The sequence below is a fragment of the Sphingobacterium sp. LZ11T8 genome, assembly GCF_024261425.1.
GTDB lineage: Bacteria > Bacteroidota > Bacteroidia > Sphingobacteriales > Sphingobacteriaceae > Sphingobacterium.
Genome location: NZ_JANBZY010000010.1, coordinates 1 through 192,474 on the forward strand (window position 1 = coordinate 1; position 192,474 = coordinate 192,474).

Annotated in this window: 164 protein-coding genes, 1 other RNA gene, 2 pseudogenes and 1 riboswitch; of the genes and pseudogenes, 100 read left to right on the top strand and 67 right to left on the bottom strand. The window is 39.1% G+C overall.

All coding sequences use genetic code 11. The features are described 5' to 3' along the window. Window positions 1–255: 255 nt before the first annotated feature. A pseudogene (locus NLF99_RS17995) lies at window positions 256–1,049 on the top strand (tyrosine-type recombinase/integrase). 364 nt (window positions 1,050–1,413) lie between these two features. On the opposite strand, the gene ssrA reads toward NLF99_RS17995, so the two are convergent. Continuing rightward, window positions 1,414–1,782, bottom strand: a transfer-messenger RNA (tmRNA) gene (gene ssrA / locus NLF99_RS18000). A 326-nt stretch (window positions 1,783–2,108) separates the two neighbouring features. On the opposite strand from ssrA, the gene NLF99_RS18005 reads away from it, so the two are divergent. Next, window positions 2,109–2,975, top strand: a complete 867-nt coding sequence (locus NLF99_RS18005) for a hypothetical protein (RefSeq protein ID WP_254529919.1) — start codon at window positions 2,109–2,111, stop codon at window positions 2,973–2,975. 60 nt (window positions 2,976–3,035) lie between these two features. Here the strand turns inward: NLF99_RS18005 and hisD are convergent, their stop codons facing one another. The 6 genes from hisD to NLF99_RS18035 all read right to left on the bottom strand — a co-directional run bounded on the left by hisD (window position 3,036) and on the right by NLF99_RS18035 (window position 10,675). Then, window positions 3,036–4,322: a histidinol dehydrogenase gene (gene hisD, locus NLF99_RS18010; RefSeq protein ID WP_254529921.1), complete on the bottom strand. Its 1,287-nt coding sequence runs from the start codon at window positions 4,320–4,322 to the stop codon at window positions 3,036–3,038. Window position 4,323: 1 nt separating this feature from the next. Continuing rightward, a complete protein-coding gene (gene hisG, locus NLF99_RS18015) occupies window positions 4,324–5,175 on the bottom strand; it encodes an ATP phosphoribosyltransferase (protein ID WP_185211844.1) in 852 nt (283 codons plus the stop codon). Window positions 5,176–5,430: 255 nt separating this feature from the next. Continuing rightward, on the bottom strand, window positions 5,431–5,727 hold the full coding sequence (locus NLF99_RS18020; RefSeq protein ID WP_185211845.1) for a hypothetical protein: 297 nt from the start codon (window positions 5,725–5,727) through the stop codon (window positions 5,431–5,433). Between the two features lie 235 nt (window positions 5,728–5,962). Further along, window positions 5,963–8,542 carry a DUF5686 and carboxypeptidase-like regulatory domain-containing protein gene (locus NLF99_RS18025; RefSeq protein ID WP_254529923.1) on the bottom strand — a complete coding sequence of 860 codons (2,580 nt, stop codon included), beginning with the start codon at window positions 8,540–8,542 and terminating at the stop codon, window positions 5,963–5,965. A 454-nt stretch (window positions 8,543–8,996) separates the two neighbouring features. Then, window positions 8,997–10,187, bottom strand: coding sequence for an EamA family transporter (locus NLF99_RS18030; protein ID WP_185217831.1), 1,191 nt, complete (start codon window positions 10,185–10,187; stop codon window positions 8,997–8,999). 8 nt (window positions 10,188–10,195) lie between these two features. After that, window positions 10,196–10,675, bottom strand: a complete 480-nt coding sequence (locus NLF99_RS18035) for an Lrp/AsnC family transcriptional regulator (protein ID WP_185211848.1) — start codon at window positions 10,673–10,675, stop codon at window positions 10,196–10,198. A gap of 249 nt (window positions 10,676–10,924) precedes the next feature. Between NLF99_RS18035 and NLF99_RS18040 the strand changes: the two genes are divergently transcribed. The 6 genes from NLF99_RS18040 to NLF99_RS18065 all read left to right on the top strand — a co-directional run bounded on the left by NLF99_RS18040 (window position 10,925) and on the right by NLF99_RS18065 (window position 19,587). Beyond that, the gene (locus NLF99_RS18040; RefSeq protein WP_308214549.1) at window positions 10,925–13,849 is read left to right on the top strand and encodes an FAD-linked oxidase C-terminal domain-containing protein; all 2,925 of its coding nucleotides are present in this window, start codon (window positions 10,925–10,927) and stop codon (window positions 13,847–13,849) included. A 47-nt stretch (window positions 13,850–13,896) separates the two neighbouring features. Further along, window positions 13,897–14,541, top strand: coding sequence for a hypothetical protein (locus tag NLF99_RS18045; RefSeq protein ID WP_185217832.1), 645 nt, complete (start codon window positions 13,897–13,899; stop codon window positions 14,539–14,541). Next, window positions 14,528–15,478 carry a hypothetical protein gene (locus tag NLF99_RS18050; protein ID WP_254529925.1) on the top strand — a complete coding sequence of 317 codons (951 nt, stop codon included), beginning with the start codon at window positions 14,528–14,530 and terminating at the stop codon, window positions 15,476–15,478. Before NLF99_RS18045 ends, NLF99_RS18050 begins: the two co-directional genes overlap by 14 nt. 5 nt (window positions 15,479–15,483) lie before the next feature. Next, window positions 15,484–16,293, top strand: coding sequence for an alpha/beta hydrolase family protein (locus tag NLF99_RS18055; protein ID WP_185211851.1), 810 nt, complete (start codon window positions 15,484–15,486; stop codon window positions 16,291–16,293). A 146-nt stretch (window positions 16,294–16,439) separates the two neighbouring features. Further along, the gene (locus tag NLF99_RS18060; RefSeq protein ID WP_254529927.1) at window positions 16,440–18,779 is read left to right on the top strand and encodes a TonB-dependent receptor; all 2,340 of its coding nucleotides are present in this window, start codon (window positions 16,440–16,442) and stop codon (window positions 18,777–18,779) included. 1 nt (window position 18,780) lies between these two features. Continuing rightward, window positions 18,781–19,587: a DUF4249 domain-containing protein gene (locus NLF99_RS18065; RefSeq protein ID WP_254529929.1), complete on the top strand. Its 807-nt coding sequence runs from the start codon at window positions 18,781–18,783 to the stop codon at window positions 19,585–19,587. Here NLF99_RS18065 and NLF99_RS18070 read toward each other — a convergent pair. Continuing rightward, window positions 19,576–20,226, bottom strand: a complete 651-nt coding sequence (locus tag NLF99_RS18070; RefSeq protein ID WP_368041479.1) for a polysaccharide deacetylase family protein — start codon at window positions 20,224–20,226, stop codon at window positions 19,576–19,578. The genes NLF99_RS18065 and NLF99_RS18070 overlap by 12 nt on opposite strands. 35 nt (window positions 20,227–20,261) lie before the next feature. Here NLF99_RS18070 and NLF99_RS18075 point away from each other — a divergent pair, with 35 nt between their 5' ends. Next, entirely contained in the window at window positions 20,262–21,164 is a 903-nt protein-coding gene (locus tag NLF99_RS18075) for a helix-hairpin-helix domain-containing protein (RefSeq protein WP_254529931.1), read from the top strand. Window positions 21,165–21,169: 5 nt separating this feature from the next. Continuing rightward, window positions 21,170–21,703, top strand: coding sequence for an adenine phosphoribosyltransferase (locus NLF99_RS18080; protein ID WP_254529933.1), 534 nt, complete (start codon window positions 21,170–21,172; stop codon window positions 21,701–21,703). A 102-nt stretch (window positions 21,704–21,805) separates the two neighbouring features. Here the strand turns inward: NLF99_RS18080 and NLF99_RS18085 are convergent, their stop codons facing one another. Together NLF99_RS18085 and gpmI are read right to left on the bottom strand one after the other, a co-directional pair. Continuing rightward, a complete protein-coding gene (locus NLF99_RS18085; protein ID WP_254529935.1) occupies window positions 21,806–22,366 on the bottom strand; it encodes a hypothetical protein in 561 nt (186 codons plus the stop codon). Beyond that, on the bottom strand, window positions 22,350–23,885 hold the full coding sequence (gpmI, locus tag NLF99_RS18090; RefSeq protein WP_254529937.1) for a 2,3-bisphosphoglycerate-independent phosphoglycerate mutase: 1,536 nt from the start codon (window positions 23,883–23,885) through the stop codon (window positions 22,350–22,352). The genes NLF99_RS18085 and gpmI overlap by 17 nt, the downstream gene beginning before the upstream one ends. Window positions 23,886–24,076: 191 nt before the next feature. Between gpmI and NLF99_RS18095 the strand changes: the two genes are divergently transcribed. The 7 genes from NLF99_RS18095 to NLF99_RS18125 all read left to right on the top strand — a co-directional run bounded on the left by NLF99_RS18095 (window position 24,077) and on the right by NLF99_RS18125 (window position 32,563). Continuing rightward, on the top strand, window positions 24,077–24,490 hold the full coding sequence (locus NLF99_RS18095; protein ID WP_185211858.1) for a DUF4783 domain-containing protein: 414 nt from the start codon (window positions 24,077–24,079) through the stop codon (window positions 24,488–24,490). Between the two features lie 72 nt (window positions 24,491–24,562). After that, a complete protein-coding gene (nadC, locus tag NLF99_RS18100; protein WP_254529939.1) occupies window positions 24,563–25,420 on the top strand; it encodes a carboxylating nicotinate-nucleotide diphosphorylase in 858 nt (285 codons plus the stop codon). A gap of 13 nt (window positions 25,421–25,433) precedes the next feature. After that, complete coding sequence (gene plsY / locus NLF99_RS18105) at window positions 25,434–26,084, top strand: glycerol-3-phosphate 1-O-acyltransferase PlsY (protein WP_185211860.1); 651 nt, start codon at window positions 25,434–25,436, stop codon at window positions 26,082–26,084. 74 nt (window positions 26,085–26,158) lie between these two features. Beyond that, window positions 26,159–26,959, top strand: a complete 801-nt coding sequence (locus tag NLF99_RS18110; RefSeq protein ID WP_185211861.1) for a M48 family metallopeptidase — start codon at window positions 26,159–26,161, stop codon at window positions 26,957–26,959. 269 nt (window positions 26,960–27,228) lie between these two features. Continuing rightward, entirely contained in the window at window positions 27,229–28,113 is an 885-nt protein-coding gene (locus NLF99_RS18115; RefSeq protein WP_254529941.1) for an ABC transporter ATP-binding protein, read from the top strand. Continuing rightward, window positions 28,106–31,753: a M1 family aminopeptidase gene (locus NLF99_RS18120; protein WP_254529943.1), complete on the top strand. Its 3,648-nt coding sequence runs from the start codon at window positions 28,106–28,108 to the stop codon at window positions 31,751–31,753. The genes NLF99_RS18115 and NLF99_RS18120 overlap by 8 nt, the downstream gene beginning before the upstream one ends. A gap of 93 nt (window positions 31,754–31,846) precedes the next feature. Further along, the gene (locus NLF99_RS18125) at window positions 31,847–32,563 is read left to right on the top strand and encodes an AAA family ATPase (RefSeq protein ID WP_254529945.1); all 717 of its coding nucleotides are present in this window, start codon (window positions 31,847–31,849) and stop codon (window positions 32,561–32,563) included. A gap of 16 nt (window positions 32,564–32,579) precedes the next feature. Here NLF99_RS18125 and NLF99_RS18130 read toward each other — a convergent pair whose 3' ends face one another. Both NLF99_RS18130 and NLF99_RS18135 read right to left on the bottom strand, forming a co-directional pair. Beyond that, window positions 32,580–33,905: a Na+/H+ antiporter NhaC family protein gene (locus NLF99_RS18130; RefSeq protein WP_254529948.1), complete on the bottom strand. Its 1,326-nt coding sequence runs from the start codon at window positions 33,903–33,905 to the stop codon at window positions 32,580–32,582. 357 nt (window positions 33,906–34,262) lie between these two features. Continuing rightward, the gene (locus tag NLF99_RS18135) at window positions 34,263–35,714 is read right to left on the bottom strand and encodes a sodium:alanine symporter family protein (protein ID WP_254529949.1); all 1,452 of its coding nucleotides are present in this window, start codon (window positions 35,712–35,714) and stop codon (window positions 34,263–34,265) included. Between the two features lie 223 nt (window positions 35,715–35,937). On the opposite strand from NLF99_RS18135, the gene NLF99_RS18140 reads away from it, so the two are divergent. Continuing rightward, complete coding sequence (locus NLF99_RS18140; protein WP_254529951.1) at window positions 35,938–36,894, top strand: hypothetical protein; 957 nt, start codon at window positions 35,938–35,940, stop codon at window positions 36,892–36,894. 50 nt (window positions 36,895–36,944) lie between these two features. On the opposite strand, the gene NLF99_RS18145 is transcribed toward NLF99_RS18140, so the two are convergent. Continuing rightward, on the bottom strand, window positions 36,945–37,319 hold the full coding sequence (locus NLF99_RS18145) for a PEGA domain-containing protein (protein ID WP_254529953.1): 375 nt from the start codon (window positions 37,317–37,319) through the stop codon (window positions 36,945–36,947). Window positions 37,320–37,545: 226 nt separating this feature from the next. On the opposite strand from NLF99_RS18145, the gene NLF99_RS18150 reads away from it, so the two are divergent. The 3 genes from NLF99_RS18150 to NLF99_RS18160 all read left to right on the top strand — a co-directional run bounded on the left by NLF99_RS18150 (window position 37,546) and on the right by NLF99_RS18160 (window position 42,149). Beyond that, window positions 37,546–39,171: an ABC-F family ATP-binding cassette domain-containing protein gene (locus NLF99_RS18150; RefSeq protein ID WP_185211869.1), complete on the top strand. Its 1,626-nt coding sequence runs from the start codon at window positions 37,546–37,548 to the stop codon at window positions 39,169–39,171. 589 nt (window positions 39,172–39,760) lie between these two features. Beyond that, window positions 39,761–41,494: a GMC family oxidoreductase gene (locus NLF99_RS18155; protein ID WP_185211870.1), complete on the top strand. Its 1,734-nt coding sequence runs from the start codon at window positions 39,761–39,763 to the stop codon at window positions 41,492–41,494. 10 nt (window positions 41,495–41,504) lie between these two features. After that, entirely contained in the window at window positions 41,505–42,149 is a 645-nt protein-coding gene (locus NLF99_RS18160; RefSeq protein WP_185211871.1) for a gluconate 2-dehydrogenase subunit 3 family protein, read from the top strand. Window positions 42,150–42,198: 49 nt separating this feature from the next. On the opposite strand, the gene NLF99_RS18165 is transcribed toward NLF99_RS18160, so the two are convergent. Next, window positions 42,199–42,786: an NUDIX hydrolase gene (locus NLF99_RS18165; RefSeq protein WP_237235561.1), complete on the bottom strand. Its 588-nt coding sequence runs from the start codon at window positions 42,784–42,786 to the stop codon at window positions 42,199–42,201. A gap of 22 nt (window positions 42,787–42,808) precedes the next feature. Between NLF99_RS18165 and pyrE the strand changes: the two genes are divergently transcribed. From pyrE to trxB, 10 genes are all read left to right on the top strand, one after another. Then, window positions 42,809–43,456, top strand: coding sequence for an orotate phosphoribosyltransferase (gene pyrE, locus NLF99_RS18170; protein ID WP_185211873.1), 648 nt, complete (start codon window positions 42,809–42,811; stop codon window positions 43,454–43,456). Between the two features lie 3 nt (window positions 43,457–43,459). Beyond that, complete coding sequence (locus tag NLF99_RS18175) at window positions 43,460–43,858, top strand: SRPBCC family protein (RefSeq protein ID WP_185217849.1); 399 nt, start codon at window positions 43,460–43,462, stop codon at window positions 43,856–43,858. A 269-nt stretch (window positions 43,859–44,127) separates the two neighbouring features. Continuing rightward, on the top strand, window positions 44,128–44,430 hold the full coding sequence (locus NLF99_RS18180) for a hypothetical protein (RefSeq protein WP_185217850.1): 303 nt from the start codon (window positions 44,128–44,130) through the stop codon (window positions 44,428–44,430). A gap of 146 nt (window positions 44,431–44,576) precedes the next feature. Next, window positions 44,577–45,500, top strand: a complete 924-nt coding sequence (locus tag NLF99_RS18185) for a hypothetical protein (protein WP_254529955.1) — start codon at window positions 44,577–44,579, stop codon at window positions 45,498–45,500. A gap of 5 nt (window positions 45,501–45,505) precedes the next feature. Next, a complete protein-coding gene (locus NLF99_RS18190; protein WP_254529957.1) occupies window positions 45,506–47,497 on the top strand; it encodes a TonB-dependent receptor in 1,992 nt (663 codons plus the stop codon). A gap of 1 nt (window position 47,498) precedes the next feature. Beyond that, window positions 47,499–47,876, top strand: coding sequence for a hypothetical protein (locus NLF99_RS18195; RefSeq protein WP_254529959.1), 378 nt, complete (start codon window positions 47,499–47,501; stop codon window positions 47,874–47,876). 66 nt (window positions 47,877–47,942) lie between these two features. Then, window positions 47,943–48,809 carry an MbnP family protein gene (locus NLF99_RS18200; protein WP_185211880.1) on the top strand — a complete coding sequence of 289 codons (867 nt, stop codon included), beginning with the start codon at window positions 47,943–47,945 and terminating at the stop codon, window positions 48,807–48,809. Between the two features lie 58 nt (window positions 48,810–48,867). Further along, on the top strand, window positions 48,868–49,902 hold the full coding sequence (locus NLF99_RS18205; protein ID WP_254529961.1) for a cytochrome-c peroxidase: 1,035 nt from the start codon (window positions 48,868–48,870) through the stop codon (window positions 49,900–49,902). A 104-nt stretch (window positions 49,903–50,006) separates the two neighbouring features. After that, a complete protein-coding gene (locus NLF99_RS18210; protein WP_254529963.1) occupies window positions 50,007–50,951 on the top strand; it encodes a 3'-5' exonuclease in 945 nt (314 codons plus the stop codon). Window positions 50,952–50,970: 19 nt separating this feature from the next. Further along, window positions 50,971–51,939, top strand: coding sequence for a thioredoxin-disulfide reductase (gene trxB, locus NLF99_RS18215; RefSeq protein ID WP_185212099.1), 969 nt, complete (start codon window positions 50,971–50,973; stop codon window positions 51,937–51,939). Between the two features lie 529 nt (window positions 51,940–52,468). Here trxB and NLF99_RS18220 read toward each other — a convergent pair. Beyond that, entirely contained in the window at window positions 52,469–53,203 is a 735-nt protein-coding gene (locus NLF99_RS18220) for a DUF3575 domain-containing protein (RefSeq protein WP_254529965.1), read from the bottom strand. Window positions 53,204–53,280: 77 nt separating this feature from the next. Then, on the bottom strand, window positions 53,281–54,069 hold the full coding sequence (locus NLF99_RS18225) for a Cof-type HAD-IIB family hydrolase (RefSeq protein ID WP_185211884.1): 789 nt from the start codon (window positions 54,067–54,069) through the stop codon (window positions 53,281–53,283). Between the two features lie 144 nt (window positions 54,070–54,213). Between NLF99_RS18225 and NLF99_RS18230 the strand changes: the two genes are divergently transcribed. From NLF99_RS18230 to NLF99_RS18280, 11 genes are all read left to right on the top strand, one after another. After that, a complete protein-coding gene (locus tag NLF99_RS18230) occupies window positions 54,214–55,401 on the top strand; it encodes an SAM-dependent methyltransferase (RefSeq protein WP_254529967.1) in 1,188 nt (395 codons plus the stop codon). A 178-nt stretch (window positions 55,402–55,579) separates the two neighbouring features. Then, entirely contained in the window at window positions 55,580–57,973 is a 2,394-nt protein-coding gene (gene pheT / locus NLF99_RS18235; protein WP_254529969.1) for a phenylalanine--tRNA ligase subunit beta, read from the top strand. A 27-nt stretch (window positions 57,974–58,000) separates the two neighbouring features. After that, window positions 58,001–58,309: a hypothetical protein gene (locus NLF99_RS18240; protein ID WP_093095920.1), complete on the top strand. Its 309-nt coding sequence runs from the start codon at window positions 58,001–58,003 to the stop codon at window positions 58,307–58,309. A gap of 49 nt (window positions 58,310–58,358) precedes the next feature. Then, the gene (locus tag NLF99_RS18245; RefSeq protein WP_185211888.1) at window positions 58,359–58,649 is read left to right on the top strand and encodes a cell division protein ZapA; all 291 of its coding nucleotides are present in this window, start codon (window positions 58,359–58,361) and stop codon (window positions 58,647–58,649) included. A gap of 270 nt (window positions 58,650–58,919) precedes the next feature. Beyond that, window positions 58,920–60,479, top strand: coding sequence for a ribonuclease Y (rny, locus tag NLF99_RS18250; RefSeq protein ID WP_254529971.1), 1,560 nt, complete (start codon window positions 58,920–58,922; stop codon window positions 60,477–60,479). Window positions 60,480–60,616: 137 nt separating this feature from the next. Then, window positions 60,617–61,306 carry a response regulator transcription factor gene (locus tag NLF99_RS18255; RefSeq protein WP_254529973.1) on the top strand — a complete coding sequence of 230 codons (690 nt, stop codon included), beginning with the start codon at window positions 60,617–60,619 and terminating at the stop codon, window positions 61,304–61,306. Continuing rightward, the gene (locus NLF99_RS18260) at window positions 61,303–62,637 is read left to right on the top strand and encodes a HAMP domain-containing sensor histidine kinase (RefSeq protein WP_214648476.1); all 1,335 of its coding nucleotides are present in this window, start codon (window positions 61,303–61,305) and stop codon (window positions 62,635–62,637) included. The genes NLF99_RS18255 and NLF99_RS18260 overlap by 4 nt, the downstream gene beginning before the upstream one ends. Window positions 62,638–62,686: 49 nt before the next feature. Then, a complete protein-coding gene (locus NLF99_RS18265) occupies window positions 62,687–63,958 on the top strand; it encodes a TolC family protein (protein ID WP_254529975.1) in 1,272 nt (423 codons plus the stop codon). Between the two features lie 2 nt (window positions 63,959–63,960). Continuing rightward, window positions 63,961–65,067 (top strand): efflux RND transporter periplasmic adaptor subunit, encoded by a 1,107-nt coding sequence (locus NLF99_RS18270; protein ID WP_254529977.1) that lies wholly within the window; start codon window positions 63,961–63,963, stop codon window positions 65,065–65,067. A 2-nt stretch (window positions 65,068–65,069) separates the two neighbouring features. Continuing rightward, window positions 65,070–68,174, top strand: a complete 3,105-nt coding sequence (locus NLF99_RS18275; protein ID WP_254529979.1) for an efflux RND transporter permease subunit — start codon at window positions 65,070–65,072, stop codon at window positions 68,172–68,174. A gap of 10 nt (window positions 68,175–68,184) precedes the next feature. Beyond that, a complete protein-coding gene (locus tag NLF99_RS18280; RefSeq protein WP_254529981.1) occupies window positions 68,185–68,709 on the top strand; it encodes a hypothetical protein in 525 nt (174 codons plus the stop codon). Between the two features lie 95 nt (window positions 68,710–68,804). Here NLF99_RS18280 and NLF99_RS18285 read toward each other — a convergent pair whose 3' ends face one another. Beyond that, complete coding sequence (locus NLF99_RS18285) at window positions 68,805–70,688, bottom strand: alkaline phosphatase (protein WP_254529983.1); 1,884 nt, start codon at window positions 70,686–70,688, stop codon at window positions 68,805–68,807. Window positions 70,689–70,857: 169 nt separating this feature from the next. Here NLF99_RS18285 and NLF99_RS18290 point away from each other — a divergent pair, with 169 nt between their 5' ends. Then, window positions 70,858–71,451 (top strand): hypothetical protein, encoded by a 594-nt coding sequence (locus NLF99_RS18290; RefSeq protein ID WP_185211895.1) that lies wholly within the window; start codon window positions 70,858–70,860, stop codon window positions 71,449–71,451. Between the two features lie 21 nt (window positions 71,452–71,472). Here the strand turns inward: NLF99_RS18290 and NLF99_RS18295 are convergent, their stop codons facing one another. From NLF99_RS18295 to NLF99_RS18315, 5 genes are all read right to left on the bottom strand, one after another. Beyond that, on the bottom strand, window positions 71,473–71,946 hold the full coding sequence (locus NLF99_RS18295) for a DUF6428 family protein (protein ID WP_254529985.1): 474 nt from the start codon (window positions 71,944–71,946) through the stop codon (window positions 71,473–71,475). 57 nt (window positions 71,947–72,003) lie between these two features. Further along, a complete protein-coding gene (locus tag NLF99_RS18300) occupies window positions 72,004–72,333 on the bottom strand; it encodes a helix-turn-helix transcriptional regulator (RefSeq protein WP_254529987.1) in 330 nt (109 codons plus the stop codon). 111 nt (window positions 72,334–72,444) lie between these two features. Next, window positions 72,445–72,948: a GNAT family N-acetyltransferase gene (locus tag NLF99_RS18305; RefSeq protein WP_185211898.1), complete on the bottom strand. Its 504-nt coding sequence runs from the start codon at window positions 72,946–72,948 to the stop codon at window positions 72,445–72,447. 6 nt (window positions 72,949–72,954) lie between these two features. Then, window positions 72,955–73,794, bottom strand: a complete 840-nt coding sequence (locus NLF99_RS18310; RefSeq protein WP_185211899.1) for a prephenate dehydrogenase — start codon at window positions 73,792–73,794, stop codon at window positions 72,955–72,957. 39 nt (window positions 73,795–73,833) lie between these two features. Then, window positions 73,834–74,997 (bottom strand): pyridoxal phosphate-dependent aminotransferase, encoded by a 1,164-nt coding sequence (locus tag NLF99_RS18315; protein ID WP_254529989.1) that lies wholly within the window; start codon window positions 74,995–74,997, stop codon window positions 73,834–73,836. A gap of 585 nt (window positions 74,998–75,582) precedes the next feature. Here NLF99_RS18315 and NLF99_RS18320 point away from each other — a divergent pair. The 5 genes from NLF99_RS18320 (at window position 75,583) to NLF99_RS18340 (ending at window position 81,246) form a co-directional block, all read left to right on the top strand. Further along, window positions 75,583–76,638, top strand: a complete 1,056-nt coding sequence (locus NLF99_RS18320) for a substrate-binding domain-containing protein (protein ID WP_185211901.1) — start codon at window positions 75,583–75,585, stop codon at window positions 76,636–76,638. Window positions 76,639–76,810: 172 nt separating this feature from the next. Beyond that, window positions 76,811–78,634, top strand: coding sequence for an ABC transporter ATP-binding protein (locus tag NLF99_RS18325; protein ID WP_185211902.1), 1,824 nt, complete (start codon window positions 76,811–76,813; stop codon window positions 78,632–78,634). 61 nt (window positions 78,635–78,695) lie between these two features. Beyond that, window positions 78,696–79,895 carry an aminofutalosine synthase MqnE gene (gene mqnE, locus NLF99_RS18330; RefSeq protein WP_254529991.1) on the top strand — a complete coding sequence of 400 codons (1,200 nt, stop codon included), beginning with the start codon at window positions 78,696–78,698 and terminating at the stop codon, window positions 79,893–79,895. 12 nt (window positions 79,896–79,907) lie between these two features. Further along, window positions 79,908–80,534 carry a histidine phosphatase family protein gene (locus NLF99_RS18335; protein ID WP_185211904.1) on the top strand — a complete coding sequence of 209 codons (627 nt, stop codon included), beginning with the start codon at window positions 79,908–79,910 and terminating at the stop codon, window positions 80,532–80,534. Continuing rightward, on the top strand, window positions 80,527–81,246 hold the full coding sequence (locus NLF99_RS18340) for a menaquinone biosynthetic enzyme MqnA/MqnD family protein (RefSeq protein WP_254529993.1): 720 nt from the start codon (window positions 80,527–80,529) through the stop codon (window positions 81,244–81,246). Before NLF99_RS18335 ends, NLF99_RS18340 begins: the two co-directional genes overlap by 8 nt. Window positions 81,247–81,293: 47 nt before the next feature. On the opposite strand, the gene NLF99_RS18345 is transcribed toward NLF99_RS18340, so the two are convergent. The 3 genes from NLF99_RS18345 to NLF99_RS18355 are packed head-to-tail and all read right to left on the bottom strand — an operon-like array spanning window position 81,294 to window position 82,996. Beyond that, window positions 81,294–81,671: a DUF423 domain-containing protein gene (locus NLF99_RS18345; RefSeq protein ID WP_185211906.1), complete on the bottom strand. Its 378-nt coding sequence runs from the start codon at window positions 81,669–81,671 to the stop codon at window positions 81,294–81,296. Between the two features lie 21 nt (window positions 81,672–81,692). Beyond that, window positions 81,693–82,391 carry a thioredoxin domain-containing protein gene (locus NLF99_RS18350; protein WP_185211907.1) on the bottom strand — a complete coding sequence of 233 codons (699 nt, stop codon included), beginning with the start codon at window positions 82,389–82,391 and terminating at the stop codon, window positions 81,693–81,695. A gap of 29 nt (window positions 82,392–82,420) precedes the next feature. Then, window positions 82,421–82,996, bottom strand: a complete 576-nt coding sequence (locus NLF99_RS18355) for an alkylphosphonate utilization protein (RefSeq protein ID WP_254529995.1) — start codon at window positions 82,994–82,996, stop codon at window positions 82,421–82,423. A gap of 150 nt (window positions 82,997–83,146) precedes the next feature. Here NLF99_RS18355 and NLF99_RS18360 point away from each other — a divergent pair, with 150 nt between their 5' ends. Continuing rightward, window positions 83,147–84,016, top strand: coding sequence for a neutral zinc metallopeptidase (locus tag NLF99_RS18360; RefSeq protein WP_185211908.1), 870 nt, complete (start codon window positions 83,147–83,149; stop codon window positions 84,014–84,016). 1 nt (window position 84,017) lies between these two features. Here the strand turns inward: NLF99_RS18360 and NLF99_RS18365 are convergent, their stop codons facing one another. Continuing rightward, complete coding sequence (locus tag NLF99_RS18365) at window positions 84,018–84,998, bottom strand: acyl transferase (RefSeq protein WP_254529997.1); 981 nt, start codon at window positions 84,996–84,998, stop codon at window positions 84,018–84,020. A gap of 190 nt (window positions 84,999–85,188) precedes the next feature. Continuing rightward, window positions 85,189–85,932 carry a 3-oxoacyl-[acyl-carrier-protein] reductase gene (gene fabG, locus NLF99_RS18370; protein ID WP_185211910.1) on the bottom strand — a complete coding sequence of 248 codons (744 nt, stop codon included), beginning with the start codon at window positions 85,930–85,932 and terminating at the stop codon, window positions 85,189–85,191. Window positions 85,933–87,323: 1,391 nt separating this feature from the next. Between fabG and NLF99_RS18375 the strand changes: the two genes are divergently transcribed. From NLF99_RS18375 to NLF99_RS18385, 3 genes are all read left to right on the top strand, one after another. Beyond that, window positions 87,324–88,820 (top strand): malate:quinone oxidoreductase, encoded by a 1,497-nt coding sequence (locus tag NLF99_RS18375; protein WP_185211911.1) that lies wholly within the window; start codon window positions 87,324–87,326, stop codon window positions 88,818–88,820. A gap of 5 nt (window positions 88,821–88,825) precedes the next feature. Then, a riboswitch (TPP riboswitch) is annotated at window positions 88,826–88,963 on the top strand. Window positions 88,964–89,050: 87 nt separating this feature from the next. After that, a complete protein-coding gene (gene pnuC, locus NLF99_RS18380; RefSeq protein ID WP_254529999.1) occupies window positions 89,051–89,623 on the top strand; it encodes a nicotinamide riboside transporter PnuC in 573 nt (190 codons plus the stop codon). After that, window positions 89,624–90,700, top strand: a complete 1,077-nt coding sequence (locus NLF99_RS18385) for an acyl-CoA dehydrogenase (protein WP_254530001.1) — start codon at window positions 89,624–89,626, stop codon at window positions 90,698–90,700. A gap of 52 nt (window positions 90,701–90,752) precedes the next feature. On the opposite strand, the gene NLF99_RS18390 is transcribed toward NLF99_RS18385, so the two are convergent. The 9 genes from NLF99_RS18390 to NLF99_RS18430 form a co-directional block, all read right to left on the bottom strand. Further along, entirely contained in the window at window positions 90,753–92,024 is a 1,272-nt protein-coding gene (locus NLF99_RS18390; protein WP_254530003.1) for a DUF4302 domain-containing protein, read from the bottom strand. 8 nt (window positions 92,025–92,032) lie between these two features. Next, window positions 92,033–93,298 carry a DUF4302 domain-containing protein gene (locus NLF99_RS18395; RefSeq protein WP_254530005.1) on the bottom strand — a complete coding sequence of 422 codons (1,266 nt, stop codon included), beginning with the start codon at window positions 93,296–93,298 and terminating at the stop codon, window positions 92,033–92,035. Further along, complete coding sequence (locus NLF99_RS18400; protein ID WP_254530007.1) at window positions 93,295–94,155, bottom strand: substrate import-associated zinc metallohydrolase lipoprotein; 861 nt, start codon at window positions 94,153–94,155, stop codon at window positions 93,295–93,297. The genes NLF99_RS18395 and NLF99_RS18400 overlap by 4 nt, the downstream gene beginning before the upstream one ends. A 12-nt stretch (window positions 94,156–94,167) precedes the next feature. After that, window positions 94,168–95,640: a RagB/SusD family nutrient uptake outer membrane protein gene (locus NLF99_RS18405; RefSeq protein ID WP_254530009.1), complete on the bottom strand. Its 1,473-nt coding sequence runs from the start codon at window positions 95,638–95,640 to the stop codon at window positions 94,168–94,170. A 12-nt stretch (window positions 95,641–95,652) separates the two neighbouring features. Next, entirely contained in the window at window positions 95,653–99,321 is a 3,669-nt protein-coding gene (locus NLF99_RS18410) for a SusC/RagA family TonB-linked outer membrane protein (RefSeq protein ID WP_254530011.1), read from the bottom strand. A 101-nt stretch (window positions 99,322–99,422) separates the two neighbouring features. Further along, entirely contained in the window at window positions 99,423–100,583 is a 1,161-nt protein-coding gene (locus NLF99_RS18415; RefSeq protein WP_254530013.1) for a FecR family protein, read from the bottom strand. A 56-nt stretch (window positions 100,584–100,639) separates the two neighbouring features. Further along, entirely contained in the window at window positions 100,640–101,164 is a 525-nt protein-coding gene (locus tag NLF99_RS18420) for an RNA polymerase sigma factor (RefSeq protein WP_185217878.1), read from the bottom strand. 392 nt (window positions 101,165–101,556) lie between these two features. Beyond that, window positions 101,557–103,458, bottom strand: coding sequence for an FAD/NAD(P)-binding protein (locus NLF99_RS18425; RefSeq protein WP_185211921.1), 1,902 nt, complete (start codon window positions 103,456–103,458; stop codon window positions 101,557–101,559). 484 nt (window positions 103,459–103,942) lie between these two features. Then, window positions 103,943–104,947 carry an LLM class flavin-dependent oxidoreductase gene (locus NLF99_RS18430; RefSeq protein ID WP_254530015.1) on the bottom strand — a complete coding sequence of 335 codons (1,005 nt, stop codon included), beginning with the start codon at window positions 104,945–104,947 and terminating at the stop codon, window positions 103,943–103,945. Between the two features lie 530 nt (window positions 104,948–105,477). Between NLF99_RS18430 and pckA the strand changes: the two genes are divergently transcribed. Genes pckA through NLF99_RS18445 form a run of 3 tightly spaced genes read left to right on the top strand, consistent with a single transcriptional unit; the run spans window position 105,478 to window position 108,997 of the window. Next, complete coding sequence (gene pckA, locus NLF99_RS18435; RefSeq protein WP_254530017.1) at window positions 105,478–107,052, top strand: phosphoenolpyruvate carboxykinase (ATP); 1,575 nt, start codon at window positions 105,478–105,480, stop codon at window positions 107,050–107,052. An 11-nt stretch (window positions 107,053–107,063) separates the two neighbouring features. Continuing rightward, window positions 107,064–108,089 (top strand): class 1 fructose-bisphosphatase, encoded by a 1,026-nt coding sequence (gene fbp, locus NLF99_RS18440; protein ID WP_214648477.1) that lies wholly within the window; start codon window positions 107,064–107,066, stop codon window positions 108,087–108,089. A gap of 50 nt (window positions 108,090–108,139) precedes the next feature. Next, window positions 108,140–108,997, top strand: coding sequence for a DUF6265 family protein (locus NLF99_RS18445; RefSeq protein WP_254530019.1), 858 nt, complete (start codon window positions 108,140–108,142; stop codon window positions 108,995–108,997). A gap of 71 nt (window positions 108,998–109,068) precedes the next feature. On the opposite strand, the gene NLF99_RS18450 is transcribed toward NLF99_RS18445, so the two are convergent. After that, a complete protein-coding gene (locus NLF99_RS18450; RefSeq protein ID WP_254530021.1) occupies window positions 109,069–111,234 on the bottom strand; it encodes a S46 family peptidase in 2,166 nt (721 codons plus the stop codon). Between the two features lie 267 nt (window positions 111,235–111,501). Here NLF99_RS18450 and NLF99_RS18455 point away from each other — a divergent pair, with 267 nt between their 5' ends. From NLF99_RS18455 to NLF99_RS18475, 5 genes and pseudogenes are all read left to right on the top strand, one after another. Then, window positions 111,502–113,244, top strand: coding sequence for a chloride channel protein (locus NLF99_RS18455; protein WP_254530023.1), 1,743 nt, complete (start codon window positions 111,502–111,504; stop codon window positions 113,242–113,244). Between the two features lie 348 nt (window positions 113,245–113,592). Then, entirely contained in the window at window positions 113,593–114,759 is a 1,167-nt protein-coding gene (locus NLF99_RS18460) for an efflux RND transporter periplasmic adaptor subunit (RefSeq protein ID WP_254530025.1), read from the top strand. A gap of 83 nt (window positions 114,760–114,842) precedes the next feature. Then, window positions 114,843–118,001, top strand: a pseudogene (locus NLF99_RS18465) (efflux RND transporter permease subunit). A 7-nt stretch (window positions 118,002–118,008) separates the two neighbouring features. Further along, window positions 118,009–119,475, top strand: a complete 1,467-nt coding sequence (locus NLF99_RS18470; RefSeq protein WP_254530027.1) for an efflux transporter outer membrane subunit — start codon at window positions 118,009–118,011, stop codon at window positions 119,473–119,475. Window positions 119,476–119,751: 276 nt separating this feature from the next. Further along, a complete protein-coding gene (locus tag NLF99_RS18475) occupies window positions 119,752–120,492 on the top strand; it encodes a sulfite exporter TauE/SafE family protein (RefSeq protein ID WP_185211929.1) in 741 nt (246 codons plus the stop codon). Here NLF99_RS18475 and NLF99_RS18480 read toward each other — a convergent pair. Next, on the bottom strand, window positions 120,489–120,947 hold the full coding sequence (locus NLF99_RS18480) for a hypothetical protein (RefSeq protein WP_185217885.1): 459 nt from the start codon (window positions 120,945–120,947) through the stop codon (window positions 120,489–120,491). The two genes, NLF99_RS18475 and NLF99_RS18480, sit on opposite strands and share 4 nt — an antisense overlap. A gap of 83 nt (window positions 120,948–121,030) precedes the next feature. On the opposite strand from NLF99_RS18480, the gene NLF99_RS18485 reads away from it, so the two are divergent. Next, entirely contained in the window at window positions 121,031–121,546 is a 516-nt protein-coding gene (locus NLF99_RS18485) for a thioredoxin family protein (RefSeq protein WP_254530029.1), read from the top strand. Between the two features lie 139 nt (window positions 121,547–121,685). Here the strand turns inward: NLF99_RS18485 and NLF99_RS18490 are convergent, their stop codons facing one another. From NLF99_RS18490 to NLF99_RS18500, 3 genes are all read right to left on the bottom strand, one after another. Continuing rightward, window positions 121,686–122,084 carry a group III truncated hemoglobin gene (locus NLF99_RS18490; RefSeq protein ID WP_185211932.1) on the bottom strand — a complete coding sequence of 133 codons (399 nt, stop codon included), beginning with the start codon at window positions 122,082–122,084 and terminating at the stop codon, window positions 121,686–121,688. A gap of 47 nt (window positions 122,085–122,131) precedes the next feature. Beyond that, window positions 122,132–122,566 carry an Rrf2 family transcriptional regulator gene (locus tag NLF99_RS18495; RefSeq protein ID WP_185211933.1) on the bottom strand — a complete coding sequence of 145 codons (435 nt, stop codon included), beginning with the start codon at window positions 122,564–122,566 and terminating at the stop codon, window positions 122,132–122,134. Window positions 122,567–122,676: 110 nt separating this feature from the next. After that, the gene (locus NLF99_RS18500; protein ID WP_254530031.1) at window positions 122,677–123,570 is read right to left on the bottom strand and encodes a serine hydrolase; all 894 of its coding nucleotides are present in this window, start codon (window positions 123,568–123,570) and stop codon (window positions 122,677–122,679) included. 51 nt (window positions 123,571–123,621) lie between these two features. On the opposite strand from NLF99_RS18500, the gene NLF99_RS18505 reads away from it, so the two are divergent. Further along, entirely contained in the window at window positions 123,622–124,167 is a 546-nt protein-coding gene (locus tag NLF99_RS18505) for a DUF1543 domain-containing protein (protein ID WP_254530033.1), read from the top strand. Window positions 124,168–124,177: 10 nt separating this feature from the next. Here the strand turns inward: NLF99_RS18505 and NLF99_RS18510 are convergent, their stop codons facing one another. From NLF99_RS18510 to NLF99_RS18525, 4 genes are all read right to left on the bottom strand, one after another. Then, entirely contained in the window at window positions 124,178–124,828 is a 651-nt protein-coding gene (locus tag NLF99_RS18510; RefSeq protein WP_254530035.1) for an NAD(P)-dependent oxidoreductase, read from the bottom strand. 107 nt (window positions 124,829–124,935) lie between these two features. Then, window positions 124,936–125,640 (bottom strand): carboxypeptidase-like regulatory domain-containing protein, encoded by a 705-nt coding sequence (locus tag NLF99_RS18515; protein ID WP_254530037.1) that lies wholly within the window; start codon window positions 125,638–125,640, stop codon window positions 124,936–124,938. A 3-nt stretch (window positions 125,641–125,643) separates the two neighbouring features. Continuing rightward, entirely contained in the window at window positions 125,644–127,605 is a 1,962-nt protein-coding gene (locus NLF99_RS18520) for a M1 family metallopeptidase (protein ID WP_185217891.1), read from the bottom strand. 6 nt (window positions 127,606–127,611) lie between these two features. Further along, window positions 127,612–127,956, bottom strand: a complete 345-nt coding sequence (locus NLF99_RS18525) for an ArsC family reductase (protein WP_254530039.1) — start codon at window positions 127,954–127,956, stop codon at window positions 127,612–127,614. 180 nt (window positions 127,957–128,136) lie between these two features. On the opposite strand from NLF99_RS18525, the gene fbaA reads away from it, so the two are divergent. The 4 genes from fbaA to NLF99_RS18545 all read left to right on the top strand — a co-directional run bounded on the left by fbaA (window position 128,137) and on the right by NLF99_RS18545 (window position 131,254). Further along, window positions 128,137–129,216: a class II fructose-bisphosphate aldolase gene (gene fbaA, locus NLF99_RS18530; RefSeq protein WP_185211940.1), complete on the top strand. Its 1,080-nt coding sequence runs from the start codon at window positions 128,137–128,139 to the stop codon at window positions 129,214–129,216. 422 nt (window positions 129,217–129,638) lie between these two features. Beyond that, window positions 129,639–130,520: a tyrosine-type recombinase/integrase gene (locus NLF99_RS18535; protein WP_185211942.1), complete on the top strand. Its 882-nt coding sequence runs from the start codon at window positions 129,639–129,641 to the stop codon at window positions 130,518–130,520. Between the two features lie 13 nt (window positions 130,521–130,533). Beyond that, the gene (gene raiA, locus NLF99_RS18540; protein ID WP_185211943.1) at window positions 130,534–130,875 is read left to right on the top strand and encodes a ribosome-associated translation inhibitor RaiA; all 342 of its coding nucleotides are present in this window, start codon (window positions 130,534–130,536) and stop codon (window positions 130,873–130,875) included. Between the two features lie 235 nt (window positions 130,876–131,110). Next, the gene (locus tag NLF99_RS18545) at window positions 131,111–131,254 is read left to right on the top strand and encodes a hypothetical protein (protein ID WP_254530041.1); all 144 of its coding nucleotides are present in this window, start codon (window positions 131,111–131,113) and stop codon (window positions 131,252–131,254) included. A 425-nt stretch (window positions 131,255–131,679) separates the two neighbouring features. Here the strand turns inward: NLF99_RS18545 and NLF99_RS18550 are convergent, their stop codons facing one another. Then, window positions 131,680–131,889 carry a hypothetical protein gene (locus NLF99_RS18550; protein WP_254530043.1) on the bottom strand — a complete coding sequence of 70 codons (210 nt, stop codon included), beginning with the start codon at window positions 131,887–131,889 and terminating at the stop codon, window positions 131,680–131,682. Between the two features lie 652 nt (window positions 131,890–132,541). Between NLF99_RS18550 and NLF99_RS18555 the strand changes: the two genes are divergently transcribed. The 5 genes from NLF99_RS18555 to NLF99_RS18575 all read left to right on the top strand — a co-directional run bounded on the left by NLF99_RS18555 (window position 132,542) and on the right by NLF99_RS18575 (window position 139,820). After that, a complete protein-coding gene (locus NLF99_RS18555; RefSeq protein ID WP_185211945.1) occupies window positions 132,542–132,904 on the top strand; it encodes a DUF6686 family protein in 363 nt (120 codons plus the stop codon). Window positions 132,905–133,072: 168 nt separating this feature from the next. Then, window positions 133,073–133,600, top strand: coding sequence for a ferritin (locus NLF99_RS18560; RefSeq protein WP_185211946.1), 528 nt, complete (start codon window positions 133,073–133,075; stop codon window positions 133,598–133,600). 179 nt (window positions 133,601–133,779) lie between these two features. Continuing rightward, entirely contained in the window at window positions 133,780–136,479 is a 2,700-nt protein-coding gene (locus tag NLF99_RS18565) for a TonB-dependent receptor (RefSeq protein ID WP_254530045.1), read from the top strand. Next, window positions 136,480–137,454, top strand: a complete 975-nt coding sequence (locus tag NLF99_RS18570) for an NAD(P)H-quinone oxidoreductase (RefSeq protein ID WP_254530047.1) — start codon at window positions 136,480–136,482, stop codon at window positions 137,452–137,454. It begins immediately after the preceding gene. A 71-nt stretch (window positions 137,455–137,525) separates the two neighbouring features. Beyond that, complete coding sequence (locus tag NLF99_RS18575) at window positions 137,526–139,820, top strand: GH92 family glycosyl hydrolase (protein WP_254530049.1); 2,295 nt, start codon at window positions 137,526–137,528, stop codon at window positions 139,818–139,820. Window positions 139,821–140,023: 203 nt separating this feature from the next. Here NLF99_RS18575 and NLF99_RS18580 read toward each other — a convergent pair whose 3' ends face one another. From NLF99_RS18580 to NLF99_RS18590, 3 genes are all read right to left on the bottom strand, one after another. Beyond that, the gene (locus NLF99_RS18580) at window positions 140,024–140,188 is read right to left on the bottom strand and encodes a hypothetical protein (protein ID WP_185211950.1); all 165 of its coding nucleotides are present in this window, start codon (window positions 140,186–140,188) and stop codon (window positions 140,024–140,026) included. Between the two features lie 120 nt (window positions 140,189–140,308). Beyond that, window positions 140,309–140,869, bottom strand: coding sequence for an SMC-Scp complex subunit ScpB (gene scpB, locus NLF99_RS18585; RefSeq protein ID WP_185211951.1), 561 nt, complete (start codon window positions 140,867–140,869; stop codon window positions 140,309–140,311). A gap of 8 nt (window positions 140,870–140,877) precedes the next feature. Then, window positions 140,878–142,002: a CofH family radical SAM protein gene (locus NLF99_RS18590; RefSeq protein ID WP_254530051.1), complete on the bottom strand. Its 1,125-nt coding sequence runs from the start codon at window positions 142,000–142,002 to the stop codon at window positions 140,878–140,880. Between the two features lie 286 nt (window positions 142,003–142,288). Between NLF99_RS18590 and NLF99_RS18595 the strand changes: the two genes are divergently transcribed. The 6 genes from NLF99_RS18595 (at window position 142,289) to NLF99_RS18620 (ending at window position 149,799) form a co-directional block, all read left to right on the top strand. Then, entirely contained in the window at window positions 142,289–142,720 is a 432-nt protein-coding gene (locus NLF99_RS18595) for an SRPBCC domain-containing protein (protein ID WP_185211953.1), read from the top strand. Window positions 142,721–142,861: 141 nt separating this feature from the next. Continuing rightward, complete coding sequence (gene dctA / locus NLF99_RS18600; RefSeq protein ID WP_368041480.1) at window positions 142,862–144,142, top strand: C4-dicarboxylate transporter DctA; 1,281 nt, start codon at window positions 142,862–142,864, stop codon at window positions 144,140–144,142. Window positions 144,143–144,290: 148 nt separating this feature from the next. Further along, complete coding sequence (locus NLF99_RS18605; protein WP_254530055.1) at window positions 144,291–145,496, top strand: FAD-binding oxidoreductase; 1,206 nt, start codon at window positions 144,291–144,293, stop codon at window positions 145,494–145,496. Window positions 145,497–145,520: 24 nt separating this feature from the next. Then, a complete protein-coding gene (locus NLF99_RS18610) occupies window positions 145,521–147,599 on the top strand; it encodes a catalase (RefSeq protein ID WP_254530057.1) in 2,079 nt (692 codons plus the stop codon). A gap of 563 nt (window positions 147,600–148,162) precedes the next feature. Then, a complete protein-coding gene (locus NLF99_RS18615) occupies window positions 148,163–148,537 on the top strand; it encodes a YkvA family protein (protein WP_185211957.1) in 375 nt (124 codons plus the stop codon). Between the two features lie 131 nt (window positions 148,538–148,668). Beyond that, window positions 148,669–149,799 (top strand): serine hydrolase, encoded by a 1,131-nt coding sequence (locus NLF99_RS18620; protein ID WP_254530059.1) that lies wholly within the window; start codon window positions 148,669–148,671, stop codon window positions 149,797–149,799. On the opposite strand, the gene NLF99_RS18625 is transcribed toward NLF99_RS18620, so the two are convergent. From NLF99_RS18625 to NLF99_RS18695, 15 genes are all read right to left on the bottom strand, one after another. Continuing rightward, window positions 149,796–150,335: a hypothetical protein gene (locus NLF99_RS18625; RefSeq protein WP_254530061.1), complete on the bottom strand. Its 540-nt coding sequence runs from the start codon at window positions 150,333–150,335 to the stop codon at window positions 149,796–149,798. The genes NLF99_RS18620 and NLF99_RS18625 overlap by 4 nt on opposite strands. A gap of 123 nt (window positions 150,336–150,458) precedes the next feature. After that, on the bottom strand, window positions 150,459–150,767 hold the full coding sequence (locus NLF99_RS18630) for a nuclear transport factor 2 family protein (RefSeq protein WP_254530063.1): 309 nt from the start codon (window positions 150,765–150,767) through the stop codon (window positions 150,459–150,461). Window positions 150,768–150,772: 5 nt separating this feature from the next. Then, the gene (locus tag NLF99_RS18635; RefSeq protein WP_185211961.1) at window positions 150,773–151,294 is read right to left on the bottom strand and encodes an SRPBCC family protein; all 522 of its coding nucleotides are present in this window, start codon (window positions 151,292–151,294) and stop codon (window positions 150,773–150,775) included. A gap of 25 nt (window positions 151,295–151,319) precedes the next feature. Beyond that, window positions 151,320–151,850, bottom strand: a complete 531-nt coding sequence (locus NLF99_RS18640) for a DUF1697 domain-containing protein (RefSeq protein WP_254530065.1) — start codon at window positions 151,848–151,850, stop codon at window positions 151,320–151,322. A 14-nt stretch (window positions 151,851–151,864) separates the two neighbouring features. Beyond that, on the bottom strand, window positions 151,865–152,689 hold the full coding sequence (locus tag NLF99_RS18645) for a VOC family protein (protein WP_254530067.1): 825 nt from the start codon (window positions 152,687–152,689) through the stop codon (window positions 151,865–151,867). A gap of 91 nt (window positions 152,690–152,780) precedes the next feature. After that, window positions 152,781–153,356, bottom strand: coding sequence for a dihydrofolate reductase family protein (locus NLF99_RS18650; RefSeq protein ID WP_254530069.1), 576 nt, complete (start codon window positions 153,354–153,356; stop codon window positions 152,781–152,783). Between the two features lie 30 nt (window positions 153,357–153,386). Next, window positions 153,387–153,764: a VOC family protein gene (locus NLF99_RS18655; RefSeq protein ID WP_254530071.1), complete on the bottom strand. Its 378-nt coding sequence runs from the start codon at window positions 153,762–153,764 to the stop codon at window positions 153,387–153,389. Between the two features lie 95 nt (window positions 153,765–153,859). Further along, window positions 153,860–154,306, bottom strand: a complete 447-nt coding sequence (locus NLF99_RS18660) for a VOC family protein (RefSeq protein ID WP_185211966.1) — start codon at window positions 154,304–154,306, stop codon at window positions 153,860–153,862. Window positions 154,307–154,363: 57 nt separating this feature from the next. Continuing rightward, window positions 154,364–154,846, bottom strand: coding sequence for an SRPBCC domain-containing protein (locus tag NLF99_RS18665; RefSeq protein ID WP_185211967.1), 483 nt, complete (start codon window positions 154,844–154,846; stop codon window positions 154,364–154,366). A 115-nt stretch (window positions 154,847–154,961) separates the two neighbouring features. Continuing rightward, a complete protein-coding gene (locus NLF99_RS18670) occupies window positions 154,962–155,378 on the bottom strand; it encodes a DUF6157 family protein (RefSeq protein ID WP_254530073.1) in 417 nt (138 codons plus the stop codon). A gap of 74 nt (window positions 155,379–155,452) precedes the next feature. Then, a complete protein-coding gene (locus NLF99_RS18675) occupies window positions 155,453–155,887 on the bottom strand; it encodes a DUF1801 domain-containing protein (RefSeq protein ID WP_254530075.1) in 435 nt (144 codons plus the stop codon). Between the two features lie 2 nt (window positions 155,888–155,889). Then, on the bottom strand, window positions 155,890–156,342 hold the full coding sequence (locus tag NLF99_RS18680; RefSeq protein WP_254530077.1) for a hypothetical protein: 453 nt from the start codon (window positions 156,340–156,342) through the stop codon (window positions 155,890–155,892). Window position 156,343: 1 nt separating this feature from the next. Then, window positions 156,344–156,739: a VOC family protein gene (locus NLF99_RS18685; protein ID WP_254530079.1), complete on the bottom strand. Its 396-nt coding sequence runs from the start codon at window positions 156,737–156,739 to the stop codon at window positions 156,344–156,346. A gap of 12 nt (window positions 156,740–156,751) precedes the next feature. Next, window positions 156,752–157,168: an SRPBCC family protein gene (locus tag NLF99_RS18690; protein WP_254530081.1), complete on the bottom strand. Its 417-nt coding sequence runs from the start codon at window positions 157,166–157,168 to the stop codon at window positions 156,752–156,754. 74 nt (window positions 157,169–157,242) lie between these two features. Next, window positions 157,243–158,094 carry an alpha/beta fold hydrolase gene (locus NLF99_RS18695; RefSeq protein WP_254530083.1) on the bottom strand — a complete coding sequence of 284 codons (852 nt, stop codon included), beginning with the start codon at window positions 158,092–158,094 and terminating at the stop codon, window positions 157,243–157,245. Window positions 158,095–158,335: 241 nt separating this feature from the next. Here NLF99_RS18695 and NLF99_RS18700 point away from each other — a divergent pair, with 241 nt between their 5' ends. From NLF99_RS18700 to NLF99_RS18735, 8 genes are all read left to right on the top strand, one after another. After that, window positions 158,336–158,788, top strand: a complete 453-nt coding sequence (locus NLF99_RS18700; RefSeq protein WP_185217913.1) for an SRPBCC domain-containing protein — start codon at window positions 158,336–158,338, stop codon at window positions 158,786–158,788. Window positions 158,789–158,799: 11 nt separating this feature from the next. Beyond that, on the top strand, window positions 158,800–159,735 hold the full coding sequence (locus NLF99_RS18705; RefSeq protein WP_254530085.1) for a DUF1801 domain-containing protein: 936 nt from the start codon (window positions 158,800–158,802) through the stop codon (window positions 159,733–159,735). 101 nt (window positions 159,736–159,836) lie between these two features. Next, entirely contained in the window at window positions 159,837–160,952 is a 1,116-nt protein-coding gene (locus NLF99_RS18710) for an aldo/keto reductase (RefSeq protein ID WP_254530087.1), read from the top strand. Between the two features lie 8 nt (window positions 160,953–160,960). Continuing rightward, a complete protein-coding gene (locus NLF99_RS18715; RefSeq protein ID WP_254530089.1) occupies window positions 160,961–161,827 on the top strand; it encodes an NAD(P)-dependent oxidoreductase in 867 nt (288 codons plus the stop codon). A 16-nt stretch (window positions 161,828–161,843) separates the two neighbouring features. After that, window positions 161,844–162,584: a dienelactone hydrolase family protein gene (locus NLF99_RS18720; RefSeq protein ID WP_254530091.1), complete on the top strand. Its 741-nt coding sequence runs from the start codon at window positions 161,844–161,846 to the stop codon at window positions 162,582–162,584. A gap of 1,362 nt (window positions 162,585–163,946) precedes the next feature. Beyond that, window positions 163,947–167,180: a TonB-dependent receptor gene (locus tag NLF99_RS18725; RefSeq protein WP_237219527.1), complete on the top strand. Its 3,234-nt coding sequence runs from the start codon at window positions 163,947–163,949 to the stop codon at window positions 167,178–167,180. 12 nt (window positions 167,181–167,192) lie between these two features. After that, a complete protein-coding gene (locus NLF99_RS18730; protein WP_185217916.1) occupies window positions 167,193–169,067 on the top strand; it encodes a RagB/SusD family nutrient uptake outer membrane protein in 1,875 nt (624 codons plus the stop codon). Between the two features lie 160 nt (window positions 169,068–169,227). Next, window positions 169,228–171,690 (top strand): phosphocholine-specific phospholipase C, encoded by a 2,463-nt coding sequence (locus NLF99_RS18735; RefSeq protein ID WP_254530093.1) that lies wholly within the window; start codon window positions 169,228–169,230, stop codon window positions 171,688–171,690. Here the strand turns inward: NLF99_RS18735 and NLF99_RS18740 are convergent. Further along, on the bottom strand, window positions 171,650–172,522 hold the full coding sequence (locus tag NLF99_RS18740) for a universal stress protein (protein ID WP_185217918.1): 873 nt from the start codon (window positions 172,520–172,522) through the stop codon (window positions 171,650–171,652). The genes NLF99_RS18735 and NLF99_RS18740 overlap by 41 nt on opposite strands. Window positions 172,523–172,703: 181 nt before the next feature. Here NLF99_RS18740 and NLF99_RS18745 point away from each other — a divergent pair, with 181 nt between their 5' ends. Next, window positions 172,704–175,379 (top strand): cation-translocating P-type ATPase, encoded by a 2,676-nt coding sequence (locus NLF99_RS18745; RefSeq protein ID WP_254530095.1) that lies wholly within the window; start codon window positions 172,704–172,706, stop codon window positions 175,377–175,379. Between the two features lie 4 nt (window positions 175,380–175,383). Here NLF99_RS18745 and NLF99_RS18750 read toward each other — a convergent pair whose 3' ends face one another. Next, window positions 175,384–175,887 (bottom strand): thermonuclease family protein, encoded by a 504-nt coding sequence (locus NLF99_RS18750; protein ID WP_254530097.1) that lies wholly within the window; start codon window positions 175,885–175,887, stop codon window positions 175,384–175,386. 348 nt (window positions 175,888–176,235) lie between these two features. Here NLF99_RS18750 and NLF99_RS18755 point away from each other — a divergent pair, with 348 nt between their 5' ends. From NLF99_RS18755 to NLF99_RS18795, 10 genes are all read left to right on the top strand, one after another. Then, a complete protein-coding gene (locus NLF99_RS18755) occupies window positions 176,236–177,579 on the top strand; it encodes a sigma-54 dependent transcriptional regulator (protein WP_254530099.1) in 1,344 nt (447 codons plus the stop codon). Between the two features lie 325 nt (window positions 177,580–177,904). Next, a complete protein-coding gene (locus NLF99_RS18760) occupies window positions 177,905–178,264 on the top strand; it encodes a hypothetical protein (RefSeq protein ID WP_185211984.1) in 360 nt (119 codons plus the stop codon). 92 nt (window positions 178,265–178,356) lie between these two features. After that, the gene (locus NLF99_RS18765) at window positions 178,357–178,692 is read left to right on the top strand and encodes a hypothetical protein (protein WP_185211985.1); all 336 of its coding nucleotides are present in this window, start codon (window positions 178,357–178,359) and stop codon (window positions 178,690–178,692) included. Between the two features lie 4 nt (window positions 178,693–178,696). Further along, window positions 178,697–178,774 (top strand): potassium-transporting ATPase subunit F, encoded by a 78-nt coding sequence (locus NLF99_RS19845; RefSeq protein ID WP_185212105.1) that lies wholly within the window; start codon window positions 178,697–178,699, stop codon window positions 178,772–178,774. A gap of 21 nt (window positions 178,775–178,795) precedes the next feature. Beyond that, the gene (kdpA, locus tag NLF99_RS18770) at window positions 178,796–180,484 is read left to right on the top strand and encodes a potassium-transporting ATPase subunit KdpA (protein ID WP_254530120.1); all 1,689 of its coding nucleotides are present in this window, start codon (window positions 178,796–178,798) and stop codon (window positions 180,482–180,484) included. A 16-nt stretch (window positions 180,485–180,500) separates the two neighbouring features. Continuing rightward, window positions 180,501–182,510, top strand: coding sequence for a potassium-transporting ATPase subunit KdpB (kdpB, locus tag NLF99_RS18775; RefSeq protein ID WP_254530102.1), 2,010 nt, complete (start codon window positions 180,501–180,503; stop codon window positions 182,508–182,510). 6 nt (window positions 182,511–182,516) lie between these two features. Then, complete coding sequence (locus NLF99_RS18780; RefSeq protein ID WP_254530104.1) at window positions 182,517–183,104, top strand: K(+)-transporting ATPase subunit C; 588 nt, start codon at window positions 182,517–182,519, stop codon at window positions 183,102–183,104. Next, complete coding sequence (locus NLF99_RS18785) at window positions 183,094–184,173, top strand: porin (RefSeq protein WP_254530106.1); 1,080 nt, start codon at window positions 183,094–183,096, stop codon at window positions 184,171–184,173. Before NLF99_RS18780 ends, NLF99_RS18785 begins: the two co-directional genes overlap by 11 nt. A 13-nt stretch (window positions 184,174–184,186) precedes the next feature. After that, complete coding sequence (locus tag NLF99_RS18790) at window positions 184,187–185,311, top strand: sensor protein KdpD (protein ID WP_254530108.1); 1,125 nt, start codon at window positions 184,187–184,189, stop codon at window positions 185,309–185,311. After that, the gene (locus tag NLF99_RS18795; RefSeq protein WP_185211990.1) at window positions 185,308–187,020 is read left to right on the top strand and encodes an ATP-binding protein; all 1,713 of its coding nucleotides are present in this window, start codon (window positions 185,308–185,310) and stop codon (window positions 187,018–187,020) included. The genes NLF99_RS18790 and NLF99_RS18795 overlap by 4 nt, the downstream gene beginning before the upstream one ends. Here NLF99_RS18795 and NLF99_RS18800 read toward each other — a convergent pair. Then, window positions 187,017–187,328 (bottom strand): hypothetical protein, encoded by a 312-nt coding sequence (locus NLF99_RS18800; protein ID WP_214648481.1) that lies wholly within the window; start codon window positions 187,326–187,328, stop codon window positions 187,017–187,019. The two genes, NLF99_RS18795 and NLF99_RS18800, sit on opposite strands and share 4 nt — an antisense overlap. Before the next feature lie 661 nt (window positions 187,329–187,989). Between NLF99_RS18800 and NLF99_RS18805 the strand changes: the two genes are divergently transcribed. The 4 genes from NLF99_RS18805 (at window position 187,990) to NLF99_RS18820 (ending at window position 192,170) form a co-directional block, all read left to right on the top strand. Then, complete coding sequence (locus tag NLF99_RS18805; RefSeq protein ID WP_139185432.1) at window positions 187,990–188,172, top strand: hypothetical protein; 183 nt, start codon at window positions 187,990–187,992, stop codon at window positions 188,170–188,172. A gap of 39 nt (window positions 188,173–188,211) precedes the next feature. After that, window positions 188,212–189,828: a hypothetical protein gene (locus NLF99_RS18810; protein ID WP_254530110.1), complete on the top strand. Its 1,617-nt coding sequence runs from the start codon at window positions 188,212–188,214 to the stop codon at window positions 189,826–189,828. A 546-nt stretch (window positions 189,829–190,374) separates the two neighbouring features. Continuing rightward, on the top strand, window positions 190,375–191,064 hold the full coding sequence (locus NLF99_RS18815; protein WP_254530112.1) for a hypothetical protein: 690 nt from the start codon (window positions 190,375–190,377) through the stop codon (window positions 191,062–191,064). Window positions 191,065–191,222: 158 nt separating this feature from the next. Next, window positions 191,223–192,170, top strand: coding sequence for a DUF5106 domain-containing protein (locus NLF99_RS18820; protein ID WP_254530114.1), 948 nt, complete (start codon window positions 191,223–191,225; stop codon window positions 192,168–192,170). Window positions 192,171–192,474: the final 304 nt, after the last annotated feature.

Genomic DNA, 192,474 nt, shown 5'->3' on the forward strand with positions numbered 1-192,474 from the left:
CAGTTTTCTTTTTTAGAGATAGTCCTTTACAATGCCCGCTAACATCTGTTTTAACGAAACGAATATACGGAAAATTTCGCTTAACCAACCCTATATACGTGTTTCGTTATTTGACTTTTCTTTCTACATAAGAAATTGATATATTTGTATTTAAAAAATAAAACCGCACAAATAGCGAAACAAAATATTATAAAATACTATTTCCCTGATATGAATAGCGAAATCATACTTGAAACCTTCGAAAAGAGATTGCTGATGCAGAGATATGCTGGCAATACCATTAGATCGTACAAGGATTACGCTAGTATATTTCTTAAACATGTTAGCAAATATCCCTCCCTTGAAGAAATTCCACTGTCAGATATTGAGGCGTTTATAAACGAAAAAGTTCAAAATGGGAAAATTAGTGTTTCCTATCAAAAAGGATTAGTGGGCGCAATCAAGAAGATGTACGAACTGATATTGGACAAAAAAATCCAACTGGATTACTTATACCCGAAACGCTCATTTTCTAAATTACCTAAATTCTTTTCAAAAGAAGAAGTAAGAAATATTCTCGATAACACTCAAAATCTAAAACACAAGGCTATTCTGATGACAATCTATAGTTGTGGACTACGTCTTAGCGAACTGTTGAATCTCAAAATCAAAGACATAAAATCTTCCGATGGAATTATCAGAATCCATCAAAGCAAGGTAATAAAGATCGGATTATATCATTACCAGACAAATTGCTGGCGACTATGAGACATTATTATCAAGCATTCAAGCCAAAGGAGTACCTCTTCGAAGGTGAGAAGGGTGGCAAGTATAGCGAACGAAGTGTACAGTTGATTCTGAAAAAAGCATTGATCAAAGCAAATGTTCAGTCGGAAGGCTCTGTACGTACATTGCGACATTCTTATGCCACACATTTAATCCAATCAGGTATCGATATCCGAATTGTAAAAGAGTTATTGGGTCATGAAAATATAAAAACGACTATGATCTACACTCATATCACTGACATAGACAAGCAAAAGACTCCTAGCCCTCTTGATTTTTTATAAGAATAAGATGAACTTTTCACGCTCTATAGAAACAAGCATTATGCTCCAATCATTCTTTAAGAAGGGTTATTCTTCTAGCTTAACTTAACTTTGCTTAGGTTATTGAATAATCAATATTCAGATATAATTTGTCCGAAATGTGTCCGAAAAAAGAAAAAGCCACTGATTATCAGTGGCTTTTTTCGGGGTGGCAGGATTTAAACTATTTACTATATTTTCGGATATTTCAAAATTAGACGATTATAGAATATTATTAAATGAACTGATCAATCAAATATCTTAAACGTATTTAAGCAAAAACACCCAAAATTATCGGGTGTAATTTTGGGTGTATAATTTGTAAATTGCTGATTTACAGATTATTTTGTGGAGCCGGAGGGATTCGAACCCTCGTCCAAACATAGTATGATTTACGCTTTCTACATGCTTAGCTTCTCTTTGATTGTCGGGAGAGGGAAGGTGAGTCGCTTACCTATACCGTACTCCGTAGTTGCTGTTTCTCGTCCTTACTTAGCAACGTCGCAAGGACCAGTCCTACGATTCGGTGCCTCGGATGTCAAGCGGTAGAACAAAGCTTGACGAGACAAAAGCTAAATCTTAATTCTAAATTAAGCAGCTAAGGCGTAGTTTTCTTCGCCATTTGAAAAGTTGAAAGTTCAAATTAAAGTGCTAGACTAACAATGCACTGCATGCTTACATAACCATCGCTATCCTGTCAATTCCGGTCGACCCCGTTATGTATGGGCAACAAATGTAATCAATTTATATGACTTCAAAAACCCAATTAAGTTTAAATGGATAGGATTTTATAAACATATTTGCTATATTACTGTTTTAAAAGATGATAAGTTAAAATATTGTCCTGATTGAATTAATATTCGTCCACTTTATGGATATTGTTCCTAACAATAATGCTTTTTTAGCAGCAATATAAAAACTCAATTCAACTCAAATTGCACAAAACTGTAAGCAAAATAAGCTTCAATGAATAAATGACAGGGTTTTGATCATCAAGACCTGTAAGAAACAAAATACTGAACTATACAAAAACTATAAACAATGGCTGAGGAAAACAACGCGAAAACAACAGCTACGGAAACTGCAGAAAACAACAGTCCCGTTAAACCTGTAAGAGCCACTACTAGAAAAGCTCCTGCAAAGACAACTCCAGCAAATAAACCAGCTGCGAAAACTCCAACCCCGAAACCTAACCCGACTACTGGAAATTCAGGTGGCGAAGGTGCAGGAACCCGTGCTCGTAAAACTTCTATTCCAAATGTTAAAGTTAGTCCTGTGATTGCTGATACTTCAGCAAAAACTGCCAGAAAGAAAACAGCAACAGCTAAAGCTACCCCTGCAAAACCTGCTGCAGCAAAACCAGCAGCTAAATCATCGACTCCTGCAGCAAAAACAGCAAGCCCTGCTAAACCAGTGGCTGCAAGTACTGCAAAAGCTCCGGTAGCAAAATCTACTGCTGCCAAGCCAGAAGCTAAACCTGCTGCAAAGGTAGAACCTAAGGCAGCCGTTCCTACAAAAGCGGAAGAGGTGAAAATTGAAAAAGAAGCTTCTTACAAAGAGGAAGTTCCTAACAATAAAACCGTTAAGGAAAACCCGGAGAAAAAAGCAAAGGATAAAAAAGCTGACAAGAAACCTGTAAAAGCTGTGAAAGCAAAAGATGAAAAGAAAGCTAAAGACAGTAAAAAGAAGAAAGAGGAAGCTAAATTAAAAGAGGAGAAGCCAAAGGCGAAAAAAGCTCCTAAGAAAAAAGCGAAAAAAGATTCTGCTAAGGCAAAGGATGAAAAATCTTCTAAAAAAGCGAAAAAGAATGAGGGTAAAACCTTAAAGAAACTTAAAACTGCATTCGCTGAAATTTACCATAAGATTGTTGGTGAAGACAAAGGTAAAAAGAAGAAGAAAAAGAAATAATTGAGGAATCAATCGAAATTGAAAAGGGATGTCCACTTGGATATCCCTTTTTCTGTTTCTTTATTTTTTGCGTATGCTCACAGCATTCTTATGGGCATGTAAGCCTTCCAGTTCCGCCAAAATTTCAACGGTAGAACCGATATGTTGTAATCCTTCCTCAGAAATATGTTGGAAGGTAATCTTCTTGACAAAAGAATCTACAGACACACCTGAGTACGACCTAGCAAAGCCTGAGGTCGGTAGGGTGTGATTCGTTCCGGAAGCATAATCGCCAGCACTCTCAGGGGTTAAATGACCCAAGAATACCGATCCTGCATTCAGCACTTTATTGATCAAGCTTTTCCACTCATTGGTCTCCAAGATCAAGTGCTCCGGAGCGTACAGGTTTGAGAATTCCATGGCTTCTTGAAGAGTATCTGCAATTACCATGTAAGAATTTTGCATCGCTTTCTCCGCCAATTCTTTTCTTGGAAGAACTTCCAATTGTTTCTTCAGTTCTTCCTGCACGGCATCGGTTATTGTTTTCGAGGTTGCCACCAATATCGCTTGGCTGTCGATTCCATGTTCTGCCTGTGCCAATAAATCAGCCGCTACAAAAGCCGGATTGCAACTTTCGTCTGCAATGACCAATACTTCCGAAGGTCCGGCAGGCATGTCTATGCTGACATCCGTCAAGCCTTGGATCAGACTTTTTGCCTTGGTCACAAATTGGTTCCCTGGTCCAAAGATCTTGTTGACCTTAGGGATGGTTTCCGTACCATAAGCCATCGCAGCCACGGCCTGTGCTCCACCAACCAAGTAAATCTTATTGATCTGCAACAGTTTCAAACAATAGGCTACGAATCCATTGATCTTGCCATTGTTTTGCGGAGGTGAACATACCACAATTTCCTTGCATCCCGCAATCCTTGCAGGAACTCCCAACATCAATAGGGTACTAGGCAAAACGGCCGATCCACCAGGAATGTACAGACCTACCTTTTCGATGGGTCTTACCTCGCGCCAGCATTTTACACCGGGCATGGTTTCAACCGTGCGCTCGCGTTTCAATTGGGTCTGATGAAATTTATGGATATTCTGGAAGGCGATTTCCAGAGCGCGCATCTGGTCACGGGATATGGTCGATGCTAAGGCATCGATATCATCCTGTCCTAAATATAGCTGCTCAAGATCTACCTTATCAAATTTCTTTGCATATGATTTCAGGGCCTGATCGCCATGCCCCTTAACTTCCTCCATGATATTGAGGACCGTATCTTGGATCGCATGGTTCGGATCGGTGTTCCTATTCACCAATTCCTGGATCTGCTCCTTGCTTAAGTCTTTATATAGATAAGTTTCTAGCATGTTACATAATGATTTTTTCGATCGGCATCACCACAATACCTTGTGCGCCTGCCGCTTTTAGTTTATTGATCTTCTCCCAAAAATCATCCTCAGATATTACGGTATGGACAGCTACCCAGCCTTCTTCAGCCAATGGAACCACCGTTGGGCTCTTTACCCCGTGCAAGAGTTCTGTAATTTGCGACAGGTTCTTTTTCTCCACGTTCAATACCACATACTTCGTTTCCTTTGCACGCAATACAGATTGGATTCTTTGTAAAAGTTCACAGATGATTGGATTTTCTTCCAAACCATCTCTACCGATCAATATCGCTTCAGAATTTCTAACATCCACGAAAGGTTTCAACCCATTGCTTTTTAAAGTTCCACCGGTCGACACAATATCACAGATAGCGTCACTAAGCCCAAGTCCCGGAGCAATCTCAACCGATCCAGAGATCATTTGGATGTCTGCATTGATCTTATATTCGTCCAAAAATTGCTGTAAGATATTAGGGTAGGAGGTTGCGATGGATTTGCCGTTCAGGTCTTCTAGGCGGTCGATGGTTGAGTCTTTTGGAATGGCTAATTTTAAGGTGCATTTCCCAAAACCTAATCGCTGTAGATACTGAACATTGGACAGGGTTTCCTCAATTACATTTTCTCCAACGAGACCGAGGTCAGCAATTCCCTGTTCTACATAGCCTGGGATATCATCATCTCTTAAGAATAATATTTCAAGGGGAAAGTTGGAAACTGTTGTAATTAATGAGCTTTTATAGTTTTCGAAGTCCAATCCACAGTTTTTAAGCAATTGAACCGATTTTTCGTTTAATCTACCTGATTTTTGGATAGCAATTTTGAGATTTTTCAAAATGTAGAGTTTATGTTGAGTGAAAAAATTATTAACAATAAAGAATCTGGGGGTTACTTGCGCTCCACGTAGAAGCCAATACTAATATCTATCGCCACAATGGCGATGATGCATTACGTATTGATGTGTACAAGCGTTCTTCATTTTAATAATGGAACAAAAGTAATGGATATCACCTTTCTATGCAAGGAAATTATTAAAAAAGAATGCAATAGGGTTTTCGGTCTTCGGCTAGCGTTGTGGGGCCTAAAAATTTTAAAGCATGGACCAACTAAACCAACCTGCGAAAATAATCTGGACGAATAAAAATAACTTCGCTAAGAAACCAGGTGTTCTGGCAAAATAGATGATGGAGAAGATGCTAAGGACAATCGCTGAAACGATAAGTAGGGTATGGTCGATTTTCCATAGGTTCCCAAATCGCCGTTGCGCCTCTTCAAAACCATTGGAGTTTTCAATTAAATAAATCCATGTGCTAATATAGAGCACATTCAGCAATAAAGAAAAATAAGCTGCAACGGTCTTGATGATATTCCATGTTCTAGCACTCATGATCAAATTTTAGATACTTAAATTTAACCATAAATTAGTGAATAACCTATCAATCCTCTCCAATAAGCACTTGACTGATTGCCTAATTAACAAAAAAGCGGACACTAGGCCCGCTTTTCTTGGTCAGCTGATAGAACTCCCGCACATTACACCCTCAATTTTCTATCACTGACCCTATTCACATTATTTAAACTATTTCAAAAATAACTAACCATCACTATATCCATAATGTCTCCTAAAAATCAAACTTCACTCTTGCACGTATTCCCCATTCTGGAGCATCTGGATGATCTAAATAGTTTAATCTCTTTACCACGTCTACACGTAATACCTTAAATATATTCGCTACACCGGCACTTGCCTCCATGTAGGGTTTATTTCCAAACGTAAAGGACATCTGCTCACCTGATCCATTGGTCTGCCAATCATAAACCTGATTGTTCAGGCTCGGATTGTTGCTGTCACGTAATCCACCATAAACGCCTTTGAAACTAAATACCTCTCTCAACTTCAGTTTTTTCAACAATGGAACCTTATTGAAAATAAAGCCATTCATATAATACTGTACATTCCAGGAAGCATGATGATCGGAAATGAATTCCATAAAGTTCATCAAGTTATAGGATTGCAATTGATATGCATAAGTCTGGTTTGCACGATGGATGTTCAATACTGGGAAAGGAAGGTTATTCCCAGCGATATAAGTTCCATCTATGTTTATATCAGCGTAGCCCAATTGCGATAGGTAGAATCTTTTGAAAATACCCGCAGAGAAGTTATGGTAATTGTATTCTCCTCCGAATACTCCTTTCACGCCCGCGGTATAGTTGAAGGTCATGATCGGGTATTTATTGAAAATTGGAGTCCTGTATAATTTCCCTTGATAGAACTCTTCTTTTGGAGCATATCGGAATCCAACATTAAATTCGGTGCTCTGTAAGTTGTTCACGATCTTATGTGAGCCATCTGCCATCGGTAGGGTATAGGAAAGGACACCTGCTGGCGTTTGTTTCCAAGTTCCCAAACCAGCATTCATCGAGAAGTTATTGCTGAACTCTACCTTATAATCTAAACGGTAAACCTCATTGTACAGATAACTCTTGTTCTCACCACGTTTAAAGGATAGCAAAACGTTGTCCTCTTGAACGAATTCCAGATTCTGTCCAGGGATCTTTGTATCGTAAGAAGCCGAAACCCTTAAATAATGCTGTGGAAATTTATAGATCGACTTATTGTTCAAAGAATAGGTACCTGCAAGGAAGTATTTCCATTTTTGGTCCTCAAATCCATATGCACCATAACCTTCAGCATAGAAACGCTTGCTCAATTGCTCTGTGGTACGGCCACCAACACGTAAACGGAAACCTTCCACTGGGTTGTAGGAATAAAAGGTATTCACAGGGCCAATTTCAACTGGACCCGCTTGTTTATATCCTGACAGCACCAATGCAGAGATATCCATGAACGTACGGAAAGAAGGCATGCTCTGCAAGGAATCAATGTTCGTATAGATCGAACGCTCCGATTTCGATAGCGGTTCTGGCCTTAAGGTTGCCCAATAGCTTTCAGATTTTGTTTCCTCCACTTCTTTCTTCTCCTCTGGAATTACCACATATTTATCCGGTACCGCATAAATGCTGTCTGGACGCACATTGCCATTCACATAATCATTGATCAGGACAACGCGTTTTCCTTTGATCCCTTTGCCTTTATTGGTAATGGAGAAATCTATCCCTAAACTTGATTTTGTCAAGTAATACTTGTTGTCATTGGTCTTGTTGAAGCCAAGTTCAATATTCAAGTCCCTAACAAAGTTTAAGTTGATCTCGTCACTTACGGTCATTTCAGCGCCTTTAACCGCATAATTCCCATCCAAGGTTACATATAGCTTACCTTTAAACAAAAGGTCGTTTTTATTTCTAGGGAAGAAGCTTAACTCTACCAAAGATTCATTTTCGTTCTTTATCGTATCCGTAATATAAAAACGGTAGAAGGTAGGAGCCGAATTGGCGATTGGGCTCAAGAATTGATTGGTCAAGATGGTAATATTGTTATCATAGATCTCCACCTCATCATAAAGACGGTTGAAATATTTACTTAGGCCATCATTGTCAATAAATTTAGGGTCAAATTCAGCCTTACGGTCCGCAATGATATATTGCTTTTTGGCATTGGGATCTTTTCTGAAGTAAACTTTAGAAAATTTCTCCTCCATGTAAGCCGGCAATACATAGTTTGCTGCTGTTTGTGAAGTGTCATCCTTCTCAAACAGGAACTGATATTTTTTAAACACCTTTTTGTTCTTGAACTTTTCATCCAGATTGCTCAATCCCAAACTTATCTTTTCGTATTGGTCGTATTCAGCATAAGCCTGACCGGTCAGACGGTTTTGGTCGCGATGTTGAACCACCTTTCTGATCAATTCTACTGCAGGATTGTTTTTGTTGGAGTATTTACCTCTTTTAGGTGCCCTTACTACGATTTCCTCAATAGAGTTGGCAGGAAACAGCATCACACGGATAGTTTGTTCTTTCTCATCAGCAACAGGATATTCCTCTGGGTCAAAACCCACAGAACTGATCTTGATTTTTTTATACTCAGCTGGAATGGTCAGCGTATATTCACCATTTTCATTGGAACTTGTCCCAATATCCTTTTTGGCACCCATTACTTTAATGGAAGCATAAGGTATGGCCTCATAGTTGTCTGCGTTCATTACCTTCCCTTTGATGGTAATAAAACTCTGTGCGGACAGGCCTTGGAACGAAAAAATCATTCCGATTAGTATGGTCAAGTAAAATAATCTCGTTTTCATGCTATGACTTTTTGACTTTTTACGATTTGTGTTCAAAAAGTATTGCAAATAAAGATAATATTGATGATTTATTAAATAGGCTTATTGACGATTTGACTTTTTCATAATAATTAGTCAGTAATATTTGGTTGTTTTGACAAATTGTTTACAGGAAGATTTTAAAGCGATTTAAATCTGTGGGAAGTCAATTTGGAATTGTAACAGTTGAGTGATTTTTTCGTACCTGGCTTTGACCTTATTCGAGACACATTCGGAAAATTCGGAATGTGTCTCGAATGAAACTAAGTTCGAAATCGGAAAAAGTGTATCTATTTTAATGATGCAATTTGATGGAGTAGGGCAAAGGCAGGATTTGAATCTTCAAATGAACTCGTAGGCTTAAGTGATTGAACGAATTTAATAAAAAAAGCGGATGCCAAGGCATCCGCTCTTCGTAAAATTTTATCGTTGATATCTAATCGTAGAATTCTTGATCAAAGCTCTTTCCTTTGTTTTTGTCAGCGTTTGTACTATCCGGAGTAGAATTTCCTTTTTCAGGGTTTTCCTTTGGCTTTTTGGTCTTCTTTTGACCAAACTCAGCGACTTCCACAATCCTTGGGATACTACTTTTGGGTGCCATATGGCGTAGTTTGCGGATTTTACGTCTGCGTTTGTAGTTTTTAATGATTGAGCTGTCGCGGTATAGGTTCCAGTTCATGAGTAACACACTGAACAGGACTACTGCAAGACCTATGATCTGCATCCTGCTAACCACATGGTCCGTAAAGAAATGGACCAATATGAGTGCTACGATCGGGTTCACGTAAGCGTAGGTGCTGACTTCGGTAGCTGGACGATATTGCAATAGGAAAATATAACAGCTGAAGGCCAAAATAGATCCCAACAAAGCTAGGTAAACCATGGCTCCCCAGTATTCTAATGGAACGGAATTAAATTCAAAACTTTTATATTCCCCATTCAAAAGTGCAACAGTCGTAAAAGCTATACCAGCAACTACCATCTGCCATGCTGTTTTGACCATGACATTGAGGTCTTCCTCAGGTTCTTTTACAGCATTCGGTTCAGCACTCTTTTTGTTCTCTGATTTCTTGTTGTATTTGGAAATTAGTGAACCTACCGTCCATCCAATGGTTCCTACAGTCATGACGATCATGGCAGTAAGTTTTTTGTCATTGTCTCCGTCATTTGCAGAAGCTCCAAAGATTTGCTCTGCAAACAACATGACTACACCGAGGAAACCAAGGATCAATCCCAATAATGTCGGAATGCTGGAAAAGTTTTCTTTCCATTTTGGTTTATCCAAAATAATAAACCATATGGCTGTAGCAGCAGAAAGAATGGATACAATGGCGCTGGAAATGTATTGTTCCGACCAGATGATGGCCGCCATATCGACAAATAGTAAAAGGAAACCGACTAATGCAGCGTCTTTTACAGCACTCTTAATGTAAATCTTATATCCCTTTACCCAACAGTAAAACATCAGCAGTGAACCCGCGATGATAAACCTGATCGAGCCCAAAACAAAAGGAGGGAAAGCGTGCAAGGCTTTCTCAATAAAGAAAAAGGTAGATCCCCAAACGATGTACACCACCAAGTAGGCAAAGATGATGATGCTGCCTGATGGATTTGATGATTTTACCATGGTATTTTTTAGTCCTTAGCAGGAATTACTAATTTATTGTCTTCTTTTACGGTCTCCAGAACGATTGTAGTTCTTGTAGAAATAATGCCTTCTATCTTGCTGAGAGTGTTGCGCATAAGGTCAACAAGTCCCGCAGAATCATTGGTCCTTACTTTGATTAAGTAACCATCCTCACCAGCTATATCATGTACCTCCAATACTTCTGGTATTTCGGCCAAAAGTAAGCCTACTTTTTGTACGCCGATGATATCCTGAGTCTTGATAAAAATAAAGGAAAGCATTTTTTGGTCCAAGGCAACAGGGTTGATCCTAGCGTTATATTGTAGGATAACTTCTTTCTGCTCCAGTTTTTTTACCCTTTCTAAGATCGCTGAAGGGGCCATGCCGAGTTCACGGGCAATATCAGCATTGTTCGTGCGGGCATTGTCCTGCATGATCCGGATTATCTGAAGATCAATTTGATCCAAGGAAATTTCTAGTTTCGCCATAATGCCGCAAATATCGGTAAAGCCGAATTAAATTCAAAGAAATAAGCTAAAAAAAGAATATTATTCAGTTGATTATGACTTTAATAAGATAGGAAGGATTTTTTGGAGTTGAAATTTGGCGGTTTTGCACAAAATATTGTTGCTGAGGCTTATACGAATATAGTCAAATTAGACTATATATGGAAATATATGTTTATGACTTATAATTAATGAAACAATGCGTAGTTTTGTTATTCAATCTATCTTATCGTGTCAGTAGAGTTAAAATTAGCAGCCTTAGCTGAATCCCTAAAGGGGGATTTCTTTTATGATGAAAATATAGCATCCCATCAGACGATGCGTTTAGCCTATTCCACAGATGCCTCGGTGTATCAGGAATTACCATTGGCGGTCTGTATTCCCCAACAAATAGAAGATTTGAAGACCTTGATCCGGTTTGCAAATGAAAATCACATTACCTTGATTCCAAGAACGGCCGGTACCTCCTTGGCAGGTCAGGTTGTAGGGGCAGGTATTGTTATCGATATTTCTAGATTTTTCAATCAGATATTGGAAGTAAATCAAGGGGAGAAATGGGCGAGGGTTCAACCTGGGGTAATCCGTGATGACCTAAATGCCTATTTGAAACCATTTGGACTGATGTTCGGACCTGAAACCTCCACAGCCAGCAGGGCTATGATCGGAGGAATGATCGGAAATAATTCATCCGGATTGCATTCAATCGTTTGGGGAGATACGCGTCATAACCTATTGGAAGCTAATGTGCTATTGGACGATGAGTCAGAAGTGCTTTTTAAGGAACTGAATGAAGCTGCCTATTTTGAAAAGCTTTCGTTAAAATCCCGTGAAGGTGATATTTACAGGAATCTGAACGAACTATTGACCAACAAGGAAAACCAAGAAGCTATACATGCTGGATATCCTAAATCGGAAATAACCCGTAGGAATACGGGCTATGCGCTGGATATGCTGTCAGATAACAGTCAGCCCTTCAATCTATGTAGACTATTGGCCGGATCGGAAGGGACCATCGGCATTATCACCGAGGCTAAAATTAAGCTGATGCCTTTACCAGCAAAAGAAATTGGCCTTTTATGTGTTCATTTCGACGATATGGTGGAATGTATGAAAGGAAATGTAATTGCCTTGAACAATAAGCCAGAAGCATCTGAATTGGTAGATAAATATATTTTAGATTTTACAGTTGGGCATCCAACATATCAATACAACCGTTTTTTTATTGAAGGAGATCCTGAGGCCTTATTGATCGTTGAATTCAGGGGCAATAGCCAGGAAGAGATAGCCTTAAAAGCGGAGCGTTTGGTTGTTGAGTTAAAAGCAGCCGGTTTGGGCTATGCTTATCCATGGATCACTGGGGTTGAAAAGACCAATTTGGTTTGGGACGTACGTAAGGCTGGTTTGGGATTGATCCGGAACCTCCCTGGCGATTCTCAACCTGTGAACCTGATTGAGGACTGTGCAGTTTCCCCAGAAGATTTGCCTAACTATGTGTCCGATATACAAGTGCTGTTGAAGGAAGAGCAGGTGCATGCTTCATATTATGCGCATGCTGGTGCAGGTGAACTGCATATTGAACCTTTTATCAATCTAAAAACGCCCGAAGGAAAAAAGCAATTCCGTCGCATTTTGGAGAAAACTACGGATTTGGTATTGAAGTATAATGGTTCATTGAGTGGTGAACATGGTGATGGTAGATTAAGGGGGGAATTTATTGGAAAAGTTCTAGGAGATAAGGTATATCAACTTCTGTTACAGGTTAAAAACATTTTTGACCCAAACAATGTGTTTAACGCTAAAAAGATTGTAGATACCCCTCCAATGGATACGCATCTGCGTTATGACCAGGTGACTGACGCCAAGCAGATCAAGACATATTTTGATTTTACGAAGAATGAAAGCATCCTACGTTTGGCCGAAAAATGCTCGGGTTCCGGAGACTGTAGAAAAACAGAGATAACTGGTGGAACCATGTGTCCATCTTTTATGGCTACTAGGGATGAGAAAGATACCACACGGGCTAGAGCAAATATGCTTCGTCAATTCCTGACCAATTCAACACAAAGCAATCGATTCAATCATGAGGAGATAAAAGAGGTCATGGACCTTTGTTTGAGCTGTAAAGGTTGTAAAACGGAATGTCCATCCAGCGTGGATATCGCGAAGATGAAGGCAGAGTTCCTACAGCATTATTATGATGCGAATGGAAGTCCTTTTAGGGCGAAGTTGATTGCCAATTTTACTGAATCCCAAAAACTGGGGTCTATGGTTGCTCCAATCTATAATTTCTTTGCAACAAATAGTTTTACCTCAAGTATCATTAAATCTGTGGTTGGTTTTGCGCCTGGAAGATCCTTGCCAAAGGTGCATGGAACTACCTTCAGCCAGTGGGCATCAAAACAACCTAATACCACAAGTACACGTAAGGTTTTCCTGTTCAGTGATGAGTTTACCAATTACAACGACACGGAAGTTGGGATAACCGCCTATAAGTTATTAACTGCTCTGGGATATGAAGTTATCGTTCCTAAGTTAAAGGAAAGTGGTAGGACCTATCTGTCGAAGGGATTTGTCAAGAAAGCAAAAGAACTTGCTAATCAGAACGTGGACTTAGCTTCGCAGGAAGTGAGTGCAGAAAGCCCTCTGCTAGGGATTGAGCCTTCTGCTATCATAACCTTTAGAGATGAATATCCGGATTTAGTCGATGATTCTAAACGAGAAAAAGCGAATACATTGGCAAAGAATGCCTTAATGATCGATGAGTTCTTGGTTCGAGAAATGAAAGCTGGTAGGATTCATCCAGAGCAATTCACGGCAGAACCACAAAAAATAAAGTTGCATGGTCACTGTTATCAGAAAGCCTTCAAATTGGTGGATACTACCAAGGAGTTTTTATCCTTTCCTTCCAATTATGAGGTGGAAGTGATACCTTCAGGATGTTGTGGAATGGCAGGTTCGTTTGGCTACGAGAAGGAACATTTTGATGTTTCGCAGAAGGTTGCTGAACTGGTCTTATTCCCAACTTTGCGTAAAACAGGTGGGGAATACCTTATTGCAGCAGCAGGAACAAGCTGTAGGCATCAGATCAAGGATGGTTTGCAGCGAAAATCCTTCCATCCTGTGGAGATCATTTATGATGCTTTGATCAAGAAATAATAAACAAAAACGATATTTTATTGTATTAAAAGTAAACATATTAGATTATGAAAAAGATAACAACTATAGCTTTGCTGGTTTCTACAGCGGTTTGGATGGGTTCATGTGGTAACTCTAACAAAACCGAAGGTGGTTCGGGTGATTCCACAGGTACGACGGCTTCTACCGCTTTGAAACCGATGACCAATACCACTGATGGAAGTCTGTTGCACCTTTATTTTGATTTAACAAATCCGAACCCAACGGACTCTTCAATCGTTTATGAAGCTAAAGCAGAATACAATAATGAGCCTGTAGGTTTTACTGTTGAAGTATTAAAAACCATTGATGCCGGTATTGATGCACAAGGTAAACCAGATGAAGAATTGGGATTTAAGAAAGGATCTGTAAGGATTACCTCAAATGGTGCAGCTTCAGATAATTTCGTAAAATCATTGGGAACATTGTTCAATTTGCCTACCGATGGCAAAATGACCACTACGACCTTGGAGCCTTTGGTTTTTTCATCTAACAAGGATAAAGTAGACCTTTCTAAGCCTGGAACCTATAGTTTCAAGTATTTCTTTGATAATGGTTCAGGTAAAGAAGCTGAGATTTTTGGTTATGTTGATACTTACAAACAATCCTTCGAACTTGGAGAAAAAGATTCGACCAATCGTGCAGCATTAATTTCTGCATTTGAAGGTAAATAAAATTTATTTAGTGTATTTTAGAGGATCAGTTAAAAGCTGGTCCTTTTTTATGCAATTACACTACGTACGATTAATATTTTGCCTGTTTATCTTAGTCCTTAGCGGTAATCAATGTCTTGCTCAAGAAGTCCTTCATGGCGAACGTGTTGATAAGGGAAAAGTAAGCGATCCTGCATTGGATGAAATTTCAGGCATAATTTCTTCCATCAATAACCCCGGTATGTTTTGGGTGCATAATGATAGTGGCGATGATGCTAGGGTATATTTAATTGATTCCGCTGCAAACCTTATGTGCAGTTATCAACTAGATGGGGTGGAGGCAATTGATATTGAGGATATTGCTTGGGTGGAACTGGACGGACAGTCCTATGTGGTTTTGGGGGATATTGGTGATAATTTGGCCAAAAGAACCCAATTATCTCTATATATCTTTCCTGAACCCGTTTTGAAACCGGGAGTGACGGTTGATTCTATTTCAAGGTCTGCAATTTCGATCAAGCATTTAAAATATCCTGGTAAAGCCAGGGACGCTGAGGCAATTTTTATAGATCCCTTGGATAAACAATTCTATTTAGTTTCAAAAAGGGAGCTTAGGTCCAGTCTTTATTCTGCTGAAATCTTTAAGGGGAATAAAGATACCTATATCCTCAAGCCGATCTTAAGTTTTCCATTCACATTTATTACAGCTGCAGATATTTCTCCAAAAAGGGATGCTGTAGTTATGAAAAATTTAACAAGTATATTTTATTGGCCTTTAGCTAGTAAAGCACCATTGATTGAAGCGCTGAAGAAGCAGCCGCTACCTATTCCTTATGAGCCAGAACCTCAAGGGGAGGCTATTTCTTTTGATCGAAAATCAGACGGAATTTTTACAATCAGTGAGCGTCCATTCGGCCTAGACTCGTATCTTTATTATTATCATATATCTAAACACTAAATCTCATGAGAATCATTTTATCCCTACTGACTATCTTCCTAAGTTCCGGGTTAGTTCAGGCGGCAAAGGTGGATACCATTGCAGTACACAGTGCTGCCATGAACAAAGCAATCAAAACAGTCGTTATTCAACCAGAGGGATCAAAGAAGAAAGACCTGCCTACCTTATATCTTTTGCATGGCTATTCAGGAAATTATGGAGATTGGATAAATAAGGTTCCGGCGATTAAGGAATTGGCAGATCACTATGGAATATTGATTGTTTGTCCTGATGGTGGTTTTGGCAGTTGGTATTGGGATTCAGAAATAGATCAAGATTTTAAATATGAGACTTTTGTGGCGAAGGAGTTGGTCAATTATATCGATGGAAAATATCCTGTTATAAAAGATCGCAGCAAACGTGGAATCACTGGATTGAGCATGGGCGGACATGGTGCTTTATATTTAGCCATTCGCCATCAAGATACCTTTGGTGCGGTAGGAAGTACCGCTGGAGGGGTGGATATCCGTCCTTTTCCTAATAATTGGGATATGGCAAAAAGGATAGGGTCGTATGATCAAAATCCTCAAGTGTGGGAGGGTCATACTGTGATGGAATTGACGCACTTGATTAAGCCGAAGTCTTTAGAGATTTTCATTGATTGCGGGACAGAAGATTTTTTTTATGATGTAAATGCAAAATTCCATGAAAAATTAACCTACTTAAATATCCCACATCGATATTTAAGCATGCCAGGGGCCCATAATTGGGATTATTGGAGCAAATCAATTCAATACCAATTGATATTTTTTCAGGACTTCTTTTCTAAAGTATAGGATTATGACTTTTTTGGATAAATTATTTGCTAGATTGAATAATATTAATAAATTTGGACTTTATACGAGATTATAAACCTGTAAAAGCCATTTTGTTGTTCAGAATGGCTTTTTTAATTTTGACCATGATTTTTAACCTAAAGCGAATGAAATCGCTATCCCAAAGCATGAGCCTCAGTCTCATCGTGCTGTTAGTTTTTGTAAGTGATTTGACGTTGGCACAGGAAAAATTAACCTTAAGCGGTTATGTTCGTGATGCTAATTCAGGTGAAAGTTTAATTGCAGCAGTAATTCGAGTGAGGGCGCTTAATTTAAGCACTTATTCAAACAACTATGGATTCTACTCGATCAGTTTGCCGGAAGGTAAGCATGAGATTGAAATATCTTATGTAGGATATGCCAGTAAGGATGAACAGGTGGAAGTCAATGTATCTAAACGCCTTAATTTTGAGTTAGTGTCTAACTCAAGTGTAATTGAGGAAATCGTTGTAACCGCTAAAAAGGAGGATGACCATGTTACTTCTGCGCAAATGGGGAATCTGAAATTCAGCATGGAGGAACTGAAGAATATACCAGTCCTGTTTGGTGAAAAGGATGTGTTGAAAAGCATTCAATTGCTTCCGGGAGTATCTCCTGGGGGTGAAGGCAGTTCTAATTTCTATGTGCGCGGTGGCGGAGGGGACCAAAATTTAATCCTATTGGATGAGGCAACTGTTTATAACGCATCTCATTTAATGGGTTTCTTCTCTACTTTTAATTCTGATGCCATCAAGGATGCAAACCTGTTTAAAGGGGGGATTCCCGCTCAATATGGCGGTCGTATTTCTTCGGTAATGGATATCAGTATGCTGGACGGAAACAACAAGAAGTTCAGTGGGGAAGGTGGAATTGGGTTAATAGCATCTAGATTGAAGTTGGAAGGACCGATTGTAAAAGATAAAAGCTCGTTTATGATCAGTGGGCGACGGACCTATGCGGATCTGTTCTTGAAGCTTTCTTCGGATGAAAAGGCTAGTCAAAGTAAATTATATTTCTATGACCTGAATGCCAAATTCAACTATAAATTGAATGATCGCAATACTATCTATCTATCGGGTTATTTTGGAAAGGATGATTTAGGATATTCAGATCTATTTGCCTTCGATTGGGGTAATTCCACAGCCACAGTGCGCTGGAACTCCATCATCAATCCGCAATTGTTTAGCAATACTTCCTTAATCTATAGCGATTTCGCCTATCACGTTAATGTAAACAGTGATGATTCTAAGTTCAGGATTGCTTCCAAGATCAGGAACCTAAACCTGAAACAGGACTTCTCATATTACTCCAATGATAACAGTACCATTCGATTTGGAGTCAATCTTTTGCGTCAGCAAATCCGTCCTGCCAGCATCAGTGCAGTAGATGAATCATCAGATATCAACAGTATTGAAATCGAAAGAAGGCAGGGCATTGAGGCTTCTGCATATATATCCCATGATTGGAAACCTTTTGAAAAGCTCTCCTTGATCTATGGCGTAAGATTCAGTGACTTCATGGTCATGGGTCCAGGTACATTCTATGAATTTAATGAGGAAGGCGACGCAATTTCCGAATCTTACTATGAGTCAGGGATTGCCAAGCATTATTTCAATATTGAACCGAGATTATCTCTTTCCTATGCATTCAATTCCAGCAATAGCATCAAAGCCAGTTTCAATAGGATGTCGCAGAATTTGCACCAATTGACCAATACAACGGCGAGTTTACCGACTGATCAATACATGGTCAGCAGTATGAACGTAAAGCCACAGATCGCTGATCAAGCGGCATTGGGTTACTTCCGTAATTTTAAGGATAATACCTATGAGTTTTCAGTAGAGGCCTATTATAAATATATGCACAACCAAATTGACTTTAGAAATGGTGCTGACCTGCAGGCTAATAAGCAATTGGAAGGGGAACTGTTGTATGGTGTCGGTCGTTCTTATGGAACAGAATTTCTCTTAAGGAAGAGAAAAGGGAAATTCAGTGGCTGGTTGGGCTATACACTTTCAAAGAGTGAAAGACAATTCGATGAAATCAATGATGGTGCTTGGTTTGATGCTAGGCAAGACCGTACCCACGATATTTCTTTGGTTGGTATTTATCAGTTGACCAAAAAATGGACCTTGGGAGCAACTTTCGTTTATTATACGGGAAATGCTATTACTTTCCCAAGTGGCAAGTATCAAATTGACGGAAGGACCATGTTCTATTATGCAGAGCGTAACGGTTACAGGATGCCTGATTATCATCGTTTGGATCTATCAGCTACCTATGAGCCTAAAAAGGAGAACAAGAAATTTCATTCAAGCTGGTCATTCGGTGTGTATAATGCCTATAACCGCAAGAATGCCTATGTAATTGATTTTAGGGAAAATAAAGAAAATGCTAATATCACTGAAGCCTATAAAATAGCCTTGTTTGGCGCTATTCCTTCAGTAACTTGGAACTTTAAATTTTAAGATGATGCAAAAGAGATCGCTATATAGTTTGTTCATTTTATCTTTTATACTCTTATTCAGTAGTTGTGAAGAGTTGATCGATGTAGACCTCAACGAGGTCAATCCGCAGATTGTGATTGTTGGGGATATGAACAACGAGGAGAGTACGCATGAAGTTCTTGTCACAAGAACAGTTGATTTTGATGAGCCTAGACCTTTTGAGCCTGTTCTGGATGCTTCTGTTTTTATCCAATTGGGAAACGGCAGGACCTTTAGGTTCAACTCTGTTGGGGAAGGACGATATGCAAACTCCAATATGCCAATTTCTGTTGGCGAAACTTACACCTTGACCGTAAGTGTTGATGGCAAAGAATATAAATCAACGACAAAGATGTTGCCTTATATTGAAGTAGAATCGATTGGGGTCAATCAGGAGACCCTTTTTAAGGAGACCTATTTCTTTTTGAACTTTAAGTTTTATGATCCGGAAGGAGAGGAAAACTATTACCGTTACAGCATTAAGATCAATGATGGTCCGTTTAAGTCAAATTCAGTATTCTCTGACAAATACAATAATGGTAATGAAGTCACCCACCAATTGGGCCGGGAATATGGCAATGAGATCAAGCCTGGAGATAAATTATTGGTAAGAAGGTATGTAATCAGTAAGGAATCCTTTAATTATTGGTCTGAATATATGTCCACTAACCCTGGTAGTGCTTCTCCAGGTAACCCAAGCTCAAATATCAGCAATGGTGCATTGGGTTATTTCAGCGTTAGCAGTGCGAGGGATTATACAGTTGAAATCGATAAGGCCTCAGAAGGATAGGGTATTAAATTGAAAACCTTTTGCTAAGAGGGTATCAATGCTTTTTGGTAAAGCATATTTCACATTATCAATGGCTTTTAAATTGTCATGAAAGACAATGATGCTGCCATTTCTTGTAAAGTCAACACAATTCTCATAACATTGTTCGGGGCTGATCCGATAATCGTAATCACCCGTTAGAACATCCCACATGATGATTTTATAATCTTTTGATAAGATCTTCATTTGGGATTTTTTGGCTCTACCGTAGGGTGGTCGGAATAAAGGTGTTTTTGTCAAGGCATTACACTTGGCAATATTGTCCAGATATAGTTGGTTGTCTGTGTCCCATCCTTTTAAGTGGTTGTAGGTATGGTTTCCTACCGCATGGCCTTCCTCAAGGATCCTTTGAAAGATATCCGGATGCTTTTGGACATTTTCTCCTACGCAAAAAAAGGTCGCCTTGATGTTTTTTTCTTTCAAACAATCCAGTATCCAAGGGGTGATTTCAGGAATTGGACCGTCGTCAAATGTTAAGTAAATATTATTTCTTTCTTTTTCTTTTCTCCAAATCGCTTGTGGATACACGTAATTGAGGATAAAAAAAGGGCGGACAAAATGCATATTGTTTCGATCGGATATTTTTACAAATTTAATCAAAGTTTTAACAATGGATTAGCATAAGTTTTTTGAATATGCGAAAGCTTGCCGAGTACTTTCAACTATCCCAAAAGGAGCAAAGAGGGATGTTGTTTTTGATCTGTATCTTATTTCTGCTCTTTCTCGCCCATATCTTCCTTCCTATATTCTATCCTAAAAAAGAGATTACCCTACGAATTGAACATTTCCATGTAACGGAAAGGGCAGAGCCTCAATACGAGGAAGGATCTTATGTAGAAAAGGGACCTGAATTAAGGAAAAAGCCTAAGACGGAATTGTTTCTGTTTGATCCGAATACCTTGGATAAAGCAGGTTGGCAGAGGCTAGGTCTGAGCAGCAAACAGGCTCAGGTAATTATCAATTACAGAAATAAGGGTGGGACCTTTTATGACAGGGAAGACCTGAGGAAAATTTACTCGCTGAGCGATGAGAAAGTAGAGGAGATATTGCCCTTTGTGAGGATGCCTGAGTTGAAAAGAAGGGAATACAAGGAGAAATTTCCTAGGTATGATAGAAAGGAGTTTGCGAAAAAGGAGAATCGGATTCTAGAGGTCAATAGTTCGGATAGTTTGGCGTTTATGGAATTAAGTGGTATTGGGCCAGCCTTTTCTAGACGAATAGTTCGATTCAGGGAAGCTTTGGGCGGTTATGTTAAACTGGAACAGCTTGCAGAGGTCTATGGTCTACCGGAAGAGACCTATCAGAATATTTTACCCTACCTTAGGATTGATACCAGCTTGGTCAAAAGACTTTCGATAAACCATATTAGCCAAAATGATTTAGGTAAACATCCCTACGTTAAATTCAAAAGAGCACAGACAATCATCAATTATAGAAAACAGCACGGTGCATTTAAATCCATGGAAGATTTAAGGGATGTTCATTCGTTGGATGAAGAATTTTTCCGTAAAATTGAACTTTATTTGGATTTTAGATAGCATCGATGATTGAAGAACAACTGAAGACCTATATACGTGATATTCCTGATTTTCCGCAGCCAGGGATCGTGTTTAAAGATATTACTCCATTATTGCAACAGCCTGAGATAGTAAAACTAGCGGTCCAGGAGTTTGCGAAAAAACTGGAAGGAATTGAGATTGATGTCATTGCAGGAATTGAAAGCAGAGGCTTTTTATTCGGGTTCCTTTTGGCACAAGAGCTCAATAAACCTTTTTTACCCATTCGTAAGCAAGGGAAATTGCCCTTCCATACCATTTCTGAATCGTATAAATTAGAGTACGGACAGGCAACGATAGAAATGCATGAGGATGCCATTCAACAAGGTACCAAAGTATTGATGCATGATGATCTGCTGGCTACCGGCGGGACAGTAGTTGCGGCAAGTAAGTTGGTGGAAAAGTTAGGCGGAGTGATCACAGGTTATTCTTTTGTGATCAGTTTGGATTTCCTTCAAAGTGCTGGCAGATTGACCCGATTCAGCGAGAATATCATCTCGCTGGTTCATTATGAGGATTAATTAAAACAATCTAGCCCTTTATGGGGTTATTGGATTAGACGACGCTTATACACAAAAAAAGGCTCGAAACAGTATTGTTTCGAGCCTTTATGTTTGGACGCATTAAAACTCGCCTTGGACTTTGTAATAATTTTCTCCCATAACCTTTACATGCTGATTCTTTTCAACCAGATAAAATTTATCCTTTTCATAAACTAGAAATTCAGAAGTCTTATACAAGGTGTTTCTTACTTCCTTTTCTATAGAAATCATTTCTGCATTTCCTTCCTTGTTTAATTTAATCCGAACACAGGATAGATCTAACTCAGGATTAGTGAAACTATATTGGATTAAGGAGTCAGTGGAATCTACTTTTACAAAACCAGCATAAGCTGGTTTGTTCAAGTCTATGGCTTGAAAGCTTGAGAGCTCAATTTGCCAATCCTTGATCTTTAGATTTTTTGTTTCCTCTTGGTCGTCCTTTTTAACAGTTTTATTGATTTCTGGGTTTATGGATGCTAAAGAGTCTATTTCCTTTTGGAAAAAGGCTGGGATGTCAAAATACTTTTCTGGACTGCTAGGGTCCTTCTTCACTTGGTTGCCATTGCTGCAACTAGAAAAAGCAGCAGTAATGATTACTGCCGCCAAGATTTGAATATTTTTTATGTTAATATACAAGGACATCTCCTGTCATTTCGGTAGGAATTGGCAAGTTCAACAGTGCTAATACGGTTGGAGCAACATCACCAAGCTTACCATCCTTAATGTTTTTAAATTGACTGTCAATCAAGATACAAGGAACTAAGTTGGTTGTATGTGCCGTGTTTACAGAGCCATCTTCATTGATCATGAACTCAGAGTTACCGTGGTCTGCCAGAATAATAAAGGAATAACCGTTATTGATTCCAGTTTTAACCACTCGCTTGGTACAAGCATCAACCGTTTCAACTGCTTTTACCACCGCTTCAAAAACTCCAGTATGGCCTACCATATCAGGGTTTGCAAAGTTGAGGCAGATGAAGTCTGGACCGTTTTCTTCCATATCCTTACAGATAGAGTCGGCAATGATATTGGCACTCATTTCAGGTTGTAAGTCATAGGTAGCAACCTTAGGAGAAGGAATCAATAATCTTCTTTCACCTTCAAACTCGTTTTCACGACCGCCCGAGAAAAAGAACGTAACGTGTGGATATTTCTCAGTTTCAGCAATCCTAACCTGTGTTTTATGTTGTAAGGACAAGGTTTCTCCTAAAGTCTGTGTTAGATTGTCTTTTTGGAAGATCACTTTCACATCCTTAAAGGTGTCATCATAAGAAGTCATGGTCACATAATACAAGTTCAGTGGATGCATATCGTATTCCGGAAATGCTTGTTGCGTGAGGGCAACAGTGATTTCACGACCACGATCTGTACGGAAATTATAACAGATAACTACATCACCTTCTTGGATGGTAGCTTTTGGAAGTCCATTCGCATCCACCATTACGATTGGTTTCAGGAATTCATCTGTTACACCTTGGCTATACGATTGCTCAATCGACTCAACAAGGTTGTTAGAAGGGATACCGATACCTTTGGTCAATAAGTCATAAGCTTGTTTTACTCTTTCCCAACGATTATCACGGTCCATTGAATAGTATCTACCAATTGCGGAAGCAATTGTTCCTACTGAATGTTTCAAGTGATTGTCAAGATCAGTAACATAGCCTACACCACCGTTCGGGTCTGTATCACGACCATCTAAGAAAGCATGGATAAACACTTGCTCATTAGTAAGGTTTGCATCCTGAGCAGCATCCGTTAAAGCCTTTAAGTGTTCAATATGTGCGTGTACCCCTCCATCAGACAATAAGCCGATGAAATGTACTTTTTTGTTGTTTGTTTTTGCATAATTGAAAGCAGCTTGTATTGTAGGGTCAATTTTGAAGACACCTTCTTGAGCGGCTTTGTTGATCCGTCCTAATTCTTGGTATACGATTCTACCAGCACCCAAGTTCATGTGTCCAACTTCAGAGTTGCCCATTTGACCTGCAGGTAAACCTACGGCTTCGCCAGATGCTTCAAGTTTGGAGTTAGGATAGGTTGACAGCAAATAGTCTAAAAAAGGAGTGTTAGCGGCTATTACAGCGTTTGAATTATCATTTTTTCCGTAGCCTAGTCCATCCAGGATCAGTAGTGCTACTTTTTTATTTTCAGAACTCATTACACAAATATACTTATAATTCATAAAAATATTAAGGAATGGGGCTGTATAGTTTGTATTGCAACAAAATAGTGAATATGTACTTTTAACAAGGATTGGCATAATTTTCGCTGAATGTTCCTCGGAAAATGAATTTAATGTTTAGTAGCTGTTATCATGCATAATATGCTGCTTTTGACTCCAAGTCAATTATGATAGAAATGAGGAATGGTTATTGGAAAAAAATAAGGCAGATTGCTTTTGCAATGCTGCTTTTGCCGTTTCTATTGTTCAGTAGTTTTCAATCTGACGTAGGATTAGAAATATTAGGGGCGTTGAAAGCGAATAACGCAAAGAATGTTGCTAACTTTTTTGGACAGAATGTTTCCTTATCCATCAAGAATGATTCGGGGTATTATTCCAAGTTCCAAGCTGAGGTAATCCTGAGTGATTTCTTTCGCTTGACCAAAACTTCCGAAGTGAAACAGGTTCAGCGGACTAACAGCAGTAACAACAGTTTTTATATAGTCTATCAAATCAAGACAAACCAAGGATCTTACCGTGTTTTTGTCAAGTTAGTTCAATCGGGGGGAGATGCCCAAATCAATGAACTTCGGATAGAATAATCTTCAGTTTTTCATATTTAAGTTTCCATATAAATATATTTTTATTCATCTTCGCTTAATTTTAAATTGTAAATGGAGAGAGAATTCAAAGATAAACTAGTACATTTTGTTCAAGAGGCCCTTGTGGAAGATGTAGGAGCAGGGGATTATACCTCATTATCTACGATAAAAGAAGAACAATTAGGAGAAGCCCAATTATTAGTCAAAGAGGAGGGTGTCCTTGCTGGGGTAGAAGTGGCTAAAGAAATATTTTCTCAAATTGACCCAACCATAGAATTTACGCAGCTTATCGCTGATGGCGACTCTGTAAAATACGGAGATATAGCCTTTAAAATTAAAGGTAAAATCCATACTATTCTTAAAGGAGAACGTTTGGTTCTCAATATCATGCAGCGAATGTCTGGTATTGCTACCCAAACTGCTCAATATGTGAAGGCCATTGCAGGAACTCATGCAAAGGTATTGGATACCCGTAAAACAACTCCCTTGTTGAGGTTTTTGGAGAAAAAAGCTGTTGAAATTGGGGGAGGTTCCAACCACCGTTTCGGTCTATATGATATGATCTTGATCAAGGATAATCATGTGGATTATGCAGGTGGTATCTCCGCTGCGGTGAATGCAGCTTTTGATTACAAAAAACAAAACCAATTAGATATTGCTATTGAAGTAGAAGTCCGAAATTTTGAGGAATTAAATGAAGTGCTAAACCTTCCGGCTGTTGATCGTGTTATGTTAGATAACTTCAGTCCAGCACAAGTGAAGGAAGCTGTTGATTTAGTTGATGATAGATTGGTTACAGAAGCTTCTGGCGGGATCACTTTAGAGACGATTCCTGAATATGCGAAAACCGGTGTAGATTTTATCTCTGTTGGAGCATTAACGCATTCGGTCAAAAGTCTGGATTTAAGCTTAAAAGCAAAACTTATTTAGTAAATTGCTGTAAATGATATCAATATACCTTGTTGGAATTGTCATATTAGCATATCTTTTCGGTTCGATCCCTACTGCGGTATGGTTTGGACAGGCATTTTATGGAGTAGATGTACGTGAATACGGAAGTGGAAATGCCGGTGCCACCAATACCTTTCGTGTATTAGGCAAAAAGGCGGGGTCCATTGTGATGTTTGTCGATATCTTAAAGGGCTGGACAGCCACTAATTTACCATATTTATTAGATGCCACGATTGTAGGAAACCATGATGCACCTCAATTTGTCAATGTACAGTTGGCCTTGGGGGTAATCGCTGTATTAGGGCATTTATTTCCGATTTTCGCAGGGTTTAGAGGAGGGAAAGGTGTTGCAACCTTATTTGGTATGGTCCTAGCGATCCATTGGCCTGCAGCGCTGGTATGTGTGTCAGTCTTCATCGTCGTACTCCTAGTTACCCATTATGTATCCTTGAGCTCCATTATGGCCGGCTTTGCCTTTCCATTTAGTGTAGCATTTATTTTTAAGACGACCGTTCCTTCCATTCTCCTATATGGAATCGCTATTTGTGCCCTCATTCTGGTCACTCACCAAAAAAACATTGAAAGACTTCTCAAAGGCAAAGAATCCAAAATATATTTATTCAAGAAAAAAACACAGGATTAAACTTTTGGGTACAAGTTTTGTTTAATACTTCAAGATAATTTAAATGTATTAGATAAACTAAATCAAGAACACTTATGAAACGAATAACAAAATACGCCTCCATGCTGCTTTTAGGAGCTACTTTGGTAGGTTGTGCCACTTCCGCTATTACCGGGCGAAAGTATCTTAAATTGGTAGACTCTCAGACTATCAATAATCAAGCTGCATTGGCATATAAAGATTTTTTAAGTAAAAATAGCTCTAAAGTTGAAACCGGTTCAGCTGCTGCTACTCAAGTAAAACGCGTGGGTAACAGAATTGCAGCTGCTACAAACGAATATTTGAGGCAGATTGGGGCTGCTGATAAATTCAATTTCAACTGGGAATTCAACCTGATTGAAAGTGATCAAGTGAATGCTTGGTGTATGCCAGGAGGTAAAGTTGCAGTTTATACAGGTATCTTACCAATCGCAAAGAACGATGCCGGATTAGCTACCGTAATGGGGCATGAAATTGCTCACGCAATTGAGGAGCACTCAGTGTCTCAAGTATCCAATGCAATGGCTGCTCAGTTTGGAGCACAATTATTAAATGCTGCCGGAACGATCAGTAACAGTAGATATACTGGTTTATTCAACCAGATTTATGGTATTGGTTATCAAGTAGGGTCATTGAAATTCTCAAGAAACGATGAATTAGCAGCTGATAAAGCTGGTCTTATCTTGATGGCAATGGCAGGTTACAACCCACAAGAAGCTGTAGCATTCTGGGAAAGAATGTCGCAAGGCAAAAAAGGTGGGAATCCAGAATGGTTGAGTACTCACCCTAGTGATGCTAGACGTATCAGCCAATTGCAGGCAATGGTTCCTGAAGCAATGAAGTATTATAAAAAATAGAAATTAAATAAAACTGAGAAAGCCGACAAGAAATTGTCGGCTTTCTCAGTTTTAGACTAAGAGACATCAGACATCAGACCTTTGCATCTCGGTACTAGGCATTATATTCTTACAGAACCATTGATTTTTGGTCCATTTCCTTAGGTCTTATGTCTAACTGTCTAACAGTCTCATGTCTTAAAAAAAGTAACGAAAAAAAATATTTTATTTTTTCTGTTACTTTTTTTAACAAATACGTACTAATTAATAGAAACATCAAACAATTATAAATGGAACTTAAGATTACGAATTTAACGAAGACATATAACAACGGTGTTAAAGCACTAGATAATGTTAATTTAGAGATTGGAGCCGGTATGTTTGGGCTATTAGGACCCAATGGAGCAGGTAAATCTTCGCTCATGCGTACCATCGCGACCCTTCAGAGCCCTGATAGCGGGAACATTCAATTCGGAGATATAGATGTACTAAAAGACAACAATGCCTTGAGGCGCATCCTTGGTTACCTTCCACAGGAGTTTGGAGTCTATCCCAACCTGTCAGCTGAAGATTTACTGAACTATTTCGCTGAATTGAAAGGTATCAGCAATAAACAGGACCGTAAGAAGATCGTGTCCAACGCCTTAGAAATCACAAATCTTTATGATTTCAGGACCAAAAGCGTAAGCGGTTATTCAGGAGGTATGAAGCAACGATTCGGAATTGCCCAAATGTTGCTCAACGACCCTAAATTAATCATTGTCGATGAACCTACAGCCGGATTGGACCCAGCAGAAAGACATCGCTTCCTGAATGTCCTGAGAGAGATAGGTGCCCAACATACGGTCATCTTTTCAACGCATATCGTCGATGATGTCCGTGAGCTTTGCCATGAACTTGCAATTATGAACGGAGGTAAGGTCCTATTTCGTGGCAGTACGCAAGCAGGAACCGATAGCTTAGTTGGAAAGATCTGGAAAAAGAAAATAGATCGCGCTGATTTTGAGAAAGAAAACTCCATCTACAATGTGATCTCTTCCAATTACAACCAAGATAACAGCTTAAATATCCGTGTACATGCTGAGCAGCTGCCACATGAATCTTTTAGCCCAGCGACGCCAATCCTTGAAGATGTATATTTCGTAACCCTAAAGAGTGACAAGGTAAATGTTTAAGACCATCTTTCTCTTCGAGATCAAGCGTTGGTTGAAGCAACCAGTGTTCTATGTTTATTGTTTTATCTATTTTGGTCTAGCTTTCTTTACCACGATTACCAGTTTAGGAGCATTTGACGCGGTGACGAGTACGACCTCTACCCCCTTATACATAAATTCTCCAATCAATATAGCAGGCTTTTTCAATAGTTTTTCCACCCTGATCTACTTCTTGTTGCCGACGATCATCGGTGCTTCCGTTTACCGGGATTATTTGTACAATGTACATACCTTATTGTTTTCCTATCCACTTGAAAAGCTGAATTACCTTTCGGCAAAATTCCTGAGTTCTTTACTGATCGTAACTATTATAGCCTTCATTTGTGGATTAGGCTATTATTCAGGTCAGTTTCTTCCGGGGATTAATACCGAGTTACTAGGTCCCAATGAACCGACTGCCTATATCTATGGGTTTTTGATTACGATTCTTCCCAATTTTATACTCTTTGGAAGCATTATTTTTGCCTTAGTTACCTTTAGCCGAAATATATATGTGGGTTTTGTCTTCGTCCTGATTTTGTTCCTGTTGCAAGCCCTATTTGATGCCGCAGTTAAAAATGTGGACAACCGGTATCTGGTAGCTTTGTTAGACCCATTCGGTTTTGAACCTATTCTATACTACAGCCGCTATTGGAGTGTAGATGAACAGAACCATAATCTATTACCGATTTCGGGCGTTTTGATCTATAACAGGTTGATCTGGATGGGTATTTCACTTTTGTTTTTTGGATTGGTGTACTTTAAGTTCAGCTTCTCTCAGCTCGGTATTTCCTTTAAGAAATCCAAAGATTCTGCAAGGATGACTAAAGATAACTTTGGAAGCATCTTAAAAATTGCACTACCAACAGTAAAAAAAGACTATAGCTTCTTTGCTAACCTCAAGTTGAGCTGGAACCTATCCAATGCCGATTTTAAATTCCTGATCAAGAACTGGACATTTATCATCCTACTCTGCATAGCCTTTTTGTTTGTTTTGATCGTGATTTCAGTTTCCGGCGAATTGTTTGGAACCCATACCTATCCGGTAACCTGGCAAGTCCTCGTCGCCATGGGGAGCATCTATACCTTCTTTTTGAATATCATGATCTTCCTATTTGCTGGTATGCTGATACAAAGGTCTAGACAGACCAATATGTTTCTTTTGATTGAAGCCACTGCAGTTCCTAACTGGGTGCTATTACTTTCAAAAGCATTGGCCATGTTAAAATTAGTGTACTTGGTCCTACTAGTTTGTTTGATCAATGGTGTTGTATATCAGGCCTATAAAGGTTTCTATAACTTCGAGCTAGGTCATTATGCCTATGAATTGTTCATTCTGTATCCTTTAAAGTTCCTTTTCCTGATCTTATTGTCCTTATTCATCCATAATTTCTTCAAGAATTATTTTATCGGATTTATTGTTTGCTTGATTTTGTTCTTTGCCATTCCGCTATTGACCAAGATTGGAATCGAACAAGCTATATTCAAACCAGGGGAGGGACCCTCGTTCCGATATTCGGACATGAATGGATATGCCGATATCCGCCATTTTATCTATTATCGAATTTATTGGATCCTTTTTGGACTGGGACTATTCGGCTTGACCTTGCTGTTCTGGAGACGTGGAATTGTTTCCAATCTTAAAGAGAAAATCAGTCTTTTCTTTAAGCGATCCAAACCCGCATTGATCATTCCTATGCTGCTCGCTTTTGCTGGCTTTATTGGCTTAGGCTATGCCATCTACGTAGAAAATAATATAAAACAGCCTCGTTACAGTGTTCTTGAAAGAGAGCTGCAGGTAGTCGATTATGAAAAGAAATACAAAAAGTATGAGGATAGGGCGATTCCTAGATTGACTGATGTATATGTTCTTTTAGATTTAGATCCTAAAAACAGAAGTTTTAAAGCAGAGGCCTCTTTCACCTATTTAAATAAAACTACGGAGCCTATAGATACCATCTTCATGAATAAAAGCGATGCTAACCACATCGAAATAATATTCGAACAGGATGCCAAGTTGTTCTTAAGAGACAGTGCTTTGGCAGTTGATATCTATACCTTAGCTAAACCCTTAAACCCAGGTGATACCTTGCGGATTGATTATAACGTTAAAAATAAGGAGAACGGTTTCTTGTTTGATCGTTCCCCTGTAATGAAAAATGGGACATTCCTGAACAATATGATGTTTCCAACCCTAAGTTATTCTAATGCTGCGGAGCTTTCCGATAATCGGGTCCGTAAGAAATATGGCCTTCCTGATAAAAACAGAATGGCAGACCCTAGAGATTCGAGCAAACTAGGAAACAACTATATTTCCAATGATGCAGATTGGATCAATTATGAATCCATTGTGAGCACCAACTTGGATCAGATTGCCATTGCTCCTGGTTATTTGCAAAAAGAATGGAAAAGCGGAGATAAACGGTATTTCCATTATAAAATGAATACGCCAATCTTGAATTTCTATTCTTTTATGTCAGCTCGCTATGAAACCAAAAAAGAAAAGCATAATGGAGTGGATTTAGAGATCTATTACCATAAGGGGCATGAGTATAACCTTGATAGGATGATGGCATCCATGAAGAAGTCTTTGGATTATTATGAATCCAATTATGAACCTTATCAATTCGATCAAATGCGTGTCATTGAGTTTCCAGTTGCAATGGGGACCTTTGCGCAGGCTTTTGCTAATACGGTACCATTTTCCGAAGGTATTGGCTTCATTGCCAAAGTGGATGAAGATGATCCAGATGCAGTAGATTATCCTTATTCGGTGATAGCCCATGAGTTTGCCCATCAATGGTGGGCCCATCAAGTGATCGGTGCCAATACCCAAGGGACAACCATGATGTCTGAGTCGTTAGCAGAATACAGCTCGCTGAAAGTCTTAGAACATACCTATGGGAAAGAACAGATGTTCAGGTTCCTGAAAGATGCATTAGACCAATACCTATTGGGCAGATCTCAAGAAATGATTCGGGAAAATCCGCTCATGTTCAATGAAAACCAAGGCTATATCCATTATAACAAAGGTTCTTTGGTGATGTATGCGATGAGCGATTATCTGGGGGAAAAGAAGTTCAACGAATTCCTTAAAAGCTATAACAATAAAGTGAAATTCCAGAACCCTCCATATACCACCTCTATTGAGTTTGTAAATATGCTTAGACCTGTGGTTCCCGATTCCTTGCAATATTTGATCAAAGATATGTTTGAAACCGTAACAATCTACGACAATGAGGTCAAGGACGCCAAGGTCAAAAAACTGGCAAACGGAAAATATGAAGTAGATATTAATTTTCAGGTTTCCAAATATAGAACTGATCCTTTAGGTAAAAAGAGCTATGAGGATACGAAAGGAACCGCATTAGCCCACAAGAATGGCAAGAAAACAATTCAATCCTTGCCTTTGAAAGATTATGTGGAAGTAGCTGTGTTAGGAGAACCTGTAGAAAAGAATGGGTATAAAGTAGATAATATACTATACCTGAAAAAAGTAAAGATCGATAAGATCAATAATAATATTAAGATTACTGTAGATAAAAAGCCTGTAGAGGTTGGAGTCGATCCGAATTACAAGTTATTGGATACCGATTCCGGGAATAACCGAAAAGAGGTTTAATGAATAAGCCGCTCAACTGAATTGAGCGGCTTTTTATTGCCGCAAATATCCATTTAAGCCTTATCTTTACCGTCTAAACAGTAGTAGGAAATTATGAATATTCAGGACCTTATTATTAAGGATAAAGACCTTGTATTACTTGATGATGTATTCTTGAGTGAAGAAAACCGTTCAAAGATCGATCAGCTTATTAAAGAGCATCGCTATTTTGAAGAGTTAAATGAGTACGGTCTACCAGTCAGTAATAAAGTCCTCTTGTTTGGTCATTCAGGTTGCGGTAAAACTACCACCGCCAAGGCCATAGCAAACAGCCTTGGAAAACCTCTGATTATCCTGAACCTGAGTAATGTGATCAACTCCAGGATAGGAGAAACCTCCCAAAATGTAAAGCAGGTATTTGATCGTGCAGCACGAGATAAAGCCGTATTGTTTTTGGATGAATTTGACCAATTGGGTAAGGCGAGGGGTGACGATGATAATGATGTTGGGGAAATGCGTCGCTTGGTCAATTCCATTATCCAGCAGATTGACTATTTACCAGCAGATGTATTGCTGATCTGTGCAACCAACCATGTAAACATTATCGATACGGCCTTGATCAGAAGGTTCCAGATCAGGATTCAATATGAAATGCCGGATCAAACAGCACTTGATGAATATTATGATGCCTTATTGGCGAGATTTCCTGATGAGCTACATCCTAAATCCAGGCGCTATGGAATATCTTTTGCCGAAGCAAAAGATAGCTTATATGCCATCGTAAAATCCAATCTGATCAAGAAATTGGACATGAAAGGCAGGATGTTGTAATAGGATGGTCTAAGGATTATGCCGTCTGAACCTGTGGTTTTTCCTTCCTGAAGATAATGAACATGAAAGCCACAATACCCATCAAGAATGGATAATACAAATATTGCATCACATCAATCGGGGAAAGTAATGCTCTTCCTTCTTCAGAAAGAACCACATTTGCCGCAGCCATTGCCGCAAGGATCTGCGCTCCATAAGGAACTAAACCTTGGATAAAACAGGAAATCGTATCCAATATACTGGCAACTCGACTTCCTTCCAGACCATTTTCATCTGAGATATCCTTTGCAATTGGTCCTACGATTACAATGGTGATCGTGTTATTAGCAATAGCTAGGTTGACCAAACTAACCAAAAAAGCGATGCTTAGCTCCGCCCTTTTCTTGGAATTAATGCGTTTGGTTACCGTATTCAATAAATAATCTATTCCTCCATTTAACCTGATGATACCAACTACACCACCGATGATCAAACAAAGGATACTTAATTCAAACATGCCCGCAAAACCATCATTAATGGATTTTAAAACCGTCAGGAAATCAATGGAACCAGTGCTCAAGCCAATGATTGCAGCACTTAAAATACCGATTCCTAAGGTCCATATCACGTTTAGCCCCGATAAAGCGAGGATAAAGACCAAGACATATGGAAGGATTTTGATCAGTTCAAAATCCCCTACATTCATATTTGAGCTATCATGTAGCATTTGGTTGCCTTGGAATGCATAGATGATCATTACGATAATAGCAACCGGCAGCACCATTTTATAATTCACTTTAAATTTTTCTTTCATCCCGACGCCCTGCGTTCTGGTGGCTGCAATGGTGGTATCGGAGATAAAGGAAAGGTTATCTCCAAACATGGAGCCTCCGATTACCGCTGCCAAGGCAATAGGCATGATCCCACTGATATTTTCATCCAAACCAACTGCAATAGGCGCAAGGGCTACAATAGTCCCAACAGATGTACCTAATGAGGTGGATATAAAACAGGAAACTAAAAAGAGACCTGATATGACATATTGTGCAGGGATATAGGTTAAGGCAAAGTTGATGGTGGAGGAGATGGCACCTATATTTTTGGATACTTCGCCGAATGCCCCAGCAAGTAGGAAAATCAAGATCATGATCAAGATGTTCTCATTTCCGGCTCCTTGCGCAAAATGTGCTAATTTTTCATTAAAAGCTCTTTTAGGAAATTGAAAAAAGGCGACGAAAAGACAAAGTACAAAGACTACTAAAACAGGTAAGGCATAGAAATCACCTAATATAAATGATCCTGCGAAGTAAATCACGACAAACAAGATGAGTGGTAACAAGGCCCAAATATTGCCTTTAGTCATAAACTTAGATTAAATGAAAAAAATTTCCCAAAATTAGCATATTATTCAGACAATCAAACCTTTCATGGATAGAGATTCCCTTATGAAGCTATATTTGGACATATTTTTAGCCATATAAACTGATTTTCAAAGCCTTGATGCTTTGCTAATAGGAAATAATGTGTAACTTTAGTTACAATCACCAGAATAAACATAAAACAATTGAAATGAAAAGAACCCCATTGACAACTTTAATTCTGTTGTTATTAGTGGCATTCGTTTTAGTGTTTGCTACTACCTGCTTCGGGATTCATTAACAAAAAAGCGAGATTTGATAACGCCATCAAATCTCGCTTTTTTGTTCATATCACTGGTATTTTAATCCTCTTTGTTTTCCCAGAAATCCGCATTTTTTATTCCGATAGCCTTAGGGTCAAAGGAAGGATCTTCAATTCCTTGTTTTCTTTTGCTTTTATAGTCTTTCCAAACCTTCATGGCGGGTTTGCTCAATAATAAGATGGCAATAATGTTGGTCCAGGCCATTAAACCTACGCCGATATCACCGATTGCCCATGCTGTATCAGCTGTTCTAACTGTTCCAAAATAAACGGTACTTAAAAAAACAATCTTAAATATCCAACCGAGGATTTTTCTTGTTTTCTCACTTTTTACGAGATAAGCTACGTTGGTATCTGCATAATAGAAATAGGCCATAATCGTTGTAAACGCAAAGAAGAAGAGCGCAATAGCGACGAATCCATTTCCAAATCCAGGGAAATGATGGGATACGGCGGCTTGGGTAAATCCATTATAATCTACATTGGGTAAGTTTTCCACGAGCAGTGTGGTCGGTTGCCCTGCAGCATCCACATTTGTTACATTGTACATTCCTGTAAATAAGATCATCAAAGCAGTTGCAGTACAGACAAATAAGGTGTCCACATATACAGAAAATGCCTGAACCAATCCTTGTTGAGCAGGATGGGATACATCGGCAGCTGCTGCTGCGTGAGGAGCAGTACCTTGTCCAGCTTCGTTGGAGTAGATTCCGCGCTTAACCCCCCAAGCGATAGCCATACCGATAATACCTCCAAAAGTCGCATCTAAACTAAAAGCACTTTTAAAGATAAGTCCAAATACTTCAGGTATTTGTTGGAAGTTAATTCCAATGATAATTAAGGTCATTAAGATATATCCACCTGCCATAAATGGAACAACAAACTCCGCTACAGAACCCAGACGTTTTACTCCTCCGAAAATAATGAGGACCAATAATCCTACAATAGCAATTCCTGTGTAGGCAGGAGGAATTTGATAAGCGTTGAAAGCTGAGGAAGCGATTGCATTACTTTGCACACCGGGAAGCAGTAAACCAGCACTTACAATGGTTAGAATAGCAAATATTGCTGCGTACCATTTAACCCCTAGTCCTTTTTCGATATAGAAAGCAGGACCGCCTCTAAATTCATTGCCTTCTTTCTGTTTGTACAATTGACCTAAAGTCGCTTCTACGAAAGCTGAGGCTGAACCTAAAAAGGCAATGACCCACATCCAGAATACTGCACCAGGGCCACCATAGAATATTGCAGTTGCTACGCCAATGATATTTCCAGTTCCGACACGACCAGAAATTGCCAAGGCAAAGGCCTGAAAGGATGAGATGCCTTCATCTGATTTCTTCTTGGCGAAGAGCAACCTTAGCATGTCTTTTAAATAAGTAACTTGAAGGAATCCTGTACGAATGGAGAAGTAAAGCCCTGTGCATAAGCACAAATAAATTAAAACTTCACTCCATACTAGATTGGAGATCGAGGAGATAATATTATCCATTAATTTGGTTTAAATAGTTATTAGCCATTAATTATTGTGTAAAGTAAAGGTTTTTTTAGAAAATCTCACAAATTAATTATTTGAAGATTTTCGGAAGAATTCTTCCGCAGTACCTGAGGTTAATAGCTTGTCATTTGACGAAAATTTTCAAATTCCCTTGGAATTATGGATTTCAAGCTAGAATATTGTCTAATTATTACACGACTATTATTTGCTCCAAAATATGATGTTAAGGTTAAATTCCATATTCATTCTGTTTTCCGGAATTATTTTCCTGAATTCCTGCGCTTCAGTCAAAAACATTGAAATTAGAGATCTACTGCACCATAGCAATTGCATTCAGCAAAATGTGTATGAATATGCGGTAGATAGCCTTCCTATTCCTCTCCATGAACAAAACGTCTCCCCATTGTTGGCGAATAAATTGACTTTCAGTAGCCTAAATATGGCTAATGCCATAGGTATTCTAAAGACCGTTTCTAAATATGCTGAGCTAAAACAAAATCCTAAACCTGAGGATCTCAGCTATAGACTGGAACTATTGGAACTGAAACAGGCTATCGATCAAAAGATCAACAGCTCTTCACTTGAAATTTCAGCCATTTCTTCTGAAATGGACTGTGAGGAGGAGCGGACCAGCCAAGTGGCCAATTACCTCGAAGGAAAGATCCAGGGAAAAGAGTCCAAACTGACTGTTGCCGCCATCGTAGTCGGTGCCTTGGGTGCGATCTTGACCGAAGGGGTGGTCAAGGATGAGGGGGCTAGCCATGTCGTTGGTATCTCAACGGGTGTTGCTGAGGCCACCTTTGGGGTGATGATGTTGTTGAATGATGAAAAGACAGATTTTTTCCATAAAAGAAATGCCTTGAGGGATGTCTGGTTTGGGGCAGCAACCTCGAAAAACTTTCCCGCTGCAGTTTGGTATTATTTAAATTACGCCAGTCCTAAAAATGGGATCAAGACTTCACTAAGAGAACAGATTGTTCAGAAATGGAGTAGTTTCGGGCAAATTACCAAATCATCTGAAAAAGAAATGTTGGAACTCTATTTTGGAGAAGGGGGAGAGTATACAAGCGAACAGTTGGAAAACAGGGCAGATATGTATGATCAGTTGGAGTCGAATATCAATTTGATGAAACAGGATTTAAAAGCCCTCTCTGCTGAATTGGAAAGACTATAAAAAAATGCCATGCTAAATAAAACATGGCATTTTTTCGATAAATCTAAAAATTATTGATTTGCTGGTTTCAATTCTAGTTCATAGAATTTAGGGTCATATTTCATCATTGCCCCAGTTGCAGCATCAATGGCCCAACCTACCATGCCCAGTAGGTTTAAAATGGAAACTGTATTAAAAGTAGTTTCAGGATTGAACTGGTAGTTCTCATAGCCGTCCTTGGTCAACGTAATGACTGGACCATTAAATCCTTTCTTCAAGGAAACAGTGGCAGGAGTGACACCTCGATCTACACCGTCCACTTGGATTTTAGCACCACTGGGATAAGATTTGATCAAGACATCTTGCTTGGTCCCCGTAAAAATAGTTCCGCATGAGCTTGTGAATAAAACAATAGATGCTAGGGCAATTAAAAATACTGCTTTCATGTTAAAATAATTAATAATTGTTAAAGTATATCGTATTGACTACATCTGGTTTGAAAGGTTTAAAGGGTGTTTATTAAATATTTTTAAGAAAATTAACCTACTGTTTTGTATTGTTCATGAAACAAAATGAAACTAAGATTATTGCTAGAAAATTGTGCAGAATCAAGGGATAAAAAGGACAGCTTACTACCTTCCCAAACTCAATAAATAACTGTATCTTTGCGACATGATTAACGTTTCGAATTTATCTCTTCGTTATGGCAAACGTGTCCTATTCGAAGATGTCAACTTAAAGTTCACTCCTGGAAACTGTTACGGTATTATTGGAGCGAATGGTGCCGGAAAATCGACTTTTTTAAAAATTATCTCTGGAGAAGTAGATCCTACTTCTGGATCAGTAGCCTTCACTCCGGGGGAGAGGATGTCTGTATTAAATCAGAACCACTATGCATTTGATGAGTTCTCTGTTATCGAAACGGTAATGATGGGTAACCAAGAGCTATATAAGGTGATGAAAGAAAAGGATGAAATCTACATGAAAGAAGATTTCTCCGATGCTGATGGTGAAAGAGCTGGTGAATTGGAAAGCCTTTTTGCTGAGATGGATGGTTGGAATGCTGAAAGTAATGCAGCGACCCTTCTGAGCAACCTTGGAATTAAAGAAGAACTTCACTATAAATTAGTTAAGGAGTTGGATGGTAATGAAAAAGTTCGTGTCCTTTTGGCACAGGCTTTATTTGGTAATCCAGATATCTTAATCCTGGATGAGCCTACCAACGACTTGGATATTAATACCATCGCTTGGTTAGAGGACTTCCTTGCTAGCTATGAAGCGATCGTATTGGTTGTTTCCCACGACCGTCACTTCTTAGATGCTGTCTGTACCCATATCGTCGATATCGACTTTGGTAAGATGACTATCTACTCCGGTAACTATACGTTCTGGTATGAGTCGTCGCAATTGGCATTGAAACAACGTGCTGACCAAAACAAGAAAATGGAAGATAAGGTGAAGGAATTACAGGAATTTATCCGTCGCTTCTCAGCCAATGCTTCTAAATCCAAACAGGCGACTTCCCGTAAGAAAGCTTTGGACAAGATCAATATTGAGGATATCAAACCATCAAACAGAAAGTATCCTGCGATTATGTTCAATATGATGGACAGAGATCCAGGGGATCAAATCCTGACGGTTGAAAATTTAGGCAAGACCGTAAATGGCGAAGTATATTTCAAGAATATCAGCTTTATGGTCAATAAAGGTGATAAGATCGCTGTATTAGCAGAGAATAACTTGATCACTTCTGCATTCTATGATGTTCTTTCTGGACGTGATAAGGATTATGTTGGTGAATTTAAATGGGGTGTAACCATTACTCCTGCAGATATGCCAATCGATAATGCTGAATTCTTCGAAGGGAAAACAGATAACTTGGTAGACTGGTTGAGAGATTATACCACTAAACCTGATGCAGATGAGCAGTTTATCCGTGGTTTCTTGGGTAAGATGCTTTTCTCAGGAGAAGAAGTACTTAAGAAGTGTTCTGTGCTTTCTGGAGGTGAAAAAATGCGCTGTATGTTCTCTAGAATGATGCTTCAAGGGGCAAACTTCTTGATTTTCGATGAACCAACCAACCACTTGGACCTGGAATCGATTACCGCATTGAACAACGGTATCAATGATTTCAAAGGATCGGTTCTGTTTACATCACGAGATCACGAGTTGACACAAACTGTTGCTAACCGTATCATTGAACTTACGCCAAATGGCATTATTGATAAGTTGATGACTTACGATGAATACATTAATTCTGAAGCTGTAAAAGCTCAAAGAGAAGAAATGTACCGATAAATATTTTTTTTATTTTTTTTTAGGGACTGAAGAAATTCAGTCCCTTTTTATTTGTTGAGCAGGCCTGTCTTAAAAACGATTACCTAAAACTTTGTATCTTGCTTCAATAAAGGGGAGCATTCATTAGCCTTGGTGAAAAATTCAATGTTTTCCTAGGCGTTTTTGTTCCCATTTCATCAACATCTTTTTTGTAGCCAAAATTCTTGCCCCCCATGTTATACTGAAGGTTTATTTAGACCTTATTCGAGACACATTCCGAAAATTCGCTAAATGTTTAAAGGGAATTTGCATTCATATCGGAAAAATATTTGAACGGTTCCCGAATATGTCTCGAATGAATCCTGAATAAGGTCGGGATAAATTGCCCTATAGAATTCTTGTATTTGTGACAGGAAAATAGCCAATCCCGCTTGGATTTTTATGGGTAAAAATATTCATCTAGGAAAAATAATTGATCAATACGTATCAAAAATTTTATCCATTGATACTTGGAATAGGCGATAGAATTGCTATATTTAGTGTTGCTAAATAGTATAAGCAAGAATATGCTATCATTTAAACCGAATTTAAATCAAGATCACAAAAGTTTATGAGTGTTTTTCAAATTAAAGAAAACCCTGAGGTTTTTGATGCCATTGTAGTGGGGTCAGGAGCTGGCGGCGGTATGGCTGGATATATTTTGGCAAATGCAGGGCTAAAAGTCCTGATGCTTGAAGCGGGGCCATTTTTTGATCCTGCAAAGGATGCATTGCAAATGCGCTGGCCATGGGAGTCTCCACGACGTGGGGCAGGTGTCACAAGGCCTTTTGGTGATTTTGATGCGGCTTATGGCGGTTGGCAATTAGAAGGAGAGCCTTATAGCAAAGTGGCAGGAACAGAATTTGAATGGTTCCGTGCAAGGATGTTAGGTGGAAGAACCAATCACTGGGGAAGGATTTCCTTACGTATGGGGCCGGATGACTTCCAACCTACAGATGGCCTTACCGATGCCTGGCCTATTACTTATGATGAGGTTAAACCTTATTACGACCGTGTAGACCGTATGATCGGTATTTATGGTACGGTAGAAGGTATACATAATGAACCGGATGGAATCTTTATGAAACCACCTAAGCCAAGATTGAATGAATTGTTCATTCATAAAGGTGCTAAAAAAGCCGGTGTTCCTGTTATTCCTGGTCGTGGTGCGGTTTTAACAGAGGCGTCACCAGAAATTAAGGGTAGGGGAACCTGTTTCTATTGTGGGCAATGTGGTCGATCATGTAAGGTATACGGGGATTTCTCCTCTTCTTCATGTTTGGTTATTCCCGCAATGAAGACCGGTAATTTGAAAGTGATTGACAATGCCATGGTTCGTGAGGTGTTGACCAATGACGAAGGATTGGCAATAGGAGTGTCATACGTGAACACTACAGACCTTCAGGAGTATTCCGTAAAAGGCAAGAAAGTGATCCTTGGTGCAAGTGCCTGTGAAAGTGCCAGACTCTTGTTGAATTCAAAATCTAAGGCGCATCCAGGTGGAATTGGAAACAGCAGTGGACTTGTTGGGAAATATTTACATGACTCTACAGGAGCAAGCTTAGGCGGATTTATCCCTGAACTTTTGGATAGAAAACGCTATAACGAAGATGGTACCGGAAGTGTGCATATCTATTCTCCTTGGTGGGAAGACAATAAGAAATTGAATTTCCCTAGAGGTTATCATATTGAGTATGGTGGCGGTTTACATATGCCATCCTACGGGTTTATGAACTGGGTACCTAATGTAAACGGAATGGTTCCAGGAGCAGATGGTGCTAAAAAAGATATGGGAGGTTATGGCGCAGGGCTGAAAAACGATTACCGTCGTTTCTACGGGGCAAACGTGGGAATGGCAGGTCGGGGTACAGCTTTGGCGAGGAAAGACAACTATTGTGAAATTGATCCAAGCAAGGTCGATAAGTTTGGTATTCCAGTTTTGCGGTTCCATTATAAATGGGCCAATGAGGAAATTGCACAGGCGAAGCATATGCAAGATACTTTCCAATCGATCATGCATGAGATGGGAGCAATCATTACCTCCAATATTCCAGGTGCTGATACCTTATATGGTCTAGAGGCTCCAGGAAAGATCATCCATGAAGGCGGAACAACCAGAATGGGGAATGACCCTAAGTCTTCAGTTTTGAATAAATGGGGGCAGGCGCATGACTGTAAGAATGTATATGTGGTGGATGCTGGACCATTTGTTCAACAGGGCGATAAAAACTTGACTTGGACCATCTTGGCCTTGTCGATGCGCACAGCAGAATATATTTTAGAAGAAAACAAAAAATTAGCATAACCCAAAAGCGATGAATAGAAGAGATTCACTTAAAGCCTTAGGGCTACTTGCAGCAGGATCTGGTGTATTGGCCGCATCCTGTAAAGATGACAAAAGCTCGGGGCAAGCAGGAAAAGCTGCCACTGGCAGTTCGGAAAAATTACCGGGGGTTCAGGAATTTGAATATAAACGTACAGAAGCCTTAATGGCTGAGAAGTTCTTTACGGATCATGAAATGGCGACCATCACGGTATTGGCGGATATCATTATTCCAAAAGATGATGTTTCAGGTAGTGCCTCAGAGGCTGGTGTACCGGCCTTTATCGAGTTTATGTCCAAGGATATCCCGAGCTATCAAACTCCTTTACGTGGAGGCTTGAAATGGCTTGATGTACAATGTCAAAAAACGTATGGAAATGCATTTGTAAAATGTAAGAAGGAACAGCAGATTGCGATGGTTGATGAAATTGCCTACCCGCAAAAAGCTAAACCAGAAATGGCCCAAGGAGTAGCCTTCTTTTCTTTGATGCGTGACCTGACTTCAACGGGATTCTTTACCAGTGAAATGGGCGTGAAGGACATAGGATACGTAGGTAACAAACCAGGAGTTTGGAATGGCGTACCTGCAGATGTCTTGAAACAATACGGTTTCGATCCAGAAAAGTTTTTTGGATAGGAATATCAAAAAAATTGGAAAGGGAGCTGAATTTCAGCTCCCTTTCTGTTTATTTTTTGATTGTTTCCACGATTTCCAAGATCAGAGGGTAGGTGTTTTCCTTAACCTTTTTCAGTTCGGAGGATTTTAACCATTCCGCCTGATCGATATCTTCTTCGAGTTGAGGTGTCAGTTTAGGGATTTTGTTAACACCCATTTGGTACCATTTAGTCTGTTTCAGTACGAATTTATTGCGCATATAATAGGTATGGTAAGTTGTTGCCACCTTTTTACCTAGGTAATCGACTTCAATTCCGCACTCTTCTTCGACTTCCCTGAGGGCGGCATCTTTCATTTTTTCACCTTCTTCGACCTTACCTTTAGGCAAGTCCCACTTTCCAAGGCGATGTATGAATAGGTATTCACCATTACCATTTGTCACTAATCCACCGGCAGCTTTAACGATACGGGTTGTAGATAATATCTTTTTAAAAACTTTTCTGATATTAGGGTGTATGTATAGGTACACAGATTTATCTGTGCTGTGAGCGGAGTCGTTGAAAAGTTTTTCCAGATCAATGTCTTGTAAACCAATTGTTTGAACGTTTTCTTTAATATGAGGGGTAAAATCTGCCAAAATTAACAGAGATTGGTTCATATAAATTTTATAAATTTGTGCCATGAATTATTTAAATGAGGTTGAACAAAAAGTTGCTGAATCCTTATTGCAAATTAAAGCAATAAAATTACAACCTAAAAACCCTTTTACTTGGGCGTCTGGATGGAAGTCACCAATTTATTGTGATAATCGCGTTGCGTTATCGCATCCAGCTATCCGAACATACATCCGTCAAAAGTTGTCACAATTGATTCAAGAGGAGTTTGGTTCAGTTGATATGATATCGGGAGTAGCGACTGCAGGGATCCCTCAAGGAGTATTAGTTGCGCAAGATTTAGGCTTACCTTTTTCATATGTACGCAGCAGTGCAAAGGATCATGGTCGTCAGAACCTGATTGAGGGTGAAGTTATCAGTGGTCAGCGTGTTGTTGTCATTGAGGATTTGGTATCTACCGGAAAAAGCAGTTTGCAAGCCGTAAAAGCATTGCGTGATGCAGGTTGTAACGTTGTGGGATTGGTTTCAATCTTTACTTACGGACTAGAAGTTGCACGCAAAAACTTTGAAGAAGCAAAATGCACTTTCCACAGTTTGTGTAACTACGATGCCCTAATTCATGTTGCCGCTTCTAACAGCTATATCTTGGAATCGGATATTGAACTTTTGGAGAAATGGAAAATTGATCCAGCAAACTGGAACCCAGAATTATAAACTATGACTATTATTCAAAACACTGTAGAAATCAATAAACCCGTTTCAGAGGTTTATAATTTTCTTTCGGATATGAACAATCACGAGCAGTTAATGCCAGAAAACATCGTTAACTGGAGCTCAACAGCCGATGAGGCAAGATTTACCATCAAGAATATGGCTAAATTGTCCCTACGTATCAGTGAAAGATTAGAGAACAAAGAATTGGTAAGTGTGCCGATTGAAGAAGCACCATTTCCTTTGACATTACGTTGGAAATTGGAGCCTTCTTCCGATAACAGTACCAGTGCCACATTCGTGATCGAAGCAGGTTTGAATATGATGATGAAAATGATGGCTTCTGGTCCATTACAGAAGTTAGTTGATTTTCAGGTTGATAAATTGAAATCAGTATTGGGATAGTTATATCCTGAAGATATGAAATAGGGAAGAGCAATGAGAATTGCTCTTTTTTTTGGTAGGGATGGTTTTGAACCAGGATGAATGGGATGAGAGGATGGGCCAAGATTAGGTTCAAATACTATAAAATAATACCTCAATTTTATTATTATGATAGAATCTTTCCTTATATTTGGGACATATTTGCTAAAGACAATAGTCCAGATTTGAAACTCTTCTTTACATATATCCTATTAGTGAGTTTGACACTGCAATCTTTTTATCGCAGTATCATGACTATGGAGTATGAGATTCATCTTCCGGACTACATTGCCAACTGTATCAACAAGAGTCGCCCAGATTTACATTGTAATGGTCAGTGTGTGTTGATGCAAAAGATCAGAGACAAAGAGAAAAAAGAATCCAAAAAGAATTTCGTGGTCTATGAATATAGTTCGCATTATGTTCATAAAGAATTCAGTACGTTGATCAAACCTATTACGGTTGAAGAGCCTGTTGAAAAGCCTCTTCCAATTTACATCTCTGAGTATAGATTTGAATTCAGCAATCCGCTTTTCCGTCCCCCAATTGCTTAATCCTTAGCAGTAGGACAGCCCTTTATGGAATTTTATTAAAATGGATGCTCATGCGCATGATGCATTTGTTGGTCTTTGTGCAATTTTTCTGAATTCCCTCTTACTGCCCTTCATTTCATTTTTAAAACAGCAATACCTATTTAATAATGCAGAAAATAATAATGATTATTTCGCTGTGCCTATTATTCATATCCTGTACAAAAGAAAAAACAGATTATGAAGCTGAAATTGGCACAGAAGAACCTGAAAAACTGGAATTTAAGGAAGCCTATTCCTTTGAAAAAAATGGCTATAAAGTAAGTGTAGAGGCTTTGAATGGTACTTTGACCAAAGGGTATAATGAGCTTAGGATCAGAGTTTTCAATAAACAAAGCAATGCAGAGGTCAATGCTGCATCGCTTGGCTTTTTACCGATTATGACAGGGATAGAGGGTAAACAAGTGTCATGTCCTCATCGCTATCAATTGACATATAATTCAGCGGAGAAGTTCTATGCTGCCTTCGCTGTATTTACAGAGCTCAGCAGTAATGAAAATAAATGGGACCTGTATATCAGGATGAACGTTGGAATGCAAGAATTGCTGATCAAGGAACCGATTACAGTAAAAGAACAGACCAATAAAAACCTGAACATGGTTTCCTTTTTCGGAAATGACAATGAACAATATTTTATTGCACTCTTGGGGCCTCGGTCTCCAAAAGTAGCTGAAAACAACTTGTTGGCAGCAGTGTACAAGTACAATAATCCTTTGGCTCCCTCAAAGACAGAGTTTCCTGATCCAAGTCTGTTCAATTATTCTGAAGTCAAAGGGTTTACCTTGAAATTGGATCCTAGGATGCCTGAACCTTCCATGGGAAACCATTCCTCGCCAAATAATAAGGACTTAGTTCAAGGGAAAGACGGTTTTTATCATGGCGTAGTAAACTATACCATGACCGGAAATTGGACCTTGAATTTCATTTTCATGAACCAAAACGGAAAAATACTTAAGGGAACTGAGGTTCCAAAGGATTTTACACCGGGTGTGGAAGGTAAAAAAAGTGAACTGTTCATTGATATATTATTCTAAAAGCTATGCGTAAAATCATTTCCATCCTTGTGCTTATCCTTATTTCCCTACAATCTCAAGCACAGGATACATTAAGGAATAAACAAGATACGGTTCAAAAGATTGAAGAGGTTAAAGTAAAAGGTGTTCGGAAACGGAAGATTGAGACGGAAATGAAAATGGCTGTTTCGGTGGATGAATTCCTAGCCTCATCAGATAAGATCAGTTTTATCAAGAGGGGAGCTTATGCTTGGGAGCCCATGCTGAACAATATGAGCTCGGAACGTTCGACCATTACCATTGACGGGATGCATATTTTTGGCGCCTGTACAGATAAAATGGATCCCATTACTTACTATGTGGAGAGCAATAATCTGTCAACCATTGATATCAAATCTGGTCAAGAAGGAAGCATGCATGGAGCCACAGTTTCTGGAAGCATTGATCTGAAGCGAAAAAGTACGGCATTTGATAGCGTTTCATATTATAAAGGCTCTTACCAAAGTGGCTTTGAGTTCAACAATAACCAATTCTTTAACTTAGGCAACCTTTCCTATAGTAGCGATAAGTTTGTAGCGGACGCAAGTGTTGCCTATCGTAAAGCAGGCAATTATCTTGATGGGAATAATGAGGAGGTCAAGCATTCGCAATACCGGAAGTTCAATAGTTCACTTGGACTTGCCTATAAGACCAGTGATCTTTCATCCATCCGAGTAGATGCAATCTTTGACCAAGCCAATGATGTAGGCTATCCTGCCTTACCAATGGACCTATGGCTTTCCAGGGCAATCATTACTTCAGTTGCCTATAAACAATTGTTTGAGGAGGGCCTATTTAAAGTTTGGGATACCAAAGTCTATTTTAATGCCATCGAACATTATATGGACGATACCAAAAGACCGGAAAATCTTGTTCATATGGATATGCCTGGCTGGAGCAATACATTTGGTCTGGTGTCTAGTGTGAACATGAAAGAAGGTCGGTACAGTTCAGATATCCAATTGAATGCCTATCAGAACCTATCGATTGCAGAAATGACCATGTATCCACAGGATCGTAGCAAGAAAACCATGTTTGCCTACAGTTGGCCTTGGGTAACTAGCAGATTTGCCAGTGTATCGATGAACAATTCCTATGATTTTACGGAAAATAGCAGATTAAATTTTGGTGGATCATTGGGCTATAACTATAACCATTCCAAGTATGTGGAATTTAACTGGATTTTTCACCCAGGTACTCCTCAGGAAAAGAGTAGGATCCTTCCAGGCTTACATGCCAGTTATGACTTAAGCGTTGAGAGGTTTAATTTTTCTGTGGGAACAGGTTATGGACAGCGAGCGCCGTCGGTATCAGAAGGTTATGGTTATTATATCTACAATAGTTTTGATCGCTACGATTATATCGGTAATCCAGATCTGAAAAATGAAATATCCTTTGAAGGAAATGCGAGTGCCGGTTACAAGACAGAAAGAATGGGGATCGATGCAAAGGTTAACTATTTCTACATTCAAAACTATATCGTAGGAAGGATCTTAAGCTTAGGGAGCCCGATGAACTACCAATCGGTAGGAGTAAAGGGATATACCTCTTTAGATCATGCCAGGATTTTCAATTTCAGTTTAAATGCTAATTATGATATCCTGCCACACCTGCATTGGAAAGGGAATGTAACCTATGCCCGTGCAACAGATGAAAGAGGCGGAAACCTACCTTTTATCAGGCCATTGAGCTATCAGACTTCCATACATTACATGTATAAGCAGTTTGGAATTCAGACCTCCCTAAATGGCGACATGGAACAGCGAAATTATAGCCCTGAGTATGGTGAAGACCTCACATCGGCCTATCAGGTATGGAATGTGTCGGCAGACTATAACCTGACCTTTGGGAAGTATACAGCCATGGTTCAGGTCGGAGCTGAAAACCTATTCAATGAATATTACAGCACTTATGCAGACTGGGGAAATATCCCAAGAATGGGAAGGAATATTTTTACGTCCATAAAATTAAGCTTCTAAGATGTTGGTTCGAGTAATAAGTGGTTTATTGATGTTATTGTCTGTGCTGGTCGGTTTTCAGCAGGCTATAATCGTTATGCACTTTAAGCTCAACCAAGAAAAGATTGAAATGGCTTATTGCGAGAACAAAAATAAGCCCGAGATGCAATGCCATGGACTTTGTCATTTGAAAAAACAATTGGAAGATCAGGAAAATTCAGAAACAGCACCCCCCAAGAATTATCCTAGGGTCGATATGCTCGTTGCTACAGATTTTGAATTTATTTTGAGTGATTATGATTCGGAATGCAGTGAAGTAATCACTGGTTATCAAGAAGTCTATTATAAGGAACCCTTAAGGGAGATTTTTATACCACCGCCTATCTATGATATAGTTTAAGTTTATATAATATAAGTTAATGTTTTAAAAATCAAATAATTAAAAAATAAATAAGAAATTAATCTAATGAAAAATTCAATTAAATATATTGCTGCTTTACTTGCTGTTTCTTTGTTCGTGTCCTGTTCTAAGGATAATGTTGATCCAGTAGCCAATAATATTACTTTACACTTTGATAATACCTTTAAGGGGAAAAGTATCGTACTTGGTGATGCAAATAGCAGTACCGCAAGCCAAAACACTTCAGCTGCCGGACAGGTACATCAGTTCTCTGAAATCAAGTATGTAATCAGTAACATTCGTTTGATCAAAGCAGAAGGTACGGAAATCCCATATAACATTAATGATCTAGATAAAGGGGCTGCTGTAATCAATCAAGCTAAAGCGACGACTTTAGATTTTGTGTTGAGCAATATCCCTTCAGGAGAGTACAAACAGATCAAATTTGGTCTGGGTGTAAAGCAGGAATTGAATACCTTGGATGAAACCAAGTTCCCTAACTTTTATAAAGCGGCAGGTGCCAATGATACCGAAATGATGTGGGAGTGGGGTTCAGGCTACCGTTTTACTAAACTTGAAGGTTTCTATGGAGCAGACCATAAAAAGATGTCTATCCATACCGGTAGTACAGTTGAAGGTAAAGAGGGAGCTTATACCCAAGGAGTAGATGCCTATAGAGAAATTTCTTTGAATCTGACTTCAGTAGCTACTGTAGGACGTACCTCTCCAAAAATCACCATCAATGCTGATTTTGATAAGTTATTAAGTGGAAAAACCAATACCATTACCTTGTCAACAGGTACTGGAATGGGTGACAATGCTACGCCGAATATCCATACTGCTGTGCAGATGGTGAAATTCGTTGACAATTTAGGTGGAAATGGAAGTAGCGACCTTTCAGGTATGTTCTCCATTAGCAAGGTAGAAAATTAATACATTAGAGCCTTTCTTATTCGAGAGTAAGGAAGGCTCTTTCTTTTATTTTTTCCATATGAGAAAGATAAAATGGTTAGTCGTTCTATTCCTTGTGCTTGGATTTGTGAGTTCCTGTCAAGACAGGGAAGAAATTGAAGAAATTCCATTTGACAATCCTGAAATACCCTTGGAGATCCCTTTGGATTTTCCTGCGATGAATTCTTCGGTTCAGGGGAATAAGCCTACAAAATATGGAGTGGAACTTGGGAAGATGCTCTTCAATGAAAAAAGGTTCAGCGGAAATAATACGATTTCCTGTGCTTCTTGCCATCAGCCTGAAAAGGCATTTGCGGATGAGAATCCTAAATCTATAGGGGTATACAATCGAGTTGGGCTAAGAAATACGCCTGCTGTCCAAAACATGGCCTTTATGAGGCATTATAATTGGGATGGTAATATCCTTCAACTAGAGAAACAGCCTTTGGTGCCTATCATTACCCATGAAGAGATGAATTCATCGATCATGGAAGTCATTGCTAAACTTCGGGATGATCCTACCTATAAAGAGATGTTCAGGAAGGCATTTGGCGATGAACAAATCACTGCTGACCGAATTTATAGAAGCATAGTTCAATTTGAATATACATTGATCAGTGCAAATAGTAAATACGATAGGGTTGTCCATCAAGGTAGGGAGCAATTTACCGAGTCGGAGGAAAAAGGGTTAAAAGTGTTTGAGGCGAAATGTAAAAGTTGCCATGGAACAGGGCTGTTTACCGATCAGAGCTTTCGGAATATTGGTTTCCCGATTAACCCTGATACAGAAGAGGCGGGACGGGCACGAGTAACGGGAGATCCAAAAGATTGGATGAGCTATCGGGTCCCTTCGTTGAGAAATATTGAATTTACTGCGCCTTATGGGAGCTTTGGGCAATTTAAGACGTTAAAAGACGTATTAGATTATATGGATCAAGGTGTTTTGTATGCAGAGAATTTAGATCCTATTTTTAAGGCAAATGGGAATAGGTTACCTATGAGTGAAGAAGAGAAAGCCGACATCATCGCTTTCCTGAAAACATTGAGCGATCATTCTTTTGTTGCTCGAAAATAATTGATTTTACATTCAAAACACTTATTGTTGGTTTAATTGGTCTATTGTGAGCAATAGATTTTGTATTTTTGTCATATTTGCATGAGCATAACATTAAATAGAAAATGGAGTTAAACTTAAAGCGCCCGTTGGCATTTTTTGATTTGGAAACTACGGGTGTCCAAGTGTCAAGTGATAGAATTGTAGAGCTTTCCATATTGAAGGTCAGTCCAGGTGGAAAAGAAGATACGTTGACAATGAAGGTGAACCCTGAGATTCCGATTCCGGCTGAGTCTTCTATGTTTCATGGGATTTATGATGAAGACGTAAAGGATTTGCCGAATTTCCAAGCGAGGGCGAAAGAAGTTGCTGATTTTATCGGAGATGCGGATTTAGCAGGATACAATTCAAACAAGTTTGATGTTCCAATGTTAATGGAAGAGTTTTTACGCGCAGGGGTTGACTTCTCTTTAGAGGGAAGGTCCTTTGTCGATGTACAGAACATTTTTCACCAGATGGAACAGAGAACGCTAAAGGCGGCTTATAAGTTTTATTGCAATGAAAGCCTAGATAATGCCCATACTGCTGAGGCCGATGTAAGAGCAACCTATGAAGTCTTGAAAGCACAGTTGTCCAAATATGAAAATGTAGAATATGAGGATAAGCATGGGGTTGTTTCTGTACCTGTAGTCAATGACGTTGAAGCTTTGCATTCATTTACCAACCTGAGCAAACCGGTGGATTTTGCCGGACGTTTGGTCTATGATGCGGATGGTGATGCAAGCATTAACTTTGGAAAACACAAAGGGAAAAAAGTTGTTGAGGTTTTTGATGTTGAACCGAGCTATTATGCTTGGATGCAAAATGGAGATTTCCCATTGTATACCAAGAAGGTATTGGAAGGGATTTGGAACGAGCATAAAAACAAGAAAAGAGAGGCAAGGGTAAACAACCCGGTCCAAGCAACAAGTCCAAGTAAGGATTTTAAAAAACCGGAAAGGAAACCAGAGCCAAGTAAACCCATTACCAATGATATGTTAAAGGGTTTGCAAGATAAATTTAAAAAATAAAGAACCATTCAATATTATGATGAATAAAGAACAAGAGATTGAACGTATTTCCTGTTTAATTATAGGATCAGGACCTGCTGGATACACTGCTGCCATTTACGCTGCACGTGCTGATTTAAAACCTGTTATTTATACGGGTATGGTTCCGGGAGGACAATTGACCCAGACTACAGAAGTTGATAATTTTCCGGGTTACCCACAGGGAATCACTGGTCCGGTAATGATGGAGGATTTACGTGCTCAAGCTGAGCGTTTTGGAACAGATGTACGTTTTGGATATGCTACGAAGGTTGATTTTTCAACGGATGGTGGAATCCATAAGGTAGAGATTGATGGGGTTAAGACCGTTGAGGCTGAAACTGTTATTATCGCTACAGGTGCAACTGCGAAATGGTTAGGATTGGATTCGGAAGAAAAATATAACGGATTTGGTGTTTCGGCTTGTGCTGTATGTGATGGATTTTTCTACAAAGGTCAAGATGTTGCCATTGTAGGAGCTGGAGATACGGCCGCTGAAGAAGCAACTTACTTAGCTAAGCTTTGTAGAAAGGTTTATATGTTGGTTCGTCGTGATGAATTCCGCGCTTCTAAAGCTATGGTTCATCGTGTGAACAATACGCCAAACATTGAAGTTCTTTATAATACGGAAGCAGTAGAGATTTTAGGAGATGGTCAAGTGGTAACCGGAGTACGAGTGATCAATAACGAAAGCAAAAATCTCCAAGACCTAGATGTTACGGGATTCTTTGTCGCTATCGGTCATAAGCCAAATACAGAGTTGTTCAAAGGGATCTTAGATATGGATGAAACTGGTTATTTGATAACCAAAGCCGATAGTACGGCTACCAATATCCCTGGTGTTTTTGCTTGTGGAGATGTTCAAGACCATGTTTTCCGTCAAGCGATCACAGCTGCAGGAACTGGTTGTATGTCTGCATTAGAAGCAGAGCGCTATTTAATGGCTAAGGAAGACGTGGTGCTTTCTTAATATAGACAAAAGACATTAGACATTAGACAACAGATCTTTTATTTCGCCGATTGTAAGGGAGTCTATTAGATTTTTTTAATTGGTGTTTTGAAATATTTAATAATGAAGAGCCTTTCTAATTTTTAGAGAGGCTCTTTTTGATGTTTGAACCAGGATTAAATGGATGAGAGGATGTACCAAGATTTGGGGAAGAACCAGGATTAAATGGATGAGAGGATGTACCAAGATTTTGGGGAAAGAACCAGGATTGAATGGATGAGAGGATGTGCCAAGATTTGGGGAAAGAGCCAGGATTGAATGGATGAGAGGATGTACCAAGATTATTATCAACAAGTCGCTGGAAAGTCCCCAATATAGAAGGGGCGTATTGCATACGCCCGCTCCATGCAAACCAAAAATAATATCAATTCTGATTAAATCTTGACGCAGGAAGAGTCTCGGAAAAACACAATACTCCATCATTTCCATAAATATTTCTATTCTTTTTTATGGATAAATAAGGTCTTGTGTCTTATGTCTGTTGTCTATATTAAAATCTATATCCGATAGAGATACCAGCGCGGATACCTCCCCAGGGGCTTTTTGCTTTTAGGGAAGCGCCTTGAGCATCTACTGTGGTTTCAATATCTACAACATCATTCTGTAAGTTTTCAAGCTCTTCTCTTAGGTATTGCTGCTCTTGAGGAGAAAGGTCCATTTTTCCTGATATAGTTCCGCTAGCGCCGCCATAATGTGGTCCAAGGATTCGAAGATCCATGAATACTGATTTTGCAAGTTTAAATTGAGACCCAATAACGAAACCGAAGCCCCAAGTTCCGATTCCACCTTTAAGAGGAACTGTTTCTGTGGTTCCTTGGTCAGTTTCATAAGGATAATTGGTTGTGATGTTGTACTTTCCATATTTGAAGAAAGGACCTACGTAAAATCCTCTTCCACCATCTCCATTTTTGCTTGTATAGAATCTGAATTCGGGAGAGAAAGTAAAATGGTCTAAAGTAGCATCATTGGTAAAGTTTTCATCTTCGATCAATTCTTCAATAGTTTTTTTGAAGTGGAGGGATGATTTACCTCTAAATCCAATACTAGCATTAACACTCATTTTGGGAGCTACCATGCGTTCGTATTCGAAAGCAAAAGTTTTACCAACCAAGGGTAAAAGATTGAACTTTACGGTATTCTGTTGTGCTAAAGTCAAGGATGGGAGTAAGCATAGGGCGAAGGTTATGGACAGAAGCGCGAGTCCAAGGGAATTTTTATTTTTCATTGTGAGTTAACATTTGGTTTTGATAGTCCAAATATATTTAACTACAATGAAAGCCACAATACCTAAAAGTTGGTATTTTATAAAACTGAAAAATATTTTAGCGCATTCCAGATTCCATCATTATCTACATCATCTGTGACGTAGTTGGCGATTTCCTTTACCTCTGGGTTAGCATTCCCCATTGCGACACCTAGCTGAACGTGTTTAAGCATGCTGATGTCGTTTCCACCATCACCGAAAGCCATTGTGTTTTCCAATGGAATACCAAAATGCTTGCAGAATATGTCAATCCCCACCTTTTTACTTAAGCCTTTTGGGTTTACATCGGCAAATAGCGGAGTCCATCTCGAAGCAAGAGAATTCGGCATTACGGTTTCCATAAACTGCTTTTCTTCCTCAGGCCCTAAGAAGATATTGGTCTGTAAAATACTATGGATATCAACCTTTTCCATGTCGACCAATTTTGGAACCGGTAGGTTGAGGTGGGCATACATGCCGGCAATTTCAGGAGTTACATCATGAATGGTAATCTCTTGTTCAGACATAAAGGAGAAACTAAGGGGTTTTTCCTTTGCATACTCAATCACGGACTGTATATCCTGACTGGCAATGGTCTGCTTGAATAGCACTTCAAAATCATGGGTAAGGCAATAACCGCCATTAAAGGTGATATATCCATCGAAATCCAAAAATTTGATATGATCAATACTGTTTATGGATCTCCCTGTTGAAAGAATGGTTTTGATGCCATGAGTCTGAAGTAATCTGATTGCTTCAACGGTTGATTCAGGTACTTTGTGGGTCTTGAAACTCAATAAGGTTCCATCAATATCAAAAAATACGGCTTTAATTTTAGGATTTAGCATGCCCAAAGGTACGTAAATTGGGCCAATTAGCCTAGGAAATGGAGGTTGATTTAGCTGCTTGGGCAACCATTAAACATTGATTTGACCATCCTAGCTGAATTTGTTTGTAGGCAATGATTATCTTTGTACTGAAATAATAATGGTATGACTATATTCATGGATTTTTTAGGTGAGCTGGAAGGGATGCTTTTAAGAAAAGAACTGCAAAAAATTTCTTTAGGAAATTACCGAGGTGAAGAGGCTAATTTAAAAAATATCTATATAAAGCCTGTGTTAATAAAACAGGACTTAATGCTTTCATTTGTTTATCGTTATCAAACGAAAGATATCACTAAGAATTATTCCATTGAAGATTCGATAAAAGAGCTGGAAAAGCTGGTGGACTTTAGAGGATTCAGACAGGTGAATGTTCAGAACCTCAGTGAAAATCTGGTTTTTCAGATGAACAAAAAAGGAGAATGGCGCCTGCAAAAAGAAAAGGTTGAGCAGAGAAAGGAGCAGTCCTTGTCTCATGATAAAATCAAGGACCGAAAAATTGCGGATTCCAGTAAGGTCTATCTGCATCAGTTAAACCTTACTGATGGGGAAGGAAAAGTGTTCAAGAATGCCCAGGATAAATGGAAGCAAATCAATCATTATATCGAATTATTGAGTTCGTCCTTAGCAGGTCTTCCTTCTAAGGAAATGCTGAAAGTAGTGGATATGGGCGCAGGAAAAGGTTATCTGACCTTTGCACTTTATGATTACCTAAGAAATAGCCTGGGGAAACAGGTGGAAGTAGTGGGGATAGAATACAGGAAGGATTTGGTTGATTTCTGCAATCAGGTTGCTCAAGATTCAGGATTTGATGCCCTGCGTTTTGAGGAGGGAAGCATTGAAGATTATCAAACAGTTGAAGGAATAGATGTACTGATTGCCTTGCATGCCTGTGATACAGCTACGGATGATGCCATATTCAAAGGCATCCAAAATGATGCTGAACTTATTGTGGTGGCTCCTTGTTGCCATAAGCAGGTCAGGAGGGAATTGGAAGCGGTGAAAGCTAAGAATGACCTGGATTTTATGACCCAATATGGTATTTTTTTAGAAAGGCATGCAGAGATGCTAACGGATAGCATACGTGCCTTGATCTTGGAGTATTATGGTTATGAAATGCGAGTCATGCAGTTTATTTCGGATCAGCATACACCAAAAAATGTCATGTTGGTCGGCTCTAAGCGAAAGATAGAGCCTAAGAAGCAGGTTGAAATCTTAGAAAAGATCAAAAGTCTGAAAGCTTATTTTGGAATCAATTACCAGCACTTGGAACGTTTGTGTGGCCTTGATATATAAGTTTTTACATTAGTTTAGTTAATATATTTATTTAGATAATAGACAGGCTTTTTATTTATCGTTTATGTATCAACAAACCAGTTGTTCATTTGGAATAAGGTAATTCCGGATAATAGTCCAAAAAACCTGTGCATTTAGGTCACAAAGTTCTATCTTTGTGTCTTGAAAAATTGTAGCGATGAGAATTTCTTATAATTGGTTAAAGAATTTTATTGATATAGATAAAACCCCACAGGAGCTTTCCTTAATCTTGACAGATATTGGTTTAGAAGTAGAGTCCTTGGAGGTTGAACAGAGTATTCCTGGAGGATTGGAAGGGTTGGTTGTTGGAGAAGTGATTACTTGTGAGCAACATCCAAACGCTGATAAACTAAAAGTAACAACAGTAAACGTAGGTAAACCTGAGTTATTGAATATCGTGTGCGGTGCGCCAAACGTACGCACTGGTTTAAAAGTTATAGTAGCACAGGTTGGCACAACCTGTCACCCTACATCAGGAGATCCTTTTAAAATTACCAAGTCCAAAATCCGTGGCGAAGCATCCGAAGGGATGCTTTGTGGTGAGGATGAAATTGGTTTGGGTACTTCACATGCAGGTATCGTAGAGCTAGATTCTGACGCCGAAATTGGCAGTTTGGTGAAATCATACTTCAATATGGAGGATGATTATTGCTATGAAATCGGGTTGACACCAAACCGTGCAGATGCGGCATCCCATTTAGGTGTGGCAAGAGATTTAGCGGCTTATTTCAGGTCGAATGTAAAAGCTCTGGATTTAGGTTCGTTTCAAGAGGTGTCAACAAGTGGAACTGCGGTAAAAGTAGATGATGTAGAAGATGCCCCTCGATATTCTGGGATAAATATCAAGAATATCAAAGTTGGAGAGTCTCCGGAATGGTTAAGAAATAAATTAAGTGCAATTGGTGTTCGCTCGATCAACAATATCGTCGATGTAACCAATTATATCCTTCATGATTTAGGACAACCTTTACATGCATTTGACCAGGACAAGATTTCTGGAAATCAGGTAATTGTTAGGAAAGCGAAAGAAGGTGAATTGTTCAAGACTTTGGATGGCATAGAGCGTAAGTTGTCATCAGAGGATTTAGTGATTGCAGATGCTGAGAAACCGATGTGTATTGCTGGGGTTTTCGGTGGTGAATATTCTGGAGTTACGGAAGGAACGACTTCGATTTTCCTAGAGTCGGCATACTTTAACCCGGTAACGGTTAGGAAAACATCGAAAAGACACGCGTTGAAAACAGATTCATCATTCCGTTTTGAGCGTGGAACCAATCCGGATATTACTGTAGAGGCTTTGAAAAAAGCGGCTATCCTGATTGCTGAAGTTGCCGGTGGGGAAGTGTCATCCAATATTGTTGACCTGTACCCAAATCCTATAAAACCATTTGAGTTTCCAGTAAGCTATCAAAATATTCAACGTGTCATCGGAAAAGACATTCCCGCGGAAACGATTAGAGAGATTATCGTGAGTTTAGGCATTGAGCTTGAAAATGAGACTGCTGAGGGGTTTGATGTCAAGGTACCTGCTTATAAAGTAGATGTCATCCGTGAGATTGATGTGGTTGAAGAAGTATTGCGCATCTATGGATACAACAATATTGAACTAAAGACGCAGATCAAAGCTTCCTTAAATACCTCGGAGAAACCAGATAAGGAAGTTGTGTTGAACCAGATTGCAGATCTATTGATCGCTAATGGGTATAGGGAGATCTTGGCGAATTCATTGACCAAAGATGATTACCTGGAAAATGAGGAGACTGCTGTGAAGCTGTTAAATCCATTGAGTAGCGATTTGGACGTGATGCGTCAGAACCTGTTGTTTTCTGCTTTGATTGCCATTGGATACAATCAAAAACGCAAGAATGCAGACCTAAAGATCTTTGAATACGGAAGGTCGTATAATTTAGTTGAAGGTAATTACGTAGAAAAGCAATTGTTCTCTATCGCTATTTCAGGAAAGAAAGAAGCGGAGCAATGGAATAATAATGCCAAAGGCGTAAGTTTCTATGATATCAAAGCAGTTGTAGACGATATCGTCAAAAGACTGAAAGTAGAAGGTATCCGCGTTGAGGATTATGTTGGGACGTACTTTGATTATGGATTGAGCTATAGAAAAGGAGAGAAGGTCTTGGTTTCCTTTGGGGCGGTTTCAAAAGCTAACCTGAAGAAAACAGATGTTGATGGACCGGTATTCTTTGCGCAATTTGATTGGGACTTGATGATTAAAGTGATCAAGAAAAATAAAATCACGTACAAGGAAGTTTCAAAATTCCCATCCGTAAGACGCGATTTAGCGTTGTTGCTGGATGATCAGGTGACCTTTGAGCAATTGCGTTTAATTGCCACAAAGACAGAGAGAAAGTTATTGAAGGATGTTCAGATATTTGATGTCTATAAGGGTGATAAATTGCCGGAGGGTAAGAAGTCATATGCCTTGAGTTTTACGCTTCAGGACGAAGAAAAAACACTTACAGACAAACAAATTGATGCAATTATTCAAAAATTAATTATTAACTTTGAGAAAGAAGTAGGCGCATCAGTGCGCTAAAAATTTATACATTAATTGCGAAATACTATGGCGTCATTATCTTCCCAAATGAATATTATCGTTGAGAAAACGAAAAATCTTATTCAATTGTGTGAAGCCTTGCAAGAGGAGAATGACTTGTTAAAGTTAGAAGTTCAATCATTGCAAGTTGCATTTGATACGAGTTCGGATAAAGTTAAGCAGCTGGAAGACAAGGTGAAAGCCTTGGCGGTTGCTAAAACATTAGACAATTCGGAGATCGATAAAGACGCTATAAATGAAAAAGTACTTGACACAAAACGAAAAATTAACGATTTTGTGCGAGAAATAGACAAATGTATAAGTCTATTGAAGTAGGAAAAGGGAGTAGGAGAATAGACTTATTACGTTATTAAGCTCAAAGAAAATGGGAGAGATTTCCATAAAAATAAATATAGCAGACCGAGTATATCCTTTACGTGTTGAGACGGAGGAGGAAGAGGTGATTCGATATGCCGCGAAGCTAATAAACGAGAAAATTAAAGAACTGCAGGATAACTATGCGGTTCGTGATAAGCAAGACTTGTTGTCGATGTGTGTATTGCAATATGCCACGGGGATGATCAAGGCTGAGCGGAATAGTCAGAACCAGGATTCTGGTCTGGAGCATTCCATTCATGAACTGGACAATATTCTGACAGATTTCTTCAAAAAATAAAACGTTTACGTTCTTAGAATTTAGAGCTTGTAACGACGAATTTGCCGCAATTAAATTCGGGTTGTCACTATTTTAAACTTAACGCTTCAATATCACGAGCAATTTTAAAGATGTAGGCCATTTTGCGAAAGCCATCTAGGTCATGATCATACGCTCAAATCATGTGTAATCGAAGTTTAATAATACATGGTACCTGATTTATTTAATTGCGGTTTTTTTTTGGAAATTAAATGCTATTACATTAACATATTAAATTATAAATAATAACAAATGGAGTTATCAACTACTATATCAATAATAATTTCACTGGTTGTCGGTGTTTTTATTGGACGATATCTTTTGCAGATGTTGTTCAAGAAGCAGGAGCAATCAGCGAATGATAAGGCTGCCCAAATAGTAAGGGATGCAGAGCAACAAGCGGATCATATAAAAAAGCAGCGTCAGCTAGAAGCAAAAGAGAAGTTTTTGCAATTGAAGGCTGAGCATGAAAAAGAAGTCAACCAAAAGAATAATACCATCTCCCAAAAAGAGAATACCATTCGTCAGAAAGAACAGTCATTAAATCAAAAATTGGAGAATCTAAATCGTGAAAAACAGGATTTGGATAACAAAACCAAGAAATTGGATCAAATGATTGAGTTCAATGACAAGAAAAAGGAAGAGGTAGAGCAGCTAAAAGGCCAACATATCAAGCAATTGGAGAGTATGGCTGGACTGTCTGCTGAGGAAGCTAAAGAACAGTTAGTGAATTCATTGCGTGAAGAAGCTCGTTCTCAAGCGATCATGCAGATCAAGGACATCGTTGATGAAGCGAAATTAACAGCTTCGAAAGAGGCCAAGAAAGTAGTTATCCAAACTATACAACGTACAGCTACTGAATCTGCCATTGAAAATACGGTATCTATCTTTAACATTGAAAATGATGAGATCAAAGGTCGTATCATTGGACGTGAAGGTCGTAATATTAGAGCACTTGAGGCTGCAACGGGTGTAGAGATTATCGTAGATGATACCCCAGAAGCGATTATCCTTTCTGGCTTTGATCCTGTACGTCGTGAAATTGCCCGTTTATCATTACATAGATTGGTTACGGATGGTCGTATCCACCCAGCACGTATCGAGGAGGTTGTTGCAAAGACCCGTACGCAGATTGAAGATGAAATCGTTGAAATCGGTGAACGTACCGTCATTGATTTAGGTATTCATGGTCTACACCCTGAACTGATCAGGATGGTGGGAAGAATGAGATATCGTTCTTCATATGGTCAAAACCTATTACAGCACTCACGTGAGGTTGCGAATTTTGCGGCTACGATGGCGGCGGAATTGGGACTTAATGTGAAACATGCGAAGCGAGCTGGATTGCTGCACGATATTGGGAAGGTGCCCGATGATAACCCAGAATTGCCTCACGCGATCTTGGGGATGCAATTGGCCGAGAAATATAAGGAACATCCAGATGTATGCAATGCGATTGGTGCTCACCACGACGAGATCGAGATGACTTCGATGATATCTCCGATCGTTCAGGCATGTGATGCAATTTCAGGTGCCCGTCCAGGAGCTAGACGTGAGGTCGTAGAAAGCTACATCAAACGTTTGAAGGAACTAGAAGACCTAGCTTTGTCATATCCAGGTGTGGAGAAAACATTTGCTATCCAAGCAGGACGTGAACTGCGTGTTGTGGTTGAAAGCGAGAAAGTATCTGATGCGCAAGCTGAGATCTTGGCAGCAGATATTTCAAACCGTATCCAGACAGAGATGACTTATCCAGGTCAGATCAAAGTAACAGTCATTAGAGAGACCAGATCGGTTTCTTATGCAAAATAACATTCAATTAGAATTTATAGGAAAGCCCGTCATTTGATGGGCTTTTTCTTTTTCCCTTGTATTAGAATTTGATTAGAATTCCATAAAATAGCATTAAGGTATGGGCTAAATGGCTAAATTTGAAATAATTAAAAGAAATGCAAGTATTAGTTGTAGAAGATGATCATCGGATAAGTTCCTTCTTAATTAAAGGTTTAGAGGAAAATGGTTTTTTGGTTACCCTTTGTAAAACCGCGGAGGATGCCTTGTTGGAGGAGAACCTTAAAATTGATTGGGATGTCATTGTTTTGGACATTATGTTGCCTGGAATCGATGGGGTGCAGTTATTGCAGACCTTACGCTATAAACAGGTCTATGCTCCTGTATTAATGCTGAGTGCCTTGAACAGTATTCAAGACAAGGTGACTTCCTTGGATTATGGTGCCGATGATTATTTGACCAAGCCTTTCCATTTTGAGGAACTGCTGTCGCGGATCAATGCCCTGAGCAGGAGAAAGCAATACCATAATCAGGAAAAGCCGAAGAGTCCGATTTTGGAATTTGATGAGCTGCAGATCGACACGGATCAATATAAAGTCTTTTTAAAGGGGGAACTGGTGGACCTCTCGCCAAGGGAATTCAAATTGCTGATGTACCTGATAGAAAACCGAAATAAGACGGTTAGCCGAATGCAAATATTAAATGCAGTTTGGGGCATCACATTTAACAATCACAGCAATGTAGTGGATGTATATATATCCTATTTGAGAAATAAAGTTGAAAGCCAAGATCAGAAGTTTATCCAAACCGTAAAAGGAATTGGATATATGTTTAAGTATGATTCATGAAGTTAAAGCATAGGTTAGCCTTATATTCGATCTGTATCTTTAGCGTTGTTACGCTATTGATATCAGTTGTTATTTATTTTGCCTATTACGTGCAGATGGAAAAATCTGAGCAACATGCTTTGGAAAGTAAATCATTATTGGCAGCCATCTATTATCTGGAACGCGATGAGTTGAGCAGTCTGGACCATGAAAATATCCAAAAGCAATTGCAGAAGACTATTTCCAGAAGAGATATTGTTGTATTTGATAGTCTTGATAAAAGGAAGGCTGGAGACATGTCCGTAATTTCTGATATTTCAAAGGATTTTATAGGGCAGGTTCGGTCGGATAAAAATTCATTCTTTAACACTGATCATTTCTTTTATAACGGTATTTTCTATAATGATAACGAAGGGGATTTTGTCATAGTCACCCGAGAATCCAAAGAGGGCTTCAATAATCAGATGCAGTCATTATTTCATATCTTGATTATTGCATTTTTTGTTGGACTGAGTATAATTTACTTCTTTTCAAGGTTCCTGGGCTATATTGCTTACCAGCCAATAGTCGATGTAATCAAACAGATCAAGGACCGAGATAGCAAGAACTTTGAAAAACCTATCCAATTGGAGAGATCCTATTCAGAAATCCAGGATTTGGTGAACACCTATAACCTGTTTGTAGATCGCATCTCTCAAACCTTCAATGTTCAGAAAAATTTCATTGATTATGTTTCCCATGAACTCAGGACTCCGATTACTGCCCTTTTAGGTACCTTGGAGGTGACCAACCAAAGGGAGCGGAGCAAAGCGGAGTATGAAGATGTAATCCAACAACTAAAGCAATATACCACTGATCTGGAAGAGACCTTGGAAAACATGATGTTGCTGTCTGGAGCAAAAACAAGCTTTGAGTTCTCAAGATTAAGAATTGATGAGATTATTTGGCAGGTCATTGAAAATGCGGTTCTCTATTACCAAGCTGATATTGAGGTGAAAATTGAAGTAGAGGATGCTAACTTAATGGAATGGGAGGGTAATGAGAAGCTCTTGGCTTTAGCCTTCAATAATATCATTGAGAATGCAATAAAGTATTCAAACAATAAGAAAGTAACTGTGATCCTTCATGAGGACCTAGGCAGGTTGGAGGTGTTAGTGGTAGACCAGGGGATTGGCATATCTCAGGAGGACCTCAAAAAAGTAAAGGAAAACTTTTACCGAGGGGAAAACACAGATAAATTTTCAGGTAAGGGAATTGGTCTCTCTATGGCCAACATTATCTTTGTATTGCACAAAGTTGAAATGAAACTACAAAGTGAAGGGATGGGCACACAGGTCTCTCTCAAATTCTAATCAAATTCTAATCTAATTTAAAACTCACCTTAATCTGCAAATTATAGGTTTGCAGAAAATATTAATGGTGAAGAAATTCTATCTAATTTTCGTATTAAGCTGCCTTGCTGTTATTCTGCAAGCCCAGACCTATTCCCTAGAGGATTTAGAATCCCAGTTTCTGAAAAACAATTTGCAGTTAATCGCGAATAAGTTTCATATAGAAAAGTCTGAAGCATTGATCGTTCAGGAGAAGCTGTGGGCCAACCCAAATCTTACCGTTGACAACCTGAACCTTTGGGCTAACCGATCTTTTGAAACCATGCCCAACCTCATCGGCAATTTCGGAAGTAAACAGCAGCTCAATATGGAATTAGAACAGCTGATCGAGACAGCTGGGAAGAGAAAGAAACGAGTAGCCATTAAAACATTGGAGAAGACTTCTGCCCAGCTGGAGTTTGAGGAAATCCTCAGGCAATTAAAGCTAGAATTAAGAACCAACTTTTATAGCCTACAAAGAATTCAATTGGAAGAAAATCAATTGCAATCCATATTGGAATTGTTCTCCAAATTGAATGAGCAATATAAGATGCAAGCTGAAAAACAGCATGTTTCCCAGGTAAGTTTTTTAAGGGTCCATACCGAGCTAATCGGTATCCAGAAGGAGCTTTTGGATTTAAAGAGCCAAAAAAATGAGATCCTCCAGCAATTAAGAACCCTTACTCAATTACCAGATCTGAAAGCAGATCAATTATCCTTTGATGGATTTCATGTTGGCGAGAAGACTTTATTACCGGCCGAGCTAAAAGAACTAGCTAATTCCCAAAATATTTATTTGCGTTCGATGGCCAATGATATTCAGCTTTCTGAAGGTCAGTTGAGATTGGAGAAGGCACAGAAAACCCCAAACTTAAACCTATTGATGAATTATGAGCGCGGAGGTAATGTGATGAGTAATTTCATTGGTATTGGGGTGAACATTGAATTGCCCATCTTCAACAGAAATAAGGGAAATATCCAAGCTGCAAAAATCCAGGTTGAACAAGGTCAAGCCCAGTTTCAAGCTAGGCAATTAGAAATAGGAAATGAGATCGATAAGCTATTGAATAAACTTGCTTTATTCCGGGAGAACCTGACAAACTGGAAGGATACTAATACTGCAGCACAACAAAGAGTTTTAGAGAATTATATCAAATATCTTCAGGAACAACAGGTTACCCTCATCGAATTCATTGATTTTTCCCAAGCTTTTCGTGAAGCTCAGCAAGCCTATTTGGAATTACAGGAAAGTTATTTAATCACATTTGAACAACTACAGTATGTAGTTGGCCAGGAACTATAATAATGAAAAATATTAAAAGTTTACCCTTAGGTTTAATTACCCTGATTGCATGTTGCACTGGCTGTGGAAGCAGCCAGCAGCAACAAATTGACGTACAGGATAGCACAAAAGGGTTTTGTATCAGCGATCAATTAAAAAAGACTACAGAAATTATTACGGTCAAGGAAAGCCCCATTGTAGAGCAATTGACCTTATCCGGAAAGATTGAATATAATGAGAATGATCTGGTTACCTTTCGTAGTTTATTGCTTGGCGTAGTCGATCGTGTTGATTTTGAGCTTGGTGACCAAGTTAAAAAGGGTCAGGTCCTGGCAACCATCAAATCAACGGAAATCCAAAGTCTGTTTCAACAGAAGAATGCACAGCAAAACCAGATCAATCTACTAGCGAAACTTTTGGTAACCAAGAAAGACCTGTTGAAAGACGGGATGATTTCAGAGCCTGAAATGCTGCAAGTGGAGCATGAACTGGAAAGTGCCAAGATTGAATTGAAACGCATCAATCAATCTTTGCAGCTTTATCATGCCGTAGGCGAGGGGACTTTCCAGATTTTAGCACCAAAAAATGGTTATATCATCCAAAAAGATATCAGCCAAGGGCAAATCATTACCCAGGAAAGCAATCCCTTGTTTTCTATTTCGAATCTGAAGGAAGTTTGGGTGATGTTGAACGTCTATGCAAGTAACCTTAGGTTTATCAAAACTGGAGACCAGGTTAAGGTGAGGACAATTGCATATCCAGATCAGGTCTATACCGGGAAAATAGATAAAATATACAATGTATTTGATGCCAATGAGCATGTAATGAAGGCACGGGTGGTATTGGAGAACCAAAACCTTAACCTGATGCCCGGCTTGAGTGCCGATATCATAATCGATAAAATAAAATCAGAAGAAACAGCATTAGCCATTCCAAATAAGTCTCTTGTATTCAGTAATAATGAAAATTTCATGGTTGTTTACAAGGGAGATTGCCAATTGGAAGCAAAGAAGCTTGATATTATTTCGAGCAATGAAGAAGTGACCTATGTAAGCAATAAATTAGAAGCGAACGAAAAGGTTATTGGTAGCAATGCACTATTGATTTTTGAACAGATTAAGGGCTTGTAAGGATGAAGAAGTTTGTTCAAAATATAGTAACCTTTTCATTAAGGAATACCACTTTTATTTTATTTGCCACGTTTGCCCTTTTGTTTGCGGGTATTTATGCGCTCAAACATACAGCGATTGAGGCCTTTCCTGATGTTACCAATACGCGGGCGAGGATTATCATCCAATGGCCAGGTCGAAGTGCAGAGGAGGTGGAGAAGCTGGTCACTTTGCCGATTTCCAAGGAGATGAACAGTATTCCTAAGAAATCAAATATCCGTTCGATTTCTTTATTTGGTCTGTCTGTGGTAACTGTACAGTTTGAGGATGGGGTAGATGACTTTTATGCGCAGCAGTATGTTTCTAATAAATTAGCGGGAATAGACCTTCCAGAAGGAACGGAAGTAGAGGTAGAGCCACCTTCAGGTGCTACAGGAGAAATCTTTAGATACATCATTAAAAGCGATCTGCCGATCAAGGAAATATCAGCGATCCAAGATTGGGTAATTGAAAGGGAGCTTCTTGGCGTACCTGGAGTGGCCAATGTGATCAGTTTTGGAGGCGAGGAAAAAATCTATGAGATCAAGATCAATCCGACCGAACTAAAGAATTTCAGTCTGACACCGCTCGATGTTTATGAAGCTGTATCAAAATCCAATATCAATGTGGGCGGGGATGTAATCCAACAAGGAGATCAAGCCTATGTGGTGCGTGGTGTCGGGTTATTGGACAAGATTGAAGATATAGGAAATATTACGGTCAAATTAAATGGCTCTACGCCAGTTTTGATTAAAAATGTTGCAGAGGTTGTAGTTTCCAATAAACCACGGTTGGGTCGCGTGGGATACAATGAGCAGGAAGATGTTGTGGAAGGGATTGTGGTCATGTTGAGAGGGGAGAACCCATCCGAGGTTATTGGATTGCTTAAAGAGAAGATCGAAGAATTAAATACAAGGACATTACCGGACAATGTCAAGATCGAAACAGCGGTTGACCGGACGAAATTGGTGGACAGCACGGTCAAGACCGTATCAAAAAACATTGTTGAAGGTGTTTTACTGGTATCCCTGATTGTATTTATCTTCCTATATAATTGGAAATCCACCTTTATTGTAGCTTCTGTTATTCCGCTTTCATTCTTATTTGCCATAATAATGCTGAAGATCCAAGGGTTACCAGCGAATCTGATTTCAATGGGCTCTTTGGATTTCGGTTTACTCTTGGAGGGAACCCTGGTTATTGTGGAAACGGTATTTGTCGCTTTAGCGACGCTATCCCATAAGGTAGGTCCGGAACGGTTTGCAAAGATGTCCAAGATGGGAGTAATCAAGAAAAGTGCAGGTAGTGTAGCTTCCTATATTTTCTTCGCATTGATGATTCTGATCGTTGCGTTATTACCTATTTTCTCTTTCCAGAAGGTTGAAGGGAAGATGTTTACCCCATTGGCTTTTACTTTAGGATATGCATTGTTAGGTTCCTTGATATTAAGTTTAACCTATGTTCCTGCTATGTGCAAGTTGCTTTTTACCAAAGGCATGGAAGAGAAAGAAAACTTTGTGACCAGATTCTTTCATAGATCTATCTATGGAATTTATAGTTATGCCCTGAAATTCAAAAAAATAACCCTTGTTGTTTTTATTGGCATTCTAGCATTATGTTCGATAAAGTTTATGAATTATGGTTCTGAATTCCTTCCTCAATTAAATGAAGGGGCCATTTATATCCGAGCGACTTTGCCCAATAGCATTAATCTGGATGAATCTAGCCGGCTGACCAAAGAAATGAAGCAATTGATGGTGGAGACCTGTCCGGAGATTGATTTTATCTTAACCCAAACCGGTAGACCCAATGATGGGACTGATCCCACAGGCTTCTTTAATATTGAGTTCAACGTCCAATTGACTGAACAAAATACTTGGAAACGAGGATTGGATAAGGAGGAGATCATCGAGGAACTGAGGGAGAAATTGAATCAATACCCAGGGATTAATTTTGGATTTAGCCAACCCATTCAAGATAACGTAGAGGAATATGTGGCCGGAGTTAAGAGTTCTTTGGTTATTAAGATCTTTGGTGATGACCTGTACAAGTTAGAAGACTATGCAAATCAGGTATCAGATGCGATCGGCAAGGTTCGAGGGATTACAGATATCAACGTTTATAAGAATATAGGTTTGCCAGAATTAAGAATTCAGCTTCATGATTCTAAAATGGCGAAGTATGGCATCTTTACCAAGGATGTACAAGCCGTTATCGCGATGACCATTGGTGGACAGGCGGCAACCAAATTTTATGAAAAAGATCGACAGTTTGATGTGGTCCTCCGATTCAATAAAGAATATAGGGATACACCTGAAAAAATAGGGAATATCCTCATACCGACAAGTACCGGAGAGAATATCCCGTTGCAAGAGATAGCAAGCATTGGGTATGTGACTGGACCTGCCTTTATCTATCGTGAGGGCAATAGCAGATACATTGGTATTGGCTTTAGTATATCGGGAAGGGATCTAGGAAGTACGATTGAGGAGGCAAAAGAGGTAGTAGCCAAATCCATAAAACTTCCTAAAGAAAATTATATGGAATGGGCTGGTGAATTTGAAAGCAAGGAACGGGCAACCAAACAATTAATGACGGTTATTCCTATTTCCCTGGTTCTGATCCTCATATTGCTTTACAGTAATTTTGGAAATATGAAAGATACAGCCATTGCTGCTATTACCATTCCATTTGCCTTTATTGGCGGCTTCCTGTCTTTATGGATCACAGGTACCATCTTTGGGATTTCCGCTGGTATCGGATTGATTATCCTCTTCGGTGTAAATACCATCAATGGAATCATCCTGATCGCTGTGATGAAGGAGTACCTGAAAAAGAAACCGCTGAAAGAAGCCATCGACCAAGGTGTGAAAAGTAGGATCAGATCTATTGTGATGATTGCCCTGATGGGTTCGATGGGATTGCTACCTGCTGCGCTCTCCAGTGGGATGGGGTCTGAAATACAGAAGCCCTTAGCCATTATGATTGTTGGTGGCCTATTGATCTGTTTGATACTTTCCTTTGCAGTGTTGCCGGTAGTATTCTATTATGCATATAGAAAGGACAAAATGTTAGCAAAGAATAGTTAACTTTGCAGGCATGAAGAAAAAGGCTCATGAAACCAATAAAAAGGTAGAATTTTCCAGACCTGTAGAGAAACATTTTTACGAATTGGATCAAACATATGGAACAGGAAACTTTGCCTTATATGCCATATTTATTTTTTTGGCCTTCTTTGGAATCATGGGATTGATATGGATGATCCCTTTTCCTCAATTAGAATTTTTGGTTAAGATGAATGCCCATACGTTCTTGAACTGGGGGTCATTTTTCATAGCAATAGTTATCTACTGTTATTTGAAATTGGCACCGACCCTTTCTTATGCCGTGCTATTCACGATTGGGATCATGAGTTATTTCATCGTCCAACTGGAATATGTTGAACGAGATGGTGGGCCAACGGTCATCTTAGTGTGCAGTATTATTGCATTAATTGGACTAATTGGACTGTTCTTAAGCAGCAATAAGGTGAAAAAAGGAAATGCTTCCTTCTTGAATCTATTGACGATTGGCCCCATTTGGATGTGGTCAAAAGTATTCGATAAATTGAAGTGGAAATATTGATCCATTTGATTTAGACCCATAAAGAAATAATAATAAAGGCTAGTCTTCCGATATGGGGAAAACTAGCCTTTATTTATTCTAGGTAGCTAGATTGGCTATTTTAGGCCTTTTAAATCATAAATAATCTTCGCGATATCTGTATTGTCCAAAAATCCTTGAAAGCGTTCTGCAGCGGGTCCAAACGCCATTAAGGGAACTGGAGTACCCGTATGGTCATTTGTAGCAAAGCTCGCCAGGACCCTACCAGATTTAGGATCCGCATCAAGCACAATCATTCCACCAGTTTCATGATCAGAAGTCACGATGACCAAAGTTTCTTTATCCTGTTCCGCAAATTCCAATGCTTGACCGACTAATCTATCAAAACTCAGATATTCTGTTATAGAAAAACCAGTAGAATTGCTATGACCACCACCGTCTATTTTCGCGCCTTCAATCATTAGGAAAAATCCTTTGTCATTTCCTCTTTTCAGGAAATCAATGGAGGGTTTCAAGGCATGTTCAATAAAGCGATAGGATGTTTTGATTTCCGATTGCTCTTTATCCAGTTTATTCCATTTATGGTCAACTTGGTCTTCTTGAAAAACTAAAAGTTGCTTAGCAGAACTTTTTTGAACGGTTTCCAAGGAGGTGCCAATTTCTATACCTTTAGATTTTAATTTCTTAATGAGTGAACTATCATTTTTACTGAAGGATTGGTTAGGACCGCCGATGAATAAGTTTATTTTGCTAAATAAAATGTCGTTAGCAATACTGTCAGAAAGATCTCTTTCATTGACATGAGTAAAAAAAGCAGAAGGGGTAGCTCCAGTGATTTCATCATTGGACACAACACCTGTCCTCATACCTAACGTGTTCAACCTGTCAGGCAGGTTATCCACTTTATTTCCCAAGCTATCGACTCCGATATAACGGTTCTTGGTCTTATGGCCAGTGGCAATTGCGCTGCCTCCAGCGGCAGAATCGGTATGGTAGTTATCAGTGGGTTGTGTCTTTAGATAACCGGTATAGGGCATGTTTAGTACATTCAGATTTCCTCTGTTAGCCATGGCAGAAGCCCAAAGCTGCGATAGTCCGGCACCGTCACTGATCAATAGAATAATGTTTTTCGGTTTTAATCCAGTTTTGAATTTCTCTTTAATCTGATAGGGGATGTAGGTAGAGTTCTCTTGATAAACTGTTTTTGGCTCATTGATCAAGAATTCACTTAACTCAAAAGGTTTGTCGGTATTGATGAAATCAATCCCTATTTTTTGCCATTCATACCAAGTGGTTTTTGTATCAGGAGCTGCCCAAAAACGGATTTTCTTTCCAAGCTTATGAACAGAGTCTACTTTAGTTTTTACTTTTTGTAAATCCTTGTCCGTTAATCTGCCGAGGCCATTCCATTTGGATAAAGAGCCAAAACTTGCACTAATAAGCCCTATTCTTTCCAACTCTTGTTGGTTGAATTTCTCATTCAACGTCCCATCGAAATAGAAGATTTCATCATATTTATGAAAATGTGCAGGCTTAGGACGGTTTCCACTTATAACCAACTTGACTGCCTTAGGATTGTTTTTGCTGTCAAAGAGGTCTCGATGCGGTTTCAACAACTTGGTCAGATGCTCTAAAATTGGAGCACCCTCGGTTTTTGGATCAATTAAGAGTTGCAATTGCCCTTTGTTAGGAAAGAGGTATCCATCCGAGCTATGCTTAAATGCTTCGAGTATTGGCTCTAGGTACAGCTTGCTAAAAGTTCTTTCTTTGGTGATGTCTTCAGGATCATGAGCAACATATAGTTCTCCGTCTTTTAAGAATAAATCTGCCTCAATAGACCCAAAACCTAGGCCGTAGGCCTGGTTAAAGGGATTATTACGTGTGTAGTCGTTATGCGAATGAGCATTAGGCAAAAATGCAATGGGCTTGACCTGAGAAAAGTTATTGAAAGATAAACTGCAAAAAAATGCTAGGCTCAGATAATATTTAATTCGATTCATTATAATGACTTAATATTATGGTTTTAGGTGTTTGTTTTAAAGTTAAGAATAAATGATTTAGCAAAATTAGGATGGGCCTATTATTGTTGTGTTATACTACCGTTACCTCATTGTAAAGTCTATCAGGTCATTTCATTCAAATATCAATTCTATTCTCTATTTTTATTTCATGAAAGACCTACAATATCCTTTACATTTCCAGTTTCGTGTTACGAGCCTTGCGAATGATTTTTCGGCAAAGGATGCCAATGGAAACAGTATCTACTATGTCCGTGAAAAGATATTCTCTTGGCGTGACATTATCATGGTCTATAGGGATGAAAGTAAGGCAGAATTGCTTTATGAGCTTCGGTCCAATAAACTCATAGACTTTCAGCAAACATTTACGATTACAGATCGCACTGGAAAATTGATCGGAAAGGTGAGGAGGAAGTCTATAAAATCTTTATGGAGGTCTACATTCAATTTAATGGATTCAAACGATGTTCAAGACCATACCATTAAGGAAAAGAACCCTTGGGTGAAGTTTTGGGATGGGCTTTTTGGCGAGCTCCCATTGATAGGGATATTATCAGGTTATATCTTTAACCCCGCGTATATCCTTCGAAATGATCAGGAAGAACCCGTTTTTGAAATTATTAAGGAACCTTCCTTCTTTGGTCGAAAGTTTACAGTTAATAAATTAACCCAGCGTGAAGTCGATGATGAGCGTTTTGTCCTCAGTCTAATGCTGATGGTCTTGATAGAAAGAAGGAATGGCTAACTACCATTCCTTCTTTTATATTTAACAGCAACCTGAACCTGGAACACAGCAAGAACCTTCGATTACATTCAGGTCTGCCAAATTCAGCTTTTGCTTTTTGGGAGGAATCCCACAAGAATCTTCCGCCAAACAAGCAGTTTTTTTGTTCTTTAGGAGAAACTGTTTGCCATTGAATTCCAGATCATATTTTCCAATAGTATCTGCCTGGTATTCTACTTCAATCTCTCCATCCTCAATTTGTAGCTTATCTTCTGATAATTTTATGATGTCCAATAATTTTCGCGGTTTTAGTCTAGGCTCAAAATCATCGGCACTCCATAATTGGAAATTCACGACCTTCTCCTTGCGGATTGTTCCACCGCAGTCTATAAAATTCTTAAGGATACTTCCTATTTCCGTAACATGAAAATGTTCGGGAACCTGGGTTCCGTTTTCCAGTTTAAACTCCACATTGTCCAATGTGGGAAGGATTTCTTTTATTTCTGATAGTTTCATGGTATTAGTTTTAATCTATATATCGTAATATTGCGATACTTAAGGGTAAAAAAAATGCTAACAGCATTTTTCATTTTTAAATGGTTTTTCAAAGAAATGATGGATTTCTTCCTGGAGTTCATTCCATACCGTTTCATTGATACAATAGCAAACACTCTTGCCTTCAATGCTTCCTTGGATGATATCAACACTTTTAAGCTCCTTCAAGTGTTGGGAAATAGTGGCTTGCGCCAAGCCTAGTTCGTCCACTAAATCATTGCAGATACAGCCTTTTTGCTTTACGATATGCTGTAGAATAGCAATCCTGGCAGGATGGCCTAATACCTTGAAGTAATTGGCCAATTTGTTCTGTTCCTCGGTAAAGATCTCACTCTTAGTAATTCCCATAGCAATTCTTTGTATCGCAATATTACGATATAATGTTTTTTAAATCAAATTTGAATTAAAAAATCCCTTACTGCAATGAGTAAGGGATTGAAATACAGTTCGATAATTTTCTTATCTATTGTTTTTGTAAATGGCGTATGTGAATTTCAAACTACCATTTTCATCAAATTCATTCTCTTTTACCGCATTGATTTTTTCCAATGCTTTTTGAGAACGTGTGTTTTCTGAGGCAACATGGAAGATTACCTTATCCAATTTTTCAAAGGCAAAATCCATCATCAAGTTTTTTACGGACTGGTTGTATGCTCCACCCCAATATTCTTTGGCAAGGAAGGTATAACCGATAGCTATTGACTTTTCATTTCTATCATAATGATAGAATGAAGTGGCACCAATAACCTGTTCAGTTTTGCTGTCAATTATCAAGTAGGGGATATCAGTATCAATCAGTTTTTGAAAATATCTGGTAAAACCCACCGGTGTATAGCGATTGCTGTCAGGATGTTGAGCCCAGATTTCTGGATCTGACGCAGCTGCAAATACCCATTCAAAATCATTTTTGATCATGGGGATTAATTTTACCAAATCGTTGCTTAAGGTTTTTCTTTCCAACATAAGCTATTATTTAATGATACGTTTAATTTTATTGGATTTCTTAATCCATTTATGTACTGCATCGTAATCTTCTTTTTCAATCTTTTCGTAGATATGTTGCAGTTGTTTGATGTGCTCTTCCAATACTTCCAAAACATTATTTCTGTTCTGCTTGAAGATTGGAGTCCACATATCGGGAGATGATTTTGCCAGACGGACGGTCGATTGAAAACCTGAACCCGCCAATTCAAAGATCCTTCCCTGAGATTTTTCCTTTTCCAGAACGGTAAGGGCCAATGCAAAAGAAGTCAAGTGGGAAATATGCGAAACATAGGCAGTATGCATATCATGTTCCTCTGCCGTCATAAAAGAGGTTTTCATTTCCAGCTGCTCCGTTACGGAGTCTGCCAATTCAAATGCATCCTCATCCGAGCGGAATGCTTCTACATAGACCATCATTTTATCCTTAAACAAATTAGGAATTGCTGCTTCGGGACCAGAATACTCTGTACCGGCCATTGGATGGGCAGCTACATATCTACCGCGGTTTGGATGATCCTTGATGAGGTTCAGGATATTAGACTTGGTAGATCCCATATCGATGATGACCTGATCTGTCGCAATATCCAATAATTTTGGCAACAAGACCATGATGGCATCTACAGGAATAGTAAGGACAATGACTTTACAGGACTTCAATGCTTCCTCTAAGGTTTGGATTTCATCTACCAGACCTAATTGAAGAGCCTTCTTTTGATTTACTTCGCTTTTTTCTACTCCGATAATCTTTTCGAAGAGTTTGGTTTCTTTAAGTCGGATACCGATGGAACCACCGATCAAACCTATTCCGACAATTGCTATATTCATTTCAAATATTATTCAAATTTTTAAAAAATGGTTTAGGATCTAATCGATCGCTTTCTTGATTCGGTCGATAGCGTTCTCAAAGACTTCGCTTTTTGCACAAAGGCTGATACGGATGAATTTTTCCCCTTCAGAACCAAATATTCCTCCAGGAGTAATAAATACATGCGCCTTATATAGGACATCATCACAAAGTTGAAAGGAATTCTCAAAACCTTCCGGAATCTTGGCCCATACAAATAACCCTACTTGGTTGGTATCATAGGTACAACCTAATAGATCCATGATTTCAAAAACTTTTTCTCTCCTAATCTTATATTCCTGATTCAGCTGGGTATACCATTCTTTATCTAAGCTCAAGGCTTTCGCTGCGGCCAATTGAAGCGGTAGAAACATACCAGAATCCATATTGCTTTTGAACCTCATGATCTGACCGATCCTGTTTTCATTAGCGATTAACATCCCAATTCGCCATCCTGCCATATTGGAAGATTTACTCAGGGAGTTTAGCTCAATGGCTACATCCATTGCACCGGGAACTTCCATGATGCTTTCGGGATGCTCATTCAGGATAAAACTATATGGATTGTCATGGCAGATCAGGATCTGGTGTTTCTTCCCAAACTCAACGATTCTTTCAAAGAAAGAAATGTTGGCCAATGAACCAGTAGGCATATGCGGGTAATTGATCCACATTAATTTCACCTTACTTAGATCCCTAGATTCGAGTTCCTCAAAATCAGGAAGCCAAGAATTTTCAGCCTTCAAGTTATAGGTAACTGGAGTAGCTCCGGTAATGGTTACCGCACTTGAATATGCCGGATATCCAGGATTCGGAATCAAGGCTTCATCACCTTCTTGAAGGTAGGTCATACATATATGGACGATCCCTTCCTTCGAACCAATTAATGGAAGGATTTCAGTATTAGGATTTAGTGAAACGCGATAATATCGAGCATACCAATCAGCCATGGCAGTTCTAAGGGCAGGAGCGCCTTTATAACTTTGATAACCATGAGCGGTTGATAATGCTGCCTGCTCCTGAAGCGTTTTGATCACTTCGGGATGAGGAGGCAAGTCAGGGCTGCCGATGCCAAGGTTAATCACCTGCGCACCGTTCCTGTTCATCTCATCGATCTCTCTCAACTTCTTCGAAAAGTAGTATTCTTCAGTTCGTTGAAGTCGTTTCGCTACTTCTATTTCCATTATTTATTTTAATTTGGCGATAAAATTATAAAATCTTAATGGTTTTATTTCAATTATGATAAATAATAAACCTACTTTTTGAATAATTAATGACCGATTTTCAATAAAATCAACAGTAATTTAAACATCCACTTTTTTTTAACCTTTTTTAATTTTATTAAATACCCAAATCCTTTAAAATCTGACCTTAACAGAGTGCAATTATTTTGCTCAAAAATAATTAATAGGAAAATGCCTGCTTGATTAAAAATTTTAACTAAAACAAAGTCAGTTAGTTTAGCGGTTTAGGATGAAATATCGATTTATTTACGGTATAGCTTTTTAAATGATGTTTGATTTGGTTTGATTTCCATTTTTACCCATTAGGGTGTCACTAAAGCATTTTTTAATGTTTACTTAAACTACAAAGATTAACCAATTATTTTTGTTAAGTGTCGTCTTACCCACGATTTTACTATGTAAAAACCTGTTCATGTAAAATTAATTTTAAAGAAAATAATAATTAAAGATTTAAAAGTGTATTTTCGTTTAAATGATAGTGTAACACAACAAAGAGTAAAAAATTTTCTTTAATTATCTAGACGCATGAAAGTATCTGAATTATCTGGTGTAAAAGAGATTGCTCGAAGAGCAAATGTATCCATAGCCACAGTCGATAGAGTCCTCCATAATCGAACTGGCGTAGCGCAAAAAACTAAGGAAAAGATATTGTCCATAATCAAGGAAATGGATTATAAACCAAATATCCTTGCAAAAAGGTTGGCGTCCAAAAGAGTATATAAATTTGGTATCCTGATTCCCAAGGAATGCTCAGAGGCAGATCAATGGAATGCACCTGTTTCAGGTATTAAGGAAGCCCTTTCTGAATTTGGTGATTTCGGAGTGGACTTACGTTATTATTTCTTCGATACAGAAGACCGTTTGAGTTTCATAGAACAAAGTGAAGAGCTATTAAATAAGCATATAGACGGTGTTATTGTGGTTCCCATTTTTATCAACGAAACAAGGGAATTTGCTGCAAAATGTATAGAAAGGCGGATTCAGTTTGTCTTTATTGAATCTCAGGTCCCTAAAGTCCATCCCTTAAGCTATATCGGGCAAGACCTTGAACAATCAGGAAGGGTAGTAGGGCATTTATGCCAGTACCTTATTCAACCCAAAGATGAGATTTTAGTGGTCAATGTGGTCAGGGAGAAAGATTCGATCCAGCATTTGGAAGAAAAGATCAGGGGATTCGAGCAATATTTTCTGGACAGCCATTATAATTGCTCCATTGACAGCTTTAACATCGAAATAAACGAAAATGATGAATTCTCCGTTTTCATGGATGATTATTTGCTGAATAAAAACCCTAAACTTATCTATGTGACGAATTCAAGAGCCTATATTGTTGCGAGTTACCTAAAAAATCGCGGTTTAGATCATATCAAATTAGTTGGCAATGGCTATCATAGCAAGAACATTGAATTCCTGAAAGATGGCATCATTGATTTCTTGATCTGCCAGAAACCTTTGGAACAGGGTTATAAGGCTTTTCTTGCCTTATATGAGTTCTTTATTGCTAAAAGAAAGGTTGTTAAGTTGCAATATATGCCGATTGATATTGTTACCCGGGAAAACTATCAATATTATGAAAACTAAATCTTATTAATCAGTCAAGAATATAAAACCATTTAATTGTGATTTTGATGCTTGGGTTCCAAGTTCTTTATAGGTTGGATTTTGACATTTATTTGCAACAATTCAATGCCATCAGGATCGAAAATCAGCTTAGATTACAATTTTTATTACATTTGTAATCTTAGTAATCTGCATGAAGACATACTTTAGACTGCTCTCGTTCGCGAAACCCATAGAAAAATATGCTATTCCTTATATCATATGTACTTTGATAATGGTGGTGTTCAGCACCTTGAATTTAGCATTATTAGCACCGCTATTACATACTTTATTTAATTCCCAAGATGCCGTAATCGAACCTATTGCCAAGCCTGAAGGCTTTGATGTGATGGGTTATTTCAATTACTTTGCCTATGACCTTAACTACCGTTTAGGTCCATACAATGCCTTGAAATATGTCTGTATCGTCATAGTAGCTTCTGTATTTATCAGTAATCTTTTCAGGTACCTTTCTCAAAGGATTATGGAGAACCTTAGGATACATACCTTGTTAAATCTGAGAAAATCGGTTTTTAACAATGTCATGAACCTTCACCTTGGTTATTTTTCCAATCAACGCAAAGGTGACATCATTTCCAAGATTGCTTCCGATGTACAGGTAGTTCAGTTCTCCGTTACGGGAACTTTACAGGTTGCTTTCAAGGAGCCCTTGCAATTGATTGCTTATTTGGTCATGCTGTTCCTGATTTCTGCAAAACTGACGGTTTTTTCTTTATTGGTCATTCCGGTATCGGCCTTTTTTATTTCCAAGATCGTTAAAACCCTAAAGCATCAGGCCCAACAGGGGCAAAAGATCTATGCCAATATGATTACCTTATTGGAAGAAGCTTTGTCCGGTATAAAAATCATTAAATCATTCAATGCTGTTGAATTCATTAAAGGAAGGTTCAATTGGGAGAATGATGAATATGCAAAGATTAACCGTAGGATGGTACGCCGTCAACAGATGGGATCTCCAGTATCCGAATTGTTGGGCGTGGCTATGGTCGCGGTAATCTTGCTTTACGGCGGACACCTTGTTTTAAGTGGTCAAGGTGATCTGGAAGCCTCTGAATTCATCGCTTATATTGCCATTTTCTCTCAAGTGATGCGCCCAGCAAAAGCACTGACCGATGCATTTAGCAATATTCATAACGGTATTGCTGCGGGTGAACGTGTATTGCAGCTTATCGATGAGAAAAATCAAGTAGCAGATAAACCGAATGCCTTGGATATCGAACGTTTTGATAGCAAGATTGAATTCAATAATGTCTTCTTCGCTTATGAGGAAACACAAGTCTTGCAAGATATTAACCTAACCATCAATAAGGGTGAAACTGTAGCGCTCGTGGGACCTTCGGGTGGAGGGAAATCAACTTTGGTAGATTTAATCCCTCGATTTATGGATGCTACGCAGGGGGCAATATTGATAGACGGGATCGATGTCAGGGATCTAAAACAAGATTCCCTAAGAAGAATAATCGGTGTGGTTAATCAAGAGTCGATCTTGTTCAATGATACGATATTCAATAATATAGCTTTTGCGAATGCAGAAGCAACGGAAGAGCAGGTAATCCAAGCAGCGAAGATTGCCAATGCTCATGATTTCATCATGGGTACCGAAGCAGGCTACCAAACCAATATCGGTGACCGTGGATCCAAGCTTTCCGGTGGACAGCGTCAGCGTATCTGTATTGCCAGAGCAGTTTTGAAAAATCCTCCAATCATGTTATTGGATGAGGCAACTTCTGCGTTAGATACCGAGTCTGAACGTCTTGTGCAGGATTCCCTGTACAAACTTATGGAGAATAGGACCACCGTTGTTATTGCGCACCGTTTGAGTACCATTCAAAATGCAGATAAAATTATCGTCTTGGAAGCTGGTCGAATTGTTGAAGTCGGTTCGCATTTGAACTTGATCGCTCAAAATGGTCTTTACAAACGCCTGATTGATATGCAACAATTTGTAGAAGCTTAGACCTCCAAAATTTAGCTTTTTCGGGTATGTTTTCCTACATTTGTATAGTAAGGACTGCGAAATGGAAGCAACAGAAAAATTATCGTTTTTATTGAACGACAAAAGTTTATCGAATGAATTAAAGCTAATTGCAGAGAAGGTACTTAATAGCGAGCGTATTACATTTGAAGAAGGTGTATACCTTTATGAAAACGCAGAATTAGGATATTTAGGCGTATTAGCAAATTATATCAGAGAGAAAAAGCACGGAGATTATACCTATTTTAACCGTAATTTCCATATTGAACCAACTAACGTCTGCGTATATGACTGTAAATTTTGTTCCTATTCGAGATTGATCAAGAACAGGACAGAAGGTTGGGAAATGGATGTTGATGGTATGATGGACATCGTGAAAAAATACGATGGCGAGCCTGTAACCGAAGTCCATATCACTGGGGGAGTTGTCCCTAAACAAAACCTTGAGTTTTATGCTGAGTTTTTTAGACGTTGCAAGGAGCATCGTCCTGACCTGCATATCAAAGGTCTGACACCTGTAGAATATTACTACATTTTCAAGAAAGCAAAATTGAGCCATTATGAGGGTATGAAGTTCATGCAATCCTGTGGTTTGGATTCCATGCCGGGTGGTGGTGCTGAGATCTTTCATCCAGAAGTACGGGAGAAGATCGCGGACGATAAATGTAATGCAGAACAATGGCTGGATATCCATGAGCAGGCACATAAATTAGGAATGCATACTAATGCAACCATGTTATATGGTCATATCGAAGAATACTGGCACCGTGTAGACCATATGGAACGCTTAAGGGAATTGCAGGACAAAACAGGGGGATTCCAAACTTTCATTCCATTGAAATTCAGAAACAAGGATAACCAAATGGACCATGTTCCTGAGGTATCCGTTATTGAAGATTTGAGGAATTATGCCATAGCGAGGATTTATCTGGATAATTTTGCCCATATCAAAGCGTATTGGGCGATGATCTCTCGAAATACGGCTCAGATGGCCCTAAGTTTTGGAGTAGATGATATCGATGGCACATTGGATGATACCACCAAGATCTATAGTATGGCAGGTGCAGAAGAACAGACCCCTGCGATGAGTACGAAAGAACTGGTTGAATTGATCAAGAATGTTGGTCGTCATCCGATTGAACGTGATACCCTTTATAATGTGGTCACAGATTATAAAGATTTTGTATTTGAAGAAACCAATCCAAAGAAACAATATTATTCTTTGCCTGTCGTAAATTCATAAGTCGGAGCTAAATTGAAGAAAACATTTTATTTTATACGTCACGGTCAAACCGATTTAAATTTAAAAGGTATTGTGCAAGGTAGAGGAGTGGACAGTCCATTGAATGACAATGGATTTAAGCAGGCCCAAGCCTTCTACGATGCATATAAAAATATCCCTTTTGACAAGATTTATACCTCAACCTTATTGAGAACCCACCAAACGGTTTCTCCTTTCCTTAAAGACGGTGTTCCAATGGAACAATTGATGGGCTTGGATGAGATCAGTTGGGGAATCTATGAAGGGCAGGAGCAGACTGAAGATATCCTGTCGGGATTTGATAAAGTGGTTACCTCTTGGAAAAACAATGATCTGGATCTTGCTATTGAAAACGGGGAATCTCCAAATGCCCTTGTCTTTAGACAGAAAGAAGCCGTTGATTACATGTTGGAGCAAGAAGACGAAGAAACGATTTTGGTCTGTATGCACGGTCGTGCCATGCGGATAATGCTCTGTCACCTGACTGAGGTACCTGTATGTAAAATGGATGACTTTCCGCACACTAATACCGCTCTATATAAATTAGAGTATGAAAACAACAGTTTTTCTATTGTTGATTATTACAACACAAAACATTTAGAAGGTTTGTTAAATGAATAAGATTAGAATATCTGCAGTTTCTTATACCAATACATTGCCCTTTTTGCAAGGAATAAGAAATTCAGATGTAATGAACGATATTGAGCTTTCTGTAGATTATCCGTCAGAATGTGCTCGTAAGGTTATTGCCGACGAATCTGATATGGGTATTATTCCCACTGCCGCCTTAACCGACCTAAAGGAATACCATTATATCGGTGATTACTGTATTGGTTCAACCGATTATGTTGATTCAGTTTTTATCTTCTCCACGAAACCTATTGAGGAAATCAATACCCTGCTATTGGATAAGCAATCAAGGACCTCAAATGGTCTCGCTAGGATCCTCTTGAAGCATTACTGGAAGAGAGATGTGGAAATTGTCACGGAAGGAGCGGCTGATGCCTATGTATTGATCGGTGACAGAACCTTTGGTAAAAAAGAGCAGGTTCCATATGCCTATGATATGGGGCATTATTGGAAAGAGTTGACAGGCTTGCCATTCGCATACGCCGTCTGGGTGTCGAATAAGAAATTACCTGATAGTTTTGAGGAAAAATTCAACGCTGCATTAGCTGATGGAGTTTCAAGACCCGATGATGTCATTCCTGGTTTGCCAATTTTCCCCAATTTTGATTATCATAAATATCTAAATGAAAATTTGAATTACCATTTGGATGATGACAAGAAAAAAGCCATTGAACAGTATTTGAAATGGTATAAAGAACTATAAAAAATGCCCCGAAAATTTTTCGGGGCATTTTTAATTTTTTCAGTTTCTTAATTCATAAATGAAATTAGGAGCATTAGCCAACCAACGATCATCAACAGACCGCCCAAAGGGGTGATAGGTCCAATAAATTTCATATTGAATTTCAAAAGGTCCTTAAAGCTCAAGATATAGATGCTTCCTGAAAACAGGATACATCCCCAAAACAGACCATAATATGCCCAGTTTTCAATAGAACTGGAGAAATCAAGATGAAAACCAATGATCAGCAAAGTAATGGCAGCATACATTTGGTAGCGGACTCCAACTTCAAAGGAACTTAATCTTTCTTCAGATAACACCTTCTTTAGGGCATGAGCACCAAATGCTCCAAGCACAATGGAAAGAATTCCTAGGACAGCTCCGGATATTAATACAGTTTGGTTCACCTTTTTCTAATTTTTGATTCTTTATTTCGCTTTTTTGATCTGTGCTAGTATTTCGTCTTCGGTTGCAACGCCTGATTTATTCCAAGCTTCTTCACCTTTTTTGAAAAGTAATAGTTGAGGGATGCCACGGACATTTAAAACTTTCATCAGTTCCTTGTTCTGGTCTGCATCTATCCTCACCACCTTAACTTTTCCGGCCTGTTCCTTTTCAATCTTTTCAATGGTAGGTTTCAACTCCTGGCAAGGAGCGCACCATACAGCAGAAAAATTAACCAAAACCAGATCAGATGAATTGATGATCTTATCAAAATCTTCAGTGCTTAAGCCTTTGCTTTCCTTAGCGTTGTCAGGTTTAATCTCAGGTTTTTCTGCACTTCTCCAATCCATCATGCCACCTGAATAGTCATATACCTTAAAACCATTTTCAGTCAGTAATGCCGCAGCTTGTTTGCTTCTTCCACCACCTAGGCAATACACATAAACAGGTTCATTTTTGTCTAACGTTTTGATGGACTCCTTGAAGTTTTCTTTTTCGTTCCAATCCACATTTACTGAATTTGGAATATGTCCGCCGGCATATTCAGCAGCAGTGCGCACATCCAATAATTGGGTTTGAGGTTTTGCTATGACCTCTTCCATTTTTTTTGCATCAATTTTTTCTTGCGCATTTACCTGTAAACAGGCAAGCCCAATCAATGCGGTGAATAATAATTTTTTCATGTTCTATGTTTTTCTTTCTGCCTAAAAGCTTAGCCTTTACGCAGGTACTTTGTTAATATAACGATTGTTTGCCCTTCAATCTTACCTTCAATCTGTTCGGTATTGTCAGGAACAAGTCTAATATTCTTAACTACGGTACCCAATTTCGCTGAAATGCTTGAACCTTTTACGTCCAATGTCTTGATAAGCACCACGGTATCACCTTCAAACAAACGGGTGCCATTTGAATCCTGATGAAATTCTACGGTTGCTTCAGCTTCATGGTCTCCAGTTTTCTTAGCCCATTCTAGGGTTTCATCATCTAAATAAAGGATATCTAAATTATTGGCTGCCCAGGCTTCATTTCTCAATCTGCTCAACATTCTCCAAGCCACAACTTGAACTGGCAAATGCTCTGACCACATGGTATCTCCAAGGACTTTCCAGTGTTCCGGATCAATCTGTTCGGTTTTTTCTATCTGTGCTCTGCAAACAGAACATATCAAAATGCTGTTATCTAAAGAAGGGTTGGAAGCAGGAGGGACTTCGTAAATGTCCAGGTTTTCGGATGAGCGACATAATTCGCATTGACTCTCACTTCTATTTTTCAGATCGTCTAATAACATATGTTTGGTAATATATAATGATTTCAAAGATAAGCATTTTAAATGAGGGGAATGAATTGTACCTTTAACCAATATTATCACCTGATAATACCTATGGCAAAGAATTTGTAGTGTAACCAAAACAAACTAAAATTAAATAAAGAAATATTTATGAAATGGCAAGGCGGCCGCCGCGGCGGAAATATCGAAGATCGTAGAGGGATGTCCGGTGGACAGAAAATGACTCTTGGGGGAATAGGAGGTGTTATCGTTTTGATTATCGGCTTCTTAATGGGCGGTGATCCTAATGATTTGTTGAACCAGATGCAAGGATCAGGGCAACAAGGGACAGTCAATGAACAAGGTGAATATCAATCTACGCCTGAAGAAGATAAATTAATGGATTTTGCTGATGTAGTTTTGGCCAGTACTGATGATGTATGGGGCAAGATTTTTCAGGAAAATGGAAAATCATATCCCAAACCAACCATGGTGGTGTACACCGAAGGTACCGAAACTGGTGGTTGTGGTGTTGGTCGATCAGCTTATGGACCTTTTTACTGTCCTGGTGACCAAAAAGTATATCTTGACCTCAGCTTTAACCGTGAATTATCTCAAAAATATGGTGCAAAAGGTGAATTTGCTTTAGCTTATGTTATTGCGCATGAGGTAGGTCATCATATCCAAAATATTTTTGGAGTTCTATCGCAAACCAATGCCATGCGAGCAAAATTGAGCGAACGTGAAAACAATAAAATCTCGGTGATGACCGAACTGCAAGCTGATTTCTATGCTGGGGTATGGGCACATCACTTAAATAAATCTACCGATGTAGAGATCACTTATGATGATATCGTTGAAGGAATGCGTGCAGCAGCAGCTGTAGGTGATGACCATATCCAAGAACAAGCGTATGGACAATCTAATCCAGAATCATTTACACACGGTTCATCAGAACAACGTATGTACTGGTTCAAAAAAGGATATGATACCGGCGATATCAATGCTGGTAACACCTTTGAAGATCCAAGCTTGCAATAAGCTACTGAACTAAAAGATTGCAACCTCGGATATCCGAGTTGTCAAACCTACCCAAGATTTCAAAGGATCCATCTGTATGGAACTTTCCAAGGTCTTGTGTAGCTATAAAGGAACAGGAATAATAATTGGCTAAATCAATGACATTTATTGCTCCTGTTTTTTTATTGTCCAATAAAGACAGGGGATCATTGGTGTCACGTATCAAGATTTTCATCCAGTTTGGGGTATGGAATAAACCTTCACCATCAGAATAGCCTTGAGAAAGCAATTCGGTCATGCCATATTCAGAATGTATGCTCTTCACATTAAACCCCTCACATAATATCTGATGCAATTCCTCACGGATCATTTCCTTTCTCTTGCCCTTCATCCCACCTGTTTCCATCACAATCAAGTCAGGGAAATCAATTCGGTATTGCTCAATGAAATCCAATAGGGCATATGTCACTCCGAATAGGACAGTCTTGGTCCCCGACTCCTTGAGTTTGTTCAATGTTCGTTGCAGATCCTCATGGTTGTATAGGAAATAACCACTTTCGGGTTGATTAGATCGGTTAATGAGGTCGTCTACCATATAGATCAGGGATGATCCTGAACGCTCTAAATAGGAGGGCAATAAGGCTACTATGGCGATGCCTTCGATCTTACCATAAAATTGCTCGAAAGCTCTCCTGAAACTTTTCACATACAAATCACCCTTTGCGACAAGATGTTTGCTGGTAATCATACCTGTTGTACCTGAAGAAGAGAAGGTCACTTCCGGTTCCAAACCTTCTATGATTACTTCCTGCGATTTAAAGAATTGGATAGGGAGAAAAGGGATTTCACGGTAATGCTGTATTGCTTCTGGATTCACTTTTAAAATATCCAGAAATTGCTGATAGACTAGATTGTTCTTGGCTTGGAATCTAAAGATTTCAACAGCACAATTGTTAAAGTCTATTTCATTTTGAATAGTGAATATTTTGTCCGAAATTTCCATTGCTGCAAATATACGACAACAAATATTAAATGTTTTTTTAATACCGTCGAATTTCAAAAATCCCAAAAAACAGATAAAAAAAGTTCGGGTCAAGCTTTGACCTTATTCGAGACATATTCCGAAATTTCCGAATATGTCTCGAATGAGACCAGAACTTGACCCGAAGAATTATACTCAAATTCTTTCGATCTTATAACATTCCTCCACAAACAGGGATCACCTGTCCAGTGATATAGGAAGAGAGGTCTGAAGCTAGGAACAAACAGGCATTGGCAACATCTTCAGGTTCACCAGCACGTTTTAATGGGATATTAGCTTCCCAACCTTCAACAACCTTAGGGTCCAATACATCAGTCATTTCAGTGCGGATAAATCCAGGAGCCACTACGTTGGTACGGATGTTTCTTGATCCCAGCTCTTTAGCAAGGGATTTAGAAAAACCGATGATACCTGCTTTAGAAGCTGCATAGTTAGCTTGTCCAGCATTTCCTTGTACACCTACTACAGAACTCATGTTGATGATGCTACCTTTGCGGTTTTTCATCATCACCTTGGAAGCAGCTTTAGAAACGTTGAAGATTGATTTCAGGTTGATGTTGATTACATCGTCCCAGTTTTCCTCTGTCATACGCATCAATAGACCATCTTTAGTGATTCCGGCATTGTTAACGACGATATCAAGGGTTCCAAAATCAGCAACGATATCATTGATTAATTTATCAGCTTCATCAAATTTAGAAGCGTCAGAACGGTATCCTTTTACTTTTGTTCCGAATTGTTCAAGTTCTTTTTCTAGGGCTTGGCCTTTTTCTACCGAAGAAAGGTAGGTGAAAGCAACGTTCGCTCCATTTTGGGCAAATACTTCAGCAATTTTTCTACCGATCCCTTTGGATGCCCCAGTAATCAAGGCTGTTTTTCCGGCTAACAATTTCATATAAATAAATATTTATGTTCAATAATATAAAGTCCACAAAAGTGGAAAATAAACTGCATAATACAAAAAATGAATAGCAATAGGAAGGATTCAATGACATAATTAAAGAAAGATGGACAAACCTTCTTTTCATTAACCTTTCCAGTGTCACCTTGAGGAACGAAAGGACTCGGAACCATCCAATCTTCATTTGAAATGGTTTTCTCATCTTTGGAATGCAGTTTGACCGCATTCTCTTCGTTACTTTTAGAGCCCAAAAGTAACCAAAACCAAACCGACAAAGGAGCTCACGGACACCAATTTTCTTCGTTACTTTTGAAGCCCAAAAGTAACCAAACCGACGAAGGAGCTCACGGATACCAAAAACAACTCGAATCCGTAAAGGCTTCGGCTCATTTAAGATGGCTTTTCGCACAATCATCTGCACATGAAAAGAACGCCTTGTTGTCGGGAATATCTTCCTTCAAAATTCTCCTTTAGATGGAGAATTTTTTGAAAGCATTCCAAGGCCAATCCCATCGCAGGGCAACGGCATTCTTTCCATTTTTCCGCCATTGGAAATGAGCCGGAGGCTAAAGGGCTTCCTTCGGAAGGATAATGTATATTTATATATTTTGAGAAACCCCCAGAGGGGGTGGAATCTTTGTAGAAGTTGGATGTTTGAAATGGCCAACCCCTAGCGAGGGTGGAATATTTTTCCATATATTTTTTATTTTATACGGGTCTAAAAAGAAAAAAAATAGTTTGCTCATCTTACGATTTGGCAATGACAACGATCCTTAAAAAAATAAAAAAATAGATTCTTCGTTTCACTCTGAATCCCTCTTTTTCGCATTTTGATTCTGAACGATTAGTGAAGAATCTGTACGGTTCTCCTCCAACAGGTCCTGTCATGCTGCACCACAGGTGCAGGAACTGTACGCTAATGCAATGATTCCCAAAAATTGGTTTGGAATGTTCCGAGATCCTTCCTGCGTCAGGATGACCGGCTTAGCATTATAAAAGGTATGTTACAGATCCTTCCTTCTTTAGGATGAAGCAGATAATATGTGGCGGGCTATGCAATAGTCCCTACGCAAATTTGTATTAAAACCGCATTCAATGGTTTACGATCTTGGTCTATCCTCCCATCCATTCAATCCTGGTTCTTCCCCAGATCTTGGCCTATCCTCTTATCCCTTTCATCCTGGTTCAAACCTCCGGCGGGTGAGCCTGTCTAATCCAAAACCACCCCTTTTTAACACTCAGAAATCTAAAAAAATAGGATTATGGTAGATTTGAATAAGGGAATAGGTGTTTATTGATAAAATCACAATTATTTGAAATGTTTCTGACAAATTTATTCGCTATAATATAAAGCGAATATTAATTTTGTATTTCATTTAAAAACCATGGGTAAGAAAACAAAAAAAACGGAGGTTGACGTCGTTCTGATTGGTGGAGGCATCATGAGCGCGACGTTAGGTACGTTAATTAATGAGCTGAGTCCAGATATTAATATTGAGATTATCGAGCGTTTGGATGTTGTTGCTGCAGAGAGTTCAGATGCGTGGAATAATGCCGGTACAGGTCACTCGGCACTTTGTGAACTAAACTATACACCAGAGCAGCCTGATGGAAGTGTGAAAATTGATAAGGCAATCAGTATTGCTGAACAATATGAGATTTCCAAGCAGTTTTGGTCTTACCTAGTAGAGAAGAATATTATCAAGAACCCTAATCATTTTATCCGCCGCGTTCCGCATATGTCGGCCGTTTTTGGCGATAGAGATGTGCAGTTCTTGAAGACCAGATTTGAGACCATGACCAAACAAAATCTATTCAAAGGTATGGAGTATACCGAGGATAAAACTTTGTTGAATGAATGGGTTCCCTTGATGATGGAAGGCAGGTCAGCTGATGAGGCTATTGCTGCTACAAAAATGGATATCGGTACTGATGTGAACTTCGGTGCTTTGACCAGAGATTTGATTACTTACTTGGATGGAAAAGACAATATCAAGTTGTCCTTGAACCAAGAAGTTAAAGATATTGACCGTGAGGATGATGGTAGATGGGAAGTAGAAGTTAAAGATTTGAAAACAGGCAAGAAGAGAGAAATCTTGGCTAAGTTTGTTTTCATCGGTGCAGGTGGACACTCTTTATTGTTGTTGGAGAAATCGGGAATCCCTGAAGCTAAAGGCTATGGTGGTTTCCCTGTTGGAGGACAATGGTTGAGATGCAATAATGAAGAGATCATCAAGCAACACCATGCCAAGGTTTATGGAAAGGCATCAGTAGGTGCTCCTCCGATGTCGGTTCCGCATTTGGATACCCGTTATATCGATGGAAAACAAGCTCTGTTGTTCGGTCCTTATGCAGGTTTCTCGACCAAATTCTTGAAAAAAGGATCTTATTTCGACTTGCCGGCATCCATTAAACTTTCCAATATCCGTCCGATGTTATCGGCAGGATTGGATAACCTACCATTGACTAAATATTTGATCACCGAGGTGATGAAAAAACCTCAGGACAAATTAGATTCCCTGAAACAATTTATGCCAACCGCTAAATTGGAAGATTGGGAAATCGAAAAAGCTGGCCAACGTGTACAGGTTATCAAAAAAGACCCTAAACATGGTGGTATCTTGGAGTTCGGAACTGAGGTAGTTTCCAGTGCCGATGGATCCATTGCTGCCTTATTGGGCGCTTCACCAGGTGCATCAACTTCAGTAGCAATCATGATCAACTTATTGAAAAGATGTTTCCCTGACCGTGCAAAATCTGATTCTTACCGTAAGAAATTGCGTGAGATGATCCCATCTTGGGGCAAGAAGTTAAATGATGACGCCGAGCTGTGTCAATCAACAAGAAATCGTACCTCTGCAATTTTGCAGATCGATAAATAATATTCACAATACTTATGGGGTGCTGAATATGTCCCGTTTATGACGGGACATATTTTTAGGCTGAGATGATACCCAATTCCGGTTTTGATCGGAATGAACCTGATCCAGGTAATGCTGGCGTAGGAATAAACAAAGATCCTTTCCCTTATCTCCATAAGTGCTTATACCATTCAGCGAAATTGGAGGAAATCTTTAATAACATTATTCAAACATTGCAGCAAACGTCCTGGTTGGAAAGGTTTTCTGTGATCTGTGGCATTATCCAAGTCCTATTGTCCAAGAACAATAAGGTATCCAATTACCTGTTTGGGATAATGGGGATTACGACTGGGATGCTGGTTCTGTACAATGCCGGGCTATATGCTGAAATTGCTTTACAAATCTATTATTTGGTCATGAGTATCTATGGCTGGTGGTTTTGGATAAGCAATAAGACCGCAAAGGAACAGCCCATTACCCATTCGACTAAGCAAGAATGGGTTACCGTCCTCAGCATCGTATTTGGAGGTTTCTTGATCTTTTACTTTTTGCTTCGCAGCATTACCAATTCCGATGTGCCTATTTGGGATGCTTGGGTGACCTCCACAGCCTGGGCTGGTATGTGGCTTTTGGCGAAAAGAAAAATTGAAAATTGGATCTTGCTCAATATCAGTAACCTTTTTGCCGTACCACTTTTGATCCATAAAGACCTTTACCTATTCGCAGCACTGACCACGTTTCTATTTATAGTTGCCATTTTCGGTTACCTAAATTGGAAACGAATCATGAAAATCCAAAAATTAGAATTAAATACAGACAATTAAATGTTGATATCAGAACAAATTCAGATCATAAAGGAATTACAGGCCGAAGGAATCAAGAATAAGGCGCTTACGAAAGAGCAACTTGACCTTGTGTACCAAAACAACTGGTTTAATCTTTGGGTTCCGAAAACATTAAACGGCTTGGAAATGTCCTTTCCAGAAGGCTTGGACTTATTGGAAGAGCTGGCTTATTGGGATGGCGGATTGGCCTGGACGGTAACCTTATGTGCTGGTGCGAATATGTTTGCAGGCTTTATACAACCTGAATTTGCCAAAAGCCTCTGGTCTGATCCCAAGATCTGTTTGGGAGGCAGCGGAAGAGTCGGAGGGAAGGCAATTGATGCTGGAGAATATTTTGTGGTTTCTGGTTATTGGAACTATGCCACCGGTGCTCCTCATTTAACCCATTTCACTTTCAATGCTGAAATCATTAATAATGGAGAGGTACTGAAAAATGAATCAGGCGAGAATTTATATTTTTCCTTCCTGGTCCCAAAGGATGATGTACTCATCCATTATGATTGGGATACCATAGGGTTGGAATGTACCGCGAGCCATTCCTTTTCCTTTCAGGACCTGAAAGTGCCCAAGGAAAATGCTTTTGTACTTGATCCTAAAGCTAAACAGTCTAATTCGACCCTTTTTAATATTCCTTTTATGCCATTTGCAGAATTGACCCTATTGGTGAATTATGTAGGTATGTTCAAGCGGTTTTTAGACCTGTGCGAAAAGTATTATTTCGAGAAATCAAAAGATAGCCATTGGGCGGAGAAACATAGTAAAACTAGGTTTAAACAGCTGGATCAATTACGCACAAAATTTGAAGGGAAGGTAGGCCAGGTGAAGGCTTATGCTGTTGAGCTATGGCAAAATGCCAGTAAAGGGAAAGAGGTTGAGGCGGATCTGTATTTGAAAATTGGAGAATTATCGAGAGAAATTGCAAAAGATGTGCGTATGGATTGTGCCGAGATATTGCCTTTGTTGGGAATCAGAGCAGCGCAAAAGGAAAATGAATTGAATATCGTATTTCGGAATTTATTTACGGCAAGTCAGCATAGTTTGTTGAATGTGTGGTAGGATAAAACAACTCCCTAAAAGGAATAATATCTAGGGAGTTGGTAAAATAAATCTAAGATACATCAGCGTTATCTTGGAAGTATGCCCAAGTTAATCCATCTGTTGCATCGACTATCGTATAACCAAGACCAGTTTTAATGATATAAAACCCATTAGGGTTATAGATATAACTTGTAGTGATATTCATGGCTCGGAGTATTGCAGGGTTAGTAGAGGGGATGCCTTCCAAAAATGGAATAAACCTAAGGATACCATTATCTCCAAATCTAGCTACAGGTCCATGGTTACTACCAGCTGTGGCCCCTCTTAAACCAATAGCCATAAACCAGAAATAGGTTTTATATTGCTCATTATAATCATAATTTGGCACAAGAGTAAACGAAGTGAAGTTTGGTAGTTTTTGAAAGCCTGCAATATCAGGTTGATTTCGCTTTCCAAAGCCTTGAGAAGATGTCCACCATAAAATTTTCGTGCCGGCAATGGTAAATTCCTTTGCTGTTTTTATGTCGTAAACTTGTGGTTTGCCGACATTCGAGATATTTATGCCATCTTTAGAACTTAGCGAAGTTGAGTTGAGCCTTAAACCTTCCATCAATTTTATTTTCACACCATCAATTTCAATTGGTCTAACTAGGGATAATCCATTGCCATTAAAGAAATAATTTGATTTCGTAACGACTGGATTTTGATTGGTTCCAGAATAAAATAAAAATTGCCGTGAATTGGTGTCGATTTCTAAACCAAAGGTTTTGCCGTTTTGCTTATAAGAAAAGAAGAATTTCGGCATTTCCATCAATTTCTTAATTTTTTCTTGGTCTGCAATAATAGAATTACCTTTCAACTTGGTTAATTTTTCTGGAGTACATTTTGTCAAAGTCAATATTGATTTTTTGGTTTCACCTTCCAAGATAATCGTATCATTCTTGATGATCTTGTACGTGAATAAGGTGTCGATATGTAGAGCATCAGCAGCGAGATTACCAAATTTACTGGTTTTTGGAAATGACAATGAAGCATTGGTATTTACAATTCCAATGTGATAATCTGTATTGTCAAATCTTAAAAAATTCCTGGAGAAATCACTCATGAATTCAGAAGACTTTTCTGTGTTAAATCCAAGATAACCATAGGTTGCAGTTTGATTTGGACCATATTCAAGGGTAAATTCCCAACCTGTTTTATGAGCCGCTATGGCATCTTTTAATTGTTGTAATTTTACTTCCGGTTTCTCCCAGACTTCCTCAACTTCAAAAGTTTTCAGTTCTCCTTTTTTACAAGAAAACAGGACACAAAGGGATAATATTAACCATATATATTTTTTCATGATATTTATTATTTAAATCTTATCCAAACCCTACTATCTTTCACACTTACAAAATCGAATTGTTCATCTCCCGTTTCAAAAACGTAAAATCCTTTTGGTTCAAACCAAACCTGATTTTGATTTTTAACTATTTCTTCAAATTCTGGCCCAAAGCTCTGTCCCGCCATTTCACGAACTACCTTGAAGGATAAAATACCTTGATTGTTATATAAAGTGGTAAAGACGGGGCCAAGATTGTACTCGTTGAAAAATATGATAAACAAGGCATCAAAAGGATCTATGTACATTCTTGGGATATATAGAAGGAAATTGAAGCCAGGAAAAGTTCTAATACCTAAAGCGTCTTTTTTTCCAGCGATCGTAAACCCAAAAGAGGATGCATATCTTTTATTGATCAGGTACATTCTTCTTGGTGCATCTTTATCGATAGAAACTGGTTTGTTTTGATCAAGGATTTCAATATCTACAGTACCATTTAATTTTGCTGTTGTTTTATTGTTGGTCTTGTTGATGATGAAGTTATCAAAACCTTTCACGGCCAAGCCACCTGCATTTAATGGGTCCTTTAGAAAAATGCCTTTATCGGTAAGGGCATACTCTGTAATAAAGCTTTTGAAAGTAGAGTTCTCTTCATAATAAAAAGCAATATTGTTGGTTTCAGTATTGAAAATCACACCATAATCCTTATTGTTGATTTTTACAGTTTTATAATAGTTTGTCAACTGGTTGATTTCTTCGACTTTTGCATTTAAGAGAAACGCTTTTCTAATATAGTCGTCACCTTCATTTTCCTTGGCTCTGACTAAAGTCAAGGTGCTTTCATTATGATTTCCAACTAATTTTATGGTATCTGTAGAAGTTTCAATGATTGAAAATTCAAAATCAGAAATCAAACCACCACCTCTTAATCCTCCACTTTTTTGTTCATCTGGGTCAGACAGCTGATGTATGTAAGAATATGTATCAAAATATAGACTGACAACCTGATCCGCTGCTAAGCGGTAAGAACTTTCGTCGGAGGTGCCAGCTTTGATATTATCAATAGTGGCAAAGCTTTTAACCCTGTTTTTATCGTCGAAATTGAACTTAAAAGTATAACTTCCGCCACCTTTTGGATATAAATATCCGATCCATCCATTTTTCGAGCCTGTTAATTGCTTAGCATATTCGTCTTTTAATTTATTCAATTTGGCGTCAGGTCGCACTCCTTCAAATTCCTTTTTACAAGAAATTAGGAGCAAGCACATGATCAATGAGAAAATTATTGGTTTCATTTTGTAGTTGGTTTAGTTAACGATAAGAATGCGGCTCGAACTTCCCTTTGAAGAGCCCTGAAATCAATGTTGAAAACTTCCTTGTAGTACTGGACAACAATGCTCTCTTTAAGACGAAACGTCGCCTCAACTGGAGTATTGGCTTTTACTAATGCATCGAATTTTTCTTGTCCTTCCACCAACAAGTAAGCAATCGTTTCAACGAAGTCTTCTTGTTCCGCAGATTTTGCATAACTCGACACAAATCCCTGTGCATTTGCTGTTTCTTCTGGCGTATTGAACCAAGTTTGTGTATACCATGCTGTACTTATGCCTCTCCATGCCTGAGGGTAATGAATATTCTGATGCAGAATATGGGCAAACTCATGGTGAATGGTATGGAGCATCTGACTGACTGTCTCAGGTTTTGAAAAATCAAAGTCATTTACTACATATAAAACGACCTTGGTTCCGCCTTCGGCAGTCCCCAAAATAATAGTACCGTTGTTTTGGTATTCCGCACTGCCAACCAAAATAAACTTGGATAGAGAGTACCTTTTCAGAAATTCTTTCCCAGCAACTTTTTCATAGGGTTTCATCCAGATATCCCTAACAGCCGTTAGTACAGGAATCACTTTTTTTTCTTGGGGCGGAACTAGCGTCCTATTAAAATTGATTTCGAAGGGAGTCCATTTGTATTTGATCTCAATATTATAGGATTTAATAAATTCTTGGAAGATAAATCTATCAATTGGACCGTTTGCCCATCTTTCACCGCCTAAATCCACAATTGGTTCGTCTGGCAAAGTTTCCTCTTTGGCACAAGAAGTTAATAGGGAAATTAGTAGTAGGAATATTGCACATTTATAATGTTTCATAACGATTTTATTTTATCTTGGATTGGGTTGAACACCTGATAAAACGACCTCAGCAGGTAACTGGAAAAGTCGCATTGGGCTATTTGCACTTAGAATGTAGGTTTCTTTTTCATCATGAGTTTTATGTACCACAACGATTTTATGTCGAGCGATATCAAACCATCGAAGTCCTTCAAAAAGAAATTCCCTTCTCTTGAAGTCTAGGGCAGCTTTAATAATGTTTTCTTCAAGATTTAAATTCCCGTAAAATGAGTTTAATCGATTGACATTGACATTATGGATATTTGGTTCATAAACAGGGATATCTGCACCGTAAAAGACTTTTCGACTGATGAACGTATTTAAGTCTTTGATTCCTTTGTCGTAGTTTTTAATGCGAGCATATGCTTCCGCACGGTTTAATAGTAACTCATCTGCAGTCAAGAGTGGTATCATATTATAAGGTATACCGTAGGCTGCATTTAGACTACCTTTTACAAAATGTTCTCTAAATTTTGGGATATTCAAGGAATAATCCGTTCCACCATATATAGGGTATGCAAAACGACCCGTGGTAATATTGTCTCCATAGATTAATTCAGCAAGTATAGGAGCGGTAAATCCAAATCTATTGAATGCTAAATCTCTACCCCAAGATGAAACGGCTTCCACTAACAAAAGATTGGTTGGGTTTTCCGTGCTTGAATACCATTGTTCCAGAGTCAAGTATTCCAAACCAGCAAAGGCTCTATTATTTACTGGCCTAATATAATTGGAAAGGTCCTCGCCAAGTGCAAGATTGCCATGTTCAACCGCTTTTTGATAGTTATGTTTAAATAAATAAAAGCGAGTTGCAAAGGCATGGGCTGCAGCTTTGGTAAAATGGTATTTTTTAACCTTATATCTATTGTCATCAAGTAAGGGAAGTCCTTCCACGATATCTTTTTCAATGAGGTCATATAGACCCTTAACTGTTCCTCTTTCATATTTATTAAGTACAAATTTTTCAGGAACAGCTATGAAAGGAATACCTGGATCTGTGCTGGAGGTAATAGGATCATAATCTTTGCAGAACAAGATGGCTAGCATATGATGTGCATAGGCTCTAGTCAAAAGGGCTTCGCCTTTTAAAGACTCAGTTTGTTTGTTTAACCCAATTTTTTCTATGGCTTCCAATGCATGATTAGACGCACTGATGGCCTTGTATGCGGCATACCAATAAAAAGTGGGGGAATCGGAATCATTGGTCTCCACATCGATGAACATCCAAGGGTTCATATTCGTTTGAACGTTTGAACTGCTGGTCATTCCCTTATCTCCAGCGTTATCTGATGCAGATTCCGTAAAGGGAATATAATTTCCCCTAGGATATGCAGAAGTTAGAAGTTCTGCAATCTTGCTGGGAGAATCTAATTCTGTCCTTAAATCTGGTGGGGTTTCCAAAAATTTAGAACATCCCAACAATAGAAAGGCAGAAAGGACTGTTAATAATACATTTGTTTTCATAATAGTTTTCGTTTATAATCCTGCTTTAATGGAAAGGGTAAATTGACGAGGTATTGGCAATGCCATTCCTCCGGATCCATAAAACTCAGGATCTTGGCCATTCAACTTTGGATCTGAGTAAATCAAGAAAAGATTGTTAGCAACTAGATTTAATGAAAGGTTATTGAAGATTGATTTCCCAAAGAATTTTTTTGGAAATTGATAACCTAATGTTACTTGTTTCATTCTGATAAATCCACCATCTGCCACTCGTTGATCGGTATAGTTGTAGGCATTATACACTTGGTCTCCAGGTAATCTAGAAGAGGTCCTTGAAGTCGCGATAGAAGGGGATAAATTTTCATAAGGTGCAAGGAATCTATCCAAGAAATCATAGGACATCGCATCCAATTCGGAGTATTGATTTTTATAGATAGGATTCAGTCTTACTTTGTTTCCTGCACTATAAGTTACTAAGAATGAAAGGTTAAGGTTCTTATAATTGAAATTGTTATAAAAACCACCATTGAATGTTGGATCTACAGGACCTTCATATTTTAAGTAGTTGGTCTGTATACTTTGAAGGAAAACATTGTTGGAGATTTCATTATTTTCATTGACAAATACGGGTGTTCCATTGAATTCGTTCAATTTCTCAAAATCAATAGAAAATAGACCTCGATGTGGATGACCTTCTTTCGCCGCTCCAACAGAATTTACCAAATTCCAGATATTGGGTTCATTTCTTATCGAAGTTATTTTATTGTCATAAAAAGCATTGGTCAATTGGGTTTTCCAGCCCCAATCCTTTCTATCAAATACTGTTGCCTTGAACAATAGCTCTATTCCTCGGGATTTCATATCGGCGTAATTGGCAAATTTTATCGCTTCACCTCCAATTCCTGAAATGCGCATTGGTCCAATTAGATCAAATGCATCCCTTTTATATAAATCTAAGACAATCTGATACCGTCTATTGGCGAATGTTGCGTCAAGTCCAATATTGGTTTCATATTGCTTTTCCCAGGTCAAATCTTGGTTTTCTAAGAAATCGATGTTGATTACTGGTTCTTGTTCATGGATAAATGGGCGGTTGACCGATCCGGAGCGTAACACCAAACTCGCATTGGTGGCAGGTCCCATACTTGCGGTCAAACCATAAGTACCTCTCAAGGTTAAGGTGTTGAAGAAAGTCTGGTTCTTGAAGAAGTTTTCCTGGTCGATGTTCCATGATCCCGAAAGGTTCCAGGTAGGAAGCCATCTTGCTACACGGCTTCTGCCTAATTGATTTGACCCATCATATCGCGCTGTTCCGGTGAATTGATATCGGCTATCGAAAGAGTATGTTCCATTTGCGGCAAAAGCAACAAAGCGGTCAGAAAAGACTTGCATTTTATAGTAAGGTAAATTTCCTTCAACAGTCATTTTGATGATATTAGGGTCAATAAAAGGAACACCGCCTTTATCAAACTGGTATCCATAGCCCGTCATATCTTTAGTCATCCTGTCCAAGAATCTTATCTCTTGGGTGGCAAATGCGGTAAAATAGTGTTTTTGGGATGTTAAGTTCCAATTGAAACTATTTCTTAAATAAAAGCTCTTTAGGATGTTTTCATTGGTAATATAAATACCTCCATAAGGCAAAACAGACATGGGTCTGGCGTCCGGATTTGCAGGGTCTCTATATAAGAACCTGTTTTGGTTTGCAATGATGCTATTTTCAATTCCATCAACTCCATATATTGTTCCTGCACGATAAGCATTTGATAAATTTGAGGTTTCGTTTATTTTATGCTCATTTCCAGTACTTGCATAACGATATGCACCAATGAAATTGTAATTAATGTTTTTAGGAAGTTTATAGTTTAGTTCCCCTTGGACCTTCAGGTCTATCATTTTTAACTCCATGTAATTTTTGTCCAGTTCATTTAATATGTTGAATGGAGCATAATTCATGGTTACATTTTCTCTATTTCCTTGTTCATCGAAAGGAGCAATGACCCTTGAGGTATTCATGGCATAGGAGAAAGGGTTGATGTCGAAATTTCTTGATACAACACCTGTAACGGGGTTGCTATCTTGCCCTAATGTGCCGGGTGCTTTTTGATCTCGGATGGAACCTGTTGTCAACAAGCCAATCGATAGCTTATCTGTGATGTTGTAATTTCCTCGAATGTTTGCGGTGTATCTTCTTACTCCATTTGCTTTTGCCCAACCATTATCCTGTAAAAATGAGGTTGAATAGTAGGTTTGGACCTTATTGTTACCATTGGAAAAACTCACAGAATGTTCCTGTAATAATGAATTGTTGAATAGGGTTTTGAACCAATCCGTGTTTTGATAGATGTATCTCTTCAAAAAGGCTTCACGGCCTTCAGGAGTGTTTTCGATCAGGGGAGTTCCGTCTTCTTTCCAAGTTGATAGTCCCCTTGATAAGTTTCCGAAAATTCCGGAATTCATATTGTTCCTGATCAACGCATAATCTATGGCCCCCTTTCTAGCAATTTCTGAATAGATTGACATTTGATCGTAGGAATTTACAATGTCAAATTGAGAATAGGATGGACGAAGGTAGGTCGTATAATTTCCTAGATAAGACACCGCTTGGGTACCGGCTCTACCTTTTTTGGTTGTAATAATAATTACGCCATTCATTGCCCTTGCTCCATATAGGGAAGTGGCGGCAGCATCTTTAAGGATTTCGAAACTTTCTATATCATCTGGGTTTATTCCGGCAACGGAAGATCCCAATAGGGTATTGGCATCACCTGTAGATAATTGATCGTTAGAAATGTTGACTACATCTTCCAAAATAATCCCATCGATTACCCATAGAGGTTTGTTGTCTCCAGTAATTGAAGTCGCACCCCGTACACGAATTTTTGGTGCAGCTCCAAATGTTCCCGAGACATTCTGAACACTGACACCAGAGACTTGACCTTCCAACATTCTGGAAACATCGGGGACACCAAAGCGTTGTGCGTCTTCGGCTTTTACTTTCGTAGCAGCGCCGGTGAACTTCCGTCTGTCGATGGTCTGATATCCAGTGGCGACCACATCAACAACTTCTAAGGTCTGTTGATCTCTTTGCATATTGATGTTAACTGTTTTTCTACCAGCAATGGAGATTTCCTGCCTTTTGTAGCCTAAGAAACTGATAATGATAACGTCTGTCGGTAAAGCACTGATTTCAAATTTTCCATTTTGATCAGTCGAAGTGCTTTTGTTAGTTCCTTTGATACTAACGGAGGCGGCTGGAAGAGGCTTTCCTTCAGCATCCCTGACCGTACCTTGAATGTTTTCTTGTTGACTTACAAGGGAGTTGAGGATGTTCTGCTTACGGATACTGATAGTAATCTGATTATCAAATATTTGATAAGCTAGTTTTTCTTTAGGTAGGATCAGCTCCAAGACTTGGACAACGGTTCCCTTCTCTATATTTATAGTGATGGGTCCTGTAATTAGATTTATGCGGTCGTTATAGAAAAATTGGTAATCAGTTTGATTAGCAATAGCCTTTAGGACCGTGTTTAATTTTGCCTTTTGGAACTTTACGGATATTAATTGTTCATTAGCCTTTACGATGATGCTATAAAGCATCAGAAGGGTCAATAGAATAATGAACTTTAGGATCTTTACCAGGAATTTAAGGTCAAAACCTTTCTCTTTTCCTAGTTTTTTGTGAACTAAAAAGTACAGCATTTTAAGAAATTGATTAGATGTTTAAAATTGGTTCTTGCTTGTATCGGGATTAGCCACAGGTAGCGTTATATCCCTAAAATAGATGTTATGTGCTCATGATATCAATGTTTAAGTGTTGAAATTAATTGGTTATCTATAATCAGGAAATTGTATTTGGAGGTGTTATTTAAGATGTCTAGGATCTTGGAAAGCTTTACATCTCGATCGATAGTACCGGTGAAAGTTTCATCATTATTTTGGATGGATTGATAGTTTGTATTAATACCATACCAATTCTCAATTTGGAAAAGGATATCCTTGAGATTGTCCTTGCTGAAAATGAATTTATTGTTTTTCCACGCTAATTCTTTCTGTAAATCGGATTCTGATACGATGAGCCTATTCGCGATAAGCTCAACTTTTTGTAAGGGCTTCAATTCCTTGAAATCTGATTTTGATCTTATTTCAATTTTTCCTTCTTCAAGAGAGGCTATTAAACTGTTGTTATAATTATTGACATTAAAGGAAGTCCCTAAAACTTTAATTTCTGCATCGGCTGTTTTGACGATAAAAGGTTGTTTTGGACTGTGCTTGATCTGGAAGTAAGCTTCACCGCTTAAGTTGATCATTCTAATTTGCTGATCGAATCGTGAAGGAAATTTTATGGTTGAGTTGGAATTTAACCAGACCTTGCTGCTATCAGGTAGTACGATCGAATAATATTGGGCTGCAGGGACTTGGATCTCAAGCCATTTTATCTTCTCATTTTTTGTCGGTTGGTTGACTGTAGTTATGATTTTTTGATCTGAATTCAGAATTTCCCCAGAATGTTTCACCTGTAAAGGCTTATCCAACAGGATCTTTTCTCCATTTGATAAGATTAGTTGGGCCCCAACTTTGGCTGGATATTTATCCTTGTAAGCTGAGTCTACTTTTCTTTCATTTTGAGAAAGCTGTATAGTTTCTTCGTTGTTAAGCCAAGAAGAAGAGTATAATAATAAGAAAGAAAGAGCAAACAGTGTTAGAGATGCAGCAATAGACCATATGAATATTTTAGTTTTCTTTTTTCTTTGTCTCTTGTTCCAAGATTTTTCGGCATCGAAAGAATTTAGTAAGTCAAGATCCTCTTTCAATTGAACGGTGTTAACCGCATCTCGGAAAAAGTCTTTGTTTTCCATGTTTTCTTCCAGCCAATTATTCAGTTTCCTGATATCACGGACCGTACAAATACCTTGAATGTATTTGAAAATCAGAATGGCGATTAGTTTCTCCTTTTGGTTCATAATTATAATTAAGAAAACTTAATTACGGAAAAGGATGAAAGCTTATTAAAATAAATTTAATTTGAAGTTAAGAAATTGATAAATATTAAGAAGTATTCTGGGTTAAGATGCTTCTGTAGAAATGCAAGACCTCTTTTTTTGTGGGTTTTGACCGTGTTGATACTGATATTTAATTGGTCTTTAATTTCATTGTTGGTTAATCCTTCAAAAAAGCTTAGTTTGATTACCTGTTGGCACATGTTGGGCAGGGCATTGACAAGTCTATCGATTTCTTGCAATAATTCGGTGTAGATTACGAGGCGGTCTATATCTTGGGGATCTTTTTCATCAAATCCCGTAATTCTCCAATACCTTTGACTTATTTCAGTCCTTCTATGTTCGTTGATCAATTTATTTCTCACGGCAGTATATAGGAAGGATTTAATGGCCGATGGGTTGCTGGATATTTTAGATTTGTTCAATAGGTAAGAAGTGAATGCGTCCTGTGTTAGATCTTCTGCGCGTTCATAATCCCCTGTTAATTTGAATGCATAAAAATTTATGAATTTGTAATATTTGATATACAAATTTTTGTCAGACATATTGACTGGAGTGTTCATTTTTGAATGATAAAGGTATTGTTATAATGGTTTAATATGAATAAATATATGTAATTAAAAATTAAATATATTGCATGATATTGAAAAAGAGTTTTATAGTTTGATGCTTCAGCGCTTAAAGCCTGAAAACAGAAAATTATTCGATTCTTCTAAAATCGAATTGTAAAAATTAAGAAGTGTAATGGGGTTGGTTTTGTAAATGGGGGAGGGGTAAAAAAAATGATGGTGGATTTTAATCCTCTTCTGAATTAAAATCATCACCATCATACAGGAATTCTATCAATATAGAATTCGATTCTTGTGTCAATACTTCGTCTTTTATCATCTTTAATAAATTTTATTATCAAAAATATAAATAGACTTTAATCTGTGTATTAATTCGGTGTTAAGTTTGTGTAATTAACATTGGAAAAGGCTAGACTATAATTTGGTCTGCTTTCCAATATCGATTTATTCTTTATCCTTTCTAATGTAGCCTGACACCAGGTATTGCTGAAATTATTCGTTTCTCTTGATAAGCTGTCATTTTGTAAGTATGTTCCATCGGTTGGGATTCCATACAGGTAAATAAGCCCATTCTGTATATTGCCAATAAGTTTTCCTTCCTTATCAACAGCTATTTTTCCATTACTATAGTTTCCATTGACAATTTCCTGCACATATCCTTTCCTTCGCATCCGTTCGTATAGCTTGTTGTTTTTTAGCTTCAGGTTGCCTTTTGGTATCCGGGCATCGATCAGGAAATTAAATTCTTTTTCTACATAGGAATTCTTTAATAGTAATGCTTCTGGTTGGACTTCGATAACTGGTTCTTCAGAAAACATAAACTTTACATAGCCATCCTTGGCCAAGCAGAACAATTTATCGATACTATCCCTTGGAGGTCCAAAAGCGGTATGGTTAATGAATCCTTGCCAATATTTTTCAAAGGATTCCTGGGATTCCTCGTCAAAACCATTATGGGAGAAGAGCTCGGCAATAAGGTAGAAGCCTTCCCGAATTGCTGCAATTGCAGCAGCCATTGGACTTTTTAGCTCACCTTGTTCTGAAAGCTTCATGCTGTAAATGCTAAGATCGACAATGAACTCATGGTAATTTGTTTCCATCTGCACCTTAGAATAGGTCATCGGATCGATGAGTGCGGAGATAGAAAAAAGTTTGGTCGCATCAAAAGTGTCAATGAATTCCAGGATTTCTGCTGAAGTCAGCTCTTGGGTCGCATGTGTATAGGTGTAGAAGGCCAATTGTGCTTCAAGGTTATAGGTAGGCAGTATATCCCTTTCAAAATTTAGGGGTTCATTTCTACTTTTCAACAAATTGAGCCAGTCCTCATTCATTATTTTTAGTTCATATTTATTTCCATTCCAGAATGCATTTCGCGGTAGCATAGGGAGGTTTCTTCTTGAAAAAGGATAGATAATAGGTTCATATCCAGATGGAAGATAGCGGTATTCATGGTCCTGTTTATAAAATATTCCTCCTCGGCCTTCAGTAAGGTGTAGGACAGCATCCATAAAGGTCAAGCCTATTCCTTTGATGGCAACATCGACCTGTGCTGGAATCTCATCCAATAGCTCCACAGGGTAAGTTTGCGGAAGATAGAGGATGTTTTCATTGCAATCAGATGCTAAAAGATCTTCTTCCTCCATATTGGAATAACTATGGCCAGTACAAAAAATCGCTGATTCGTATTGGAAGGGCAAAGTCATTTTCGAACTTGTCAGTTGTACTCTGTCCATGTGTATATCCATGTCCAAGATATTGCTGTTGACCAGGTTGACTTCAATCTGATTGGGTTTATGGCTTAAGGTCTTGTGCAAAGCATCCATTAAGTAGAGCCCCATCAGCTCCCTAGAACAGAAGTCAGAAGGGTTAGGGCTGCTTTCTGCAGATTTGTTTTGATGGATCCAATCAATAAGTTTTAATCTGTTTGGAATATAATGTGACGATTCCGGCTCTTCCCAACAGCTTATTTCTGCTATGCAATCATTCATGATGAGATAGGAAGGCAGGGTAGGTTGGAAGTGAGGTCCAGAGGCAAATTCTCGGTTGTGATTAAACCAATGAATGTTGATGGGTTTATGGATGTTTTGGTCTATAGCTTTAGAAATAAAACGGTCTAGAGCATAAAAACCTTTGGGACCACCTCCAATAATAGCAATGTAAATTGCGTCTGATTTTTCGGCAGGCAATTCCTCGTCATTCACAATTTGGCTGTAAATGTGTTTAGGCACCTTACTCAGGTGTGGGTCTAGATATGCAGAATTCCAAATCATAATCTAATTTTTTATTAATCATTGGAGCTCAATTAAATTCACTAATAGATATAAAGCGTTTTAGTGCAATGCAAATCTTGCTATGATTGGATAATCATAGCCTAACAGTTTAGATTCACTTGTTTAGAAATTCACTTTTTTTGCTTCAATCAATGTTTTAACCCTTTGGATAAATTCATACCCCTCCAAGGACATCTAACTGATATCTCCAAAATTGTTAATTACTAAATCACATTAATAATATTTGTACCTTATTAAGCTAGACAAGCGTTAATGTGCCACTTGTTTCGCAATCTTTTTAACAAAGATTTAGTTTTGTGTGATGTAGTAAATATAACAGTAAATAACCATAAACGTTTTAGAGAAATGTGTTTTTTGAGTTTATTTTATTAATATTTTTTATCAATACCCTAATGTTAGGGTATAAAAAAAGGGATTTACGTTAAATCCCCTTTTATTTATTGCCTGAATGTGTTGAAATTGCTTATTCTTTGTTAATTAAATCGAAAGTATCCTTAATCAATTCAAAAGATTTCAATCTTTTTTGGTCATCATATATATAATTAGTGGTCATGATCTCTTGTGCATTTACCTCCTCAATCAATTCTTTAAGTGTCCTGGCCAATTGTTCAGGGTTGCCTGTATAGGTACTGGAAGTCATGGATTGGACTGCTTGCTCGATTTCAGGTATTCCGTGGAAAATGGGTTTTTCCGTTGGTGCTGATAAAGGCATCCTCCGGTTGGTCACTATTCCTGCAAAAAGGTTCTGCAAGCTGCTGGATAAAAATATGGCCTCTTCATTGGTCTCTGCTGCCACTATATTTACACAAACCATAAAATAAGGCTCCTGCAATTGTTCGGATGGTTTGAAGTTCATTCTATAGATATCGGCCGCAGCCTTTAACATATTTGGGGCGAAGTGTGCCGCAAATGCATAGGGTAAACCTAATTCCGCAGCAAGAAAGGCACTGTCCGTGCTGGACCCCAGAATCCAGATAGGGATTTCTAAACCTTCTCCAGGGAATGCGCGAACCTTGGAGCTGTGGTTGTCGGAACTGAAATAGCGTTGGAGGGACTGCACATCATCCTTGAAGTAAAATGCCGTATTTAAATTATTCCTCCTAAGTGCCATTGCGGTCACCTGATCGGTGCCGGGAGCTCGCCCAAGACCAAGATCAATTCGGTTGGGATAAATAGATTCTAAAGTTCCAAATTGTTCCGCAATCACCAAAGGGGAGTGGTTAGGGAGCATAATCCCTCCGGAACCAACCCTGATGTTTTGCGTTTGGCTCGCAATATGGCCGATCAAAACTGAAGTGGCCGAACTGGCAATAAATTCCATATTATGGTGTTCGGCGAGCCAGATCCTGGTATAACCTAGTTTGTCAATATGTTTGGCGCCTTCTGAAGCTCTTTCTATCGCTTCAGTGGCTGTATTATTCTTTCTTAAAGTGGCTAATTCCAGTAGAGAATATTGGATGTTCTTCATAAGGTAAATATACGTCTCAAATTACATTGAAATGGTAATCTTAATGTATGGAATTATTTAAGCTTTGTCACGATTCCTAAAATTTATAGAGAAGCAATGATGGTAGTCTAGTATTAACATAGGGTTTGAGGGATTTTTTATTTGAGTAAGTTCAAATTTTACCTTTCATTTTTAATCAAAATTGGAATAATTTTTAACATATATTGTCAATTTATTAAAGGATATTGTCATTTCATTTTAGCAAGGTAGAATTATCGCTACATTTTCATTTCAATTAAAATAATAAATACCTTAAAATCCCTTAAAAATCGCTAAAAACGTTGAAAAATGCATTTAAACTGTTTAAAGGCACATTATAGAAAAGGCTAGTATTTGCTGTATAAAATTGCTAAATTAATTATATCTATATTTTTCATTTTATTTAATTGAAAATAAGGTAGTTACAATTGTGTAAATTTTACAATATGCTAAATTTACTTTTTTTATTGCTAAAAATATATATAGCTTTGTTCGCAAAATAAATCCTATATATGACAAATTTAATCAGTAGTCAATTGGAGTCACTTGGGATCCGTCCTTCAAGTCCAATTTATTTTCAACTTCCAGTACCAGAACTGGTGGAAAGAGCGATTAAAAATAATGAAGCTTCCTTAACAGAAACAGGAGCATTGAGTTTCAAAACTGGCATTTTTACAGGGCGCTCGCCAGAGTCTAGATTTATCGTAAAAGACTCCGATACAGCAGAGCACGTAAATTGGGGAAAAGTGAACAAACCCATGAGCATCGAGCTGTTTGACCTGTTGCTGGCTAGAGTAACTGAATATCTTTCATTAAATCCCATTTATGTAAGATCGATACAAGCTTGTAATCATAAAGATTATTCCCAAAATGTACTTACGGTTACCCAAAGCCCTTGTCAGGATATTTTTGTGAACAATATGTTTATCAATGTAGATGTTGAAACGCAAGGACCAATCGATTGGACAGTCTTAGCAGCTTCAAATTTAAAAGTTGATGATTACCAGGCCTTGGGCTTGCCAACTTCACACTGTGTGGTTTTGGATCTAACCCGTAAAGTGGTTATCATCATCGGAACGGCATATACAGGAGAGATTAAGAAGGGGATTTTCTCTGCACTGAATTATTACTTGCCTTTAAAGCATAACGTGTTAACAATGCACTGTTCTGCAAATGTCGGTAAGAAAAACGACACTGCTTTATTCTTTGGCCTATCTGGGACGGGTAAAACAACGTTATCATCTGATCATGGTCGTTTATTGATCGGAGATGATGAGCATGGTTGGACGGAAAATGAGGTGTTTAACTTCGAAGGAGGTTGCTATGCGAAGGCCATTGGTTTGACGCAGCAACATGAACCACAAATCTTTAATGCTATCAAATTTGGTGCATTATTGGAGAACGTGAATTTTAAACCTGGAACTCGTGAAGCAGATTATGACGATAGCAGCATCACAGAAAACATGCGCGCTTCATACCCAATCGAATTTTTGGAAAATGTAAATCCTAGAGGATATGGTGCTTCACCAAAGCATATCTTCTTTTTGAGTGCGGATGCATTTGGAGTACTTCCTCCGATCTCCAAGCTTACTGCTGAACAGGCCATGTATTATTTTATCAATGGATATACAGCTAAAGTAGCAGGAACAGAAATGGGAGTAAAGACGCCTACGGCTACTTTCTCTGCTTGTTTTGGTGCTGCATTTATGCCATTGCATCCTATGCACTACGCGGAAATGTTAAGGAAGAAACTAGAAGAAAATCCGGATATCCAAGTTTGGTTGGTCAATACGGGTTGGGTAGCTGGTCCTTACGGCGTAGGAAGAAGGATACAGTTAAAATATACCCGTCAATTAATCCGTACCGCTATGGAGGGCCATATTGGCGAAGCAGGATATGAAAAACATCCGATTTTTAACCTTCAGATGCCAAGGGAATGTCCTGAAATCCCAACTAATCTATTAAATCCTAAACGCGTTTGGGACAATCCAGAAGCTTATGAGGAGTTAGCGGAAAAATTAAAGGGAATGTTTGATGAAAACTATGCTCAATTTATCCCGAAACCAGTTGAAAAGGTATTGAGTTAATAAAAAGAGAAATGGGAATTCAAACATTAGAGCAATTTATTTCTGAGCAACAAACTCAATTTCCTCAAGCAAAAGGAGAATTGACACGATTGCTACAAGGGATTTCTTTGGCCGCTAAAATTGTTCATAGGGAAGTAAATAAAGCTGGCTTGGCTGACATCCTAGGGAAGCAAGGTAATACCAATGCCCAAGGTGAGGAGCAACAAAAACTAGATGTATTTGCTGATCATTACTTTATGGATGCATTGGAACGAGTTGGCGAATGCTGCTATCTAGCTTCTGAAGAACATGAAGACGGAATAGATCTGACAAAACGAAATAAATATGCTGTAGGTAAGTATATGGTTTATTTTGATCCTTTGGATGGCTCTTCCAATATTGATGCAAATGTGTCAGTAGGTACTATTTTCTCCATCTATAAAAGAGTAAGCTCTGGAGAAGAGATCGAGAACATTGATTTTGCGCAGATCGGTAGAAAACAAGTTGCCGCAGGTTATGTGATCTATGGTTCTTCAACCATGCTTGTTTATACTACTGGAAAGGGAGTGAATGGCTTTACCTTGGATCCATCTATTGGAGAATTCTGTCTTTCCCATCCAGGTTTAAGGATTCCTGAAAATGGGAAGACCTATTCTGTAAATGAAAGCAATTACAACCAGTTTTCCCTAGCGATAAAACAATACCTGCAATTCTGCAAAGAAATCGATAAAGATACCAACCGACCATATTCTTCTCGATATATTGGTTCCTTAGTGGCCGATTTTCATAGGAATATGATTCAAGGAGGTCTGTTCTTATATCCGGATACCTATCAGTATCCGAATGGGAAACTTCGGTTGATGTATGAATGTAATCCATTGGCATTTATTGCTGAACAAGCTGGTGGTAAAGCTACAACCGGTGAGATGCCAATCTTGGACATTGAACCTGTCGAATTGCATCAAAGGACTCCGTTGATCATCGGAAGTAAGAACATGGTTGAAAAGGTAGAACAATTTATTGCAGAATATTCAAGTGTAGAACCGTCTTTTGTATAGGGTATTATTTAAGTAATTGAAAATAATTATGTTTGCAGAAAAATCTAATTATGAAAATACTATTTGCTGTACTGTGTCTGTTCTGCTTTCAGCTTTCCTATGCCCAAGATAGATTACCTCTGTTTTTAAAAGGTCATTGGGAAATACAGGGAAGCAATAGCGAAGAACATTGGGATGTTCTTTCTGACAAGAGCATGAAAGGCTTTGGTTACAAAATTGATGGTGCTATTCCTCAGGTTTCTGAATACCTGGATATCCAATTGAAAAAAGGTAAAGTGGTCTTGATGGCTACGGTAGTGGGTCAGAATAAGGGATTGCCAATTGAATTTACTGCCGAAGGAAAACCATCTGATAAGGAGATCAAGTTTGTGAATCATAAGCATGATTTCCCGCAAGAAATTACCTATAGCAAGGCTTCAGACTCTACAGGGAATTTGATTGTAAAAATCGTTGGTCAAGGAAAGGAACATACGCAAATCTTTCTTCCTAAGAAGGTTTCAGGTGCAAAGCAGGATACTGTCTATGATGAAGCTTTAGCACAGAAGTTAGGTTCAGATGAATACGGTATGAAATCCTACTTTTATGTGGTTTTGAAGACTGGAGAAAATAAAGATCAGGACAAAGATTTGATCAATACGGCTTTCAAAGGCCATATGGATAATATCAACAGGTTGGTTAAGGAAGAGAAGCTGATCGTTGCTGGTCCTTTTGGGAAGAATTCGGATCAATATAGGGGTCTATTTATTCTAAACAATATAAAGACAGAAGAGGAAGCGAAAGCAATTCTGGAAACTGATCCAGCTATAAAAGCGGGGTACCTGGCTTATTCTATTTATACCTGGTATGGTTCAGCGGCACTTCCAATGTATCTTCCATATTCAGAGAAAATTACCAAATCCAAATTCTAATATAGTTAAAACAGATTCGGCCAGTCATTGCTCTGCAAGACTGGCCGAGTTTTTTATTTAAATATTGTGATTTATTTAACTCCCATTTCTTGGATGATGAATTGGGCATTGTCAACCTTATCTGCTATCCATAACACATAACGGATATCGACACCGATCGAACGACTGTAGCTCTCGTTCCAAGCGAAATCATTGATAGTAGCATCATAAGCTCTATCGAAGTTCACTCCGATCAATTCGCCGTAAGCATTCATGATAGGAGATCCTGAGTTTCCGCCCGTAGTGTCCATGTTATATAGGATGTTAACAGGTACATCATTCAAATCCTTTTTAAAGTAGTTTCCGAAGTTCTTGTCCAGCCAATTGGTCTTGATTGCTTCAGGATAGGTGAATTCATTTAAACCTGAGTTACCCTTTTCAATGATTCCTTTTACGGTAGTGAAGGGTTCCATGTAGGTGGCATCTGCAGGACTATAGCCCTTTATGTTTCCAAATGTCAACCTTAAAGTTGAATTCGCATCAGGGATAAAGCTTTTTGATTGGAACTTTTCTTTTACGGCAATATAATCCGCCATTAACTTGTTCAAATTACCTTCTCTTCTTTTTTGTTCCGCATAGAATGGCTGCATTTCCGTTTCCAGTTCTTTTTGAAACTTCATTAAATCATCTGAATACTTTAAGAAAGAATTTACATCCTTTAGGACCGTGTTCTCAAAATACTCTTGATTAGACAGTTTGGAATCTTCGATGGCCTTGCTGATATAATCAGAAGCAGCCTGTTCGTTACTGAATTTGTGAGCTGCAACAAATGGAAGGGCATTGCCATCTTTTAATTGGTAAGCTTGAGCAAACATGCTGCTTGCAATACTTTTATCTACATTTAGATTGAAGCTTTCATAAAGGCCAGCTAACTGTTTCTTGAAATTATCAATATTGGCCTTGTACAATTCTTCCTTACGTTTACTTGATAGTTCTTTGTTAATAGCATCTTGAAAGCTATTGGTCAAGGAAGCAAATTGTAAGGATCGAATTCCAGAATAGATGTTGTTATACCATAATTCTTTTTCTGCATTTTGGAAAACCAATCCGTAGTGTTGGCCTATATCTTTCATCAAAGAACCATATTGAGCTTTTAACGCGGCATCATTCTCAATGAATTTTGCCAATTCCTCATCCTCCTTGATCTTGGTGTTGACAAGGTCGATGTTTCTCAAGCCTTTCAATTTACCTCTGTAATTCTTCATTACATTTGCATTCCTCTTGATCCTTGTTGCAAGTGCCAATTCAGTAGCTTTATCATCTTTTCCTGCAAGTAGCATCTGCTGATTTTGGAAATCATAAAGTTCTGAGGTGTAAGGCAATAAATATTGCTGCTGATATTCAATATACTGGGCAGGTCTATGACGGAAAGTACGACCAGGGTAGCCAAGGATAAAAACGAAATCATTTTCATTTACACCTTTAGGATTTACCTTTAAATGTTTCTTTGGTTTATAAGGGACATTATCTTTAGAATATTTCGCAGAAGAACCATCCTTGGCAACATAGGCTCTCAAGAAAGAGAAGTCACCTGTATGTCTAGGCCATACCCAGTTGTCCGTCTCACCACCGAACTCTCCAATGTTCTGTCTAGGGATATAAACCAATCGCACATCTTCTATGGTTTTATATTTGAACAATACATAGCTCTTGCCAATGAACATCTCAGAAACTTCAGCCTTGATGGTTGGATCTTGGGCTTCAGCTTCTTTTGCAATTTCTTTTCTTTTGTTGGTAATGATATCGATACGCTGGCTAGGGTCAGTGACATTTGCAACAGCTTCCAAAATTCTCTGGGATACATCTTCATAAGAGTCCGTAATCCGGATATTCAGTCCCTTGGCTTCGATTTCTTGCTCATGCGAATTCGCGACGAATCCATTTTCTAAATAATTGTGTTCGGGTGTGGAGGCTAATTGAACGGCACTGAAAGCACAGTGATGGTTGGTGATGATCAATCCATTCGGAGAGACAAATGAGCCAGAACAACCACTAACCTGTACCAAGGCATCGACTAGGCCTATCTGTCCGGGATTATAGATCTCCTTTTCGCTAATTTTTAATCCTGCTTTTTTCAGACCGGCTTTGCCCAGTTCGCTCAAAGGGAACATCCCTTCATCAGGAATGGCATTCGGAATGATGACCGTTCCGGTGGTTAAGAAAGCAGCAATTATCCCTGCTTTGATAAAGTTTAACATAACTATAGATTTTGTTTCATCCCAAAAATACTAAATGTTAATTGGCAAAACAGATTTATTGCTGTAATACCTGGGGTATTATTTAACTATTCGATAAATGGTTCCTATATTTGCAGAAAATAGGGAATTTTATTCACGCTAATTTAATAATAGGAACCTTAGCCTTTATAAATAGCAAACATTAATCTTTAGCTATCTAAAAGGGGAAATGACCAACGAATGAGACAAAAATTTCTAAAGAAACTAGAGGCTTTAAATAGGTGGAGAATGCAGAAGATTTCGAACAGAAATTTTCTAATCGTTCTAGCCTTTGTGGTGGGTATTGTAGGTGGGTTGGCAGCTGCTCTCTTGAAAGGATTAACTCATTTTATCGCGGCCAAACTACAGGATGATCTTGAATGGCATTTCAAATATTCCCTTTATTTGATATTTCCGCTGATCGGTATTTTCCTGAGTGTGCTATATGTCCGCAAGTTCATAAAGGGAAAAAAGCTTGAGCACGGAATCACACCAATCATTTACGCCATTTCCCGACGGTCCAGTCGAATCGATCTACATAATATTTATTCCCAAATTGTTACCAGTGCCATTACGGTTGGCTTTGGAGGGTCTTCAGGTTTGGAGGCACCGATTGCCTATTCCGGTTCCGCCATTGGTTCCAATATTGGACGGTTCTTCGGATTGAGCTATAAGGAAGTTACGATGCTTTTGGCATGTGGAGCTGCAGCAGGGATATCCGGAGCATTTAATAGTCCCGTTGCTGGGATGGTATTTGCCATTGAAATCCTATTGCCCGAGTTCTCAATCCCCGTCTTTATTCCATTGTTGATTTCCTCTGCCTTAGCTGCGGTTATCTCAAGGATCTTATACAGCGAACCTTTGTTCCATACTGCTGCAACAGATTGGGAGGTGAGCTCGATATTCTTTTACATTCTATTAGCCGTTTTGGTCGGCCTCTATACCATCTATTTCTCCAAGATCAGCCAAGTAGTAAAGAATTGGTTTTCGAAAATCAAGAATCCATATAATAAGGTATGGGTCAGTGGGATTTCCTTGGGAGTCATGATCTTCGTATTCCCCGCCTTATATGGAGAGGGCTATCTGACCATACAGCAGATCCTTGATGGGCACTTTAACTCGATTGTCAAGAATTCCCTGTTTTCAGATTATCGAGACATGGCCTGGGTAGTTGTTTGTTATACAGTTTTGGTTCTATTTGGTAAATCCTTTGCATCACTATTTACAATCAATGGGGGAGGAAACGGAGGTATCTTTGGACCTAGTTTGGTCATGGGTGGATTGATAGGCTTTGCCTTCGCCTATGGCATGAACCAAACTGGCTTTGTGCAACTCAATGTTCCTAATTTCGTGATGGCTGGTATGGCCGCCGCACTTGCAGGAATTATGCATGCGCCGTTGACAGGAATTTTTCTTATTGCCGAAATCACCGGCGGATATACTTTGATGGTACCCTTGATGTTGGTTGCTTCGATTTCTTACTTAATCAATCGAGGGGTGATGAAGCACTCTGTCTATACCAAAGTATTGGCAGAATCCGGAGATCTTCTTTCTTACAAAGATAAAGACCGTACTGTTCTCAGTATGATGAAACTGAGGTATGTGCTTGAAACCAATTTTGTTGTTTTGAGACCGGATCAGACCCCATTGGACCGTCAATCGGATATTTTACATTCCAAACGGAATATATTCCCAATCGTTGACGAAAAAGGAAAACTTCTAGGGATCCTATATAGTGAGCGATTATTTTCCATTCTATTAGGTGAAGAAGAGGGAAGAGATAAAACTTTTGCCACTTTAGCTCAAAAGCCTAATGATATCATTATTGAAACGGAGAATATGGAGCATGTGATGACGAAGATGAATAAAGAGGATGTTTGGATCCTTCCAGTGGTCAATAAGGATGAACAATACCTAGGTTTTATATCAAAGTCTTCTGTTTTCAATAAATATCGCGGGCTTTTAATTAGACAAGGCCAATATTTGGAGTAATCCTATCGATTTGACCAAAATATGTTGCTTTGTTTACCATCTGTAGCAATAATATTCCCTCTAAATTTCGTTGAAATCATACAAAGGATTGCCTTTGACTGCTGATTTTCCAATTGGTTTAATTGAAAAAAATAAAGAAATCCCTTTTTTATTTTTTTCAAATGCATGGTTTTAGCCTTTGAAAACCAACGATTTATAGCTTAAATGTCTTAGAATTAACAAAATATTAACTAAAGTATAATCTGTTAACAAATGTTAAACGGTACAATAATTGTTAAATGATACGTTAATAAGATGGAAGTGTAATAAAAATATTACGAATACAAAGTACAAAATCGGAAAATTACTGTGAAGAAAACAAAGTTATCAATTTTAAAAGCAACATTATTATTAATAGGAACAGTAGGCATCATGTCCAGTTGTTCTGAAAGTAAATCCAAAGAAAAAGAAGATACCGCAAAACCCATGGCATTACCAGTTTATACCGTCGATAAATCAGACGCTGTAACGGTAAAAGATTACCTAGGTACCATAGAAGGTAAGGTAAATGTTGAAGTACGTCCTCAAGTAGAGGGTTTGCTGCAGGAAATCTATGTAGATGAAGGTGCTTATGTTCAAAAAGGGCAGAAGCTATTCAAAATAGATCCATCTTTCTATCAAGAGGATTTAAATAATATGTATGCTGCAGAGAAAGTGGCGCAAGCCAAATTAAAGAATGCGAAGTTAGAAGTTGACCGTTTGAAACCATTGGTAGAGAACGATGTCATTGCAGATGTTAGGTTAGCATCAGCGGAATCTGACTATCAAGTCGCAAAAGCAGGACTGGATCAAGCTGCTGCAGAAGTTCGCTCGGCACAGTTAAGTAGAAATTTTACAACGATCACCGCGCCAGTGAGTGGTTATATAGGTCGTATTCCTAAGCGTATCGGGAACTTGATTACCAAAGGTGACAAAGAACCTTTGACTAATCTATCGGATATCCAAGAGGTTTATATCTATTTCGCAATGAACGAATCAGACTTCTTGTACTTCTCAAAGGCACAGGCTAAAGCTGATAGTGTCGAAGGTCGTAAATACGATAAATTGAAACGCCTGACTTTCCCAGAGGTTACCCTGATGATGGCCGATGGCGAAGAATACTCCTCCAAAGGTGTTGTAGATGCGGTTAATGGACAAGTTGATAGAACCACAGGTTCCATCTCATTGAGAGCGACTTTCCCTAATCCTAACAATATCTTGCGTTCAGGGAGTACGGGAACATTAAAAATTGCCGAAGTCAAGAAAGATGTATTGCAGATTCCGCAGATTGCGACCAATGAATTGCAGGACAAAACCTTTGTGTTTGTAGTTGACAAAAACAACCAGGCACAACGTCGTAACATCAAATTGAACGGTTCTACCAAGGATAAGTATATCGTATCTGAAGGCCTGCAAGAAGGTGACCGCGTAATTTTAAGTGGATTCGAAGAGCTGACTGATGGCTCTGTGATCATGCCTATACCTCAACAAAAATAATTGTCAAATTAATTTTGCTTATTCTGACCTTTCCATTGCGCATGCAGGAAGGGCTTAGGATAGCTAAACCCTAATATTGCTATATGCTTAAAACATTCGTAAGTCGTCCCGTTTTAGCTACTGTTGTATCTATTATCTTGGTTATTTTGGGATTGGTTGGGATGAAGTTACTTCCAGTAACGCGTTTCCCTGAAATCGCTCCGCCAAGTGTGGTTGTTTCCTTGAGTTATCCCGGTGCAACTGCTGAAACTGTAGCCAGCTCCGTTCTATTGCCAATTGAAGAAGCGATCAACGGGGTAGAAAACATGACTTATATCAGGTCAACTGCCTCCAACTCAGGATCTGGTTAGGTAACCGTATATTTTAAAACCGGTACCAACCCTGATGTGGCTTCAGTAAACGTTCAAACGAGGATCTCAAAAGCTATATCTTCCATTCCAGCGGAAGTAAACGAAGCTGGTATCACCACGATGCCACGGCAAAGTGGGGTTATCATGACCATCAATATCTTCTCTAACCAGAAAGATTCGGTCTATGATGAAACATTCCTACAGGCATTTGCCCAGATTAACTTAATGCGCCCATTGCTTCGTGTTGATGGGGTGGCCCAGGTTTCCAGGTTAGGAGCAAGGGATTACGCCATGCGTGTTTGGTTAAATCCCGAGAAATTAGCCCTGTACAATCTGGTGCCGAAAGATATATCGGATGCCATCAAGGATCAAAACTTTGAGATTGCACCTGGTAAATTTGGTGAAACATCAGATGAGGCCTTTGAAACCGTTATTAAACACAAAGGACGATTTAGTCAACCGGAAGAATTCCAGAATATTGTCATCAAAACCAATAATGATGGTTCCGTTCTATACCTGAAAGATGTTGCCCGGGTCGAGTTTGGTGCTACCAACTTAAACTCTGATAACAAGGTTGACGGGAAACCAGGTTTGACGCTTAACTTAACTCAGACCAGTGGTTCCAATGCCCATGATATTGATGTTGAGGTGCGCAAGGTATTAGAGGAACAAAGGAAATACTTCCCGAAAGGAATTGACTATGACATCACCTATTCCGTGCGTGACCAGATTGACCAATCCATCGATCAGGTAAAACATACCCTTTTCGAGGCGTTTATCTTGGTATTTATCATCGTATTTATCTTCTTGCAAGATTTCAGATCTACCTTGATACCTGCCATTGCGATTCCTGTATCCCTCATCGGTACCTTCTTTTTCTTGCAGCTCTTTGGCTTCTCGCTGAATGTACTGACGATGTTTGCACTCGTCCTCGCCATTGGTATTGTGGTCGATGATGCCATTGTCGTCGTCGAGGCCATCCACCATAAGATGCATGCCACGGGACAAAAACCGCGACAGGCGACTTTATCGACCATGTCGGAGATTACTGGAGCCATCCTTTCCATTACGATGGTTATGGCGGCAGTATTCTTACCTGTAGGGTTTATGGAGGGACCGGCCGGTATATTCTATCGACAGTTTGCCTATACCTTGGCTACGGCCATTTTGATTTCCGCCTTGAACGCTTTGACCTTAAGCCCTGCATTATGTGCATTGCTTCTTAAGGCACCTCAAGATGAAAAGGAAATCGGTAAGAAGAAAAATAAATTCAATACTTATAAAGACAGGTTCTTTACGGCCTTTAATACCTCATTCGATAGGTTCACTGATAAATATATCATTGGCGTTAAGAAGTTGATCAAAAATCAAAAGGTAGCATGGGCTGGTTTAGCTGTAATTACGGCTATCGGAGCATTCTTGATGATGAAATCACCAAAGTCGTTTATCCCGACTGAGGATGATGGATTCGTGACCTTTAATATTGCCATGCCTGCTGGTGCTTCCTTGGCCAGAACGACAGAAGTTCTCAAGAAAGCTGATAGTATCTTGAGGAGGCATAAAGATATCGAAGGAATGACTTCCGTATCAGGTTATAATGCCCTGGATGCGAGTTCCAGTCCCGCATTTGCTGCTGGCTATATTACTTTAGTTCCGCATGCTGATCGTAAGTATATCAAGAATATCCAAGACTTTATGGATACGGTCAGGAATGATCTTTCCCAACTTCATGAAGCTAAATTTACGGTATTCCCAAGACCAACCGTTCAAGGTTTTGGTGACTTCGCCGGTATCGAGCTGGTTCTACAGGATAGGTTAGGAGGTGATATCCGAGATTTCAACGTCTTGGCTGATACCTTTATCAATCAACTGAATGAATTACCGGAGATAGGAAATGCCTATACCAGTTTTAAATCAACCTTCCCGCAATATGAAGTCAATATTGATGTAGTTAAGGCTAAATCATTGGGTGTTAGTATCAATAGTTTGATGTCGACCATCCGTTTATACTTCGCAAGGGTACAGGCCTCAGATTTTAGCCGATTTGGTAGACAGTACCGTGTGTATGTACAGTCAGATTTTGATTTCCGTACCGATCCGGAATCCTTTAGTTCTATTTTCGTAAGGAATACTGAAGGAAAAATGGTGCCTATCAATACCATAGTCACATTGAAAAAGATCGTTGGACCTGAAACCATTACGCGTTATAACTTGTACAATGCGATCGTTGTCAATGCTGAGCCAGCTAAGGGCTACAGTACAGGTGATGCCATGGAGGCCATTGAGAAATTCTCTCAAGATAAGTTGCCGGGAAATATCGGTTATGAATGGACCGGTATGAGTTTAGAAGAAAGTCAGTCCGGCTCACAGACCATCCTCATCTTTGCATTGAGTATCCTGTTTGTGTACTTTTTATTGGCTGCGCAATATGAAAGCTATATCCTCCCTTGGGCGGTATTGCTATCCATTCCAGTAGGTCTGATCGGAGTTTATGCAACGATTGGTCTGGCAGGACTTCAAAATAATATCTATGTGCAAGTCGGTTTGATCATGTTGATTGGTTTGCTGGCGAAAAATGCCATCCTTATCGTCGAGTTTGCCGTGCAGGAAAGAGACAAGGGAATGAGTATAGTGGATGCCGCTATCAATGGTGCAAGGTTAAGGTTAAGACCTATCCTAATGACCAGTTTGGCATTCGTAGCAGGTTTGATCCCATTGATGTGGACTGTTGGTCCATCAGCTATCGGTAACCATTCCATCAGTTTCAGTGCCGCCGGCGGTATGTTGTTCGGAGTAACCTTTGGTATTTTCATTATCCCAGTGCTATTTGTTGTTTTCAAATCCCTGGACGAAAAGGTTCGTAATAAAATTAAAACGGAAGAAGAAGAATAGATCATCAATGAATAAGAAAATAATATTTAGAGTTTTAATCGGTTGTCTTTGTGCTGCATTCTTTATGGTGCAGGGCTGTAAGGTAGGGCAGAAATACCAGCAACCCGATTTAAACATGCCTGAAAAATTTAGGGGCGATACCCTGGCATATTTTGGTGATACTTCGAGTATCAGCGAGATCTCTTGGAAAGAATTTTTCCATGATCCTACCCTAAAAGATTTGATTGATTCTGCATTGACCAATAACTATGATATGCAAACAGCATTGAAAAATATTGAGATTGCTAACAAATGGATGCGCCAGAACAGGTTTAATTATCTCCCAGAAGTGGATGCAACCATTGCCGGGGTCAATAAACAGTACAGATCCAAGCACTTTGGTTCTGGTCCATCAACCAGATGGTATGAGTTCAATGGTAAAAAAGCTCCTGAGAACATGTTTACTTATACTTCCCAATTTGGTACAGAAATAGGCTTCAGTTGGGAGATTGATATCTGGGGCAAGATCAGCAATGCCAAAGACCAATTGGTTGCAGAATACCTGAATACACAGGAGGCGAAGAATGCCATCCAGACCAATTTGATCGCTAGTGTTGCCAAAGGCTATTTTAACTTATTGATGTTAGACGCCAAAATCGAAGTTGCTAAGCGAAATGTGCAACTGAACGATAGCACCCTTCAGATGATCAAATTGCAATATGATGCAGGTGAAATTACAGCATTAGCTATCCAACAAACCGAGTCCCAGCGATTGATCGCTGCCTCCTTGGTGCCTGAATTGGAGAAAGAAATCGTCCTTCAGGAAAATGCATTGAGGATTTTGATTGGTGAGATGCCAGATTCTGTATCTAGAGGGACCAGTTTTGAGCACTTATTTGCTGAAAACAAAGATATTTCTTTAGGCTCTCCGCTTGAGATCATCCGGAATAGACCTGATGTGAGGGGCGCGGAGTTAGGTTTGATTGCCGCTAATGCCAATGCAAATATCCAACAAGCCATGCGTTATCCAAGCTTATCTCTTGAAGGGGTATTTGGAGTCAACTCTAGTTTGCCAAAGAACTGGTTTTCCATTCCAGGTTCCCTATTAGGTGGAATTGGAGGTAGTTTGACTGCTCCAATCTTTAAGAACAGAAAATTAAAGACCGAGTGGGAAGTTGCAAAAATTGAAAGAGACAAGGCTGAAATAGATTTCCAAAAAACGGTATTAGAAGCTGTTTCTGAGGTTTCAGATGCCGTAGTGACCGTAGAGAAATTAAGAGAACAATTAGAATTTGCAAGATTAAGAGTCGAGAACTCTGAAAAAGCAGTAAAAAATGCAGGATTGTTGTTCAAAGGTGGTTATGCTACCTACTTGGAGGTGATCACTGCACAAGGTAATGCACTTGATTCAGATTTGGCTTTGGTTGAATTGCGTCAAGAACACCTGGAATCCTATGTTGACCTTTATAGGTCCTTAGGCGGTGGCTGGAGATAAAACCACCTATTAAACAAGCTTCACAGTATCATTATGATACATTTCCATCGTTCTTAGCTTTCCGATTAAAAGCAAAGAACACCAAAAAAATGGGTTGGGTTTCGATGAGATTCCCACCCATTTGCTTTTTAACCGAAAAATTAATTCCTTACCGATTTTCAACACTCCAATTCAGCTCAATAACCTAAATTCTACCTGCTAAATAGTATATTTGAATACCGACCAGCAATTTATTGCATGAAAAACATTATTAACTGTTAACCGAATATTCTTCAGATGGAGAGGTATTTTATTTTCTTGGTTTTAGCACTGATCACAGAGATTATTGGCACAGTGTCTGGGTTTGGCTCGTCCATTTTATTCGTTCCGACCGCTTCCTTGTTCTTTGATTTTAAAGCCGTATTGGGGATTACTGCTGTTTTCCATGTATTCAGTAACCTTTCCAAGATCACTTTATTCCGGAAAGGTATCAATAAAGATATAGCACTGAAACTAGGCATTCCCGCTGTATTATTTGTGATAATCGGAGCTATGTTGACCAAATATGTTCCTGTCAAGGAAATGGAATTGGGAATGAACCTGTTAATTGCCAGCCTTGCCGTATTCCTTCTTTTCCGATTTGATAAACCCTTGAAACAGACCAATCAGAACTTATATTTAGGTGGGGTGATATCCGGATTTTTTGCGGGTCTTGTTGGGACTGGCGGAGCCATCAGGGGAATCACTCTCGCGGCCTTCAATCTGCCCAAAGACATCTTTATTGCCACTTCTGCCTTGATAGATCTTGGTGTCGATTTCAGTAGGGCTGTCGTATATGTATCCCAAGGCTATTTTCCTTCAGAATATATCAAGCTGATTCCTTTTCTGATCCTTGTGAGTATTTTGGGAAGTTATTTGGGTAAAGTAATCTTGAAACATACATCAGAAAGGGTCTTCAAATACATTGTCTTAGGGGTAGTCATCTTAACTTCGGTATTTCAGTTTATCAACTATTTCACCAAAGCCTCAGGATCTTAAAATCTAAAGTTAGGACGGTTGGTAAAAGGAGAAAATGACCAAGGAATGGAACTTAAAATGATTAGACTGATCCATATGTATCTTTTCCATAAATAAGTAAAACCATTGCTGCCAATCTTTTTCTTTACTAGGTTGTTCACGATATTGATCATGAATACCGCCAAAGTCATCATTGACATATGCTCCAAACCGAAGAATCTAAGTTGACGAGTTTTTACTCCTACTGAAATATCATTCCAAAAGGCCGTAACGATGGGGCTGTTCAAGTATAAAATCCAGCCAATCAGAAATTGTATATTATAGATCGTGGTCAATCTAAGTAAGATCTGATAATCCTTCAAACTAAAGATCTTGTTATTTCTATGGTTGATAAATATCCAGGCGATTTGAAATAGGAGCGCAAATAAAACCAGCCAACGGAAATAGGAGTGAAGGATTAGAAGATAATGGTACACAGATAATGAATAAGTAAAATGATGCTAAAATTACATACGAATAATTAAATTCGTGTCGTTTTTACATTGGAAAATATATTTACATGAAGAAATTGACTTTAATATTAGGATTTAGCCTAGTGATGCTACTTACAGCATTCCAAACACAGAGTTTTGCCCAAACCAAAAAAGTAAATCCAGAATTGGATTCCTTAGCAAAACCTTATCATCCTGAGGCGGATGCTCAAAAAGATATTGATAGTTTAGTTGCATTGGCTAAAAAAGAAAACAAGAATATTATCATTCAAGCTGGCGGTAACTGGTGTATTTGGTGTCTGCGGTTCAATAATTTTATTCACCAAAACAGCAAAATAGCCAATCTGCTCCAGGATAACTTTGTGTATTACCACCTGAATTATTCTCCTGAAAATAAAAATGAAGTGGTATTTAATAAATACGCAGCTGGTAAAGGAGAGGAATATGGCTTTCCATTTTTTATCGTTATGGACAGCAATGGCAAAGTCCTTTTCACACGAGAAAGTGGTAGTCTAGAGTCAGGAAAAGGCTATGATGAAAACAAAGTAATGGCATTCTTCAGTGAATGGCTTCCGAAGAAATAAAATATTAGACTAAAGTAAAAAGAGCTATAATTTTAAATTATAGCTCTTTTTTTTTGCCTTTTTTAGGCGTAACAACTTCTCGTCTTGCATTGCTACAAGATGGAAATTCCTATCTAAATAGTTGTTATATGGTTTTGATTTAAATTAGTGGCTTTAAATTGTTCTGCTGATAGTATTCAATTTTATATTGAAACATTTCAGCCATTCTAGCACCTTGCCATTTTGCCCTTTCTGCCTTCTCACCTTCATATAAACTGTCCACAGTCTTAGAAAACATGCCAACCCATTGGTCGAAATGTTTCTTTTCTACTGGCATCTTTGCATGAGGTGGAAATGGACTTCCATAATAGGTGTGCTCTTCCAAAAGAACGGTTTGCCAGAAACGGTACATTTTTTCTAGGTGTTCCGGCCATCGATCTTGAATGATTCCATTAAAGATCGGTCCCAACAACTCATTCTCCCTTATTTGGTCGTAAAATGTATTGACCAAGACTTTGATATCCTCTATATTCCGAATATCATGTTTAATGCTTTCCATGCTTAAATTCCTTTAACTTCTTAGGCCTATTGGCCTCCAAAACTGCATTACCTCATTAAGATACTTTCACCGGAAATAATGCCTACAGCCAATTCATAGACCGTAGTTTTTTCCAACATATTCTTTAAATCGGTCCTGATCTTCACAAAACTATTGTGCATAGGACAAGGTTTTAAAGCATTACATTCTTTCAAACCTAATCCACAGCCCATGAAGATCTGATCTCCGTCTACCGCTTTCACAATTTGCGATAGACTGATATTATGTATCTGATTATGGTCCATCTCAAATCCTCCGAATGGTCCTTTAATCGAATGTAAGATCTGATGCTTGGTCAATAGCCCTAAAACCTTTGCCGTAAAGGCTTCTGGCGTACCAGTATGCTCAGCTACCGCCGTAATCTTTACGCGGTTTCCTTCTAATGATTGCGTGGCAATATAGATGATTGCCTTAATTCCGTGTTCACAAGCTTTTGAAAACATAATCAATACCTAAAGTTCAAAGATAAGCAGTATTTTTTATTAAAGAGTATTTTGTCTTAAATAACCTCCGTTATTACAATTATTTGATAATCTACAGATTGTAATACCTTCTAATTAGCTGGAAAAGGAGTGAAGTCCTTTTCATAATGGTTCCAGATGATATTTGCAATTTTTCTCGTCAGGACCTCGGCCTCATTGTTTTTTGTCCAACTTCTATCTTTGTTGTTATTGCTGAAAAAGGAGAAAACAAAATCACCATGTGGCGCATTCACCAAGACGACCTCAGAACGCACTTCATCCAAAGATCCTGTCTTTCCTATCCAGCTGACTTCAGCAGGAAACTGTGATAGTGCCCTTTCATTATAGAATTGGTTCTTTAAGAACCGATACATCTTATCTGAATGTGCAGGAGAGATCACTTTACCCTTTCGGATCATTTCATATAATGTTGCCATTTCCCTTGGCGTAGTTTGTCCCCAACCATACTTCTTCCAAATTTCTTCACGTCCGGGAGTCCTCGAATTGACCTTTGTGTTTTTAAGGCCTAACTGGTCCAAAATAGGATTGATGCTTTGACCTCCACCTGCCAATTCCTGACACCAAATGGAAGTTACATTATCGCTATAGCTTAACATTAATCCAATCAAGGTGGTTAGGTCAGTTTCGGTACTGTCCTTGAAAAATTGCATGAGTCCAGAACCTCCATAAGCCCGGGAATCTCGGTATATAAACTTCTGGTCTAAGCTTAAATCCCCGTCTTGAATTTTTTGAAAAACACCTACCAGTATCGGAACCTTTACTACACTTGCTGTAGGGAAGGTGCTGTCAGCATTGATGTTAACTATCTTGTTTTGCTTCAGGTGTTTAACATAAATCCCCAAGTCCCCCTCAAAACCCGCAATAGCTTGATTGATTTTCTCGGTCAGCTTTTTGTCGATCTTCTGAGCATGGGCTTGACAGATAATTGATAAAAAAATAATGCACAGACTGAATAGTTTTTTCATGGATTAGAATTAAATTAGTTGAACCTCGAATTTAAGGAATAATAAAATACTATGGAATTATTTATGGTGGTAATTGGCGGAAAGCCAGAAGGAAGGTTTACCGAACAGCATGATGTTTTCTTTGGAATTGCTGATGAATTGAAGGACTTAGTGCCGGAAATGAATGAGTTTTGGCCAGCTCTAGAAGGGAGGATGCATATCGATTCCTGGAGAAAGGTAAGCAAGGTTACTGGTTATAAAATCCAAATCGTAGAGAAGGGACCGCAAACGGACGGTAATTTCAAGAAGTTATTTTTTGTCAATTTAGGAGGATACAAACCCAATGACATGGAGGAATATCATTATAAGCAATTGGTGGTGGCAGATGATTTAGCTGAAGCGACCAGGGTTGCCAAGGATACCGTTTTTTGGAAACATCATGAATCATCCCACATCGATGATAAATATGGGATCGATGTAGATGATATCTATGAAGTGTCTGACTTGTTAAACCCCAAATTCAAAGCCCAATATCATATCAGCATACAGGGGACGACCGATACATCTGAAGATATACTTGAAGTAGGTTATTTAAAGATCAGTAAGCTAGTGGGCTAGAGGTACACTCTCAATAGCCGGCTGTAAATCTCTTTTTGATGAATTTATTGTTTTCAACTTCATCTACCACAGCTACGGCCAAATCTTCCACGGAGATATTGGAATGACCATCATGATCAAAAACAGGATGGTCTGTTCCAGTCCTATATTTTCCAGTCCTTTTTCCCTTTTTACTTGGATTCATCTCAATGGCTGGACTGATAAAGGTCCAATCCAATTCTTCTTCCCGTTGGATAACCTCATAAAAATCCGCTGCTGCCAGGGCGCCAGATTTAATCTCCTTTGGAAAATTAGGGTCATCCACAAGCCTATTGTCATTTTCATCCAAGAGACTTCCTGCACCTCCAATGACAATGAAACGTTTTATTCCGGTCTCCTTTAATTCTTTTAGAATATGTCTGGATCCTTCTAGGTAATCATCATAGATCTCAGGATTGGTCCAGCCTGCATTAAACGCCGAGATTACTACATCATTGCCATTTAATGCACTGCCAAGGCTAGTGTCATGCATCACGTCCATTTGTACCGCTAGGACATGAGGTTTATTTTTGAGGTTTTCTACATCCCGAGCGATCGCTGTCACTTCCATGTTTCTGTGTACCAATTCTTCCAATATATGGGAGCCAACAAACCCTGTTGCTCCGATCAATGCTACTTTCATATATGTCCTATTTTATTCAATAAAAAACAGGTTAGCAAACCTCTCTCAAAGTTTGACTAACCTGTTATTAATACAAATTATTGTATAAAATGTTTATTCCAAAAAACTTATTGCTTTATTGGCTCAACCTTATTTTTTTTGAATTTAGCATAGGAATCCAAGATATAAGCTTTTAGATCTTCTGGTGAAGCTTGCTTGATAAACTCATAGGAAGGCCTATAGCCATCTTTGAACAACAGAAGGTCTTGTCGCTCCATTGGAATCAGTGAAAGGATGACATCGTTTGTAAACACGCGGTCTACATTTCGTTGTTCTCGCTCTATTTCCAAGATATCTATCGATGCCCTTGCCTGTTTGGCTTCCTTGCCAAATAATCGGGAAGGGGATATCCTCAAACCTCCACGGGTTGTGCTGGTTTCAACAGCTTTACTGTTGTTCTTGGCCCTTTCGATTTCTCTGGTCAATCGGCTGTCCGTAATCTTAGAAACAACAACTTCATCAATCGTAATGGTGCTTTTGTCGTTTACTAAATAGATACGGGTAATTCCTTCCTGATAGATAAATGCAGTATCTCGGTCATAACCTTGGGCGGTTAGACTTAAATAATCACTCATCTTTCCAGGGATTGTGAAATTCCCCTGTAGGTCGGTCTTTACTTGATCGTTTGTTCGCAGGTTCTTGATCAGTACATCAGGCAATTTCTTGCTGGTTTCCAGATCATATACTATTCCTTTGATCTCTTGTGCAAATGAAATGGTTATGTTGCCCAAAAGTAACATAACCAATAGCAATAAATTTTTGTGAATCTTCATATATTATTTTGATGTCCAGTTATTGTTCTCTGGATTGATATCCGGATAAACATTGTCTGGATCTATTTTAACGCTAGTAAGCTTCTCGGTAGTATCTAAAACAAACTTCCAAGAGGTATTTCTTTCCCAAACTTCAACTGGTAATTTCTTTCTCACTTTTTTACCACTTGCTGTTGTTGCTTCAACCACAACGGGCATCGCCATTTTTTGAAGGTTTTCGATCGTGATCACGGAACCTTTAGCTGGATCTAAATCTACGTAGCTTACATCGCTAATCGCTTGATCTAAAGACCAATTGTTCAAGAACCAACCTCTCCAGAACCAATTTAAATTTTCTCCGGTTTCATTTTCAATGGTACGGAAGAAATCATTTGGTGTCGGGTGTTTGTAAGCCCAATAGTCGATGTATTTTCTGAAGGCAGCGTCAAATCTTTCAGGACCTAAAACCTCATCTCTCAAGATCCTAAGCGCAAATCCCGGTTTATAATAAGCCAATAAGCCAATGTTTCTTTCTTTCATGCCCTGTGGACTGGTGAAAATTGGCTCTAGGTTTGGATGCATTAACGCTTTCGCCATGGCATTTCTATCGCCCATCCTGCGGAAATATTCGCCGTTGTTGAAGGCCTCTGTGGAAAGGTCATTGATAAAAGTGTTGAAACCTTCATCCATCCAGGCATATAGGCGTTCATTCGAACCTACGATCATTGGGAACCAAATATGGCCAAATTCATGGTCAGTTACTCCCCAAAGGCTTCCTGCTTTAGCTTTACTACCACAGAACACAATTGCAGGATATTCCATACCCCCAACATTGGATGCTACATTCACGGCAACTGGATATGGGTAATTATGCCATTTCTTTGAATAATATTCTATGGAAGCTTTGGTATATTCTGTAGATCTTTCCCATGCATTTCCACCATTGCTCTCTTTTGGATAAGCAGATAGCGCCAGTGCTTTTTTGCCATCTTGCAGGTTAATCTGTGCTCCATCGATGATAAATGCCTTAGAGGAAGCCCAAGCTACATCTCTTGCATTTTCCAATCTATATTTCCAGGTCAATGTGCTTTTGTTTGGCCTAGAATTTTTATTCGTCACTTCATCTTGAGAACGGATAATGACGGTTTTATCACTTGATTTTGCTTTGTTGTATCTTTCCAGCTGTTCTTTGGTCCATACCTCTTGTGGGTTCAATAATTCACCACCAAGTACAACGATGTGGTTTGCAGGAGCAGTTACCTCCACATTGAAATCTCCATATTCAAGGTAAAACTCACCTGGACCAGAGTATGGTAAAGTATTCCAGCCAGTTACGTCATCATAAACAGATACTTTAGGGTACCATTGTGCAATAGCATAAATATCTCCGTTTTCCGTAGGAAGGATACCGGTACGGTCAGCGCCATACTGAGGGACGATATAGGAGAAATCCATGCTGATTTCTGTTTTTCCGCCGTTAGCTGCCAATGGAGTAGGAAGGTCGATTCGCATGCGGGTATCGTCGATGCTGTACTTTACATCAGCCTTACCACCGCCTGAAACATTGGAAATCGTATATCCACCATTGAAATCGGATCCTGCGTCACCATAGCGACTGTTTGTCAATGGGACCACGGCTTGACCGATGGATTTTTGATTGAACAGGTTTTGTTCCAATTGCAACCAGATGAAATCCAATTGGTCGGGGCTATTATTTGTATAATGGATTTTTACAGTTCCTTTTACCTCATGGGTCTTATCGTCCAAGCTTACTTTGATATCATAACTTGCCGCATTCTGCCAATAAAGTTGGCCTGGTTTCCCCGAAGCAGAACGATAAACATTTCCATTCTGTGTATAAAAACCAGGTTTAAAAGCCTCTTTGTAATCGTATTTACTCTCGACTTTTTGTGCAAAACTGCTTTGTAAAATACCAGCTTGGGCCAATAGGAGGCCTAAGGATATCTTAATAATAGATTTATTCATGCGTGTTTATAATTTAGATTTGTATTCGTCTTCATCAAAACCTAATAAAATACCCTTTGGACTTTCGATCAAGGGTCTTTTTATCATACTATTGTTACCAAGAAGGACTGCATTTGCACTCTTTGCATCCTTAACGGCAGCCTGTTCTTCAGGGCTCAGCTTTCTCCAGGTTGTTCCTTTTTTATTCACTAATTGTTCCCAAGAAACTTCTTTTTCCCATTCTTCAAGTTTGTTTAAGGTTGCCGGTTCTTTCTTATAGTCGTGAAAAACATACTCTTTATGGTTCTCATTTAACCAATCTATTGCCTTTTTTACTGTATTACAATTTTTAATTCCGTAGACCTGAAGCATAGCTATTATAATATTAGAAAGTTATATTCAGCTAAAGATATTAATAAAATCTTTAATAGCTACGGAAGGAGGGTATGGAGGATACCTAAAAAGTTCATAGTGTATTTTTTACACTATATTCTTTGAACTCACAAAAAAACTTTATCTTTATTGGTATTAATAAAATTTAGAAAATATACTATGAGCCTAAAAGATTTCAAAGGAGTTTTAACTGGAGATCAAGTTCAAGAGCTTTTTGAAAAAGCAAAAGAGCATAAATTTGCATTACCTGCAGTAAACATTATCGGTACAGATTCTATCAATGCTGTTATGGAAACGGCTAAGAAAGTTAATTCACCTGTGATCATTCAATTGTCAAACGGTGGAGCACAGTTCTACGCTGGGAAATCCCTGAATAATGATAATTTACAAGCATGTATTCTAGGAGCTGTTTCAGCTGCTCAACACGTACATTTATTAGCAGAGCACTATGGTGTTGCCGTTATTTTGCACACTGACCATGCTGCCAAAAAATTATTGCCTTGGATTGATGGATTGTTGGACGCTGGTGAGAAATTCTTTGCTCAACATGGCAAGCCATTGTTTTCATCTCATATGTTGGACCTTTCTGAGGAGCCTTTGGAAGAGAACATCGAAATCTCTAAAAAATATCTAGAGCGCATGAAACCACTTGGTATGACTATCGAAATTGAATTAGGCGTTACTGGTGGTGAAGAGGACGGAGTGGATAACTCTGACGTTGATAGCTCAAAACTATATACTCAACCAGAAGAGGTTGCTTATGCTTTTGAAGAGCTTTCTAAAGTTTCTGATAAATTCACGGTAGCTGCTGCATTTGGTAATGTACATGGTGTTTATAAGCCAGGAAACGTGAAGTTACAACCTGTTATCTTACATAACTCTCAAGAATACATCCGTGAGAAATTCAACTTAACGGCTGAAAAACCAGTTAATTTTGTATTCCATGGTGGTTCTGGTTCTTCTCCTGAAGAAATCGAAGAAGCAATTTCCTATGGTGCTATCAAAATGAACATCGATACAGATATGCAATGGGCTTTCTGGGACGGTGTAAGAAAATACGAAGCTAAAAACCACGATTACCTACAGGCGCAGATCGGTAACCCAGAAGGTGCTGATTCTCCAAACAAGAAATATTACGACCCTCGTGTTTGGTTGCGTAAAGGTGAAGAAGCTTTCGTTGAGCGTTTGGAACAAGCTTTTGCTGAATTGAACGCTGTAAATGCTACAGATAAAATTTAATTCTTAATCGAATTACAAGTATAATAAGGGAGCTTTCCATTGCGGAAAGCTCTCTTTTTTTGTCCTGTTATCGGCTTTAATCCTGACCTCATTCGAGGCATATTCGAGAACGCCGAATTGGGTAAAGGATTTCTCGAATATGCCTCGAATAATACCCGATGCGAAGTAAGTAGATTTCTCTCGGAATGTTGGAGGGTAAAAAGGTCTTTTGGCCATTTTATTCTCCTTATCATGGAAAATCTGAATCTGTTGAAAACAATTCCGGTATCAGCATACTAAGCTAAGTTTAAACTCGTATATATTAATAGGAATACCTTATAAGAGGGGTTAAGAAATTGTGAAGTAAGTCAAATGTAAAATTGTCCTTTATCACATGTTTTATGCTATATAATCCTTAATATTACAATAAGAAGCAAATAAGAATGTATAAGGATCGATTTATAAATTATTTAAAATTTGAGAAGCGGTATTCTGAACATACGATCATTGCTTATGAGCGTGAGATAGATGGGCTGTTCCAATTTTTGGAAGTCGAGTCCATGCCCTTTGAGGAAATTGACTATCGATTTTTGAGGTATTATTTTTCCAATTTAAAGGAGCAGGGCAAGGAGGCCACTTCGGTGAATCGGGCGATATCTTCATTGAAATCATTCTATAAATTTTTAATGCGCGAAGGTCTGGTCAAGCAGAATCCGATTGCCTTGATCAAATCCTTGAAAACAGCCAAGAAACTGCCCGTAGTCGTCGAGAAAGAAAAGATGATCAAGTTATTGGACCATATGAATTCATCGTCTGAGGATTTTGAGCAAATCCGTGATTTCATCGTTTTGGAACTCTTGTTCGGAACCGGTATTCGTTTGGCGGAATTGTTAAAAATAAAGGAGCAGGATATTGATTTTTATAATAAAAAAATACTTATATTCGGAAAAAGGAGCAAGGAGCGTTTTGTTCCCATACACCAAACATTGGCCAACGAATTGAGGAAGTATTTGGATTTGAAAAAAGCAAAAGATTTTCAAAACAAATCAACAGAATTGATCGTTAGCAAAGAAGGGAAGGAAGCTTATCCTAAACTGATATATCGAATTGTCAAGAAATACTTAAGTACGATCACTTCCCAAAAGAAAAGGAGTCCGCACGTATTGCGGCACAGCTTTGCAACCGCCCTGTTGGACAACGGCGCAGATTTAAATGCAATCAAGGAATTATTAGGTCATGCTGGGTTATCGGCAACACAAGTGTATACCCATAATTCGGCAGAACGTTTAAAATCAATTTATAAACAAGCTCATCCAAAAGCTTAAAAAAGGAGGAAAAATGAACATTACAGTGCAATCTATTAAATTTAATGCTGACAGTAAGCTAATCGAGTTCATTAAGAAGAAAGCGGAAAAACTAAATCAGTTCTTGGATAACATCATCGAAGGTGTATGTTATTTGCGACTGGAAAACGTAGAAGATGAAGCCAACAAAATAGTAGAACTTAAATTTAATGTTCCCGGCAATCAATTGTTTGCCAAAGCACAAGCTAAAAGTTTCGAGGAAGCAACGGATATTGCAATTGAATCTATTAGACGACAAATCAACAAACACAAAACCAAAACAAGAACTAATCTGAGTAATCACAAAGAAGTATTAAATCAAGAAGAAGAATTTTAACTACAATATTTAAAAACACGAAAAGGCTCCTGATGAGGGAGCCTTTTCGTGTTTTTAGACATTAGACAATAGACATCAGACATCAGACCGTTCTGGGGGTATATCTGGGATAGATGGGTGGATGGGTAAAGATTTAAGGTTCCGCAGGAAGTTTTGTTAGCACACTGCTATTCTGAACGATCAGTGAAGAATCTGTAGACTTTTTTTTTAAGGACGCTGTCATTCTGCACCGAAGGTGCAGGAACTGTACGCTATGTTGAACCAGGATGCCCTTCGCGTAGCTCAGGGAATGGGATGGGAGGATGGACCAAGATTTAAGGTTCCGCAGGAAGTTTTGTTAGCACACTGCTATTCTGAACGATCAGTGAAGAATCTGTAGACTTTTTTTAAGGAGGCTGTCATTCTGCACCGAAGGTGCAGGAACTGTACGCTATGTTGAACCAGGATGCCCTTCGCATAGCTCAGGGAAAGGGATGGGAGGATGGACCAAGATCGGGGTCTTGAACCAGGATGCCCTTCGCGTAGCTTAGGGAATGGGATGGGTGGATGGGTAAAGATCTAAGGTTCCGCAGGAAGTTTTGTTAGCACACTGCTATTCTGAACGATCAGTGAAGAATCTGTAGACTCTTTTTTTTAACGAGGCTGTCATTCTGCACCGAAGGTGCAGGAACTGTACGCTATGTTGAACCAGGATGCCCTTCGCATAGCTCAGGGTAGGGATGGGAGGATGGACCAAGATCGGGGTCTTGAACCAGGATGCCCTTCGCGTAGCTTAGGGAATGGGATGGGAGGATGGACCAAGATTTAAGGTTCCGCAGGAAGTTTTGCTAGCACACTGCTATTCTGAACGATCAGTGAAGAATCTGTAGACTTTTTTTTTAAGGAGGCTGTCATTCTGCACCGAAGGTGCAGGAACTGTACGCTATGTTGAACCAGGATGCCCTTCGCATAGCTCAGGGAATGGGATAGGAGGATGGACCAAGATCTGGTTTTGAACCAGGATGCCCTTCGCATAGCTTAGGGAATGGGATGGGAGGATGGGTAAAGATTTAAGGTTCCGCAGGAAGTTTTGTTAGCACACTGCTATTCTGAACGATCAGTGAAGAATCTGTAGACTCTTTTTTTAAAGGACGCTGTCATTCTGCACCGAAGGTTCAGGAACTGTACGCTATGTTGAACCAGGATGCCCTTCGCGTAGCTTAGGGAATGGGATGGGAGGATGGACCAAGATTTAAGGTTCCGCAGGAAGATTTGTTAGCACACTGCTATTCTGAACGATCAGTGAAGAATCTGTAGACTTTTTTTTTAAGGAGGCTGTCATTCTGCACCGAAGGTGCAGGAACTGTACGCTATGTTGAACCAGGATGCCCTTCGCATAGCTCAGGGTGCGGGAAGGGAGGATGGGCCAAGATCGGGGTCTTGAACCAAGATGCCCTTCGCGTAGCTCAGGGAATGGGATAGGAGGATGGACCAAGATCTGGTTTTGAGCCAGGATGCCCTTTGGCAGAGCTCATATTCTGGATATAAGAACAAGATAGTTAGCCAACTTTGAAAATTCTGTTGCCTTATGTCTTATATCTGTTAGTCTAAACTAAACAATATGTCTATTTTAATTTGGAATAATTCTTAACAATATTTAGATTTGTTCCAAATTAAAAGAGAGCACATGATTTGTCCATTAGCAAATTTTGAAGAGATTTTCCAAACTGAGGATGGGGCTGTATACCAATGTAGCCGTAGGAACTGTTATTGGTTAGATTTTCAAGGGTCTACAACTGCTTTTAGGGTTAGGGACTTTTTTGCTTTTAAGAAGAGGGTAGATGCCATTGATCTGGAAATGATGCTGAGCAATTCGGCTAGAGCATTTGATTTTGAGATCATTATGCCCTTCAGGACCGATAGTATCTTTGTTTTATCTGTGCAAGACATCATTAAATTAAAGGCTGTACTTTCTGGTGCGAAATTTATGATCGAGCTGAATAGCGAAATCAAAGCCTGCCTACAGGCCAAAGCCTTGATTGCCATTTAATATTCTTTATAATTATACTGATTCTAAATAGCTTAGCTAATATTATGGCTAATTTAGACTGAATTTGTATTACATATTTTTCCTACAATTTCTTTCGTTTAGCTTTATCTTTGTGTTAAGGAAATCGACATAAGGTTTCTTGTTATTACATAAAAAGGAAAATATATTATGAAAGATTTATTGAAATTAAAAACATCTATCTCAGAAGAGATTGAAAACATATTGAATGAACAAGTTAAAGTAGAAGCACACTCATCAGCATTGTATTTGGCAATGTCAGCATGGTGTGATGATCAAGGCTTGGACAATGCAGCAGATTTCTTTGCTAAACAATCAGATGAAGAGCGTACTCACATGCTAAAGATCTTCAAATACATCAGCGACCGCGGTGGACGTTCTATTTCACCTGAAATCACGAATGTACCAGTTGATTTTGAATCTTTCAGAGGTGTATTCGAGCAAACATTGGAGCAAGAGATGTTTGTAACGGAACAATTTAACAAGATCGCTGACAAATGTTTCAAAGCAAAAGATTTTGTAACATTCAACTTCATTCAATGGTTCCTAGAAGAGCAAGTAGAGGAAGAATACATTGCCAGACGCATCCTAGAACTATTCGACGTAATCGGCGAAGAAGGTACTGGACGTTGGGAAATTGACCGTCATTTAGTGAAAGTAACTTTCGATGGAGAATAAAATTCTTTAAAAAGTAAAAAAAAGGGGCTAACATCACATTTTAGCCCCTTTTTTTTATACAATTATTTTCAGTTTATACGTTTTAATAGTAAATTTCAGTTTATAGTTATTTAGTGAATTTTTAGATTGCCAATTTAGTCTATAGCTTTGTGAGAAATTACTGTTTAGGTATACTTATTTTGCTTCTAACATTTTTAGGATTTCATGAGCTCCATGCTCAAGAAGCCTTGAAAAATGTAGAAGGTGTGGTAGTTGACAGTACGGGGCTGGGGATGAAAGATGCATCGGTAAGGTTGATTAGCAATATCGATACCATGAGCACGACCACGGATGCAAATGGCTTCTACCAATTCAGGAATGTCAAAGGGAAAAACCTCAATATTTCCTATAGTATGTTGGGATACCAGATCGTAAACAAGAGTATTCCTACTACCGTATTCATCAATAAGATTTTCGTACCGCGAGTTGTACTATACCCACAGTCCACATTAATTCCCGAGGTTAGGGTAGTAAAAGTCATCCCTGTCGTGGATCGCGGGGATACGATCCAATTCAATATGTCCGCATTTTCTTTTCCTGAACATTCACTTCTTGAAGAGGCCATCAAGCAATTGCCAGGTTTTCAGGTCCTGCGTGATGGTACAACATATTATAATGGTCAATTGATTCGGGGAGTACGAGTGGATGGCAAGAAATTCTTTGGTGGTGACCTGCTGACTGCTACGCGAAACCTCCCTTCGGAGTTTGTAAAACAGGTTGAAGTCATCAATGACTATGGCGATCTCTCTATGGCAAAAGGTATTAAGACATCAGATCCGGAAAAGATCATCAATATTATCCTAGAGGAAGATAAGAAGCGGATTACCTTTGGGCAGGGAACGATTGGTGCGGGTACACGGGACCGATTTATCGGTAGTTTAGGTATCAATAAATTCAATGATGGTCAGGAAATGTCCATTATTGGTTCCTTGAACAATACGAATACCAGTCTATTCCTTTTTGGTTCGCCAGATGGAGCTGGAGGTAGAAATACGGACCTTTCTGAGGTGGGAGACTTTTCAGACCCTAATGATGGTTTGAACAAATTAGGGTCGCTAGGGATTTCTTTTACCGATAACCTAGGCGATAATATTACCTTGAATGGAGGATATTCCTATCAAAGTAAGTTTAACCTAACGGAAGGAAATTCTTTGTTGACCTCTTCATATGCAGGCTATAAGATCCACCGTTTCGAGAAGTACCAAAGCCGTTCCTATGATAACTTGCATACCTTGAATTTGGAGATGAATGCCAAGTTCAAAAATAACGATGTATTAAAGATCAATCCAAAAGTTGCCTATAATCGGGAGTATTTCTATAACCATAGAACGACGGATTTGACCAACCGAAGATTGCATGATATAGGTGAGAGACAGGATACGACCATCAATAGTAAGCCTTCGGCTGATATTTCAGTTCTCTATTCCAAATACTTTCACAAGCCGGGAAGAAAGCTCGTTGGTGATCTGAAATTAAATTATCAATCATTGACCAAGGATGATGTGGTATCGGAATACTATGAAAGTTTTGATTCTACTGGAACCATTCCTACGATGACGAGTTATCGACAGCGGCAACTGGTGGATGCAAGAAATGATGTTGCAGGAGTAAAGAGTTCGTTATCATATGTGGAGCCTTTCTATGAACATAGTTTATTGGAGATATTCCATGAAATGGACATCAATAATATTGAAGCTGTTCGTACCGTGCGGGATCCGTATTACCTAGGTGGGGAATTTGTTGATTCCTTGGCCATGGACTATGCCTATCAGTTTAGGAGCTTTAAAACAGGATTGAACTATCAATATGAACCTAACAAGAAATTTAGGGTCAATATGGGTTTTTCGGTACAACCTGTCAATCTATCCGGAAGGGTGCGAGGTGATACCACGATCTATAAATATAATAACGTGAACCTGGTACCCTCTACCACCATCCGTTATAAATTCAGCAATGACCTGGAAATCAAATTGGCCTATTTGGGAAGAAACGTACAACCGACTTTTTTACATATCTCGCCAGTAAGGGACAACTCGAATTCAAGGAACATTATTATCGGTAACCCTTCATTGAAAGCTGAATTTTCCAATCAGTTTTCTACCACATTAAGGAAGTTCGTGCCGACCCGTGGAAAGTATTTCCAGACCGATTTTGCCTATACCTTTATTGCGAATAAGATCGTAACAGCAAAGAAATCATTATCCAATGAAACCATTCAGGAAACTACTTTCGAGAATACCGATGGCTATTACGATATCAAGTGGTATTATGAGTTTAATTCGCCTATTTTTTCGGATGAGCTGAACTTAGGACTTTCAGGAAATGTAGATTATTATAATAACCTGTCCTATATCAACGATAGGAAGAGTACGACGCAACAGGTGTTATTTAACCAAAATGTGCAGTTTAGGTACTTGCCGAATGAATATTTTGAATCGGTTTTCAATACCAATTATTTCCTGAACCGTGCTGTTTACGAGCTTCCCTATAAAAATAAGATTGCTGCCCATTCCTTTTTGTTGAGTTTGGCAGGTAGAGGTTATCTTTCGGAGAATTTTGTTTTAGGTGCTGAGATGTCGCAAAAGTTTTATAATGGTTATGTGAGCGAATTGAGTGATGTAAATCCAACTATTATCAATACCTACCTAGAATATAGCTTTTTGAAAAACAAAGCAGCATTAATTAGGTTACAATGTAATGATATCATGGACCAGAACAAGAATGTGGGGGTAATGACTTCATATGTTGGTAACGATGTATTTGAATCTAGGAACAATAGGTTGGGGCGATACTTTATGTTGACCTTTAACCTACGTTTGCAAACTTATCCGAATAAATAAATGAGAGCAGCAGTAATGACAACATTTGGAGGGCCTGAGGTTTTTCAAATTGAAGAAAGGGAAGATTTAACACCGACTGGGGATGAGCTAGTGATTGAGGTCAAGGCTGCTGGAATTAACCGTCCAGATGTCTTTCAAAGAAAGGGGCATTATCCAGCTCCAGCGCATGTCATCCAGGAAATTCCAGGTTTGGAAGTTTCCGGTATCGTTAGCTCCATTGGACCAGAGGTGCACAGATTTAAGGTTGGGGATGAAGTGATGGCTCTGTTGCCAGGTGTAGGTTATGCGACCCAAGCTTGCGTATCAGAAAGAGCATGTTTGCCAAAGCCCAAAAACTTGAGTTTTGAGGAGGCAGCTTGTATTCCGGAGACGGTTTATACTGTTTGGCATAATGTCTTTCAAAGGGGGCGATTAAAGAGGGGTGAGCGGGTACTGATCCATGGAGGAACAGGAGGCATTGGGACCACGGCAATTCAGATTTGTAAGCAATTTGGTGCCATAGTCTATTGTACCGTAGGGTCAGAAGAAAAAAGAAAGGTAGCTTTGGACCTTGGTGCTGATAAAGCCATTAATTATAAGACTGAAGATTTTGTTGATGTCCTCAAGCCGGAAGGTCTGGATGTAATATTGGACAGTATAGGTGGGGTATATTTCAACAAGCACATCGCATTGCTGCATGAAGATGGAAGGTTGGTACAGATCAATGCCATGGAAGGCGGAAAAGTGGAATTGAATCTTCTGAAGCTGATGCAAAAACGGATCACGGTGACGGGTTCGACATTGAGAGGGCGAGACCTTTCGTTCAAAGGAGAGTTGACAAAAGAAATTGAAACAAATATTTTACCTCTTTTAGAAAAAGGGGTGATCAGACCACTGCTAACTAAAATCTTTCCCTTTGAGGAGGTAATTGAGGCACATCGCTATTTTGAGAGTCCAGAACAGTATGGGAAAATAGTGCTTAGAATGGATAGCTAAATACTTTTAGCGATTGGCTTTGTCAATTATTTTCCTATATTTAGAAATTGATAAAACCTATTTTTCACAAAATGAACTTAAAATTTATTACTACAGCTTTATTGATAGGTACGACTGTCTTATCAGGATTTGCTCAAAAAGTTGGGAAGGTTGAGAAACCGATCGATTTGGTGAGCACCTTGGTGGGTACACAATCTACTTATTTTTTATCCAGCGGTAATACTTATCCAGCGATAGCCCTGCCATGGGGGATGAACTTTTGGAGTCCCCAAACCGGAAAGATGGGCGATGGATGGATGTACACCTATACCGCAGAGAAATTGCGTGGAATAAAACAGACCCATCAGCCATCACCTTGGATGAACGATTATGGTCAATTTTCCATTATGGCGATGGTCGATAATAAGACTTTCGATCAGGACAAACGTGCGAGTTACTTTTCGCATAAGGCCGAGGTTGCAAGACCACATTACTATTCAGTATACCTTGCTGACTATGATACCAAGGTGGAGCTAACTCCGACAGAACGTGCTTCATATTTTAGGTTTACTTTTCCAAAAACAGATTCAGCTTTTGTATTGATCGATGCTTTTGATAAGGGTTCTTACGTAGAAGTTATTCCTAAGGAGAACAAAATCGTTGGTTATAGTACGAAGAACAGCGGTGGAGTTCCTGAGAACTTCAAGAATTATTTCGTGATGACCTTTGATAAGCCATTTGCGAATGTTTCAACTTTCGCTGATTCAGTTTTGACTGATGGCCGGTTTATGGTAAAAGCAGACCACGTGGGCGCTATTGTAGGGTTCCAGAATGCGAATGCAGGTGAACAAGTGTTGATGAAAGCTGCCTCTTCTTTTATTAGTCCTGAACAAGCGGTTCAAAACTTGAAGGAGTTAGATGGTGTAACATTTGACGAACAGGTTAAAAAAGGAGAGGATATCTGGAATAAGGAATTAGGAAAGATTGAAATAGAAGGAGGAAACATTGACCAGATGCGTACGTTCTATTCTTCCCTGTACCGATCGTTATTGTTCCCAAGGATGTTCTATGAGATCAATGCACAGGGCGAGGTGGTTCACTATTCTCCATATAATGGGAAAGTGCTACCAGGCTATATGTTTACTGATACCGGATTTTGGGATACGTTCAGGGCCTTATTTCCATTCCTGAACTTGATGTACCCAGAGATCAATGAAAAGATGCAGGAAGGCTTGGCAAACGCCTACCGTGAAGGTGGTTGGTTGCCTGAATGGGCGAGTCCTGGTTATAGAAATATCATGGTCGGTAACAATTCTGCTTCTGTAGTAGCTGATGCGTACATCAAAGGGGTTAGATCTAAAGATATTGAGACCTTGTATGAGGCGGTATTAAAAGGTGCCAACAATGCAGGGCCGATAACAGCAGTAGGTAGAGCAGGGGCCGAATACTATAATGAATTGGGTTATGTGCCATATGATGTGAAAATTAACGAAAATGCTGCCCGTTCTCTAGAATACTCTTATGATGACTTTGCTATCTATCAATTAGCAAAATCATTGAACAAAGATTCCGATAAAGATTTCTACAAAAAGAGAGCTTATAACTATCAGAAGTTATTTGACCCATCAACAGGCTTGATGCGCGGTAAGAATAAGGATGGATCATGGTCTACACCATTCAATCCATTCAAATGGGGAGATGCTTTTACAGAAGGTAACAGTTGGCATTACAGCTGGTCCGTATTCCAGGACGTTGAAGGGTTTTCGAAATTGTTAGGTGGACATAAAGCAATGGAAATCAAATTGGATTCTGTATTTACCTTACCTCCAATTTTTGATGATAGCTATTATGGCTTCCCAATCCATGAGATCCGTGAAATGCAGATTGCCAATATGGGTCAATATGCGCATGGTAATCAGCCTATCCAACATATGATCTACTTATACAATCATGTGGGAGCTCCTTGGAAGGCTCAGTATTGGATCAGGGAAACGATGAACAGAATGTATTCGCCAAATCCTGATGGATACTGTGGTGACGAGGATAACGGCCAGACTTCAGCTTGGTATGTGTTTTCAGCCATAGGCTTCTATCCAGTAACTCCTGCTACCGATGAATACGTGCTAGGATCGCCAGTATTTGATAAGGTCACTTTGCATTTAAGCAATGGCAAGACCGTGAATATCGAGTCTAAGAACAACTCTGACCAGAACCGTTATATCCAGAACATGAAATGGAATGGCAAGAACTATACAAAGAACTATATCAATCATAGTGAATTGTTGAAAGGTGCTAATCTGCAGTTTGACATGGGTGCAGAGCCTAATAAGAAAAGAGGGATCAATAAAGCTGACCTTCCTTACTCCATCAGTAAGGACGATCAATAGACTGATCAATACCTAGTGAAAAAAAAGCTCCAAGATTAGTCTTGGAGCTTTTTTTAGGTTAATAGGTTGGAGAGATTAAAAAAGGCTTGAAATCAATTCAAGCCCATAAAAATTCGTTTTATCTTACCCCATACCTTAGGGCGCGCACATGTTCCTTTACTAGATGTATTCTGGTAAATTAATTGCTTTTTGGCTAGTGAAGATTAAAAATCTTCATCATCGTCATCAAAATCATCGTAGCCGCCGATCGAATCGATATCGTCTAATCCGAATTCATCATCGTCATCAAAGTCATCATCATCGTCATCAGGACCGTTGAAGTTGAGCACTCTTTCATCAACCTTTACATCTGTTTCAATTGCTTGCATTGTAGCCATGTTGTTTATTATGATATTTTTCTTTTGTTATGTAAAATTATAGAAGAAAATTCAATTGATAAATTTTTTTTAAAAATAATTAAAACAAATTTTATCCTACCTTATAATGATTTAATCGACGATTTCACCGATACTGTTCTCTTCAGCTACAATATCTTTAAGCTGAGGGAGATCCTTGGTGCTGGATAGCCCAAAGTGGTTCATGAACTCGCCGCTGGTCGCATATAGCAGGGGCTTTCCAATGCTGTTCGCCTTTCCTGCAATCTGTATCAAGCCTTTATCCAAAAGCCTTTGAATGGAATAATCACAGTTCACACCGCGGATCTGTTCTACTTCCAATTTGGTAATCGGCTGCCTATAGGCGATGATTGCCAAGGTTTCTAGTGCTGATTGGCTCAGTTTTTTTCTTTCTTTATGGATTTGAAGCTGATTGATAGCATCGTGGTAGGCCGGTTTTGTCAAGAACTGCAATTGATCATTGATGGAAACCAATGCCAAGGGATAATCTTCGGATTCATACTTAGCCTTAAGTTTTCCAATAAACTCTGCTAATTCCACTTTACTGATCTCAATGGCCAAGGCTTCCTGTAAAATTTCACGCAGGTCTTTCTGGCTTATTCCTTCGGAAGATGCAAAGATGATAGCTTCAATATTTAATATAATATCTTTCAAAACGATGCTTAATAATTAATAACCTGTTCTTCCATCTGTTCTGGTAATTCCCTGAACCTATAGGTCTGTGTTCTAAGTTGAGGTTCAAATCCAGCTTCAATGATTGCATCCTGAATGGATTTTGAAGTGAACCTGTGGGGAGCACCAGCAGCGGAAACTACATTCTCTTCAATCATGATGGATCCAAAATCGTTAGCACCAGAATGAAGACAGATTTGTGCAGTCTGCTTTCCGACGGTTAACCAAGAAGCTTGGATATTCTTGACGTTAGGGAGCATAATTCTGCTTAGGGCGATCATCCTGATGTATTCATCTGCCGTTACATCATTGGTGATGCCACGAAGGCGTTTCAATAAGGTTCCGTCATCCTGGAATGGCCAAGGGATAAATGCGATGAATCCATAGGCATCGGCAGGTTTTTCGCTTTGTACCTCACGGATCCATACCAAATGCTCAAAGCGTTCTTCGATGGTCTCAATATGACCGAACATCATGGTTGCTGAAGTTGGCAAGTTGATTTTATGGGCAGCACGCATGACATCCAACCATTCCTGTCCGCCACATTTACCTTTAGAGATTAATCTGCGTACTCGGTCATTCAATATTTCTGCACCAGCACCTGGCAAGGAGTCAAGACCGGCCTCTTTCATGGCCGTCAGGACTTCAAGATGGCTCATGCCTTCCAATTTTGCAACGTGGGCAATTTCGGGAGGACCTAAGGAGTGCAGCTTCAGGGCTGGGTAAAGTTCTTTTAATTGTTTGAATAGGTTGGTGTAGAAACTCAATCCTAGATCAGGGTGATGTCCACCTTGCAACAGTAATTGATCACCACCATAGCGGAACGTTTCTTCGATTTTCTGCTTATAGGTTTCAATGTCCGTAATGTAACTTTCTTCATGGCCTGGGCGTCTGAAGAAATTACAGAATTTGCAGTTAGCGATACATACGTTGGTCGTATTCACGTTCCTGTCAATCTGCCAAGTTACCTTACCATGGGGAACTTGAATCTTACGCAGTTCGTTGGCTACAAAAGCAAGGTCTGCAGTTGCCGCTTCTTTATATAAGAAAATGCCTTCTTCTTTTGTCAAGAAGTCAAAGTTCAAGGCACGTTCTAACAGTTTGTTTACATTCATGTAATAACAAAGATACGGAGCTTTTTATGAAATCGGAAGATGTAAAATAGAATTGAAATGGATTAAAATTAACCTAAATAACACCTAATCAAATTGTTGCTTGAAGATAAGTGCTTATTCAGGTAATCAAATTAATTTTTAGAATAAATTTTGGAATACAAAAACTTATAAATCAGTTAGTTGTTTTAATAATAAGCTTACATTTATTTTACTTACAGTTTACCGTTTTATAATAAAGTAGCGTTGAAAATTCATATATTTAAGTACACTACAAAGGAGGTCATTGATGAGCCACGACATTATCCATATTGAACGTACATACCCAATTTCTACAGCTGCATTATGGCAGGCTATGACCGATAAGCAAAAGTTAAAGGACTGGTTCTTTGATATCCCTAATTTCAGTACGGAGGTTGGTGCCCAATTTGAGTTTTCAAAGGTTGAAAGGCAGGAAAAGGATTTTCACCAATGCCAAGTTTTGGAGGTAAAACCGGAGGAACTATTTAAGTTTACTTGGCGCCATCCAAAGCAAAAAAAAGGGAATTCAGTTATTACTTGGAGGTTTATTCCAAGGAGGGGAGCAACCACTTTGCATTTGACCCATGAAGGTTTGGAACATTTCAGAGATGCCGGAGAACAATTTTCCCAAGAACGTTTTGAGTCGGGTTGGGAAAGGATCTTGGGTGATTCACTAACAAAATTTATCGAAAAATTGTGACACAGGGTTTTGTCATAACCCTTTGAATATCATTTTTCTACTTCTTAATTAATGAATTCTTGCTGCGAAGAATAGCAATGGGAATTCATTTTTTTTTACATTTAGTTTTGAAACCTATTCTATTCGTTCACGGATCTAAAGATTTATATGAAGAAAATTTTCTCCAGTTTATATGTACAAGTCATATTAGGCATCCTTATCGGTATTTTATGCGGAGTGTTCTATCCTGATTTTGCTGTTAAACTAAAGCCTCTCGGTGACGGATTCATTAAGTTGATCAAGATGATCATCGCCCCGTTGATCTTTAGTTCCATCGTAATCGGTATCGCCGGAATGCAGGATATCAAGAAAGTCGGAAAGATTGGTTTGAGTTCCTTGATCTATTTTGAGATCATGACCACCATTGCCCTGATCATCGGATTGGTATTTGTGAACCTGATCCAGCCAGGCACGGGGATGAACGTTGATCCCAAGACTTTAGATCCTTCAGCCGTTTCTCATTATATACAGGAGTCCAAGGAACATAATAGCGTGATGGATTTTATCCTGAGCATTATTCCCAATAATGTTATTGCAGCCGTCGCATCAGATAATCTTCTACAAGTGTTATTGTTTGCTGTTTTGTTTGGAATTGGGCTTACGAAAATTGGTGAAAAGGCTTCAGCCCCAGTGATCGATGTCCTGCAATCCTTCTTAAAAGGTTTGTTTGCAGTCATTAAGATGATCATGTATTTGGCACCGATTGGTGCAATGGGGGCGATGGGCTTTACCATTGGAAAGTATGGGATCGAAGCATTATCCTCCTTAGGGTTATTGATGCTCAGTTTTTATGGCACCTGTATCGTTTTTATTGTAGGTGTGATTGGTGCCGTGCTCTATTTTTATGTGAATGTCAATATCTTCAAGTTACTAAAGTACATTAAAGAAGAGTTATTGATTGTTTTGGGTACTTCTTCTTCTGAATCGGCATTACCTGGCCTGATGCAAAAATTGGAAGATGCAGGCTGTTCCAAACCGATCGTTGGTTTAGTTATTCCTACTGGTTATTCATTCAACCTGGATGGTACCTGTATCTATCTGACCATGGCAGCTGTGTTTATTTCACAGGCCCTTAATATGCACCTCAATCTAGAACAGGAAATTACCCTGCTCTTGGTTCTCTTATTAACTTCTAAAGGCGCCGCTGGTGTAACCGGAAGTGGTTTTGTAACCCTTGCGGCAACTTTGCCCGTTGTAGGGCATATCCCTGTTGAGGCAGTGGGTTTGATCTTAGGGATTGATCGTTTTATGAGTGAGGCTAGGGCATTGACCAATATTATTGGAAATGCTACTGCTACCATAGTGGTCGCCAAATATGAAAAGGGCTTGGATGAGGACCTCCTTCATGAAAAGCTGGGTTCTGCGCATGCAGAGATTAAATAAGATCTGGAATCGCCTCATAAGGGCGATTTTTTATTTAAAGAATTTGATAAATCACAACACGAAAACTAAAAAAGTAAAACATTAGCCTCCTTTTATTGGTTAAAGTAATATTCCAAGTTGATATTGTATCACAGTTTAAGATTTTTATATGGATTTAAAGTCTAATGAACCTTTTTGGTTGGTCAAGAATGGAATTATTTCATCTTATCCTTCCTTGAGAAATGATTTAGCATGCGATGTTCTGGTCGTTGGGGCTGGAATTACGGGTAGTCTGATTGCACACCAATGCGTGGAGCAGGGTTATGAAACGGTCGTGATCGATAAAAGAGAAGTCGTGAACGGGAGCTCCTCGGCTACTACATCCATGTTGCAATATGAGATTGATACCCCCTTGTATCAATTGATAGATATGGTTGGAAAGGAAGGTGCAGTAGAAAGTTATAAGGCTTGTTGTGAATCCATTGATAAGTTAGGGAAAATCGCCTCGAAGATAAAATCTGAAGCAGGTTTCAAAAAGAAATTATCCCTGTACTATGCCTGTAGAAAGAAAGATATTTCTTGGTTGAAAAAGGAATTTGAAGCCAGAAAGCAAGCTGGATTTGATGTGAGCTGGTTGGAAAAGGATGAGATAGAGAAAAAGTTGGAAATCAAAGATTCACATGGAGGGATTCTTTCCAAGCATGGCGGAAGTGTCGATGCCTTCCGTCTGGCGCATGATTTATTGCAGTACGATCAAAAAAGAGGATTAAAGATTTTTGATAAGAACGAGCTTGTGAGAGTGGAAGAGAAAAAGGATTTCAACCTTGTTCACTTGGATACCAAGGCTAAGATAAAAGCCAAACATATTATCTATTGTATTGGCTATGAAAGTGCCAATCTGATCAAGGAGAAGTTTGTCGATCTCCTGAGTACCTATGCCATCGTTTCGGAGGTAAATCAAAAGCTTTACGAAAAGTACAATGATTACCTGATCTGGAATACCTCAGATCCCTATTTATATATGCGGACCACAGATGATGGCCGATTTTTAATAGGCGGTGAGGATGAGGAGTTCAGAAACCCTCAGAAGAGGGATGAGCTATTGGGTGAAAAATCATTGAAATTGGAAAAGGACTTAAATAAGGTCTTTGAGGATAAGTCTTTTGTAACTGATTTTACCTGGGCAGGGACATTCGGTGAGACCAAAGATGGTCTGCCATATATCGGCACTCATCCGGATTTTAAACGGTCATATTTTGTCTTAGGCTTTGGAGGGAATGGGATTACCTTCTCGGTAACAGGGATGGAAATGGTCTCGGATTGGTTAAAAGGAAAAAAACATAAACTGTCATCATACTTCGCTTTTGGAAGATAAATGTCTAATTAAAATTATAATACCATGAAAAAAAGAAAGAATACTGATGCACCTCATATTGACAGCCATCTTGTTGACAATATGAACAAGGTAATGACCACTAATGACGGCGTGCCTGTTTATGACAATAACAATACGCTAAAGGTTGGAGATAGAGGACCGTCTTTACAGCAAGATCATATCTTTTTTGATAAGCTCATGCACTTTGATAGGGAACGGATACCGGAAAGGGTGGTTCATGCCCGTGGTTCAGGTGCTCATGGATATTTTGAAGCGACCGCGGATATGAGCGAATATACTTCGGCAGACTTTCTCAAAAAAGGAACGGTGACTCCTTTGTTCGTGAGGTTTTCGACGGTTGCTGGATTTAAGGGTTCAACAGATCTAGCAAGGGATGTGAGAGGTTTTTCCGTAAAGTTCTATACCCAAGAAGGGAACTATGATTTGGTTGGGAACAGTATTCCTGTTTTCTTTATCCAAGATGCTATGAACTTTCCAGATGTCATCCACGCCGTAAAGCCTGAACCCAACAATGAGATTCCTCAAGCGGCTTCTGCACATGATACCTTTTGGGATTTTATCTCTTTGATGCCCGAGTCCGCACATATGTCTTTATGGGTGATGTCTGATCGAGCAATTCCAAGAAGCCTTCGGATGATCGAGGGATTTGGCGTACATACCTTTAAATTTATCAATTCTGCCGGTAAAGCTACTTTCGTGAAATTTCATTGGAAACCTAAACTAGGAGTGCATTCTGTAGCGTGGAATGAAGCCCAGAAGATTTCAGGTTTTGATGCTGACTTTCACCGCAGGGACCTTTGGGAAGCCATTGAAAATGGACAGTTCCCACAATGGGATCTAGGTGTTCAATTGATTCCAGAGGAAGATGAAATGAAATTTTCATTCGACATCTTAGATCCAACGAAAATAATACCTGAAGAATTGGTGCCAGTAAAGATCATTGGAACCATGACCCTGAACCGTAATCCTGAAAACTTCTTTGCAGAAACAGAACAAGCTGCATTTGACCCAGGAAGAGTGGTGCCAGGGATTGATTTCTCAGATGACCCACTATTACAAGGAAGAATCTTTTCCTATATGGATACGCAGAACTATAGGCTTGGAGGTCCAAATTTCCATGAACTGCCAATCAATAGGCCCATCAATGGAAAGCACAATAACCAAAAAGATGGGTTTGCGAGGATGGATATCCTAAAAGGCAATTCGAGTTATTTTCCAAATAGTCAAGGAAATGGTTGTCCATTTCAAGCGATGATGAAAGGAGAGGTGGGCTATCAGACCGGTAAGCAGCAAGTAGATGGAAAGAAAGTAAGGGCAAGGTCCAATTCCTTCGCAGATCATTTTACACAAGCCAGGTTGTTCTTTCATTCCTTGAGTACAGAAGAACAGACTCACCTGATAAATGCCTTCAGTTTTGAATTGTCAAAAGTCAATAAAGAAGATATCCGTAAAAGGGAATTGGCTATCCTTTATCAAGTTGAGCCCGCCCTTGCAAATGCAATTGGTAAAAACCTTGGATTGAAGCCTTCAAAATCCTTAGATCCATTGACGGTAAAGTTTGCGAAGCAAAACCATCCAAACTATCCGATCCAGCCTAATAAACCAGAAGTAGAAAAGTCTGCATTCCTGAGCATGAAAGTCAAGGGCGATGAAGGAACCATAGCAAGTAGAAAGATTGCTTTTTTGGTAGATGATGGTGTTAGTAAGAAGTCGGTGGATAAAATGCGCAAAGCATTGATGAAAGAAGGAGCAATGGCTGTATTGGTTTCCTCGCATGTTGGAAATCTTAGGTATTTGGAAGGCGATATGGAAGAAGTGCAGCATTCTTACCTGACGGATTCTTCGGTTTGTTTTGATGGTTTCTATACTCCAGCTGGGGATAATATTGATAAGCTTGGTCAAAACCCAGATTATCTTCAATTTGTAAATGAGGGCTATAGACATTGTAAGGCTTTAGCCTTTGCAAAAGAAGCGGAGAAACTCATTGGGAAATCTTTTATTGAAACAGATGAAGCAGTAAATTGTGAATCTGCGGGAGCCAATTGGATCAATGATTTTATCCAGGCATTGAAAAAGCATTGAATCTGGGAAAGGGAAAACAGTAGGAAAGTTCCTTCCTAGAAAAATTAAAAGAGGCCAACTTTTTACAGTCGGCCTCTTTCTTTAAAAAGTTATCTTCTTTTTTTCTTTTTATAACTCACGTCATAATTGAAAATAAAATAACCTTTTTTGTATAATTATAAACGCCCTAGTATCTGCAATATTGTGTATCTATTAACTTTTTTTTAATATTTTTTTAATAATGCCCTCTATTGGGCAATAAACAAGCATTTTTTAGAAAAAAAATATTAAAAAAATCTTTCATAAAATAGAAAAGGTTGACATTTTTCGATTGTCAACCTTTTCACTTAAAAAGTTATCTTAACTTTTTCTTCTTGAAACTAATGTCTCAATGATTTTAAAATAACCTCTTTTGTATAATGATAACGTTATTGTTTCCAGGATATTGTGTTAATGTTAATTATTTGTTTTCAATACTTTAACTGTGTAGCTAAGCGTCCTTAAAAATTAGAAAGAAAATAATGAATTGCTCATTAAACCGTTTTACATTTGTGAGGTCTTATTAAAAACTGATGAAAAACAGAATGAAAAAAAACTATTTTAACAGGGCATTGTTACTGTTTAATACTTTTAAGAATAGAAAATTAACAAACGAAGATATAGAGATCGCTGAAGGAAAAGCTCAGCATTTAGAAGGCAAAACCAATGAGTTCAAACTATTGATATCAATGATAAAGGATACTTTCTCCGGTCGATACAAGATGAACAAATGGAATATGTCCATTATTGTGGGGACTATCGTCTATGTTATTTCCCCAATAGATGCTATTCCAGATATTATCCCTGTGTTGGGATGGTTGGATGACGCTTCCATCGTTGGCTTTGCAATTTCAAAGTTAGCAGATGAGGTAGATCGCTATAGAAAGTTCCAGAAAACTGGAATAAGCACAGTAAATTAGGTCAAGTAAAGTATAAGTTAGGGATAGGTGTTAATGAAAATTAACGCCTATTTTTTATCTAGTTAAATAATTATTGTTTCAGGTCTTTGCAATTAATAATAATTATATTGGCTGAAATTAATACCTAAATTATGAAGCAGACCATCATTGCCATTATTTTATTATTCAATTTGCAGTTTACTTTCGCACAAGAGGATGTGAAGTCAAAGATAGATGACCTTATGAAGGAGTATTATCCCAAGGATAATGATCCAGGGATCGTACTGGAAGTTTATGATAATAACAATAAATCCATTTATGCAAAAGGGCAGGGCATTGCTGATTTAAAAACTGGAAGGAAGATTGATGTCCAAACAAACTTCAGAATGGCATCGGTCAGCAAACAGGTTACGGCTGCTGCTATTTATCAATTGATTAAGGAGAACAAAATAGATGTTAATACTGCAAAGTTGAGCGATTACTTCCCAAACCTTAAAGGAGAAATCAGGAATGCGACAGTACCTCAACTCTTGAACCATAGTTCTGGAATTGTTGACTATGAAGAGATCATTCCTAAAGGTCTGAAGGAACAATTACTTGATTCGGATGTGCTGAAATTAATTGAGCCTTTAGATCGAGTATATTTCAGTCCTGGAACTAAGTTTCGTTATAGCAACACGGCCTATTGCCTTATGGCATTGATTGTGGAGAAAGTATCGGGACAAGGCTTTAGCGAATTTGTTTGGGATCATTTCTTTAAGCCATTGAATATGCACAATTCCTTAGTCTATAATCCTGAAGACGAAATTAAGGATAGAGCCTATGGATATCATTTGAAGGATAATGAGTTTGTTTTTGCAGATCAAAGCCTTACCAGTGCTACGAAGGGAGATGGTGGGGTTTATACTTCCGCGAGTGAATATAAACTTTGGAACCAAGCTTTCATTAAATCTATGGAAGAGGGATCAAGCTTTAACGATTTTTTTGATAAAAACATCATCGCTATAAATAAGGACTGTTCCTATAGTATGGGCAAGTTTGTAGCCGCCGATCAATTTGGGAATAAGGTGTTTTTCCATACCGGAGAAAGCACAGGTTTCAACAATTTGGTGATGAGCATTCCTTTGAGAGACATCAATATCAGTCTGTTTACCAATAGAGATGATAAGAAAATCAATCCTTTTATAGAAGAGCTATTAAATATCTTGGATATTAAACTGATGCAACAGGAGAAAAAGCCAGTATTCAAATGGTTAAGTGATACCTATGCTAACGAGCATTAATCATACTCCTTTACATTAGCAATCTTGATCTGATTGTTTTCTAGCACAAGTTTAATGTCACGGTGATAGTCCGTTTGCAATTTGCAATCTGAAATAATCAGCTTTAAGTTCAATTCTGAAGCGTTTTCATCCAAGAGATCGCAGCTTGAAACCTTGATTTCTCCCCAGTCTTGTCCAGAGATCAAAAACCCTTGTCCTAGACTAGCTGTATCTATTTCAAATTTATTGCCCCATTTTTGGTTGAGTTCAAATTTGGTGATACTGCTGTCTATATCCAATCCGGTATTCATGGCATCGACCTTAAAGTTGTAATAATCCTCGGTGGTCAACAATTTCATTTTATCGAAGCCACTATCTTTTACAAAATAGCTTTCAATACTATCTTTTAGCCATTTACAGCCAGCTTCTTTACCGATGGGGTTCTTATCGAATTCAAGATTGGCAAGCGTATCTAAGGGATCTTGTTTTGATTGTTGGGTATTATTGCTACAAGCCATGGCCCCCAACATTAAGGCAAAGAAAAAATATCTTTTCATACCGTTAATAATTAGTACAATAAAAATAGTTAATATTCTTGAATAAAAACTGAAGTCTATTTAAATGGAAGTTGCCATACTGCTGATTCTCTTGATCTTATCAGAGCCAGCAGATGAAAACTCTTAGAAGTCATGAAAGGCTATTTTCTCGGTATTAAAGCAAAGAATTCCGCTTGCTGCCGCATGTTTTCCATGGCTGATGATCTGTTTAAGTTCCAAGGAATTAGCCTTGGAACTTTTTATTTTTTCTAGATATTCGACTACAGCATCATAGCCTGATATGGTTTTATCCCCAATCATTTCCCATTCGATATCTTTATGGAACTGTTCCGAGAGTGCCTTAACATCACCTTTTGCAAAGGCAATATTGAGGTCCCTGATGATTCTTCGCTTGGGTGCATTGTCACAGTCCTGGGGCGCAATTACCTTCATCTTACCTATTTTTCTAGAATCTCCTTTAAATGGCGTAATCCTGCATCAAAATCCTTGTTCATATCAAAGAACAAGCCCATGAGGTTGAAAGGATATGGCATTTTGCCATCAATTTCCCAAACAACTTTTGAGCTTTCCGGATTGATCGCATCGACTTGCATAAAAGATTTATTGGCGTCTCCTGTTCCGTTAAAGAATAAGTCCATTTCAATTCTTCCAGCAGCAGAATCCACTTTGGTCAGCACTTGTTTCCCATCACCAACTTTCTTGCTTTTCCAAGTGTAAACAAAGCCTGGAGTACCATCGGTGCCTTCATAATGACGCTCAATATTTGGATCCTGTCGGGACCAATTGTCGTAATTTCCTTGATTCCTCATCAGTTTCACATACTCAAAGACCTCTGATTTCGGTTTGTTGATGCTGATTTCACTACCAGCATGGAAATCCTTAGGGACAAAAGCCGCTATGATCAGAATTAATGCAACTATACCTAGTACAGTCAATAAAAAATACTTTAAAAATTTCATCTGTGGTTAATTGTTTTGTTTGATATTATTTAGTTATCAACGTTAGCATTTTGTTAATGGTATTCAAGTTCCTGCCAGTTGCATTCACTTTCAGTTTCTTCTCAATGAAATTATTGTTCAACTTGCTTTTTGCCATCCCCGAAGGCAAATAAAAGTAGAATAGTTTTCCTTTATGCAAATATTCCTCTTGTCCAAGATCAATAGCTTTAAAACCTTCTAAAGCAGCATTTTCAGGCTGGTTGTCCAAATAGGTAATGAATACATGATTCGGAGCTAAATCAGAAGGGAAGGGGCAAGCCTCCAGTGAGGACATTAATTCTTCTTCTGTGAGAACAAAGACCGAGATATCTAACCCAAACTCTTGAAGGATCAACGAATTAATTTGTGTTGCAACCTTTTCGGAATCTTCATCCGACTGCAGGACGATGTTGCCACTTTGAATATAGGTCTGCACATCCCGAAAGCCAGCTTTAGCGAGCTTTTCTTTTAATTCTGCCATCTTGATCAGGTTCTTGCCTGAAACATTTACTGCCCTTAAGAAGATGATATATTGCATAATTAGTGTTCTCGTTAAGCATTTACTAACGAAGATATCTCAATTTTTTTCATTTTCATGAGTGCATCAGCAGCATTTTTATTCTGAAGCAATTTACTGATGTCCTTTGGAACCACTTGCCAACTTACCCCAAACTGATCTTTGCACCAGCCACACATGCTTTCTTGGCCGCTTTCGGTAATTTTATTCCAGTAATAGTCGATTTCCGTTTGATCTTTACATACAATGGTCATTGATGTAGCTTCATTGAAGCTGAATGGTTGTGGAACTCCAGAGTCCATGGCAGCCAAGGTCACTCCATTTGCCTTAAATTGCGTATGTTGGACCTGTCCTTTTATAGGACCTTCTGGATATTCCAAAACGCCTTGTAACTCAAAATCTGGGAATAATTCTTCGTAGAACTTCAATGCCGCTTTACATTTTCCCTGTTGCTCAGCACAGAACATCAAGGTAGGGACAATTGCTTGGTGGTTGACATTTTCCAGTTGTCCATAATACAGCTGCCAATTGTAACCATATTTATCAGCAATCCATCCATAGTATTCAGAAAAAGGATATTGCTGTAATGGCATCAATATTTGACCGCCATCCAACAATTTGTTCCATACCTGGTCAATCTCTTCTTTACTTTCAAAGACCGGCATAAAGGAAATTGCAGGGGTAGGTTTGAAAATAGTACCGCCATTGATCCCAATAAAGTTCAAACCCATGATATTGACTTCAACCACGACGCCATTGTCTTTAATGATTGAGCTGTTTGGAAATACATCCGTATAAAAATCAAATGCTTCTTTAGCTTGGTTATCAAACCAAAGTGAAGGTATTATCTTGTTTGCCATTATTTTATAGTTTATAATATCGTTTAATTGAGTGAGGAGTATAATTTCTTCGATAAAGGACATGGCTATGCTATTTTATTGGATTCTGCACTTAATACAAAACTTGATATATCGAGTTTACAACAGATGATGGAAAGGAATTGTTCGACACTAATTTTAACTTCACAAGCTCTTCCTGTTCGGATAAAAAATGGTAACCTTTTCCGATGGCTACCGGACAGACCATGAGATGTAGTTCGTCTACTAACTTGGTCTCAAACAAGGATTTCGTTAAACTGAGGCTTCCCCAGACTACTATATTCTTTCCTGGTTTTGCTTTCAATTCATGAATGAAATCTGCAAAGTTTTCATTCACCAAGATGGCTGAATCCCAATCGCCCCAAGAAACAGATTCCAATGTATTGGAGAAAATATATTTTTCTGTGGCGTTCAGACCAGGTCCCACCGGTTCCTGGGAAGGATCAACATTAGGCCAAAAGTCCAGAAACATTTCATAAGTCTTTCTACCTAACAGGATGCTATCAATGGTTTTGATGAATTCCACCATATACGTATCTACCTCTTTTCCGATATGCATGCGCGTTCCGTCAAAGAAGCTGGTGGTTTTATCACGGTCGGCCGCAAAACCGTCCACCGAAACATATTCTTGTACGATTAATTTTCTCATAATGTGTGATTTTTATTAGAAGCCGAGCTACTAATCTTTGTTTTCAGTGGATAAGTGAAGGATGTTTCCTGCAGGATCCCTGATCCAATCCACATTTTCTAATCCTTCTTCATCAGGATTGACCAGCTCAATATCATTAGCTTTAAAATAAGCAATAGCTTTCTGAAGCTGGTCTGTGCTGAGTTCAAATAGTACTTTCGGTTCTTTTCTATTAGGAACTGCATCTAACCAAAGGTAGATAGGACCAAAGGATACCTTTGCTGACCTGCTGACGGAAGGGTCATTTACTTTAATTTCCTCGGTATCCATCAAGAGTATATCCCGATAGAAATGTAATGTCTTTTCGAATGAATCTTCTGGAATCTTTAATGCGATATTGTTGCTAGCATTGAGTTTGAATTTTCCCATACGATACCTTGCAATAAAATGAATTCCTTAGCAATCAGTACCACATTTCAGAAAATGTGGTACTGATTGATTAATTGTTAGTGATCAGAGATCTTTTAACCCATTTTCTTGTTTCCTTCAAAATGGATCATCCAATTGATGCCAAATTGATCTTGGAAAGAAGAATACAGTTCAGCAAAGAAAGTTTCTTCCAATGGCATTTCAATATTTCTTGCTCCTGCAGAAAGCGAATTGAAAAGTTCCTTGGCTTCTTCAGGAGTCTGTACATCCAACATGATATAAATAGAGTTTCCATTGGTCAGTTTATGTCCGAAACCTTCCACTACATCCGAACCCATCAACATGGTATCAGGATTGATTTGCAGGGAGGTATGCATGACCTTTCCTTTGGCATCTTCAGGTAGCGGTGGAAAATTTGGATCTGCTGGCATATCACCGAATAAATATGTCCCTTGGACCTCTGTTTTGAAAACCTTCTGATAAAAATCAAAAGCTTGTTTACAATCACCGTTAAAGTTTAAATAAGCATGAACCTTTGCCATAATGTTTTAATTTTTCTGGTTTATATTTAATTAATGTGTCTAATTTTTTGTCTATGATTACTTTTTGAGTAGGGCCTCCAAGTTGTTCAATCCCATTTCATAGCCTTCGAGAAAGCCCATATCCAAATAGGATTTAAGGGTCTCTGCCGAGTCGTACTTGCAAGAGGAGGTCACTGTGCAGACTCCATCACTGGAAGAAAAGTCATTCCTCCAGGTTGAACTTGGAAAATCCTTGTTTGGGTTTCCATTTTCATCACAGAAACCATCTTCTCCCGTATAATAATTCTGAGGGTCAATTTCTTTATAGTCTAGGTAGGACCAATGGATCTCTCCGTTTGGACCGGTCATGTTGTATAACCAGCGTCCTCCAACAGAAAAATCCTGTTCTTTGGTATTGCATTTCCAAGGTTTGGGAGCCCACCATTCATCTAATATTTTAGCATCGGTAAATGCATTCCATACTTGTTCTTGAGAAGCTTCAAATGTTCGTGTGATGATGACTTCATTCTCCTTGATCTGATGTTGAAATTTCTTTTCCATGGCTTATATGTTTTGTTTTTCTTCAAATAGTAAATCTAAGGTACGGAGCGACTCAAGGAATCCACTTGCCATAGGACAAGTAATGAAACTTCAGTTCAAAAAATGGAATGGTCAGCTATTTTTTAGAAGAACGCATGGCTGGGAGCTTCTTGATCGACTCATCCCATAACATGGTTTGATATTCATCGCTAGAACTGTCTATCAACCGTATTTTACCTTCTGAATCGTAATAAATGCCCCATCCATAGGTTTTTGCAAGAGGTGAGGTCCTTAAACAGGCTTGCCCTTTGGAATAGAATTTTTCTCGTTCTTCTCCCAATTCCTCCTCAAGTAAATCTTTCCTTTGCGCATGGATGTCAAAGATCAGATCATCTGAATTAACCTTTGCAGGTTCTTTCATCAGTCTATCATATTGCAAATTGGCAACAGTCAATTTGTCGATCTTTAGAGGTGGTATTTCACCTTTTAAAGTTTTACAGTCCTCAGCCACAGTGATCAACGTGTTGTAATAATTCGTGCTATGTACTTTCATGATACATTTTTTGGATTACAGAATAAAATTAGGGCCTTGGAGTGACAACAGTTTGTCAACTGCAAACATTAAGTTTATTTTTCTGGATGGATCCTTTCGTATTTATCTGAAATAAATGCAATCGATTCTTTCATCATGTTCTTGAGAACACCGATGTTTATATCCTCCAGTTTTTTGATATAGATACAGGCTTTACCCATCTTGAATTTTCCGAAACCTTCCAAGAGATGCTTATGTTCCTCACATCCGGTAAATACATATAGGGATATGGCAGCTTTCCTAGGAGAAAAACCCAATAAAGGGGCGTCGCCCTGATGCCCCGTAGGATATACGTAATGATATTGACCAAAACCGATAATACTTGGTCCGAACATTATTGCTGGTTCTCCAGTAGCTTCTTCCATCAGCTCAATCAGTGCCAAGGAGTCTTTTTTCTTTTGTTCATTGTCTATTTCATCGATATATGCATAGACATCATCTGCAGTAAATTGCGTTTTTACTTTAGCCATAACTATTGTTCACAGATTTCCTTTAATTTCTTTAATGCATCAGGCCACATTTCATCAAACATGTGTAGATCATCTTCATCAGAAATTTCCAAAGAGCAGAGGACATTTGTCTTCCCGCCTTCTTCCTTAAACCTATAGATCTCCAGCGCATTTCGCCAATTGTCAATTCCTGGACCTTCATATTTTTCGCCGTTCTGGTCAAACATGCCCAGATGTCGGATGATCACGATCTCTCCAGGGATATTCTTGTCTATTACCGAGACCATTCCAGCCTCATTGCCATTTTGATCCAAGGATAGAAACTTTACTTTCGAATTTTCTTCCCAATTGCCTTTTACATCTGATGTAGGGCTGAAGGGTTTTGTCCATTCCCGATAACTATCCCGGGTTAGCATTTTGGAATGAACAGTTTTTGCATCAGCATTGATTTGCTCGCTAAAATATATTGTTTTCATTTTATTGGAATTTACCGAACCCAAAAACTGCACCAGCTGGATCCTGAATGATTACATAATTATAGGTGCCATCGGCTTTCTTGTTTTCATGCACAAGCTTTCCGCCACGGGCAATAGCCTTTTCCAGTGTAGCTGCCACATCATCCACGCAGACATACATGATCCACTGTGGTGGGATGCTCGCATTGATTCCCCGTTGGTTGCAAATGCCTCCAGCTGGATTCTTCTCGTCATAGAGCATCGCGTAATCGTTGTAAGATTCCTCGCCATCTTTCATGGCCACTGGATATTCCTGCCAACCTATGACATCTTTATAGAATTCCTTCAAGGAATCAGCTTGATTGGTCGTCAGATCTGCCCATACGATCTGACCTGCATTATATTTCTTTTCTGTCATGTTCTTCGTTTTTTATTTGCTTTCCACGTGTTTCTTGAAATTATCCAAGATCGCTTGCCAGCCATCCCTTTGCATATCCTCAGGATTTGAAGCTTCCATGTCAAAGTCAATGCTGACCGCTGTCTTTCCATTCTCGTCTTTAAACTTGATGTCCGTTTCTCGGTTGTCCCCCAATACATAAGATATGCTGTTCATGGCGGTAACTTCCGTATAGGTGCCTTCAAAATCAAATTCAAAACTGCCATCCTTGGCTGCCATTTTGTTTTTGAACTTACCACCAACGCGTAAGTCATTTTCAGAAGAGGGGCAATGCCAATCCTCCGATGCATGGTTCCATTGTTTAATATCTTCTGGATTATTGTAAGCATCCCAAACTGTTTGAATAGGAGCATTGATTAAGGTCTCAATGTGAATTCTTTTCTTTTCCATTATAGTTTTTTCTTGTGATAGTCGAATTTAAAGGATTAATATTTACATCAACTTGCCCTATGGCAAGAAATTATTTATTGCTCCCCAATCTTCACTAGGTTATTGATCGAATTGATGATCAGGTTCCAATCCTCCTCATGCAATTCATGGCCAGTACCCTCAAGCACAACCAAATTTTGGCCTTTTATTTTTTGCATCAGAGATATGGCGTTTTGAAAATGACAGATAATATCCTCTGTACCATGGATTACCAAGACCGGAACATTGATTTTATCCAACTGATTATGGTATTCCATACCACCGGCAATACTGGCATGATTGAACTGGCTCCTGAAATTATTTGCCCTGCGATAGGATTCCCGTAAATAATTCTCTGCTCGCAAAACGTTCAAAGGTTTTTTGCCACTCATCAAATGGGATCCTTCCAGCAAATAATGGATGACCTTGTCTTCATTTTCCCAGTCAATTTCAGCTGCTTTTGCATGGAAATCTAAAATCCTAGGGTCCATTTCCGGGACGGGAATGTCCGAATCTCCCCATGGCATCGTACTGAATAGGCATAAAGATTTTACCCGTTCAGGATGCTTGATTGCTACAATCTGCGCAATCATTCCGCCCAAAGATATACCGACTAAATGCGCTGCCGGAATTTCATAGGCATCTATAATAGCGACCAAATCCTCAGCAAAATCTACAATGTCATAGCTTGCTTCACCTTCAGGCACAGAAGTGGATTGACCGGTATCCCTAAAATCATATCGAATCACAAACACCCCCTTGTCCGCCAGCTTTTGGCAAAACTCGCTGTCCCAAAACAACATGGAAACTGTTGCGCCTGCAATCAGTACCACGGCAGGATTTCTTTTATTTCCAAAGGATTGAGTAAATAAACTGATGTTTTGATGCTGTACAATCTTATCCATCATATGTTATGTAAACTGGTTTTTTGTATAAATTAGTCCGTCGTTAATGATAAAACAATGTAATCATCTTTTCTGTTTTATTCTGTCCATTAGGATGGATTTATAAATAATATCTTTTTCAAGATAAATTAAACATTAAATTAGATTCATAATTGAGGGCGTTAACAAAACTAGAGCTACTTTAATAATCCATTTTCAGCCTAGCATAACACTCAATTAGGTTTACACTATCAAATAAAACAACATGAACGAAAATCTAAGTGCGAGAGCATCGATACAGATCTTGAAACCTATCGAAGAGGTTTTTGAGGCTATAGTAGATCCTGAAAAAATGAGCAATTATTTTATTGAAAGATCGAGTGGAAGATTAGAGGAAGGAGTGACGGTAGAATGGAAGTTTCCTGAGTTTGAAGATATCTTTCCGGTAACCGGAAAATTTATCCGGGCATACGATTACATATCATTTGATTGGAGTGGAGGCGAAGAAGGGATGATGGTAGAGATCTTTTTGGAACCTTTCCATGATAATTTTACGGTAGTCCGAATCAAGGAAAGCTATATGCCGGTCAATGAAGAAGGTATAAAGCAAGCCATTGGACAAACTGAAGGTTGGGCTAATTTTCTTTCATCCCTGAAAGCTAGCCTTGAATATGGGATTAACCTGAGAAAAGGGGCTTTTGATTTTATGAAACCTTAAGCTGATTACCTATGTCAACATTTACCAATATCGATGAATACATTGCAGGCTTTGATGGGGAAGCCCAAAAAACATTGAAAGATGTTCGCGCAATCATCAAAAAAGCGGCTCCAAAAGAAGCCAAGGAAACTATCAATTACAGGATGCCAACTTTTAGGTATAATGGAAACTTGATCCATTTTGCCATGTTCAAAAATCACCTTGGACTGTATCCCGGAACAGAAGTTATCGAACATTTTGCAGATGCCCTTAAGCCATATAAAACCTCAAAAGGAGCCATTCAAATTCCATTGGACCAAGCGCTGCCTGAAAAATTAATTACAGATATCGTGCAATTCAATGCCGAGCGATTAAAAGAAAAGGAATATCCTAGTTGGGAAACCAAAAATGAACGCTGGAACGATTGTCAGGAACTGATGAACCAAATCGTCTTAAAGAATAAAACGCCACTCAAGCGAGAAATTAAATGGGGGTCCGATGTCTATACTTTCGAAGGTAAGAACGTCATTGGATGGGGTGGATTCAAGGATTTCTTTTCTTTGTGGTTCTACAATGGAGTTTTCATTGAGGATAAAGAAAAAGTTTTGGTTACAGCTTCGGAAGGAAAAACCAAATCTTTAAGGCAATGGAGGTTTACCGATATCAAGGATATGGATGAAAAGAAAATCCTAGCTTATATCGAAGAATCCGTTCAGACCATCAAGGATGGAAAGGAAATCAAACCAGACCGTTCTGCCCCAAAACAAGTGGATGGCCTGTTGAAAGAAGAGCTTGCGAAAGACAGGATATTCAATGAAGCATTTGAAAAGCTTACTCCCGGAAAGAAAAAAGAATATATCGAATACATTGACGAAGCCAAACAAGAGAAAACCAAACTCAGTCGGGTGGAAAAAATAAAACCTTTGATCCTCGAAGGAAAAGGTTTACACGATAAATACAAGAAATAAGTCTATCTTAATGATAGGCTTTTTTTGTTTTAATACAACAAATACAAATTTTATCTGTTCAGTTAATAGAGGGTTTTCATAAATCTTTAAATAATCAATGAATGAATAGAAGAGATTTTATCAACCAAGGTTTAGTTTTAGGTGGCAGCCTTTCCTTAGGCTGGAAATCCTATGCCGGAAATAGACCGATAAGCAAAGAAAATTTAATGGAAAAAAACAATCAATCAGGAAGGTTTCGTCCCAAAACTCTTAGTGGTTTTGGAGGAGTAGCGTTAGGAAATGGATTTAACCATAACACAGACCTGGCTTGTCATGAAGCCATGGATGCGGCTTGGAATGCTGGAGTCAGGTATTTTGACACTTCGCCATGGTATGGCCTAGGCATCAGTGAAAGAAGGATGGGCCTGTATCTGAAAGAAAAAAACAAGGAGGAATACAGCATATCCAGCAAGATTGGAAGGATATTGGTGCCACACGATAATTACAAACAAGAAGGTTTGATGTGGAAGGGGCAAATGAATGCCTCCTATAAATATGATTATTCGGCTGAAGGGGCAAGGAAATCGGTTGAAGATAGTTTACAGCGATTAGGCATTGGGTCGATGGACATAGTATTTGTCCATGATCTGTCTCCAGACAATGGCGATATGGGGAAAGATTGGCTCTCATATTTTGAAACGGCAAAGAATGGAGCATTTAAGGAACTGACCAAAATGCGTGAGGAGGGAATCATCAAGGCTTGGGGATTAGGGGTCAATACGATTGAACCTATCTTAAAGACGATAGAGGTAGCAGATCCGGATATTTTCCTCTCTGCCTGCCAATATTCCCTGATCCATTATGAGGACGACCTGACCCAGGTCTTTCCTAAAATTGCCGAAAAAGGTTTATCCATTGTGGTAGGCGCTCCACTATGCGCGGGTTTCCTAGCCGGCAAGCCTCGGTACCTCTATGGATCCAAGATCCCTGAATTTGCAGCCGAAAAGCTAAAACAGCTTCAACAGGTTGCCGATAACCATCAGGTTGATCTCAGGACAGCAGCTCTGCAATTTTCAGCAGCACCGGAGGTTGTGTCTTCTGTTATTCCTGGAGCTAGTTCAGCAGAACAGGCCAAGCAAAATGCAGCTTCCTTTGAAGTGAAAATACCAAGTGGATTCTGGGATGAGCTGAAACATGAAAAGATTATTTCTGAACAAGCTCCAGTACCAAATGCTTAAATTGCAGCATGGATATAAAAGATAAAATCGGCTTCATCGGTTTGGGAAATATGGGGAAGCCAATGGCAAAGAATCTAGAAAAAGCTGGATTGGACCTCTATGTATACAACAGGACTGCAGAGAAAATGCAAGATTTTGCTGAAAAAAGCACTCCTTGCAATGATATCGGAAGCCTCGTAAAGAACTGCGATATCATTTTTACTATGCTGACCAATGATGATGCCGTACATGCCGTCTACGAGACGATATTGACCATGGACATCAAAGGGAAGTTGTTTGTGGATATGAGTACCATTTCCCAAGATGCTTCCAAGACCATCTCTGAAATCACGAAATCGAAAGGTGCCAGTTTCATCGATGCGCCAGTTGCTGGTAGTACCCAGCCAGCCAAAGAGGGAACCTTGATTTTTATGGTCGGTGCCGAGGAAGGGGACAAACAGCGCGTTATGCCTTATCTGGAATTGATGGGCAAGGAGGTGAAATATATGGGTAAAAATGGAAAGGGTGTTTCGGCAAAACTCTGTATCAATTATTACCTGTCCATATTATATCAAGGAATGGCTGAAACTGTTCTGTTTGCAGAAAAACTGGGAATATCCAGAGAAGATATGATGAGCATTATCAATGAAAGTGCCAGCGGTAGTGGAGCCTCTAAAGTTAAGACCGCTTCCATCATCAAGAATGAATTCCCCGCAGCCTTTTCGGTTGACCTTATGCTGAAAGATGTAAAATTGGCGGTAGATGCCGGTGCTGATTACCCATTGACCCAGGATATCCTAAAGACCTATCAGGGAGCCAAGGATGCTGGGTTTGCTACGATGGATGTCATGAGCATTATCCCATTCATCAAAGAGCATGGAAATTTAGAATCGTAAATCAAAACTATAAATTATGAAAAATCAATCTTTTATAATTTTATTAAGTCTGCTGTTGAGCAATGCGGTATTTGGCCAAGAGCTTAAAGAAGTGGACTATAAAGAAGGTAATCAGGCCTTAAAAGGGATGGTCAGCAGTAATGCGGGCCAAAAACTTCCAGGAGTTCTCATTCTCCCGGCATGGAAGGGAATCGATCAGGAGGCAAAAGATGCCGCTATAGCACTTGAAAAAGAGGGTTATATCGCTTTTATTGCTGATATCTATGGAGTCGGCAATACACCAGCGGATAATGCCGCATCTTCAAAATTGTCCTCGCAGTATAAGAATGATTACCAAGCTTATCAAAAAAGGATCCAAGCAGGCATAGACGAACTAAAGAAAGCTGGGGCAACCAAGGTCGCTGTTATAGGTTATTGTTTTGGTGGTACCGGAGCATTAGAAACAGCTAGGGGAGGTTTACCAGTAGAAGCAGTGGTCTGCATCCATGGTGGACTAGCAAAAGCTGCCGACCGACCAAATGGAGAAATCAAAGCCAAAGTATTAGTCGAGCACCCTGCAGATGATGCTGGCGTAAAACCGGAACATTATGAGGGCTTGGTCAAGGAATTAAATGATGGGAAAGCAGATTGGCAGATCATTACCTATGCCAATTCCAAACATACTTTTACAAATCCAGAATCTCCTGATTATAATCCAACGATGGCTAAACGCGCATGGAATCATACGCTCATGTTTTTGAAAGAGGCCTTGAAATAAAGGATTCTATTTATTAAAATTATTTATTGTTCTAGGCCCCAAGGAATTGGGGCTTTATTTCGATGGGGTGGAATCTTTGTAGAAAGTGAATGTTTGAAATGGCCAACCCACAGCGCGGGTGTAATATTTTTCAATAGATCTTTCTAAATGGAATTAAATCAAAAAAAATGGTTTCCTCATCTTACGATTTCGGAATGACCCCAAATTCCCAAAAAAAATAAAAAATAGATTCTTCGTTTCACTCTGAATCCCCCTTTAGCGCATTTTGATCCTGAACGATTAGTGAAGAACCTGTACGGTTCTCCTCCCTCAGGTCCCGTCATGTTGCAGCAAAGGTGCAGAACTGTTCGCCAACCCAAACTATCTAAGTTTGACGCACTGTACGCCAATCCAAATTCTTTTATATTAGGTTTGCATAGCTCCGAGATACTTCGGATGAACCTCAGTATGAAAAAAAATAATCAAATGATATTGTCTGGGGAGGGGAGTATGTAGTCAAGTATTGACCTTGTTTTGGTCTTGTTTTCAAAATTCGCAATATGCATCAATCTATATCCACATTCCATTCGAAGCCTTCTTAACTTGATGGAAAGTCAAGTCCGAAAGAATGCTGAAAAAATCATGATTAATCACCATATTTTTTCAAGGTAAATTTCGGCTGTTTCTCGAATATGTCTCGAATGAGTGTCGAATAAAACCTGTATAAATCACTGGGTATTCTGATCAAAAACAAGAGCGTTTTTGAGTTAGTTTCTACAGGTTAATATAGGAGGGATCTGTTAATATCGAGGTACTCTTTTATATTTTTTCTTATAGATCCATAGATGGAAAAGGGAAGTGATAAATAAAGCAAAAAACAAGGTCCATTCGCTGGTCATAATTTGGGTTTTTATGGAGTATACGGCAGTCCAAAGAAAACTACTGAAAAAGATTAATAATGTTAGGATGGTTTTCATGTTAATAATTAATTCTTGAAAATATTTCTTTCAAGATAATGTTAATATTATTGAAGGTCAACATTTTAGTTATAAATATATATTAATTTTTTGTTTACTTATAAATATTTCGTATAGAAATAAATTGAGCTGTTGTTATAAATTTTTGAAAATTTAGCCTGTTAATTAGATGATCTTTAGTTTTTGTTACAATATGTTGTGAAATTAGTATAGATACTCCGATGTTTTTTAATTTATTGAAAAGCAATAGGTTGATAAATTTTTGTTGAACATTTAATTTCTTTAAAAAGAAAATTTACCGGATATAATTAGCGTTTTATTTAGCGAATGGTTTGCACATCTTATCCTTTTGTCTATCTTAGGATAACTAAACATAAATCTATAATAACTTAAACGCCTTAATTCTATGGTTAAACGCCGCCATCTTTTCAATGGAAAGGGTGGGTTAAAAATGCTTCGGGTTGGAGGAATCACAATGCTTTGCAGTATTGCCTCTGTGTCCGCATTTTCCCATTCCGCAGTGCATGCAACTCATTTTGCAACGCATTGGCAAAATCAAGTAACTGTAAGAGGAACAGTGAAAGATATCTCGACAGGCCAACCCTTGGCCGGAGTAACTGTAAGTGTTAAAGGAACTAACCAAGCCACAACAACCGATGAAAATGGAAATTATTCTTTGGAAGGTGTGCCTGGGTCAGCAACCTTGGTATTTACTTCAGTGGGACTAGAGAAAAAAGAAGTCTCGGTCTCCAATCAATCCAGCATCAACGTAGATCTAACCCCGACATCGGATAATATCGATGAGGTGGTAGTCGTTGGTTATGGTACACAAAAGAAAGAAACCGTAACAGGAGCGGTATCAGCTGTTAAGGGGGAAGAGCTGAAAAAATCTCCTGCAATCAACCTATCCAATGCGATGGCCGGACGTGTTCCGGGTGTGGTAGCAACGAATGGAAGTGGTGAACCGGGTTATGATGGTTCCAACATCCGTATCCGTGGTACGAACACCTTGGGAGATTCAGGTCCACTGATCGTAATCGATGGTATCCCTGCACGTGCTGGAGGTATCGATCGTTTGAACCCTGCTGATATCGAGAACATCTCGGTGCTGAAGGATGCATCGGCAGCCATTTATGGTGCCCGTGCAGCAAACGGGGTAATCTTGGTAACGACAAAACGCGGTAAGACAGGCAAGCCATTGCTTTCCTATACCTTCAACCAAGGTTTTTCGCAACCTACCGTAGTCCCAAAATTGGCTGATGCAAGCGAATATGCTGAAATGAGAAATGAACTGGAAATCTACAAACTTCCGGTGGCCGAGTGGGGCGCTGCATTGGATGCCTTTAATTCAGCAGGTTCCTATAAGCGACCGAATGGCAACACGATAACGGCTCCATTTGATCCAGAGGACAAAAAACTATTCGCTGATGGATCTGATCCTTGGGGTCACCCGAATACCGATTGGTACGGAGAAGCATTAAAGAACTGGTCACCACAAGCCAAGCACAATGTGCAATTGGAAGGTGGTACCGAAGACCTTCGTTACTTAATGTCGATGGGGTACCTGAACCAGGATGGATATTACAAGAATTCAGCAACGGGGTATAAACAATATGATATCCGTGTGAACTTAGATGCCAATATCAACAAATACATCAAAACACAGTTTGGTATATTGGGCAGACAGGAAAACAGGAACTTTCCAACAAAAGGTGCAGGAACCATTTTCCGTATGTTGATGCGTGGTAACCCGACCATGCCAGCTTACTGGCCAAATGGAATGCCGGGACCTGATATCGAATACGGGGAAAACCCAGTGGTAATTTCTACGGATGCAACAGGTTACGACCGCGATAAGCGCTATTATTTCCAAACCAACGGACAGATCGAGATCAAGATCCCTGGTGTGGAAGGATTGAAAGTGACCGGTACAGCAGCCGTGGATAAATATGTAAGAGGTACCAAAAGATGGGAGATTCCATGGTTCCTATATACCTGGCAGGGTGACTACGAAGCCGATGGAACCACACCAAAATTGGTAGCTGGTAAAAGAGGTCCTGCAGAGCCTAGATTAAACCAAAGTAGTGAAGATCAAATGAACGTATTATTGGGTGCTGTGGCATCTTATGATAAAACCATTGGTGACCATATCTTTAATATCTTGGCTGGGGTAAACCGCGAAACTATCCGAAACGACAATTTCTCGGCCTTTAGAAGATACTTTATCTCCAATAATATCGACTATCTATTCGCTGGTGGTGATACTGAAAAGGATAACAATGGTAGTGCATGGGAAAGAGCTCGTTTGAACTATTTCGGTAGGTTCAACTACAATTATAAGAACAAATACATCGCTGAGTTATTGTGGCGTGTGGACGGTTCTTACATGTTCCCTACAGATACCCGTTATGGATTCTTCCCAGGAGCGATGTTAGGTTGGATGGTTTCTGAAGAGAATTTCTGGAAAGAGAATGTTCCTTTTGTAAATTATTTTAAAATCCGTGCATCCTATGGACAGATGGGTAACGATAATATCTATTTTGAAGGAGCATTACAAGAATACCAATACTTCAACACCTATGGTTTCAACTCTTACATTATCAATAATGAGATCGTAAAATCCCTAAGAGAAAGTCGTGTTCCGAATATGTTCATCACATGGGAGGTTGCCAATAACTACAACTTAGGCTTTGATCTCCAATTCTTGGGCGGTAAATTCAATGCGGAATTTGATCTCTTCAAAAACAGTCGTGAAAGTATCCTTTGGAGAAGAAATGCATCTATTCCACAAAGTACAGGGATGTCATTACCGGTAGAGAACATCGGTAAGGTAGATAACTCCGGTTTTGACTTGAATATCGGCTACCGTGAGACGTTCGGTGAACTAGGATTCAGTGCATCGGTGAACGGAGGTTATGCGAAGAACAAGATCATTTTCTGGGATGAAGCACCAGGAGCACCAGAATGGCAAAAGAGTACAGGAAGAGCGATCAACGCGGGCATGTACTATATCTATGATGGTGTTTTCAAAGATCAAGCAGAGATTGATGCGAACAAAATCGATTACAGTGATATCACCGGGAACCTACGTCCTGGGGATATGAAATATCAGGATTATGATGGAGATGGAAAGATCACACCGGATGACCGTGTACGTCGTGACAAGAACAATGTGCCAACCTTCCAGGGCGGTTTGAACCTAGGGTTTACCTATAAGAACTTTGATCTATCAGTCTTGTTCCAAGGAGCCATGGGGGCAGAAACGCGTATCGGTACGGATGAATCCGGAGCCATTGGTAACTACCTGATTGATTTCTATGAAAACCGCTGGTCTATTGATAACCCAAGCAGTGAACATCCACGTATTACAGACCGTAGTGATCAATACTTCTCCTACAACAATACCTATTGGATGCGTAACACCGATTACCTACGTTTGAAAAACGTTGAATTGGGGTATAATGCACCTACCGACTGGACGAAGAAATTCGGAGTAAGCAGCCTGAGGGTATTTGTAAGTGGACAGAACTTGTTGACTTGGAGTGGAATGAAAGTTTATGATCCGGAATCGACCAATGCTATTGGGCATTATTACCCACAAGCTAGATTGATCAATTCAGGCGTAATGGTTTCTTTTTAAAAATAGACAGACATGAAATTTAAATTCAAATTACAATATATATCCTTGGCCTTTGTGGGGTTAATGGCTTCCTGTAATGATGATTTCGTCAGCACACGACCATTAAACGAAGCGCCTGAGGAACTAGTGTGGACGGATGCCGCATTAGCACAAGCCTTTATCTATGAGATCTACAATGGATTTGGGGTTGGAGGATTCGAAGAGCAGCAGATGGCTTCGATGACGGATGAGGCATTGTTTACCCATCCAGGACGTGGAATCAATACCGTAACCGAGAGCAGATCCAATGCTGCCGACCAAGGTTATATCATGGGTACCTACAGCTATGGGAACATGTACAGCCGCATCCGTGCGACGAATGTTGCCATCCAAAAATTAAGGGCCCCTGAAATCGATAAAGCAAAAGCGGATCAGCTTTTAGGTGAAGCTTATTTTTTAAGAGCCTATTTCTATCAGCAGTTATTGCGTTTTTATGGTGCTGTTCCATTGGTGACGAAGGTTTACCAATTAGGGGAAGCAGACTACATGAAAGAAAGAAATACCTATGAGGAATGTGTGAACCTGATCGTGAGCGATTGTGATTCGGCGACAACATTATTGACAGGCGTAGCGAAAGTTAACGGTCGTGCCAATGAGGTTGCTGCGCTTGCATTAAAAGCTAGGGTATTGACCTATGCAGCATCAGACCTGCATGATATCCCAACAGCCAAAGGTAAATCTGCTGTTATCAGTGGATATGGAAAGCCAGAATTCTTGGGTTATTTGTCAGGTGACAGAAAAGCAAGATGGCAAAAAGCTAAGGATGCAGCGAAGAAAGTTGTTGACCGTGCTGAGTACGGTTATCAAATGAGCTTGACTGCTCCAGCAACAGCCGAAGAGGGCAAGGCAAATTACCTGGATATAGCGATGGGTGGTGGAAGTAAAGTGGCGAATGCGGATGGTAAGAAAGACCTGATCTTAGGTCGTTTCTTTGTTGACTTGAAAGATGAGCGTGGTGGCTGGGTAGGTCGTGATAACGGTCCTAACGGATACCATAACTGGTCCGGAAACTCACCAATTCAATTATTGGTTGATGATTATGAGTTTAGGTCAGGTGTGAAGTTTGACTGGAACAATCCAGCCCATAAAGCAGCACCTTATACGGATCGTGACCCTAGGTTCTACGTGACCATCAGTGCTGATGGTGCAGGTTGGAAACCAAGAACGGAAGACGTTCGGAATAGAGATCCATTCAATCAGATCCAGACAGGCCGTTATGAAATCGGAAACGGTTCAGGAACGAAAACAGTGGTATTCGGATTGGATACCAGAAACAGTCCGATTGAGGATTGGAATGGTTCGTACACCGGTTATTACTACAGGAAATTTGTGGATCCAAACCCGGCAATCGTAGATCAAAATACACGTCAGCAGATTCCTTGGCCATTATTGCGCTACACCGAAGCCGTATTGAACTATGTGGAAGCATGTATCGAACTGGGCGAGGATGCAGAAGCGAAAACTTGGTTAAACAAGATCCGTTTCCGTGCAGGTATGCCAGCGATTACCGAAGCGGGGGCAGCCTTGAAAGAGCGCTACCGTAACGAGCGACGTATTGAGCTTGCATATGAAGAGCACCGTTTCTTTGATGCACGCCGTTGGATGATCGCTTCGACCACCTTAGGTCGTAAAGTAACGATCATGGATGTTTTCGGGCAATTGAAACCGGGAAAAACCGTAAGTCTGTACAAACATGATCCAGCAAATTACACGTATATCTATACGGTAAATACATTGAATCCAGGTATTGAAAACAGAAGCTGGAATGATAAGATGTACTTTAGTTCATTCCACCGAGATGAAATCAACAGGAACACTAAATTATTGCAGAATCCTGGTTACGAATAGGATTAGGTAAGTTTATAGATTGGCCCAACCGGAAGGTTGGGCTTTTTTGTGTAATAATATTAAGGTTATGATAAGTTTTGGTTAAATCTTAGGGTTAGAATGCCTATATTAAAGTTTAAACTGATTAAAATGATAGCTTTGCTGTCTAAACTAATTTTTAATGGATAATAGAAGAGAATTTCTAAAGAAAGCTTCGATGCTTGCAGGTTCCACAGCTGCCATAAACCTAATACCTGAATCAATACAAAGAGCCTTAGCCATTGATGCCAAACCAGGAAGTAGCTACTTGGATGCGGAACACATTGTTTTTTTAATGCAAGAGAACCGATCATTTGACCATTGTTATGGTACCTTGAAAGGTGTCCGTGGATTCAATGATCCTCGGGCCATGCGTCAACCCAGTGGTTTGCCGGTTTGGTACCAACAGAATAATAAAGCGGAGATCTATGCTCCCTTTCATTTAGATATTGAAAACACCAAGATTACCTGGATGGGAAGCCTACCACATGGCTGGCGCGACATGGTCGCCGCCCGCAATGAGGGGAAGATGGATACCTGGTTGGAAGCTAAACAAGCCGGAGATCCTGAGTACAAACATATCCCACTGACCATGGGCTATTTTGAAAGAAAGGACATTCCATTTTATTATGCTTTCGCGGATGCCTTTACGGTGTGTGATCAACATTTCTGTTCCTCCCTGACGGGTACCAGTGCCAATCGTTCCTATTTTTGGTCGGGTACAGTGCGAGAAGAACCCCATAATCCAGAATCTACGGCCCATGTCGATAATTCGCAGATCAATTACAAAGATGTGAGTTGGAAAACTTATGCAGAGCGATTGCAGGAAGCTGGAATTTCATGGAAGGTATATCAGAATGAATTGAGTCTGCCCGTTGGATTCGAAGGTGAAGAAGAGGATTGGTTGGCCAACTTTACCGATAATAACCTAGAATTCCATAAACAATATCAGGTAAAATTCCATCCAGCATATTATAGCTTTGCGCAGAAAAAAGTTAAGGAAATCGAGCATTTACTGACCGTAGCTAAATTTGCGAACCAAGAAGCCTATCAAAAGGTGGTGAATGAATTGGAAGGTTATAAAAAGGATGTAGAAAAATATTCAGCAGAGAATTTCAAGAAATTAAGCAAGCAAGAGCAAGAAATCCATCTTCGTGCCTTTGCGACCAATACAAATGACCCGAATTACCATAAGCTTTCCAAGATCAAGGGGCAAGATGGGGTCGAGATAGAAGTGCCTAAGGGTGATGTTTTTCATCAGTTCCGCGAGGATGTGAAATCAGGAAACCTGCCTGCAGTATCTTGGTTGGTAGCGCCATGTCGCTTTTCGGATCATCCAGGATCACCATGGTACGGTGCTTGGTATGTTTCTGAAAGTTTGGATATCCTGACTGCCAATCCCGAAGTATGGAAGAAAACCATCTTTATCCTGACCTATGATGAGAATGATGGTTACTTTGATCATATTGCGCCTTTTATTTCACCATTGAGCAGTAAAAAGGAAACTGGTGCAGTTCCAAAAGGGATGAATACAGCAGACGAATATGTAACCGTAGAGCAAGAGAATAAGAGAACAGGAAGGGAAACCGGGGTTCATGATAGTCCAATAGGATTAGGATATCGTGTGCCTTTGGTCATTGCCTCACCATGGTCAAAAGGCGGGTGGGTAAATTCGGAAGTATGCGACCATACCTCGACCTTGCAGTTTTTAGAGCATTTTATCCAGAAAAAATATAAGAAAGAAGTCAAGGAGACAAACCTGACCGATTGGAGAAGACTGATCTGTGGAAACCTAACATCTTCCTTCAGACCGATTCCAGAAAATCAGTGTCCGACCATTGATTTTGTCAACAGGGATCAATATGTAGAACGGATTTTTTCAGCAAAGGATAAGTCCATTCCTGGTAACTTCAAGGCCGTTAACCCTGATAGTCTTTCCAAAATTAAGAATAACCTTTCCTTTAATACCGGTTTAGGATTGCAAGAGAAAGGAACAAAACCAGCCTGTGCCATTCCTTATGATATGGATGTGAACCTATCTGTGGAGGGAGGGAAATTATACTTCCATTTTGGCCTCTATGGAAACCTAAGCCATAGTAAAACGGTAGGAGTACCCTTTCAATTGATTTCGCATACCGCCTATGGTGCGAAGAACGAAATCGGGAGAACCTGGAATTTTGCTGTTAAAGCTAAAGAAGAGTTGGTTTACAGCATAGATCTTTCCGATATAAAAAATGATACCTTCTGTTTCTCCGTACATGGGCCGAATGGATTCTATAGAGCATTCAAAGGGAAGGTGAAGTCAGCATTTCCAACCCTAAAATCTGTAAGCGGCCATGCGAATATGGGTTTCCAATTGGAATTGAAAAACAGTACCGTGGACCTGAAAGTACAGGATCCTTCCTATGGACATTCGCCAAAGATCCTTGCTGCTCGTAAAAGCAAAAAAGAGAATTGGAAATTGGATCAATCCAATGGCTGGTATGATTTTGAGGTTACATCGGATCAAGATCCAGACCTATTCATTAAATATGCAGGTCATATAGAAAATGGCAAAGCAAGTATTACTGATCCCTTAATGGGTGGAGAAAATATTCTCGCATAAAGAAGCTCGGTACAGTCAGTTCATTGGCAATTGATTTTGTCAAACTTTTAGAAAATAAATTAGCAAAGAAGCTTTTCCTGGTATAAGTAAGAAGGAGTAAATCTACTCCTTCTTCCAGGATCATTTGCTCGATGCAATAGGGGATTGGTTGTTTGACATCAATCCTATTGATCATCTGTTTACTTTTGAACGTGACTGAATTCACGCCTGTATGTTTAAGCATCTTTTCTTCCCAATATAGTATAGTGTTCTGGTCATTGCTTTTATTGGACTCGAGCACATGCAAAAGTGTCAAGTCAATTGCAGGACTTGTTCTATGGATAAAACTATCGATGAGGTCAAATTCTGTAGCCTGGAAATTGGTCAGCATCCCGATATTTTCCAGTTTAAAGTCCTGATATGATTCAGGAACGGCAATTACTCCAATTGGGGATTCCTGGATAATTTCGAAGGTATTGCTGCCAAACACCAATCCCTTTAATCCGCTAGCACCTTTTGTACCCATAATGATGAAGGGTGCATTGTTTTCCGTAGCTACCTTTAAAATTGTTTCCGTCAAATTTCCGTCGATACATGCGGTAGTCAATCCAAGATTAGGAAAATCAGTTTTTATCCTGTTTTCCAGTTTCAGCATTTCACCTATGGAAGCATCTTCATTGTGTTTCGCTACGGCTTCATTGAATTCTGATGTGGCAAGCAGTCTATCAAACTTTTGATATACATGGAGTACATGAATATCCCAGTTAAATTTGATGGCTAGGTTTGCGGCATATTTAATGGCTACCCATGCGTTTTCAGAAAAGTCGGTTGGAATTAAAAGTGCGTTTTTCATAATACTATCGGTAGGATGAGTGTATCCCAAATATAGCCAAAAGAAAGGCCTGAATCAAGTTTTACCCCTGGAAGGGCAGTTTAGTGTCCCATATTAACTAAAATGCTGAGTGAAAGTGATTGAAATCATCGAAAGAAAGATGATTTAGAACTATTTTTGGGTTTAGGGTATTTACTATAATATGGCAGAAGAACAAAAATCGATAAGCAACAATAGTTATTCATTAAGTGTGGAAGAGTCTCTTCAGAACATGGGCGTAAATCCATCGGAGGGTCTGAGTGGTCCGGAAGTAGAAAAGAGGTTGCAGGAATATGGCAAGAACAAACTTCAGGAACAGAAACGGAAATCCATTTTTCGCATATTCTTTGAACAGCTGAATGATGCGCTGATCTATGTTCTTTTTGCCGCTGTAGGGATTACCTTTTTTATGGGTGAATATACCGATGGTATCATCATTTTGATCGTCATATTGATCAATGCCTTTCTGGGACTCTTTCAGGAAGTGCGGGCAAACAATGCCATTGATGCTTTGAGAAACCTTTCCCATCCAAAAGCTATTGTGAGAAGAGAAGGAAAGGTTTTGGAGATTGATTCTGAGCTATTGGTTCCTGGTGATATTGTGATGCTGGAGGCAGGCCGATATATACCTGCTGATTTACGCTTGATTGAATCCGCGAATCTTCAGATTGATGAATCTGCCCTTACGGGAGAATCTGTTGCTGCTGAAAAAGATGCAGGGGCAAAATTTGATGAAGAATACATCCCATTAGGAGATCGGATCAACTTGGCTTATATGTCAACTTTGGTGACCTATGGGCGAGGAGTTGGTTTGGTAATCGGAACTTCCAATCAGACCGAGGTTGGAAAAATTGCTGGTTTTCTGGATACTGGGGAAACGGAGGAGACACCATTGGAGATCCGTCTGGACCATTTAGGCAAAACTCTGGGTAAAGTGGCCATTGGTATCTGTGTGGTCATATTTATAATATCTTATTTCCAGGGCAGAGACTTGACGGAGATGTTCCTGACTTCGGTTTCCTTAGCGGTTGCTTCCATTCCGGAGGGTCTAGCTGCCATTGTTGCGATCGTGCTGTCCATCGGGGTTACTAAAATGGCCAAGCAAAATGCCATTATCAAGAAACTTCCGGCAGTAGAGACCCTAGGGTCGGTAACCATCGTCTGTTCTGATAAGACTGGGACATTGACCCAAAATAAGATGACGGTTCAGGAAGCTTTTACCTTTAGTGATGATTTGATCTCCGTGGATGATGAAGGTGAGAATACTTTTGAAGAAAACCTATTGGCTGAAGCCATGGTACTAGCATCCGATGCAACGCTTGAAGAAGATAAACAGACTGGTGATCCAACGGAAGTTGCTTTACTGGCTTTGGCTGATCAATGGGAAATGGACAGGAAGGAACTTCAGAGCAATCAACCACGGGTGGATGAGTTAGCCTTTGATTCGGATCGGAAAATGATGTCGACCCTGCATAACCATGATTCTAAATATATTTTGTATACCAAAGGTGCTGTGGATAGCCTTCTTCCTCACTGTCAATATATTATTCAAAATGAAGAATTACATCCCATAACGGAAGAACATAAAAAGCAGATCACTGATGCCGTGGAGGCGATGTCTACTAAAGCATTGCGGACATTAGCAGTAGCTTTTAAGGAGAGTGATTCCAAAATAGAGAAGGAGGAGTTTGAAAAGGACCTGGTCTTTATTGGGCTGGTCGGAATGATTGACCCTCCAAGGAAGGAAGTGAAGGACTCCATAGAAAAGGCGAAAGAAGCTGGGGTGACAACCATTATGATTACCGGTGACCATGGCAATACAGCATTTGCCATTGCGAAGGAATTAGGGATTGCCGAAAATTTTGATCAGGTTACAACAGGGAAAGAGATCAACTCTATTTCCTACGAAGAACTGGAATCACATATTGCTGATTACCGGGTATTTGCTAGGGTTTCTCCTGAACATAAGGTCAATATCGTCAAAGCATTCAAATCGAAAGGAAACATTGTTTCCATGACCGGAGATGGGGTAAATGATGCGCCTTCCTTGAATGCTGCCGATATCGGGGTTGCCATGGGGATTACAGGGACAGATGTTGCCAAGAACGCATCGGATATGATCCTTGCGGATGATAACTTCTCGACAATCATTGGGGCGATAGAGCAAGGCAGAAATATCTATAATAATATCAAGAAATCGGTCGTGTTTTTATTGGCAAGTAATTTGGGCGAGGTGATTACCATGTTGGTGACCATCGTGGCGGGCTTGCCTGTTCCGTTATTGGCGACACAATTGTTATGGATCAATCTAATCACCGATACCTTGCCAGCAGTTGCCTTAGGGATGGATCCGGGTGATCCGAATGTGATGAAGGAGAAGCCCAGGGAATTAAATGAAAACTTTTTTTCACATGGCGGTACGCAAAGGGTTATCGTAGCGGGAATTTTGATCGGCCTATTGACGGCAGCAGCGTTTTTGATCGGTTATTTTGAACATGGCTACAACCCATTTAAGGATCAAATTCCTGAAGATATACATTCCTATGCACGGACTATGGCTTTCTTGACCATTATTGCCTGTCAATTGTTTTATTCCTTGTCATTTAGGAGCGAGAGCAAATCCATCTTTAAGGTTGGAATATTCTCAAATAAGTATTTAGTGTTTGCAATTATCCTAGGATTTGCCTTGCAGTTATTGGTGCTGTTTGTTCCAGTGTTGAGGGAGTCCTTTAAATTGCAAATTATTGGGCTTAATGATTGGCTAAAAGTTTTAGGATTTGGTTTGGTGCCACTCTTTGTCAATGAATTATTTAAGCTGATTAGAAATAAAGCCAATTAGAATTCTATTTGGCTTTCAATCTCTGTTGCTGTCTCTTGATTTTTCGGAATTCCCAAGGGGCAGTAACTGTCTTAAGGGACCAAATATTCATTTTATTAAGCTTTGCTTTAGCTTCAGCAAGTGCATATTCTTCTGATTGGTCAAATTGTGTGAAATGCCAAGCAAGACCAACCTTTAATAGGCTTAAATTTACCTCCAGACCATCAACATATATTTTGCCAATGGCACGTTTGTAATGGTCGTAATCCAGGATGGCTACTTCTACCTGTTTTTGGAAGCAGAGCTGACCTGCATAATCTTTAGCCACCTGATAATAATCCTGACCTTTCTCTGGGCTATCAATTCCATGGAGCCTAATCCTGTGCTGCTGGTTTAGACTGTCCAAAACTGTCATCGTATCCCCATCTGAGATTTTTACCACTTTGCCCTTTAGCAATTCCTGACTGAAGGAAGATTGGGAAATCATTAAAAGCAGGAAGGATATGCTCAGTAGATGTTTGAATGTCATGCTGCAAAAATAGCAATCAATTCCACCTTACAAACCGCATAGCAGGAATATTACCATCTGTATAGTTTAATGCATTTGTAGTTAGAAGGATAGTTTTTTTATATGCCTGAATAAGCAACAGGGCTGAGTTGTTAAATTATGTTAAGATTGGCAAGGGTTGACGCGATTTGCTTTTGAGTTGCGTTATATCATCAACAAAGTAAAAAAGTAAAAAAAAGAAATTTCATAATTTAGGTTAATAATTGGTTTGATAAAATCCTGAGGCTCCCCGCCTTGGGATTTTTCTATTATTTTGACAATTTAGCTCCATATGTTGTAAATACTAATTAGTAAATACTAATTTAGACCATGCTAAAGAAGATTTTGCTTATTGATGATGAGGATAAACTACGCCAATTACTCGCTAGGATTATCCAATTGGAGTGGGATGATCTGGAAGTTTTTCAGGCGGCCAATCTCAAGGCTGGTTATCAGATCCTAAAAACCAAAGAAATCGATGTGGTTTTGTGTGATGTGAAGCTTCCAGATGGGAATGGGGTAGAAGCAGTTCTGGAAATCAAGAAGCTACAACCCTTGGCCGAAGTTTTATTGATGACAGCATTTGGGCAAATTGCCGATGGTGTACAAGCCATTAAAAACGGTGCTTTTGATTATATGACCAAAGGAGATGATAACAATAAAGTCATTCCATTGATCAATAAGGCTTTTCAAAAGGTAGAAATGGCGAAACGCTTGATGCAACTGGAGGAGAAAGTTGGTAAGAAATATTCCTTTGATCAGGTCGTAGGGAAATCTAAAGAATTGCAAAATGCGATATCCCTTGGCAAGAAGGTTGCCCAGACTGATGCCACAGTTTTATTGTTAGGTGAAACGGGCACGGGGAAGGAAGTGTTTGCACAAGCAATCCACTATGATAGCAAGCGGAATTCGAAATCCTTTGTTGCCTTAAATTGTTCTGCAGTGAGCAAGGACCTTTTAGAATCGGAATTGTTTGGCCATGTGGCCGGAGCATTTACCGGTGCACTGAAAGATAAAAAAGGATTGTTTGAGGAAGCCAATCAAGGAACCTTATTCTTGGATGAAATAGGTGAAATGCCCATTGAACTGCAAGCAAAACTATTGCGGGTACTGGAAACGGGAGAATTCCTGAAAGTAGGGGAAAGTAGACCAACGAAAGTCAATGTTCGCGTTATTGCCGCAACCAATAGAAACTTGGAACAGGAAGCTGAGGAAGGAATGTTTCGATCTGATCTCTATTATAGGCTTTCGGTATTCACGATAACCCTACCTTCTCTAAAGAATCGTACATCTGATATTCCGTTGTTAGTGAAACATTTTGTGGCTCTCCAAGCTGCAAAATTGAATATGCCTGTTCCAAAAATAGATGATTCCTATATTGATTTACTGCAAAAGCATACCTGGAAAGGTAATGTCCGGGAGCTTAAAAACAGTATCGAAAGAAGTTTGATTCTCATTGAAGGTGATACGCTGGATGCGAACGCTTTGCCCTATGAGTTTTGTATGCAAGAAGGTACTTCCAATAGCTTATCAGCTATGGCACTCGCCGAAATGGAACGTAAGCATATCCAAAAGGTTTTGGCCTTTACGAAAGGAAACAAGACCGAAGCTGCACGTTTGTTGGAAATCGGAGTAGCTACCTTGTATAGAAAAATTGAGGAGTACAAGATCTAGTATTTAGTAGTTAGTATTTAGTATTTAGACAGGTGTATCATCTCTAGAAAGGGATGACTGAAATTCTATTCATATGTTTTTGTAGTATAATCTTGGTTTATCCTCAAATCTTATGCATCCTGGTTCATTCCATGATCTTGGTTTATCCTCGAATCCCATTCATCCTGGTTCTCAAAATGATAACAACCCTATCAAAATGATAGGGTTTTTTATTGCCTATATTTTCCTGTTTTAATTTATCCTGTTGATAAGTAGTTAGTTAGGGGTTTGTTTCATTCGCTGGAATAGAGATTGGCATCTAGGGTCAAATATGATTTTTTTTATTATGGAAAAGATTACATCCCAAGAGATGGCAAATTATGTAGGAAGGCATATCCGGAAATTATCACCACGGCTGAAGAGTCTAAAATCTGAAGGTAATGTGGCTGCGGTTATGCAGGTGATCGTGAGTTATATGCGCGAATTATGTCAAAGGAAAAATTTCCGATATGTGCAGCGGATATTAGCCTGCGTAGGTATCCTATATCAGAAAGGTGATCAGCAGATCAGGCAACATGTGGAGTATCTGTTTATGCACTGCTTAACGAGAATGGACCATTTGTGCAGTTCCAAGCAATGGAGCAAGATTATCTCAGAGCTCCCTCAAGGTCTTAAGGAAGTTTACATCATTCAACACATCAAGTAACATGATATTAACCGTAGCATTATTGATTTTGGGCATTGTCTGCTTTGCTCTATTCTTCAAATCAGTTGATTTTTTCGACAAAATCTAAGGACATGGAAAGTAAAATTATTTCAACCGTAAAAGCTTGGCTACCTCACTGTGTGAAGGGAGGGAAGCTGGAGTCAGAATATGAGGTTCTTCAACGTGTTGCTGAATATTGTTTGGCAAATTTTGAAGGCTCTTCAGATGAACAGCAAATGACCCGTGAAGCATTGCATGTCATAGGGATTTTGTATGGCGGGGGATCTTTGCATGTGAAGAATGCCATTGAGAATGAGTTTCTGGAACGAATGGCTTCCATGGAATCTCCGGCAAGCTTAAGGAAACATCTTACCTTTTTCCCAAAGGAAATGAGGTCAGTTTATGTAAAAACTATTATAGAAAATTAGAGATATGATCGCATTATTAATCGTCGCCATCATGGTTTTTTTGTACACCATGTATGTATTGTTGAATCCTGAAAAATTTTAAGGAAAAGAAAAAATGAATCTAATTAACACAGAAATATGGGGCGTTGTCTTAATGTTTATAGCAACTATCATCCTTGCTATACCCCTTGGTAAATATATCGCCAATGTTTTTTCCGATAAACCTAGTTTCTTGGATAAAGTTTTTGGTCCGGTCGAAAAAGGGATTATGCGACTTTCAGGTGTTGACTTTAAGAAGGAAATGACCTGGAAGGAACATTTAGTCGCTCTATTGACCATCAACTTAGTCTGGTTTGTTGTAGGGATGTTGGTCTTGATGTTTCAAGCTTATCTCCCTTTAAATCCTGATGGTAATCCGAATATGTCGTCAGACTTAGCATTTAATACCGTCATTTCCTTTTTGGTAAACTGTAATCTTCAGCATTATTCAGGGGAAACGGGTTTAAGCTATTTATCCCAAACTGGATTGATGTTCCTTCAGTTCGTGAGTGCAGGTATTGGGATTTCGGCTGCAATTGTACTGTTCAAGGCCTTTAAGGATAAGGGCAGTAAGCTGCTTGGTAATTTCTACGATATTTTCTTGAAATCATGTACTCGAATCCTATTGCCGATTTCATTTGTGGTAGCCTTGATCCTTGTTTTCCAAGGAACACCAATGACCTATGAAGGCAAGGAGAGCATGGTAAACCTTCAGGGTGATACCGTGGAAGTGTCAAGAGGACCAGTGGCTGCATTTGTTGCCATAAAACATGTGGGTACGAATGGGGGAGGTTTTTTCGGTGCGAATTCAAATCATCCCCTTGAGAACCCTAGCTATATTTCAAACATTGTCGAAATGATAGGGCAATTTGTGATTCCAGTGGCCATGGTATTTGCACTTGGCTTCTTCATAAATCGGAAAAAGCTTTCATGGATGATATTTGGAGTGATGACCATAGGTTTCTTATGCCTGGCTATTCCAAACGTCTTGATGGAAGCACAGGGAAGTCCTGCCATCGAACGATTGGGTGTGACGCAGGATTTGGGGGCCATGGAAGGAAAGGAAATCCGGTTTGGTGCGGCGGCATCAGGTTTCTGGTCGATTGTAACTACGGTAATTTCTACCGGTTCGATAAACTCCATGCATGACAGCAGTATGCCGCTTTCGGGAATGAATGAAATGTTGGCCATGATGATCAATGCCTTTTATGGCGGAAATGGCGTAGGGATCCTCAATTTCTTTGTATTCATTATCCTAGGGGTATTTATTTCTGGATTGATGGTAGGACGTACGCCAGAGTTCTTGGGTAAAAAGGTAGAGGCAAGGGAGATGAAAATTGCCATGATTGTAGCCTTGATCCATCCATTCCTGATTTTGATTGGGACCGCAATTGCTGCTGCCTATCCTAGTATTGGAGCAAGTACGACCAATGATCCTGGATTCCATGGTTTTTCTGAAATGCTCTATGAATTCACATCCGCTTCAGCGAACAACGGTAGTGGTTTTGAGGGATTAGGTGATAATACTTTATGGTGGAATATCAGTACCGGTATAGTGCTCTTGTTTGGTAGGTTCATTCCAATCGTTGGTCCAATTGCCATAGCAGGAATATTATCTGAAAAAAGATATATCCCAGAAGGTGCCGGAACCCTTAAAACCGATACAGCAAGTTTTGGATTTATGGTATTTGCCGTGATCGTGATTGTTGCTGCATTGGCGTTTTTCCCTGCTTTGACCCTAGGGCCAATTGCAGAGTATTTTTCTATTAAATAATTAATTGAGATTCAAAATGAAATCAAATAATCCATTCTTTGATACCGAGTTATTAAAAGTTGCTTTTAAACAGGCATTTATTAAGCTCAATCCTAAAGAAATGCTTCGTAACCCAGTCATGTTTACTGTTGAGGTGTGTACTGTGGTGATGTTAGTGGTATGTATTGCCATATTATTGGGAGATCAGTCGCAAGGTTCCTTCGGATATAACTTTATTGTCTTCCTTATCTTATTGATCACTTTATTGTTTGCGAATTTCGCTGAGTCCTTGGCAGAGGCTAGGGGAAAAGCTCAAGCTGATAGTTTGAGGAAAACGAGGGAGGAAACGCCAGCTAAATTGAAAGATGGCAGGATCATTCCATCTTCGCAATTGCAAAAAGGAGATGTGTTTGTCTGTACGGCGGGCGATATTATCGCCAGCGATGGGGAGATCATTGAAGGCCTTGCGACCATTGATGAGAGTGCTATTACAGGGGAATCAGCACCTGTCATTAGAGAGGCTGGGGGTGACCGTAGTTCCGTGACAGGTGGGACAAAAGTGTTATCTGATGAAATCGTTGTATTGGTTACCGCTACTGCGGGGGAGTCTTTTCTGGATAAGATGATTGCCTTAGTTGAAGGTGCCAAAAGACAGAAGACACCAAATGAGATTGCCTTAACCATTTTACTTGCTGGTTTTACCCTGGTTTTTATCCTGGTCTGTGTGACCCTGAAACCCTTTGCAGATTATTCTAATGTGCCTATTAGCATTGCAGCCTTCATATCGCTATTTGTCTGCCTTATTCCAACTACGATTGGCGGCTTGCTATCTGCAATCGGTATTGCTGGGATGGACCGTGCCCTAAGGGCGAACGTATTGACGAAGTCTGGTAGAGCCGTTGAAACAGCTGGCGACGTGGATGTATTGCTATTGGATAAGACCGGAACCATTACCATTGGTAATAGAAAGGCTACGAAGTTTCATCCTGCAATAGGTGTTGATTCGGCGGAATTAATCCGTGCAGCGACATTGAGTTCCATGAGCGATGAGACTCCTGAGGGGAAGTCTATAGTCGAATTAGCAGGTCTAGATTTGGCGCCCTTTAGATTGCAGGAATCCAAATTTATCAAATTCACTGCAGAGACAAGGTGTTCAGGGCTGGATATCGCCAATCAGCGGATCCGAAAAGGTGCCACTGATGCCATTAAAAAACTGGTTGAATCTGCAGGCAATAATTTTCCGGAGGATGTCATAAAAACGGTGGAAAGCATTTCCGGGAATGGTGGGACGCCATTGGTTGTCTCTGAAAATGAAAAAGCCTTGGGGGTCGTTGAATTACAGGATATCATCAAACCAGGTATTTCAGAACGTTTTGAGCGTTTGAGGAAGATGGGAATCAAAACGGTTATGGTGACTGGTGATAACCCTTTGACCGCAGAATATATCGCTAAAAAGGCTGGGGTAGATGATTTTATTGCTGAAGCGAAGCCTGAAGATAAGATGAACTACATCCGTAGGGAGCAAGGTGAAGGTAAGTTGGTGGCCATGATGGGGGATGGAACCAATGATGCGCCAGCATTAGCGCAAGCCGATGTGGGTGTTGCGATGAACAGCGGTACTCAAGCGGCCAAGGAAGCTGGTAATATGGTGGATCTGGACAATGACCCAACCAAACTAATTGAGGTCGTAGAAATCGGTAAACAGCTATTGATGACCAGAGGAACATTGACCACTTTCAGTATAGCTAATGATGTTGCTAAGTACTTTGCCATCATTCCAGCTCTGTTTGTTGCCATGATCCCTGCATTGGCTCCACTAAATATCATGAAGTTGAGCAGCCCTGAATCAGCAATCCTTTCAGCTATTATTTTCAATGCTATCCTGATTCCTATGTTGATTCCTTTGGCCTTGAAAGGTGTGGCCTATAAACCTATCGGTGCATCCGCTTTATTGCGTAGAAATATTTTGATCTACGGTTTTGGAGGATTGATTGTGCCATTCATTGGTATCAAATTGATCGATCTATTATTAACAGTATTTATTTAAACAGAAATGAAAACACATATTTTACCGGCAATTAAGATGAGTATCTTAACTTTTATTTTACTTGCTATACTATATCCATTTGTTGTGTGGGCAATCGCTCAATTGAGTCCTAATCAAGGAAAAGGCTTTCTTGTAGAAGGAAATGGAAAATCATATTATAAAAATATCGGACAGCAGTTTACAGAAGATCAATACTTCTGGTCTAGACCATCAGCTGTAGATTATAATGCTGCAGGATCTGGTGGCAGTAACAAAGCAGGTTCTAACCCAGAATATATACAGGAAGTGGAGGGCAGGATCGAACATTTTTTGGCACATAACCCGGATATGAACAAAAAACAGATTCCAACCGAAATCGTTACAGCAAGCGGAAGCGGTCTTGACCCCCATCTTTCTGTTAATGCTTTGGAAATTCAGGTTCCTCGGATTGCTAAGTTAAGAGGTTTGGAAGAACCTGCATTAATGGAACTGATCCAGGAAAAGACTGAGAAGCCATTATGGGGTATGTTTGGTCCCGAGAAAGTGAATGTATTGGCGCTAAACTTAGCATTAGACGAAATGGCCAATAAGAAAGGAGTTCAAGATGCTCAATAAATTTCTTTGCTCTGCTGCTGGCTTTTTAAGTATTAGTCTTGTTGAGGCACAGGAAATCTCCGATTCATTGAAATCGAACCTGACAATCTCCGGTTATATCGAATCGTATTATACCTATGATATCAATAAACCTGAGGACCACAAAAGGCCGTCATTTATTTATAGCCATAACCGTAGCAATGAGTTTTCTGTTAATCTGGCGATGCTCAAAGCAGCGTATAATGGGGAAAGGGTTAGAAGTAACTTGGCTATTGCTGTTGGGAGTTATGTGAATGCTAATTATGCTGGAGAAGAGGGGGTTTGGAAAAATGTGTATGAGGCCAATGTAGGTTTTAAACTTTTAGAGAACCATGAACTCTGGATCGATGCAGGTGTTTTGCCTTCTCATATAGGAGGGGAAAGTGCGATAGGTCTGGATAATATTAGCTTGAGCAGGAGCCTAGCAGCGGAGAATTCTCCTTATTTTGAAACAGGAGCAAGACTTTCCTATACCACGAAGGATTCCAAACTATATTTAGCTGCCGTTGCATTAAATGGCTGGCAAAGAATACAGTTGCCAAATACAAGTAAAAATATGTCCTTCGGGCATCAGATCCAGTATAAGCCAGTTGAATCTGTTGTTTTGAACAGTAGCTCGTATATAGGTGATGAAGGCTCAGACAGCTTAAGGTTTTTTCATGATTTATATGTTCAAGTTGCGGTAAACGAAAAGATGAATATCTTAGCAAACTGGGATTACGGGATGCAGAAGCAACCGCTCCTTTCAAAAAATTACCATTGGTGGAATGCAGGAATCCAAGCAAATTATGCCATTGGTCCTAAAGTTAAAATGAATGCACGATTGGAGTATTTTAATGATAAGGATGGGGTAGTGTTCGGAAGGTATGGAGAGGTAGGGACAAACATTCTTGGCTATTCTGCAGGATTTGATGTAGACTTGTATAAAGGATTGATCTGGAGAACCGAAGTCAGGAATTTGAATTCCTCTGAAAAAGTGTTTGTGAACAACCAATCTGAATTAAAAAGCAATAGTACTACAATCAGCACTGCCTTAGGTTGGCGATTCTAATCAGTTATTTAAAATGGAAGAACAACGTAAATCGGCCGAACACTTTCTGGAACTGATCAAACAGTCCAGAAGAGGAAAATTTAAGATCTATTTAGGGATGTGTGCTGGTGTTGGGAAAACCTACAGGATGCTGCAGGAATCGCATAACCTATTAAGGAATGGTATTGATGTGCAGATAGGTTATATTGAAACCCATAATAGAGAGGAGACTGTTGCACAATTGGCCGGTTTGCCGTTGCTTCCAAGAAAGAAAATATACTATAAAGGCAATGAGTTAGAAGATCTAGACGTCGATCTGGTTTTGCAGAAACATCCTGAGGTTGTGGTGGTGGATGAACTTGCCCATACGAATGTTCCGGGAAGCAAAAACGAAAAACGTTGGCAGGATGTAATGGAACTGCTGGATGCTGGCATAAATGTAATATCAGCCGTCAATATCCAACATCTGGAAGGTCTACAGGCAGATGTTGGTGATTTGTTATCTGTTCCAGTCTATGAGCGCATTCCAGATCGGGTAATTCAGTCAGCAGATGAAATAGTCTTTGTTGATATCTCAGTTGAGGACCTAATCGGTCGATTAAGGGAAGGTAAGATCTATACAAAGGAAAAGATTGAGACTGCGCTAAAGAATTTCTTTCAATCCGAGCAATTGCTTTTGTTGAGGGAGCTGGCTTTAAAAGAAGTTGCTGCCCATGCGATCAAAAAACATGAACGCGAAAAAAAACCAGATTCAAAGCGCAAGGCAGAAAGGTTTATGGTATGCATTGGAACAGATGAAAAAAAAGCCAAGAACCTGATTCGGAGAACAGCAAGGCTTGCGAGTTACTATCAAGCCGATTGGTTTGTCCTTTATATACAGACCCCAAAAGAGAGTACCGATAAAATAGCGCTCGATAAGCAACGTTATCTCATTAATAATTTTAAATTGGCGACCGAATTGGGTGGACAGGTTATCCAGGTCCAAGGGAAGGATGTACCGGAGAGCATCGTCGATCAAGTTCTTCGTATGGAGATCACGACTCTCTGTGTTGGTTGGCCATATTGGCCATTCCTCAGGATCCTTTGGTCCATGGGGATATTTAGAAGACTATTAAAGAAATTGGAAAAGATTCAAGTTGACATCATTATTCTATCATGAAAATTAAAGCTAAACTCTATTTAGGTATCGGATTGTTATTTCTAATGATCCTGATCCTTGCTGCGGTAAGCACCTTATTTGTCAGCTCCTTGAAGAAAGATACGGAGAACGTGCTTTCAGCAAACTACAATTCTGTGGAGTATGCCCGCAATATGCTAAAGGCTTCAGATGAAATGCATTTGAATAAAGAAGCCATAGCTCAATTGGAAAGCAATTTTGCTAGGCAGAAACAAAATGTAACTGAACAGGGTGAAAAGGACATCACCGAGAGGCTTTCCACGCAGTTGGCCCGCTTAAAGGAAAACCCAGACGATCCCATTGTAGGTCAGGAATTCCGTGCTGATTTGGTGAAACTGATGACCGTGAATATGGATGCCATTGTCATGAAAAGTGATCATGCCAAGGAAATGGCAAGCAATGCTTTCGTCCTGATTTCCGTTATTGGCGCACTCTGCTTCCTGATTGGTTTTGTATTATTTATCAATCTTCCAAGCAATATTGCCAATCCTATCAAAAAACTGACGGAAAGCATCTCTGAGATCGCCCGTCAAAACTATAAACAACGCTTATATTTCGAAGGAGATTCCGAATTCGTTGAACTGGCGAGCTCATTCAATAGTATGGCTGAACGACTTCAAGAGTACTCGAACAGTAAATTAGATCAGATCCTCGAAGAGAAGAAAAGGGTAGAAACCCTTGTCAATAGCATGCATGATCCTGTAATTGGTCTGGATGAGGACCGAAAGATCATCTTCATCAATGATGAATGCCTACAGGTTTCAGGACTAAAGCGCACAGACCTATTACATAGCAATATTGATGAATTGGTAAATCACAATGATTTGGTCCGTAATCTGATCGATGTAAATAATAGAGAGTCAACGCTAAAGATCTTTGCCGATAATAAGGAAAGTTATTTTGAAAAGGAGGTCATTCCTATGGAAATTACGCCTACAGGGGAATTGAAAAGCCAGAAGATAGGGGAGTTGATCGTACTGAAGAATATCACTGCCTTTAAGGAGATGGATGTGGCAAAGACCAATTTCATCGCAACGGTTTCGCATGAGTTACGGACTCCAATTGCATCCATACAGTTGAGCTCTGAGTTGCTTAAACATCCAAGAACAGGTTCATTGACCGATGAACAGAAAAAGCTATTAGAAGGAATTGAAGAGGATAGCCTTAGGCTATTACGGATAACAAGCGAATTATTGAATGTATCGCAGGTTGAAACAGGGAACATTAAGCTGTATTCCCAAATTTCGGACCCATTGCCAATTATTCAGTATGCATTAAATGCGACCAGGATGCAAGCCGAACAGAAGCATATTGAAATCAGCACTGAAATAGAAGAGGATATATCCAAGATATATGTGGATGAGGAAAAAACGGCTTGGGTGCTAACCAACTTTATCACCAATGCAATCAGGTATTCACCGGTGAACAGTAAGATTGTAGTATCCCTCAAAAAGGAAAATAAGCATTTATTGTTTTCCGTCAAAGACCATGGTAAAGGTATTGATGCGGCCTATCGTTCAAAGGTATTCGACCGATATTTCCAAATACCAGGCAGCGTACGTACAGGAACTGGACTGGGATTGTCGATTTCCAAAGACTTTATTGAAAATCAAGGCGGTAAAATTGGTGTCGAAAGTGAATTGGGAGTCGGAAGTACCTTTTATTTCAGGCTTCCAATGATAAACCCTTAATCAATCAAGTAAGTTTCAAAATGCGTAACATACTCTTCGAATTCTAGCAGGTATTTCTTGTCTTCCTTGTAATACCTTGCTTTTTCGAAGGTTTCTCCAGCAAATTCCTGGATGCTATTGACCGAATCCCATTCGGTAATGGTCATAAAATGGCAAATATCATGGTCAATCCTCCTCAAGACTTTGGTGGAAAGATTCCCCTTTATGCTTCTATAGTCCTTGATCCCTGTATCAAAAAGGTAATTTAAATATGCGTCCGCATCCTCCTTTTTGGTAATCCCATGCCAAATCCTAGTGATGATCTTCATGACTTCCTCCTTTCGTTGGTTTATTGACCTAATTTACTTAATTCCGTTCTCAAAATTGTTAGAACCTTCCTAAATACTTACCCAAAATAGGGCCAAATTGTTTGTTATGGCCTTTTTAGTTACAGAAATGGTGTCTTTTTTCATGAAAATATCGTTTAAACAAATGTAATTCTTGTCGTGCAATTAAAAATTAGCACTGCAACTATTTTCCCTTCCGAAATTTAATTCATAAACCTTTTGCCAGCTTAATATATTTTATTTGAGGTTAATGGGGTGTATAATTACTAAAACTTTTTGTTGTTGAAATCATTTTAAACCTTACTCAAGACGCTAATATTACTAAAATTAAACCTATTATTTATTTTCGGTTTATTGTAACAATTTGGTTGTAAGGTTATTACTACATAACCGAATTAATTAAATCTAATGATTGAATACCCTATAATGTTGCCATATTTTTGTGCCAATAAATAATGATAATTTATTATTATTTAAAGAATGAATCAATAATTAATTAACTGGCTTGGGAGAAGTCAAATGATGACAGAAGGGTTTAGAAGATGCTGTTAAAAAATCTTGGGGAACAGTATATCTATTTTATCAATAAATCAAAGATCCTTCAAAAGCAACCATGAGAATGGTTGGAAACAAAAAAATAACTATGAAAAAGAAAGTATTGGGTGCTTATGTATCACCAAAAATTGTGCTTTTAAAAATTGAACTCGAGCAAGGAATCCTTGCATCATCCGCAACTTTTACACCGGGCAACGGAACCAACGGGAATTACACTCCAGAAATTGATAACTGGATGGATTCTAAGGAAACCCATGAAATTGATTTATAGAATTAAGGGCAAAAAAATAAAATGAAATTATATCAAAAAATGTCAAATACAAGTCTTATTAGATTCTGTGTTTTAGGAGTTATCTCCTTAGGATTAATGACAAGTTGTGATAAGAATGCAGGTGCAGGAGACGGTGCCGATTCTGGAGCTGCAGCATCCCTAAGCATTCAGGTAGAGGGGATTGAAAACGAAATCGATACAAAAGCTAGTAAAGCTTCCAATTCAAGGAGTTCATCCCAATTGCCTACAGGTGTATTGGAAGAAAAAGATGTGACCTACAAAGAATTTGATGCTATTGTAAGACTGCAAGAAGATCAGGTCGCTGGAGACCGAACCGTTTCTAACAATCAGGTTGCAAAAGGAACAGCAGGAAAGTCAGCGACAAAAGCCCTTGCTATGGACCCAGGAATTAAATACAGATTACTGCTTTATAAAGACGGTAAATTTGTTACTTCCTTACATGCTCAGTCGGGTGTAGCTTCACATGTGGAAGTCGTGAAAGGTGAAGAGTATACTTGGTATGCATATTCGTATAATACGACTGATAACATTCCAGATGTGTCCAATCCAGCTGCTCCAGTAATTGAATCGGCAGTGGATAAACCGTTGCTTTATGCAAGCGGAACCGTAACGGTTACAGGTGCTGGAAATGTTGATAAGCCATTGCTAGTTAGGTTTGCGCACAGAACCTCAAAAATCGGCGCTGAACTGAGTGCTAGAGGGATGTTTGCTGGCTTGGAAAGCATTACGGCGAATTTTGCAGGAACAGATTATATCCAAAAAGGTACTTTAAATGTTCTTACCGGACAGTATGAAAGTATGACGGCAGTTGATGTTGGTAATCTTGTTTTTACCAATTTTAGTGTAAAAACAAAGGATACGATTAAAGTTGCTTCTTATTATACTGCTGCACAAACTCCAATCCCTGCAATGACTGTCAATGTACAAACCTTTACGATAAAATTAGATAAGGTCTTTAATGGCGTAGGGACACGTACATTCTCGACTCCATTCCAATTTTCAATGGACTTGCCAGACATGACATGGGGACATCGATTGACCAGTGCGATGGACTTGATTGAATCGGCCGTAACTGTAAATGGTATTCGTTGGTCAAGAGCTAACCTGTACTTTAGTGAGGCAGATAGAGCCTATCGTTTCAGACATCAGATCGAGCCTATATATGGCAGGGTTTCAGAGGAATATTGGAATTTTAAAGCTCCATTTCCGGGTGGTACCATTGGTGCCCAGGACCCTTGTACTCGAGTTTATCCTTTAGGAAAATGGAAAATGCCTAACAGGGCTGAGACTGACAAGCTGATTTCGCAAACTGGTTCTATTCGTCAATTGACTGATGATTATGTTGAATACGTAGCTACTGGAACAGCGGCTCCTTATCCTAGCAACAAAATGAGGGTTAATAAAATTGGCTATTTCCATGTTATTGCCGGAATATTTGGTGTAAATGAGGACGGTACTAATGGATATTTTTGGACCAGTGAAACAGGCTTCTTAGGTGGTGCCTTCACGGGAGTTTTTACCTATCGTGTTAGTGACGGAAGACAAAATGGGATTTTGGGAGGTGACTATGTCTGGGAACACTGGGCGGCATCCTCTTGGGGAGGGAACTTAAATACTCGATGTATCCGAAAATAATTTCATTCTATCCTAATTCATAATTTAGGGCTGTCGGCATGGACAGCCCTTTGCTGTTCTCCATTTAATATTCCTGATTCTCCCCAGTTTCCAAGTTAAAATTGACTGTAGATAAACATTTACAAAATCATTTAAAGTCAAACTCAATTTATTGTTAAATAAAAATGTTATGAGTAAATTCATGTCATAAAAAGACAAAATTGTTTCTTTCAGAACGTCTTCTTTGAATGTATTTTAAATATTTGATGAAAATATATAAAATCTTGATGTTTTAAAATTAATTAATAGTATAATTTTGAGATTCTGATAAATTTGCTCCTGTTAAAATAGCATGTATATTCGTAATGTTGTTCAGAGAGAAATTGAAAAAAATAGAATCACACTAACTATTAATTTTCAAAAATTATAGAAAAGTATTTAAGCTGGTTGTATAGTTTAAATGCATTACATTCAGAAGCGTCCGTAAAAAGAAGAAGCGATTTTTGTTTGCTAGTATATAAACTGATAGTAATAAAAAATCTTCTTTTTAATCATAAAACAACATTAATGAAAAAGTTAAGTAGTATTGTTTTTGCAACATTGTTTGCAGTTGTAGGTTTCGCGAAGGAACCAGTTAATGACACCCCTTGGAAAACACAATTCATAGCGAAGAAAGCTTTCCAAGAAAGTTCCGAATTGAATCATTGGTTTGTTGGTGCAAGTGTGGGCGGTCAAATATATTTTGGTGACCATGACAAACAACTTTCTGTCGGAAAAAGAATCACGCCTCAGTTTGAGGTGTATGGAGGGAAATGGATTAACGAAAAATTTGCAATTAGACTTGGGCTGAACGGTTTACATTACAAAGGTCTGACCCAAACTAAAATGTACACAACTGGTGAAGTTTTTCATTCTGGTCAATCATTGGAGTACCAAAAATTTAACTTCATTAATGTTCATGCAGATTTTATGTTCAATTGGACTAATGATGCATTGGGCTATGACCCAAATCGTTTGTACAATCTAATTCCTTACGTGGGTATCGGTTTCGGAGCCGTATTGTCTGATCCAGGATCACTGAAATTCAGTCCTAACCTTGGAGCGCTGCAAACTTTCCGATTAACTGATAAGTTAGATTTCACATTGGATATCAGGGGTAACCTGTATGGTGACGAATTCGATGGTGAAGTGGGAGGAAGGAATTTTGAAGGGGCCGTATCTACCTCGGTAGGTGTGAAGTATACCCTGAATAGGTAAGCTTAGATTCACTAACTATTAATAATTAGCCTTGATCTCGCCCGATTTCAAGGCTTCTCTTTTTTTATGCCTTCCAATCCCCAACAATCCTTCTTATTTTATCAAAAAAACTTACCTTGGCACAGTATTTCTAGTTAATGCCTTATAATAAATTGAATATGAAAATAAATAATATATTGACCTTAGGATTCCTTGCCGGATTTCTTTTATTGTCATCTTGTAACCAAAATACAAACTCGAAAAACAATGATGCCGAAGCCCTAGGTGAACCTACTGAAATTGCTGCCTATACCCCGCCAAAAGCTCCTGATAATATCCAAGGGGAGGAGGCAAAGATCACTTATGTATTCAACCATTTTTGGGACAACTTCAATTTTAGGGATACCAGCAAGCTTTTTGACCCTAATTATGGGGAACAAGCTGTCGCTGATTATATAGGACATTTTCCATTGGTGCAACCGGATACCCTGAAAGATGGAATAGAAAATCTGTTCAATGAAGCGAAGATCGAAAACTCAGTTTTTGAATTCTTTAAGTACCAATTTGACAACTATCTTGGCAATCCTAATTCCCCAATGCGAAATGATCAGTATTATGAAACTTTTTTAGACTATTTGATCGGGTCAGGTAAGCTATCTCCAGATGAAAAGATTAAATATGAAACATTATTGCCCCTGTTAAGGAAAAATAAGCCGGGCAGCACAGCCACTGATTTCAGTTTCCTTACAGCAGATGGCTCTATTTCTTCCCTAAATGAAATCAAAGCGCCATTTACCATGCTTATCTTTTATGAGCCTGGTTGTAGTACTTGTGAAGAGGCTATAGGTCAGATAAAATCTAACCCTGGCTTTAATGCTGTCCTTGAAAAAGGTGCCCTTAAGATTTTAGCGCTTTACCCTGATGGTAATAAGGAGATTTGGGAAAACTATCAAAAAAATATACCTAGCAACTGGATCAATGGCTTAGATGAAAATCAAACAGTCGTTACCAAAGGATTGTACATGATCAAAGCTACACCTACCATTTATTTAATGGATGAGAATAAAAAAGTCATATTGAAAGACACAAACTTGAATCAAGTCATCCAATTCTTCCAAAACATTTAGTGTTAAATAATATGTGTCTTTTAATGGTATGGTTAGATTGAACCAAGATGTTCGGGATTCGAGGATGGACCACGATCTGGGAATGAACCAAGATGTTCGGGATGAGGGGATCGGCTCCGCTCACCTATCGGATGGGCCAAGATCGTGTCCATCTTGTCGCTGGAAAGGTAGCCGATTTTGTAGGCCTTATGTTTGTATCTAGGACGTGCTAATACAAAGAGATAGCATAAGATTATTTGTTTATATTTTTATATAACCAAAATAACAACATAAATCCTAATCTTATGCTACGACAAAATACGGA

Bases quoted from the DNA above. Each gene is read 5' to 3' on its own strand.
- NLF99_RS18765 (WP_185211985.1), top strand. From the start codon at position 178,357: ATGGAAAGTAAAATTATTTCAACCGTAAAAGCTTGGCTACCTCACTGT.
- NLF99_RS18660 (WP_185211966.1), bottom strand. From the start codon at position 154,306: ATGGCAAAGGTTCATGCTTATTTAAACTTTAACGGTGATTGTAAACAA.
- NLF99_RS18490 (WP_185211932.1), bottom strand. From the start codon at position 122,084: ATGGAAAGCATTAAACATGATATTCGGAATATAGAGGATATCAAAGTC.
- NLF99_RS18630 (WP_254530063.1), bottom strand. From the start codon at position 150,767: ATGAAGGTAATTGCGCCCCAGGACTGTGACAATGCACCCAAGCGAAGA.
- NLF99_RS18195 (WP_254529959.1), top strand. From the start codon at position 47,499: ATGTTGGTTCGAGTAATAAGTGGTTTATTGATGTTATTGTCTGTGCTG.
- NLF99_RS18595 (WP_185211953.1), top strand. From the start codon at position 142,289: ATGAGCCACGACATTATCCATATTGAACGTACATACCCAATTTCTACA.
- NLF99_RS18310 (WP_185211899.1), bottom strand. From the start codon at position 73,794: ATGAATATAGCAATTGTCGGAATAGGTTTGATCGGTGGTTCCATCGGT.
- NLF99_RS18385 (WP_254530001.1), top strand. From the start codon at position 89,624: ATGTTGATATCAGAACAAATTCAGATCATAAAGGAATTACAGGCCGAA.
- NLF99_RS18745 (WP_254530095.1), top strand. From the start codon at position 172,704: ATGGCAGAAGAACAAAAATCGATAAGCAACAATAGTTATTCATTAAGT.
- NLF99_RS18075 (WP_254529931.1), top strand. From the start codon at position 20,262: ATGCGAAAGCTTGCCGAGTACTTTCAACTATCCCAAAAGGAGCAAAGA.
- NLF99_RS18045 (WP_185217832.1), top strand. From the start codon at position 13,897: ATGAAAAAGATAACAACTATAGCTTTGCTGGTTTCTACAGCGGTTTGG.
- pckA (WP_254530017.1), top strand. From the start codon at position 105,478: ATGACAAATTTAATCAGTAGTCAATTGGAGTCACTTGGGATCCGTCCT.
- NLF99_RS18605 (WP_254530055.1), top strand. From the start codon at position 144,291: ATGGATTTAAAGTCTAATGAACCTTTTTGGTTGGTCAAGAATGGAATT.
- fbp (WP_214648477.1), top strand. From the start codon at position 107,064: ATGGGAATTCAAACATTAGAGCAATTTATTTCTGAGCAACAAACTCAA.
- mqnE (WP_254529991.1), top strand. From the start codon at position 78,696: ATGGAAGCAACAGAAAAATTATCGTTTTTATTGAACGACAAAAGTTTA.
- NLF99_RS18430 (WP_254530015.1), bottom strand. From the start codon at position 104,947: ATGAAGAACATCCAATATTCTCTACTGGAATTAGCCACTTTAAGAAAG.
- NLF99_RS18815 (WP_254530112.1), top strand. From the start codon at position 190,375: ATGAAAAAGTTAAGTAGTATTGTTTTTGCAACATTGTTTGCAGTTGTA.
- NLF99_RS18575 (WP_254530049.1), top strand. From the start codon at position 137,526: ATGAACTTAAAATTTATTACTACAGCTTTATTGATAGGTACGACTGTC.
- NLF99_RS18210 (WP_254529963.1), top strand. From the start codon at position 50,007: ATGGAGTTAAACTTAAAGCGCCCGTTGGCATTTTTTGATTTGGAAACT.
- NLF99_RS18065 (WP_254529929.1), top strand. From the start codon at position 18,781: ATGATGCAAAAGAGATCGCTATATAGTTTGTTCATTTTATCTTTTATA.
- plsY (WP_185211860.1), top strand. From the start codon at position 25,434: ATGATATCAATATACCTTGTTGGAATTGTCATATTAGCATATCTTTTC.
- NLF99_RS18080 (WP_254529933.1), top strand. From the start codon at position 21,170: ATGATTGAAGAACAACTGAAGACCTATATACGTGATATTCCTGATTTT.
- NLF99_RS18795 (WP_185211990.1), top strand. From the start codon at position 185,308: ATGAAAATTAAAGCTAAACTCTATTTAGGTATCGGATTGTTATTTCTA.
- hisD (WP_254529921.1), bottom strand. From the start codon at position 4,322: ATGCTAGAAACTTATCTATATAAAGACTTAAGCAAGGAGCAGATCCAG.
- NLF99_RS18425 (WP_185211921.1), bottom strand. From the start codon at position 103,458: ATGATTTGGAATTCTGCATATCTAGACCCACACCTGAGTAAGGTGCCT.
- NLF99_RS18145 (WP_254529953.1), bottom strand. From the start codon at position 37,319: ATGAAAGCAGTATTTTTAATTGCCCTAGCATCTATTGTTTTATTCACA.
- NLF99_RS18375 (WP_185211911.1), top strand. From the start codon at position 87,324: ATGGGTAAGAAAACAAAAAAAACGGAGGTTGACGTCGTTCTGATTGGT.
- NLF99_RS18085 (WP_254529935.1), bottom strand. From the start codon at position 22,366: ATGTCCTTGTATATTAACATAAAAAATATTCAAATCTTGGCGGCAGTA.
- NLF99_RS18340 (WP_254529993.1), top strand. From the start codon at position 80,527: ATGAATAAGATTAGAATATCTGCAGTTTCTTATACCAATACATTGCCC.
- NLF99_RS18405 (WP_254530009.1), bottom strand. From the start codon at position 95,640: ATGAAAACAAATGTATTATTAACAGTCCTTTCTGCCTTTCTATTGTTG.
- NLF99_RS18270 (WP_254529977.1), top strand. From the start codon at position 63,961: ATGAAAAATATTAAAAGTTTACCCTTAGGTTTAATTACCCTGATTGCA.
- NLF99_RS18650 (WP_254530069.1), bottom strand. From the start codon at position 153,356: ATGAGAAAATTAATCGTACAAGAATATGTTTCGGTGGACGGTTTTGCG.
- NLF99_RS18200 (WP_185211880.1), top strand. From the start codon at position 47,943: ATGAAAAATTCAATTAAATATATTGCTGCTTTACTTGCTGTTTCTTTG.
- gpmI (WP_254529937.1), bottom strand. From the start codon at position 23,885: ATGAGTTCTGAAAATAAAAAAGTAGCACTACTGATCCTGGATGGACTA.
- NLF99_RS18640 (WP_254530065.1), bottom strand. From the start codon at position 151,850: ATGCAATATATCATCTTCTTAAGGGCAGTAAATGTTTCAGGCAAGAAC.
- NLF99_RS18365 (WP_254529997.1), bottom strand. From the start codon at position 84,998: ATGGAAATTTCGGACAAAATATTCACTATTCAAAATGAAATAGACTTT.
- NLF99_RS18260 (WP_214648476.1), top strand. From the start codon at position 61,303: ATGAAGTTAAAGCATAGGTTAGCCTTATATTCGATCTGTATCTTTAGC.
- NLF99_RS18255 (WP_254529973.1), top strand. From the start codon at position 60,617: ATGCAAGTATTAGTTGTAGAAGATGATCATCGGATAAGTTCCTTCTTA.
- NLF99_RS18410 (WP_254530011.1), bottom strand. From the start codon at position 99,321: ATGCTGTACTTTTTAGTTCACAAAAAACTAGGAAAAGAGAAAGGTTTT.
- raiA (WP_185211943.1), top strand. From the start codon at position 130,534: ATGAACATTACAGTGCAATCTATTAAATTTAATGCTGACAGTAAGCTA.
- NLF99_RS18820 (WP_254530114.1), top strand. From the start codon at position 191,223: ATGAAAATAAATAATATATTGACCTTAGGATTCCTTGCCGGATTTCTT.
- NLF99_RS18130 (WP_254529948.1), bottom strand. From the start codon at position 33,905: ATGACTAAAGGCAATATTTGGGCCTTGTTACCACTCATCTTGTTTGTC.
- NLF99_RS18760 (WP_185211984.1), top strand. From the start codon at position 177,905: ATGGAAAAGATTACATCCCAAGAGATGGCAAATTATGTAGGAAGGCAT.
- NLF99_RS18035 (WP_185211848.1), bottom strand. From the start codon at position 10,675: ATGGCGAAACTAGAAATTTCCTTGGATCAAATTGATCTTCAGATAATC.
- NLF99_RS18415 (WP_254530013.1), bottom strand. From the start codon at position 100,583: ATGAACCAAAAGGAGAAACTAATCGCCATTCTGATTTTCAAATACATT.
- NLF99_RS18655 (WP_254530071.1), bottom strand. From the start codon at position 153,764: ATGGGAAAATTCAAACTCAATGCTAGCAACAATATCGCATTAAAGATT.
- NLF99_RS18495 (WP_185211933.1), bottom strand. From the start codon at position 122,566: ATGTTTTCAAAAGCTTGTGAACACGGAATTAAGGCAATCATCTATATT.
- NLF99_RS18560 (WP_185211946.1), top strand. From the start codon at position 133,073: ATGAAAGATTTATTGAAATTAAAAACATCTATCTCAGAAGAGATTGAA.
- NLF99_RS18245 (WP_185211888.1), top strand. From the start codon at position 58,359: ATGGGAGAGATTTCCATAAAAATAAATATAGCAGACCGAGTATATCCT.
- NLF99_RS18395 (WP_254530005.1), bottom strand. From the start codon at position 93,298: ATGAAACCAATAATTTTCTCATTGATCATGTGCTTGCTCCTAATTTCT.
- NLF99_RS18695 (WP_254530083.1), bottom strand. From the start codon at position 158,094: ATGATGGATAAGATTGTACAGCATCAAAACATCAGTTTATTTACTCAA.
- NLF99_RS18055 (WP_185211851.1), top strand. From the start codon at position 15,484: ATGAGAATCATTTTATCCCTACTGACTATCTTCCTAAGTTCCGGGTTA.
- rny (WP_254529971.1), top strand. From the start codon at position 58,920: ATGGAGTTATCAACTACTATATCAATAATAATTTCACTGGTTGTCGGT.
- NLF99_RS19845 (WP_185212105.1), top strand. From the start codon at position 178,697: ATGATCGCATTATTAATCGTCGCCATCATGGTTTTTTTGTACACCATG.
- NLF99_RS18315 (WP_254529989.1), bottom strand. From the start codon at position 74,997: ATGGAAATAGAAGTAGCGAAACGACTTCAACGAACTGAAGAATACTAC.
- pyrE (WP_185211873.1), top strand. From the start codon at position 42,809: ATGAATTATTTAAATGAGGTTGAACAAAAAGTTGCTGAATCCTTATTG.
- NLF99_RS18390 (WP_254530003.1), bottom strand. From the start codon at position 92,024: ATGAAAAAATATATATGGTTAATATTATCCCTTTGTGTCCTGTTTTCT.
- NLF99_RS18175 (WP_185217849.1), top strand. From the start codon at position 43,460: ATGACTATTATTCAAAACACTGTAGAAATCAATAAACCCGTTTCAGAG.
- NLF99_RS18320 (WP_185211901.1), top strand. From the start codon at position 75,583: ATGAAAGTATCTGAATTATCTGGTGTAAAAGAGATTGCTCGAAGAGCA.
- NLF99_RS18610 (WP_254530057.1), top strand. From the start codon at position 145,521: ATGAAAAAAAGAAAGAATACTGATGCACCTCATATTGACAGCCATCTT.
- NLF99_RS18275 (WP_254529979.1), top strand. From the start codon at position 65,070: ATGAAGAAGTTTGTTCAAAATATAGTAACCTTTTCATTAAGGAATACC.
- NLF99_RS18665 (WP_185211967.1), bottom strand. From the start codon at position 154,846: ATGGAAAAGAAATTTCAACATCAGATCAAGGAGAATGAAGTCATCATC.
- NLF99_RS18455 (WP_254530023.1), top strand. From the start codon at position 111,502: ATGCAGAAGATTTCGAACAGAAATTTTCTAATCGTTCTAGCCTTTGTG.
- NLF99_RS18550 (WP_254530043.1), bottom strand. From the start codon at position 131,889: ATGCGAAGGGCATCCTGGTTCAAAACCAGATCTTGGTCCATCCTCCTA.
- fabG (WP_185211910.1), bottom strand. From the start codon at position 85,932: ATGAAATTGTTAGCCGGAAAAACAGCCTTGATTACTGGGGCATCCAAA.
- NLF99_RS18450 (WP_254530021.1), bottom strand. From the start codon at position 111,234: ATGTTAAACTTTATCAAAGCAGGGATAATTGCTGCTTTCTTAACCACC.
- NLF99_RS18570 (WP_254530047.1), top strand. From the start codon at position 136,480: ATGAGAGCAGCAGTAATGACAACATTTGGAGGGCCTGAGGTTTTTCAA.
- NLF99_RS18205 (WP_254529961.1), top strand. From the start codon at position 48,868: ATGAGAAAGATAAAATGGTTAGTCGTTCTATTCCTTGTGCTTGGATTT.
- NLF99_RS18750 (WP_254530097.1), bottom strand. From the start codon at position 175,887: ATGACATTCAAACATCTACTGAGCATATCCTTCCTGCTTTTAATGATT.
- pheT (WP_254529969.1), top strand. From the start codon at position 55,580: ATGAGAATTTCTTATAATTGGTTAAAGAATTTTATTGATATAGATAAA.
- NLF99_RS18510 (WP_254530035.1), bottom strand. From the start codon at position 124,828: ATGAAAGTAGCATTGATCGGAGCAACAGGGTTTGTTGGCTCCCATATA.
- kdpB (WP_254530102.1), top strand. From the start codon at position 180,501: ATGAAATCAAATAATCCATTCTTTGATACCGAGTTATTAAAAGTTGCT.
- NLF99_RS18800 (WP_214648481.1), bottom strand. From the start codon at position 187,328: ATGAAGATCATCACTAGGATTTGGCATGGGATTACCAAAAAGGAGGAT.
- NLF99_RS18060 (WP_254529927.1), top strand. From the start codon at position 16,440: ATGAAATCGCTATCCCAAAGCATGAGCCTCAGTCTCATCGTGCTGTTA.
- fbaA (WP_185211940.1), top strand. From the start codon at position 128,137: ATGAGCCTAAAAGATTTCAAAGGAGTTTTAACTGGAGATCAAGTTCAA.
- NLF99_RS18590 (WP_254530051.1), bottom strand. From the start codon at position 142,002: ATGAATGTAAACAAACTGTTAGAACGTGCCTTGAACTTTGACTTCTTG.
- NLF99_RS18580 (WP_185211950.1), bottom strand. From the start codon at position 140,188: ATGCAAGCAATTGAAACAGATGTAAAGGTTGATGAAAGAGTGCTCAAC.
- NLF99_RS18025 (WP_254529923.1), bottom strand. From the start codon at position 8,542: ATGAAAACGAGATTATTTTACTTGACCATACTAATCGGAATGATTTTT.
- NLF99_RS18780 (WP_254530104.1), top strand. From the start codon at position 182,517: ATGAAAACACATATTTTACCGGCAATTAAGATGAGTATCTTAACTTTT.
- NLF99_RS18360 (WP_185211908.1), top strand. From the start codon at position 83,147: ATGAAATGGCAAGGCGGCCGCCGCGGCGGAAATATCGAAGATCGTAGA.
- NLF99_RS18135 (WP_254529949.1), bottom strand. From the start codon at position 35,714: ATGGATAATATTATCTCCTCGATCTCCAATCTAGTATGGAGTGAAGTT.
- NLF99_RS18690 (WP_254530081.1), bottom strand. From the start codon at position 157,168: ATGGAAAAGAAAAGAATTCACATTGAGACCTTAATCAATGCTCCTATT.
- NLF99_RS18140 (WP_254529951.1), top strand. From the start codon at position 35,938: ATGATGTTAAGGTTAAATTCCATATTCATTCTGTTTTCCGGAATTATT.
- NLF99_RS18280 (WP_254529981.1), top strand. From the start codon at position 68,185: ATGAAGAAAAAGGCTCATGAAACCAATAAAAAGGTAGAATTTTCCAGA.
- NLF99_RS18810 (WP_254530110.1), top strand. From the start codon at position 188,212: ATGTCAAATACAAGTCTTATTAGATTCTGTGTTTTAGGAGTTATCTCC.
- NLF99_RS18785 (WP_254530106.1), top strand. From the start codon at position 183,094: ATGCTCAATAAATTTCTTTGCTCTGCTGCTGGCTTTTTAAGTATTAGT.
- NLF99_RS18325 (WP_185211902.1), top strand. From the start codon at position 76,811: ATGAAGACATACTTTAGACTGCTCTCGTTCGCGAAACCCATAGAAAAA.
- NLF99_RS18160 (WP_185211871.1), top strand. From the start codon at position 41,505: ATGAATAGAAGAGATTCACTTAAAGCCTTAGGGCTACTTGCAGCAGGA.
- NLF99_RS18555 (WP_185211945.1), top strand. From the start codon at position 132,542: ATGATTTGTCCATTAGCAAATTTTGAAGAGATTTTCCAAACTGAGGAT.
- NLF99_RS18735 (WP_254530093.1), top strand. From the start codon at position 169,228: ATGGATAATAGAAGAGAATTTCTAAAGAAAGCTTCGATGCTTGCAGGT.
- NLF99_RS18020 (WP_185211845.1), bottom strand. From the start codon at position 5,727: ATGAGTGCTAGAACATGGAATATCATCAAGACCGTTGCAGCTTATTTT.
- NLF99_RS18150 (WP_185211869.1), top strand. From the start codon at position 37,546: ATGATTAACGTTTCGAATTTATCTCTTCGTTATGGCAAACGTGTCCTA.
- NLF99_RS18355 (WP_254529995.1), bottom strand. From the start codon at position 82,996: ATGTTATTAGACGATCTGAAAAATAGAAGTGAGAGTCAATGCGAATTA.
- NLF99_RS18400 (WP_254530007.1), bottom strand. From the start codon at position 94,155: ATGAAACATTATAAATGTGCAATATTCCTACTACTAATTTCCCTATTA.
- NLF99_RS18615 (WP_185211957.1), top strand. From the start codon at position 148,163: ATGAAAAAAAACTATTTTAACAGGGCATTGTTACTGTTTAATACTTTT.
- NLF99_RS18755 (WP_254530099.1), top strand. From the start codon at position 176,236: ATGCTAAAGAAGATTTTGCTTATTGATGATGAGGATAAACTACGCCAA.
- NLF99_RS18715 (WP_254530089.1), top strand. From the start codon at position 160,961: ATGGATATAAAAGATAAAATCGGCTTCATCGGTTTGGGAAATATGGGG.
- NLF99_RS18350 (WP_185211907.1), bottom strand. From the start codon at position 82,391: ATGAAAAAATTATTATTCACCGCATTGATTGGGCTTGCCTGTTTACAG.
- NLF99_RS18155 (WP_185211870.1), top strand. From the start codon at position 39,761: ATGAGTGTTTTTCAAATTAAAGAAAACCCTGAGGTTTTTGATGCCATT.
- NLF99_RS18725 (WP_237219527.1), top strand. From the start codon at position 163,947: ATGGTTAAACGCCGCCATCTTTTCAATGGAAAGGGTGGGTTAAAAATG.
- NLF99_RS18470 (WP_254530027.1), top strand. From the start codon at position 118,009: ATGAATAAGAAAATAATATTTAGAGTTTTAATCGGTTGTCTTTGTGCT.
- NLF99_RS18620 (WP_254530059.1), top strand. From the start codon at position 148,669: ATGAAGCAGACCATCATTGCCATTATTTTATTATTCAATTTGCAGTTT.
- NLF99_RS18030 (WP_185217831.1), bottom strand. From the start codon at position 10,187: ATGGTAAAATCATCAAATCCATCAGGCAGCATCATCATCTTTGCCTAC.
- NLF99_RS18675 (WP_254530075.1), bottom strand. From the start codon at position 155,887: ATGGCTAAAGTAAAAACGCAATTTACTGCAGATGATGTCTATGCATAT.
- NLF99_RS18290 (WP_185211895.1), top strand. From the start codon at position 70,858: ATGAAAGACCTACAATATCCTTTACATTTCCAGTTTCGTGTTACGAGC.
- NLF99_RS18625 (WP_254530061.1), bottom strand. From the start codon at position 150,335: ATGAAAAGATATTTTTTCTTTGCCTTAATGTTGGGGGCCATGGCTTGT.
- NLF99_RS18005 (WP_254529919.1), top strand. From the start codon at position 2,109: ATGGCTGAGGAAAACAACGCGAAAACAACAGCTACGGAAACTGCAGAA.
- NLF99_RS18500 (WP_254530031.1), bottom strand. From the start codon at position 123,570: ATGAAAAAACTATTCAGTCTGTGCATTATTTTTTTATCAATTATCTGT.
- NLF99_RS18740 (WP_185217918.1), bottom strand. From the start codon at position 172,522: ATGAAAAACGCACTTTTAATTCCAACCGACTTTTCTGAAAACGCATGG.
- NLF99_RS18420 (WP_185217878.1), bottom strand. From the start codon at position 101,164: ATGTCTGACAAAAATTTGTATATCAAATATTACAAATTCATAAATTTT.
- NLF99_RS18720 (WP_254530091.1), top strand. From the start codon at position 161,844: ATGAAAAATCAATCTTTTATAATTTTATTAAGTCTGCTGTTGAGCAAT.
- NLF99_RS18220 (WP_254529965.1), bottom strand. From the start codon at position 53,203: ATGAAAAATAAAAATTCCCTTGGACTCGCGCTTCTGTCCATAACCTTC.
- NLF99_RS18125 (WP_254529945.1), top strand. From the start codon at position 31,847: ATGAATATTCAGGACCTTATTATTAAGGATAAAGACCTTGTATTACTT.
- nadC (WP_254529939.1), top strand. From the start codon at position 24,563: ATGGAGAGAGAATTCAAAGATAAACTAGTACATTTTGTTCAAGAGGCC.
- NLF99_RS18790 (WP_254530108.1), top strand. From the start codon at position 184,187: ATGGAAGAACAACGTAAATCGGCCGAACACTTTCTGGAACTGATCAAA.
- NLF99_RS18225 (WP_185211884.1), bottom strand. From the start codon at position 54,069: ATGCTAAATCCTAAAATTAAAGCCGTATTTTTTGATATTGATGGAACC.
- NLF99_RS18285 (WP_254529983.1), bottom strand. From the start codon at position 70,688: ATGAATCGAATTAAATATTATCTGAGCCTAGCATTTTTTTGCAGTTTA.
- NLF99_RS18515 (WP_254530037.1), bottom strand. From the start codon at position 125,640: ATGAAGATTCACAAAAATTTATTGCTATTGGTTATGTTACTTTTGGGC.
- NLF99_RS18525 (WP_254530039.1), bottom strand. From the start codon at position 127,956: ATGCTTCAGGTCTACGGAATTAAAAATTGTAATACAGTAAAAAAGGCA.
- NLF99_RS18705 (WP_254530085.1), top strand. From the start codon at position 158,800: ATGTCAACATTTACCAATATCGATGAATACATTGCAGGCTTTGATGGG.
- NLF99_RS18710 (WP_254530087.1), top strand. From the start codon at position 159,837: ATGAATAGAAGAGATTTTATCAACCAAGGTTTAGTTTTAGGTGGCAGC.
- NLF99_RS18475 (WP_185211929.1), top strand. From the start codon at position 119,752: ATGGAGAGGTATTTTATTTTCTTGGTTTTAGCACTGATCACAGAGATT.
- NLF99_RS18240 (WP_093095920.1), top strand. From the start codon at position 58,001: ATGGCGTCATTATCTTCCCAAATGAATATTATCGTTGAGAAAACGAAA.
- NLF99_RS18680 (WP_254530077.1), bottom strand. From the start codon at position 156,342: ATGAAAACAATATATTTTAGCGAGCAAATCAATGCTGATGCAAAAACT.
- NLF99_RS18185 (WP_254529955.1), top strand. From the start codon at position 44,577: ATGCAGAAAATAATAATGATTATTTCGCTGTGCCTATTATTCATATCC.
- NLF99_RS18805 (WP_139185432.1), top strand. From the start codon at position 187,990: ATGAAAAAGAAAGTATTGGGTGCTTATGTATCACCAAAAATTGTGCTT.
- NLF99_RS18165 (WP_237235561.1), bottom strand. From the start codon at position 42,786: ATGAACCAATCTCTGTTAATTTTGGCAGATTTTACCCCTCATATTAAA.
- trxB (WP_185212099.1), top strand. From the start codon at position 50,971: ATGAATAAAGAACAAGAGATTGAACGTATTTCCTGTTTAATTATAGGA.
- NLF99_RS18305 (WP_185211898.1), bottom strand. From the start codon at position 72,948: ATGTTGGAAAGAAAAACCTTAAGCAACGATTTGGTAAAATTAATCCCC.
- NLF99_RS18520 (WP_185217891.1), bottom strand. From the start codon at position 127,605: ATGAATAAATCTATTATTAAGATATCCTTAGGCCTCCTATTGGCCCAA.
- NLF99_RS18095 (WP_185211858.1), top strand. From the start codon at position 24,077: ATGATAGAAATGAGGAATGGTTATTGGAAAAAAATAAGGCAGATTGCT.
- NLF99_RS18670 (WP_254530073.1), bottom strand. From the start codon at position 155,378: ATGAAAGTACATAGCACGAATTATTACAACACGTTGATCACTGTGGCT.
- NLF99_RS18700 (WP_185217913.1), top strand. From the start codon at position 158,336: ATGAACGAAAATCTAAGTGCGAGAGCATCGATACAGATCTTGAAACCT.
- NLF99_RS18505 (WP_254530033.1), top strand. From the start codon at position 123,622: ATGGAATTATTTATGGTGGTAATTGGCGGAAAGCCAGAAGGAAGGTTT.
- NLF99_RS18180 (WP_185217850.1), top strand. From the start codon at position 44,128: ATGACTATGGAGTATGAGATTCATCTTCCGGACTACATTGCCAACTGT.
- NLF99_RS18110 (WP_185211861.1), top strand. From the start codon at position 26,159: ATGAAACGAATAACAAAATACGCCTCCATGCTGCTTTTAGGAGCTACT.
- NLF99_RS18190 (WP_254529957.1), top strand. From the start codon at position 45,506: ATGCGTAAAATCATTTCCATCCTTGTGCTTATCCTTATTTCCCTACAA.
- NLF99_RS18645 (WP_254530067.1), bottom strand. From the start codon at position 152,689: ATGGCAAACAAGATAATACCTTCACTTTGGTTTGATAACCAAGCTAAA.
- NLF99_RS18445 (WP_254530019.1), top strand. From the start codon at position 108,140: ATGAAAATACTATTTGCTGTACTGTGTCTGTTCTGCTTTCAGCTTTCC.
- NLF99_RS18635 (WP_185211961.1), bottom strand. From the start codon at position 151,294: ATGAAATTTTTAAAGTATTTTTTATTGACTGTACTAGGTATAGTTGCA.
- NLF99_RS18685 (WP_254530079.1), bottom strand. From the start codon at position 156,739: ATGACAGAAAAGAAATATAATGCAGGTCAGATCGTATGGGCAGATCTG.
- NLF99_RS18230 (WP_254529967.1), top strand. From the start codon at position 54,214: ATGACTATATTCATGGATTTTTTAGGTGAGCTGGAAGGGATGCTTTTA.
- NLF99_RS18300 (WP_254529987.1), bottom strand. From the start codon at position 72,333: ATGGGAATTACTAAGAGTGAGATCTTTACCGAGGAACAGAACAAATTG.
- NLF99_RS18115 (WP_254529941.1), top strand. From the start codon at position 27,229: ATGGAACTTAAGATTACGAATTTAACGAAGACATATAACAACGGTGTT.
- NLF99_RS18535 (WP_185211942.1), top strand. From the start codon at position 129,639: ATGTATAAGGATCGATTTATAAATTATTTAAAATTTGAGAAGCGGTAT.
- NLF99_RS18485 (WP_254530029.1), top strand. From the start codon at position 121,031: ATGAAGAAATTGACTTTAATATTAGGATTTAGCCTAGTGATGCTACTT.
- NLF99_RS18295 (WP_254529985.1), bottom strand. From the start codon at position 71,946: ATGAAACTATCAGAAATAAAAGAAATCCTTCCCACATTGGACAATGTG.
- NLF99_RS18120 (WP_254529943.1), top strand. From the start codon at position 28,106: ATGTTTAAGACCATCTTTCTCTTCGAGATCAAGCGTTGGTTGAAGCAA.
- NLF99_RS18730 (WP_185217916.1), top strand. From the start codon at position 167,193: ATGAAATTTAAATTCAAATTACAATATATATCCTTGGCCTTTGTGGGG.